At 43.7% G+C, this 230,686-nt stretch carries 212 protein-coding genes and 1 riboswitch (2 of these 213 running past the window's edge); of the genes, 86 read left to right on the top strand and 126 right to left on the bottom strand.

The window, feature by feature from the left end:
* Positions 1–451: the 5' end (the start) of a M16 family metallopeptidase gene (locus tag G9X63_RS02635; protein WP_252623997.1), read on the bottom strand. 791 nt of this gene lie to the left of the window's left edge; 451 of the gene's 1,242 nt are visible here — the first part of the coding sequence; its start codon is at positions 449–451; its stop codon lies off the left edge, out of view.
* 82 nt (positions 452–533) lie between these two features.
* Here G9X63_RS02635 and G9X63_RS02630 point away from each other — a divergent pair, with 82 nt between their 5' ends.
* On the top strand, positions 534–1,646 hold the full coding sequence (locus G9X63_RS02630) for a hypothetical protein (protein WP_252623994.1): 1,113 nt from the start codon (positions 534–536) through the stop codon (positions 1,644–1,646).
* Complete coding sequence (locus tag G9X63_RS02625; RefSeq protein ID WP_130895064.1) at positions 1,636–2,337, top strand: class I SAM-dependent methyltransferase; 702 nt, start codon at positions 1,636–1,638, stop codon at positions 2,335–2,337. Before G9X63_RS02630 ends, G9X63_RS02625 begins: the two co-directional genes overlap by 11 nt.
* On the opposite strand, the gene G9X63_RS02620 is transcribed toward G9X63_RS02625, so the two are convergent.
* Complete coding sequence (locus tag G9X63_RS02620) at positions 2,324–3,250, bottom strand: NAD-dependent epimerase/dehydratase family protein (protein ID WP_130895063.1); 927 nt, start codon at positions 3,248–3,250, stop codon at positions 2,324–2,326. The genes G9X63_RS02625 and G9X63_RS02620 overlap by 14 nt on opposite strands.
* Positions 3,251–3,321: 71 nt before the next feature.
* Here G9X63_RS02620 and G9X63_RS02615 point away from each other — a divergent pair, with 71 nt between their 5' ends.
* The 9 genes from G9X63_RS02615 (at position 3,322) to G9X63_RS02575 (ending at position 13,787) form a co-directional block, all read left to right on the top strand.
* Positions 3,322–4,416, top strand: a complete 1,095-nt coding sequence (locus tag G9X63_RS02615; protein ID WP_252623991.1) for a glycosyltransferase — start codon at positions 3,322–3,324, stop codon at positions 4,414–4,416.
* A gap of 49 nt (positions 4,417–4,465) precedes the next feature.
* A complete protein-coding gene (locus tag G9X63_RS02610; protein ID WP_252623988.1) occupies positions 4,466–5,962 on the top strand; it encodes a lipopolysaccharide biosynthesis protein in 1,497 nt (498 codons plus the stop codon).
* Positions 5,959–7,158, top strand: coding sequence for a glycosyltransferase family 4 protein (locus G9X63_RS02605; protein WP_252623983.1), 1,200 nt, complete (start codon positions 5,959–5,961; stop codon positions 7,156–7,158). The genes G9X63_RS02610 and G9X63_RS02605 overlap by 4 nt, the downstream gene beginning before the upstream one ends.
* A 122-nt stretch (positions 7,159–7,280) precedes the next feature.
* A complete protein-coding gene (locus tag G9X63_RS02600; protein WP_252623982.1) occupies positions 7,281–7,916 on the top strand; it encodes a GIN domain-containing protein in 636 nt (211 codons plus the stop codon).
* Positions 7,917–8,016: 100 nt separating this feature from the next.
* Positions 8,017–9,135 carry a non-hydrolyzing UDP-N-acetylglucosamine 2-epimerase gene (gene wecB, locus G9X63_RS02595; RefSeq protein WP_252623980.1) on the top strand — a complete coding sequence of 373 codons (1,119 nt, stop codon included), beginning with the start codon at positions 8,017–8,019 and terminating at the stop codon, positions 9,133–9,135.
* Positions 9,135–10,340, top strand: coding sequence for a glycosyltransferase (locus G9X63_RS02590; protein WP_252623978.1), 1,206 nt, complete (start codon positions 9,135–9,137; stop codon positions 10,338–10,340). The genes wecB and G9X63_RS02590 overlap by 1 nt, the downstream gene beginning before the upstream one ends.
* On the top strand, positions 10,327–11,091 hold the full coding sequence (locus tag G9X63_RS02585) for a glycosyltransferase family 2 protein (protein ID WP_252623976.1): 765 nt from the start codon (positions 10,327–10,329) through the stop codon (positions 11,089–11,091). The genes G9X63_RS02590 and G9X63_RS02585 overlap by 14 nt, the downstream gene beginning before the upstream one ends.
* Positions 11,092–11,110: 19 nt before the next feature.
* On the top strand, positions 11,111–11,881 hold the full coding sequence (locus G9X63_RS02580) for a hypothetical protein (RefSeq protein WP_252623975.1): 771 nt from the start codon (positions 11,111–11,113) through the stop codon (positions 11,879–11,881).
* A 1-nt stretch (position 11,882) separates the two neighbouring features.
* Entirely contained in the window at positions 11,883–13,787 is a 1,905-nt protein-coding gene (locus G9X63_RS02575; RefSeq protein WP_252623971.1) for a TonB-dependent receptor, read from the top strand.
* On the opposite strand, the gene G9X63_RS02570 is transcribed toward G9X63_RS02575, so the two are convergent.
* Positions 13,765–14,472 (bottom strand): LytR/AlgR family response regulator transcription factor, encoded by a 708-nt coding sequence (locus tag G9X63_RS02570; RefSeq protein WP_252623968.1) that lies wholly within the window; start codon positions 14,470–14,472, stop codon positions 13,765–13,767. The two genes, G9X63_RS02575 and G9X63_RS02570, sit on opposite strands and share 23 nt — an antisense overlap.
* A gap of 10 nt (positions 14,473–14,482) precedes the next feature.
* Positions 14,483–15,538, bottom strand: a complete 1,056-nt coding sequence (locus G9X63_RS02565; protein ID WP_130895053.1) for a sensor histidine kinase — start codon at positions 15,536–15,538, stop codon at positions 14,483–14,485.
* A 155-nt stretch (positions 15,539–15,693) separates the two neighbouring features.
* Here G9X63_RS02565 and G9X63_RS02560 point away from each other — a divergent pair, with 155 nt between their 5' ends.
* A complete protein-coding gene (locus G9X63_RS02560; RefSeq protein WP_252623964.1) occupies positions 15,694–16,383 on the top strand; it encodes a hypothetical protein in 690 nt (229 codons plus the stop codon).
* Positions 16,384–16,722: 339 nt separating this feature from the next.
* Here G9X63_RS02560 and G9X63_RS02555 read toward each other — a convergent pair whose 3' ends face one another.
* Genes G9X63_RS02555 through G9X63_RS02510 form a run of 10 tightly spaced genes read right to left on the bottom strand, consistent with a single transcriptional unit; the run spans position 16,723 to position 24,492 of the window.
* Entirely contained in the window at positions 16,723–17,238 is a 516-nt protein-coding gene (locus G9X63_RS02555; RefSeq protein WP_252623960.1) for an NADH-quinone oxidoreductase subunit J family protein, read from the bottom strand.
* Between the two features lie 6 nt (positions 17,239–17,244).
* Complete coding sequence (locus tag G9X63_RS02550; protein ID WP_130922897.1) at positions 17,245–17,763, bottom strand: NuoI/complex I 23 kDa subunit family protein; 519 nt, start codon at positions 17,761–17,763, stop codon at positions 17,245–17,247.
* Between the two features lie 4 nt (positions 17,764–17,767).
* Entirely contained in the window at positions 17,768–18,892 is a 1,125-nt protein-coding gene (gene nuoH, locus G9X63_RS02545; RefSeq protein ID WP_252623958.1) for an NADH-quinone oxidoreductase subunit NuoH, read from the bottom strand.
* The gene (locus G9X63_RS02540; protein WP_252623955.1) at positions 18,893–19,924 is read right to left on the bottom strand and encodes an NADH-quinone oxidoreductase subunit G; all 1,032 of its coding nucleotides are present in this window, start codon (positions 19,922–19,924) and stop codon (positions 18,893–18,895) included. It abuts the gene before it with no gap.
* A gap of 20 nt (positions 19,925–19,944) precedes the next feature.
* Positions 19,945–21,285, bottom strand: coding sequence for an NADH-quinone oxidoreductase subunit NuoF (nuoF, locus tag G9X63_RS02535; RefSeq protein ID WP_252623952.1), 1,341 nt, complete (start codon positions 21,283–21,285; stop codon positions 19,945–19,947).
* 8 nt (positions 21,286–21,293) lie between these two features.
* Positions 21,294–21,779, bottom strand: a complete 486-nt coding sequence (locus G9X63_RS02530; RefSeq protein ID WP_130895046.1) for an NADH-quinone oxidoreductase subunit NuoE family protein — start codon at positions 21,777–21,779, stop codon at positions 21,294–21,296.
* Between the two features lie 3 nt (positions 21,780–21,782).
* Positions 21,783–23,018: an NADH-quinone oxidoreductase subunit D gene (locus tag G9X63_RS02525; protein WP_130922892.1), complete on the bottom strand. Its 1,236-nt coding sequence runs from the start codon at positions 23,016–23,018 to the stop codon at positions 21,783–21,785.
* Between the two features lie 9 nt (positions 23,019–23,027).
* Positions 23,028–23,525, bottom strand: coding sequence for an NADH-quinone oxidoreductase subunit C (locus G9X63_RS02520; protein ID WP_252623951.1), 498 nt, complete (start codon positions 23,523–23,525; stop codon positions 23,028–23,030).
* Positions 23,526–23,527: 2 nt separating this feature from the next.
* Complete coding sequence (locus tag G9X63_RS02515; RefSeq protein WP_130895043.1) at positions 23,528–24,076, bottom strand: NADH-quinone oxidoreductase subunit B; 549 nt, start codon at positions 24,074–24,076, stop codon at positions 23,528–23,530.
* A 47-nt stretch (positions 24,077–24,123) separates the two neighbouring features.
* Positions 24,124–24,492: an NADH-quinone oxidoreductase subunit A gene (locus G9X63_RS02510; protein ID WP_130895042.1), complete on the bottom strand. Its 369-nt coding sequence runs from the start codon at positions 24,490–24,492 to the stop codon at positions 24,124–24,126.
* A 153-nt stretch (positions 24,493–24,645) separates the two neighbouring features.
* Between G9X63_RS02510 and guaB the strand changes: the two genes are divergently transcribed.
* Positions 24,646–26,115 carry an IMP dehydrogenase gene (gene guaB / locus G9X63_RS02505; protein WP_130895041.1) on the top strand — a complete coding sequence of 490 codons (1,470 nt, stop codon included), beginning with the start codon at positions 24,646–24,648 and terminating at the stop codon, positions 26,113–26,115.
* Positions 26,116–26,164: 49 nt separating this feature from the next.
* Here guaB and hemE read toward each other — a convergent pair whose 3' ends face one another.
* Complete coding sequence (hemE, locus tag G9X63_RS02500; protein WP_252623950.1) at positions 26,165–27,193, bottom strand: uroporphyrinogen decarboxylase; 1,029 nt, start codon at positions 27,191–27,193, stop codon at positions 26,165–26,167.
* 231 nt (positions 27,194–27,424) lie between these two features.
* Here hemE and G9X63_RS02495 point away from each other — a divergent pair, with 231 nt between their 5' ends.
* From G9X63_RS02495 to G9X63_RS02480, 4 genes are all read left to right on the top strand, one after another.
* Positions 27,425–27,775, top strand: a complete 351-nt coding sequence (locus G9X63_RS02495) for a four helix bundle protein (RefSeq protein ID WP_252623949.1) — start codon at positions 27,425–27,427, stop codon at positions 27,773–27,775.
* A gap of 83 nt (positions 27,776–27,858) precedes the next feature.
* A complete protein-coding gene (yihA, locus tag G9X63_RS02490) occupies positions 27,859–28,473 on the top strand; it encodes a ribosome biogenesis GTP-binding protein YihA/YsxC (RefSeq protein ID WP_130895311.1) in 615 nt (204 codons plus the stop codon).
* A 33-nt stretch (positions 28,474–28,506) separates the two neighbouring features.
* Positions 28,507–29,001, top strand: a complete 495-nt coding sequence (locus G9X63_RS02485; protein WP_130895038.1) for a DUF5606 family protein — start codon at positions 28,507–28,509, stop codon at positions 28,999–29,001.
* 5 nt (positions 29,002–29,006) lie between these two features.
* The gene (locus tag G9X63_RS02480) at positions 29,007–29,483 is read left to right on the top strand and encodes a GNAT family N-acetyltransferase (RefSeq protein WP_130895037.1); all 477 of its coding nucleotides are present in this window, start codon (positions 29,007–29,009) and stop codon (positions 29,481–29,483) included.
* A gap of 50 nt (positions 29,484–29,533) precedes the next feature.
* Here the strand turns inward: G9X63_RS02480 and G9X63_RS02475 are convergent, their stop codons facing one another.
* The 10 genes from G9X63_RS02475 to G9X63_RS02430 all read right to left on the bottom strand — a co-directional run bounded on the left by G9X63_RS02475 (position 29,534) and on the right by G9X63_RS02430 (position 39,723).
* Positions 29,534–29,857: a c-type cytochrome gene (locus G9X63_RS02475; RefSeq protein ID WP_269007260.1), complete on the bottom strand. Its 324-nt coding sequence runs from the start codon at positions 29,855–29,857 to the stop codon at positions 29,534–29,536.
* A 63-nt stretch (positions 29,858–29,920) separates the two neighbouring features.
* The gene (gene murQ / locus G9X63_RS02470; protein ID WP_252623948.1) at positions 29,921–30,739 is read right to left on the bottom strand and encodes an N-acetylmuramic acid 6-phosphate etherase; all 819 of its coding nucleotides are present in this window, start codon (positions 30,737–30,739) and stop codon (positions 29,921–29,923) included.
* Between the two features lies 1 nt (position 30,740).
* Positions 30,741–32,111 carry a dipeptidase gene (locus G9X63_RS02465; protein WP_252623932.1) on the bottom strand — a complete coding sequence of 457 codons (1,371 nt, stop codon included), beginning with the start codon at positions 32,109–32,111 and terminating at the stop codon, positions 30,741–30,743.
* A 20-nt stretch (positions 32,112–32,131) separates the two neighbouring features.
* A complete protein-coding gene (gene plsY, locus G9X63_RS02460) occupies positions 32,132–32,776 on the bottom strand; it encodes a glycerol-3-phosphate 1-O-acyltransferase PlsY (RefSeq protein ID WP_130895034.1) in 645 nt (214 codons plus the stop codon).
* A gap of 102 nt (positions 32,777–32,878) precedes the next feature.
* Complete coding sequence (locus G9X63_RS02455) at positions 32,879–35,398, bottom strand: DUF5686 and carboxypeptidase-like regulatory domain-containing protein (RefSeq protein ID WP_252623928.1); 2,520 nt, start codon at positions 35,396–35,398, stop codon at positions 32,879–32,881.
* Between the two features lie 56 nt (positions 35,399–35,454).
* Positions 35,455–36,054, bottom strand: a complete 600-nt coding sequence (gene rdgB / locus G9X63_RS02450; RefSeq protein ID WP_252623926.1) for an RdgB/HAM1 family non-canonical purine NTP pyrophosphatase — start codon at positions 36,052–36,054, stop codon at positions 35,455–35,457.
* Entirely contained in the window at positions 36,054–36,932 is an 879-nt protein-coding gene (locus tag G9X63_RS02445; protein WP_130922881.1) for an FKBP-type peptidyl-prolyl cis-trans isomerase, read from the bottom strand. Before G9X63_RS02445 ends, rdgB begins: the two co-directional genes overlap by 1 nt.
* A gap of 2 nt (positions 36,933–36,934) precedes the next feature.
* Positions 36,935–37,780: an FKBP-type peptidyl-prolyl cis-trans isomerase gene (locus G9X63_RS02440; protein ID WP_252623910.1), complete on the bottom strand. Its 846-nt coding sequence runs from the start codon at positions 37,778–37,780 to the stop codon at positions 36,935–36,937.
* A 4-nt stretch (positions 37,781–37,784) separates the two neighbouring features.
* A complete protein-coding gene (locus G9X63_RS02435) occupies positions 37,785–38,624 on the bottom strand; it encodes an FKBP-type peptidyl-prolyl cis-trans isomerase (protein ID WP_161566415.1) in 840 nt (279 codons plus the stop codon).
* A 10-nt stretch (positions 38,625–38,634) separates the two neighbouring features.
* Positions 38,635–39,723, bottom strand: coding sequence for a DHH family phosphoesterase (locus tag G9X63_RS02430; protein ID WP_252623907.1), 1,089 nt, complete (start codon positions 39,721–39,723; stop codon positions 38,635–38,637).
* A gap of 10 nt (positions 39,724–39,733) precedes the next feature.
* Between G9X63_RS02430 and G9X63_RS02425 the strand changes: the two genes are divergently transcribed.
* The gene (locus tag G9X63_RS02425) at positions 39,734–40,144 is read left to right on the top strand and encodes a nucleoside-diphosphate kinase (RefSeq protein WP_130895027.1); all 411 of its coding nucleotides are present in this window, start codon (positions 39,734–39,736) and stop codon (positions 40,142–40,144) included.
* An 18-nt stretch (positions 40,145–40,162) separates the two neighbouring features.
* Here the strand turns inward: G9X63_RS02425 and G9X63_RS02420 are convergent, their stop codons facing one another.
* Positions 40,163–41,776: an ArnT family glycosyltransferase gene (locus G9X63_RS02420; protein WP_252623903.1), complete on the bottom strand. Its 1,614-nt coding sequence runs from the start codon at positions 41,774–41,776 to the stop codon at positions 40,163–40,165.
* Positions 41,754–42,371: a phosphatase PAP2 family protein gene (locus G9X63_RS02415; RefSeq protein WP_130922876.1), complete on the bottom strand. Its 618-nt coding sequence runs from the start codon at positions 42,369–42,371 to the stop codon at positions 41,754–41,756. Before G9X63_RS02415 ends, G9X63_RS02420 begins: the two co-directional genes overlap by 23 nt.
* A gap of 88 nt (positions 42,372–42,459) precedes the next feature.
* On the opposite strand from G9X63_RS02415, the gene G9X63_RS02410 reads away from it, so the two are divergent.
* The 17 genes from G9X63_RS02410 (at position 42,460) to ftsA (ending at position 57,783) form a co-directional block, all read left to right on the top strand.
* A complete protein-coding gene (locus G9X63_RS02410; RefSeq protein ID WP_130922875.1) occupies positions 42,460–42,999 on the top strand; it encodes a YceD family protein in 540 nt (179 codons plus the stop codon).
* 14 nt (positions 43,000–43,013) lie between these two features.
* A complete protein-coding gene (gene rpmF, locus G9X63_RS02405; RefSeq protein ID WP_130895023.1) occupies positions 43,014–43,205 on the top strand; it encodes a 50S ribosomal protein L32 in 192 nt (63 codons plus the stop codon).
* Between the two features lie 126 nt (positions 43,206–43,331).
* Complete coding sequence (gene plsX / locus G9X63_RS02400; RefSeq protein ID WP_130895022.1) at positions 43,332–44,276, top strand: phosphate acyltransferase PlsX; 945 nt, start codon at positions 43,332–43,334, stop codon at positions 44,274–44,276.
* Positions 44,277–44,281: 5 nt separating this feature from the next.
* Positions 44,282–45,283: a beta-ketoacyl-ACP synthase III gene (locus G9X63_RS02395; protein ID WP_130895021.1), complete on the top strand. Its 1,002-nt coding sequence runs from the start codon at positions 44,282–44,284 to the stop codon at positions 45,281–45,283.
* 6 nt (positions 45,284–45,289) lie between these two features.
* Positions 45,290–45,853, top strand: coding sequence for an elongation factor P (gene efp / locus G9X63_RS02390; RefSeq protein WP_130895020.1), 564 nt, complete (start codon positions 45,290–45,292; stop codon positions 45,851–45,853).
* Between the two features lie 35 nt (positions 45,854–45,888).
* Complete coding sequence (gene accB / locus G9X63_RS02385) at positions 45,889–46,353, top strand: acetyl-CoA carboxylase biotin carboxyl carrier protein (RefSeq protein ID WP_130922874.1); 465 nt, start codon at positions 45,889–45,891, stop codon at positions 46,351–46,353.
* A gap of 3 nt (positions 46,354–46,356) precedes the next feature.
* Complete coding sequence (accC, locus tag G9X63_RS02380; RefSeq protein ID WP_252623899.1) at positions 46,357–47,700, top strand: acetyl-CoA carboxylase biotin carboxylase subunit; 1,344 nt, start codon at positions 46,357–46,359, stop codon at positions 47,698–47,700.
* 223 nt (positions 47,701–47,923) lie between these two features.
* Positions 47,924–48,367 (top strand): 50S ribosomal protein L13, encoded by a 444-nt coding sequence (gene rplM / locus G9X63_RS02375; protein ID WP_130895017.1) that lies wholly within the window; start codon positions 47,924–47,926, stop codon positions 48,365–48,367.
* A 14-nt stretch (positions 48,368–48,381) separates the two neighbouring features.
* Positions 48,382–48,771: a 30S ribosomal protein S9 gene (rpsI, locus tag G9X63_RS02370; RefSeq protein WP_130895016.1), complete on the top strand. Its 390-nt coding sequence runs from the start codon at positions 48,382–48,384 to the stop codon at positions 48,769–48,771.
* Positions 48,772–48,849: 78 nt separating this feature from the next.
* Positions 48,850–49,659 (top strand): 30S ribosomal protein S2, encoded by an 810-nt coding sequence (gene rpsB / locus G9X63_RS02365; protein WP_130895015.1) that lies wholly within the window; start codon positions 48,850–48,852, stop codon positions 49,657–49,659.
* Between the two features lie 12 nt (positions 49,660–49,671).
* Positions 49,672–50,505 carry a translation elongation factor Ts gene (gene tsf / locus G9X63_RS02360; RefSeq protein WP_130895014.1) on the top strand — a complete coding sequence of 278 codons (834 nt, stop codon included), beginning with the start codon at positions 49,672–49,674 and terminating at the stop codon, positions 50,503–50,505.
* Between the two features lie 152 nt (positions 50,506–50,657).
* A complete protein-coding gene (murD, locus tag G9X63_RS02355; RefSeq protein WP_252623896.1) occupies positions 50,658–51,983 on the top strand; it encodes a UDP-N-acetylmuramoyl-L-alanine--D-glutamate ligase in 1,326 nt (441 codons plus the stop codon).
* Entirely contained in the window at positions 51,976–53,148 is a 1,173-nt protein-coding gene (locus G9X63_RS02350) for an FtsW/RodA/SpoVE family cell cycle protein (RefSeq protein ID WP_130895012.1), read from the top strand. Before murD ends, G9X63_RS02350 begins: the two co-directional genes overlap by 8 nt.
* Positions 53,148–54,230, top strand: a complete 1,083-nt coding sequence (gene murG / locus G9X63_RS02345; RefSeq protein WP_130895011.1) for an undecaprenyldiphospho-muramoylpentapeptide beta-N-acetylglucosaminyltransferase — start codon at positions 53,148–53,150, stop codon at positions 54,228–54,230. The genes G9X63_RS02350 and murG overlap by 1 nt, the downstream gene beginning before the upstream one ends.
* The gene (murC, locus tag G9X63_RS02340; RefSeq protein ID WP_252623891.1) at positions 54,227–55,603 is read left to right on the top strand and encodes a UDP-N-acetylmuramate--L-alanine ligase; all 1,377 of its coding nucleotides are present in this window, start codon (positions 54,227–54,229) and stop codon (positions 55,601–55,603) included. Before murG ends, murC begins: the two co-directional genes overlap by 4 nt.
* 14 nt (positions 55,604–55,617) lie before the next feature.
* Positions 55,618–56,391 carry a cell division protein FtsQ/DivIB gene (locus G9X63_RS02335; RefSeq protein ID WP_252623888.1) on the top strand — a complete coding sequence of 258 codons (774 nt, stop codon included), beginning with the start codon at positions 55,618–55,620 and terminating at the stop codon, positions 56,389–56,391.
* Positions 56,392–56,436: 45 nt separating this feature from the next.
* A complete protein-coding gene (gene ftsA, locus G9X63_RS02330) occupies positions 56,437–57,783 on the top strand; it encodes a cell division protein FtsA (RefSeq protein WP_252623885.1) in 1,347 nt (448 codons plus the stop codon).
* Here the strand turns inward: ftsA and lpcA are convergent, their stop codons facing one another.
* Genes lpcA through prmC form a run of 5 tightly spaced genes read right to left on the bottom strand, consistent with a single transcriptional unit; the run spans position 57,784 to position 61,038 of the window.
* Complete coding sequence (gene lpcA / locus G9X63_RS02325) at positions 57,784–58,356, bottom strand: D-sedoheptulose 7-phosphate isomerase (protein WP_252623882.1); 573 nt, start codon at positions 58,354–58,356, stop codon at positions 57,784–57,786.
* Between the two features lie 13 nt (positions 58,357–58,369).
* Positions 58,370–59,113: a TPM domain-containing protein gene (locus tag G9X63_RS02320; protein WP_252623869.1), complete on the bottom strand. Its 744-nt coding sequence runs from the start codon at positions 59,111–59,113 to the stop codon at positions 58,370–58,372.
* A 9-nt stretch (positions 59,114–59,122) separates the two neighbouring features.
* Positions 59,123–59,545 (bottom strand): TPM domain-containing protein, encoded by a 423-nt coding sequence (locus G9X63_RS02315; protein WP_130895005.1) that lies wholly within the window; start codon positions 59,543–59,545, stop codon positions 59,123–59,125.
* A gap of 2 nt (positions 59,546–59,547) precedes the next feature.
* Complete coding sequence (locus G9X63_RS02310; protein WP_223131202.1) at positions 59,548–60,141, bottom strand: LemA family protein; 594 nt, start codon at positions 60,139–60,141, stop codon at positions 59,548–59,550.
* 51 nt (positions 60,142–60,192) lie between these two features.
* Positions 60,193–61,038 carry a peptide chain release factor N(5)-glutamine methyltransferase gene (gene prmC, locus G9X63_RS02305; protein WP_252623868.1) on the bottom strand — a complete coding sequence of 282 codons (846 nt, stop codon included), beginning with the start codon at positions 61,036–61,038 and terminating at the stop codon, positions 60,193–60,195.
* A gap of 49 nt (positions 61,039–61,087) precedes the next feature.
* Here prmC and G9X63_RS02300 point away from each other — a divergent pair, with 49 nt between their 5' ends.
* Complete coding sequence (locus tag G9X63_RS02300) at positions 61,088–62,095, top strand: SMP-30/gluconolactonase/LRE family protein (protein WP_252623867.1); 1,008 nt, start codon at positions 61,088–61,090, stop codon at positions 62,093–62,095.
* Between the two features lie 77 nt (positions 62,096–62,172).
* Here G9X63_RS02300 and G9X63_RS02295 read toward each other — a convergent pair whose 3' ends face one another.
* Complete coding sequence (locus tag G9X63_RS02295) at positions 62,173–62,880, bottom strand: 3-keto-disaccharide hydrolase (RefSeq protein WP_252623865.1); 708 nt, start codon at positions 62,878–62,880, stop codon at positions 62,173–62,175.
* A 112-nt stretch (positions 62,881–62,992) separates the two neighbouring features.
* Here G9X63_RS02295 and rimO point away from each other — a divergent pair, with 112 nt between their 5' ends.
* Positions 62,993–64,315 (top strand): 30S ribosomal protein S12 methylthiotransferase RimO, encoded by a 1,323-nt coding sequence (gene rimO / locus G9X63_RS02290; protein ID WP_130895000.1) that lies wholly within the window; start codon positions 62,993–62,995, stop codon positions 64,313–64,315.
* Here the strand turns inward: rimO and G9X63_RS02285 are convergent.
* Together G9X63_RS02285 and rpmB are read right to left on the bottom strand one after the other, a co-directional pair.
* Entirely contained in the window at positions 64,305–65,015 is a 711-nt protein-coding gene (locus tag G9X63_RS02285) for a HesA/MoeB/ThiF family protein (RefSeq protein ID WP_252623863.1), read from the bottom strand. The genes rimO and G9X63_RS02285 overlap by 11 nt on opposite strands.
* A gap of 67 nt (positions 65,016–65,082) precedes the next feature.
* Positions 65,083–65,322, bottom strand: a complete 240-nt coding sequence (gene rpmB / locus G9X63_RS02280) for a 50S ribosomal protein L28 (protein WP_130894998.1) — start codon at positions 65,320–65,322, stop codon at positions 65,083–65,085.
* 119 nt (positions 65,323–65,441) lie between these two features.
* On the opposite strand from rpmB, the gene G9X63_RS02275 reads away from it, so the two are divergent.
* A complete protein-coding gene (locus tag G9X63_RS02275; RefSeq protein WP_252623861.1) occupies positions 65,442–66,560 on the top strand; it encodes an endonuclease/exonuclease/phosphatase family protein in 1,119 nt (372 codons plus the stop codon).
* Entirely contained in the window at positions 66,550–67,848 is a 1,299-nt protein-coding gene (locus G9X63_RS02270; protein ID WP_252623859.1) for an APC family permease, read from the top strand. Before G9X63_RS02275 ends, G9X63_RS02270 begins: the two co-directional genes overlap by 11 nt.
* A gap of 82 nt (positions 67,849–67,930) precedes the next feature.
* Here the strand turns inward: G9X63_RS02270 and G9X63_RS02265 are convergent, their stop codons facing one another.
* The gene (locus G9X63_RS02265; protein WP_252623856.1) at positions 67,931–69,178 is read right to left on the bottom strand and encodes a D-alanyl-D-alanine carboxypeptidase; all 1,248 of its coding nucleotides are present in this window, start codon (positions 69,176–69,178) and stop codon (positions 67,931–67,933) included.
* Between the two features lie 51 nt (positions 69,179–69,229).
* Here G9X63_RS02265 and G9X63_RS02260 point away from each other — a divergent pair, with 51 nt between their 5' ends.
* The gene (locus tag G9X63_RS02260; RefSeq protein WP_252623853.1) at positions 69,230–70,606 is read left to right on the top strand and encodes a high affinity choline transporter 1; all 1,377 of its coding nucleotides are present in this window, start codon (positions 69,230–69,232) and stop codon (positions 70,604–70,606) included.
* Here G9X63_RS02260 and G9X63_RS02255 read toward each other — a convergent pair.
* Positions 70,587–71,024, bottom strand: a complete 438-nt coding sequence (locus tag G9X63_RS02255) for an NUDIX domain-containing protein (RefSeq protein WP_130922855.1) — start codon at positions 71,022–71,024, stop codon at positions 70,587–70,589. The two genes, G9X63_RS02260 and G9X63_RS02255, sit on opposite strands and share 20 nt — an antisense overlap.
* 72 nt (positions 71,025–71,096) lie before the next feature.
* On the opposite strand from G9X63_RS02255, the gene G9X63_RS02250 reads away from it, so the two are divergent.
* Both G9X63_RS02250 and G9X63_RS02245 read left to right on the top strand, forming a co-directional pair.
* Positions 71,097–72,188: a Nif3-like dinuclear metal center hexameric protein gene (locus tag G9X63_RS02250; RefSeq protein ID WP_252623852.1), complete on the top strand. Its 1,092-nt coding sequence runs from the start codon at positions 71,097–71,099 to the stop codon at positions 72,186–72,188.
* A 37-nt stretch (positions 72,189–72,225) separates the two neighbouring features.
* Positions 72,226–73,035 carry a zinc ribbon domain-containing protein gene (locus tag G9X63_RS02245; RefSeq protein WP_130894991.1) on the top strand — a complete coding sequence of 270 codons (810 nt, stop codon included), beginning with the start codon at positions 72,226–72,228 and terminating at the stop codon, positions 73,033–73,035.
* 94 nt (positions 73,036–73,129) lie between these two features.
* On the opposite strand, the gene accD is transcribed toward G9X63_RS02245, so the two are convergent.
* The 7 genes from accD to G9X63_RS02210 all read right to left on the bottom strand — a co-directional run bounded on the left by accD (position 73,130) and on the right by G9X63_RS02210 (position 81,300).
* A complete protein-coding gene (gene accD / locus G9X63_RS02240) occupies positions 73,130–73,972 on the bottom strand; it encodes an acetyl-CoA carboxylase, carboxyltransferase subunit beta (protein WP_130894989.1) in 843 nt (280 codons plus the stop codon).
* A gap of 55 nt (positions 73,973–74,027) precedes the next feature.
* Positions 74,028–76,631, bottom strand: coding sequence for a T9SS type A sorting domain-containing protein (locus tag G9X63_RS02235; protein ID WP_252623831.1), 2,604 nt, complete (start codon positions 76,629–76,631; stop codon positions 74,028–74,030).
* Positions 76,628–77,275, bottom strand: a complete 648-nt coding sequence (locus tag G9X63_RS02230) for an HAD family hydrolase (RefSeq protein WP_130922852.1) — start codon at positions 77,273–77,275, stop codon at positions 76,628–76,630. Before G9X63_RS02230 ends, G9X63_RS02235 begins: the two co-directional genes overlap by 4 nt.
* A gap of 2 nt (positions 77,276–77,277) precedes the next feature.
* Positions 77,278–78,048, bottom strand: a complete 771-nt coding sequence (locus G9X63_RS02225; RefSeq protein WP_130894986.1) for an MBL fold metallo-hydrolase — start codon at positions 78,046–78,048, stop codon at positions 77,278–77,280.
* 4 nt (positions 78,049–78,052) lie between these two features.
* The gene (locus tag G9X63_RS02220) at positions 78,053–78,421 is read right to left on the bottom strand and encodes a response regulator (RefSeq protein WP_130894985.1); all 369 of its coding nucleotides are present in this window, start codon (positions 78,419–78,421) and stop codon (positions 78,053–78,055) included.
* Positions 78,422–78,542: 121 nt separating this feature from the next.
* Positions 78,543–79,052: a DUF2911 domain-containing protein gene (locus G9X63_RS02215; RefSeq protein ID WP_130894984.1), complete on the bottom strand. Its 510-nt coding sequence runs from the start codon at positions 79,050–79,052 to the stop codon at positions 78,543–78,545.
* A 19-nt stretch (positions 79,053–79,071) separates the two neighbouring features.
* Complete coding sequence (locus G9X63_RS02210; RefSeq protein WP_252623828.1) at positions 79,072–81,300, bottom strand: DUF5916 domain-containing protein; 2,229 nt, start codon at positions 81,298–81,300, stop codon at positions 79,072–79,074.
* Between the two features lie 118 nt (positions 81,301–81,418).
* Here G9X63_RS02210 and G9X63_RS02205 point away from each other — a divergent pair, with 118 nt between their 5' ends.
* Positions 81,419–82,135: a YebC/PmpR family DNA-binding transcriptional regulator gene (locus G9X63_RS02205; RefSeq protein WP_130894982.1), complete on the top strand. Its 717-nt coding sequence runs from the start codon at positions 81,419–81,421 to the stop codon at positions 82,133–82,135.
* A gap of 5 nt (positions 82,136–82,140) precedes the next feature.
* On the opposite strand, the gene G9X63_RS02200 is transcribed toward G9X63_RS02205, so the two are convergent.
* The 7 genes from G9X63_RS02200 to G9X63_RS02170 are packed head-to-tail and all read right to left on the bottom strand — an operon-like array spanning position 82,141 to position 89,309.
* On the bottom strand, positions 82,141–82,887 hold the full coding sequence (locus tag G9X63_RS02200) for an NUDIX hydrolase (RefSeq protein WP_236633891.1): 747 nt from the start codon (positions 82,885–82,887) through the stop codon (positions 82,141–82,143).
* Entirely contained in the window at positions 82,877–83,524 is a 648-nt protein-coding gene (locus G9X63_RS02195; RefSeq protein WP_130922848.1) for a GDSL-type esterase/lipase family protein, read from the bottom strand. The genes G9X63_RS02200 and G9X63_RS02195 overlap by 11 nt, the downstream gene beginning before the upstream one ends.
* Entirely contained in the window at positions 83,517–84,512 is a 996-nt protein-coding gene (locus G9X63_RS02190; protein ID WP_252623825.1) for a Gfo/Idh/MocA family protein, read from the bottom strand. The genes G9X63_RS02195 and G9X63_RS02190 overlap by 8 nt, the downstream gene beginning before the upstream one ends.
* Positions 84,513–84,528: 16 nt before the next feature.
* Positions 84,529–85,605, bottom strand: a complete 1,077-nt coding sequence (locus tag G9X63_RS02185) for an aminotransferase class V-fold PLP-dependent enzyme (RefSeq protein ID WP_252623822.1) — start codon at positions 85,603–85,605, stop codon at positions 84,529–84,531.
* Between the two features lies 1 nt (position 85,606).
* Entirely contained in the window at positions 85,607–87,517 is a 1,911-nt protein-coding gene (serA, locus tag G9X63_RS02180; protein ID WP_252623819.1) for a phosphoglycerate dehydrogenase, read from the bottom strand.
* Positions 87,518–87,528: 11 nt separating this feature from the next.
* Positions 87,529–88,485 (bottom strand): YheT family hydrolase, encoded by a 957-nt coding sequence (locus G9X63_RS02175; RefSeq protein ID WP_252623816.1) that lies wholly within the window; start codon positions 88,483–88,485, stop codon positions 87,529–87,531.
* Positions 88,485–89,309, bottom strand: a complete 825-nt coding sequence (locus G9X63_RS02170) for an SDR family oxidoreductase (protein ID WP_252623813.1) — start codon at positions 89,307–89,309, stop codon at positions 88,485–88,487. The genes G9X63_RS02175 and G9X63_RS02170 overlap by 1 nt, the downstream gene beginning before the upstream one ends.
* A gap of 109 nt (positions 89,310–89,418) precedes the next feature.
* Here G9X63_RS02170 and hemA point away from each other — a divergent pair, with 109 nt between their 5' ends.
* The 4 genes from hemA to G9X63_RS02150 all read left to right on the top strand — a co-directional run bounded on the left by hemA (position 89,419) and on the right by G9X63_RS02150 (position 93,329).
* Complete coding sequence (gene hemA, locus G9X63_RS02165; RefSeq protein ID WP_130922843.1) at positions 89,419–90,693, top strand: glutamyl-tRNA reductase; 1,275 nt, start codon at positions 89,419–89,421, stop codon at positions 90,691–90,693.
* A 10-nt stretch (positions 90,694–90,703) separates the two neighbouring features.
* A complete protein-coding gene (locus G9X63_RS02160; RefSeq protein WP_252623810.1) occupies positions 90,704–91,156 on the top strand; it encodes a regulatory protein RecX in 453 nt (150 codons plus the stop codon).
* Positions 91,157–91,306: 150 nt separating this feature from the next.
* Positions 91,307–92,485 carry a pyridoxal phosphate-dependent aminotransferase gene (locus G9X63_RS02155; RefSeq protein WP_252623807.1) on the top strand — a complete coding sequence of 393 codons (1,179 nt, stop codon included), beginning with the start codon at positions 91,307–91,309 and terminating at the stop codon, positions 92,483–92,485.
* Positions 92,472–93,329: a prephenate dehydrogenase gene (locus tag G9X63_RS02150; protein ID WP_252623804.1), complete on the top strand. Its 858-nt coding sequence runs from the start codon at positions 92,472–92,474 to the stop codon at positions 93,327–93,329. Before G9X63_RS02155 ends, G9X63_RS02150 begins: the two co-directional genes overlap by 14 nt.
* A 223-nt stretch (positions 93,330–93,552) precedes the next feature.
* Here the strand turns inward: G9X63_RS02150 and G9X63_RS02145 are convergent, their stop codons facing one another.
* The 10 genes from G9X63_RS02145 to yidD form a co-directional block, all read right to left on the bottom strand.
* Positions 93,553–95,496, bottom strand: coding sequence for a M1 family metallopeptidase (locus tag G9X63_RS02145; protein WP_252623801.1), 1,944 nt, complete (start codon positions 95,494–95,496; stop codon positions 93,553–93,555).
* A gap of 8 nt (positions 95,497–95,504) precedes the next feature.
* Positions 95,505–97,292 carry an acyl-CoA dehydrogenase gene (locus G9X63_RS02140; protein ID WP_252623798.1) on the bottom strand — a complete coding sequence of 596 codons (1,788 nt, stop codon included), beginning with the start codon at positions 97,290–97,292 and terminating at the stop codon, positions 95,505–95,507.
* A gap of 64 nt (positions 97,293–97,356) precedes the next feature.
* Positions 97,357–98,418, bottom strand: coding sequence for a DUF4249 domain-containing protein (locus G9X63_RS02135; RefSeq protein ID WP_252623795.1), 1,062 nt, complete (start codon positions 98,416–98,418; stop codon positions 97,357–97,359).
* A complete protein-coding gene (locus G9X63_RS02130) occupies positions 98,418–100,931 on the bottom strand; it encodes a TonB-dependent receptor (RefSeq protein ID WP_252623792.1) in 2,514 nt (837 codons plus the stop codon). Before G9X63_RS02130 ends, G9X63_RS02135 begins: the two co-directional genes overlap by 1 nt.
* On the bottom strand, positions 100,928–102,403 hold the full coding sequence (locus G9X63_RS02125) for an FG-GAP repeat domain-containing protein (protein WP_252623788.1): 1,476 nt from the start codon (positions 102,401–102,403) through the stop codon (positions 100,928–100,930). The genes G9X63_RS02130 and G9X63_RS02125 overlap by 4 nt, the downstream gene beginning before the upstream one ends.
* Before the next feature lies 1 nt (position 102,404).
* Positions 102,405–105,698, bottom strand: coding sequence for a VCBS repeat-containing protein (locus G9X63_RS02120; RefSeq protein WP_252623785.1), 3,294 nt, complete (start codon positions 105,696–105,698; stop codon positions 102,405–102,407).
* A 4-nt stretch (positions 105,699–105,702) separates the two neighbouring features.
* Positions 105,703–109,002 carry a VCBS repeat-containing protein gene (locus G9X63_RS02115; protein WP_252623783.1) on the bottom strand — a complete coding sequence of 1,100 codons (3,300 nt, stop codon included), beginning with the start codon at positions 109,000–109,002 and terminating at the stop codon, positions 105,703–105,705.
* A gap of 116 nt (positions 109,003–109,118) precedes the next feature.
* Complete coding sequence (locus G9X63_RS02110) at positions 109,119–110,588, bottom strand: RagB/SusD family nutrient uptake outer membrane protein (RefSeq protein ID WP_252623782.1); 1,470 nt, start codon at positions 110,586–110,588, stop codon at positions 109,119–109,121.
* A 53-nt stretch (positions 110,589–110,641) separates the two neighbouring features.
* Positions 110,642–113,638: a SusC/RagA family TonB-linked outer membrane protein gene (locus tag G9X63_RS02105; protein WP_252623773.1), complete on the bottom strand. Its 2,997-nt coding sequence runs from the start codon at positions 113,636–113,638 to the stop codon at positions 110,642–110,644.
* 494 nt (positions 113,639–114,132) lie between these two features.
* Positions 114,133–114,357, bottom strand: coding sequence for a membrane protein insertion efficiency factor YidD (gene yidD, locus G9X63_RS02100; RefSeq protein ID WP_130894959.1), 225 nt, complete (start codon positions 114,355–114,357; stop codon positions 114,133–114,135).
* Positions 114,358–114,476: 119 nt separating this feature from the next.
* Between yidD and G9X63_RS02095 the strand changes: the two genes are divergently transcribed.
* Positions 114,477–115,655, top strand: a complete 1,179-nt coding sequence (locus tag G9X63_RS02095) for a serine hydrolase domain-containing protein (protein ID WP_252623770.1) — start codon at positions 114,477–114,479, stop codon at positions 115,653–115,655.
* Between the two features lie 11 nt (positions 115,656–115,666).
* Positions 115,667–116,191: a nuclear transport factor 2 family protein gene (locus G9X63_RS02090; RefSeq protein ID WP_252623767.1), complete on the top strand. Its 525-nt coding sequence runs from the start codon at positions 115,667–115,669 to the stop codon at positions 116,189–116,191.
* 141 nt (positions 116,192–116,332) lie between these two features.
* On the opposite strand, the gene G9X63_RS02085 is transcribed toward G9X63_RS02090, so the two are convergent.
* The gene (locus G9X63_RS02085) at positions 116,333–117,160 is read right to left on the bottom strand and encodes an inositol oxygenase family protein (protein WP_252623763.1); all 828 of its coding nucleotides are present in this window, start codon (positions 117,158–117,160) and stop codon (positions 116,333–116,335) included.
* Between the two features lie 47 nt (positions 117,161–117,207).
* Positions 117,208–117,672 carry a DUF3592 domain-containing protein gene (locus G9X63_RS02080; RefSeq protein ID WP_252623761.1) on the bottom strand — a complete coding sequence of 155 codons (465 nt, stop codon included), beginning with the start codon at positions 117,670–117,672 and terminating at the stop codon, positions 117,208–117,210.
* A 292-nt stretch (positions 117,673–117,964) separates the two neighbouring features.
* Between G9X63_RS02080 and G9X63_RS02075 the strand changes: the two genes are divergently transcribed.
* Positions 117,965–119,155 (top strand): nucleoside permease, encoded by a 1,191-nt coding sequence (locus G9X63_RS02075; protein ID WP_252623758.1) that lies wholly within the window; start codon positions 117,965–117,967, stop codon positions 119,153–119,155.
* Here the strand turns inward: G9X63_RS02075 and G9X63_RS02070 are convergent.
* Entirely contained in the window at positions 119,142–119,927 is a 786-nt protein-coding gene (locus G9X63_RS02070; protein ID WP_130922826.1) for an SDR family oxidoreductase, read from the bottom strand. The two genes, G9X63_RS02075 and G9X63_RS02070, sit on opposite strands and share 14 nt — an antisense overlap.
* On the bottom strand, positions 119,911–121,011 hold the full coding sequence (locus G9X63_RS02065) for a homoserine O-acetyltransferase family protein (RefSeq protein WP_252623755.1): 1,101 nt from the start codon (positions 121,009–121,011) through the stop codon (positions 119,911–119,913). Before G9X63_RS02065 ends, G9X63_RS02070 begins: the two co-directional genes overlap by 17 nt.
* Positions 121,012–121,020: 9 nt before the next feature.
* A riboswitch (SAM riboswitch) is annotated at positions 121,021–121,138 on the bottom strand.
* Between the two features lie 108 nt (positions 121,139–121,246).
* On the opposite strand from G9X63_RS02065, the gene G9X63_RS02060 reads away from it, so the two are divergent.
* From G9X63_RS02060 to G9X63_RS02035, 6 genes are all read left to right on the top strand, one after another.
* Positions 121,247–121,597 (top strand): hypothetical protein, encoded by a 351-nt coding sequence (locus G9X63_RS02060; protein WP_130894951.1) that lies wholly within the window; start codon positions 121,247–121,249, stop codon positions 121,595–121,597.
* Between the two features lie 51 nt (positions 121,598–121,648).
* Positions 121,649–122,719 carry a F0F1 ATP synthase subunit A gene (gene atpB / locus G9X63_RS02055; protein ID WP_130922824.1) on the top strand — a complete coding sequence of 357 codons (1,071 nt, stop codon included), beginning with the start codon at positions 121,649–121,651 and terminating at the stop codon, positions 122,717–122,719.
* A gap of 36 nt (positions 122,720–122,755) precedes the next feature.
* Complete coding sequence (gene atpE, locus G9X63_RS02050) at positions 122,756–123,001, top strand: ATP synthase F0 subunit C (RefSeq protein WP_130894949.1); 246 nt, start codon at positions 122,756–122,758, stop codon at positions 122,999–123,001.
* Positions 123,002–123,127: 126 nt separating this feature from the next.
* Positions 123,128–123,622, top strand: coding sequence for a F0F1 ATP synthase subunit B (gene atpF, locus G9X63_RS02045; RefSeq protein ID WP_130894948.1), 495 nt, complete (start codon positions 123,128–123,130; stop codon positions 123,620–123,622).
* Between the two features lie 11 nt (positions 123,623–123,633).
* Positions 123,634–124,170: an ATP synthase F1 subunit delta gene (gene atpH, locus G9X63_RS02040; RefSeq protein WP_130894947.1), complete on the top strand. Its 537-nt coding sequence runs from the start codon at positions 123,634–123,636 to the stop codon at positions 124,168–124,170.
* Between the two features lie 42 nt (positions 124,171–124,212).
* Entirely contained in the window at positions 124,213–124,584 is a 372-nt protein-coding gene (locus tag G9X63_RS02035; RefSeq protein ID WP_130922822.1) for a DUF423 domain-containing protein, read from the top strand.
* Here the strand turns inward: G9X63_RS02035 and G9X63_RS02030 are convergent, their stop codons facing one another.
* From G9X63_RS02030 to G9X63_RS02010, 5 genes are read right to left on the bottom strand one after another with little or no spacing between them, the layout of a single operon-like run.
* Positions 124,585–125,607: a hypothetical protein gene (locus G9X63_RS02030; RefSeq protein WP_130894945.1), complete on the bottom strand. Its 1,023-nt coding sequence runs from the start codon at positions 125,605–125,607 to the stop codon at positions 124,585–124,587.
* Entirely contained in the window at positions 125,607–126,839 is a 1,233-nt protein-coding gene (locus tag G9X63_RS02025) for an MFS transporter (RefSeq protein WP_252623752.1), read from the bottom strand. Before G9X63_RS02025 ends, G9X63_RS02030 begins: the two co-directional genes overlap by 1 nt.
* A gap of 1 nt (position 126,840) precedes the next feature.
* Entirely contained in the window at positions 126,841–128,130 is a 1,290-nt protein-coding gene (gene rodA / locus G9X63_RS02020; RefSeq protein WP_252623750.1) for a rod shape-determining protein RodA, read from the bottom strand.
* The gene (locus G9X63_RS02015) at positions 128,127–129,983 is read right to left on the bottom strand and encodes a penicillin-binding transpeptidase domain-containing protein (RefSeq protein ID WP_130922819.1); all 1,857 of its coding nucleotides are present in this window, start codon (positions 129,981–129,983) and stop codon (positions 128,127–128,129) included. The genes rodA and G9X63_RS02015 overlap by 4 nt, the downstream gene beginning before the upstream one ends.
* Positions 129,984–130,036: 53 nt before the next feature.
* Positions 130,037–130,222 carry an AtpZ/AtpI family protein gene (locus tag G9X63_RS02010; protein WP_130894941.1) on the bottom strand — a complete coding sequence of 62 codons (186 nt, stop codon included), beginning with the start codon at positions 130,220–130,222 and terminating at the stop codon, positions 130,037–130,039.
* A 68-nt stretch (positions 130,223–130,290) separates the two neighbouring features.
* On the opposite strand from G9X63_RS02010, the gene porW reads away from it, so the two are divergent.
* The 3 genes from porW to G9X63_RS01995 are packed head-to-tail and all read left to right on the top strand — an operon-like array spanning position 130,291 to position 136,108.
* Entirely contained in the window at positions 130,291–132,324 is a 2,034-nt protein-coding gene (gene porW, locus G9X63_RS02005) for a type IX secretion system periplasmic lipoprotein PorW/SprE (RefSeq protein ID WP_252623747.1), read from the top strand.
* On the top strand, positions 132,321–134,642 hold the full coding sequence (locus G9X63_RS02000; RefSeq protein WP_252623744.1) for a penicillin-binding protein 1A: 2,322 nt from the start codon (positions 132,321–132,323) through the stop codon (positions 134,640–134,642). Before porW ends, G9X63_RS02000 begins: the two co-directional genes overlap by 4 nt.
* A complete protein-coding gene (locus G9X63_RS01995) occupies positions 134,639–136,108 on the top strand; it encodes an FG-GAP repeat domain-containing protein (RefSeq protein WP_252623741.1) in 1,470 nt (489 codons plus the stop codon). The genes G9X63_RS02000 and G9X63_RS01995 overlap by 4 nt, the downstream gene beginning before the upstream one ends.
* Here G9X63_RS01995 and G9X63_RS01990 read toward each other — a convergent pair.
* The 3 genes from G9X63_RS01990 to G9X63_RS01980 form a co-directional block, all read right to left on the bottom strand.
* Positions 136,105–139,590, bottom strand: coding sequence for a VCBS repeat-containing protein (locus tag G9X63_RS01990; RefSeq protein WP_252623738.1), 3,486 nt, complete (start codon positions 139,588–139,590; stop codon positions 136,105–136,107). The genes G9X63_RS01995 and G9X63_RS01990 overlap by 4 nt on opposite strands.
* A 77-nt stretch (positions 139,591–139,667) precedes the next feature.
* Positions 139,668–141,416, bottom strand: coding sequence for a RagB/SusD family nutrient uptake outer membrane protein (locus G9X63_RS01985; protein ID WP_252623735.1), 1,749 nt, complete (start codon positions 141,414–141,416; stop codon positions 139,668–139,670).
* A gap of 31 nt (positions 141,417–141,447) precedes the next feature.
* A complete protein-coding gene (locus tag G9X63_RS01980; RefSeq protein ID WP_252623732.1) occupies positions 141,448–144,681 on the bottom strand; it encodes a SusC/RagA family TonB-linked outer membrane protein in 3,234 nt (1,077 codons plus the stop codon).
* A gap of 493 nt (positions 144,682–145,174) precedes the next feature.
* Between G9X63_RS01980 and uvrC the strand changes: the two genes are divergently transcribed.
* Positions 145,175–146,977 carry an excinuclease ABC subunit UvrC gene (uvrC, locus tag G9X63_RS01975; RefSeq protein WP_252623729.1) on the top strand — a complete coding sequence of 601 codons (1,803 nt, stop codon included), beginning with the start codon at positions 145,175–145,177 and terminating at the stop codon, positions 146,975–146,977.
* On the opposite strand, the gene nuoK is transcribed toward uvrC, so the two are convergent.
* The 4 genes from nuoK to G9X63_RS01955 are packed head-to-tail and all read right to left on the bottom strand — an operon-like array spanning position 146,974 to position 150,874.
* A complete protein-coding gene (gene nuoK / locus G9X63_RS01970; protein ID WP_338079074.1) occupies positions 146,974–147,294 on the bottom strand; it encodes an NADH-quinone oxidoreductase subunit NuoK in 321 nt (106 codons plus the stop codon). The genes uvrC and nuoK overlap by 4 nt on opposite strands.
* Positions 147,272–147,778, bottom strand: coding sequence for an NADH-quinone oxidoreductase subunit J family protein (locus G9X63_RS01965; protein WP_252623726.1), 507 nt, complete (start codon positions 147,776–147,778; stop codon positions 147,272–147,274). Before G9X63_RS01965 ends, nuoK begins: the two co-directional genes overlap by 23 nt.
* A complete protein-coding gene (locus G9X63_RS01960; RefSeq protein WP_252623725.1) occupies positions 147,775–148,461 on the bottom strand; it encodes a 4Fe-4S binding protein in 687 nt (228 codons plus the stop codon). Before G9X63_RS01960 ends, G9X63_RS01965 begins: the two co-directional genes overlap by 4 nt.
* Position 148,462: 1 nt before the next feature.
* Positions 148,463–150,874: an alpha-ketoacid dehydrogenase subunit alpha/beta gene (locus G9X63_RS01955; protein WP_252623720.1), complete on the bottom strand. Its 2,412-nt coding sequence runs from the start codon at positions 150,872–150,874 to the stop codon at positions 148,463–148,465.
* 132 nt (positions 150,875–151,006) lie between these two features.
* Between G9X63_RS01955 and G9X63_RS01950 the strand changes: the two genes are divergently transcribed.
* The gene (locus G9X63_RS01950; RefSeq protein WP_130922808.1) at positions 151,007–151,384 is read left to right on the top strand and encodes a DUF1573 domain-containing protein; all 378 of its coding nucleotides are present in this window, start codon (positions 151,007–151,009) and stop codon (positions 151,382–151,384) included.
* Positions 151,385–151,442: 58 nt separating this feature from the next.
* On the opposite strand, the gene G9X63_RS01945 is transcribed toward G9X63_RS01950, so the two are convergent.
* Positions 151,443–153,281 carry a hypothetical protein gene (locus tag G9X63_RS01945; protein WP_252623717.1) on the bottom strand — a complete coding sequence of 613 codons (1,839 nt, stop codon included), beginning with the start codon at positions 153,279–153,281 and terminating at the stop codon, positions 151,443–151,445.
* Between the two features lie 2 nt (positions 153,282–153,283).
* On the bottom strand, positions 153,284–155,074 hold the full coding sequence (locus G9X63_RS01940; protein WP_252623714.1) for a 3-keto-alpha-glucoside-1,2-lyase-like domain-containing protein: 1,791 nt from the start codon (positions 155,072–155,074) through the stop codon (positions 153,284–153,286).
* 146 nt (positions 155,075–155,220) lie between these two features.
* Between G9X63_RS01940 and G9X63_RS01935 the strand changes: the two genes are divergently transcribed.
* From G9X63_RS01935 to G9X63_RS01905, 7 genes are all read left to right on the top strand, one after another.
* Positions 155,221–156,276: a sensor histidine kinase gene (locus tag G9X63_RS01935; protein WP_252623709.1), complete on the top strand. Its 1,056-nt coding sequence runs from the start codon at positions 155,221–155,223 to the stop codon at positions 156,274–156,276.
* A 1-nt stretch (position 156,277) separates the two neighbouring features.
* Positions 156,278–157,030 (top strand): LytR/AlgR family response regulator transcription factor, encoded by a 753-nt coding sequence (locus G9X63_RS01930; RefSeq protein WP_252623706.1) that lies wholly within the window; start codon positions 156,278–156,280, stop codon positions 157,028–157,030.
* 34 nt (positions 157,031–157,064) lie between these two features.
* Positions 157,065–158,558 carry a lipopolysaccharide biosynthesis protein gene (locus G9X63_RS01925; protein ID WP_252623703.1) on the top strand — a complete coding sequence of 498 codons (1,494 nt, stop codon included), beginning with the start codon at positions 157,065–157,067 and terminating at the stop codon, positions 158,556–158,558.
* Complete coding sequence (locus G9X63_RS01920; RefSeq protein WP_130894925.1) at positions 158,555–158,884, top strand: hypothetical protein; 330 nt, start codon at positions 158,555–158,557, stop codon at positions 158,882–158,884. The genes G9X63_RS01925 and G9X63_RS01920 overlap by 4 nt, the downstream gene beginning before the upstream one ends.
* Positions 158,881–159,171: a cell division protein ZapA gene (locus tag G9X63_RS01915; RefSeq protein ID WP_252623700.1), complete on the top strand. Its 291-nt coding sequence runs from the start codon at positions 158,881–158,883 to the stop codon at positions 159,169–159,171. Before G9X63_RS01920 ends, G9X63_RS01915 begins: the two co-directional genes overlap by 4 nt.
* A 57-nt stretch (positions 159,172–159,228) precedes the next feature.
* Positions 159,229–160,812, top strand: coding sequence for a ribonuclease Y (rny, locus tag G9X63_RS01910; protein ID WP_130894923.1), 1,584 nt, complete (start codon positions 159,229–159,231; stop codon positions 160,810–160,812).
* Between the two features lie 62 nt (positions 160,813–160,874).
* The gene (locus G9X63_RS01905) at positions 160,875–161,306 is read left to right on the top strand and encodes a GNAT family N-acetyltransferase (protein WP_252623697.1); all 432 of its coding nucleotides are present in this window, start codon (positions 160,875–160,877) and stop codon (positions 161,304–161,306) included.
* A gap of 50 nt (positions 161,307–161,356) precedes the next feature.
* On the opposite strand, the gene bioB is transcribed toward G9X63_RS01905, so the two are convergent.
* From bioB to G9X63_RS01890, 3 genes are read right to left on the bottom strand one after another with little or no spacing between them, the layout of a single operon-like run.
* Complete coding sequence (gene bioB / locus G9X63_RS01900) at positions 161,357–162,376, bottom strand: biotin synthase BioB (RefSeq protein ID WP_223131123.1); 1,020 nt, start codon at positions 162,374–162,376, stop codon at positions 161,357–161,359.
* Between the two features lie 13 nt (positions 162,377–162,389).
* The gene (gene sppA / locus G9X63_RS01895; protein WP_130922802.1) at positions 162,390–164,159 is read right to left on the bottom strand and encodes a signal peptide peptidase SppA; all 1,770 of its coding nucleotides are present in this window, start codon (positions 164,157–164,159) and stop codon (positions 162,390–162,392) included.
* 21 nt (positions 164,160–164,180) lie between these two features.
* Positions 164,181–164,798, bottom strand: coding sequence for an inorganic pyrophosphatase (locus tag G9X63_RS01890; RefSeq protein ID WP_130894919.1), 618 nt, complete (start codon positions 164,796–164,798; stop codon positions 164,181–164,183).
* 101 nt (positions 164,799–164,899) lie between these two features.
* Here G9X63_RS01890 and def point away from each other — a divergent pair, with 101 nt between their 5' ends.
* Together def and pheT are read left to right on the top strand one after the other, a co-directional pair.
* Positions 164,900–165,472: a peptide deformylase gene (def, locus tag G9X63_RS01885; protein ID WP_252623694.1), complete on the top strand. Its 573-nt coding sequence runs from the start codon at positions 164,900–164,902 to the stop codon at positions 165,470–165,472.
* Between the two features lie 8 nt (positions 165,473–165,480).
* Positions 165,481–167,913, top strand: coding sequence for a phenylalanine--tRNA ligase subunit beta (pheT, locus tag G9X63_RS01880; protein WP_252623691.1), 2,433 nt, complete (start codon positions 165,481–165,483; stop codon positions 167,911–167,913).
* Here pheT and ffh read toward each other — a convergent pair whose 3' ends face one another.
* Both ffh and purU read right to left on the bottom strand, forming a co-directional pair.
* Positions 167,914–169,248, bottom strand: coding sequence for a signal recognition particle protein (gene ffh / locus G9X63_RS01875; RefSeq protein WP_252623688.1), 1,335 nt, complete (start codon positions 169,246–169,248; stop codon positions 167,914–167,916).
* A gap of 45 nt (positions 169,249–169,293) precedes the next feature.
* Positions 169,294–170,127, bottom strand: coding sequence for a formyltetrahydrofolate deformylase (purU, locus tag G9X63_RS01870; protein WP_252623684.1), 834 nt, complete (start codon positions 170,125–170,127; stop codon positions 169,294–169,296).
* Between the two features lie 111 nt (positions 170,128–170,238).
* On the opposite strand from purU, the gene G9X63_RS01865 reads away from it, so the two are divergent.
* Positions 170,239–171,468 (top strand): isocitrate dehydrogenase (NADP(+)), encoded by a 1,230-nt coding sequence (locus G9X63_RS01865; protein ID WP_130922799.1) that lies wholly within the window; start codon positions 170,239–170,241, stop codon positions 171,466–171,468.
* Between the two features lie 492 nt (positions 171,469–171,960).
* Here the strand turns inward: G9X63_RS01865 and rplI are convergent, their stop codons facing one another.
* The 4 genes from rplI to G9X63_RS01845 all read right to left on the bottom strand — a co-directional run bounded on the left by rplI (position 171,961) and on the right by G9X63_RS01845 (position 174,124).
* A complete protein-coding gene (rplI, locus tag G9X63_RS01860; protein WP_130894913.1) occupies positions 171,961–172,404 on the bottom strand; it encodes a 50S ribosomal protein L9 in 444 nt (147 codons plus the stop codon).
* Between the two features lie 36 nt (positions 172,405–172,440).
* Positions 172,441–172,692 (bottom strand): 30S ribosomal protein S18, encoded by a 252-nt coding sequence (rpsR, locus tag G9X63_RS01855; RefSeq protein WP_130894912.1) that lies wholly within the window; start codon positions 172,690–172,692, stop codon positions 172,441–172,443.
* A 1-nt stretch (position 172,693) separates the two neighbouring features.
* Entirely contained in the window at positions 172,694–173,056 is a 363-nt protein-coding gene (gene rpsF, locus G9X63_RS01850; protein ID WP_130894911.1) for a 30S ribosomal protein S6, read from the bottom strand.
* A gap of 93 nt (positions 173,057–173,149) precedes the next feature.
* Entirely contained in the window at positions 173,150–174,124 is a 975-nt protein-coding gene (locus G9X63_RS01845) for a hypothetical protein (RefSeq protein ID WP_252623681.1), read from the bottom strand.
* Positions 174,125–174,221: 97 nt separating this feature from the next.
* On the opposite strand from G9X63_RS01845, the gene G9X63_RS01840 reads away from it, so the two are divergent.
* Complete coding sequence (locus G9X63_RS01840; protein ID WP_252623678.1) at positions 174,222–174,899, top strand: YggS family pyridoxal phosphate-dependent enzyme; 678 nt, start codon at positions 174,222–174,224, stop codon at positions 174,897–174,899.
* On the opposite strand, the gene greA is transcribed toward G9X63_RS01840, so the two are convergent.
* Positions 174,896–175,369: a transcription elongation factor GreA gene (greA, locus tag G9X63_RS01835; RefSeq protein ID WP_252623675.1), complete on the bottom strand. Its 474-nt coding sequence runs from the start codon at positions 175,367–175,369 to the stop codon at positions 174,896–174,898. The genes G9X63_RS01840 and greA overlap by 4 nt on opposite strands.
* A gap of 195 nt (positions 175,370–175,564) precedes the next feature.
* On the opposite strand from greA, the gene fmt reads away from it, so the two are divergent.
* Positions 175,565–176,482 (top strand): methionyl-tRNA formyltransferase, encoded by a 918-nt coding sequence (gene fmt / locus G9X63_RS01830; protein ID WP_252623671.1) that lies wholly within the window; start codon positions 175,565–175,567, stop codon positions 176,480–176,482.
* Here fmt and G9X63_RS01825 read toward each other — a convergent pair.
* From G9X63_RS01825 to G9X63_RS01810, 4 genes are read right to left on the bottom strand one after another with little or no spacing between them, the layout of a single operon-like run.
* On the bottom strand, positions 176,479–177,378 hold the full coding sequence (locus G9X63_RS01825) for a M15 family metallopeptidase (protein WP_252623668.1): 900 nt from the start codon (positions 177,376–177,378) through the stop codon (positions 176,479–176,481). The genes fmt and G9X63_RS01825 overlap by 4 nt on opposite strands.
* Positions 177,375–178,001: a LysM peptidoglycan-binding domain-containing protein gene (locus G9X63_RS01820; RefSeq protein ID WP_252623665.1), complete on the bottom strand. Its 627-nt coding sequence runs from the start codon at positions 177,999–178,001 to the stop codon at positions 177,375–177,377. The genes G9X63_RS01825 and G9X63_RS01820 overlap by 4 nt, the downstream gene beginning before the upstream one ends.
* On the bottom strand, positions 178,001–178,492 hold the full coding sequence (gene purE, locus G9X63_RS01815) for a 5-(carboxyamino)imidazole ribonucleotide mutase (protein ID WP_252623663.1): 492 nt from the start codon (positions 178,490–178,492) through the stop codon (positions 178,001–178,003). Before purE ends, G9X63_RS01820 begins: the two co-directional genes overlap by 1 nt.
* Before the next feature lie 10 nt (positions 178,493–178,502).
* Positions 178,503–179,636 (bottom strand): 5-(carboxyamino)imidazole ribonucleotide synthase, encoded by a 1,134-nt coding sequence (locus G9X63_RS01810; RefSeq protein ID WP_252623655.1) that lies wholly within the window; start codon positions 179,634–179,636, stop codon positions 178,503–178,505.
* A gap of 100 nt (positions 179,637–179,736) precedes the next feature.
* Between G9X63_RS01810 and G9X63_RS01805 the strand changes: the two genes are divergently transcribed.
* On the top strand, positions 179,737–180,282 hold the full coding sequence (locus G9X63_RS01805) for a DUF6580 family putative transport protein (RefSeq protein WP_252623653.1): 546 nt from the start codon (positions 179,737–179,739) through the stop codon (positions 180,280–180,282).
* Positions 180,283–180,349: 67 nt separating this feature from the next.
* Here the strand turns inward: G9X63_RS01805 and G9X63_RS01800 are convergent, their stop codons facing one another.
* From G9X63_RS01800 to rsmH, 7 genes are read right to left on the bottom strand one after another with little or no spacing between them, the layout of a single operon-like run.
* Positions 180,350–181,624 carry a metal-dependent hydrolase family protein gene (locus tag G9X63_RS01800; protein ID WP_252623651.1) on the bottom strand — a complete coding sequence of 425 codons (1,275 nt, stop codon included), beginning with the start codon at positions 181,622–181,624 and terminating at the stop codon, positions 180,350–180,352.
* Positions 181,621–182,859, bottom strand: coding sequence for a 3-phosphoshikimate 1-carboxyvinyltransferase (locus G9X63_RS01795; protein WP_252623649.1), 1,239 nt, complete (start codon positions 182,857–182,859; stop codon positions 181,621–181,623). Before G9X63_RS01795 ends, G9X63_RS01800 begins: the two co-directional genes overlap by 4 nt.
* 12 nt (positions 182,860–182,871) lie before the next feature.
* On the bottom strand, positions 182,872–184,056 hold the full coding sequence (mraY, locus tag G9X63_RS01790) for a phospho-N-acetylmuramoyl-pentapeptide-transferase (protein WP_130894899.1): 1,185 nt from the start codon (positions 184,054–184,056) through the stop codon (positions 182,872–182,874).
* A gap of 51 nt (positions 184,057–184,107) precedes the next feature.
* The gene (locus G9X63_RS01785) at positions 184,108–185,526 is read right to left on the bottom strand and encodes a UDP-N-acetylmuramoyl-L-alanyl-D-glutamate--2,6-diaminopimelate ligase (protein ID WP_252623647.1); all 1,419 of its coding nucleotides are present in this window, start codon (positions 185,524–185,526) and stop codon (positions 184,108–184,110) included.
* Between the two features lies 1 nt (position 185,527).
* Positions 185,528–187,678: a penicillin-binding protein gene (locus tag G9X63_RS01780; protein ID WP_252623646.1), complete on the bottom strand. Its 2,151-nt coding sequence runs from the start codon at positions 187,676–187,678 to the stop codon at positions 185,528–185,530.
* Positions 187,678–188,061, bottom strand: a complete 384-nt coding sequence (locus G9X63_RS01775; protein WP_130894896.1) for an FtsL-like putative cell division protein — start codon at positions 188,059–188,061, stop codon at positions 187,678–187,680. The genes G9X63_RS01780 and G9X63_RS01775 overlap by 1 nt, the downstream gene beginning before the upstream one ends.
* Before the next feature lies 1 nt (position 188,062).
* Positions 188,063–188,977 carry a 16S rRNA (cytosine(1402)-N(4))-methyltransferase RsmH gene (gene rsmH / locus G9X63_RS01770; RefSeq protein WP_130894895.1) on the bottom strand — a complete coding sequence of 305 codons (915 nt, stop codon included), beginning with the start codon at positions 188,975–188,977 and terminating at the stop codon, positions 188,063–188,065.
* Positions 188,978–189,017: 40 nt separating this feature from the next.
* On the opposite strand from rsmH, the gene G9X63_RS01765 reads away from it, so the two are divergent.
* Both G9X63_RS01765 and G9X63_RS01760 read left to right on the top strand, forming a co-directional pair.
* A complete protein-coding gene (locus G9X63_RS01765; RefSeq protein WP_252623645.1) occupies positions 189,018–190,322 on the top strand; it encodes a peroxiredoxin family protein in 1,305 nt (434 codons plus the stop codon).
* On the top strand, positions 190,322–190,993 hold the full coding sequence (locus G9X63_RS01760) for a phosphatase PAP2 family protein (protein WP_252623643.1): 672 nt from the start codon (positions 190,322–190,324) through the stop codon (positions 190,991–190,993). The genes G9X63_RS01765 and G9X63_RS01760 overlap by 1 nt, the downstream gene beginning before the upstream one ends.
* Here G9X63_RS01760 and nhaD read toward each other — a convergent pair.
* The 3 genes from nhaD to G9X63_RS01745 all read right to left on the bottom strand — a co-directional run bounded on the left by nhaD (position 190,990) and on the right by G9X63_RS01745 (position 195,368).
* Entirely contained in the window at positions 190,990–192,243 is a 1,254-nt protein-coding gene (gene nhaD, locus G9X63_RS01755) for a sodium:proton antiporter NhaD (RefSeq protein ID WP_252623627.1), read from the bottom strand. The two genes, G9X63_RS01760 and nhaD, sit on opposite strands and share 4 nt — an antisense overlap.
* Position 192,244: 1 nt before the next feature.
* Positions 192,245–193,447: a pyridoxal phosphate-dependent aminotransferase gene (locus G9X63_RS01750; protein WP_130894891.1), complete on the bottom strand. Its 1,203-nt coding sequence runs from the start codon at positions 193,445–193,447 to the stop codon at positions 192,245–192,247.
* 85 nt (positions 193,448–193,532) lie between these two features.
* On the bottom strand, positions 193,533–195,368 hold the full coding sequence (locus tag G9X63_RS01745) for an ABC transporter ATP-binding protein (RefSeq protein WP_252623624.1): 1,836 nt from the start codon (positions 195,366–195,368) through the stop codon (positions 193,533–193,535).
* Positions 195,369–195,426: 58 nt separating this feature from the next.
* On the opposite strand from G9X63_RS01745, the gene G9X63_RS01740 reads away from it, so the two are divergent.
* Positions 195,427–196,332, top strand: a complete 906-nt coding sequence (locus G9X63_RS01740; RefSeq protein WP_252623621.1) for a glycosyltransferase — start codon at positions 195,427–195,429, stop codon at positions 196,330–196,332.
* Here G9X63_RS01740 and G9X63_RS01735 read toward each other — a convergent pair.
* From G9X63_RS01735 to G9X63_RS01720, 4 genes are read right to left on the bottom strand one after another with little or no spacing between them, the layout of a single operon-like run.
* Positions 196,322–197,212, bottom strand: a complete 891-nt coding sequence (locus G9X63_RS01735) for a glycosyltransferase family 2 protein (RefSeq protein WP_252623618.1) — start codon at positions 197,210–197,212, stop codon at positions 196,322–196,324. The genes G9X63_RS01740 and G9X63_RS01735 overlap by 11 nt on opposite strands.
* Positions 197,212–198,087, bottom strand: coding sequence for a glycosyltransferase family protein (locus G9X63_RS01730; RefSeq protein WP_252623615.1), 876 nt, complete (start codon positions 198,085–198,087; stop codon positions 197,212–197,214). The genes G9X63_RS01735 and G9X63_RS01730 overlap by 1 nt, the downstream gene beginning before the upstream one ends.
* Positions 198,084–198,563, bottom strand: coding sequence for an NADH-quinone oxidoreductase subunit C (locus G9X63_RS01725; protein ID WP_252623613.1), 480 nt, complete (start codon positions 198,561–198,563; stop codon positions 198,084–198,086). Before G9X63_RS01725 ends, G9X63_RS01730 begins: the two co-directional genes overlap by 4 nt.
* Position 198,564: 1 nt before the next feature.
* Positions 198,565–199,080, bottom strand: coding sequence for an NADH-quinone oxidoreductase subunit B (locus G9X63_RS01720; RefSeq protein ID WP_252623611.1), 516 nt, complete (start codon positions 199,078–199,080; stop codon positions 198,565–198,567).
* 61 nt (positions 199,081–199,141) lie between these two features.
* Between G9X63_RS01720 and recG the strand changes: the two genes are divergently transcribed.
* Positions 199,142–201,241 carry an ATP-dependent DNA helicase RecG gene (gene recG / locus G9X63_RS01715; RefSeq protein WP_252623609.1) on the top strand — a complete coding sequence of 700 codons (2,100 nt, stop codon included), beginning with the start codon at positions 199,142–199,144 and terminating at the stop codon, positions 201,239–201,241.
* On the opposite strand, the gene G9X63_RS01710 is transcribed toward recG, so the two are convergent.
* Positions 201,238–201,801 (bottom strand): YqgE/AlgH family protein, encoded by a 564-nt coding sequence (locus G9X63_RS01710; protein WP_130894883.1) that lies wholly within the window; start codon positions 201,799–201,801, stop codon positions 201,238–201,240. The genes recG and G9X63_RS01710 overlap by 4 nt on opposite strands.
* Positions 201,802–201,831: 30 nt before the next feature.
* On the opposite strand from G9X63_RS01710, the gene folK reads away from it, so the two are divergent.
* Entirely contained in the window at positions 201,832–202,317 is a 486-nt protein-coding gene (gene folK / locus G9X63_RS01705) for a 2-amino-4-hydroxy-6-hydroxymethyldihydropteridine diphosphokinase (protein WP_252623607.1), read from the top strand.
* Here folK and bshA read toward each other — a convergent pair.
* A complete protein-coding gene (bshA, locus tag G9X63_RS01700) occupies positions 202,301–203,452 on the bottom strand; it encodes an N-acetyl-alpha-D-glucosaminyl L-malate synthase BshA (RefSeq protein ID WP_130894881.1) in 1,152 nt (383 codons plus the stop codon). The genes folK and bshA overlap by 17 nt on opposite strands.
* Positions 203,453–203,504: 52 nt before the next feature.
* Between bshA and purN the strand changes: the two genes are divergently transcribed.
* Positions 203,505–204,077, top strand: coding sequence for a phosphoribosylglycinamide formyltransferase (purN, locus tag G9X63_RS01695; protein WP_252623605.1), 573 nt, complete (start codon positions 203,505–203,507; stop codon positions 204,075–204,077).
* On the opposite strand, the gene G9X63_RS01690 is transcribed toward purN, so the two are convergent.
* From G9X63_RS01690 to carB, 7 genes are all read right to left on the bottom strand, one after another.
* A complete protein-coding gene (locus G9X63_RS01690) occupies positions 204,060–205,484 on the bottom strand; it encodes a TolC family protein (protein ID WP_252623603.1) in 1,425 nt (474 codons plus the stop codon). The genes purN and G9X63_RS01690 overlap by 18 nt on opposite strands.
* Positions 205,474–208,593, bottom strand: coding sequence for an efflux RND transporter permease subunit (locus G9X63_RS01685; RefSeq protein ID WP_252623585.1), 3,120 nt, complete (start codon positions 208,591–208,593; stop codon positions 205,474–205,476). The genes G9X63_RS01690 and G9X63_RS01685 overlap by 11 nt, the downstream gene beginning before the upstream one ends.
* Before the next feature lies 1 nt (position 208,594).
* Entirely contained in the window at positions 208,595–209,698 is a 1,104-nt protein-coding gene (locus G9X63_RS01680; protein ID WP_130894877.1) for an efflux RND transporter periplasmic adaptor subunit, read from the bottom strand.
* Positions 209,699–209,704: 6 nt separating this feature from the next.
* Entirely contained in the window at positions 209,705–209,959 is a 255-nt protein-coding gene (locus G9X63_RS01675) for a hypothetical protein (RefSeq protein ID WP_130894876.1), read from the bottom strand.
* A gap of 72 nt (positions 209,960–210,031) precedes the next feature.
* Complete coding sequence (locus G9X63_RS01670; protein WP_130894875.1) at positions 210,032–210,328, bottom strand: hypothetical protein; 297 nt, start codon at positions 210,326–210,328, stop codon at positions 210,032–210,034.
* Positions 210,329–210,331: 3 nt separating this feature from the next.
* Entirely contained in the window at positions 210,332–210,583 is a 252-nt protein-coding gene (locus G9X63_RS01665) for a hypothetical protein (protein WP_130894874.1), read from the bottom strand.
* Between the two features lies 1 nt (position 210,584).
* On the bottom strand, positions 210,585–213,419 hold the full coding sequence (gene carB, locus G9X63_RS01660; RefSeq protein ID WP_130894873.1) for a carbamoyl-phosphate synthase large subunit: 2,835 nt from the start codon (positions 213,417–213,419) through the stop codon (positions 210,585–210,587).
* A gap of 174 nt (positions 213,420–213,593) precedes the next feature.
* Here carB and G9X63_RS01655 point away from each other — a divergent pair, with 174 nt between their 5' ends.
* Together G9X63_RS01655 and G9X63_RS01650 are read left to right on the top strand one after the other, a co-directional pair.
* The gene (locus G9X63_RS01655; protein ID WP_130894872.1) at positions 213,594–214,082 is read left to right on the top strand and encodes a dihydrofolate reductase; all 489 of its coding nucleotides are present in this window, start codon (positions 213,594–213,596) and stop codon (positions 214,080–214,082) included.
* Complete coding sequence (locus G9X63_RS01650; RefSeq protein WP_201737826.1) at positions 214,079–214,498, top strand: molybdenum cofactor biosynthesis protein MoaE; 420 nt, start codon at positions 214,079–214,081, stop codon at positions 214,496–214,498. The genes G9X63_RS01655 and G9X63_RS01650 overlap by 4 nt, the downstream gene beginning before the upstream one ends.
* Here the strand turns inward: G9X63_RS01650 and G9X63_RS01645 are convergent.
* Positions 214,481–215,521: a long-chain-fatty-acid--protein ligase gene (locus tag G9X63_RS01645; RefSeq protein ID WP_252623583.1), complete on the bottom strand. Its 1,041-nt coding sequence runs from the start codon at positions 215,519–215,521 to the stop codon at positions 214,481–214,483. The genes G9X63_RS01650 and G9X63_RS01645 overlap by 18 nt on opposite strands.
* A gap of 71 nt (positions 215,522–215,592) precedes the next feature.
* On the opposite strand from G9X63_RS01645, the gene G9X63_RS01640 reads away from it, so the two are divergent.
* Entirely contained in the window at positions 215,593–216,138 is a 546-nt protein-coding gene (locus G9X63_RS01640) for a hypothetical protein (protein WP_130894870.1), read from the top strand.
* Here G9X63_RS01640 and G9X63_RS01635 read toward each other — a convergent pair.
* Positions 216,135–217,394, bottom strand: coding sequence for a hypothetical protein (locus tag G9X63_RS01635; RefSeq protein ID WP_252623581.1), 1,260 nt, complete (start codon positions 217,392–217,394; stop codon positions 216,135–216,137). The two genes, G9X63_RS01640 and G9X63_RS01635, sit on opposite strands and share 4 nt — an antisense overlap.
* Before the next feature lie 227 nt (positions 217,395–217,621).
* Between G9X63_RS01635 and G9X63_RS01630 the strand changes: the two genes are divergently transcribed.
* On the top strand, positions 217,622–218,281 hold the full coding sequence (locus tag G9X63_RS01630) for a phosphatidylserine decarboxylase family protein (protein WP_130922767.1): 660 nt from the start codon (positions 217,622–217,624) through the stop codon (positions 218,279–218,281).
* Here the strand turns inward: G9X63_RS01630 and G9X63_RS01625 are convergent.
* From G9X63_RS01625 to G9X63_RS01590, 8 genes are all read right to left on the bottom strand, one after another.
* Positions 218,278–218,769 carry a GAF domain-containing protein gene (locus tag G9X63_RS01625; protein WP_252623578.1) on the bottom strand — a complete coding sequence of 164 codons (492 nt, stop codon included), beginning with the start codon at positions 218,767–218,769 and terminating at the stop codon, positions 218,278–218,280. The two genes, G9X63_RS01630 and G9X63_RS01625, sit on opposite strands and share 4 nt — an antisense overlap.
* Position 218,770: 1 nt before the next feature.
* Positions 218,771–219,244 carry a hypothetical protein gene (locus tag G9X63_RS01620; protein WP_252623576.1) on the bottom strand — a complete coding sequence of 158 codons (474 nt, stop codon included), beginning with the start codon at positions 219,242–219,244 and terminating at the stop codon, positions 218,771–218,773.
* Positions 219,245–219,247: 3 nt separating this feature from the next.
* Entirely contained in the window at positions 219,248–220,021 is a 774-nt protein-coding gene (locus G9X63_RS01615) for a (Fe-S)-binding protein (protein ID WP_252623573.1), read from the bottom strand.
* Entirely contained in the window at positions 220,021–220,890 is an 870-nt protein-coding gene (locus tag G9X63_RS01610; RefSeq protein WP_252623571.1) for a sterol desaturase family protein, read from the bottom strand. Before G9X63_RS01610 ends, G9X63_RS01615 begins: the two co-directional genes overlap by 1 nt.
* Before the next feature lies 1 nt (position 220,891).
* Positions 220,892–221,881, bottom strand: a complete 990-nt coding sequence (locus G9X63_RS01605) for an alpha/beta hydrolase (RefSeq protein ID WP_252623568.1) — start codon at positions 221,879–221,881, stop codon at positions 220,892–220,894.
* Between the two features lie 3 nt (positions 221,882–221,884).
* A complete protein-coding gene (locus tag G9X63_RS01600) occupies positions 221,885–223,153 on the bottom strand; it encodes a 4Fe-4S dicluster domain-containing protein (RefSeq protein WP_338079073.1) in 1,269 nt (422 codons plus the stop codon).
* 80 nt (positions 223,154–223,233) lie between these two features.
* Positions 223,234–226,068, bottom strand: a complete 2,835-nt coding sequence (uvrA, locus tag G9X63_RS01595; protein WP_252623562.1) for an excinuclease ABC subunit UvrA — start codon at positions 226,066–226,068, stop codon at positions 223,234–223,236.
* A gap of 83 nt (positions 226,069–226,151) precedes the next feature.
* Complete coding sequence (locus tag G9X63_RS01590) at positions 226,152–229,034, bottom strand: TonB-dependent receptor (RefSeq protein WP_130894860.1); 2,883 nt, start codon at positions 229,032–229,034, stop codon at positions 226,152–226,154.
* A 208-nt stretch (positions 229,035–229,242) separates the two neighbouring features.
* On the opposite strand from G9X63_RS01590, the gene G9X63_RS01585 reads away from it, so the two are divergent.
* Both G9X63_RS01585 and G9X63_RS01580 read left to right on the top strand, forming a co-directional pair.
* Complete coding sequence (locus tag G9X63_RS01585) at positions 229,243–230,274, top strand: DUF3089 domain-containing protein (RefSeq protein WP_252623560.1); 1,032 nt, start codon at positions 229,243–229,245, stop codon at positions 230,272–230,274.
* Positions 230,275–230,278: 4 nt separating this feature from the next.
* Positions 230,279–230,686, top strand: partial view of a mannose-1-phosphate guanylyltransferase gene (locus G9X63_RS01580; RefSeq protein WP_252623557.1) — the 5' end (the start) only. The gene runs 654 nt beyond the window's last position; 408 of the gene's 1,062 nt are visible here — the first part of the coding sequence; its start codon is at positions 230,279–230,281; the stop codon falls past the right edge of the window.

Below are 230,686 nucleotides of genomic sequence, written 5' to 3'. Positions count from 1 at the left end.
GCTTGTTGTAGATTAAGGGTCTAAACTTCAACCACACATCGCCATAAGGCTGATTTAAATAACGCTGCTTGAATTCCTCTATCACGACTTTACGCTGCGTTTCGAGGCTTTGCGTGTTAAACGCTAATTGCTTCATCCGATCCGACTCGAGCCAAAAAGCGGTTTCGATGTTTTGGGCTGGAACAGATATATAGTAATTCGTTAAATCTGGGGTGGTAAAGGCATTGTTCTCGCCGCCTACTTTTTGCAAGGGCGCATCGAAGGAAGGAATGTTTTCAGATCCACCAAACATCAAATGTTCGAACAAATGCGCAAAACCCGTCAGGTTTTGGTCCTCATCCCGGGATCCAACATTGTAGATCACATCTACCACCGCCATCGTCGTATCCGGATCTTCGTGCACAATGACTTTAAGGCCGTTAGCGAGGGTAAATTCTTCGAATGAAATCATGTCGTAGGGTTTATAAACAAAAGTAAAAAAATCGACCCAAAAACCACAGAGCTTAACTAAATTTGCGGGGTAAACATTTCACATGATTCGGGTTGCACTCTTACTTTTCTTTTTTCTTTCACTGAGATCGCAGGCCCAAATCCTACAAGATCCCACGGCTAAAGCTCAGATCACCGCTGGACTGACGAATTTATACCAATACGATTTCAGAGAATCCACGGCTATCTTCAATAGCCTAAAGGCCAAATACCCTCGTCATCCCGCTCCCTATTTATTGCTGGCTATGCAGTGGGAGCAGCAATACTTTCCGTTAAAGGATCATCCTGCTCAAGGGAAAAACTATTTAGCTCACCTGGAAAAAGCATTTGAATTAGGAAAAGAGATGGCCGAGCGAGATGAGAATGATTTAGAAGCCTCTTTTTTTTGTACGGCTTCCCTTGGATTTCTGGCCGCCTATGAGGCAGATCAACACAACTTCATGCGCGTGGTCTCTTATGCTAAACAGGCTTATAGCTTTTTAAAAATTGGTCTTAAGAATACCGACAAACAACCCGAATTCTTGTATTCCACCGGGATGTACAATTATTACAGCGTCGCTTATCCAGATTTACACCCAGTCTTAAAACCGTTTATGTTTTTGTTTCAAGATGGGAACAAACGGGTAGGATTGACTCAACTAGAAGCTGGCACTCGAAGGACCACTTTTGTGAAGAATGAATGTCTATTCTATATGGGCTATGTGCAGAATAAATACGAGGGAAATCCCTTACGGGCTTTGGCCTATAACCAAATCCTCAGCGACAACTTTCCAAATAACCACTGGTATCTATTGCAAAGAGCAGAGTTGCTAACTTTAGCGGGCAAATTCGAAGAAGCGGAACCCTTCATTGAAAAAATGGAAGCACTAAAAACGCCCTACTACACCGGCGCAGCTTACACGCTACGTGGCATGCGCGAAGAGGTGGAACGAAAAGATTTAAACAAAGCAGAGTCTTGGTACCTCAAATCCATCGCCTTCCCTTTTGAAGAAAGATTGACAAAAGACATACGAGGATTAGCCTATTTAGGTCTAACTCGCATTGCATACCGCGAAAAGAAGCCTCATCTATTTAGAAAATACCTTCGTATTTCTGAAGATTTTATTGAATACAAAAATTCATTAATCGAACACAAACGACTATCCCATGGAAAGTAGAGAAGCCGGAATTGAACGCCTATATCCCAAAATCACGGGCCGCATGTCCGCGCGCTACTACTATTTAATCCAACTGCGCAAGCAATTAGAACGCGTCATTGCCTTGTATGTCCGCAATTCACCCCATCAATTGTTAGCGGATTATGGCTGTGGCAACAAACCTTACGAGCCACTTTTCACCCCTTTTGTGGAGCAATACATCGGCCTAGATTTAGCCTACAATACCAAAGCGGATGTGGTCGTGGACCCCGCTGGCATCATTGATATGCCTGAGGAAAGCGTGGGATTCGTTTTGTCCACGCAAGTATTAGAGCACGTGGAAGACCCGAAGGCTTATTTAAAAGAGGCACACCGCATCTTGGAAAAAGAGGGCAAATTAATTTTATCTACGCACGGCTATTGGATGTTCCACCCGGATCCGACGGATTTTTGGCGCTGGACTTCGACTGGTTTGAAAAAAATTGTGACGGAAGCGGGATTTGAGGTAGTTTATTTCGAGGGAATTCTAGGGCGCTCCGCGATGGGATTGCAATTATTCCAAGATGGTCTTTTATTCAAATTACCTAAGCCGCTTCGTTTCTTATTGTCCTTAGTGCTGCAGCCTTTGATCATCTTTTTCGATAAGATCATCACGGCTAAATCACGCAACGAAGATGCCTGCACTTTTGTGCTGGTGGCTAAGAAAGTCTAGCTTTTTCGTAAGCGATGGTTGCTTCTAAGGCTTGATCGAAGGAGGTGATTTCCCAGCTCATTTTCGCCGATAATTTCGACGTATCTAAACAGATTCTCTGCACATCCGTCAACTTCGCGTCTTTGTATTCGACTTGAAATGCGGGTAATTTCGCTTGAATGCGCTGAATAATGGTATTTAAACTGAGCGATTCGCCTGAACCCACATTGATTGTTTCATTTTTTACCCCTGCCTTTATTAGACCATCGATGGCTTGACCGATGTCAGCGGCGTAGATATAATCTTTGGCCTGCGATCCATCTCCCCAAACCGTCATCACCTCTCCTTTCAGCGCCTTGCGAACAGCAATATTAATTACCCCTTGTTTAGGCGAGCGATGAAATTCCCCGAATGGATTCGACAAGCGCAAAATCAAGTAGTCGATCTGGTATAATTTCGCATACAATTCGATGTAATGCTCCACGGCCAGCTTGATAATTCCGTAAGATGAAATAGGCTTACAAGGATACTCCTCTTTCACTTTTTCTTCCGTCACATTCCCGTAAACTGCCCCACCGGTGGATAGATAAAGTAATTTTGACACCTGGTGTTTCTTCATCATCTCCATCAAACCGATGGTAGGCAACAAGTTAGACTCGATGTCTTGGCGAATATTTTCAGATGAAATGGCAGGTATAATGGAAGAGGCAAAATGGAATACGCGATCAAAATGATGGGCACTAAATAAGTCGTCCAAAGCTTGAGCATCCGCATAATCCCCCACCACAAAAGTCACGAAAGAAGGAAATTCAACGCCTGCAGGTTTTTCGTGCGCGAAAACAACGACCTCGTTATCTACACCGTGTTGCTGCAAATAAGCCAGCCAATTCAAGCCCAAAAAACCACTTCCTCCAACGACTAAATTTTTCTCCATGACGCGTATTTGCTGTAAAAATAGCCGAAAAATTTAGCTAATTTCGGTTTTGCATTAAAAATCAGCCCTGAATGCGTTTAATCATTGCCCGCTCTAATTTCTTTTCGTACTCCGAGACCTTTATCGAAGAGCAGATCAATCAATTAGAACCCATTCACGTCCTATACGAAGGCTGGCAACCGAGCCGATTAATGGCGGGCGGATCCCTCTTTTCGTTTCCCTTTTCTATTTTAGCAGTGAGAGGTGTTTTGCGCCGCATCATTCCTGGACTTTATCAAAAGATTTATACCCATTACCTTAGACGCTTTTTACGCGTCCATAAAGTAGACGCCTTCTTAGCGAATTACGGTCCATTAGGCACGAATATCTACGAGGCGTGTCTGGCTGAGGACATTCCTTATTCCGTTGTCTTTTTAGGCTTCGATGCAGCAGAGAAGAAGACGCTGGCGACTTATGGCGCACGTTATGCACTCAGTTTACCTAAGGCGAAAGCCATCATCTGTGTGGCTGAATCGATGCGCGCGAACTTAGAAGAAATCGCCGGTCCATTACCGAATTTACACGTGATTCCTTGTGGTGTCGATACGGCTAGGTTCATCCCTGGTACTCCTAAAGATGGATTCAACGTCATTTCTGTAGCAAGATTTGCAGAGAAAAAAGGATCCTTGAAAAGCATTCAAGCCTTTGAAATTTTGTTGCGTGATTTTCCCGATTCGCAATTACGCATGGTAGGTGATGGACCTCTTTGGGAAGAGGCGAAAGAATATGTTTCCGCGCACGGATTGTCTGAAAGCATCCATTTCTTAGGGGCTATGGGTCAATCCGACTACTTGCCCTTGTTACAGGAATCGAACGTCTTCATTCAGCATTCGGTCTTAACGCCTAGTGGGGATTCCGAGGGAACTCCGGTAGCTATTTTAGAGGCCTCCGCTTGCGGATTAGCCATTTGTTCTACTAGACACGCCGGCATTCCGGATGCGGTCATCGAGGGAAAAACGGGGCTTTTGGTGGATGAACATGATGTGGAAGGAATGGCTGCTGCCCTGAAATCCTTAGCCTCAGATTCCGCGACGACGCGTGCCTATGGTGTCGCAGCACGTAAACACATGGAGGAGCAATATGATGTGGTAAAGCTCTCCGCGAAAATCAAAGGTCTTCTCGTATAAAGAATGCCCCGCAAAATCGTATTTTTGTAAATTACATTCAAAACAAGGCATGGGGATCGTCATTCGACAAAGTTTAAAGGGTTCAATCGTTACCTATTTGGGTACGGCGATTGGGACTTTTAACGTGATCTTCCTGTACAATAAGTTTCTTTCGCAGGAGCAGGTGGGCTTGATTGCCGGGGCCTTGGTCAGCATTCCCCTTATTTTTGCCTCTTTTACACAACTCGGAATTCCACACATTGCGGTGCGTTTTTTCCCGCATTTCGATGATCCGAAGAATGGACATAAAGGTTTTTTCACCTTTCTGCTCGTCGCACCGCTGTTTGGTTTAGCGCTTTTTGTGCTGGGTTATTTAGCTTTAAAACCGTTGTTTTTCGAAGTATATAGTGCAAATTCCCCTTTATTACCCCAGTATTTCTACTACATCATTCCCTTGACGGCCAGTTACCTCTACATGAGTGTGCTAGAGGCTTATGCCCGGGTGCATCTGCGCATTGTGGTGCCTGCGATTATACGAGAATTGTATTTACGGGTTTCGAATGGAGTTTTGGTGATTGCTTTTGCGCTCGGCTATTTGACATTCAATCAATTGATTTTAGCGATTACGCTTTCTTATGTGGTGGCGGTTGCGGGTTTATTAGCCTACATTAAGCAGCTGAAACGTTTTTATACGAAGGTCGATTTTTCGTTTTTACGCACCCCGGTTTTTAAGGAAATGCTATCGTATGGCGGCTGGGTGATATTAGCAGGGGCGAGTTTTACCCTCATTCAGCACATCGAAAAGATCATGTTGCCAGCCTATATGGGCGGTTTGAGTACGACGGCGATTTTTGACATTAATTCCCGAATGGCGATCATGATTTCGATCCCTCGGAATGTGATTGCGGCGATTGCGGCGCCCATTTTAGCGCAGGCTTGGAACCGGAACGACCGCGAAAATATTCAGGATATTTACCAAAAATCCTCCCTGAATCTCCTCCTCATCGGCTGCGTTTTATTCCTGTTGATCTGGTGTAATTTGGACTTCATCTACACCATCATCCCTCGCCATGAAATTTACGAGGCTGGCCGCTGGGTGGTGCTCATGGTGGGCTTAAGCAAGATCATCGATATGGGAACGGGCCTAAATTCAGAGGTGTTGATTAACTCCAAATACTACCGTTACGACCTCCTCTTCTACATCATCCTCGCGGTGGGTTTAGTGGTAGGTAATCTAATCTTGATTCCTATTTATTCCTATAATGGGGCAGCCCTAGCTTCCCTATTGGCTTTGGCGGGCTATAATGTATTGAAATTTGGCTTTATCTGGTGGAAACTAGACCTGCAACCGTTTGATGTTAGATCCCTGGGGATTCTGATCGTCAGTGTGTTAATCTACCTTGTTGTTTCCCAAATCCCGGTCATCGAAGGCAGCCCTTTGATTGCCTGGTTACTCAATGTGGGAATTCGAAGTGCAGCGATAGGTGGATTATTTATCCTAGCCGTCACGAAATTCAAGCTATCTCCTGACATCAGCGAGCTAGTTACTAATTGGTTTAAGAAATGAAAATAATGTCCCTGGCCGGTGGCCTGCCACACTATTATAACCTAGTCCTAAACAAATTGCAACGCGATTATGGAGTGGAGGTGTGCGTGGTGGTGCCCACAGAAAAAGGGGCAACGCTGGGTGCTGGGGTATATACGTCAGACAAAGGCATTGAATTCAAGGTCTTTCGTCGCGAGGAATACACGACCTATTATGGGAAGAAGTTTTTCCGCGGGTTGAAGGAGTTGATTTTGGCAGAAAAACCAGACGTCTTAATGGTCAACTGGCCCTATCAAGCCTCTTTCGTCTTTTATCCAGGCTGGTACCGCTTCCTACGAAAGCACAAAGTGGCGCTCATTTCCAAAGAAATTCCTTTCCAAGTGCCCCATTACGACAACGCCATTTCCTATTATTTACAAGGCGGCGGCGTAACCGAAAACAACCAAGCGCACCAGTCGAATCCCTCTCTTTTGGCCCGATTAAAATTCTTTATCGTGCGCGAAACGAGAAAGCGTTTCTCTAATCTGGTAGACGCCCACATCAATTATTTAGAGGAGGCTGTTGCTTTACACGGAAGCTATGGCGTTCCGGCTGAGAAAGTATTTATCACGGCGAATTCCCCAGACACCGATGCGCTATTAGCTACGGCTAACGAGCTAAAAGACGTTACCGCCAATCCATTCCGACTTTTGCATATCGGACGGTTGGTCAAATGGAAGCAGGTCGATTTATTGATTGAAGCGGCAATTGCCTTGCATGCGAAATACCCGCAGACCGAACTCAGCATTGTGGGAGATGGGCCGGAGCTGGAAGCTTTAAAAGCGCAGGCTTCAGGCTACGATTTTATAAAATTTCATGGAGGTATTTATGACCCCAAAGAACTAGGCAAAATCACTTGCGAATCCGGAATCTATGTCTTAGCCGGCATGGGTGGTTTGTCTATTAATGAGGCGATGTGTTTCTCGAAACCGGTCGTTTGTTCTGTGGCAGATGGCACCGAAAAACGCTTAGTGCGTGAAGGATATAATGGACATTACTTTGAATCGGGATCATTATCCAGCTTACAAACAGTTATTGAAAGGCTATTTGCACAGCCGGAGAAAATCACAATAATGGGCCAGCGTTCGAGGGAGATTATTGAGAAGGAGATCAATATACATTCGGTGCTGGGGAATTATATGGAGGCGTTTAAGTATTCAGTAGCCAGTGGACAGTAGTCAGTGGTCAGTCCGTGACTTAGTCGCCTGCGGCTTAGTCGCGACTTCGTCGCTTAGTCCGAAGGCAGAGTAGAGATTATAGAGTAGAGAAAGGAGAGTAAAGAAAAATTTACTTAGAAATTATGAAACAAATCAAACTTTTATTGGCCCTCTTTCTCGCTGTAACAACGGCCAGCTTAGGTCAATCCGATCCTTTTACTGGATCAGAAAAAAGCACTAAGACGCTGTATGACTTTTCAAATTTTTCAAAAATTTCATTACTAGATATAGATGGAAATACCGAAATAGCGGTAGGTGATTCTTTCAAAATTGAAATCAACATGAGAGAAAAGTATTTACCCATTCTCTTTGTAACGGAAAAGAACAACGAACTTCAAATTAAATTCAATTACACGAGGGAAAACAATAAATATATTTTTGACCCCAGAATTCGAATTAAAATAACCTGCCCTAAACTGACAGAAGTATACAAACAAGGGAATAGTTCTGTAGGTGTCAGGTTACAAAATCAAAGTTCCTTTTTCCTGTCTAACGAAGGGAATGGAAGTGCTACTTTAAAGGGAAAAGTAGGGGATTTGAAAATAAAAAACGACGGAAATGGAAAAACAGATGCGAGCAAACTAGTTGCAAAAAATGTAATGGTTGATTCTTATGGAAATGGAAATGTACTCATCAATGCCATTGAAAAAGCAACAGGAAGAAGAAATGGGAATGGCCTCATTCTCCAAAAGGGTGAAGCAATTCTGAAACTGAACTAAACTTTACCGTAGAAAAGAAAAGCTTACTTTATCGTTTGAACTTTGCTCTTTGAACTTTGTTCTTTGTAATTCGTAAATTAGAATTTTTAAATAGGTATAAATGAAAGTAATTCAAGTCGTAGGCGCTCGCCCTAATTTCATGAAAGTAGCACCGCTACATCGCGCGATCCAAAAGTTGGCCGGATGGACATCGAAGATCGTTCATACGGGTCAGCATTTTGACGCTAAGATGAGTGATGTGTTTTTTACGCAACTGGAATTACCTACACCGGATTTCTTCCTCGGAATTGGGGGTGGAAGCCACACGGAGGTGACGGCGAAAATTATGGTGGCCTTTGAGAAAATTGTCGAAGCGGAACAACCAAACTTGATTATTGTGGTGGGGGATGTTACTTCGACTTTGGCCTGTACTTTAGTTGCGATCAAAATGGGCATCAAAGTCGCTCACGTAGAGGCAGGCTTACGCAGCTTTGACCGAACGATGCCAGAGGAATTAAATCGCATCTTGACGGATAGCGTGGCGGATTATTTATTTGTGACGGAAGAAAGCGGGTTGCAACACTTGAAAAATGAAGGCGTGGCAGATGAGCGTGTATTTTTCTCCGGCAATGTGATGATTGACTCGCTGGTAAGATACCAAGAGAAAGCAAAAACCACCACCATACTTGAAGACCTCGGACTAGCGACTAGCGACTCCCGACTATCGACTGCCGACTATATTGTCATGACCATGCACCGCCCGGCGAACGTGGATACGAAAGAGGGTCTTGAATCCATTCTAGAGTTAATTGAATTAAGCAGTAAGGATACCAAAATCATTTTTCCTATCCACCCGAGAACGCGGGCACATATGGAGAAATTTGGCTTAGCGGAGCGATTAGATCAGGCGCAAAACTTGATTATGACGGAGCCTTTAGGCTATTTAGAATTCATTCAATTGATGTCGAATGCGACGGCGATTTTAACCGATTCAGGCGGTATTCAAGAAGAGACGACCTATTTAGGAGTTCCTTGTTTAACCTTCCGTGATTCGACAGAAAGACCGATTACGGTGACTTTAGGGACGAACCAATTGTTATCGGATTTAGATCCAAAGAAAACCTATGCTGCCTTGCAAGAGATATTGGCAGGCAAGGTGAAGAAAGGGAGCATCCCTCCGCTTTGGGATGGTAAGGCAGCCGAAAGAATAGCCGCTCAACTAGCTGAAATTTTTGCTTAATGTCTGCCAAAAAGCTACATATCGTCCTCCTCTCCTACCACGACAGCAATGGCGGGGCGGGGATTGCAGCGGGTAGATTAAAAGTGGCTTTGGAAAAAGCGGGACATCAAGTCGACTACCTCGTCAGAGAAAAAGGGAGCACTTCCAGCGCCCTAAAATTCGGCAATGGCCTGATTTCTTGGTTGAAATTCATTGCCGAGCGCTTGTTCTTTTTGCGTTTTGAGAAAGATAAATCGATTCGATTCCTATTCAATCCGGGCGTTTTCGGGAGTGATATTTCGAAGCATCCGCTGATCCAGCAGGCAGATATTGTGCATTTGCATTGGGTGAATTTTGGTTTTCTATCCGTGGACGACATTGCGTCCCTGACTCGATTGAACAAACCTGTTTTTTGGACTCTGCACGATATGTGGGCCTTTACCGGAGGCTGTCACCACAGTGGTGCTTGCGAGCATTTTCAACAAAGTTGTGGGGATTGTAAATTCTTGAAAAATCCGAATCCGACTGATCTTTCACACCGAATGTGGGAGGCTAAGAAAACTGGGTTTGCGGAGAAAAACCTACACATCATCACTTGCAGCGATTGGCTGGGAAATAGGGCGAGACAAAGTAGCATTTTGAGAGGTCACTCGATTAAAACCATTCCAAACGCGATTGATACGGAATTCTTCTCGCCTAAGGCATCTAGCTTAGGATTAGATCCGAACAAGAAATATGTCCTTTTCGTAGCGATGCGAGTCAATGCGCCGGCAAAAGGATTTCATCTTTTGAAAGAGGCCTTGCAATATTTGGATGCTGATACCACTGAACTTCTGATTGTGGGTGGAGAGTTGGCGGAAGAATTACCTTTGAAAGCACATAATTTCGGGCAGGTTTCAGACCCAGCGAAAATGCGCGATATCTATGCCGCGGCAGATGTGTTTGTCACTCCCTCTTTGGAAGAAAATTTACCCAATACGATCATGGAAGCCATGGCCTGCGGCACTTCTTGCGTCGGATTCGAAGTGGGAGGAATTCCGGAGATGATCGAACACGAAGTGACTGGCTATGTGGCCCAGGCATTTAACCCTGCAGATTTGGCAAAAGGCATAAACTGGTGCCTCGAGTCTACCACCTCAGGATCAAAATCCAGGGAACGCGCGCTACAATTATACGACCAAACCATCGTTGCCCAGCAACACCTCGCCTATTATGCCCAAGCTTAGTATCATCACCATCACTTACCAGGCTGAGGCCTATATCGAACGCACACTAAAAAGTGTTTTCGAGCAAGGGTGTGCGGAGGAAATCGATTATATCGTGGTGGATGGGGCGTCGAAAGACCGAACATTAGCTATCATAGAAGCGAATAAAGCTCAGATCAATCAACTCATTTCTGAGAAAGACAAGGGTATTTACGATGCGATGAACAAGGGAATGCAAATGGCAAAAGGGGATTATATCCTGTTTTTGAATGCGGGGGATACTTTTGCTTCTTCATCGACATTGAAAAATATCTTACGAGAACTGGAAGAAAATCCGGATGTCCTGTACGGCGAGGCAGTTTTTGTCAATAACGACGGTCAATCTTTAGGCTTGCGCAGTGAGGTGACACCACATCGTTTGCCCACAAATTTAACTTGGCAAAATTTCCGTTATGGCATGTTAGTTTGCCACCAAGCTTTCATTGCAAAGCGCAGCCTTGCGCCACTTTTTGATCTACACTACCGCCTTAGTTCCGATATTAATTGGGAGATTCAAGTTTTGAAAAAAAGCCAGCATATATTAAAATCTGCCTCACCTATCTGTACTTATTTGATGGGAGGCGCATCTGTGCAAAACTTGAAGAGATCCTGGGAGGAAAGATACCAGGTGTTACGATCACATTTTGGCTTTTTACCTAACTTAATCAACCACTTGGTAATCATTGCCAGAGGATTGATTTTTGCCTTTAAAAAACAGGGGAAGTATTGGTAAATCCCCTATATTTGTGGCTATGAGATTTCGCATAAGCCTGGTTTTTCTAGTGATTACGTTTGTCAGTTTTGGCCAAAAATTTCGCTTTAATTCGAGTGTAGGAACCTCCCTCATTTCGTGGCACGAACAACAAATGACCTTAGATTTCGCCGCGGAAATTTCTTTCCAAAACCCAGAAAAAAATCACAAGACTTTCATCGCCTTAAAAACAATGGGAAACCTAACCGGAAGCGCGATAGATAGAAGCAACTATACGTTCATTGAACCTCCGATGAATAATTTCAATCAACCTATTCAACCTAACGAAGTTTTGCAATCGAGTTACCGTGGAGGTGAGGCTGAAGTGGGTCTGCTTTGGAATACGAATAAACGAAAAACAACTGTTCATCTAACACCCATTTTAAGTTTATACAGTAAATCTATAGCTAGAAAAATCAGCTCTTTAAGGTCTGAATACATCGAAGAAGAAAAATACTCCTTACACGGAATGAGCGGTGGAATCGGATTAGTGATCCCGGGAAAAACGACTTTCCAGATACAAGCACAAGTTTTTGAACCGGTGTACGAGGAAGTTACTTTATATGGACGCTATGTGGGGGTTCCCTACCAATCCTTAGTTTCAGAAAAACTTCCTAATTTTAAAGCAAAAATTCAACTGACTAAGGGACATTTTGGCTGGGTTATCAACCTTGAATCACTCAATTTAGGTGGAGCAGAAAACCCTAATTCTAAGTCGATCAAAGCCTCTCAAGCCATCATACCGTCCACCTTATTCACTTATTTCTTCTGATATGAAGAAATTCCTACTACTCCTTTTCTGTTTTCCTGGTTTAGCCCAAAAAGATTCTACGAAAGTCCTCGAAGAAGTAAAAGTCTATGTGTTTGAGCAAAAACGCAGTACGCTAAATACTCCGGATGCCTTTGTTCGCGCTGCAGATCTTCAGCAGTTTAGTTCGACCCAATTTGTATCTACGCTTAATTCCATGGCAGGTATTCGGATGGAAGAAAGATCTCCGGGTAGTTACCGAATTGCAATAAGAGGTAGCTCACTTAGGGCACCCTTTGGCGTACGTAACACCAAAGTATATTGGAATCAAATTCCCTTTACGGATGCCGGGAACAACACCTACATTTCACTACTAGAACCCGCCTTATTTTCATCATTAACCGTAACCAAAGGCCCATCTGCCGGAATATACGGAGCAGGAACAGGTGGAGTATTGCTATTCGAAAGTGGAGCACGTGGAAATGCCCTTACGGCCGAAACTGTTTACCATTCCTTAGGGGGAATGAAAACGGCCATCGATTTATCCGCAGAAAACCACCGACTTTACGCCTCCTTCAACCAGCAAGAGGGTTATCGAGCTCAATCCGCGATGAAAAAGCAATGGATTTCGTATGAATTCCACCACAACTTTGCGAAAGATATCAACCTAGATCTAAGCACCTATTATGTTGATTTGGCCTACCAAACTCCGGGAGGATTAACAAAAGCTCAATTCCTTGCAAATCCTCAGCAAGCTAGACCTGCGGCAGGCGCTTTCAAGAGTGCGCAACAGCAAGGGGCGACCTTTAAAATAAAAAGTTATGGCTTAAGTGCTCGGGCATCTCAAGTGCTGAATAACCTTTGGGCTTGGGATTTGAGTCAGGCAATTCAAGTGAATGATATCGAAAATCCGACGATACGGAATTATGAAGTTCGCCATGAACCCAATTATTCCACGCGCGGAGTGTTGCATAGAAAAGGGATGATCAACAGTGACTTGGGATTTGAATACCAGGCAGGACAGCTGAATAGTTCGACTTTTGGAAATCGAATTGGAGTAAAAGATACGCTACAACTGACCCAAAATACCCATGTCCAGCAAGGGAGTCTCTTCTTACAAAATGAATATGCCGGCTTAACGAATTGGCTATTTACTTTCTCTGGTAGCTTGAGCAGCTATTGGACAGAGTATATCGGAAACGAAGCCATCTTCTCCCCACGTTTGGCTGTCCTACGCAAATTAGGGGCGCATCAGAGTATTGTTGCCAAAGTAGCACATGGCTATTCACCTCCCAGCATTAGTGAATTACGACCGTCAACGGGGGAAATAAACCGTACGTTAAAAGCCGAAAATGGCTGGAATCACGAAATTACCTACCGCGGCAAATACGCGAAATTCAACTGGGATTTGAGCGTATATCAATTTAACCTTGACGAAACCATCGTGGTAAGAAGAGCCGCTGATGGTTCAGACTATTTCACTAACGCTGGTTCTACGACCCAGCAAGGTTTGGAACTAAGTAGCGCCTGGATGATTCATCCGACATTGACTTTAGAACAATCGCATACTTGGCAAAACTTCCGATTTGCGAATGGGAATTTCTTAACGGGAACAACGCCTTACCAACAGGCAACTACACTCGTTTGGCGACACCCATCAGGAATAAGTCTGGTGCAAAATTTTCAATTGGTGGATTATCAATTCCTGAATGACACGAATACGGAGCGGATGGGCTCCTATCGCCTTTGGAACACAAAAATAAGTTATGCGCGGAAGTGCTGGACACTTTGGGCGGCGGCAGAAAATGTGGGTGATGAGCGCTATTCACCTGGACCAGATTTAAATGCCATCGGAGGCCGTTTTTACAACCCAGCTCCCGGCCGAAACTTCCATCTAGGCTTACAATTTAACCTAACCTACTCGCGTTAAGCCGCTCCATCAATTCCGCTAGATGAGAATCGCTCACGGCAATCTCATAGTTTCCTATTTTGATTCGCTGGTGCTTAATTGATTCAATCTTTTGGAGATTAACGATAAACGATTTGTGAACGCGCATAAAGCCATGAGGCATCACTTTTGCCTCTACACTTTTCATCGTCTGTTTGGTCAAAATAGGATGCCGTTCTCCTTCCACAAAAATCTTCACATAATCCTTTAAACCTTCCACGTGCGTTACGGTTGGAATCGAAATCCGTACGAGTGAATATTCCACATTCACAAAAAAGAAATCCTCCAGAGGCTCCTTTTCGACCACATTTTTACCTACAAAAATATGATATGCCTTATTTGCACTTAAGGCAAAACGATCTAAACTCACCGGTTTCATTAAGTAGTCTACCGCGTCCAAATTATAACTTTCCACTGCATAATTCGCATAAGCAGTCACGAAAATCACGAGAGGTTTAACGGCCAAAGAAGATAAGAACGACGTCCCTAACAAGCCCGGCATTTGAATATCCAAGAAAAGTAAATCGACCTGCTCCTTTTGCAACACTTCCATCGCCTCGAACGCATTCGAACAAGAACCCACTAGATTCAAAAATGGAATCTGCTTCACATTTTCCTCTAATAATTTACGGCCCATCACTTCGTCGTCCACGACAACGCAATTCATCTTTACCATCTTATTTCAATGTTAAGTGTAGATCCACGGAGAAATTCACGTCGTCCTCTTCAATGACTAATTCGTGTTTTTTCGGATATAATAATTCCAGACGACGCTTCACATTCTTCAACCCAATTCCTGAACTAGGATCTTTAAAAACCTGTTCTTCTTTTCCCTTTTTATTCTTAACCTGAAAATGCAAACCGTGATCTGTCGTTTCTAGGGTAACATAGATAAACGGCTTATCCACTAAACCCACCCCATGTTTAACCGCATTTTCCACAAAAGGAATTAATAACATCGGCTCAATTAAATGACCTGCTCCATCGCCATTCACTTGGAATTTAAAATCGACATTCCCGTCAAATCGCATTTTTTGGAGATCAATATAATTCTCTAAATAAGCAAATTCATTAGTCAATGGAACCATTGTTTGGTCCGAATCATACAACATATAGCGCATCAAAGAAGACAAACGCATGGTTACATCTTCCGCTTTTTCTGAGGCTTTGGTCCTAATCAAATACACAATACTATTCAGGATATTAAAGATGAAATGCGGACTAATCTGAGAGCGCAAAAACGCTAACTCTGATTTCAACTGCTCATTTTTCTGTTCTTCCTTGTTCGCATCTTGCTCTAAAAACTCTAACAATAAACCATAAGCAGACGCAATCGCAGAAACCATGATGAGCGGGAAAGCGCCCAAAATCTCCGGTGCAGTACCATGCTCGTGTTCAAATTCTAAGAATAAGTGGTGGAACAACATTTGGACTAAAAAGAACGCCACATTTGTTAGTATTAAACTAGCAAAGAAGAACCAAATGCCTTTCTTTTTAAAAACAAAAGGAATCAAAAGTAGCGTAATCACATAGAACAACGGCATCACGGTAATCAGCTCCACCCAGATATGCTCGGAAAACTCTGGATTATCATGCGGATGCGGATGAGCTACTTCGTGCGTTTGGTGGACAGGACTTAACAAAGGCAAGCCTATCCACATTCCCCACAGAATCAGGTTAAACAATACCTGAAAGGTCCGCTTCGTTTTCCTAGAATTAATAGCCTGCCACATAGCACAAATGATTTTTACAAATCTAGCCAAATAAGTGGAATCCACCTGCGCCCCTTATCGATAGAATAGGAGCATTAATCTTCAAAAAAAGCCCATGTATCTAATTAGAAATATCGAAACGTTATAATTTGTACATTCGTAAAAAAATAAAAGACATGAAACATTCAATCCGCCTATTATTCTTATTGTTGATTGGCTTCCAATCCATTAACTATGCATTTGGCCAAGAAACAGTATTCAAAATAAAAAAAGACACTTCCTCTTCTTCCATGAAGACGCTTTTCAAACCGCACAAATTGACATCTTTTGGCGTATCCCTTCAATCCCAAATGCTTTTCGGCAAGGGAGGCCCAGAACGAGCCATGGGATTTCAAGTTCATTTGAACAACAAATTATCCCTAGGTATCGCTTCCTTTAATTCGAATCCACGCAATGATGACCCGAATCGCTATGCAGATGAACCACGCCGTCGATTTAACGCATTAACGATGGAAGTCACGCCAATGGCTAATAAGGTGTTTCATTTAAGTTTCCCTTTAGCCATTGGACGTATTCAGGAGGAAGCTCCGCTAATCAATTACCCTGCTTACCCTGGAACTGCCTATCAGCCTCTGCCCTACAGACAAGCCCATGATCGATTTAGTAACGGTCCACGAGCCCTAGGTGTGCAACCAGGTATAAACCTTGAAGTGAATCTTTTCAAATACGTAAAAGTGTTCGGTGGTGCTAATTACCGCTTCGCTTTTGGGGAAGAGAAAACAGACGGGATGGCAAAAGCAGCTGGTACGATTGGGGTGAAGGTGGGGGTTTTTGATTATCGCATTCGCTCCGCGAATGCTCACTAGATAATAGAGTAGAGATTATAGAGTATAGATTTAAAGCATAGAGCACAATTTAGATAATAGAGTAGAGAGTATAGATATAAAGCACAAAGAATAAAGCATAGAGTTGGAATCCGCTGCGCGTATACATTTATGTAATGCGCTACTAAATTCATTAAAAAAGGGGATCAAATTGATCCCCTTTTTTAATGCGAACTTTATACTTTATAGAGTATAGATAATAGAGTAGAGAGTAAAGATTTAAAGCATTTTCAAAAGTGATAGTTCGGTATAAAATTTAAGAAAATATCGCGAAGCGCATTTTCGAATTTTGTGCCGAAATAGCACGCATTTTTAAAATGCTTAAAAGTTTCGCTCCCCTGCTTCTCTCTTCCCCAAAAGAACCGCACCCACCATCGCCACAAAGAACAAGATAGATACCAGCTCGAAAGGCAATAAGTACTCAGAATACAAAACCTTACCAAGGTTCTCCACCATACCGGTTTGAGACACAAATCCATCCGCTAAAGGAGTCTGGAAGTTATTTTGACGCACTAAAGCGATTAAAACCACTAATAAAGAACCAGCGACCACTGAGCCCGCTAGCTTTGTTAGATTCGATTTTGATTCCGGTTGATTCTTGCGCAGATCAAACATCATGATCACGAATAGGAATAAAACCATGATAGCTCCCGCGTAAACGATGATATTCACCGCCATCAAGAACTGGGCATTTAACAGGACGTAGTGACCTGAGATGCAAAAGAAAGTAAACACCAAGTACAAGACTGAGTGAATCGGGTTCTTTGCTAGAACGACCATTAGGGCGCTTAGTAAAGTTAAACCTGAAAGAAAATACCAAATATTAGAAATCTCCATAAGAATTTATTTCCAGCCCTCACGCAAATAGCGTTGGTCCATTTTTTCAACTAATTTATCTTTCCCGTAAATCACCTCATCGCGGCTACTGAATACAGGAACCATTTGATCGTGGCGTAAGAAGATCGCCTCTTTAGGGCAAGCCTCCTCGCAAAGACCACAGAAAATGCAACGAAGCATGTTGATCTCGTATACTTTGGCATACTTCTCTTCGCGGTACAATTTCTCTTCACCCTTCTTGCGCTCCTCAGCGACCATAGAAATAGCCTCCGCTGGACAAGCCACGGCACAAAGACCACAAGCCGTGCAACGTTCTGCCCCCTGCTCATCCTTCTTCAAGATGTGGTGACCGCGGTAAATCGGCCCTAAATAACGCGTTTGCTCTGGGTAACGAATGGTCACCGGTTTAGAGAAAAAGTGCTTTAACGTGGTCGCCATACCCCCTACGATGGCAGGAAGATACATACGTTCCGCTAAAGTCATTTCGCCTTGCTCGACTACCTTCGATCGGTTACTTAATTTCATATCGCTATGCTAATTTTTTCTTCACAAATAATTGATCGTACACCACGATGCCCGCGATGAAAACGACCACTCCACCGATTCCAATTAGAATCTGTTGGTCTAATAAAATACCTAATCCGGTTACCACCACATTAAACATCGCTAACGGAATTAAGCCTGACCAGCCTAAGCCCATTAATTGATCGTAACGGAAACGGGGTAATGTCCAGCGCACCCACATAAAGATAAATACGAAGGCCAAAGCCTTTCCAATCAATGCGCCTGCTCCGATCAACGTCGCTGCCGTAGCGCCTAATTGAGCCGTTACAAAATCCACCCCTGGATAATCATATCCACCAAAATAAAGGGTCGCCATCACTGCTCCCGAAATAAACATGTTGATGTATTCCGCGAACAAATAGAAGCCTAATTTCATGGAAGAATATTCCGTATGGTATCCTCCGATTAATTCGGTCTCACACTCGGGTAAGTCAAATGGCGTACGGTTACATTCCGCGAAGGCACAAATCAAGAAGATGATAAAGCCCATCGGTTGATACAAGATGTTCCAGTGACCGTTTTGTTGCGCCTCCACAATTGCCTTCGTTGAAAGCGATCCGGTCATCATCAAAATCGCGATGATCGAAAGACCCATTGCTAATTCGTAGGAGATGTTTTGGGACGCTGCACGAATAGCGCCTAACAAAGAATACTTGTTATTAGATGCCCAACCACCGATCAAGATGCCATAAACACCTAAAGAAACAATACCGAATACCCATAAAATACCAATGTTCACATCGATACCTTGTAAGTCAAATGTTACATCTCCGATCGTCACTGTATCCCCAAAAGGAACCACCGCCGAAGTCATCAACGCCGTCAACATAGACAAACAAGGGCCCATAATGAACAACCACTTGTTAGAGTTAGCCGGAATGAAATCCTCCTTCATGAACATCTTTACCGCATCCGCTAGAGGCTGCAAAATCCCAAAGGGACCCGCTCTATCCGGTCCGATACGGTCTTGCATAAACGCCGCAATCTTACGCTCAAAATACGTTGAATAGGCTGCAATCCCCAAAGTGATCGCGAATACGATCCCAATGAAAGAAGCTTTGGCCAAAAATACTGAATCAAATAAGTCCATCTATTTCTTTTTAGATTTAGGTAAAGCAGGTTGAATGCCTAAAAAACTACGGTCACGATCATCATTGATTTGCTTGTAATCACGCGCCGCTTGTAACACTGGGAACGCTGGCTTAATCAAATTCGCACCATATTTATTCGCTGAGATTACTGAATGACGAGACACATTCGTCGGTCCTTCGATCACCCAATCAGCCGTCTTTTTCTTGTCAAAACGACAGCCATTACAAATGAAATCCGTTACCTCGCCCCACATGTTCTTGCGACCCGTCACGCGAATTACTTCCTCCCCTTTGTACCAGATCGTTGCTTTACCTGAGCATTTCTCACACTCGCAATGCGCATCTACTGGCTTCGAGAACCACACACGGCTCTTGAAACGATACGTTTTATCTGTCAATGCGCCCACCGGACACACATCAATCACGTTACCAGAGAAGTCGTTATCAATCGCCTTCTCGATGTAGGTACTGATTTCCGCGTGATCTCCGCGGTGCATCACCCCGTGAACACGGCCATCTGTGATTTGATCCGCTGTATACACACAACGGTAGCACAAGATGCAACGGTTCATGTTCAACTGAATGTTTGGACCTAAATCCGTGGGCTCAAACGTATTACGCTCTTCTACCGTACGCGTCGATGAAACACCGTGCTCGAACGAGAAATCTTGCAAGTGACATTCACCCGCTTGATCACACACTGGGCAATCCAATGGGTGATTTAATAACAAGAATTCCACGATGCCCTTGCGTGTTTCTAGCACGTCTTCGTTCACCGTATTTTCCACGATCATCCCGTCTTGAACGGCTGTAATGCAGGCTGGAACTAATTTAGGCATCGGACGAGGATCTTTTTCAGAACCCGCTGTCACCTTCACTAAACAAGCACGGCATTTTCCACCTGAACCCTTCAAAGGCTCATAATAGCACATAGCTGGCGGAGCAACCTCAGGCCCGATCATGCGAGCTGCCTGCATGATAGTGGTTCCTGGTTCTACCTCAAGGGTGATATTATCTATCGTAACTTTCATATTCGTTAATTTCTGCCAAATTATTTTGTCCAACTAGCCCCCTTGCGCATAAATACCGCGCCTGGTTTTGTCGCTAATTCTGGGTGTTCAATATGCCACTCAAACTCATCGCGGAAATGGCGAATCGCCGCAGCCACTGGCCAAGACGCCGCATCCCCTAATGGACAAATCGTATTTCCTTCAATTTTCTTCGCTACATCGACTAACAAATCGATGTCTTCTTTGCGGCCTTGACCGTGCTCGATGCGGTGCAATACTTTGTCCATCCAACCCGTTCCTTCACGGCATGGAGAACATTGTCCGCATGATTCGTGGTGGTAGAATTTCGCGAATGTTAAGGTGTTGTGAACGATACAAGCTGTCTCATCCATCACCACAAAACCACCTGAACCTAACATCGTACCGGTAGCAAAACCACCATCCGATAAAGATTCATAAGTCATCAAACGCTTCTCCCCTGCCGCTGTCGTTAAGATTAACTCCGCTGGCAAGATCGGCACAGACGAACCTCCGGCTACGACTGCTTTTAATTTATGTCCATCGCGAATACCGCCGCACCATTCATCTGAATAGATGAAATCTTCGACCGTAATTCCTAATGGGATCTCGTAAACACCTGGTTTTTTGATGTGACCAGACGCGGAGATTAATTTCGTTCCTGTACTACGTCCTACTCCAATCGCCGCATAGGCATCGCCACCGTTGTTAACGATCCACGAAGTGGCTGCGATAGATTCTACGTTATTCACTACCGTAGGACATTGCCATAAACCTTTCACCGCTGGAAAAGGTGGCTTATTACGAGGATTACCTCGTTTACCTTCTAAGGATTCTAATAATGCAGTTTCTTCTCCGCAGATATAAGCTCCACCACCAGGCTGAACAAATAGATCAAGATCGTAACCTGAACCTAAGATATTCTTTCCTAATAATCCTTTATCGTACGCCTCTTGAATCGCTTTTTCTAAAATAGCAATCACATACATTAACTCACCACGCACGTAGATGTACGAGGTATTTGCTCCTAATGCAAACGAAGAAACAATCATTCCTTCGATTAAGGTATGTGGGGATTTCCACATCAAATAGTGATCCTTGAACGTACCAGGCTCTGATTCGTCCGCATTGCACACTAAATAACGAGGCACACCCTCAGGCTTTGCCAAAAATGACCACTTCATACCTACCGGGAAACCTGCGCCTCCACGGCCACGAAGACCTGACTTTTTCACCTCTTCCGTGACCTCGTCAGGGGTCATTTTTTTAATCGCTTTTTGGACCGCTGAATACCCACCATGCTTCATGAACACGTCAATGGTGTCAATGTTAGGTACGTCTATATGTTCGGTTAATATCTTCATCCTAGGCCTTATTTGCTCAGTTCATCTATAATTTCATCCACTTTCTCTTTCGTTAAGTGCATGTAGTATTTTTCGCGGATTTGGAAAACAGGACCCCATCCGCAAGCGGCTAAACACTCCACTTCTTTGATGGTAAACTTGCCATCCTTCGTCGTTTCGCCGGTATTAATTTTCAAACGTTTCTTCAAGTGATCGTATACTTCCACGCCACCCATTAAGCAACAAGGGCCTGTACGGCAATACTCAATCACGTGCTCTCCTACCGGTTCTAAATGGAACATCGTATAGAAAGACGCCACCTCGTATACCTCAATCGAGCTGATAGAAAGTAGCGACGCTACATAATCCATCACCTCCGGAGAGCACCACTTCCACTCCGCTTGCGCTAAGTGAAGAATAGGCAACAAGGCCGACTTCTGCTTTCCATCCGGATAGCGGGCGATAATTTTTTTCACTAATTCCAGCGTTTCTGCTGGGAAAACAATCTTGCTCATGTCTTATGTATCTAACTCTCCTGCAATTACGTTCATCGATGACATCGTTACGATCGCATCTGAAAGGGTGGTTCCCTTGATCATCTCTGGGAAAGCCTGGTAATATATAAATCCGGGACGACGGAATTTCAAACGGTAGGGTGTACGACCTCCGTCAGAAACTAAATGGAAACCTAATTCCCCGTTTCCGCCTTCTACTGAGTGATAAACCTCACCTACCGGAGCATCGATCTCTCCCATCACAATTTTGAAGTGGTAGATCAAGGCCTCCATGTTTTGGTAGACGTCTTGTTTTTTTGGTAAATAATAGTGTGGTGCATCTGCGTGATAAGCTCCTTCCGGAAGGTTATCCATCGCTTGTTGGATGATGCGTAAACTTTGCCACATCTCCTCTTCACGCACTAAGAAACGATCATACGTATCACCTTTCGTTCCTACTGGTACATCGAATTCGAAATCTTCATACGAAGAATACGGGTTCATGGCACGAACATCATAATCGACACCTGCAGCACGCAGGTTAGGACCTGTAAATCCGTAGTTCAAAGCGCGTTCGGCAGAAATCCCGCCCACGTTTTGGGTACGGTCCATGAAGATACGGTTACGCATCACCATGCCTTCGAATTCCTTCAAAGCCGCTGGTAGTTCTTTTAATAATTTTTGGATTTTTTCGATCGCTACAGGCGTAAAATCACGCTCCATACCGCCAAAACGACCCATATTCGTCGTCAGACGTGCACCGCACATCTCCTCGTAAATCTCGTAGATAAACTCTCGCCATTGGTATACATACAAGAAACCCGTTAAGGCTCCGGTATCTACCGCTAGGATGGAATTACACACAATGTGATCCGTTAGACGGGCAAGTTCCATCATGATCACACGCATGTACTGCGCGCGCTTGGGAACTTCGATGCCTAACAATTTCTCTACCGTCATGTGCCAGCCCATATTATTAATAGGAGCTGAACAATAGTTCATGCGGTCTGTTAACGTCGTGATTTGATAGAAAGGACGACGTTCTGCGATTTTCTCAAAGGCCCGGTGGATATAACCCACCGTTTGCTCCGCGTCTACGATGGTTTCTCCGTCCATCGTTAAGATGTTTTGGAAGATACCGTGTGTCGCTGGGTGCGTAGGACCTAAGTTTAACGTAGATAATTCATTCACATAAGGTCCCCCTTTTTGTGTTTTATCTAATCCTACATTAGGGCTGTTTACTAAAGCTATTTCAGACATGTCTATTTATTATCGTCCAAACAATTCATCAATCTTATCGTGACGCGTCGCATCCTCTAACGGATATTCTTTACGCATCGGGTGGTAATCCATCTCGTCCATATTCAGGATACGGGTCAAATTAGGGTGACCTTCAAAGATGATGCCATAAAAATCAAACGCTTCGCGCTCCATCCAGTTTGCCGTAGCAAAAAGGCCGGTGATCGTAGGGAAAGTAGGCGCTTCGATAGGCGCATAAGCCTTAATCCAAAGACGTACGTTGTTTTCCAAAGAATGTAAGTGGTAAATCACTCCCAATTCCTGACCTTTCGCGTCTGGAAAATGAATTCCCGCTAAATCCGTCAAAAATTGAAACTTAAATACCGGGTGTGCATACAAGAAGTGAATCATTGGAACGATATTTTCTACCGCCGTAGTCACCTGCAAAATGCCGTGTGACTCACCTACTCCATACACTCCCTCTTCGCCAAACTGCGCCTGAAGCGCTTCGATTATCTGATCGTTCATACTTATTCGATTCCGTAAGAAGCTAATAAAGCCTTGTATTCTGGCTCATTTCTTCTACGCGTAGTTTCATTTTTCGCTAATTCTTGGATCTGCATAAAGCCATCCAAAATTTGCTCCGGACGTGGCGGGCAACCTGGTACATATACGTCCACTGGGATAATACGATCAATTCCTTGCAGAACAGAATACGTATCAAAAATACCGCCAGAACAAGCACAAGCCCCTACCGATAATACCCAACGTGGCTCAGCCATTTGGAGATATACCTGTTTTACAACCGGTGCCATTTTCTTAGAGATGGTTCCCATCACCATCAAAACGTCCGCTTGACGGGCAGAGAAACTTAAACGCTCCGCACCAAAACGACCGATATCATAATGAGATGCCATCGTAGACATAAACTCAATACCGCAGCAAGAAGTAGCGAATGGTAGTGGCCAAAGTGAATTAGCGCGCGCTAAACCCACTAAACTATCTAATGACGTAGCGAAAAAACCCGCTCCCTCTACTCCTGGAGGCGCTTCAGCCACTTGAACTGTTGAATTACTCATATCTTAATTATCTGTTGAATATATAAACTTTGGCAAGGCCAATATGTTTATTTTTCCCACTTTAAAATTCCTTTTTTCAATACGTACAAGAAACCCACTAAAAGTAAGCCCATGAATACGAGCATATCATAGAAACCGTTCCAAGACAATTGTTTGAAATTAACCGCCCAAGGATACATAAAGACGATTTCTATGTCAAATAGCACAAAAAGAATGGCTACCAAAAAATACTTCACTGAGATAGGCGTACGCGCATCTCCGATCGACTCAATTCCACATTCGAAGGCGTCATCTTTCTTTTTAGAATGTCTTTTAGGACCTAATGTGTGAGTGGCTACCATCGTAGCGACGATAAATGCCAAAGCAGCTGCTAGCTGAACAAAAATCGGAAGGAAATCCTGAGGTTGATAGTTCATTACGAAGGCTTAAAAATTCAAGCCGCAATTTACAGCTAAAAATCTAAATCTAGGAGAAAATTTCAGAAAAGGATTGAATTATTTCAGAAATTTCATGTAATTTTGTCCTGCAAATAAGGGCACTCATTCAACACCCGGTTCAAATTATTTGCTATGCTTGATTCCACTAAATTTCTTTTTGAAGCCTTAACGTACGACGACGTACTTTTGCTTCCCGCTTATTCCGAGGTTTTACCCCGTGAAGTAAGTACTTCCTCTCGCCTTACGCGCAACATTTGGTTAAATATTCCGATTGTTTCCGCAGCGATGGACACCGTTACGGAAGCTGATTTAGCCATCGCTTTAGCGCAAGAAGGTGGCATCGGGATCATCCACAAGAACATGACGATTGCACAACAAGCCGCTCAAGTTCGCAAGGTGAAGCGCTCTGAGTCAGGCATGATCATCGATCCGGTGACCTTGAAAGACAACTCCACTTTAGGAGATGCTCAACGCATCATGAAGGAATTCAAGATCGGTGGTATCCCGGTGATCGATAATGATGGAAAATTAGTGGGCATTTTGACGAATCGTGATTTACGTTTCCAAAAACAAACTGCTCGTCCCGTGAGAGAGATCATGACGAAGGACAATTTGATTACGGCCAAAGAAGGAATCAGCATGGAAGAGGCCGAAAGCATTTTGCAAGAATACAAAATCGAAAAATTACCGATCATCGATAAGAACGGGAAGTTGATCGGATTAATTACTTATAAAGATATATTGAAGCGCAAGTCACACCCTTTGGCATCGAAAGATCCACTAGGCCGTCTTCGCGTAGGTGCTGCCGTAGGTGTAACACCGGATTTATTAGACCGCGTGCAAGCCTTAGTGCAAGTGGGTGTAGACGTTATCAGTATTGATACCGCGCACGGTCACTCGAAAGGCGTCATCGATGCCTTGAAATCAGTCAAGAAAGCATTCCCTACCTTGGATGTAATTGTTGGTAACATCGCCACAGGCGAAGCAGCCGTTGCGTTAGCGGAAGCGGGAGCGGATGCAGTTAAAGTGGGTGTAGGCCCAGGTAGTATTTGCACGACGCGTATCATCGCGGGTGTGGGTATGCCTCAATTGACGGCGGTGTATGAAGCGGCCAAAGCTTTACAAAAATATGATGTCCCAGTCATTGCTGACGGAGGTATTCGCTATTCAGGGGATGTGGCCAAAGCCATCGCAGGCGGCGCCAGTACCGTCATGATCGGTTCTCTTCTTGCTGGAACAGACGAAGCACCAGGTGAGATGATCATTTTGGAAGGACGTAAATTCAAATCATACCGCGGAATGGGCTCCTTAGAGGCTATGGAAGACGGATCGAAAGACCGTTACTTCCAAGACGCGGAAGACGATATCAAAAAATTAGTTCCAGAAGGAATCGTAGGTCGCGTACCGTTTAAAGGTTCGGTGACAGAGATCTTGTACCAAATGGTCGGTGGACTAAAAGCCGGCATGGGCTACTGCGGAGCTTCATCCATCGAAGCGATGCAACAAGCGAAGTTCGTGAAAATCACTTCAGCCGGTGTGAAAGAAAGTCACCCACACGATGTGAGCATCTCGAAAGAAGCGCCTAACTATTCTGCGAAATAAGATTTTCGCTTATTCATAAAAAAAGCCTCGTTCATCGCGAGGCTTTTTTTTATTTATAGTTCTGAATCGTATCCACAAAACACTGGACCTTATCAGGATCAATGTCCGGATAAACCCCATGACCTAAGTTCGCAATGTAGCGTTGCGTCCCAAATTGATCAATCATCTTCTTAGTCTCCGCTTCTACCGTCTTGAAGTCACCATATAAGGCACAAGGATCTAAATTCCCTTGCAAAGTCTTGCTAGGACCTACTAATCTACGCGATTCTGCGATATCCATATTCCAGTCTAAGCCAATCGTCGCACAATTAAGTGTCGCCATTTCCTCGCGAGCGAAGAATGCTCCTTTGGCAAAAAGCGTCACCGGAACCTCCGTCACCGCATCACAAATTTGCTTTAAATAAGGAGTTGAAAACACCGAATATTGCGCAGGCGACAAAATCCCCGCCCATGAATCAAAAATCTGAACTAAATTAGCCCCAGCCGCGACCTGTGCTTTCAAATACGAAATCGTGGAATCCGTAATCTTTTGCAACAAAGCATGCGCTAACTCAGGCTCAGCATATAACATCTTTTTGGCCTGCGAAAACGTCTTCGACCCTTTCCCCTCGACCATATAACAGAAAATCGTAAACGGCGCGCCGGCAAAACCAATCAAAGGCACCTTACCAGCCAACTCCTTCTTCACAATCTTAATCGCATCTAACACATACTTCAAATCCTGTTCCGGATTTGCATCCCGAATCTTCGCCAAATCCGCTTTCGACCGAATCACCTCTGGAAAAACCGGACCCTTCTGCTCCTCCATCACATAGGGCAAACCCATCGCCTCCGGTACCACTAAAATATCCGAAAAGATAATCGCCGCATCCACCCCAAAACGTGTCACCGGCTGAATCGTCACCTCCGCCGCCATTTCTGGATGCGTCGCTAGACCAATGAAGGAACCCGCTTTCGCGCGCACCGCTCTATACTCAGGTAAAATCCTCCCCGCCTGACGCATCACCCAAACCGGGATTCGCTCCACAGGCAGACCCTGCGCGGCACGAAGAAGAAGATCGTTTTGTAGTTTTTCCATAAGCACACAAAGGTAAGGCAAAATGCGGGTTAAGGCAAGGGGGAGGCAGTAGTCAGTATCCAGTGGTCAGTATCCAGTAGTCAGTATCCAGTGGTCAGTAATCGGTATCCAGTAGTCAGTGTCCAGTAGTCAGTAATCGGTAAGATGATAAAAATTCATAATTATCAGTTGACAAATTTTTAGTTCTACTCCATTTGGGTTTATTGGGAATCCTTTAACCACTAAATTTTTATGAAAGTTAGAAAATTTGAAGAATTAATTGTTTGGCAAAAATCAATAGAGATAGCCGTTGAGCTTTATAAACACTTTGATAGACATCCCGATTTCGGATTCACAAATCAAATAAAAAGGGCGTCCATTTCAATTTCAAACAATATCGCTGAGGGTTTTGAAAGAAATTCTAATAAAGATTTTAATCGGTTTTTATATTTTGCCAAAGGCTCTTCGAGTGAAGTTAAATCAATGTTGATTTTGGGAAATCGATTAGGTTATTTATCTGATGTAGAAATGAAATACTATTATTATCAAATTGACGAAATAGGAAAAATGCTTTATAAACTTTCTATCTCCCTCCCAATTTAACCCAGATTACTGGATACTGACTACTGATTACTGTTTACTGCCCACTATTTTCCTTACCTTTGTCCCTCATCATCACCCGCCCCATGGCTCAAATTAACGCGAAATTCGTTACCAGTAACACCGACTTTAAGAATTGCCCTCCGGCAAGATTTCCTGAATTTGCCTTTATTGGCCGTTCGAATGTGGGAAAATCATCCTTGATAAATTCGCTGACCTTTCATAAAGGTTTAGCTAAAACATCGCAAACACCGGGAAAAACGCAATTGATTAATCACTTCATTATTGATGAGAAGTGGTATTTAGTGGATTTACCGGGTTATGGTTTTGCCAAAGTCAGCAAGGAAAAAAGGAAGGAATTTGAGAAAATGATCTTTGATTATTTAATCCATCGGGAGAATTTGACTTGCTTGTTTGTGTTAGTGGATATTCGTTTGAAGCCTCAGGCGGTGGATATCGAGTTCATGAGCCGAATGGTAGAGGATGAGATTCCGTTTTATATCGTGTTTACGAAAGCAGATAAGCTATCTCAAAAGCAAGTGAACGAAAGTGTGGACGTCTACAAAAACTTCCTATTAGAAATGTGGGATGAATTACCTCCTTTGTTTATTACCTCGGCGGAAAAGCACGTAGGACGTGAGGAAATTTTGAAGTCAATCGATGAATTAATTCAAACTTCCCCATACAGAATAGGGAAATAGTACTAATTTTGCCCCCATAACAAGCGAAAAAACATGGATTTATTGAATGAAGTTGCCCATATCTCGGGAAAAAGTGGATTGTATAAAGTGTTAAAACCTACGCGCACGGGTGTGATTGTGGAGACTTTGGACGCTGCGAAACAAAAATCAGTCGTAGGAGGCCAAACACGTATTTCTGTGTTAAAGGACATCTCTTTATACTTAGATGATCACCAAGATAGCACTTTACCGTTAGCCGATTTGTTTTTACAAATCCACGCAAAATTCAATGGAGTTTTACCTATCGAAGCAAAAAAAGCGAATGATGCTGAATTATTTAGCACCTTAGCTACCGTAGTTCCTAACTACGATACAGACCGCGTATTCGCGTCAGACATCAAAAAAATTTTAAGTTGGTATTTGATTTTGGTAGCCAATACACCTGAATTATTCCCAGCAGCTGCAAAAGCTGAAAAAGCACCTAAAGCAGAGAAAGCACCAGTTGAGAAAGCTGAGAAAAAACCAGCTGCGAAGAAAGCCACAAAATAATCAGCATGCAGATTCGGCCTATTGAATCCACAGACAATGAAGCACTGGCGAAGGTAATTCGAACAGCATTGGCGGAATTTGGGGCGAACAAACCTGGAACGGTCTATTTTGACCCCACCACAGATGCCTTATTTGAATTATTCCAAACACCGGGCTCTTATTATTTTGTAGCGATAAACGAGAACAAAGTGGTAGGCGGTTGCGGTATCTTTCCTACGGAAAATTTGCCCAATGGAACCTGCGAACTGGTTAAGTTGTATGTTTCGAAAGATGCCAGGGGCATAGGATTAGGAAAGCAATTGATGGAGCAATCTATGAGCTGGGCAAAAGAAAATGGCTATACGCAGGTATACTTAGAATCAATGCCAGAATTAGCGAAAGCGGTTTCGATCTACGAAAAGGTGGGTTTCAAAGCACTCGATCATCCATTAGGAAACAGCGGACATGATGGATGTGATATTTGGATGTTGAAAACCTTGTAAATAAAAAAGCCCTTGATTTGATCAAGGGCTTTTTTTATGCTTTCATTGACTTATTTCAATGAGTTAATATACTTAGCTAATTTTACAGCATCTTCTTTAGGCACATTCATGGGTGCCATTGGAGGGTAACCTGGCCAGTTAGAAGGCTGTGGCTTTGCAATTAAAGCAACAATTTTATCTACTGAATATTTCTTCTTAGCGACATCTTTATAAGCTGGACCTACTAAACGGGCATCTACTTTATGACAAGCGAAGCAAGTATATTTAGTCATTAAGGGCTTGATGTCTGCTGGAAAATCTTCTGCTTTTGCTTGAAAGCTAAAAGCCATTGTTCCGAACACGAACGTTAAAATAAGTTTAGATACGTTTTTCATACGAGGTATTTGATTATTAATTCTACAAATTAAGCGATTAAAGCGTTATTATCCCAATTTATTTTACTGAATTGCATCCACCGCGTTTCTCACGCTGCCGTGTTTTTCTAAAAGTTCGGCTGCCACCTCATCACTCACCCCCGTCGCCTCTCGAACCATCCGAATCGCACGCAACACTAACTTGTGGTTACTTAACTGCATATCTACCATTTTATTACCTCTGACGCGGCCTAATTGGATCATAACAGCAGTGGATAACATATTTAAAACAAGTTTTTGGGCCGTACCCGATTTCATTCGAGTGCTTCCTGTGACATATTCAGGACCTACCACTACCTCTACCGGGAATTTAGCTTCTGCTGCTACTGCGCTTCCTGCGTTGCAAACAATGCAGCCCGTTAGGATACCCCGTGCGTTTGCATCGCGTAGCCCGCCGATAACATAAGGAGTTCTGCCTGAAGCCGCTATTCCTATCACGGTATCTAGCGAATTGATTCCATAAGCCTCCATGTCTAGCCAAGCTTGTTTTTCATCATCTTCCGCATTTTCTACCGCCTTTCGAATGGCAGAATCACCACCGGCAATTAAACCAATTACCCAATCGTGAGGAACGCCATACGTTGGTGGACATTCCGAGGCATCGACCACCCCAAGTCGTCCAGAAGTTCCCGCCCCAATGTAAAATAGACGACCACCTTGCTTCATACGCTGAACGATTTCATGCACTAAAGCTTCGATCGAAGGAATGACCTTTTCGACAGCAAAAGGGACTGTTTTGTCCTCAGCGTTGATTTGACGCAAGATCGTATCGACCGTTTGCTGCTCTAAATTTTCATAAGTAGAGGCTGATTCCGTTGCTAAAACACTTAAATTTTCGGCCATATTATTTTGATAATGCTGCAAAGTTTTGAAAGAAATGGGGAATCGTTTCGATGCCTTTATAAAAGTTAAAAAGGCCGTAATGCTCATTAGGCGAATGAATTGCGTCTGAATCTAGGCCAAAACCCATCAAAATCGACTTAACACCTAATTCTTTCTCAAATAAGGCCACAATAGGAATACTTCCTCCTCCACGCGTAGGCACGGGCTCTTTGCCAAAAGTAGTCGCCATCGCATCCGATGCCGCTTTAAAAGCAATACTATCCGTAGGCATTAAATAGCCCTCTCCCCCATGGTGAGCCATCACTTTTACCTTAACCCCTTTAGGCGCAATCGCCTTAAAGTGCTCTGTAAACAAACGCGTAATTTCTGCAGAGGATTGGTTAGGCACTAAGCGCATGGAAATTTTAGCATACGCTTTAGAAGGCAAAACCGTCTTAGCTCCCTCACCGGTATAACCGCCCCAAATTCCATTTACGTCTAGTGTTGGACGAATGGAGGCACGTTCTAAGGTGGTGTACCCTTTTTCCCCGTGCACGGTGTCGATGCCTAAATCTTTTTGGTAAGCATCTAAATCAAAAGGGGTCTGCGCCATGGCTGCTCTGTCCGCCGCACTTACTTCCATTACTCCATCGTAAAAACCAGGGATAGTGATGTGATTGAATTCATCGTGCATCGATGAAATCATTTGGCATAAAATAGTAATCGGATTCGCCACCGCTCCCCCGTAGACTCCGGAGTGCAAATCACGGTTAGGCCCCTGCACTTCCACTTCCATATAACTCAAACCGCGTAATCCCACATCAATCGAAGGAATGTCATTCGCAATAATGGCGGTGTCCGATATCAAAATCACATCCGCCTTCAACAGGTCTTTATTTGCCGCGACAAAATTTCCCAGATTATCAGATCCCAATTCCTCTTCGCCTTCGATCATAAACTTGACATTACAAGGCAAATTTTCCGTAGCAAGCATGGCTTCAAAAGCTTTCAGATGCATAAAAACCTGCCCTTTATCGTCACAAGCACCACGCGCATAAATCACTTCGTTCTTAATGACAGGCTCAAAGGGAGGATTATCCCAAAGTTCCAAAGGATCCGCCGGCTGTACATCATAATGGCCATAGACTAACACGGTAGGTGCAGCTGGATCCACCATTTTTTCTCCATAAACAATCGGATACCCCGGTGTTTCTTCTAATCGAACGTGATCAGCTCCCGCTGCGCGCAAATTCGCTGCTACCCATTCCGCGGCCTTGCGTACATCTCCAGCATAAGCCGAATCCGCAGAAACAGAAGGAATACGTAATAAGTCTAATAGCTCCGCTAGAAACCGATCCTTGTGAGCGGCAATAAATTCGTGTGTTGATTGCATAATAAATGAAGATATAAAGGCTATAAACGTCCTTTTCGAGGGATAAGATACATCCGATTTTCCGTACCTGAAATGATTCGACCGATATTTTTACGGTGCGTAAAAATCACTAAGAAAGAAATAATGAATCCAAAATAAATCAAAATAGGTAATTCCTTCCCGAATACCTCGAACTGTAGTAATAGAGGGAAGACTACGGAAGTGACCATAGAACCTAAGGACACGTAATGCGAAATCGCGAATACTAACAAAAATACCAGACTACTGACACATGCTGCCTGCGGATGTAAGGCAATGACCATCCCTAAAGTGGTTGCAACTCCCTTACCTCCTTTAAAATCACAAAAAACGGGAAGTAGATGGCCTATTATAGCTAAGAAACCAAACAAAATCTTCAGTGTCACACACGTCTGCCAATCCACTAGGTTGAAAGAATACAACACCGTGGCTAAACTAGCCGCAGCAAAACCCTTAAATGCATCCACAAAAAGAACGAAGCAACCTGCTTTTTTTCCTAACACACGAAAAGTGTTCGTGGCCCCAGCATTACCACTTCCATGCTGGCGAATATCCATTCCATGGTAACGATCCCCATACCAAATTGCCGTAGGGATAGACCCTAACAGGTAACTTAATAATGACAAGCCCACGAGAATAAATAGCATAATAGAATGGTTGTAACCTTGTAAATATAGGGCGTCGAGTTTACGAAATCAAATACATTAAAAACATTCTTGAAATGTTTAAACTTTCGTCTTTGTAATGTTCTAAAACGAGAAATTAACGGAAGCCATTAACCTAAATCGCTGTGGATTTCCATGATCTAAATAAGTCAAACGATGAAAGGCTTGAACGCGTAAAATTTTGAAAATATTGTCAATACCATAACCCACCTCCGCAAATGGTTTGTTGGGATCTAGTGAATCAAACGAATATTGATCTAAGAATTTAGAGCGTAACGGACTATTCACATCCTTCATCATTTCTCGATTTGCCGAGCGCTGACTACCCATTAAGATATTTCCAGAGGCAATAAAACGCCATTTTAGTTTCTTAATTAAAGGTAATCGATTAAATAGCAGCCCTTCAAAATTATGATTGTATTGAATCGAAGCATATTGATCACTCACAAATTCAAAATAATTCATCGTAGAATAGGCGGACCGCACAAAAAAGAATGTTTCGTTTCCCAAATGTGGAAATAAAAGCGGCGCAGGCAAATTAGATGGCGTGTAGCCCGCGGTAAAGGTATAATCAGAACGGCCTAAGTTGCCTATGCGGAAGGTTTGGTAGGCTTTTAAGGTTACCCGGTCATAGGTGAAATCGCCGCCTAAAAAGCCTTTGAATCCGTGTTGGTATTTCAAGGTAATCACAGGAATTCGTTTCGTAGCTAAGGTAATCCGCTCATTGCCATTCATGATATAGGTCTCGTTTTTCGCAAAACGCAATTCCACTGTTGCAAAAGTCTCTTGGTAATAATCCTGAACTGCGGAGGCCCGCCCTAATTCAGGATTTAAACGGTATTGAAAACGGAATAAAGGATCAAAAGAACGCGTATTCAAGGAAGTCCTTACCGTTAGACCTTTGTAAAATTCCGATGAAAAAAAGGCTTCTGATTCGCGTCGAAAGAAAGCACCCGAAAATGCACCCCAACGGGTGAACGAATAGAACAATTTATTATCCCCTATGAGCTCAGGCGTTAGACCCACTCGCTCGATATCGTAAGAGTGCCGCAGGCCCGCTACTGTCCATTTCTTTTTAGAGAAGAGGTAATTTACTTCTGCGGAATATTTAGGCACTAGATCTTTCGTCCCAAAACCTACATTTCCTCTTAAAATCCAATGCTTATCAAAATTTGCATTCGTCCTAAAACCTAAACGAAAACGCGCTCCTTCGATTTTATTCAGTGCAAAACTAGAAATATAAGGACCTACTTCGATGTCATTGAACTTCTTGTATCCGCTTAAAACAAGCTCTGCAATTTCGATGTAGGTTCGAACTACTGGTAAATTTTGGACAGAATCGATGAGTGCTGAGGCCATCAGATCCTGGGTGCTTAGTGGTTCATGCCGGGCATATTTCCAAAACTCCGGATTAGGCTGCATCGCATCTTCAGCCACCTCTGTCGTCAAATCATAGAAACCTAGTTCATGCGGTTGATTGACGATAAAATCCTTGTTAGAAATATACATCTTCAAGAGCATCCCGGCACTACCCTTCGTGATTTCTTCTAAATCAATCAAGAATCGAGTTCGAGCCGGCAACCACGCTCCTGAACTAGTTTGTTCTAGTTCTTGGGAGATTTTAATCTTATCGATAAAATTTAAATTAGCGGCTTTATCCACCGCAGCATCGATTTGTACTAAGGCGAAAGAGGTTGTATCGATCCACATTTGGCCTCTAAAGACCAGGTCCATCGGATTCTTAGGATCAAAGTCCATCTGATAACATACGTGCCCATCCACATTGACTGTATCCCCCAGGAAGTACGTATAATTTCCTTTCCAATTTTCACCGACCGGACTTGCAAAGTCCTTACCAAAAAAGCCGACGAAATTTTGATAAAAATTATAATTCGCGACTAAATTACCCCCCACAAGCTGAGAAATCAAGGAACCATCCTTCACCCCTATACCCTTGATATTCGTCTTCGTGATCGTCTCCTTTTTTCGCTGTGGATTCTCTAAGTAATAAAATTTACCCACAGACTCAGATATATACGTCGGAATAATAAGCTTTCCATCCTCCCCAGCTATTTTCTCAAATTTCTGAATGGCTTGCGCAATATCCTTCATCACCTTGCGCTCTTTAAACTTCTCGGAGATATTGTCCACATCCAGCTCCATCTTCGCATACGAATCATATTCGTAGGCAGATAGCTTCGAACGATCATTTTTTTCGCGGTTGCGAATGACACCGCGCAAGATTTTGAAGGCTGGATTTTCGCCTGAATACACAATCACCTCCGCCATTTCGCGGCCCGTAGGCTCTAATTGAAAATCTACTTCTTGTAATTTAGCCCCTCGCGTAATTTTCTTAACCCGTTTTTTATAACCCACGAAGGAGGCAAAAAGACTATCGGCTGAGTATTTTGAATTAAGTGTAAACTCCCCTTGAAAGTTGGTGGTGGCACCTTGGCTAACGCCCACTAGACCTACAGAAGCAAATGGAATAGGATCCCCGTTCTTTGCGTCGGTAACCCTACCTTTGATCAAAAATTGACCTTCAGAGGTAAAAACCGTACAGTACATGAAAAAAGCCAGCAATAGGCTGAATTTCAATTTCATCGAGGAGTTTTTTGATTGCAAACGTTACAAAAATAGCAAGCTAAGCGAATAATTCGCTATTCGTCGGCACATTTCTGTGTTTCGTCTAAGAAGTTTTTGAATTTCTCCAAAGCACGCGCCCGATGGGCGATCAAATTCTTCTCTGCCAAAGTCATTTCAGCAAAGGTACGGGGCTCTTTTTCAGGCTGAAAGATAGGATCATACCCAAAACCTGACTCGCCCCTAGGAGCTTCTACAATCGTACCTTGTATCTCCCCTTCAAAAGAAAAATAATTTTGTGTATCGAAATAGGTTAAGACCGTTACAAAGCGCGCACGGCGATTCGTGAAATCCTTCAGGTTTTTTAAAAGTAATTGAAGATTGGCTTGATCATCTTTCGGTTCGCCTGCATAGCGGGCAGAGTAGACTCCTGGAGCCCCATGAAGTGCTTCTACTTCAAGTCCTGAATCGTCTGCTAGGCAAGAAACTTGGAATTTTTCGGCGATATAACGCGCCTTTTGAAGCGAATTTTCCGTTAACGTGGTGCCCGTTTCAGGGATTTCTTCCGTGAGCGCTAAAGTACTCAAATCACGCACGGTAAATTGCTCCTGTAACAAGGCACTAAGTTCTTCTACTTTGTGCTTGTTTTGGGTGGCTAGATAGAGAATTGGAAGCATTATTGGGCTGAAACTACTTCGATTTCAAAATACAAAGGAGAATACCCAGGAATGGTTGAATTTCCGGAAACACCATAAGCGATGGTATAAGGAAGAATGGCTTTGCCTTTTTCTCCCACCTTTAACTTAAGGGCAGCCTCTTCAAATCCTGCAATCAATTGACCCGCTCCGGCCGTGAACGTTAAAGTACCTGAACCGAATTTAGAATCGTAAACCACTTTATTCGTGGCATCTGTTTGAATATACCCATAACCTAAACGGCCCGTGTAATTCACTTTAACTAATTGCCCAGTAAGAATAGCTGCTCCAGCCGGATTTTCTAGCGTCTTTTGAAAGACTAAACCAGACGTTGTTTTCTCGGGTGCAGAAAAACCGTATAGCGTTTGCATCGAGGTGATTTGATCCGCTGGGCTCTGAATGGAAACGACCTCTACCTCTGCCTTAATAACAGCATAAGCAGGTACATTCCCGAATGTATTCGCCCCAAAAGCTAAGGAAGACGGCAACAAAAAGGTGCCTTTATCTCCTGCTTTCATAAACGATACTGGTAACGTGAATAAACTTTGGGATACACCGAAAACGATGGATTTAGACTGGCTAGCCACCTTCGAGGTAGAGTCAACGAAAGTCCCATCTAGTAAGGACAATTTATAGTGTAATGTCACCAAATCTGCCACTGATGGAGTGGAAGTTGTAGCGGTGGATGTAATGGAATAGTACATGCCATCTGCCGTGCGTTGGTAGGTCAGATTACGCTGTTTTAAATAGTTTTGAATATCTGCATTATTCTTTGCAACCTCCTGCTCTACTGGATTCTCCACCGAGCAACCTGAAATAGCTAGCGCTAACGCGAAAAATAAAACCAAATACTTACTCATGCTTATTCAATTTTAGCCACGTAAATCTCAAAACTTAGGGGAGTATAACCTGGAATACTGCTATTTCCATTCACTCCATACCCTAAAGCGGATGGGAAAACGATCACCGCTTTCTCGCCTAAACGCATCTTCTCAATCCCCATTTGGAAACCGGGAACCGTTTGCGTTCCTCCGATGGTAACGCTCAAACTGTCTGTGCGTGCCATGTTACCATCAAACGCTTTAGAACTTAAAAAACGTCCTGTGTATTTAATCTTGACTACCTTTCCTTGAGCGGGAATCTCACCTGTTCCAGCCTGCAATCGAATATACCGAAGGCCATCTGCCTGCGTGTCCGTAACAGTGTACCCATTACGAGCAATAAACTCCCGAATAAGGTCTTCTTGTGTGCGCACTACGTAGGACTTAATTTTCACCTTCATGGGCGTGTAGGCAGGCAAATCCGGAAAGGACTGCGCAGTTCCTGGAATCACTAAGGTCGCCTGCTCTCCTTCACGAAGGGCCGTAAACAAAGAAACGAACACTGGATTTCCATTTCCATAGCGTAAAAAATAAGGAGAATTAGTCGCCCGATTCGTACTATCTAAGACCTTACCTGTCGCCAGGTTAGAGAACTCATAATGTACATAGAGCGAATCGCCCTTCGTCGCTAATTCCCCTGATGGATTCGATTTAGTTACGAAATAATAGCCTCCATCTGATAGAGAAGATGGGCTTTGATTTTGACCAGCAAAATAGGCTAAAATCTGTGTTTCATTTTCTTTCGCCTTCACATCATCCTCTAATGCAATATCAGAGAGACAAGAAAACGTAAAAAAGGCAATAAATAGGAATCCGAAAATTTTCATTCAATTATTTCTTAGACAATACTTCTAATTCAAATACTAAAATAGCATTTGCAGGGATACGTGGAGCAGCACCTTGCGCGCCATAGCCTAACGCCGATGGAATCACAAACGTACCTTTTCCTCCTTTTTTCAATAACATTAATGCTTCGTTGAAGCCTGGAACTAATTGACCTACTGGAGGCATCGCAACACCTGCACCTTTGTCAAATTCTTTTCCATCTAAAAATGTTCCGATGTAGTTCACTTCCCAAGACTCGCCCATTTTAGGACCTTCGCCCACACCTGGATTCGAAATAGAAGCATATAAACCGGTAGATGTCTTCGTGAATTTCTTGCCTGAGTTCGCTACATACGCTTCGATTAATTTCGCGTCTTTACCTGTTTGCTCTGCTGATAATTTCGTCATCTCTTTTTCGAATTCTGCACGAGATTGAGATTTCTTAATCTTAACGATGAAACGAACGTCTGTTCCACGCTTTAAGAACGGAGGAACCGGTTGGTTTGCATCTTTGAATAAACTATCCACTGGAACGAAGATGGTTGCGCTATCTCCTACAGCTAATAAACGTAAACCGTTCTCAAAAGAACCTTTAAATGCACCTGCAGGCGCTGCTGGAGGAACTAAATCTTGTAATGGCTTGCCTTCTTTGCGTGAATCTTTGATGGTAGAATCGGCATCGTTTTTAATCACTAAATCAAACGTAATGATATCTCCTTCTTTTAATTTAGCGGCGCTATCATCATGTTCGTGTTTTTGGATTTTAACTCCGTCTACTACTTCGACATTGTTACACGAAGCTAGTGCCATTGCCGCTACTAAAATTACTGCTAGTTGTTTACGCATGATTTTGATTTTATACATTTTTAACTCGATTTATTTCAGAAAGATACAAAGGTAACACTTCCATTAGTTTTTTCTTCGCCTCCACTAAACTTCCCCCAGAAAAACGTCCACCGGAGGCATTTTTATGCCCGCCACCTTCAAAGTATTTCGAAGCAAATTCGTTCACGGCAAAAGGTTCGATAGATCTAAAAGATAGCTTTACGCCATCTGGACGCTCAATCATCAAGATGGACCACACACAGCCGGTGATTTGCAAACCGTAATTCACGATTCCTTCTGTGTCCCCTGCTTGAGAATTAAATTTTGTTAAATCCTCTGCCGTGATCCACATGAAAGCTAGGTGATACTCGGGTAGGTAGTCCATTCTTTGGCCTAACACATGACCAATAAACTTCAACCGATCGATACTAGATGAATCAAATACCTTGCGATGCACCTCGTTTGTATTCACCCCTAAATTAATCAAGGCTGCCACCACCGTGTGCACATGAGCGGTCGTATTCGGGTGACGAAAAGAGCCTGTGTCGGTCATAATACCCGAATACAAGCAAGAACCGATGGCTGGATCGAGTAGATTTTCATCGCCCCACTCCAGGATTAAATCATAAATTAATTCACAGGTCGACGCCGCAATCGTGCGGTGGTAATAATAATCGCCAAAGTCTTCCGGATCCAAGTGGTGATCTATCACCACCTTTTTTGCCCGCGACTTGCGCACTAAAGGAGCCATGTTGTGCAACCTTTGAATGCCCGAGAAATCCAAACAGAAAATAAAATCAGCTTCCTCGACCAGCGCATCGATTTGCACCTTATGAAGTAGCTCATCATACGTTAAAATATCCGCTGCTCCCGGCATCCATTTTAGGTTAGCAGACAAGGCTGATGGAACCGCTACCGTCGCTTGAATACCTTTTTTGGCCAAATATCCTTGAAAAGCAAGAGTCGAACCAATCGCATCCGAATCCGGATTATAATGGGCAGTGATCACAGCTTTCGTGCCGGGAATAAGGTGGGATTTTAACTCAGAGATGGAGGTCATAAAATGGGATGGCCAGAAATAAATTTGGGCGAACGCAAAGTTAGAGATAAATTTGTTCAAAATTATACCCATGTCAACAAATAGAACTTTCACTATGATTAAACCGGATGCGGTCGCAGACGGTCACACAGGTCCCATCATTCAACAAATTGAAAAAGCAGGCTATAAAATTATTGCCATCACGAAATTAAAGATGAGCCCCGAGCAAGCGGGTCAATTTTATGCCGTTCACAGTGAGCGCCCTTTCTATAAAAGCCTTTGCGACTACATGTCGAAGAGCGAGATTATTCCGATGATTTTGGAGAAAGAAAATGCCGTAGAAGATTTTCGCACGTTGATAGGATCCACAAATCCAGCAGATGCAGCGGAAGGAACTATTCGTAAGCAATTTGCCAAATCTCTGGAGGCTAATGCCATCCACGGATCAGATTCTGATGAGAATGCAGCCATCGAAGGTGCGTTCTTCTTCCCAGGCGTTTAAATCTTATCAGTACTCAGATTAGCGGTGCTTAAAGAATAAGAATCCGTTCTCTTCTTTTAGGAAGATCAAGTTCGGGTGGTATTTGAACTTTTCCTCCGCATCCGCTTTCAGAATGAAATAAGCCGGTCTATCCAGCTTTTTCTCAGATAACAATTCATCGCCCGCGGGACTTCCTGCGGGCTTTTGAAAATACAATAAGTGGGCATACGATTTGAAGCCAACGGGCTCGATGTAGACTTTTTGGCCCATCTTTGCGATATAAAAATCAATCACAGTCGCCTGCGTATACCCTTCTATTTTAGGCACCACGATGGCCATATAGGCCATAATCGTCACCAAGGACGCTGCCATCAAGGTGTGTAGTTTCTTCGAAAACAAATAATAGATCACGGCCGCAGCAAACGCAACACCGATCAAAAATTCCCAACCCGCCCAATACACCGGCGCTTGCAAATTCCCTTGCACGAATACGTCCTTAATGTAGGGAGAAATGAGGCCGGCGTTTTGGCCAATGAAAGGAACCGCAGTCAACACCGTCGCTAATAATAATCCCACAAAACCGATCGCCGAATTATATTTCCAATTAAAGCGAAATCCACCTGCCTGCCATTCTTGCAGTACCACCGCAGAGAAATAGGTTAACGGAATCCAACACATGGACGAATAATGCACAATTTTCGTCTTCACGATGCTGAACAGAATCAAAACCACCCAGAACAAGACTTTCATCCAGTTCGAAAAGTCCAAATCCTCGCGCTTCCAACGAAATAACCGAGCACCTGCCCAAATCGACACCGGGAAACATCCGATCAACAAGACCACAAAGTGGTAATAAAAGGGTTGTCCATGGCCGGCATCCCCCGTGGTCATCAATCGTAGCTGGTAAGTAAAAAAGTCTTCAATGATCTGCCAACCAAACTTATAAGCAATCAAACCATACCAAGCCACAAAGAAAAATACGGAGATCAATCCCGCTACCACAGCGCCTGTAAACAAACGGCCATTGATACGTGAACGGTATAAAATTCCCACGAACAAAAGGGTTAATGCCCAGAGGAGTAATGCCGCTGGACCTTTGGTCAACATAGCTAAACCAATTGAAATCCCAGCGAATAGGACATTTCTAAAGCGCGTCGCATCCTGAAAAAACTCTGAAAAGAAATAGACGCCTAAAAATATCAACAAATTAAAGAGCGGATCAATGATCCCAGAACTCGCATACACATGCGGTGTAATGGCAACTAAATAGGAAAATGCCCAGAGGTTCCCAAAATTTGTACCCCAAGTCTTCTTCCCCACCGCATACAGTGTCCAAAGCGTCAAAATACCAATAACAGCATTAGGAAAACGCGCGGCAAATTCCATCGAAATATCCGATTGACCAGAGAACGAATCAAAGGCCATAAAACTCAGCGCCTGCAGCCAAAGGAACAAAGGTGGTTTCTCCCAGAAGGGTTGAAAGTTGATTTGGACGCTTAAAAAATCCCCCGTCACAATCATTTCCCGTGCCGATTCCGCAAAATTCACCTCATCCCAGTCGAACAAATGGGTCGACCCTAAAAAAGGAATATAAACTGCCGCTCCCACGAGGGCCCAGAAAAGGTAGGGTTTACTTTGAACTGCTTTTAGCATAGTGGATCGAATAAAATAAGGCCGATGAGCCTACTCCGATGGCCGCTCCCACGAGGGTATCCACCGGAAAATGTTGAAATAAATAAACTCTAGAATAGGCAACGCCCACGGCTAACAAACCGGCGAAAAGCCCCCAGAACCAGCGACGCAATAGCACCGCCACCCAGAAAAACATAAAAAAAGCCGCACCAGTGTGACCTGATGGCATGGAGTTGTATTCATGAATAGGTAATCCCGCTACAAGATGCCATTTGACACCACTTGCTGCAAAGTAAGCCAAAGGCCGCAGCGCATCTGTAAACACCAGATGCTTCAATCCTTGAATTAATCCGGTAGATAAAGCGTACGAATAGACATAGGATAAGGCGTAGGCTTTCTGAAAACGGATTAGATAGAGTAAGAGTAAAATAGGCAGAACGACTTCTGCCGTGGCAGTCAAGGCTTGAAATAAAAGGTCCGCCAGCTGGGAATGGTTTCCATTGATTAACTGGAGCTGATCGAGACGCTCGTAAGTGCTGACAAAAAGCCAACCTCCTACTTCGTACAAAATAAAGATTCCTACAAATGCTTTTACAGACTGACTCCAATACTTCATGCCTCGAAATTACGAATTTGTTCAGCGCAACTATTGCTGTTTTCGAATATTTTCGTAATTTCGCATTCTTTTTTACCCAAGAGTGAAAATGAACGTCCTAGAAGCATACCAGATACCGATACTTTCTTTAGAGGATAAAGTATACCCGTATTCCTTCATTGGGAATGATGAATTTTTCGCTGCTTTCGAGCAGGAATGGGTCCAAAAGGGCGAATTTAACGCAAAAGCGACGTTAGATAAATCGCCGACCATGATTCAGGTTAGACTGGAGATTGACGGCTTTTTGAAATTAATTTGCGATCGATCGAATGAGGAATTTGAATTCCCCATCCACATTGATGAGAAGATTATTTATAAATATTCGGATCACAATGAAGATATGGGAGATAATTTGTTCTTGTTAGATAGAAAATCGCCTAAATTAGATTTATCGCAAGATTTATTTGATTTCATTGCCTTGCAGGTGCCTATGAAGAAGTTGCACCCACGGTTTGTGAAACCTTTAGATGAGCATGTAGATGGCGAGTTGATTTATACAACAGACCCAGAAGACGAAAATAAAGCCGATCAGGAGCCAGAAATGGATCCGAGATGGGCAGCCTTAAAAAAATTAACAGACAATAATTAATAAATAACAATACAATGGCACATCCTAAAAGAAAAATCTCTACTACGCGTCGTGATACAAGAAGAGCGCATGATTTCGGGACTCCTAAGCATTTAGGAGTAGATCCTCAAACAGGCGAAACTCACCTTTATCACCGTGCTCACGTACATGAAGGTAACTTGTTCTACAAAGGAAAAATGATCGTAGAAGGATTCACGGTTAAGTAATTCCCTGGTAGACTGCAGCTTTACGCTGTTTTTTCAGCACAACTGAAAAAATCCCGTTAAAATGCTATTTTTTGACTAAATTTAATGCTATTTTTGCCAAAAGCTTTAGTAATTAAACATAATTAAATGAAAATAGCCGTTGATGTGATGGGTGGAGATTATGCTCCAGAAGCTGTAATCGAAGGAATACTTTTAGCGTTATCTAGTCTTTCAAACGACGACACTATATTAGCCGTAGGTCCACAGGACACCATCGAGCAATTATTAGCGAAACACGGGTATGCAGGCAAGCAAATTGCCATCATTCCTGCGGATCAAGTAATTGAAATGGGTGAACATCCGACTAAGGCATTATCTCAAAAACCCAATTCCAGCATCGGAGTTGGGTTTCATCTTTTAAAGGAAGGCAAAGCTGACGTCTTTGCTTCTGCAGGAAATACCGGCGCTATGATGGTCGGTTCTTTATTTTCTGTGAAAACCATCGAAGGAATTTCTCGCCCAGCGATTGCCGGTTTCGTTCCACAAGAAGACGGCACCTATGCCTTAATGCTGGATATTGGCGCGAATGCGGATTGCAAACCAGAGATGTTAGATCAATTTGCGGTCTTGGGCTCTGTGTACTTTGAAGCGACAACTGGCAAGAAAGCGCCACGTGTGGGCTTGATGAACATTGGTGAAGAAGAGCAAAAAGGAAATATCCTTTCCCTAGCGACACACGCCCTTTTAAAAGAGAATAAGAAGATTAACTTCATTGGAAACTTAGAAGGAAAAGATTTCTTCAAGAACAAAGCAGACGTGATAGTGACGGACGGATTCACGGGTAACATTATTTTGAAGATGGGGGAATCCCTTTACAAAATCATGAAGGACCAGGGAATCACGAATGACTTCGTCGAGAATACAAATTACGAAAAATACGGCGGTAGCCCGATTATCGGGATTAATGGGAATGTAATTATTGCACACGGGGCGTCTAGTCCTTTGGCAATCAAAAACATGATCAAACTTTGTAGATCCGTTGTAGAATCAGATGTGTGCGGAAAGATTAAAGCCGCCATCGAGAACCAATAATGAATATGAGCCAAAAAATAAGTGCAGCCATCACCGGAGTCGCAGGATATGTACCGGATTATGTGCTGACGAATCAAGAATTAGAAAAAATTATTGACACGAACGACGAGTGGATCACTTCTCGCACCGGCATCAAAGAAAGACGTATTTTGAAAGGCGAAGGCCTAGGGACGTCTTTTATGGGGGCTAAAGCGGTAGAGGATCTCTTGAAGAAAACCAATACCAAACCCGAAGAAGTAGATATGTTAATCTGCGCGACGGTGACTCCAGATTACTTTTTCCCTTCCGCTTCGAACTTGATTTGCAAGGCAGTAGGCATCCGTGAAACGGCTTCCTTTGACTTAGCAGCGGCTTGTTCAGGTTTCTTAAACGCCTTAGGTGCAGGTACTGCCTTCATTGAATCAGGTCGTTACAAGAAAATCGTAGTGGTGGGTGCGGACAAAATGTCTTCGATTGTGGATTATACGGATCGTACGACGTGCATTCTTTTTGGGGATGGTGCGGCAGCGGTCATGTTAGAACCTAATTTCGAAGGTTTAGGCGTACAAGACTTCATTTTGAAATCAGATGGAGAAGGATGTGAATCCTTAATGCAAAAAGGCGGCGGTAGCGCCTACCCTCCTACGGTAGAATCGGTGGAAGCAAAATGGCATTACATTCGCCAAGAAGGTCAATCCGTATTTAAATTTGCGGTGACGCGTATGGCTGATGTTTCGGCAGAAATCATGGAGCGCAATCACTTAACTGGTGACGATATTAAATATTTAGTTCCGCACCAAGCGAATAAACGTATCATCGATGCGACGGCAAATCGCATGGGTGTGAGTGAAGATAAGGTGATGTTGAACATCCAGAAATATGGAAATACGACGGCGGCGACGATTCCGCTTTGTCTTTGGGATTACGAAAACAAACTAAAAAAAGGAGATAATCTGATCTTAGCGGCCTTCGGTGGAGGTTTCACATGGGGATCAGCTTACGTTAAATGGGCATACGACCCTAAATAATTAGAAATGGCAACTACAGCAGACATTAAAAATGGGATGGTGATTAAATACAATGACGATTTATATTCGATCATTGAATTCCTTCACGTAAAACCAGGAAAAGGCCCGGCTTTCGTTCGGACTAAATTACGTTCATTAACATCAGGAAAAGTTATCGATAACACGTTTAACTCAGGCGTGGCAATCTATCCAGTACGTGTAGAACGCAGAAAATTCCAATTCATCTTCAAGGATGAGTTTGGCTATAACTTCATGGACCAAGAGTCATTCGAGCAAATTCTATTAAATGAGAATTTATGTGTGATGGCTGATTTGATGAAAGAAGGACAAGAGGTGGAGATTTTGATCAATACCGAAAACGATGCTGCTTTATCTTGTGAATTGCCTCCATTCGTAGAATTGAAGGTAACTTACACAGAACCAGGTGTTCGTGGCGATACGGCTAACTCTCCTAAGAAACCAGCAACGGTAGAAACAGGAGCAACGATTACCGTACCTATTTTCATCGAACAAGATGAAGTAATTAAAGTAGATACAAGAACCTATTCATACGCTGAGCGTGTAAAATAATTAGCTACCTTTGTAGCGTTTAATTAACAAAAAGAATGGATACTAAAGAAATTCAACGATTACTCGATTATATCGCGAAATCTCCATTAGCGGAGGTTAGCATCGAAACAGAAGGTTTAAAAGTTTCTGTTAAGAAACACGGAGAAGCAGCACCGGTAGTAAGTGTCGTTTCTGCAGCACCAGCAGCGGCTCCAGTAGCAGCAGCTCCGGCAGCAGCAGCGCCAGCGGCTCCAGCAGCACCGGCACCCGTAGCGGACAATTTATATACGGTTAAATCTCCTATGATCGGTACCTTCTACCGTGCTCCAGGTCCAGATAAAGATAACTTCGTAGAAGTAGGTACAGAAATCGCTCCAGGTAAAACGGTTTGTGTGATCGAAGCGATGAAATTGTTTAACGAAATCGATTCAGAGATCTCTGGAAAGATCGTTAAAATCTTAGTTGAAAATGCAAGTCCTGTAGAATTTGATCAACCTTTATTCTTGGTTGAAAAAGCGTAATCTATGTTTAAAAAGATATTAATAGCGAATCGCGGGGAAATTGCCTTGCGTATTATTCGGACTTGTAAAGAGATGGGCATCAAAACGGTGGCCGTTTTCTCTACCGCCGATCGCGACAGTTTACACGTTCGCTTCGCGGATGAGGCCGTTTGTATCGGACCTCCGCCTAGCAGACAATCTTATTTGAGTATTCCGGCGATTATTTCGGCTGCAGAAGTGACTGGAGCTGATGCGATCCACCCGGGTTACGGTTTCCTTTCTGAGAATGCAGAATTCTCACGTATTTGTTCAGAACATGGGATTAAGTTCATCGGTGCTTCGGCCGAAATGATTAATTCAATGGGGGACAAAGCGACAGCGAAAGAGACGATGAAGCGTGCTGGTGTTCCAGTTATTCCGGGTTCTGACGGCTTGATCGATACCGTAGAAGAAGCAAAAGAATTAGCGAAAGCCATTAAATACCCGGTAATCATCAAAGCTACGGCGGGTGGTGGTGGCCGTGGGATGCGTATCATCCGAGAGGAGTCAGAATTTGACAAATTATGGGAAGATGCGAAGATGGAATCAGCGGCGGCTTTTGGAAACGATGCGATGTACATGGAGAAATTCGTGGAAGAGCCTCGTCACATCGAGATTCAGATTGTGGGAGATAAATTTGGCAAAGCTTGTCACTTATCAGAACGCGATTGCTCGATTCAACGTCGTCACCAAAAATTGTGTGAAGAAACGCCATCCCCTGCCCTTTCAGACGAATTGCGCAAGAAAATGGGGGATGCAGCGATCGCAGGTGCAACGGCCATCGGGTACGAAGGCGCGGGTACGATCGAGTTCTTAGTGGACAAAAATGGGGATTTCTACTTCATGGAGATGAATACCCGTATCCAAGTAGAGCATCCGATCACAGAAGAAGTAACGGATTTCGATCTAATTAAGGAGCAAATTAAGGTAGCAGCGGGCATCGCGATTTCGGGCCAAAACTACTTCCCTAAATTATATGCCTTAGAATGCCGTATTAACGCGGAAGATCCAGCGAACGGTTTCCGTCCATCACCAGGTAAGATCACGAATCTTCACCTTCCAGGTGGCCACGGTGTTCGTATTGACTCACACGTGTATTCTGGCTATACTATTCCACCTAATTACGATTCAATGATTGCGAAAGTAATCGTTTCAGGCCAAAGCCGGGAAGAAGTTTTACTTCGTATGAAGCGTGCTTTGCAAGAATTTGTCATCGAGGGCATCAAAACAACGATTCCATTCCACATCAAGTTGATGGATGATCCTACGTTTAAGTCCGGTCAATTCACGACGGCGTTCATGGAAACATTCGATTTAAGTGATTTGTAATTTAACCTAAACAGGTAGTAAAAAAGGAGGCTTTCAGGCCTCCTTTTTTTGTTCTAAAACATTTTCAATTAGACACTTGCATATCAAATCAAGATTTTATAAATTTGCACTCCCATTTTTCGATTGAATGCCCGTTTGAAAGATAAAATAGGTCATAATCAATTCCTTTAGACAAATTCCGTAGTCTAGCTGGAAACGATTCAAACAGTTAAATTATAAACAAGTGGATACTTTAAGTTACAAAACCATCTCCGCAAACAAAGCTACTGTTCAGAAAGCTTGGTTTGTTGTAGATGCTGAAAATCAAGTTTTGGGACGTGTTTGTTCTGAAATTGCGAAAATCATTCGTGGAAAGCACAAGCCTTCTTACACTCCACACGTTGATTGTGGCGATCAAGTTATCGTTATCAACGCGGACAAAATTCGCTTAACTGGTAAGAAAATGACAGACAAGGTGTATATCCGTCACACGGGTTACCCAGGTGGTCAACGTTTCGCAACTCCACGTGAGGTTTTAGCTAAAAACCCAAGAGGTGTTGTCGAATCAGCAGTAAAAGGTATGTTACCTAAAAACCGTTTAGGACGTGAGTTATTCAACAACCTATTCGTTTATGCAGGACCAGAACATCCTCACGCAGCTCAACAACCTAAAGAACTTACCTTTTAACGGATACTAAGATAATGGCAGAAATAACAAGTAAAATCGGTAGAAGAAAGACAGCAGTAGCTCGTATTTCGATGACACCAGGTAAAGGCCAGATTAAAATCAACGGCCGTGTATTAGCTGATTACTTCCCATCTGAAATTCTTCAGATTGTGGTTAATCAACCTTTCGCTTTAACGAACACAGTAGGTTCATTTGATGTAACAGCTAACGTAGATGGCGGTGGTATCAAAGGGCAAGCTGAAGCGCTTCGTATGGCGATTTCACGTGCACTTCAAACGCAAGATGCAGAATTACGTTCTCCTTTGAAAAAAGAAGGCTTCTTAACTCGTGACCCACGTATGGTGGAGCGTAAGAAACCAGGACGTGCGAAAGCTCGTAAGAGATTCCAGTTCTCTAAGCGTTAAGATTTGTTCGTGGAAAAGGCTTGTCTGTTGCCGATGCCTTTTCCACCTTTTTATTATTCACATTTTTAAACAACCAAAATGGCACAATTAAGCTACAACGACTTGCTTGACGCAGGCGTTCACTTCGGTCACTTGACACGTAAGTGGGATCCTAAAATGGCTCCATATATCTTTATGGAGAAAAATGGTATCCACATCATTGATCTAAATAAAACTATCTCTTCTTTAGAAGAAGCTTCAGCAGCTCTTCGTTCTATTGTACGTTCAGGCCGTAAGGTAATGTTCGTTGCAACTAAGAAACAAGCACAAGAAATTGTGACGACAGAAGCAGATAAATTAAAAATGCCGTACGTAACTGACCGTTGGTTAGGTGGTATGTTGACTAACTTCGCGACTGTACGTAAGTCTATCAAGAAGATGTCTAGCATTGATAAAATGTTAAAAGACGAAGTTATCGTGAAGACAATCGCTAAGCGTGAGCGTTTAATGTTAACTCGTGAAGAAGAAAAATTAAAGCGTGTGTTAGGTGGTATCACTGACTTAACTCGTCTTCCAGCGGCTTTGTTCGTTGTAGACGTTAAGCGTGAGCATATCGCGGTTTCTGAGGCTAAGAAATTAGGTATCCCAGTTTTCGCTATGTGTGATACGAACTCTAACCCAGATTTAGTTGATTATCCAATCCCAGCAAACGATGATGCATACAAGTCTATCTCTATCATCATCACTGCTATTTCTAAAGCGATCGAAGAAGGTTTAGCAGAAAGAAAGCAAGATAAGGATGATGCTCGTGAGGCGGAAGAAGTAGAAGCTAAAAAAGCAGCGGACGACGATTCACAAGAGGCAGCTAAGGTAGCGGCTAAATACGAAAAAGAAGCAGAACAAGAATAAATATTCATAGATATGTCAATTACAGCAGCAGACGTTAACAAGTTACGTCAAATGACCGGTGCCGGAATGATGGATTGCAAGAAAGCTTTGACTGAAGCCGAAGGTGACTTCGAAGCAGCAGTAGACATCCTTCGTAAAGCAGGTCAAAAAGTAGCAGCGAAACGTGCGGACAATGAAACGAATGAAGGTGTTGTATTAGTAGCACTTAATGCAGATCACTCAAACGGTAAATTAATCGCTTTAGCTTGTGAAACTGAACCAGTTTCTAAAGTAGCTGACTTCAATAATTTAGCTAAAACAATCATCGATACAGCAGCAGCGTCTCACGCTCCTTCTGCGCATGATTTATTAGCTGAGCCATTAGCCGATGGACGTTCAGTAGAAGGTCACATCATCGAGTTAACAGGTAAAATTGGAGAGAAAATCACCTTAGCAGCCTACGAAAACGTAACAGCTGAGAAAGTGGTTTCTTACATTCACTCGAATAACAAAATCGGTGTTCTAGTAGCATTCGAAAATGTACAAGGAGTAGACGTATCAGAAGTAGGTAAAGATATCGCGATGCAAATCACGGCTATGAAACCTGTCGCTTTAGACAAGGATGGAGTAGATTCTGAAACAATTGAAAGAGAAATCGAAATCGGAAAAGATCAAGCACGTCAAGAAGGTAAGCCTGAGGCGATGTTAGAGAAAATTGCGGTAGGTAAATTAGAGAAGTTCTACAAAGAGCAAACTTTATTGAACCAACAATTCGTAAAAGACTCATCGATCACGATTCGTCAACTATTAGAGCAAACGCAAAAAGGTTTAACGATTTCATCGTTCAAACGTATCGCTTTGGTGTAATACCACTCGAATTCTTACGAAAGACCCACCCGAAACGGTGGGTCTTTTTTTTGTCAGTAAAATTCCGACCAGATGCTCATTTTGAGTTGATAGAATGCGCGACATTTTCTAACTTGTAACTCAATTCAATTTCGAATATTTTCAAGTCGAGCATGGCGTTAATTAGCATCTTAGGTGGAGGAGAAAGTGGCGTAGGAGCCGCTCTATTAGCTAAATCAAAAGGATTTGCCGTATTTTTATCTGATGCGGGTGCGCTAAAAGAAAACTACCAACAAACCTTACGTGACAATGAAATTGAATTCGAGACGGGAGGGCATAGTTTGGAGCGAATTTTAGGCTCTCAAGAGATCATCATCAGTCCCGGAATTCCAGAAAAAACGGACATCGTAAAGGCCATCAAGGCAAAAGGTATTTCCTTGGTGTCCGAAATCGAATTTGCGGCGCGCTATACGAAAGCGAAGATTGTTGCCATCACAGGTTCAAATGGCAAAACAACCACTACCCTACTAACCTATCATTTCCTACAATCAGCTGGCCTTAAGGTAGGTTTAGCGGGAAATATTGGTCAAAGCTTCGCTAAACAAGTGATGGAAGATCAGCACGACGTCTATGTTCTAGAGATTTCCAGCTTCCAATTAGATCGTTGCTTTCAATTCAAACCAGATGTAGCTGTCTTATTAAATATCACACCGGATCACCTAGATCGCTACGAATATAAATTCGAAAACTACATTGCCTCGAAGTTCCGTATTTTCCAAAATGCGGACACCAGCACGAGCTGTGTCTTTTGGGCAGATGACGAAGTGATTCAATCTAACCTAGCTAAAATCCCTGCAAGTGCAACGTTCAAAACCGTTAGCTTTCAGCAAAAAGCACACGCCTACATTACGGCTGAAAAGATTCAATTCGATGGAGCGGAGCTACTTTTAGCAGATGCTCCGTTAAAGGGCCCACACAATGCTATCAATATGGCCGTTGCTATAGTAGCGGCACACGAGGCAGGGGTGGCTTACACGCAAATTTTGCAGTCTTTACCGTTATTTGAAAATGCTCCGCATCGCTTAGAACCGTGTGGCGTATGGAATGGCGTGGAATTTATCAATGACTCGAAAGCCACGAATGTGGATGCGGTCTTTTATGCCTTAAATAGCTACAAGCAACCCTTAATCCTGATGATGGGAGGTGTGGACAAAGGGAATGAATACGAGGTATTAGATCCTTTAGTGAAGGAAAAAGTAAAGGGATTGATTTGCTTAGGAACAGATAACTCAAAACTAGAGCAGCATTTCGGACCTATCGTACCGCAACTTTTTGCGACGGATTCGTTAGAGGATGCTGTGCTAAAAGCAAAAGAGTGGGCGGTCGATGGCGATGTCGTATTACTATCGCCGGCTTGCGCTAGCTTTGATTTATTCAAAAATTACGAAGATCGAGGAGATCAATTTAAAAACACTGTTAAACGTTTGATCCATGGATAGTAAGATCAGAGCCTTCTTTCAGGAGCATCTGAAAGGGGATTATAAGATTTGGTTAATCGTGTTTATTTTAAACGCGTTCGGGTTATTGATTCAGTTCTCTGCGAAAGCAAAGTTGACGATGGATGGCCCGTTTGAGCCCCTTTCAAGCTTCATTAAAACCTTGGTAATCTTAGGGATTTCTTTCTATTTGATGTCCTATTTTTCCAAATCCAATTACAGCCGTGTCGCTAAATTCAGTGACTTGGCGCTGTTTTTGTCCTGGGGATTAGTTATGGTGGCTTATGTTTTTGGGGCAACGAAGGGGGGAGCAAATCGCTGGGTAAATTTAGGCCCTATCTCTTTTATGCCCTCTGATATGGTGAAATTATGCCTAATCACGAGCTTAGCGAAGGATTTTTCTTCTAAACAGGCAGATCCAGAATCCTATAATTGGGTGATGTTTTTTCGCATCCTGTTCAAGATAGGTGTCTCCTGCTTCTTGATTATGCTGTCTAATTTCTCTACGAGTATTTTGATCTTTTTAACGAGTCTCATTCTGATGTTTTTTGGTCGCGTACCGGCGAAAAAAATTGGCTTGATTATGCTTACGGTGGCCGCTATTGGCTTTAGTGTGGTGGTTTTAGGGATTGGGCAAAGGGCTCAAACCGTAAAAACCCGTATTGAAAACTATATACAGCGTATTGGTAAAAATGAGACCAAAGTAAATAAGGCAAAGAACGAGGATTACCAAATCACCCGAAGTCTCTACGCCATCGCCACCGGAGCTATTCACCCGAAAGGCCCTGGCAAAAGTCAGCAGCGCTACATCCTTTCACAAGCCGAATCCGATTTCGTTTATGCCATTATCATTGAAGAATATGGCATCGTAGGTGGACTCGCTATTCCGCTACTCTTCCTGATTTTTATGTACCGGGGGGCGAAGGCCATTCAGTATAGTAATAAGCCTTTTGGTGGCTTATTATCGGCCGGATTAACCTTCTCCATCGTATTCCAGGCTTTCATCAATATGCTCGTAGCCGTGGACGCTGGCCCTGTAACCGGTCAGCCGATGCCTATGATTTCTGCCGGAGGAACGTCCTTGATCTTTACAGCCATATCGATTGGCCTCATTTTAGCCGTAAGCAAGGACAAAGATCCTGAACCTGTTCAACCCGCCGTTGCCTAATGTCTATTAAACGTGTCATTATTTCTGGAGGAGGAACTGGGGGACATATTTACCCGGCCATTTCGATCGCCAATGCGATGAAGGAAATCGATTCCTCTTTGGAATTCTTATTCGTAGGAGCGGAAGGGAAAATGGAGATGGAAAAGGTACCTAAAGCGGGCTTTAACATCATCGGTCTTCCCATTGTGGGCATCCAACGAACGCAGGTTTGGAAAAATATATTCTTTCCATTTAAGTTAATCAAAAGCCTTTGGCAATCGGTTCAAATCCTTCAAGATTTCAAACCTGATGTGGCCGTGGGTGTAGGAGGTTACGCCTCTGGACCGCTATTATTAGCTGCCCGATTCCTCGGTATCCCCTATTATATTCAAGAACAAAATTCCTTTGCGGGCATTACGAATAAGGCCTTAGCCGCTAAGGCGGAGCATATTTTTGTAGCCTATCCAGGCATGGAGAAATTCTTCCCAGCGGAGAAAATCACCCTGAGTGGAAATCCAGTTCGCAAAGACTTAATCAATGCGGCCGGCAAAAAAGCACAAGCCGCTGAGCATTTCCACTTAGATCCCGCTAAAAAAACGATATTAATCATCGGTGGTAGCCAAGGGGCACGTAGCATCAACCACGGGATACTAGCCGGATTAGACCGATTAACTGATGCTGGTGTGCAGTTGATTTGGCAGACTGGAATTGCTTTTGAATCTACGGCCAAGCAGGCGGTGGCTGGAAATGCGAGCACCTACGTTTCCGCCTTTATTTATGAAATGGATTTAGCGTATGCCATGGCCGATTTAGTGATTTCTAGAGCCGGTGCGTCCTCCGTTTCCGAAATTTGCCTTATCGGTAAAGCCAGCATCTTAGTTCCACTACCAAGCGCCGCAGAAGATCACCAAACGGAGAATGCGAAAAGCCTCGTTTCCCAAAACGCCGCCATTCTGGTTCGCGACGTAGATGTGAAAGAAAAATTAATCACAGAAGCGTTAGCAGCACTGCAAACCGATTTAAGTACCCTCGAAAAAAATAGCCTTCGTTTAGCAAAGCCAAACGCAGCACATGAAATAGCCCAATCCATTTTAAGCCGATGAAAAAAGAATTAAGCCTGAACGATTTAAAACAAGTCTATTTTTTAGGAATCGGCGGCATCGGTATGTCGGCCATCGCGCGCTGGTTCTTGCATAATGGTTTTCCGGTGGCAGGTTACGATAAAACGGAGAGTCCCTTGACAAAGAAATTAGCGGAGGAGGGAATGGTGATTCACTACGAGGATTCCATCGACCTGATTCCGGCGGCTTGCCTATCAGACATTGAACATAGCTTATTTATCTATACGCCGGCCATCCCGAAGGATCATGTGGAGATGAATTATTTGCTTTCCAAAGGCATACGCCTCTACAAGCGTTCGGAAATTTTAGGCTGGATTACACAACAAATCCCTACCCTTGCGGTGGCGGGAACCCATGGCAAAACGACAACCTCGTCGCTTTTGACCCATTTACTCATCAGTGCTAAGAAGAATGTAACCGCGTTTTTAGGGGGTATAACCGTCAATTACGGCACGAACTTCATCCCAAACCATTCGAAAGAAAACATCGTTTGTGTGGTTGAGGCAGATGAATACGATCGTTCTTTCTTAACCTTGCACCCTCAAGCGGCGGTGGTGACCTCCACAGATGCGGATCACTTAGATATCTATGGCGATGGGGATTCAGTTTTAGAGAGTTTCCAATTGTTTGTGAACCAAATCAAGGCAGGCGGTTTCTTCATCCAAAAAAAGGGATTGAGTTTACATTCTGACTTGGGTGAATCGACTTTTGGGATTGACACAGGGGACTTCAAGGCACATAACATCCGCATCGAAGATCACCGGATGATTTTCGACATGAGCTATCCAGGTGGCGAAGTACTTGATATACCGATGCGCATTCCAGGTTTTCATAATATTGAAAATGCCTTAGCTGCCGCTGCTTTAGCGATGCAGGTAGGTGTAAGCGGTGAAGAGATCAAAGTAGGCATTGCTTCTTTCCTAGGCGTTAAACGCCGTTTCGAGTACCACGTAGAATCAGATGAGCACGTGATGATCGATGATTACGCGCACCACCCCACGGAAATTGCGGCTTGCTTGAATTCGGTGAAGGCACTTTATCCAGGCGAAAAAATTACGGCCGTTTTCCAGCCGCATTTATTCTCTAGAACGAGGGACTTTATCGATGATTTTGCCAAAAGCCTCGCCATCGCTGACGAACTCTTTTTATTGGATATTTATCCGGCACGGGAATTGCCGATGGAAGGCGTCACATCGGATTGGTTATTAAGCAAGATCGATTTACAAGACAAGCAGGTCATCTCTAAAGCGGATCTTTTAAAGGTAATTGATACCCAGAAACCGAAACTTTTAGTAACGATGGGCGCAGGAGATATCGATCTTCTTTTGAATGATTTAAAATTGAGCTTATCTTAGTATAATTTTTCAAAATGAAGGCAAACGCGACGTTAATCAAGCAAGTAATCGGGATGGTGATTTTATTCACCTTCATCCTGGCTGCTGTCGTTTTTGCAGAAATTAGCTTTAATGAAGTTGTTTGCAAGGGAGTGGAAGTAAGTCTCGATTCTGAGAATGAAAAGGCTCTATTAAGCAAAAAAGACATTAAATTAATGGTGTCTGAACAGGGGACCGACTATTTCTTAGACAAACCCATCACCCAGATTTCCTTACGTCAAATCGAAGAACGCGTCAAGCGCATTCCCTTAGTAAAATCTTGTGAAGCTCACCATGATTTCAGTGGCGTGGTTACGGTATCGGTCAAAGAATACAAGCCCATTGCACGTATCGTTCGTTCGACCATAGGCACATCCCCATTCCCTGATCAATACATTTCAGAAGATGGAAAATTCATTGGAACGAGTCCCTTGTTCACACCCCGCATTCTAATAACGGGTGGCCCCTATTTCGATGGAAAAAGAGACCTGCAAGATAAACGCGGCAAGACCTTAATTCCCTTCTTTCAGTTTATTGAGAATAACGAATTTTGGAAAGCGCAAATCTCCCAAATCATCGTAGCTAAAGATGGTGGAATTGTGTTAATTCCGACGATAGGGACAACGCGCATCGACTTTGGCCTACCCATGAATATCGAAAACAAATTCAAGAAATTGTTCATATTCTACCAAAAAGTGATCCCCAACAAAGGTTGGAATAAGTACAGCTGGGTGCAGCTGAAATATAAGAATCAGGTTATTTGCGAATAATGACCAAATGTTTTAATTTAATATCCGTTCTACAAAAAAAATATAATGCGTAACGACTTAATTATCGGTTTAGACATTGGTAGTTCTCATGTGAGGGCGATTGCAGGAAAGCAAAACGACCGAGGCAGATTAGAGATTTTAGCGACAGGATCCTCTGTGAACAACAATAATGTGTTAAACGGGGAGATTGTTAATATCAATAAAACAACGGCTGCGATTTCTGAGGCGATGAACCAAATTTCACACGTGTTAGACGGAAAAAATTCGGAACATTTCTTCGCATCGAACTTGTCAGGTTCGCACATTAAAGTACAACCATTTAGCCTATCTAAAATACGCAAAAACGAGAGAGAAGCCGTTTCAAACAACGAGGTGATGAGCCTTTTTGAAGAAGCGAAACGCACGTTTGCAGACAAAAATCCTTGCGTTTTACATACCTTACCTATTGGTTTCAAAGTAGGCAATTTACCTGAAACCTTAGATCCTATCGGCCAAATCGGCCAAAAAATCCAAGCCGACTTTGTCTTCATTTCGGCAAATCCGAGCAAGAACGACTTGTTAACGCAGTGTTTGAAATCAGCGGAGACGAAGCACTTGAAGAAAGGAAATGTCTATTTCAGTTCTTTAGCAACAGCTAGCTCGGTTTTAAATAAAGAAGAGAAACAAGAAGGAGTCGTGCTAGTGGATCTAGGTAGTGGAACGACTGAGATCAGCATTTTCCAAAATAACCGCTTAAAGCACGCTACCGTTTTAAACTGGGGTGGCGATTTAATTTCGGATGATATTCAATCTGGTTTAGATATCTCACGTGATCACGCAGAGACGTTGAAAGTACGTTTCGGATCAGCTATCCAAAAAGACATTCCAGTCAGTGAAGTTGTTATGATTCCGGGTATTGCAGGCCGTAAGGCTACGCCTGTTTCTGTGAAGAACTTAGCTATTATTATCGAAGAGCGTTTGAAAGAATTAGCGGCCATCCTTGTGGCTGAAATCTCCAAGCATACCGATATCAAGAACTTAAAAGCCGGTCTAGTGTTAACGGGTGGAGGAGCTCAGCTTCCGTATATCGATGAGTTGTTCCAAAAATTCACCGGCCTTGACGCCCGTATCGGGGACCCGAACGCGACATCTACTAACCCAGCTATTGCCACGGAAATCAAAGACCCATCTTTCGCAACGGTCATTGGCCTAGTACAGGTTTATTACGATCAGCAAGAAACAGCAGAAGCAGATGAAGCCGCTATGGCGAGTGCTCCCGTAAAAGAAATGGCGAAAGAAACCGGATATACGGATTCCAAACCTTCGAAGCCAGCTCCGCGCATAGGTGACCTATTCCGCAAAATGGTGGATGTGGTAATGGGTGATGATGATGGAGGAGACGCCTCGTATTAATTAGAAAAGTTTCGATTCAATCAATTGAATCAATATGTGGATCACTTTGATGTGGATTTCTTGAATGCGATCCGCGTAACCAAAGTGGTCCACTCTTATTTCATGGCAACCATAGGCCGCTAATTGACCGCCGTCTTTGCCCGTTAAAAGAATCACTTCCATTCCTTTTGCTTGAGCGGACTTTACCGCCTCTATAATATTTGCTGAGTTTCCAGAAGTAGAAATACCTACCAGCACATCGCCTTGGTTTCCAAGGCCTTCAATGAAGCGAGAAAAGATGTAATTGTACCCAAAGTCATTACTCACACAAGAAATGTGGGATGGATCTGAAATCGCCATCGCCGCTAAAGCGGGGCGATTCTCCCGGTAACGACCGGATAATTCCTCTGCGAAATGCATCGCATCGCAATGGCTTCCACCATTCCCACAAGACAAAATCTTATTCCCCTTTTTCAAGGCCTCCACTAACACATCAGCCGCCTTTTCAATGGCTTCGATCTTCGCTGGATTGGCTAAAAAATCAGCTAATACTTGCTGAGACTCTTGAAGGGATTGGGTGATCAGATTATTCATAATGCAAAGATAATTAAAAATCGCCTCCGGCACCGCCTCCGCCGAAGTCCCCTCCGCCAAAGCCGCCAAAATCAAATCCTCCGCCTCCACCGCCAGAGCCTCCTCGTCCATAATCTCCTCCGCCTAAAAAGATAGGTGGAAAAAACATACCGCCTCCTCTAGATCCAGGACCTCCTCCCCCTCCGCGGTTACGAATGGCTTTGATAATCGAGAAAATGACAAGAATAAGGAAGATGATGATAAATGGAGGAATTCCTTGCGGTTCTTCACCGCTATCCTCGTTCTTGAACTCACCGCTAGCGCGACGCATCATCTCGTTGGTCGCTTCATCTAAACCTTGGTAATATACTCCTGCCTTGAAGGTAGGCTTTAAAGTCCGGTTGATAATGCGTTTGCAAATGGCATCAGGTAAGACATCTTCGATGCCACGACCTGTTACGATGCGCAGTTTGCGATCCTGCATCGCTGCGAGGATGACCACGCCGTTGTTTTTGCCTTTTTGGCCTACACCCCAAATCTTGCCTATATCGATTGCATAATCGTAAGGATCTCGTCCATTGGTCGAATTTACAAGGACAATAGCGAACTGAGTGGAAGTCGAATCTGCATAACCGCGCATTTTCTGCTCGAGCGCATTTTCCTCTTCCGGATTTAATAAGCCTGCCTCATCGAGGATATAGCCATTCGGTTTAGATGGAATGCCTTCTTGCGCGAAAAGTCGTACACTAAAAAGAAGTAGAAATAAAAGCTTGCGCATAGAATCTAGTTAAAGGCCAAAGGAGATCTCGTTCGACAATTCATTTACATCTCCCGCTTGGTAGGGAAAGAAGCCCGCTAGGACCTCTCCGGTGCGCTTCACGCCGTGCGCTAATCCAGCTCCGAATTCATTCTTCGCTAAATAGGCACGCATCTCATCGCGAATCGTTTCCCAAAACTCCGCCGGCACTTTCGCATCGATTCCTTTGTCTCCGATGATACTAAACTTGCGGTCTTTGATGGCCAGATACACCAAAACCCCATTCTGCAAATCCGTCTTATTCATGCCCAGTTGAAAGAATACCTCCTTCGCCCGATCGATCGGGTGGCCGGCGCAATGACTTTCTACGTGTACACGAATCTCCCCAGACGTCTGTAATTCAGCGTCGTGAATGGCTTGCAAAATCAGGTTTTGGTGTTCTTCTGACAACATGCTTATTTCTTCTCGTCAAAATTCACTTCCGGCGCTTTCTCTGAACCAGCTTCCGCTTGGAAGAATCCTTTCTCTGCAAATCCGGAGAAAGAAGCGATTAAGTTGTTAGGGAAAGTAACGATTAACGTGTTGTAACCTTGAACTGCCGTGTTGAAATTATCACGCTCTTCTTTGATACGGTTCTCTGTTCCCTCTAACTGAGCTTGCAATTCAGAGAAGTTTTCCGTCGCCTTTAACTGTGGGTAGTTTTCAGCAACCACCATCAAACGCGATAAAGCACCCCCTAAAGAAGATTGAGCCGCTTGGTATTTTTGCAAATTCTCCGGACTTAAATCCTTAGAATCTAATTTCATCTGTGTGGCACTTGCACGTGCTTCGATCACCGCTGTTAACGTTGATTTTTCGAAATTCGCTACGCCTTGAACCGTCTTCACTAAGTTTGGAATTAAATCCGCACGACGTTGGTACGCACTCTGAACGTTCGCCCATTTCGCTTTTACGTCCTGATCCGATGTAGCCATGCTATTACGTGAACCTACACCCCAAAAAATCACGAGAGCAATCACTCCCAAAACAATCCATACTGTCTTATTCATCTTGATAAATTTTAATTGGTTTTAAGCTGAAACAAAAATACTATTTAAATTTTAAAGACCTGATTTTTGGGCCACAATCATCCGGTCATTCCCCTTGAAGTCCTTTAGAAGCTTGACTTCTTGGAAACCCTTGCTAAACAAGAGCTCTACGGTTTGAGTTCCAAAATACTGGTTAATTTCTAGACACAAGTAGCCAGCTGTGCTCAATCGTTCCAGCGCAAAATCCGCTAATGCCTCATAATATTTTAGGGCATCATCATTAGGAACAAATAGGGCCAAATGTGGTTCAAAGTCTAACACGTGATTCGCCATCTCTTTTTTCTCCTCCTCTGTCACATAGGGCGGATTCGACACAATGACATCCCAGATACCCACAGAAGCAGGCCAAGCGAAAATATCTTGTTGTTTGAATTCTACTTCTGCCTGTAAGGCGTTGGCATTTTGGCGAGCCATACCCAGCGCAGCGGTAGAAATATCCCAAGCCTCCACTACTAAAGAGGTTCTTTCTAATTTCAAAGAAATAGGAATACATCCCGATCCAGTCCCCACATCTAATACGGAGGCATTCTCCGGAGCGTGACTTAAAACTAAATCCACTAACTCTTCCGTTTCTGGACGCGGAATCAAGGTGTCTGCACTTACAAAGAATAAATGATCTCGAAAATAGGTCTTGCCCATCACGTATTGCAAGGGTTCTCCTGCGGCAAGACGCGCTAAACGCGATGACCAATCTGCCGGCAGGTCCACTTCTTTTTTCAAGATAATATCCATCGAACTCAAATTCCATCCTAAATCCAGGCAACGAAAAGCAATCGCACGTGCCTCCGATGGCTCATAATTCGGTGTAATTGCGTCGGTAATTTGCTGAATGAGAATAGGACTGGCAATCGATTTCATTTGTGGAGAATTTGGGTAAATTTACGAATTATAAACCGATGAAAACGCTATGAAAAAATTAATACTACCGCTCATCACAATCCTAGGATTAAGCACGGCGGTGAACGCACAATACAAAACGATTGGGAAGATTCACGTCTACGATGAATCTGTGACTACTTTGATCGACCCAACTACTCCCATTGAGATTGTCGCTGAGGGATATACCTGGTCAGAAGGTCCGGTTTGGGTGAAGAAAGGAAACTTTCTCTTATTCTCAGACGTGCCTGAAAATAAAATCTACCAATGGACGGCAAACAAAGGTGCCGTGCTTTATCTAACGCCATCAGGCTACACAGGCTCCACCTATTATTCTTATGAACCGGGTGCGAATGGATTGATTATCAACCAAAAAGGGAACCTCGTATCAGCCGAACATGGAGACAGGAGGATTGCCGAAATGCCTTTGGGAAAACCTGAATCAAAAAAATCATTGACTGGCTTGTGGGAGGGCAAAAAGCTCAATAGCCCGAACGACGTCATCCAAGCCAAAAATAGTGACTATTATTTCACCGATCCTCCCTACGGTTTACCAGGTCGCGGAAAAGAAGAACCGGCAAAGGAATTAGCTTATCAAGGGGTGTACCGTATATCGAAAAAAGGCGAATTGAGCTTGCAATACGATAAGATGGCTAGACCAAATGGCCTAGCGATGAACCTAGATGAGAGCATCTTGTATGTGGGGTCATCAGAGCCGAAAGAATCCCATATTTTAGCGTTCCCGGTAGACAAGAAAGGAAATTTAGGCGAACCCAGCGTCTTTTTTGATGCAGCCGAATTAGCGAAGCAAGGAATTCGTGGTGGCTATGATGGGATGAAGCTGGATTCAAAAGGTAATATTTGGACGACAGGACCAGGCGGAATTTTGATCATTAGCCCAGCGGGCAAATTACTCGGACGAATTGAAACGGGGAATCCGAACTCGAATGTGAATTTTGGAGAAGATGGTTCGACCTTGTTCATTACTTCGAAGATGAATCTGCTGCGGGTGAAGACAAAGACGAAAGGACTGAAATAATCCGTGCGAATCCGTACAAATCCACGTAGCGTAACATAAAAAAAGGCCTCGATCGCAAAATCGAGGCCTTTCATTTTTTATAATTTTCTGATCTTAATGTTTCTGAACCACACTTGGTTTCCGTGATCTTGCAAGGCGATGTGGCCTTGCATGACTTTACCAAAATCAGGCATTCCTTTGAACTTCGAACCGGCGATTAAATCTTTCCAGCTTTGATCATCAGTACGAGTCTCCACTACTTTGGAACCGTTTAAATACAATTGCAATAAGCCTTTTTTATTCACGATACGCGCCGTATTCCACTCGCCTACCGGCTTCGTCACGTTTACCGACGATTTAATCAAATCATATAAATCACCTGAATTGTGTTTGATGATTTTCCCATCTGGGTGACCTTCATCGTGCAACACCTGCATTTCTGGGCCCGTCACATATGTCGCATAATATTTCTTCGGATCATCCGTCACGTTGAAGATAATACCCGAGTTTCCATTCACCGAGATCTTCCAATCAACCGAGAAATCGTAATTATCGAAAGATTCGTTTGTCACTAAATCGCCACCGTCTTTTTTCGCTGCATCGAAACCGATTACGCCATCTTCGATTGTCCAAGAGGACCCCACTTTATCTCCTTTTCCGTAGCTGTGCCAGCCCGTGAACGTTTTTCCATCAAATAATAATTGGGTGCCATTCTTCTTTTCAGCCTTTGTTAATTCATTTACTCCTTGGCTAAAAGACACAAATGCGAAGCAGACTGCCGCGCAGGTTAAAACAATTTTGTTCATGTTAATTAGGTTTATGATTTTCACAATACTACTAAAAGTCTACAACAATTGTATCTGTTGCGGGCAATTTTAGCGTCAAATCTTTGTAAATTGCGGGCTGATATAAAAATCCATGAAGACCAAAGTAGCCCCAAAGCCCTCCATCAACATCATCACCCTCGGTTGTTCGAAGAATCTAGTCGATTCAGAAGTACTCTACACCCAATTAAAAGGGAATGGATTAGAGGTGACCCATGAGGCGAAAAAGGACAAGGCGAACATCGTCGTGATCAATACCTGCGGCTTCATTGATAATGCCAAACAAGAATCCATCGACACGATTTTGCGCTATGCTGATGCAAAAGAGGCGGGTAAAATCGATAAATTATATGTGACGGGTTGCCTTTCTCATCGCTATAAAGATGATTTAGAAAGAGAAATCCCGATGGTGGACTCGTTCTTTGGGACGAATGAATTACCTCGTTTATTAAAAGCCTTAAAGGCGGATTACAAGCACGAATTAGTGGGCGAGCGTCTTTTGACGACCCCTGCACACTATGCCTATTTGAAGATTGCGGAAGGCTGTGATCGTCCCTGCTCTTTCTGTGCCATTCCGTTGATGCGTGGAAAACACGTGTCCACGCCTATCGAAGAATTAGTGAAAGAAGCTTCATCGCTCGCGAAAAAGGGCACGAAGGAATTGATCTTGATCGCCCAGGACCTTACTTTTTACGGTTTAGACCTAAAAGGCGAGGGCAAATCTGGCCGACAATTAAAAGAACTACTAGAGCGTCTATCTGATGTCAATGGCATCGAATGGATCCGCTTGCAATACGCTTACCCAGCTGGTTTTCCTTTGGAAATCTTAGACACCATGGCGGAACGCGAAAATATCTGTAAATACCTCGATATGCCACTCCAAAGTGGTTCAGACGCGATGTTAAAACACATGCGCCGTGGAATTACACGCGAGAAGACAGAGGATTTAATTCATACGATTCGCGAGAAAGTACCAGGAATCGCCCTGAGAACGACCTTGATTTCAGGTTACCCTACGGAAACAGAAGAGGATTTTGAGGAAACCTATTCCTTCGTGGAACGTATGCGTTTCGACCGTTTAGGCATCTTCAATTATAGCCACGAGGAAAATACGCACGCTTACCTAGTGAACGACGATGTGCCGGAGGACGTGAAGCAATTCCGTTCTGACGAGATCATGGCCTTGCAACAAGGAATCTCGGAGGAATTGAATCAAGCGAAAGTAGGCCAAACTTTGAAAGTGATGGTCGACCGCAAAGAGAGTGGTTACTTCGTGGGGCGTACCGAATTCGATTCTCCAGAGGTGGACAATGAAGTGTTGATTCCAGCGGAACAATATGCGCGTTTGGGTGATTTCGTAACGGTGAAAATTAATAAGGCCGAAGAGTTCGACTTGTACGGAGATATTATAGCCTAAACGAGCTGAGACGCAAATCGCGTAGATCGAACGTCATCAATCCTTGCTGTGCCGGCGATTCGAAGCCGGCGAGGTAGAAGATGGCTTCTTTGGCCTGCAATAAACCAATAATTCCGGGTAACACTCCTAAAACCCCTACTTCATCGCAGGCGGGAATTTCCTGTGAACTAGGTTCAACAGGAAAAAGTGATCGATAAGAAGGCCCTGCCGGATGAAATACGGCAAATTGACCCTCCCAGGCATGAATGGCCCCATAGACGAATGGCTTTTCTATAGCGAGGCAAGTATCATTAATTAAATACCTTGTTTTGAAATTATCCGTACAATCGATGACCAGATCGTGTTGCGCTATATAGCTCGATGCGTTATCTGCCGTTAAATTCTCTGAAATACCCTGAATGACGATGGTTGGATTCAAAGCTTGCAAAGCTTCTGCTGATTTCAAGGCCTTCGATACGCCCAAATCCTCTGTTTTATACAGCACCTGACGTGCTAAATTCGATAATTCGATCACATCCGCATCTAGAATCGTGATTGATCCCACGCCAGCCGCAGCTAGAAAAGGCAAAGCTCCACAGCCCAAACCTCCCGCTCCCACGACAAGAATCTTCGATTCTTTCAAACGCATCTGTTGCGCCTTCCGCCATTCGGGAAGATTCAGCTGTTTACGGTAACGCTCAAATTCTAAATCGCTTAACATGTAGGTACAAATAAAAAAAGCCTTCTTGAAAAATCAAGAAGGCTAATTTCGGTAATTATTTTGAAAACTAAACGCTTAACGTACCCTTACGAGCTGCAGCGATTAATGTTTTTTCGAAACCATTTTTGTTGATTGTGCGAATTGCTTTCGCAGAAACCTTCATACGAACCCAAACACCTTCTGACTCTAAGAAAAATTTCTTAGTCTGTAAGTTCGGGTAGAACTTGCGCTTAGTCTTGTTGTTAGCGTGAGAAACGTTGTTTCCTACTTGAGTTTTGCGTCCTGTAATTTGACAAACCTTTGCCATCGTATATTTTATTTAAAATTGTTCTTTCCTAAAGGGATTGCAAAATTAGAAAATAATTTGAAATAACCCAAACCTCCGCTGAAAATTTATAAAATGCGTGACAATGTGTATCTTTGGGTATGGCGAAACGCAACACAAAGGCACCCCTAAAGAAAAAAATTCTCTCTTCCCTGATCTGGTTAGGAACGTTGCCATTGTGCCTGTACACGCTATTGACCTACCTTTTGAGTTATTCCCTGATCGTAGAACACTGGTTTGCTGGCTTTATCATGATGACGATGCCCTATGCACAGCTGTTATGCCTCATTTCCCTGATTTACTGGGTTTTTCAGCGAGCGAAGCGAGCGCTTTTACCCTTGATCGTGTTAGCGCTAGGCTATGGTTTTATCGGTAGAACCATTAGTTTTAATCAGCCGGTAGCTACTTTAGAAAAACCATTGACGGTGATGAGCTACAATGTTTTTGGGATGTATTCGAATGAATATGAGGCCAAAAAAGAGCCATTAGAAGAACTGAAGAAATTCATGCGCGATTACGACGCAGACATTAAATGTTTCCAAGAATTTTATTCCCATTCCGATCGCAAGGCCTTTCACACGGTCTCTTTCTTGAAGGAAAAATACCCGCACTACGCCTTCATTCCACTTAAGAAGCAATTATTTGATTCTCACGAAAAAATGGGCCTGGTGGTTTTCTCAAAATACCCCATCATCCATGAAGAGGGCGAACAATTTGAAAATTCAGCGAATGGATATCTGTTAACTGATATTGTGAAGGATCAAGATACCATTCGGGTGATCAACTTGCAACTTTGGTCCATGGGCATTCGAGTGAACAAAATGACCTCCAAGCTGTACTTTCAAGAATATAAAGATGCCAAAAGAGAAGGCCGAGGCATCATTTCTTCACTCCGCAAAGGATTTATTGAACATAAAAAGGAGATGAGCCAGATCAATCGTCTCATCCAAAAAAGCCCCTATCCCATCTTAGTCGTAGGCGATTTAAACGAAACCCCTTCCGGTTGGGCCTATGGAACGATTCGGGAACGCTTGAAAAATTCCTTCGAGGAAGCGGGATCTGGTTTTGGCTTTACCCTCAATCGCAGCCCCTATTTAGTGCGTATAGACGACCAATTCTTCTCAGAGGAGTGGAAAGCGATCAATTTCCAAACCTTGCGCAACATCAAATATTCAGACCACTTCCCTACCGTGGGTCAATACGTGTTGCATGGAAAATAAACTCTGGAAGGTATTAGGCACCGGTTTCGGGATCGCTGTCACACTCGGCGGAACCGTAGGAACCGGCATCTTACGTAAACCAGGTCCCATTGCAGCCTCCTTACAAGACCCCGGATTAATCCTCAGTTTATGGGTTTTAGTGGCTATTTATGCGTTATTAGGCGTTAGTTGTGTGTTGGAATTAAGCTTATCGATTCCCAAAGCTGGGTCTTGGTATGGCTATGCCGAACGGGCTTTTGGCCGTTACGTCGGTTTCCTTGTGGGACTAACGAGTTGGTTAGGAACCGTGACTGCCTTAGGTTTTGGATCCTATACCTTCAGCGAATACCTCATCATTGTTTTCCCTGGCCTAAGCCCTTATTTAGTCTATTGTGCCATCGGAATCCTTGCCCTATTGTGGTTTTTCCATCAATTAGGCGTGGTGATGGCCGGTAAATCCCAAGAATGGCTGAGTGGCATCAAGGCTTTGGCCTTATTGATTTTCATCGCCATCTGCTTTGCCTACGGTACTGGTGGCGTTTTCTTGCAGAAAACAACGGCACCCACTGGATTGCCTTTAACGACCGGCATCATGACCGCCTTGTTGTCCATCTTCTATGCGTTCGACGGCTGGCACACCGCTAGTTATTTCACGGAAGAAAATAAGGATCCTGTTAAATCCATGCCAAAATCCATGTTCATCGGCGTCATCATCGTCGCATTTATCTACTTGCTGATCAATGTGGGCATCTTGTATAGTCTTCCACTCGACACCCTTTCAACGAGTAAATTAGCGGCAGCTGATACGATGAAAGCCTTATTTGGCGCTGACATGGGCCGCTGGATTACCGTCTTTTTAATGTTGAGCATCTTAGGAATCTTGAACACGCAAGTGATGTTCGCCCCGCGGGTGATTTACTCGATGAGTCGTGATGGATTGTTTTTCAAACAGGCAGAAAAAGTAAATGCGGCAGGTTCTCCTACCACCGCCACGCATCTAACCGTTTTCTCCGCTTGTATTTTCTTGTTAGCTGGTAAAGAAATAAACGAACGTCTGTCTGATATTGCGACCTTCTTTTTCGTGGCCAGTTACCTAGCCGGGTTCGCGTCACTATTAAAGCTCCGCGTCTCTGAGCCTACGCTAAAGCGTCCTTATCTAGCCTGGGGATATCCTGTTTTACCTTGGATATTAGTGATCATCTCTACCCTCTTCTTGATCGGAACTTTGGTAACGAATCTGGGGAGTGTAGTGTATGTGGTAGGGTTTGTGGGGGTGAGCTTTTTAGTCTATCGAAAGTTCTTACGATAGTCGACTTCGTCTTAGTCATCGCTGCGCGATTTAGTCGCTGCTACGCAGCTTAGTCCTCCATTTACCACTTACCATTCACCATTTAGTGAATGGCTTTCAAAAACTCCACCACCGACTTCTTAATATCTCTCACAGACGCATTACCTAGATTCGATAATACGGAGAAGGCAAGCGTCTTACCGTCTTTGGTGAGATAATAACCTGAAAGATCGTAGGTATTTCCATAAGAGCCTGACTTTGCCCACATCCGCACGCCTGGATTTAGGTCTTGCAAATTACGCATCGTCCCCGTTTTACTCGCTTCTGGCAACAAGGTATATAAACGATCTGGAGCTACTTCTTTCGCTAATAATTCTAAGATGTGGATGAAATCCTTTGGCCTAATTAAATTATAACGCGATAAACCGGAGCCATCTACCCAGCGAATATCTCGTAAAAATTCATTACCTGGCTCCTTTTTCAAGTTTTCGATTACCTGCGTGGGATCCCAACCTTTCTCTGCGGCAATCATCACTAATAATTGTTCCGCCACGGCATTGTCACTTTCGTGCAACATAGGGAGGTATAAACTGTCCATTTTGCCGGCATAAAAAATTCGGGCATCCGGATGAACCGCGAGCGGCATGGTCTCTACGGATTTATGTAGGGTATCCGTCAATAAAAAGGCCGTCATATCTGGCGAAGTAATGAATGGTACATCTTGAGCACCATATTTTTCGGTTTGTAAGACCGGTAATTCAAACTGATTTTTCAAGCGATTTCGACGTACTTCTAACGTTGATCCTGTTTTAGCCACGGCCTCAAAGGCGTCTGGCAAAATCTTCCAACGCTTTTCAGAAGCCGAAAAATTCACCAAGTTCGCATACAAAGGCATATCCGATATTTCTGCCGAATAGTGGTCGTTATAATCGTCCCAAGCCCAGCCGGATCCCATCACAGGAATGGGTTTCAAAGGCGATCCGTACACTAAAACTTTCGAGGAAGCCGCAAGGAAATCGCGCAAGGCGGTGTTTTTGATGGAGGGATGCAGATTAGAAATATCGCCGGTACCCCAGAAAAAGAGGGTATCCTTTGTTTCCCGGTATGTAAAGGAAGGGATTTGACTGCCTAAAATTCTATTCGCCTCTAAAAAGGTCAACAGCTTCATGTTAGAAGCCGGCATGAAATATTGATCTGCATTCTTTTCGAAAAGCACCTTACCTGTCGAAAGGTCCTTGATCATCACGCCACTAGCCCGCTGAGCGAGGCTCGATTCGTTGAAGGCGATCTGCAAATGGGAGCTTTGGCAACCTGCTAAAGCGAATAGGAATAAAAAGGCGAGATTTTTCATAGGATAAAGGTAAAAGGTTTTCGTATTTTTGGGCTCATTTTAACCAAAAGAATGCTCGTAGGCTTTGTCATTTTTTACCTTGCACTGAACCTGGCCGTGGGCTGGTGGGCTAGCAAAAAGGTGCATTCTACGCAGGATTTTGTGTTAGCGGGGCGCTCGTTGCCTTTTGCTTTGGCGACAATGGTGACTTTCGCGACCTGGTTTGGGTCTGAAACGATTTTAGGTGCGCCTAAGGAATTCGTACATGGCGGGGTGTTGGCGATTATTGAGGAACCTTTTGGCGCGGCGGTCGGCTTGTTTTTAGTGGGTGCCATTTATGCGCGAAAACTGTATCCACTGCCGGTATTGACCTTTAGTGATTATTTCCGCTTGCGTTTTGGCGCCTTTTCAGAGAAGCTTTCGGCGCTCATAATGATCCCGTCCTATTTCGGCTGGATTTCTGCTCAATTAGTGGCCTTAGGACTCACGATGCACCTTTTATTGCCTATCTCTGTCGAGATGGGCATCATCATAGGCGCCTTATTAGTGATGGCCTACACCCTTTTAGGAGGAATGTGGTCGATCTCGGTGACCGACTTTTTTCATAACATTATCTTAATTGCGGGGCTGTTATTTTTAGCCTATTTATTATGGGCCAAAGTCCCGGATTTCAACCAACTCGTCAACTCGCAACCCAAAGGTTTCTTCCGAGCTATCCCGCATGAAAACACCTGGAAAGATTGGTTGATTTATGGCGCGGCTTGGATTACGATTGGTTTTGGTTCTATTCCACAGCAAGATATTTTTCAACGCGTGATGTCCGCGAAGAGTGAAAAAATAGCCGCTAGAGCGAGTATTGCTGCCGGCGCGATGTACTTGACAATTGCGCTTTTACCTTTGTTGATTGCCTTTATCGCGGTTCGATTATACCCTTCGCTGCTTGCTGAAGACGATTTATTGATCCCTACCTTGGTCATGAAATTCACTCCCCGGGCGATGCAAGTCTTGTTTTTAGGGGCGCTACTTTCAGCCTTATTAAGTACGACTTCCGGTGCGATTTTAGCGCCAGCTTCGGTATTAGGGGAGAATATTTTGAAGCCCTTGATGCGCCAACCATCTGATAAAACGGTGTTGCTATTTATCCGAGTTTCGGTGGTTTTAGTGACTTTGGCCTGTATTATTATGGCTATTGAACGCCAAAACATCTTCGAACTCGTAGGCGAAGCCTCTGCCTTCAGCCTCGTTTCCCTCTTTATTCCGCTGAATGCAGGTCTGTGGTGGAAACGCACGACACCTTGGGGAAGTCACTTGAGTATGGTCTTGGGATTAGTGTTTTGGGGCTATTTTCACTTTATCAGCCCGTCTGAAATTCCAGCGGTGTGGTATGGACTTTTAGCGGGATTGATTGGTTTGCTGGCAGGAAATCAGATTAAAGCCAAATCTGCTTAAGCGTTCCTACGTATTGGCCCTTCTTTCCAGAATGGATGAAATCAAGAATCGTGTCATTCAGGGCGGGATAGATATTCAATTCAGCGATTTTATCTGCTGGCACCCAAACTAAATCATTTGCAGTCGTTTCATCCGGATGCAATTGCGGAATTCCTCCCACGATATCTCCTTCAAAAACCAAGTGCGTACAAGCGGAGAAATCAGCCGTCGCATGCACTTGACCCACTGAAATTAATTCCCCCACTTCTACCTCGATACCTAGTTCCTCCTCACACTCGCGTGCTATACAAACCGGAAAAGTCTCGCCCGCATCGACGTTCCCTCCCGGCAAAGCGAATTTGCTGCCACCCGGATAATCGTAGCGCAAAAAAAGCACGTGATTATTTTCGATGATGAGCGCAGCTGGTCTAATTCGCATAGGGTTGGAGTTTTTTGAAAGGTTAAATATACCATTAGATTTCCTAAATTGCAGGCAAAACGAACGTGTGAAATGCAAATAAGAGAAATTTGTCAGCAGATGGAAGCTTGGGCACCTTTGGCCTGGCAAGAATCCTATGATAACGCAGGCCTTCTTGTAGGCGACAGCTCAGCAGAAGTGAAAGGCGTATTAATTAGCCTAGATTGCACAGAGGAGGTAGTGGATGAGGCAATCAAAAAAGGGTGCAACTTAATTATTTCGCACCATCCCATCGTTTTCTCCGGGTTAAAACGAATCACCGGCGCAAACTATGTGGAACGAACGGTCATCAAAGCAATTCAACACCATATTGCCTTATACGCATCCCATACGAATTTAGACCACGCACCTAAAGGGGTTAGTTATCACCTAGCTTCGAAGTTAGGCATCACAGGACAAGTAATGAAACCGATGCGCGATGCCTTGAAAGCCTTGCAGTATTATGTACCAGCGTCGCATGAGCAAGTCTTGCGTGACGCTTTGCATACGGCTGGGGCGGGGAATATTGGCGAATATTCATCTTGCAGTTTCACGCAGGAGGGTTTAGGACGCTTTCAGCCTTCCTCGGAGGCGAATCCGCATACGGGATCTGCTGGCATCTTATCTGAAGTTCAGGAGGTAAAAGTCGAAATGGTTTTCCCTTCGCATCTTTCTAGTCAGATTTTGACCGCGCTCAAGGCTGCCCATCCCTACGAAGAAGTGGCCTATTCTATGCATTCGCTCGATAATTCGTGGCAGGAAGTAGGATCAGGCTATGTGGGTACGTTGGAAAAACCCTTGTCTCCTGAGGAGTTTATTGCTTTTGCCAAAAAACGTTTAGGCCTACAAACCCTCAAACACACGGCTTTACCATCAGGTCCCATTTCCAAAGTGGCGGTTTGTGGTGGAGCTGGAAGTTTCCTCATAAAAGAGGCCGTAAAACAAGGTTGTGACGCCTATATTACGGCTGATATTAAGTACCACGAATTTTTTGACGCAGAAAATCAATGTTTAATCATCGATGTGGGACATTACGAGTCAGAAGTCATGATTATTGATGCGATACATGACTATTTATCAAAAAAAATTAGTAATTTTGCCGTTCTGAAAAGTGAGACCAATACCAATCCGGTACGTTTCGCTTAAAACGAGAGAGGTTAGACAATTCAAATAAATTAGAATAATGGCTACAGTTACCGAAACAACGATTGCCCAAAAGTTAGAGGCCCTTTTAAAGCTTCAAACAATTGATACAAACTTAGATTCTATCCGCAAAGTTCGTGGTGATTTACCCGAAGAAGTTCGTGATTTAGAAGACGAGATCATGGGTTTAGAGACTCGTTTGGCTAAATTTCAACAAGACGTAGCTGATTTCGAAGAGCAAATCAGCAACTATAGAATCGCAAAGAAAAATTCTGATAACTTAATCATTAAGTACAAGGAACAACAAATGAATGTGCGCAATAACCGCGAATTCGATGCGATTTCTAAAGAAATTGAATTGCAAGGAATCGAAATGGAGATTGCTGACAAGCGTATCAAAGAAATCGACTTCAAAGTTTTGAACAAAAACGACGAAATCGCTTCTGTTGAATCGAATTTATTCGAGCGCAAGAAGGATTTAGAGATCAAACAAAATGAGTTGCAAGTAATCATCGCTGAAAGCGAAGAAGATGAGCAAAAATCATTGAAAGATCGTGAGAAAGCAGTGAAAACGGTAGACGAGCGTCTTTTCAAATCATACACAAAATTACGCGATAACGCACGTAACGGCTTAGCGGTTGTTTTAGTGAAGCGTGGTGCGTGTGGCGGCTGTTTCAGCTCTGTTCCACCACAACGTCAAACAGACATCAAAGACAAGAAGAAAATCTTAGTTTGCGAGCATTGCGGACGCGTATTCGCCGGTGTGGAAGATGTAATTCCAGCACCAGAGAAAGAAAAGAAATCTCGCGCTAAAGCTGCACCAAAAGCAGAAGCAGCTGCTGCTGAGTAATTTCAATAGAATACAATGAAAAAGCCCGCTAGAAATAGCGGGCTTTTTTTGTGCTTAACATAAACAAAAAAGCCAGCTTTTCGCTGGCTTTTTTCTATTTCAACATCCCTAATAAGGAACTCAATTTATCTTTCAAATCTTTGCGATCTACGATGAAGTCTAAGAAGCCGTGCTCTTCCACGAACTCGGCGCTTTGGAATCCTTTAGGTAAATCCTTACCGATGGTTTCCTTAATCACACGTGGGCCAGCGAAACCGATTAAGGCCCCTGGCTCTGCGATATTGAAGTCTCCTAGCATCGCGAACGAAGCTGTTACACCACCCGTAGTCGGATTGGTCATTAAGGAGATATAAGGAATCTTAGCTTCTGCGAGAAGGGCGATTAAGGAAGAGGTTTTGGCCATCTGCATTAAAGAGAAACCTGCCTCCATCATACGGGCACCACCAGAGCGAGAAATCATTAAGAATGGCTTTCCTGTCTCTAAGGAGTGGCGCATACCGCGGGTGATCTTCTCTCCCACCACGGATCCCATCGATCCACCGATGAAGTTAAAGTCCATCGCCGAAATAGTGATAGGCAATCCATTAATCTCACCGTAAGCTGTTCTAACCGCATCTTTCAAGCCCGTGTTGTATTCCGTAGCTTTAATACGATCGGTGTATTTTTTCGTGTCCGTGAACTCTAATGGGTCACCTGAACCCATCATCGGATCTAATTCTGTGTAAAGGGAATTGTCAAATAACAATTCGAAATAGTCTTGTGAGCCGATTTTTTCGTGGTAATTACAACCTGAACAAGTGTAGGCAAACAGACGGTGTTCGCGCGTATGAATCGCTTTTTTGCAAGAAGGACATTGGTACCACAAACCATCCGGGGCGTCTAATTTAGAAGCAGTGGGGGTAACAATTCCTTTTTCTTTTCTTGAAAACCAAGACATAGGGCTAATTTTAATGATTAAGTCTGCAAAGATAAGTAAAAAGCTTTGCTAGGCCTTAGCGAACCACAATAATTCGCTTATTATATACATTTCTATTCGTAATGACTTGTACATAATAGGTTCCAGCAGGCAAAGCAGAAATGTCGAACTGCTTCTCCAGCATTCCCCCCTTTACTTGCACACTTTCTTGCTGAATCCATTGACCCTGAGATCCCAAAATTCCAGTCACCACCTTCTCATCAGCTGAACCTACAGCTAAACGTAAGTTTACCCAGCGCGAAGTGGGATTAGGCGTTACTTGCATTTCAGTCGAATAAGAGGTAGGTTCTGCAGCCAAGACCAAGGGTGGAGGCGGCGGAGCTACCGACCCTTGGATATTCAAATTATCTATCGCCCAGCCCCAGCCGTGCGCCCCTACGTCAGCGTGCAAACGGAAGCGGAAGATTAATTGATCGCCGGCTTTGAATTTACCGGAGGAAAGGATATCGATTTCACGTTTTTTGACCAAAGTAGACGAACCCACCCCGGTCGAATTGCCTTTTGAATCAAAGCCCGTATTGTAAGCATTCAACCAAGTAGTAGAGAAATTAGAATCCCAACCGTTGATTAAGTTATACCAATTTTTACCTGCATCATTCGAAGCCTGAACCGTTACATAATCATAGAAACTGCGATTCACGGTTCCATCCGTATTTAAAAATGACGCCCCTGCATCGCCCGGCTCCACTAACACCACCTCTTCAAAATACATTTTAGCCGTGTCTGCGCGCACCGTGATAGGTTTTAGCAAGACTGCATCACTATTAGTGAACTTATCTGATCCGCCAGCCCCATTATAGGACTCCTCTGACCCATCCGCATACGGGTGCGCACTGTGCAATCCCATTGATGTAAAGCCGGAAGGCTGGGCAAAACTAAAGCCTTTCAAATAAAAATCAGTCGCAGGAGCTGTGTCAAAATTCTGCAGATAATTCGCCGCAACGGCCTGCAAACCTATCACCACGAACTCGTAGTTTCCGGTTGCGGGTAGGGTGACTGTATTGGTGGTTTTGGCCTTATCTTTTACGATGATCCGGTACTTAATCACATCCCCTGCTTTCAATAAACCAGCAGCAAAATCAAAACTATTCGTAAAGCTAAAACTCAATCCAGCCACTTTTGTAAATCCTTTCCGAATCGCAGCCCCCCCATTGATGGAATATTCCATATAGACCGTATCAATTCCGATGTTATCCGCTGCCAGTAAGGTAGGAAGCGTAACCGAAGTTTGAGAGGTAAAAATATACTTCAATGGATTCGCATAAACGACCACCGGCTTCGTCGTATCTGGGGCGATATTAAACTCAAAATAACTTCCCAAGGAGGTACCAGAAATCACAGGAGCCTCTGCCGGCGTCACAAATTTCTTCCCTGACTTTTCCTGCGCATACCAATAATACTTGATGTTTCTGGCCGTTGCACTTTTAGGCAAGGTATAGGAATAGGTGTTACCCGTTTTTACAAAAGCGGATACCGCATTAAACGTATTGGAATTAACAGCTAGATACAGCTTTAAAGAAGATTCATCCCAAAGTGTATCCGAATACACCTGCACCGAAAAGACCTTATCCGTCGCCTGATCCTCCGTATCCGGGTATTCCTCACCAATTAAATTCGATGAATACCAGCCAAAATCATTAAATGCCGAACTCACAATCGGCCCAATACTCCGAGTTATCTCACCTCGGGCGATTTGGGGGGTCATTAAAGCATTCTCATCACCCACTTTATATTTCACCTGATCCACGTGGTAAATACTGGATCCCTCAGAATACGTGGATGGAGTGTACAATTTACCTGCGCTACCATTCGCACGTAAAACAGCCGGAGTAGATAAATTAATTTTGCCGGAAGTAAGCTGCGTATACAAGGCGACAGATGGATTTTTAAAACTATTCGTGTCCGTTAATGCGACGTTTGTAGCATTAACCATGTTTTGGTCAAAAATTCCCGGAAAACCATAACCGGCCTCCCCATTATCCACGCTCATCTGACCAATAAAGCCTAAACCATGACCCATCTCATGTAACACCACGGAATACAAGTCAATTTGATTAATGGTAGGAACGCCATCCGTACCAATATACCAAGCCGTAAAATCAGAATTAAAAGTAGCAACGATATCTGCATTCGTCCCATTCAAATTCTTGTGAGCCATTTTTTCTGCCAAAGCAATCGGATAAAACGTATTCAAACGATTCGCTCCCACGAAGTTTCGCACATTCACTGAAGCACCTGCACTACCTAGTACATTAGCGGAAAGTGACGCCCATTTGACATAGACATTGATGGGCACATCAGAAGAAAATACCGTAGACCAAGTGGCCGCCGCCTTCTCAAAAACCGCTTTTACATCCGCTGGCGGAACTGTTTCGTAAGTCAAAACGATGTTTGCTGCGGCCTTCGTTTGGGATGAAGCGTCTAATTTAATGGCAGCAGCCTGGGCTAAAATAGCCCGCATATTTTCGGTATAGCCTGCTGGCAAATCACGTTTCAGGCCCAAGTATTCAGGCGTATATTCCTGGATCATTTTACCCGGCACCATCTCCATTTTATAGCGACCTTTTTGGGCAAAAGTGGCCGTGCAGATAAACAAGAACAAGAAGAGTAGATTTCTCATAGGGAAGCTATTTGATCGTATAAACCAATAAAATTAGGGGCAATCACCTGGGTATGGGCTAATTCCTGAGCCGTATGAGAGGTAGTGATTCCTACCACGCGCGCGCCGGCTGCTAACCCAGACGCAATACCTTGAAGTGAATCTTCAATCACCCAGCAATCTTCTGGTGCGACACCCACTAGCGCGGCCGCTTTACTATAAATCTCTGGATCTGGCTTTCCTTTTATCACTTCAGCACCACCAATGATCGCGTCGAACTGATCCCGAATACCTAGACCATCCACAATAAAATCAATATTTCCCGGACCTGCCGAAGTAGCTAACGCGGTTTTAATTCCTCTGGAACGCAGCTCATTTAAAAAGACTAAAAGCCCTTCAGCTGGCTTTCTATGCTCCGCATAAAACGCTCGGTAAAGTAATTCTTTCTCCTCTTCCAGCACTTCCACTTCCGCGCGAGTCATTTCCTTTTTATAAAACCATTCAAAGGTGTCCTTCGAATTCATCCCGTTTAACTCTTTGTAAAATACTTCTTTGGTCAGGGGAATGCCGTGGTGCTCACAAAAAAGCAACCAAGCCTCCACGTGATACGGTAGGTTATCTACGATCACGCCATCCATATCGAACAAAACAGCTTTGAATGCCATATTTATAAGTTTAAAACGAGCCCATCATAGGCCAAAGAAACGTTAGGGGGTAATTCTTTTTGTACCTCGGCATGCAAACCCATTTGGTGACTAACATGGGTAATATACGCCTGTTTCGGCTTTAAATCCGCGATTAATTCAAGGGCTTCTGCTAGCGTAAAATGGGAAACGTGGGTTGTTTTACGTAAGGCATTGATGACTAACACATCCAGATTACGTAGTTTATTTTGCTCCTCTGGGGCGATGGAATTCGCATCCGTCACATAGGCAAAATTTCCAAACCGAAAACCCAACACATCTAAGTAAAAGTGTTTCACGAAGATGGGCTGAATGTTGATCCCTTGGACCGTGAAGGGCTGGCCATCGATCTCATAGACATCAATTTCCGGCACGCCTGGGTATTTATTTTCGCCAAAAGCATAGGCAAACTCCCGCTTCAACTGCTCAATAACCTGAGCGCGGGCATACAGAGGAATCGAAGATTGCTGATGGAAATTAAATCCTCGCACATCATCCATCCCTGCCGTGTGATCTTTATGTTCGTGAGTGTACAGAACGGCATCCAATCGCTTAATTCCAGCCCTAAGCACTTGCTGGCGAAAATCTGGACCCGTATCAATGATGAAGCTCTTCCCTCCTATCTCGATGTGCACCGAAACTCGGAGCCGCTTATCTCGCTCATCCGTGGACTGACAAACAGCGCAGTCACAAGCGATCATCGGAATCCCCTGCGAAGTTCCCGTTCCTAAAAACGTCACTTTAGAAGGGGACATAGCTTTATTCCGTTAAGGCTTTCACCTGAGAGACCAAGGAATCGAAGTTCAATGGCTTCGCTAAGAAATCATTGAATCCAGCTGCTTTAAAGTCATCCATCGAATAATTACGTGCATTTCCGGTGATCGCAATCATCGGGATAGCTGCTTTTTTCTTGTCTGCTAACGCACGAACCGCACGAGCACAGTCCATACCGTCCATTACTGGCATATTGATATCAAGTAAGATAATATCAAATTCAGCTTTCGCTAATTCATCTAACACTTGTTGTCCATTTTTCACTGCGTGGATTTCGAAGTTTTGAAATTCTAAAATCTTCTTCGCTAGATTTTGGATTACTGAGCTATCTTCCGCTATCAATACCTTTTTCATATATTCTTTATTTATCGTCAATTGCGAGTAAAAATAGCCAAAGGAATGTGGATTTCAAACGAATTTTGGCAATAAAAAAAGCGGCCCATTCCTGAGCCGCTTTTTTATCAAGATCTTGATTTTATTTCAAGTAAAACGAAACCGAAGTTTTGTCCCAATCTAAGCTCACCTGGCCTGCAGCCGTGATTCCGATCGTGAATTGCTCCGTGTGTGCGTGCTCGCTTACGCGTGCCTTTACACGTAAAACATCATTTGCTTCCTTGTAGGTATAAGCACCCCACATTTTAGCCTCTTTGTTAAAGATAATCGTCCACTCTGTTTCGCCTGGGATAGACAATAAAGAATAAACTCCTTTAGCTAAGGTCTTGCCTTGAACCGTGATGTCATTGGAGATTTCGATTGTAGTCGCTTCGTTCGCGCCTGTTCTCCAAACTTCACCATAAGGAACTAAAGCTTTCGCTTCTTTCGTACCAAAAACCAAACGGCCTTTCACCGAAGGTTGCGCATACTTAATCATCACTTCGGTGTTGCCTACTTTTGCCGTAGCCACGGCAGCAGGTGATGGAGCCGCTTTCTGTGCTAAAACACTGAAAGAAACTAAACAAGTCAATAGTAATAAGAACTTCTTCATAGGTTGTTTTTTATTTAGATTACAAATTAAGCCAATAATTCAATTTCAACACCAATGCACGGTTACGAATTTGCATGATCTCCGGAAAATAATTATCCGTGTACACTAAGAATAAATCCGAAGCAGGCTTGTAACGCCATTGCAAACGTGCGTTTAAGTTGATATTCTTTGTTTGCTGGTTCAACTGAAAGAACGTAGCAAAGAACAATTTGTTTGAAAAAGTGATATCTATTTTAGGTCGAATGATCCAGAAGTTAGAGGACACTTTCTGCGCTGCCGCCACATCCGTTCCTGGGATGGCCACATCCACAATGTCATTATAATCCACGGCAACAGAGAAACTACCATAAGGCTGGAATCGATATCCAATATCTGCGGTAATTCCGGTGCGCCAACCTTGGCCATAATACCCCCCAAAACGAGACGATAACGTATAGGTAAATAACTTGATAGGCGAAGAACCATAACGCGCATTCAGCGCATACCAATCGTGCTCAGTCCCTTTTTTCAAGGCCGTATTGCCCATGCGGGTCGCATCAAAATCATATAATAATTTCACATAATCATAGGACAAATAGGCCCCAAAAGTGGAGCGATCCTTCATCGTCCCCTCATAGGCAACGTAGGTCGTATTGTCTGTAAAAGTGCCTTGGTTATTCCAATAGCTCATCGTCATCGCGGATAGTGTCGTATAAAACACGTTCGTTGACTTATTTTTAGGGTAGAAATTCTTCGCTGCATCTAGCTGCGTTTGTATATAATTAACGCGAGGAACATAGCCTGTTTCTGGATTATAATTCTCTCCTACCCAAGATTCTTTGAAGCCAAATGCCCAGTCGTTGTCTTTATAGGCCAAAGAAGCCGCTTGCGAAAAACTGCGATCCTTTTGCAACGGACTAATCGTGTTCGCATAAAAGAGCGATCCCGTCCAGAAATTATCTGCTGAAGCTAAATTATACTCGAAGCCCAGGTCCCGATTATAGGTTTGAAAGCCATTCGAACGCTGTAGATCCGTGTCGATGAAGGATTGTTTGTTCACCATATAGGCCCCAAAGTTTGAGCGCGCGAATAACTTGCGTTGCAAGGCAACCATGGAATAATTTTGGGTAGGGACACCCTTTGTATCAATTCTTTCTGACTGAACATTCAAAGCCCCAATCCTCCAATCCTGATTTAACTTTCCACTTAATCGAGCCCCGTACGTGATGGGCGTCTGCTCGTAAATTCCCGTCTTGGGATTCAAGGCTAAACCGATTCTACGGGAGAAAAAGGGTCGAATATTATCCGTCCCAAATCCATCAAATAAATCCGAGTTCTCAATAAAAAACTGGCGTTTTTCTGGATAAAAGAGCTCAAAACGATCCAGATTCGTCTGTTGCCTATCCACATCCACTTGGGAAAAATCTGGATTCAAGGTCATATCCAAGTTCAATCCTGAATTAATGGCCACTTTAATATCACCCCCTATTTGGTTGCGCATCGAGGCTGGATCTTTCGTTTCGTAATTAGCCGTCACCCCTGATAAGACATAGGGAATCAAGGAAACATTCTTTTTAGGTGTGGGTGGCGGCGTATCCCACACTAAAACACCTGCGTAGGCTAGTGATGCCGTAGGAAATTGCCGAGGGACAGGGGCCCAGGCGGATTTTTCTTTGGCCTTCAAATCATAGCGAGAAAAATTAATACCCCAGCGATTCAGATTCCCCTTGTAACGAATCGACTTAAACGGAATCGCCGCCTCGAAAATCCACGAATCTCGCTTATAGGTGGTCGCTGATTCCCATTTATTATCCCAGTTCAAGTTCACTTTAGCACCCTCAGACATTTGGCCATCCCATTGCGCCCCAGCCGCATTCGCGCCAAACGCAAAACCCGTCGTCTTATCTTCGAACGTGTCGATGAAAACTAAAAAATTATCATTGACTCCAAAACTAAAATCTCGCTTCATCGACTCCACCACGAAAGCCCCGGGTTCTTTTAAGAAACATTCCGCGGAAATATACATGTATTTGTCATCGTAGGTCATCTTCACATCCGTCCGCACCTGGGCGCACAAGGAATCGAAGGGATTGCACATCATGAAATCACTGACTGCTGCAGATTGAAACCAGGCGTTCTCATCTAAGATTCCATCGATTTTGATGGCTCCTGTGCTTTTTTTGATGTGCATTTGGAAGTTTTCGTTCTTTTTTTGGGCAAAGAGCGATGTGGTAAAAAGGACAAAAAAGAGCCAGACGTATTTTTTCATTTCTGCAATTTAGCCAAAATAATCAGCTAAGAAGGCGGTACTATAGGGGGATTTTTTTTAGATGGGATAGCGGAATTCCATCAGCTTGTTTTATTTTTGCAATTCAAATTAATGAACTATGGGAAGAGCCTTCGAATTTAGAAAAGCGAGAAAATTCAAACGTTGGGGTCAAATGGCCAAAACCTTTACCAAAATTGGTAAGGATATTGTGATTGCAGTGAAAGCAGGTGGTGGCGATCCATCGTCTAACTCCCGTTTACGTGCGATCATCCAAAACGCGAAGGCAGTGAACATGCCGAAGGAAAATGTGGAACGCGCTATCAAACGCGCGACTTCGAAAGACCAAGAGGATTACAAAGAGATCGTTTACGAAGGATACGCACAACACGGTATCGCTATCTTAGTCGAAACAACCACCGATAATATCAACCGTACGGTAGCCAATATCCGTTCTTCTTTCACGAAATGCGGAGGAAGTTTAGGAACAACTGGGATGTTAGATTTCATCTTTACCCGTAAATCCGTTTTCAAAATCGCGGCTAAACCAGAAATCGATTTAGAAGAATTAGAATTCGAATTAATCGACCTTGGTGGGGATGAAGTTTTCTTAGATGAGGAAACAAACCAGATTAATATCTATGGGGAGTTTACGGCTTTTGGCGGAATTCAAAAATTCTTAGAAGAAAAAGGGTTCGAGTTAATGGGAGCTGATTTCGAGCGAATCCCAGATGAGACCAAAGAATTAACCGAAGAGCAAGCAGCTGACGTCGAAAAACTCATCGAGCGTCTAGAAGAAGACGACGATGTACAGAACGTCTACCATAACATGGGCTAATAAAATTAAGAAGCGGAGGTCAAAAAAGCCTCCGCTTTTTTCTTGTCCAAACGATATAAATAAGGGGCTTTGTGCGCTCCACCAGAATATTTCTTTTCAATTCGCTCCAGAATATCTAAACTCAGCATCTTACGCTGGAAATTCGTTCGCACTAATTCTTTACCTAAAATCGTCTCATAGACTTGTTGCAACTCAGACATCGTAAACGTCTCTGGCAACAGATTAAACGCCGCTAATTTCGTATCAATTGAACTGCGCAAATGAGCTAATCCCGTTTTTACGATTTCGGTGTGATCTAAAAACAAGGACGGAATTTGATCCACATCCATCCAAGAAGAATCATCTGACACATCATTTAAGGTCACTTTCACTTTAGAATATTCCACTAAAGCATAATAACCAATGGTAATGTAGCGATGCGATAACCATTTTAAATCTTCATTCGAACGACCCATGGCTAGATTAATCTCCTCATGTTTTTCAATCGCCCCGATATTCCTTTTCAAATCGCCAAAAGTATGAAACTGCTGCAAATAGATATTCTCCAGACCTGTCCGTTGCCACAAAATTCGTTTCGCGGCCTCATCCGCATCCTCTTCTTTTCCAATAAAACCACCCGGCAACGACCAAATCTCGTTATTTCTAAATTTCAACAAAAGCACCTTCAGGTGATTCTCTTGAAACCCAAAAATGACGCAGTCCACCGAGATATTCGGTAACCAATCACCTTTTAAAACATCTTTATTTGGCATGCTGTTGAATGAAGTTTTGTATTTGTTTGGCGAAAATGACATAGCCCTTCTCATTCAGGTGCAATTTATCCGCTACGAAAATATCTTGCATTAAAGTGCCGTCCGCGTTATAGAAAGGCGAGTGCATATCGATGACATAATGCCCCTTTTTCTTCGCAACAATCGCAGCGATGCGTTGATTCAAGTCTTGTTGTTTGGCTTTCATCGCCTCCCGAGCTATACTAGGACGAGCTGATACGAAAACGAGTTTTGCCCCCGGAACCTGCTTCGCTAAACGGGCTGAAAACTCCTCAAATTGCGAGGCGATCTCCTCCGGACTTTGGCCCATCGCTAAATCATTATCTCCTTCATACATAAACACCCAAGAGGGCTGGTATTTCACGACCATGCGATCGAAATAATACAAGGCATCTTTTAAAGTACTTCCGCCAAAGCCGCGGTTAAAGGCATTCATTCCTTTCGTATCCGCATCGAAGCTTTTCCACAATCGAAAACTCGATGAACCGAGGAACAATTTCATCCCTTTTGCCGGCAATGCGATGGAATCTTGCTTTTCATAGGCCACGATTTCTCTCTCGAAACGATTCTGTGCGCATACGCTAAAAGACAATAACAGGAAAAGAAGGATCTTATTCATTAGGATATTTTAAACCAATTTGAGAACGAATTTCATCTAATAAAGCCATTAATTCCGTACTGAAGGCGTGCGTCATCAAGGCATTTTCCGTGCGACCCGCAAGTAAATCCGCTTGCACTGCCTCCGCTTCGTAGCTATAACCCCAGCCTAAGCGCTCCGTTTCATAGAACGTCTCTTGCTCTGTTTCGTGAATGGTTACCGTGATTCCTTTCGTTTCGTGAAAACGCGAATGCATATGGATCTTACCTTTCGTACCATGAATTTCACAGGTCGTATCCGTCTTCGTGACGAACGTGGAGAACAAGGTAGCCGTTGCTCCTGAACTATATTTCATGGCGATGGACGTATTCATATCCACGCCGCTAGGCGCCATCACGCCAGTCGCCTTCATTTCCAAAGGCTCTCCTAACACGAATTTGGAGATAAATAAAGGGTAAATACCGATGTCTAATAAAGATCCGCCGGTCAACGCTGGGTTGAACCAACGCGCCTCCGCATCGTAGGGTGCGTGAAAGCCAAAGTCTGCTGCCAGGTGAACGATATCTCCGATCACACCCGAAGCTAGAATCTCTTGCAGTTTCACGATAGAGGGGTGGAAACGCGTCCACAAAGCCTCCATTAAGAAGATCTTCTTGTCACGCGCCGTCTGAATCATTTCTGCCACTTGCTTCGAATTGATCGCAAAGGCTTTTTCACACAAGACAGGAAGTCCCGCATTCAAACACAAAAGCGTGTGCTCATGGTGCAATCCGTGCGGAGAGGCGATGTACACCACATCGATTTCGCCGCTTGCAAGCATCGCTTCATACGAACCAAAACATTTCACATCGGGTCCATAATGAGACGCAAATTCTTCTGCCCGGGAAATATCTCTAGAGGAAACAGCCGCTAAATAACCGTCTTTAACAAAGGCTAAATCGTCTGCAAATTTGCGGGCTATACCGCCGCACGCCAATATACCCCACCGAATGGGTGTTCCATTTTTCATAGTCCTAGGTTTATTATTAAAGTGAACCTAATTCAGTTATTAAAGCCTGAACTTGGTCCATATTTACTGCTGGGAAATTCGCGATGCGGATTTGGGTTTCTTTCAATTTGCCGTATCCAGCCCCTATAATCATATCGCTTCTCTCCTTAATCGTGTTAATCACTTTAGACGAACCCTCCTTGCAGTTTAACACCACAACAGTCGCCGAGCGGTGATTTTCATTCTCCACGAATATTTCGAAGTTATCCGATTTCTTCGCAAAATCATATAAAGCTTTCGCTTTTTTATCCGTCTCCTTGCGCATAGTCTCCACGCCGATTCGGTTAAAATCCTCCGCCACTTTACCTAACACATAAATCGCCATCACGTTCGGTGTTTCTGGCGTTTCAAAATTCTTATAATTTTCCCAAAGGCTTGGCAACGAGTGATACGTCCCCACGATTCCTTCGTGCTTCTTCATTCGTTCTGACTTCTCCAGCATCGCCTCATTCGCAAACCAAACACCTAGACCGGCGGGCATTCCGAATGATTTTTGGACACTAAAAAAGGCTGAGTCTACTAAGCTAAAATCTAGATTCGGGTAAGGCGCCGAGGAAACCATATCCACCGCCACAAACTTGTTCTTATTTGCTTTTTTGATCTTATGGATCTCCGAAGCCTTCATCTGAACACCCGAACTCGTCTCGTTCGCCGTGCAGCAAATCAATTCCGCATATTCCGGCACTTCCACTTCTGAAGCATCGAAACCCTCGCCAAAAGGTTTGTGCATCGAATTCGCATACTTGTGCAAGTCCTTAGCGAAATCGAAAAACTTCTTCGAGAACGAGCCATTCACTAAGTGAAAACTCTCGTGTTCCACTGTATTCATGATGATACGCTCCCACACCTCCGTCGCAGATCCCGTAAAAAGGACCGCGTGGCTCTTAGGCAAGGCGAATAACTCGCGCAATTGCTCATCTGCGTGCTGGTAGATCTTACGGAAAGCCGCGGAACGATGGGAAATCGAACCGAGGTTTAATCGAAAAGCCTCCATATAATGGGACTGAACCGTAGGAAATAAGGCCGCAGGGCCAGGGGTAAAAAAGGTGCTCATATTAATATAACATTCTAAACTTAATGGTGTTATCGATCAGCTTCAATTCGCTCACGATTTCATCTGAGTATTCTTTGGCCACATCCGTAATCACATAACCCGTATTCTCTGTGGTCTTTAAGTATTGACCGATGATATTCACGTGGTATTTCGCGAAGATTTGGTTGATTTGGGCCAAAATCCCCGGCACATTGTGATGGATGTGTAACAAACGGTGTGCATCCTCTAACGGTGGCAATTGCAATTCAGGGAAGTTCACCGAACCATACGTGCTACCATTGTTCATAAATTGCAACAACTTCGCTGGCACGAATTCACCAATATTTTGCTGCGCTTCCTCCGTGCTTCCACCGATGTGCGGCGTCAAAATCACGTTAGGCAATCCGCGTAATTCACTCATAAACTCCTCGTCATTCGTCTTCGGCTCATGCGGGAATACGTCAATCGCCGCGCCCCACACTTTACCGGACTTGATCGCCTCCACTAAAGCCGAAATTTCGACCACGTGACCACGCGATAAGTTCAAGAAGATGACATTATCTTTCATCCAAGAGAATTGCTCCTTGCCGATGATGTTCGTGTTTGACTTACGACCATCCACGTGCAAACTCACAAAATCCACTTGCGATAATAACTCCTTCAGGCTGCTGCATTTTTTGGCATTACCTAAAGCTAATTTATCTACCGAATCATAGAAATACACCTCCATACCCAGCGCCTCCGCAATCACGGAAATCTGCGTACCGATACTTCCATATCCTACTAAACCAATTTTCTTACCTCTAATCTCGTACGAATTCGTCGCTGATTTATCCCAAACACCCGCGTGCATTTTCGTCGATTTCTCGAAGATATTACGCGTCAACATCACCATCAAACCAATCGACAATTCCACGACCGAACGCGTATTCGAATACGGCGCATTAAACACCGCAATACCGCGCTTCTCACATTCCACTAAATCGATTTGGTTTGTACCGATACAGAAAGCACCCACACACATCAAACGAGACGCATTCGGGTGTTCTAATACTTTTTTCGTCAAATTCGTCTTCGAACGCAAACCGATGATGGACACATCCTTGATTTTTTCGATCAATTCATCCTCATCCAAAGCGCCTTTCAAAAGTTCCACTTGGAAACCTTCTTTCTTGAATGCATTCACAGCACCCGGATGCACGTTTTCTAATAAAAGAACTTTAATTCTTGATTTAGGATACGATTGTGCGCGGCTTAAACCGTTGATGTACAAGAACTCATCTAGAGACGGAACTACATAATCCGCTTTATCCGTCACCGCCTTGCGCGAAACATTCTCCGTGAACGCAAAGAATTTATTTGCTAAACCTGACTCACGTAATTCGTAGTCCGTGATACCATCACCGATCACGTAAACCTCGCCTTCTAATTGCAATGATTGCAACAAGCGTACTTTACCTTTATCCTGAGACAATAAATTGTCCGCATCGTATCCGGTGATATTTCCTTCCGCATCATAGGTGAAGGTATTCGCATAAACGTTCTCCGCTGGAATGCCCATTTCGTTCACTACGGGAACGATAAAGTCTTTGAAACCAGAGGAAACGATTAAGATTTGTGCGGCATTTTCTTCTAGAAAATCCTTGTTGCGCTTAAATGACTCCGAGATTTTACCTTTCAAAAAGACGATCAATTGATCCACGTGCGAGCGATTTGCCGGCAATAAAGCGACGCGATCGCGTAAGGAATCGGCGAAAGAATAGGCCCCTACCATTCCTTGGTCGGTGATATCCTTGATCTTTCCCACGATTTCTGCTTGCTTCGGATTTCCCTGAAGCGCGATTCTCGCTAATTCATCGAGTCCCTCCACTTTCGTGAACGTGCTATCGAAATCAATGACAATTTTTAAAGGTTCTGCTTGAGCTGTAGGCATGTTATTATTTTCTAAACGCTTTTCTTAAACCAATGTTCGGCGCGATTTTCCGACCAAGTATAACCCTGGTAATTCTTCGGATAAAAACCACAATGCCCTCCTTTCTCCTGTGCGTCTAATTGGACAAAGTCCAAGGTCTTCACAAAAGATTCCGGAATACATTCCGCCGATAAAAATGGGTCATTTTTTGCATTCACGATTAAAGTGGGTACGTTAATCTGATCCAAAAAATACAAGGAGCTACTCTTTTCGTAATAGTCTTCCCCGTCTTTAAACCCGTGTAAAGGCCCTGTGATCACATCGTCAAAATCCACTAAACTCTTAATCGAATCAATCATCTCCACGGTAATATCCTGAGGATAGCGCGCGGACTTTTCCTTGACTTTTTTAATGAGAGTTTGTAGAAATCGATGAGTGTAGAGTCTGTTTTCCCGCTTAGCTAATTGCTTGCTACTCGATGAAAGGTGTAAAGGTACGGAAAATGCGACAGCTTTTCGAATCATTTCAGGAGGATTTTTGCCTTGTTCGCCTAACCATTTTAAGGTTAAGTTGCCCCCTAAACTAAATCCAGCCAGATAGATATCTTTCGCGCCTCGTTCGATGGCTAGTTTAATAATGAAGTCCAAATCATCCGTCGCCCCACTGTGGTAAAACCGTAGATTCTTATTTGGCTCCCCTGAACAACTGCGGTAATTCCAGGCCAGCGCGTTCATTCCCTTCAATTTGTGAATTAAGCCTGTCACATATTGGCGATCACTTGATCCCTCTAAACCATGGGACACAATTAATAAGGGACGCTCTGAAAGTTCGCCACCATACCAATCGATATCCAAGAAATCCTGATCGGGAGTCGTCACTCGTTCGCGACGTGGCGTTTCCGAAAGAATCACTTTCCGAAAAACCGAGGGATAAATACTTTGTGTATGCCCGTCCGGTAACCAAAGTGGCGGGGTATAATTTTCTACCATTAAATGAAAAAGTCGGGTAACAATTGATTTTCTGGCGTATTCGGATTGACGCGGTATTCCGTGAAATCCGTCACTCCTTCTGCACGTAACACGTCTTCGTCGATATAGAAATTTCCTGTGACCGTCTTCGCATCTTTCTGTAAAATCGCTGCAGCCGCATCCGCCATAATAGTTGCCTTGCGTCCTAATTGCATCATCGACGCATTGCCCACCGCGAATTCGATGGCAGCAGTCGCAATAATGGTCTTAGGCCAAAGTGAATTAAATGCCACTTTCCCCTTAAATTCAGACGCCATTCCGAGGGTACAAAGGGACATCCCAAATTTGGCAATCGAATACGCCACGTGATTCTCAAACCAGCGCGCTTCCACATTCAAGGGCGGAGAAAGAGTCAATACCTGAGGATTTTCCGCTTTCAATAAATAAGGCAAACAAGCCTGAGCACACAAATAGGTCCCGCGCGTATTCACCTGATTCATCAGATCGTATTTCTTCATCTCCGTATGCAAGGTCCCGGTCAGCTGAATCGCCGACGCATTATTGATTAATATATCGATGCCTCCAAAGGTCTCGACAGCTAATTTAACCGCCGCTAAAACCTGATTTTCGTCACGAATGTCTACCATACAGGCCAAAGCCTTTCCTCCAGCCGCCTCAATTTCAGCCGCTGCCGTGTGAATCGTACCTGGTAATTTAGGATGTGGCTCAGACGTTTTAGCCGCAATAACGATGTTTGCGCCCTCTGAAGCTAATTTTTTTGCAATCTCTAATCCAATTCCGCGAGATCCTCCGGTGATAAAGACTGTCTTATTTTTGAAGTGCATATGATTCCTATTTTTTCTTCATCTAAATTACGATTTTCTTTCAAAGACAGATACATTTTAAACTTTTGCATTGTACTTTTGTGAATTAATAATCACGCTTAAGACAGAAATGAGTTTACCTTTTAAATCCGTCAGCCTTTCACACCGTACTGCGCCGCTCGCCATTCGCGAGATGTTAGCGTTGAACGAGGACGAGAGCAAAGGGTTTTATGTGAAGTGTAAGGATCTTTTCGGGCTAAATGAATTATTAATTGTCTCTACCTGCAACCGCACGGAGTTCTACTATACGTCTGATCGCGATATCTCGACCGACTTAATCAAGGCTTTCTTAATCGAAAAAGGCTTAACGAACACCGCCGAATACCTAGGTTATTTCAAGCAAATGGACGAAACAGAGGATTCTCTGCGCCATTTATTCGAAGTAGCGACCGGCTTGCAGTCGAAAGTAGTGGGGGATTTACAGATCCCGAACCAAATCAAAAAAGCCTACCAACAAGCGGCGGATTTAAATATGGCTGGTCCATATTTGCACCGTTTGATGCATACCATCTTCTATTCTAACAAGCGCGTAGCCCAAGAAACTTCGTTCCGTGATGGAGCGGCCTCTGTTTCCTATGCGACCGTAGCCTTAGCGGAAGAACTTTCTCAAGCACTTCCTCACCCGAAAGTCTTAATCCTAGGATTAGGCGAAATCGGTTTGGATGTATGCAAGAATATGGAAGAAAAGGATTTTGCGGAGTTCACCATTATGAACCGCACGATCGAGAAAGCAGAGAAGATTGCCGCTGGAAAGGAACTTTTCAGAGTTGCTCCTATCGCTGACTTGTGGAAAGAAATCGCCGCTGCTGACATCATTATCTCGTCTGTACGCACGGATAGCCCGATGATCACACAGGCAGAGATTAAGAAATTGCAATTATTATCCTTTAAATACTTCATCGACCTTTCTGTGCCTCGCAGCATCGAGGATGGTATCGAGAAAATTAATGGGGTCCTTTTATACAACATCGACACCTTGAAGGAGCGTGCAGACGAGGCTTTGGCCACTCGCTTAGCCTCCATTCCGGATGTGCGTACCATCATCGAAGAGAGTATTGTGAGCTTTAATGATTGGTCTAAAGAGATGGAGGTTTCGCCTACCATCCATAAATTGAAAAATGCGCTGGAGCAAATCCGCAAGGAGGAGATGAACCGCCATATGAAAGGTTTGACGAAAGAAGAGACGGAGAAGCTGGAGAAAATTACGGCTGGTTTAGTCCAAAAAATCATCAAACAACCCATCATCCACTTAAAAGCTGCTTGCAAGCGTGGCGATTCGGATAAAATGGTGGATGTCCTGAACGATCTGTTCAACCTAGAGAGTTTCGAAGAAATCGAATCTTAAATCTGCCTTTATGAATAGCGAGATTCTCCAAAAGCTGGCCCGCTATTGCGCCTACCAGGAAAGATGCGTGCAAGAACTAGAGCAGAAGATGAAGACTTTTGAAGTTTCTCCTGCTGATTATGCTGAGTATTTAAACTGGCTCCGAGAAAACAACTACCTGAACGAAGCGCGTTTTGTCGAAATCTTCGTCCGCTCGAAGTTCAATCAGAAAAGCTGGGGACGCACGAAAATCAATTACGAATTACGCAAGCGCGGCATCTCAGCTTCTCTTTTAGCCTCAGCTTGGGATGGCATCGATGATGCGGATTATATCGAGAAAGCCCGCATACTATTAAAGAAAAAAAGGGACGAGATTAAAACGGGGACCTCGCCACAACGGTATCAGAAGTGTTATAACTTTGGCCTCTCTAAAGGATACGAATCCTCCCTCATTCGCGAGCTTTTAAAGCCTCTATTTGCATAAAAGCAAATTTTTCCTACCTTTGGCATATGAATTCACACGCAATCAACTATTTAACAGGGTATTATTACGCAGGTTATTACAACGCTGCCTAATCGGTTATATAGTTTTTTGTCAATTATATCAGCCGACTTTACGTCGGTTTTTTGTTTTATGAGCTTACACATCACAGCGGCGAGCCGCTTAAACAGCGTGGAGGAATACTATTTCTCTAAGAAATTGAAGCAGATCGCGGCTTTAAAGGAATCCGGCGTACCTATCATTAACTTAGGTATTGGATCTCCAGACTTAGCGCCATCGTCTGAGACCATCGCGGCATTGACAGAAAGCGCGGCAAATCCAGCCAACCATGCCTACCAAGGTTACCAAGGTATTCCCGCTTTGCGCGAGGCTTTCGCCTCATTTTATGCGAAGCATTATGGCGTTACGGTTAATCCCGCTTCTGAGATTCTGCCCTTGATCGGCTCCAAAGAAGGTATCATGCACATCGCGATGGCCTATTTAGAGAAAGGCGACGTGACCTTGATCCCTAATCCGGGCTACCCTACTTATTCGGCGGCTTGCTCTTTAGCCGGTGCGACGGTAGAAAGCTATGAATTATCAGCCTCCACGGGTTGGTTACCTGATTTAAAGGCGTTAGAAAAGCGTGATCTTTCCAAAGTCAAAATCATGTGGGTCAACTACCCGCACATGCCTACCGGTGCACAAGCAACGGTGGAATTCTTCACGGAGTTGCGCGATTTCGCTATTCGCCATGCGATTTTATTAGTCAATGATAACCCCTATAGCTTCATCCTGAACGAGAAGCCGATGAGCATGCTGTCCATTCCGGGGATGCAGGATGTCGCGATCGAATTAAATTCCCTTTCGAAGTCCCACAATATGGCGGGTTGGAGAATTGGGGCGGCTTTTGGGAAAGCGGAGTTTCTAGCACCGGTCTTGAAGTTCAAATCCAATATGGATTCTGGGATGTTCTTGCCTTTGCAACAGGCAGCCGTTAAAGCTCTTTCTGCTGACAGCGCGTGGTTTGAGAATCAGAATCGCATTTACCGTTCGCGCCAGAAACTCGTATTTGACTTATTGGATTTACTCGATTGCGTGTATGATCCGGCACAGTCGGGGATGTTTGTTTGGGCCAAAATCCCAGCCACATTCAACTCCGGCTACGCACTTTCTGATAAAATATTAGACGAAAACGCGGTGTTCATTACGCCGGGCGGAATCTTTGGAACACAAGGCGACGGCTACATCCGTATCTCGCTTTGCGCACAAGAATCCGTTTTCTCACAAGCGATTGATCGCATCAAAAACCACAGCAATGGCATCTCCTAAAGTAGGCATCATCGGTATCGGATTAATTGGTGGATCCATCGCACTCGGTCTTCGCAAGAGTGGCTGGGCATCCGAGATCATCGGTATTGATACCAATCCCGAACACCAGAAAAAGGCCCTTTCCTTAAAACTCGTTGACCGCATCGCCTCTTGGCAAGAGGCCATCGATCAAGTAGACGTCTTCGTTTGCGCGATCCCAGTTGATCTGTTAGTGGCTTTAATTCCATCGGTATTGGATGCGCTAAAACCTGGACAAGTGATCATCGAGGTAGGTTCGACTAAAACCCCAGTTTTCGAAGCTTTACAAAACCACCCCAAAAGAGCCCAATTCGTTTCTACTCACCCGATGGCCGGAACCGAGTTCTCGGGTCCTGAAGCAGCTGTTCAAGGACTTTTCGTGGGGAAAAGAGGCGTCATTTGCGACAAAGAACTTAGCGACCCAGCTGCCGTAGCTCTGATAGAGGATTTATACCGCAGCGGCTTAGAGATGAACCTCATTTATATGGGATCGATCGAGCACGATATGCACACGGCCTATATTTCGCACATCTCACACATCTGTTCCTTTGCTTTGGCAAATACCGTACTGGAGAAAGAAAAGAACGAAGCCCGCATTTTCGAACTAGCCTCCACCGGTTTCGAATCCACCGTGCGTCTAGCGAAATCTTCCCCTGAAACCTGGAGCCAAATTTTCCACCAAAACCAAGAGAATCTGCTCGACGTTTTGGACGAATACATCAACACCCTGTTGAAATACAAAGGCCTGATGCTTTCTGGCAGCTACGAAAAGCTGAAGGAAGAATTAGGAAAGGCGAATGATATAGGGAGAATTTTGAAAGGATAGTTATTTAAGTCTTCGATAGAGCCATCTAACGGACCGAAATACTAGGACTAAAATAAGTAGATAAATCACGGCTGTAACGAACTCGCCGAACCAAAGGGATTGTAGGAATAGTATTTTCATGATTAGTGGGGTTATTCCACAAGGTGAATATAATCCACCACACATCCTAAAAATATACTGATAAAAAAAAGCCCTCGCAAATCGCAAGGGCCTTTTTCATTTCTTACCTTGAGCGAACACTCAGCGGCTTCCACGTATTATTCTTCGAATCCATATCCGGAAATGAATGATCTGGATCGATCACCACCGATTTAATTGGTAGCTTCGTTGAAGTGCGGAACGTCCAGCTAGAACCTCTCTGCCAAATCTCCACCGGGAACGTAAAGCGTTCTTTTTCTCCGCTCGTTAATTCCACTTCCACCACTGCTGGCATAGCCATCTTGTCTAAGTTTTCGATCGTAATCACAGCCCCTTTTGCAGGATCTTGCTCTACGTAATCTACATCTTTCACCGATTGATCTAGTTTCCAAAGTTCATAGAACCAAGCTCTCCAGAACCAACCTAAATCCTCACCAGCACCATCTTCCATCGCGCGGAAGAAGTCCATTGGAGTCGGGTGTTTAAAAGCCCATTTGTTGATGTAATTTTTAAAAGCATAATCAAAACGATCAGCTCCTAAGATATTTTCACGCAAGATACGTAAGCCAAAACCAGGTTTACCGTAAGCTTCCATTCCTAAGTTACGCGTTTGAATCACATCGGGAATCGACATAATCGGATCTGCGGTTTCGCGGAACATCGATTTTGCCATCGTGTGCATATCAAATTTACGGTTCTTGTATTCGCCCTTATTGAAAGCATCCGTCGAATAGAAATTGATAAAGGTATTGAAACCTTCATCCATCCAGGCGAATTTACGCTCATTAGAACCTACGATCATAGGGAACCAGTTATGGCCAAATTCGTGATCCGTCACACCCCATAATGAAGCTGTTTTATCCTTGTAGCCACAGAAAATGATGCCCGGATATTCCATACCAGAAACGATACCAGCGACGTTCGTAGCTACCGGATACGAATACTCGTATAACCAATTCGAATAATGCTCAATCGATGCTTTCACGTATTCTGATGAACGTGCCCAAGCCTCTTTGCCATCTGATTCTACCGGATAAACCGATACAGCCATTGATTTCTTGCCGCTAGGTAAATTGATACGGCATGCATCCAGGATGAATGATTTAGATGACGCAAATGCAACGTCACGCGCATTGTTGCACTTAAATTTCCAAGTCAAGCGATCTTTCGCCGGACGAGAAGCTGGATCTGTCACTTCAGCCGCCGAACGAATCACGACCGTTGTCTCTGAGTTCGCAGCTGCTGCCCATTTCTTTACCTGTACAGCCGTATAAACTTCCGTTGGATTCAACAATTCACCTGAACCCACCACGATGTGTGATGCCGGGGCATTGATTGAATATTCGAAATTACCATATTCTAAATAGAATTCACCTGCACCTAAATAAGGCAATACGTTCCATCCCTCAATGTCATCGTACACACAAACGCGGGGGAACCACTGCGCTACCGTGTAGATCGCGCCATTTTTTGTTTGTTGGATACCCATTCTGTCCGAAGCATTCTCCGGAGAAGTGAATGAATAAGCAATTTTGATTTTAGCTGTTCCTGTTTTTTCTGCCAAAGGGGACGCTAAACGAATCTGCATCCGCGTATCCTCCACAATGAAATTAGCAGGCTTACCATCGATCGTTACGCTCTCAATTTTATACCCACCTTGGAAAGCTAAATTTCCAAAACGTCCACCCGAAATAGGTGTCGTCTTGCCTCCGCGAGACTGCGTATTGAAGCTGTTTTGGTCTAATTGCAACCACAAAAACGGCAGCTTATCAGGGGAATTATTCTTATAGGTAATTTCTACATCGCCCGTGATTTTATTCGCGACATCGTCTAATGAAACGGCAATCTTATAATCTGCCGAGTTCTGCCAGTAGCCTGGTCCGGGAACACCCGCCGCGGAACGCGTAGGAGATACAGGTCCATAATTCCAAAGCGGATGAAACAATTCGTAAGCGGAATACTTACTTTGAGCTAACGCAGTAGTTGATAATAACAACGCTAGACCCAGGAATACGTGTTTTTTAAACATAATACTTTTTATTTGTGATCAAAAATAGTCAAAACTTCTTCATCCATCAAACGCTTCGATAAACCCAAAGCCTTAGGCACCTCGTAGTGGTAGAAGAATTTCATCGTGTGAATCTTATCCTTGTAGAAAGCTTCATCTTCTGCGCTTAATCCACCTTTGGCTAAGGCAGCCGCTGCCACGTGACCTTGCTTTAACCATTGCCAAGCCACGGTAATCAAGCCGAACAACTCCATGTACAAGGTCGAATCCGCTAAGAACACTTCGATTTCGCCTTTCATCGCGAAGCCTAATTTATGCATCGTCACTTTGGTCAGATTCTCCAGTTCTTTCTCTAACATCTCCGCATATTTGCTTAGGTTTTCGTGTCCTTTTGCTACGGCGATATCTGCGTAAACTAACTTTCCTAAGGTCTGCAAAGCCGCTCCGTTGTTCGCGGGAATACCGCGACCTAATAAAGTCAAACCATGAATACCGGTTGTTCCTTCATAGATCGACATAATCCGTACGTCGCGAGCCATTTGCTCTAAAGGGAAATCTTCGGTGTATCCGTAGCCTCCTAAAACTTGCAATCCTTGATTAACCGCCTGCGTCCCCATCTCTGCTGGATAGGTTTTCGCTACGGTAGTCATCAAATCGAGCATCATTTGGGCTTCTTTTTTCGCTTCCCCTTCCAAGCTTTTTGCTAAATCATCCCACATAAAACATTGGAATAATAGGCCCATCGAGCCTTCGACAATCGCTTTTTGGAAATACAACATGCGCTGCACATCCGGGTGATTTTTAATCAAAGTAGGCGGCGTATGCGGGTCTTTATTCGTCAATAAACGTCCTTGTGCACGCTCATTCGCGTATTGCTTAGAAGCGTGGTAGGCAGCAGATGCGATGTAGGCTCCACCCATTCCCACCCCTAGACGAGCTTCGTTCATCATTTGGAACATGTATGACAAACCTTTGTTAGGTTCACCCACTAAATAGCCGATAGAATTACCTTTATCCCCAAAAGAGAGGTGGAGGGCTGGGGTCGCTTTTTGGCCCATCTTATGGTAGACGCCCATAGAGACCACTTCATTGTTCACTAATGTTCCATTTTCAATCCGCTTCTTAGGTACGACGAAAAGAGAAATTCCTTTCGTACCCGCTGGAGCGCCTTCTAAACGGGCTAAAACCAGGTGAATGATATTTTCTGAGAAGTGATTATCCCCTCCTGAAATGAATATTTTTTGTCCTTTGATGGCATAGGTTCCATCCCCTAAATCCTTAGCGGAGGTAGACGCATCATTCAATGAACTTCCGGCTTGTGGCTCTGTTAAGCACATCGTACCAGTCCACTTGCCAGAAAGCATGTTAGGAACGTAGGTATCCGCTAATTCTTTGGAACCAAAAGAGGCAATTAAGTGAGCTGCCCCATGGGATAATCCCGTAAACATGACCGCTGAATTGTGTGCCGCACCGCGAATGAATTCGTGTGCCCCACCGATCATCGATGGCACTTGCTGACCACCATGTTCTAGATCAAAGGTACAACCGATCATTCCGGACTCCCCCATCTCCTTAATGTAGGGCTCAATTCCAGGGTGAACATGGACGACGCCATCCACTAATTCAGCCGCTTTGCGATCCGATTCCACATAGATGGGACGTAAATATTTTTCCGCGATGGCATCGGCTGAATCCAATACCATTGTAAACATATCAGGGGTATAATCCGCGTATCGGGGATAGTTACAAAGAGAAGCAGTATCAAAAACCTCGTTTAAAATAAAGTCTAGGTTGCGACGGTCGTATTCTTTTGCCATGGTTATAACGTTTAGGTTGTAACAAATTTGCAGAGAAAAAAACTATTATGCAAGCATACTATATTTATAATGGAGGCAAGGAATATCCGAGGTTGTATTTGATAAAAGCGGCGTCTTTGCAATTCCAAAGGGGGATGTCTTTGTAGCGCACATTTTGGAAGTCTACATAAAACAATAATTTCTGATAAGCCTCTGTAGGAATCCCATTAAAGCGGTCTACACTCAATCGCTTCTGCGTTAATCCGCCCACCATAAAATAGCCCAAAACCTCCTGTGAAGAATCGCTTGTACAGGTTAAGTTACCGATCACCTGAGCGGGCACCTTATCAAAAATCCCCCCACTTAACTTGCGCTGATCCTCTAATCGTTTCCAATAGGTATGCGTTTCTTTAGATACCGAATAGACATCTAATTGCACCACCCAATCCGTCAAATCCTCATAAGGAAGCTGACCTAAATCCAAAGATAAATTCTTACCGCTGAGCAAAAAATCATCGAGTAAATAAGGCTGCGTGTTCTGCGGAGCTTGCCAGCATTTGCAATTGCAAGCTGGAACGGGAGCGGGTGGCGGCGGTGGATTAGGACAGGTTAATAAAAACTGTCTAAAGTCCTGGCGCTTGACAAAATAATAATCTTCCGAGGCCTTGGGATCCTTGATACTTGCCGTTAGTGGAAAGCGCATATCTTCCACTTTAGTCGCATCCTTAAAAGAATACGAAAATTCAGCCAGTTCTGGAGCGGCATTAATCGTTTGAAAATTCGATTCAATGGTTTTTCCCCCTGAAAGCTTAATGCGTAATTTGTATTTTTGGCCTACCTCGCCTTTAAAACCGACTGGACTCAAATAATAGCCTTTACTCTTTTCATAATAGGCCGTTTCCTTCCCATTACCATCTACAATGCGCACATTGGCATCTGTGATGGGCTGACCAGAAAACTGCGTCGCGTCGTAGGGAGAATAAGCACTCACGTAGTTCAAGCGCACGTTATAGGGACCGTCTACATTCGAAATTTCACCGTAGACCACGATGGCTGAACTCACGTTTTGGGTTTGAAAATCCTCGATCTCCGTCTCGCAAGAACTCAAAAGAAACAAGGCACAGAAAAATAAGAGTAAGTGTCTCATTAGAATTTGAAGTTATAAGTGATAGATGGAATCGCGGCGCCCAAAACCGACAATTGGAAAGTTTTCGCTTGGTTAATTTCGCCGGTCGAGGAACGGAAGTAAACGGAATAGGCGTTCTGGCGACCTAATAAGTTATAGATCGAGAAGTTCCAGCTGCCTTGCCAGCGCTTACCTGGTTTGGGATCAATCGTTATCCCCACGTCTAAGCGGATGTAATCTGGGATTCGCTCTGCATTTCGCAACGTGAACGAGGCGGTGGAATAGCCATCCAACAGTTCTTTGATTTCTTTAGGCTGCAAAAAGTTGTACGTCGTTCCGTTGTAGGTATACGATGATTGTGCCAAACCTGGTCGCGGAAATATCCCTGTCGCCACCGCATAGTCGTACAAATCATTAAACGAATAAATCTTGTAACGACCATTCGGATACGTGATCGGACGACCCGTCGTGTAGGTAAAGTTCGCATTGAATGAGATGCGGTTTGTCCATCGGTTATTCAACACAAATTTAAAGGTATGTGGCGTATCAAAGTTCGCCGGAAATTGAATCCCAAAATTCGCTTCTTTTTGATTCTCATTCGCCTGTATCGTTCTAAACGTCCGTGCATAGGTATAGGAAATCCAACCGGTCAATCGCTTGCCGCGTGACTTTTTCAAGAAAAACTCTCCCCCATACGCTAAACCCTTACCCACTAATAATTGCGTCTCCACCGTCGGGTTTAAGTACAATTGTGCTCCATCCACATAATCCACCACGTTGTTTAAGTTCTTGTAATAGAATTCTGCGGAGGTTTCGAAAACGGCGTTCGATGCATTCGTGAAGTTCTTGAAGAAACCGATGGAATATTGATCTGCGATTTGGGGTGGAATTTGTTGATTCGAATTCTTCCAAATATCAGAGGGCGAAACGGCCATCGTATTCGACAATAAGTGGCGGAACTGCTGCATGCGGTTGAAACCGATTTTGATCGAGAAACTTGTGTCTAATTTAATAGCGAACGAAAGACGCGGTTCGAATCCACCATACGTAGCTACTACCTCATTAGAGGCGGCTTTTAAAGTATCGGTAATCGTGTTGATTTCCCTTGGAGTTCCTAACTGATATTGGTAGAAATCTCCTGGACCTAACAGTTGATAGGACGCATAGCGAAGACCATAATCTAAACTCAATTTCTTGCCAAGTGGTAAACTGTGGCCTAGATAGGCCGCCATCTCCCGCGTATGCTCGGTGGACATCGCGAATTTGTCTACCTTAGAAGAGGACGAATTAGGCAAGAAACTACCTGCATCATTCGTAAAGGCAGATAACTCTGCACCTGCATCCAGGCGACCATATTTACCCAAGTCCTTGCTCAACTCTTCCTTAACGGAGGTTTGGATGATGGATGGTTTCCAAACGAATTCCAAGCCACTTTTTTGGCCCTCAATCCCATAGGTATAATCGCTATAAAAAGCCGTAAAATTATGAGACAAATCACCCTTCAATAAGGCATTGTGTTTAAAGCTTAACGCCTTCGTGTTCCAAGAATACAGGGTATCCTGCGCAAATTTGAATCCATCATTGCTCGCATAACCGGATAAAGAGATGCGCTGGTTCTTCCCAAATCGATGTGTCAACTTAAAATTCACATCATAGAAATCCGCCTTGCTTTTCGCTAGACTCGGATTAGGGAAATACTTCAGATAAAAGTCCGAAACAGAACCGCGGGCTCCCACGATTAAAGATGTTTTTCCCTTCACTAAAGGTCCATCCACTAAAATGCGAGATGAAATGGGTCCCACGCCACCCTGCAATGACCATTTTTCAAAATCGCCTTCCTTCACGCGCACATCTAAAACGGATGAAGCGCGACCGCCGTACATGGAGGGAATACCACCTTTGTACAAGCTCAAATCCTGCACCATATCGGCATTAAAACCGGTGAAGAATCCGAATAAATGGGAGGTGTTAAATAAGGGAACACCATCGAGTAAAACAAGGTTTTGATCCACATTTCCGCCACGAACGTTGAATCCAGAGGCACCTTCCCCCACCGTGGAAACGCCCGGCAACAATAAAATACTACGAATCACATCGGCCTCACCCATTAAGGTAGGCAGTTTTTTCAAGGTTTTGGAAGACATCTTCTCCACCCCCATCATGGCTCGGTTCACGTTCGCATCTGCCTTTTCAGCTGTGATGACCACCTCGCCTAATAATTGCTCGGAGCGTTCTAATTCGATGGTTGTTTGGGTGTTTTTAGAGAGATCTAAGCGAAAGGTTTTGTACTTATAGCCTAGACTTCTCGCTATAACTTGATAGGATCTAGCGGCAATCGTGACAGTAAACAGCCCAAGCGAATCCGAGGTTCCCCCGGCAGAGGAGCCGGAGAAAAAGACCGAAGCTCCAGCAATGGGTGCTTTGTTCTCTACATCGACAATTTTTCCACTAAAGATGACATAACCTTTGCGTTGGGCAAAAGTCAGTGGGCCACAGAGTAGCAATAATAGGATTACCCTTAGGCTTAGTTTCATTTTGTTTTATTTCGTAAGATGAGCAGACCTTTTGCCTGCTTCCATTGAGGATCAAATCCTCCTTGTGGGAATTTAGCCACCGCGTGGGAACCCAACGCCACATCTAAATCACCGTCTCCATCCAGATCCGCCACGTCCATCACAGACCAGCGACCCAAGTGTTGTATGGGTAAAGTCATTGGAACAAAGGTTCCTTTTTTATTCTCAAAATACATCGCCCCTTCGCCCGGTCTAGCCGCCACATCTGGGAATAAAGCAATCGATATCAAATCTGAATCACCATCGCCGTCGAAATCGCCGGGCATTACTTTGGTGGCGCCGTTTTGAGAGAAGAAAGCCTTCTGCTTAAAGTTAAACCCGCCGATGTTCTCAAACACATACATTCCGTGGTAAGGCTTTAAAACCGTCGTAAAATCGGCATTGTCGCCAGCGGTGTAAATGATATCTAAGTCCTTGTCTCCATCGATGTCAACTACATCGAACGAAGAGGATCCATAGATAGAGGGGAAACGAAGTAGTTGTTTTTCTTTGAATTGCAATCCACCTAAGTTCTCATAAAGCAAAATGCGCTCATCACCCTGCGCAAACTGCGCCAAAATATCGAGACGACCATCCCCCGTAAAATCGCGAACAATCGTCTTCGTGGCTCCGGTTTGCGGATTCAACACCTGTTTTTTGTACGTGCCTTTATCCAACTTCCAGACACTCATCCCACCCACCTTAAATCCGAATTCAGACGTGATCAATTCATCGCCTGCTTCCGCATCCAAGTTAGCTGACACCAAACCAATCGGGCGATTCAATCCTTGCACTAATTTCTTACCGGTCGAAGCTTGACTTACGAATCCATTCACGTCGGGATTCGCCTGTGTCGTGGTCCCGATGAACGTATACAAGGTTTCGGAACCTAACAGAGTAATATCTGTCAAGGCATCTTGATCTTTCTTAGTTTCGAGTAATTTACCCGCCGCATCCCACTTCCAAATCACGCGATTCGATTGATCCCCTGCGGTGATTTGATGACGTCGCGCATCTATTCTGACGGCTGTCATATTAGGCAAAGTTGTACCGGGCAAGGTGGCTACGATGGGTTCTGCTTCGAATAGAGTCTGCGAAGGCAAAGGAATATAAGCAGGCATCTCCAAAGTTTTGGGCGCCTCCTCTAAATAATAGGCCTTGATCTTTTCCCAGTCTTCATCCGGAATCATCTGCGAACCTGGACCTAGAATCGTGTAATCAGATAGCGGTTTTTCTAACATCCCGATCTCCTTATCTACGCCCATCATGATTCCCATGTAGGGCAAGGTGCTATACTGCCACACATTTTTAGGTAAACTCGCGGGATCCGGAAGCAAGTGGCAAGAGGCACAATAGGTTTTCGCTAGCTCTTTCCCCTCCGCTGCTTTGTTCGAGCAGCTGGGCAAGCCATAGGCTAGTACCGAGAAGAGGGCGATTGCCAGCAGATTGCGCATCTTATAATTTCTTAAACACCTGGAGTTTATCGTTGTTTCGAGCCACTAAGTACAAAATTCCTGCGGTAGTCTTCACCTGCTTGATGTCGCGGATGTCGCCTTCTAGCATCAAACCTGTGTCTGTGGGGATAAGTGGTTTGAACCCGCCTTTCCCATTTCCTTTCAGGATTAGCCCAAAGAAGGCATCATAACGCGCCTGGTACATCGAAGCGCCGTTAAAGTTACCTCCCACGATCACGTCCAGGTTTCCATCTTTGTCCACATCCTCCGTGCGCATGACCATGATTTTAGACACCTGAGCTAATGGAGGAAGCGCTATCATTTTGAACGTCTTGTTGCCTTGGTTTTCCAAGTAAACAGATTCAAACGTATTCACGCGTTTTTCCTCCGCACCCTCTAATTCCTTATCGCCAAAAATCTCTTCCACCGTCTTACCCGCGAACATATGGTAGGCCGTATATTTCTTATTGATGATACTTGGAATCTGTTTCCCCATCTCATCTTTGCTATTGATCGGGAACCAATCATCTCCACGGTTATACGAAACAATGTGTTCTTTGGTATCATTTTTATCAATGTCCTTAATCTGCATCCGCAACTGACCCTCTAAGTCCTTGCGCAACTTCGTGTTCGTCCCTAGATTTCCTATGATGAAGTCCATATCGCCATCTTTGTCAAAATCAGCCGCCGTAATACCTGACCAGAATCCCGTTTTCTCTTCCAGTCCATTCTCGATCAATTTGAATTTTCCTTTGTTATTTTCAAAGGTCTTGATCGGCATCCAATCACCCACCACGGTTAAATCTTGATCCCCATCTTTATCTATATCAGCCCAAATCGCCTCCGTCAACATCCCCGCCTCACGCAATTCCGGAGCTAAAGCCACGGTCTTGTCTGCAAAATGCCCCTTTCCATCGTTCACTAATAGATATGATCGTGGCGAAGCGCCATACGAATAACCCACAACACGGCCGCCCACAAACAAATCCATATCTCCATCACGGTCGATATCACATGGACGTACCACGGATTTGTTATCGTACATCGGAGGTAATGCATTCATCGCGCGGGTGAAATTCCCTTTGCCATCATTCGTATACAAGCGATCGAATTGCTCCGGCATTTTATCATAGAATTCATTCCCTCCAGTTACTACATACAAATCCAAATCCTTGTCTCCATCCGCATCGAAGAATAAGGCATCCACATCTTCATATAATGAATCTGCTTTAAATACCGGCTGATTGGATACCACAAAGCCGGCCCCTTTCTGAAGCAATAATTGACCTGCCTGGTATTTCGCACCACTCAGGTACACATCTTCCAGACCATCTCCATTCACGTCACCCACCGAAATTTTCGGTCCTTCGATCGATACCTTGAAAGGTATTAAAAGCTCGCGATTGAAATCGAAATACACATTTTCCTGGTGCTGGTACGGCACATTTATTCCATCTGTCACTTCTGCAAAAAGAGGTTTGACCGGCGCAGAGAACACGTAATCTTTCACGTTTACGTTCGCATTCTTTTGCTCCATTGTCAGAGTTTCATTGATCTTAGGATTCTTAATGATCTGCATTTTTTCATTCTCCCAAATCACGAGCATCTCATCCACCTGCTGCAAATCACCAATACCGAATAACAAAGTTGGCTCTACCGAACTCATAAATCCACGCGTGGGCATCATCTGCTGCAATTGCTGTCCGTCTTTCGTTTTCAAGATGACCTTAGCCCCTATACCAAAGGTATTTCCGCCATCTCCTTTGAATTTTACCTTCACGAAATTATGCTTTAACAATTGGCGGCTGTTGTTTTGATAAACACTCGCCTTTTCATTCAGGTTGTTAGTCACTAAATCCAAATCACCGTCATTGTCTAAATCCGCATACGTCGATCCGTTCGAAACGCCTTTGTCCTCAAAGCCCCATTTCAAAGATTTATCCACGAAGCGTAAATCTTTCGCGCCTTTGAAAATGTAATTATGTACACGACCATCTGGCATCAAATCGATGGCTTCTTGATCTAATTTCTCCGATGTAGGCAAGCCATAATGCAGCGAATCTCCGATGACGAATTTCAAATAATCTAAGTCATTCGGGCGGCGTAAAATACCATTTGAGATGAAGATATCTTTAATGCCATCGCCATCATAGTCATTCATTAACGTCGACCAACTCCAATCTGTCGCGGCAACTCCGGATGAGGCAGCGATGTCAGAGAATTTTTGGCCTCCCATATTTAACTGAAGACAGTTACGGCTGTATTGATTGAAATAACCAAACTGCAATTTGTACATGTAGATGTCCAAAGGATCCTCTCCTACGGACGATTTCTCAACCTTCTCGTCATCCGGATACATATCCAAGGTCATCACATCTTGAAAGCCATCGTTATTAATATCCGCCACATCTGAACCCATCGAGAAGCGACTCAAGTGCTTGAAGTGATCACGAATACCTTCTTTGTAAGTACCGTCCTTTTGATTGATATAGTAATAATCATCCTCGTGAAAGTCATTACTCACGTAGATATCTAACCAACCATCGTTGTTAATGTCCGCCACCGAAATTCCCAAACCATAACCCATCGCCGCTTGGTAGATGCCAGATTCTTTCGAGACATCCACAAATTTGCCTCCATCGTTTCGGTATAGATAATCTCCAGCCTCGTTATCTTTCAACGAACGCGTATTGACGCGATCATAGGAACGGGTGTTGTGTACAGCGTGGTTCAATAAGTAGCAATCTAAATCGCCATCTTTATCGTAATCAAAAAAGGCCGCTTGAGTGGAGAATCCGGTGAAATCTAAACCGAATTCATTCGATTTCTCTGTAAACGTATTGTCACCGTTGTTGATGTATAACTCGTTCGACCCTTCTAAACCTTTGTAATTCCCTACCGCACAAATGTAGATATCCAAAAAGCCGTCCGCATTTACGTCGGCCATCGTCACCCCCGTTTTCCAGTCAGAGGATCCTTCGATTCCCGCCTTCACGGAGATGTCTTCAAATTGCATATCTCCCTTGTTCAGGTACAACTTGTTTTTGCCTTGGTTTGACACAAAAAACAAATCCACTAATCCGTCATTATTAATATCCCCGGCAGAAACTCCACCACCATTGTAGAAATACAAGTAGTCAAGAATGTTAAAATCCTTGGTCTCCGAGATATTATTCGCAAAGTCAATGTGAGTCTTTTCGGCCTCTAATTTTTCGAAAAGCACCACGTCATCGCCTGAATTGCAGCCGAACAGAACAAAAGAGAAAAACAGAATAGAGAAAAACTGGGTACGCATTGTTTTAAAATTTAAATACTTGGGCTTTGTCATCATTTTTGGCCAATACTACATACATCGACTTTCCTCCTTTTACGAGTACCATATTACGTACTTGACCGAGGGTTTTAAATCCGGTTTGCTTCGATAATTTCACGGCGAACTTCCCTTTTCCTTGTCCTTCTAGTAGAAGACCATAATTCGCATCAAATCGCCCCCATTCCGGAAGTGAATCAAAGAAATTACCAGCTAATAAAATATCTAGTTTGCCATCCTTATTGAAATCGGCTGCTTGAATTCCCCTAATAGGAGAGAATTGAGCCTGGTAAGGAAGTGCTTGCAAGCTAAAGTTGCCTTTGCCATCATTGATCAAGAACGAAGATTCGGTGGTCGTAATTTGGCGAACAATAGCACCCTCGCGTTGCTCTTCACTAAACAATTCATCTACGGTTTTGTTCGCATAATCCTTGTACTTGATGAACTTTTTCTTGATCATCGGAAGCGCGCGCTGCATCTCCCCTTTCAAGACCATCGGATACGTCTTCCCATCCTCAGTTACGCAAGAGATGATTTGTTCGATGGCACCATTCTTATCAAAATCCCCTACATGTAAGTAGGCCGGTGACTCAGCTGAGGCTTTAATCTTAGAATTTAGGCCAAAATTCCCCAGCACAAAATCCATATCCCCATCGCCATCTATGTCCGCCGGTTTAATACAAGACCAAAGTCCTTCCGATCCCGCAACGGGCTCCTGCTTCGTTAATTTTCTACCTCTTTCATTCTTAAACACAACCACCGGACCCCAATCTTGCGTCACTAAAAGATCTACATAGCCATCGCCATTCACATCAGCCCATTCTGAATCAGTCACCATCCCTAGCTCTGTCACTTGTGGCATATAGCGTTTTGACTGATTCTTGAACCCTCCCGTTCCATCGTTGATAAACAGATTGCTTTGGGCACTTTGGCCATACTTCGCATTGATCATCCGCGTTCCCACAAATAAATCGATATCGCCATCCTTGTCGTAATCCGCCGCCGAAACGCTTGAACCATTTTCGTAAATCATCGGGAATCGAATATCACGCTTCAAGTTTCCTTTGCCGTCATTCAAATACAATAAATCGTGAAGTTCCGGTGCATTCTCCGCGAACTCATTACTTCCCGTTACCACGAACAAATCTAAGTCGCCATCTTTATCCGCATCGAAGAAAGTCGCATCCGTATTCTCGGTAGTCTGATCTAAGCTGAAATCTGCTTGTGGAGAATTGACGAATTTGCCACCGGTTTTTTGGATAAATAATTGCTTGATTTGACCCGCTGCCCCACCTAGGTAAATATCTTCCAAACCATCTCCGTTCACATCACCCACCGCTAAAGCTGGTCCTTGTGTAGAGTACTTCTGCTTCAATAACACATCGCGGTCGTAGTCATTGAACATGCTTTCCACGTGTAGATAATCCAATAAACCAGACGTCACATCTGCAAAAATTGGTGTTTGTTTCGCCTCAAAGAAGTGGAAGATCTCCTTTGCATTCTCCTGCTTAAGGGTAATGATCTGATCCGCTTTCACAGATTTAATTGTTTCGATCTTATCGTTTGGCCATAAAACCTGTACCGAATCAATCGCTCCATTCGCTCCTAATCCAAAGACCATTTGGTGGTCGCTCGACGATTGAAAACCGCGGTTCGGCATTTGCTGCAATACTTTGAATCCGCCTTTCTGATAAACGGTTACTCGAGCTCCAATACCATTCAAGTTGCGATCCGTCCCCTTCAGGTGTACGGTCAAATAATGGTTCTTTAACTTCTCGTTCGTCTTGTTCTTATAAACTGACAAAGTCGCATTCACATTATTCACGACTAAGTCCAAATCCCCATCATTGTCTAAGTCACCATAGGCAGAACCATTCGAGAACCCGGGACCTTCTAAACCCCATGATTTTACTTGATTTGAGAATTTTAAATCACCTTCGTTTTTATAGGCGTAATTCGGGATAGGTACGGAGGAGATTTTATCTGTAAACTCTTTGTAATCGAATTTCTTCCCGTCCAGCATTTGCTGCATCGTGTTGCGATCCCCTAAGAAATCAACAAAATCTTGGTCGGTTAGGTCTTTGGCAATCCCATTCGCCACGAAAATATCCTTCTTCCCATCATTGTCCATGTCAAAAATCAAGGCGCCCCAGCTCCAATCCGTCGCATGTACACCGGCTAATTGACCCACCTCAGAGAAGGTTCCATCCCCATTATTCAGCTGCAAGTTATTACGCATGTATTGATTCCAAAACCCACGCTTCTTCTTCAACTCCACCAGGTTATAGCCCTCAAAAACAGACGTCGTCTTTAAACGGCGATCATCGCCCGGCAACATATCCGTCACGAAGATGTCCATGTAGCCATCGTCATTCAAATCCGCCATATCCGCACCCATCGAACTTAGCGAAATATGCGGCATCTCATTCTCTAAATCTTCCTTAAACGTGCCGTTCTTTTGGTTGATGTACAAATAATCACGCTCATAAAAGTCATTTGAAATATAAATATCAGGCCAGTTGTCATTATTGACATCGCCTATCGTAATTCCTAAACCAAAACCAATTAAACTCCCATAAATACCCGCCGTCTCCGACACATCGGTAAAATGAAGTTCCTTTCCATCCTTGCTATCGTTTCTAAATAACTTATCACCACCTAATTTATCTCGCTCCTCCCTTAAATTCGTATACCCTAATTTATCAATCGGGGTAAAACTGTTATTCAACAAATACATATCTAAATCGCCATCGCGATCGTAATCGAAGAATGCCGCGTGCGTCGAAAATCCGCCGTCTTCTAACCCTGCTTCTTTGGCCTGATCCTTATAAGTAGGCACGCCGCCCTTTATTCCTTGATTGATGTATAATTGATTCCCACGCTGATCACGTGAACCTGAATTACATACATAGATGTCCATCAAGCCATCTCCATTCACATCGGCAAACGTAACACCAGTAGACCAAAACTTCTTCCCCACAATCCCTGACTTCACCGTAATATCCTCGAACTTCATCGACCCCTTGTTCAAATACAACTTATTGTCTTCGAAATTAGAGGTCACAAAAAGATCCGATAAACCATCATTATTCACATCGCCTATCGCCACGCCTCCACCGTTATAAAAATTGCGGTAATTGAAGATGTTAAACTCTTTTTTCTCCAAACTACGGTTGACAAAATAAATACCGGTTTGCTCCGCAGGCAACTCCTCGAAAAGAGTGTCCTCCTGCTGAGAACAGGAGAAAAGACTAATGGAAATGAGAAAGATTAAAGGGTAATTTTTCATTCTGAATGATCGAATTTTTGCGCTACAAAAATACAAAATACGAGGGGCATATAAAACCCGCCTAAAACAAAAAGGCAGAACCAATTGGTTCTGCCTTTCTATCAAAAACCGTCAGATTAATATCCTGGATTTTGAGTCAATAATGGGTTAGCATCACGACGAGGTTGTGGAATTGGGAACAATTCACGCGTCTTGTCAGTCACCTTCATGAACTTACGCTCAACAGAGAACTTACCGAAACGAATTAAGTCGTTACGTCTCCATCCTTCCCAAGCTAACTCACGACCACGCTCAGCTAAGATATCATCAGCTGTAATAGTAGTCAACGGAGCAACACCTGAACGAGTACGGATAGCATTTACGTCTGTCAACGCTTGCGCTGTATTTCCTAAACGGAAAGCAGCTTCAGCACGCATTAAGATAACGTCAGCTAAACGTAAGAATACGTAGTCATTTGATTGATCACCGTTCGGGTTGTTCTTTTGGATCTCATATTTCTGAGAACGGATACCAGCTACTTGGTAAACTGCATCTGCATCAGTCATTTGATCTTTATCCCAATCCGCAACGAATGCTAAATCAGCACCTTTTGCATCTTTCAACTTAGCTCCAGAAGCAGCATATTGCTGTCCTTTGATCCACATAGCACCACGTAAGTCACCAGACTCAAATGAGTTATAGAAGTCAGCTAAAGTACAGAAACCGTTCCAAGGAGAGTTACCTAAACCATACGTTTGTTGGTTAGCATAGTGTAACGTTCTCATTTGGAAGTTCATACCACCCGCTTTGAATGAATCAAAAGGGATCGCGAAGATATTCTCGTTAGAACCTTGGTTTTGAACGATAAAGTTAGACAACGTAGAAGAAGCTAATGACCAGTTGTTCGAAGATTTGATAACTTGATCAGCTGTATCATACGCTTTTTGCCATTGTGCTGTACCGCTATAAACTGCTGCATTTAAGTATACTTTCGCTAACAATGCTTTAGCAGCATCTTGTGTCATACGAGAGTAAGCCTTACCTGAAGGCAAGTTAGGAATAGCAGAAGTCAATTCAGAAACGATAAACGCATATACTTCAGCACGAGGCTTAGTCGCTGCAGATGATTTGTTATCTGTTACGATAGGCACATTACCGAATGCATCCACCGCCATGAAGTAATAGATCGCACGTACTGCACGTAACTCATCTACTGCTTTTTGGTTAGAAGCAACCACTGGGATCAATTGGTTCACCTGAGAGATGTTACCAAAAATGAATCCCCACATTCCGTTGATAGGACCGTGTTGTGGAGTCCATGTGTGACGAGAATACGCTAACCAGTCACCACCGTCAAACCAGTCACCACCACGTGTAGGAACGATTAACTCATCCGAAGATGCTTCACTTGGATTAAACCAATCCCAAGTGATACCACGTAGACCACCATAAGCAGGTCCTAATGCCGCAGCAATTTGAGCGTCAGTTTTCAAGAACTGATCCGCAGGGATCGAATCGTAAACTGGCTCAGTTAAATCTGTACAAGACGATAGGGCTAACGAAGCGAAAACACCTACTGAAAGTACTTTATAGATATATTTTTTCATTTTTTTAATTATTTTATTAATTAAGTTATATAACTAATAGAGTGGTATTTTGTTTAGAAAGACAAATTGATACCCGCAGTAAATGCACGAGTTTTGTAATATGTCTCACGAACATCGATACCTGGAGCAGCAGAACCAATGGCTAGGTTTTGGCTAACTTCTGGATCTACACCAGAGTAATTAGTGAACAATAATAAGTTGTTACCAGCTACATAAACACGAGCTCTTTTGAATACACCTTTAGGTGCAAAAGTGTAACCTAATGAAGCGTTGTTCAAACGGATGTGATCTCCTGATTCTACGTAGTAATCCATAGGGATAGTACGCTCATCATTGATAATCGATGTTAAAGCAGATTTCAATGCATTTGATTCAGCAATACGTCCATCTTGACGACCTAATAATAGGTTGTTTGTGTTAACGATTTTAGCACCTGCATTTCCAGTAAATTGGAACTGTAAGTCAAATGCCTTGTAACGTACGTTCGTAGTTAAACCTCCTACAAATTTAGGATTAGGATCTCCTAAGTAAGTACGATCTTTTGCGTTAGGATCTACTGTACCATCACCGTTAAGGTCTTGGAATACATAACGACCATTTTCGATTTTCGCAATTTTCGCTCCGTAGAACACACCTACTGGTTGACCAGCTTGTAAAACTGAGAAGTTTACAGCTGATGTACCACGGATAAAGCTACCTAAAGTAGTAGACAAGAATACTTGGTCTGCTGCAGCGAACTCATCATTTTTCAATGCGATCAATTCGTTCTGGTTGAATGAACCAGCGAATGTAGAGCTAATTGACCAATCTTGTGTATCTAACCATTGGTAAGTAGCCGAAACTTCAATACCGCGGTTTTGCATCGAACCAATGTTCGCTAAGATCGTTGGATATACATATCCTTTTTCTTGCGGAGCATTAACCGTGTACAATAAATCCTTCGTTTGACGAGTATACCAGTCAATCGATCCAGTTAACTTACCTTTCAAGATAGAGAAGTCGATACCAGCACCGTAGTTTTCGTTAATCTCCCACTTCAAGTTAGGGTTCGGGTTAGATTGGATAGCGTATGCAGGTAAGAAGTCATCTGCTGAACCATCATAGTATGACCCTGATGGACCGTAGAATGATTTAGATAACAACGGACGAATACCTTCCGAGTTACCTGTTCTACCCCAAGAAACACGAAGCTTCAAGTTGTCGATTGTTGTATTTCCTTTTAAGAATGCTTCTTCAGATAATGACCAACCCACTGAAACCGATGGGAATAAACCCCACTTGTTGTTATCACCGAATTTAGTCGAACCATCACGACGCATGTTCACTGTAGCGAAATACTTGTTCATTAACGAGTATTGAGCACGAGCTAAGAAAGAAACCAATTTGTATTCGTTTTTGTAAGAATACAATAAAGAAGGATTCGTACGAATACCTAAACCAGAACCAATGTTATCAGCACCAAACGCATCTGTTAAGAAATTGTTGTTAGCAGCACCGAAACCGTCGTTAACTACATCTTGGTAAGTATAACCTCCTAATAATGTCAAAGTAGACACATCAGATAATTTCTTAGTCCAGTTCAAAGTAGCTTCTAATTGCTTATCCGTTACTGAGTTCAATGAACGAGAAGCAGAGTTACCACCTACAGTAGACAATAAGTTACCTGGAGTAGTTGAAGCGAAATAAGAGTTGTTCGCGTTTTGAGTACGTAATGTACCTGAAACGTTGAATACTAAACCATCTAAGATAGTATAAGCAGCAGATGCATTGAATAAGAAATCTTGTAAACGTTGTGTGTTAGATTTCTTCTCTAAAGCCGCTAACGGGTTAAAGTTTGCGAATGTACCTGGCAATTGGAAATAATTTCCGTTTGCAGCATAAACTGGATCAGTTGGACGCATGTTCATGGCAAAACCTACTGCACGGTTATCCGAGAATGTACCGTTTGTTTGCATAGCTGACATGTTAAATTTCATCATCAACTTACCATCTAATGCCTTAGCATCTAAGTTCAAACGACCTGTTAAACGATCTTTACCTGAACCGATCAATGTACCAGTTTGGTCTAAATAACCTACTGAAGCACGGTATGATAAGTTTTCAGAACCGCCAGAAACACCTACGTTGTGGTTTTGAGAAACCGCAGTACGTGTAATAACGTCTAACCAATCTGTGTTAGCACCGTTATCATCAAATGTTTGCTTGTATTTCGATGCAGCAGCACGGAATTCAGCAGCGTTTAATAACTCAGGACGTTGAGAAATAGTCTCAGCACCTACATAAGCTGAATAATCAACTGTAGGAGCACCTGATTTACCACGTTTTGTGTTGATCAAGATAACACCATTCGCACCACGAGAACCGTAGATAGCAGCAGAAGATGCATCACGTAAAACGTCCATAGATAAGATATCTTCTGGAGCAACGTTTTCGATAGGAGCACCAATCACACCGTCAATTACGTATAATGGCTCTGAACCTGCGTTCAATGAACCTGTACCACGTAAACGAACAGTTGGGCGAGAGTTAGGATCTCCTGAAGACTGCGTGATTACTAAACCAGCCACTTTACCTTGAGCAGCAGCTAATGGGTTAGTTACTACACCCGCGTTAAATTCACGAGAACCTAAACTTGTTACAGTTCCAGAAATCTCTTTACGCTTTTGTGTACCGTAACCTACTACCACAACTTCCTCTAAAGATTTGTTGTCTGCAGCTAAAGAAACGTTTACTACAGAACCTGTAGCTTTTACTTCTTTAGAAGTATAACCTACGAATGTGAACACTAAAGTGCTTCCACTTCCTGCGTTTACTTTGTAGGTACCGTTAATGTCAGTTTGAGCACCTTTTGTAGTACCTTTAACAGTAACAGAAACACCAGGGATTGCTGAGCCATCAGCAGCATCAGTAACTTTCCCTGAAACCACATCTTGAGCAAAAGCACCCAAGGAAATTAATAGTGCTACAGCAACACTAAAAGCTTGCTTGAAGCCTAGGTTACTAACACTTGATCGCACAAGGCGACCCACTCTTTTGTAAGAATGAATCATAAGTGAAAAATTAAGGGTTAAAAATGATTAATGATTCTTGTAGGTCTTGTTCTTATTCCTTTATTATATAGAAGACAGAGTTTCTGCTGGCCGAAGCCTTCTGAAATGCCCTTGTAATCGTTTACACAAGGAGACTAATTTCAAAACCTTCACAAAAAAAGTAAGAATAAATTGAATAAAAAAATGAAAATAGATAATGAAACGATGACTTTAGGGCCACAAATTGTACTTAATCTAGATTTTGTTGAAAACTAGCACAGTATAGGACAGAATCTGAAAATAATCTAATTGTTAGCTAATTATAAACAGAGCCCCTATTTCAAAGTCATTTTTAGACCAAAACCTCCAAAACAGCTCGCATTCGATTGTATTTTTTCAATAGAAACTTTTTTGAAAAAAAAATCACTTTTTTTTCGGTAATCTAATGCCAAAAATAATTTAGGATAAAATTAGAATAATACAATTAAAACAGTGCTACACTGTTGCATCGGAGTTCAAGGCACCGGATCATGACCACTTCCTCCCCAGGGATGGCAACTACCTACCCGTTTCAAGGTAAGACGTAAACCTTCGATTAGGCCGTGCTTTTGAAAGGCTATCTTAGCATATTCAGAACAGGTAGGCGTGTAGCGGCAGGAATTAGGAAGAAAGGGAGAAATCATCCCTTGGTATAAGCGAATGAAGACTAGAAAAAAGAAAACAAAAATCCGCTGTATCATAGGGTTTGAAATAAGGCCTTTTCTGATTAAATTGCTTTTAAATTTAACAAATACAATTCGCAATTTCGCATATGAATCGTAGGTCTTTGGCTCTTAGTATTTTGGCATCCTTATTCTGCATGGCCTCCTGCAATAATGTTCCTGGTCATTTTTTTGCCAAAAACAGCGCGGTCGAAAAGAGAAACGATAGTATTGCGAGTTTATTTGACCCTAAAATAGCGCAGCAAAAAGCGATTAAACTCGATACCTTCTTTAAAACCTTACAAAAGAAAACAGGATTCAATGGTACCGTGCTAGTCGCACAATATGGTAAGATTATTTACAAACGCGCTTTTGGGATTGCGAATAACTTCACGAAAGCACAATTAAGTACGCGAACTCCCTTTCAATTAGCCTCCGTTTCTAAGCAATTCACCGCCGTTTCCATCTTACAATTGATGGAACAAGGGAAATTAAAACTCGATGATCGCGTAGAACAACACATCCCCGGTTTTCCCTACGATTCCAGCATCACCATTCGCAGCTTATTGACACACAAGTCTGGCCTACCTAATTACGCCTATTGTTTGGATAAATACTATGACAAGAAAGCCCCGTTAACAAATGCCAAAGTGGTCGAACTGTTCAACAAAATCAAACCGGGCATCGATTATCATCCCAACCGCCAGTTTCATTACAATAACACCAATTACATTTTATTGGCTTATATCGTAGAGCGCATTAGCGGTAAAGGTTTCAGGGAATACGTAAAAGAAAACATTTTCACGCCTGCGGGCATGAGCGAGTCTTTTGTATATGATCCGCAACACCCGGAATTACTTAAAAAATCGGCTACTGGCTATCAACCCAAACGTTCCGGACTTGCCGTGGTAGGTTTCGACCATTTAGATGGTGTTACCGGGGACAAAGGAATTTATTCTACGGTGGAGGATATGTTTCTTTGGGACCAGGCTTTGAATTCAGAAACGGTAGTCAAACTTAGCTCCTTAGCGGAAGCATTTACACCACAACATACGAAGCCTAAAGTCCTTGCAACGAACTACGGCTTAGGCTGGCGATTGAAGCAACTAGAGAATGGAGAATGGCTTACTTACCACACAGGCTGGTGGCACGGATTCAAAAATTATTATTTGCATAATCAAAAAGACAATTCGGCTATTATCATATTAGGTAATATGGCGAATCATTCGTTAGCCAAAGTCAATATCGTTCAATCCATCTTGTATCCTGAAAAAGCGAAATTCTTCCTGAAAGGAGAAAATCTCCCAGCAGAAAGCGAATCTTCAGGAGGCAATTAATTAAACAAACCATGAAAAATCTATTTATTGCACTGTTTTGCCTAGTAGCCACCTCGGCTTTCGCTCAATCAGAAGACGAGGGCATTAAATCTGCCATTACTTCTTACACGGAAGGTTTCACAAAAGGCGACACAGCTAGCCTTGGCCGTGCTTTCGCAAGCAATGCACTATTGAGAAACCTCAATACCACGACTGGAAAAATCACAGACACCCCTTTACGTAAATTTATCGCAGGTATGCCTGCAGGCGGAGCTAAAGCGACGGGAGCCCTTTTAAATTACTCTCACGCCGGAACTTCGGCGGTAGCGACAGTGGAATTCAAGTTTGATGATTTCAAGTACATCGATTTACTAAGCTTAATTAAAATGAACGACGATTGGAAAATCGTTTGTCGCGTATATAGTCGGGTTCCTTTAGATGTTAATCTGGCGACGGGTCAGGGTGCCAAAACAGGTGCAACGAAGTCCACTCCTACAAAAGCAGCTGCTCCGGTTAAGAAAGCGGTGGCAAAGCCGAAGGCGGATGATGGATGGTGATAAATTTCTTCTCCCTGCTTAAAACGGCGCAAGCACATGTTTTGTAGCAGGGAGAAGAAATTTATCTCTGAAAAGAGAATGAAAATAAAGTGCTCCGCAGAAAATAGGTGCTTGCGCCGTTTTTAAGGAGCCTCTCAAGAACTACCAATAAATAGGACCACTACCGAGATACTTCTCCGCAATCGGCTTATAATACTCCTTCAATTCCTCATACACAGGAATCACTGGAGATTTGGTATACAAATCATATTGATTGAAATCGCGGATCCACTCGAGGTATTGAGCGTCTTTTTCGCTTAACAAAGCTCTATAGCTACCGCCTGAGTGCCATGGGTAGAATGAATGATACCGAATCATGGCCATTCCTGCTTCTGGGATAGTATTCTCTTGGTGATTACTTAGTACTTGGAATAAATATTCATCGTGTCCCCAGGCTAGATGAACGTTATCTAGACCACATCCTGCTTCGTAAACTCCTAATTCGGTATTGTAGCGAGGGTCTTGCATGTCCGGATTCAAGGCATTGAACTCTGGATAGACACAAGAGTCTGGCAATTTACATCCTACGACAAATACATCCCCTACTAATCCCCATTGTTCGGCTTGTGAGGTGCCGTCTTCGTCTGAACCGAATAAGTACATGGCCTTTCCGAGGTCATGAATTAAACCGACTAACTGCATCCAGTCGGGGCGATTGTCCGCGCGCATACCTTCTGCAGATTGCAATAGGTGAATGATGTTAGGTAGATTTAAATCAGGATCGGAAACATCGACGAGGACGTTTAGGCGCTCCATCATTTCCCAAAGATCCATGGGACGTTCGAATGTCAGGTATTTGGCCTTCATGCGCTGAACGTAGTCGTAGGTTTGGCGAGAGCGCATTTTGCGGTAATGTTCTTTTACGGCAGCGGTGATATCACCTTGATCGTAATTTCTAAACTGCTCTTTTTCTTTAATAGGGGTTTCCATAGTCCTAGATTTTGGACCAATTTACAAAAAGGCTACGAAAAATGAAATTAGGACTTCATGATCAACAAGATGATCGCGCTAGCTAGCATCAAGAGGCCCATCGCAAAGAAGATCGATGGATTTAAACCGGGAACCGTATTTTCAGCTAAAGAGGCTTCGTAGGGATTCTCGGAAAGGTAACGAACGGGGATTTCTTGCCCTATTTCACAGTTTTTGGCCAAACCTTTATCCGCTTCGCGTCTAAATTCCAAACCGTTCACATAGTAAGAGACAATTGGGAAATAAATGGGGAAGCGACCGCTGTGGTCATCGCGGGAATAACGCTTCGAAATTTCGACGATTTTGCCGTAAGTCATCTTTGAATTGTGGACCCACTCTTTGCGCTTTTTAAAAAGAACTATCCCAAAACCAATTAATACCAAGGAGATCACCGTGAACGCACCCAAAAACAAGGGCATCGATCCGTGAAATTCACCTGTTGGCCGCGCCGATATTAATAAGATTCCGAACATAATGAGGGGCTGAAAACAATTCAGCCCTCAAAAAAACGATAAATAATACGGTTTATCAAATAAGTAAGCCCCGGGAGAAAAGCGGAGCCAAGTAGTGTTTTTGGGGGATAAAATGAGATTTTTGCCATAATCCCAAAAAGCCGATACAAAAACAGACTTGTCTTTCGGAAAAATGAAAAAAATACGGAAAACAGGTATAGGAAAACCGACAAAAAGCCCGAAAAATATATTTTCAGAAAATTTTAAATTTCGAACAAATTTGTATTTTTGGTCTCTCTAAACCTAAAAAAAGATGAAAAGTAGCGTAAAATTCCAACTCATGTCCATGATGTTCCTGATGTTTTTCGGATGGGGCGCCTGGTATGGTCAAATGAGTAAATACTTATTAGATAATCTTCACGCTACGGGCGATCAAGTAGGGAATGCTTACACCACTTTTGCGATTGCTTCCATCTTTGCCCCCTTCTTCGTGGGCTTGATTTCAGACCGCTTTTTTGCTGCTCAAAAAGTCATGGGCTTTTTAAATATTTTGGGCGGTGTGATCCTCTACTTCTTGAGCTTAGAAAGAGACCCTGAGGCCTTTTTCTGGTATATTTTAGCCTACACCTTATGCTTTGCCCCTAATTTGGCCTTATCGAATTCGATTGCGATGAACCAAATGTCCAATCCAGAAAAGGAATTCCCTAGCATTCGGGTGACCGGGACCATCGCCTGGATTGTGGTGACCAATATTATCGGATTCTATGCGCTGGGAGATAAGGTGGCTATTTTTGAGATCGCGATGTACACTTCCTTCCTACTCGGAATTTACTCGTTTACCTTACCTAATACGCCTCCAAAAGCCGACAAGAATGCGTCAGTGGCACAGATTTTGGGTTTAGATGCTCTGAAGCTTTTCAAAGACCGTTCTTTCTTAATCTTCTTCATTTCTTCGATTTTGATCTGCATTCCTTTGTCCTTCTATTATGCGATGGCAAATCCATCCTTAACAGATGCACACATGAGCAACGTGGAGAACAAAATGTCTTTAGGACAGGCTTCTGAAGTGATTTTCATGTTGTTGATTCCGATCGCCTTTACGCGCTTAGGGGTTAAGAAAATGCTCGTAGTGGGACTTGTGGCGTGGATTATTCGATTCCTCTGCTTCGGTTATGGTGATGGAATTTCGAGTGAATGGATCCTATATATTGGAATTATTCTGCACGGGGTTTGTTACGATTTCTTCTTTGTGACGGGACAGATTTATACGGACCAAAAAGCGGGTGAGAAAATCAAAAATTCCGCACAAGGTTTAATCACGTTTGCCACCTATGGCATCGGAATGGGCATCGGATCGAAGCTTTCGGGCATTGTGCTCGATTACTACACCGTAAATGAGGTGAAGGATTGGCAAGCGGTTTGGATGGTTCCGGCTGCGATTGCAGGAGTCGTTTTGCTGCTTTTCGTTTTCTTCTTTAATGAAAAAAAGACTACGTATTCTTAATCTTCCGTAGCATAAAGGGCATAATCGAAGGAAAGAAACGCTTGACAAATAGGCCAAATCCTTCGAGGAAACCTCCGACAAAGAACTCATTTTTCTGTGCTAGCACGGCTTGCAAGATTTTCTGTGCGGTAACGTTAGGATCTAGGCCTTTGGCCTGATTCGGATCCATCTTTCCATAAGCCTCCCCTTTCTCGTTCATGGCGTATAAGGAAATATTCGTTTTGATGTAACCCGGCAAAATCGTGGTCACGCGAATACCATCGTTGAAAACCTCCGCACGAACTGAATCAAAGAATCCGATTAATGCATGTTTCGTCGCACCATATGCGGCTCTGCGCGGAGTAGAAATACGTCCAGCGACCGAGGCAATCGGAACGAAAACACCCGATTTTTGGGCGGTAAAGACAGGTAAAACGGCCTGCGTCAAAGAGACAATCGAAAAGAAATTCACCTCAAAAAGACGGCGATACACGTCGAATTCCGTGTCTTTCACAAAAGAACGTTGAGAAACTCCTGCATTTAAAACTAAGTAATCAATGCGACCGTAGGTCTGGATGACATCCTGCACACGATCCGCGTGTTCTGACAAGGAAAGCATGTCGAAAGGGAGCACGTACCCATTGCCGCAAGCTTTGGCAACCCGCTGCAACTCTTCTTCTCTGCGAGCAGACAACACTAAAAGCGCGCCCTCCGCCGCGAAAGCATAGGCTAAGGCTTCACCGATTCCAGAGGATGCCCCCGTAATCCAAACAACTTTATTGTGAAATTTCATGGGAGGTGAGTTTAGCTTCTAAAGCTTGGAAGAAATCGGCCATCGGATTGACTTCGAGGCGTTGTAATTTCTGCCACAATCGAACGGCCTTGGTCATCAAGCCACTTTCGATTAAGAATCCATCATGCCCATACAGGGAGTCGATGACGTGGAAAGAGGCACCAGGAATGTATTTAGCCAAAAACTCTTGCTCCACAATCGGGAACAAGGCATCAGATTTAATACCGATGACCAGGGTTTTTGATTGAATCAGTTTTAATGCAGCGATAGCACCACCGCGATTTCTACCCACATCCTGCGAATCCATCATCTTCGATAACTGAAAATAAGAATAGGCATTGAAACGCTGGGCTAATTTCTCGCCTTGGTAGCGTTGATAGGAAACGGCACGAAGGGAAGAACCATAGGTATTTTCCTTTCGGGCTTGCGTAATCTGATAGGTTTCGTAATTCCGGTAAGAGATCAAAGCGGTCGCACGAGCAGCCTTCATTCCTTCTAAACCGGCTTTAGGCTGTGATTCTTTCCAAGAGGGGTCGACTTCGATGGCCATTCTTTGGGACTCATTAAAGGCGATTCCCCAAGGTGAATGCACGGCGTTCGTCGCTACTAAAATCAAGTTTTCAATCAAACCAGGATTCACAATCGCCCATTCTACCGCTTGCTGACCTCCCAGGGAACCACCAATGCAGGTTTTGATGCGATTGATCTTTAATTCTTTGCGCAGGATTTCGAAACTCGAAACCACATCGCGAATGGTCACGTCCGGAAACGAGTGGAAATAAGGCTTTCCAGTTCGCGGATCCACCGTTAAGGGGCCAGAGGAACCGTAATGAGAACCCAAAATATTCACGCAGACGATTAAATTATTTTCTGGATTAAACAGCTTGCCGGGGCCCACGAGGCCTTGCCACCATTCTGCCACATCGTGACTTCCGGTGAAGGCGTGGCAAATCCAGACCACATTGTCTTTTTTAGCATTGAGTTTACCCCAAGTTTGGTAAGCTAAATCCAAAGCAGGTAATTCCCCCCCTAATTCAAGGGCAAATGGGGACGCGGAATGAAAATGATGAAACTCAGCTTGCATGCACAAAATGGTTTATATTTCCCTAAACAGGCACCGCCTGGGGTAGGAATTAGCACCGGGGTCTACAATTGCAGACGGGTTGCCAGAAGTTCACTGAGCCTAGTCTCTCCCTTCTTCTTTATAAATCAACAAGCGTGGCTTTTTGATTTGAGGATGCAAGTAACAGCCGAAATCGCTTTTTTCCAAAAACTTTGCCGATTAATTCCTTTCTACCGATATTTGTATCATGTTAAAAATGGCGATTTTTTACGGTCTTCTAGGTGGTATTCTGTATGCTCTTGCACAGACCTCTTTCCTAACCTATTTACACCCGGACTTGAAATTCATCTTTGTCTTTCTGTTGTTCCAAACCTATTTGACCTTCAACCTCGCCCAACTCGGTTTGAAAAACGAAGGCGAGAAATTCATTCCTTTTCAGATGATTTCCTTGACGATTCGCTTTATTTTAAGCGTCGTTTTTATCGGTTTCTTCGCCTATATCCACACCCCAAACCTTGTCTTGTTCGTCAGCAACTTTTTTGTACTCTATTTATGTAGCACAAATTTTGAAATTTTTGGTTTGCTTCGTAACTTGCGACGTTTTTAGAAAATAGCAAGATTAATGTTTCAGATGCAGGTCAAGACTTCAACACAAAAAATGTACTTTTCGAATATACTACTAGGGCTTTTCTTAAGCTTTATTAGCCTTAATGTGTTCGCAAACGAGCCAGTTGTAGCGCACGATTCTGCTCACGCAGATACGGCGGCTCACGCAGCTGCTCCTGCAGCTCACGAGGCTCCATCTGAAAAATTTGATCCAGGTAAATTAATTTTACACCACATAGCGGATGAGCATGATTGGCACTTCTTTACGATTGGCCATTTCCATGCAACTTTACCTTTGCCTTGCATCGTGTACACAGCATCAGCAGGTGTTCAGGTATTCTCGTCATCTAATTTCAAAAACGAACACCACGAAGAAATTCCTTACAACGGTTTCGTTTTAGAGCACGGAAAGATTCACGCAGAGAATGGTGAGAAAGTTTATGACTTCTCTATCACCAAGAACGTAGCTTCTTTATTGCTTTCAGCTGTTTTATTATTGACTATCTTCATCGGTATCGGTCGCAAATACAAAGAAAATCCTCACAGAGCTCCTAAAGGCTTGCAGTCGATGTTTGAACCGATCATCATTTTCGTTCGCGATGAAATTGCGAAGAATAACATTGGCGAGAAACACTACCGTCGTTTCATGCCGTATTTATTGACGATCTTCTTCTTTATTTGGTTTAATAATATGTTAGGTTTGATTCCCGGTGGAGCTAACTTAACGGGAAATATCGCTGTAACCTTGGTTTTAGCGATCATTGCCTTCTTTGTAACGAACTTCAATGGCCGCTCTACGTATTGGACGCACATCTTCGCGATGCCAGGTGTTCCTAAGTGGATGTTAGTTATTTTAACGCCGGTAGAGATCGTAGGTATTTTCATGAAGCCTTTCTCTTTAATGGTTCGTTTGTTTGCGAACATTACAGCGGGTCACATCATTTTATTAAGTTTAGTATCCTTGATTTTCATTTTTGAAAATGCGGCTTTAGGTCTAGCAGTAGTTCCTTTCTCGCTCTTCATGAACGTAATTGAGCTGATTGTTGCCTTCATTCAAGCCTTCATCTTTACGATGTTAGTTTCGACGTATATCGGAGCGGCGGTAGAAGAGCATCACCATTAATTTGTAAATTATTTTTTTTATATAAACCCAAATCGTATGTCTATTTTATCGATTTTATTAGAAGTTTCTGTAGGTCTTGGTCTTGCAGGTATTGGTGCTGGTTTAGCTGCTTTAGGAGCTGGAATGGGTATCGGTCGTATCGGTGGTTCTGCAATGGAAGCTATCGCTCGTCAACCAGAAGCGTCTGGAAAAATTCAGGGTGCGATGTTAATCGTTGCTGCCTTCGTTGAAGCGGTTGCGTTATTCGCTGCTGTAATTTGTCTATTGGTAACTTTGAAATAAGATACCAATCAGAATCTCCAAAGGGTTAGCCTTTGTATCCGATTCTACCCCATTTAAAACGCAATTTGGATTACATTAGGTGCCAAATTGCGTTTTTTGACACGATTTACAAAAAATGAACATACTATGGAGTTAATCACCCCAGACTTTGGACTTATCTTCTGGCAACTAATTGTCTTTGGAATTTTATTCTTCCTTTTAGCCAAATTTGCTTGGAAACCGATCATTCAATCGTTAGCTGAACGCGAGCAATCGATCGACGAGGCGATCAAATTATCTGAAACAACACGCGCTGAAATGGCCGAGTTGAAAGCAGGTAATGAGCAATTAATCACTTCAGCGCGTGCTGAACGTGATGCGTTGATCAAGCAAGCGAAAGAGGCATCCGATGCGATGATCTCTCAAGCTAAATTAGATGCACAAACAGCCGCTAACCAAGAAATCGAAAAAGCGCGCGTAGCATTCGAACAAGAGAAAGCAAGTGCTGTAGCAGCCATCCGTAAGGAAGCGGCTTCTCTTTCGTTAGACTTAGCGGAAAAAGTGTTAAAAAGCCAATTAAAAGACAAAGCAGCTCAGGAAAAATTAGTGACTGAGTGGATGGCTGACGTTAAATTATCTTAATCGCATAGACCATGTCAGAATTAATTGTAGCTCACCGTTACGCTAAATCCCTGCTAGACTTCGCGATCGAAAAGAACGCAGTAGAGGCAGTAGCTAAAGACATGATAGATTTCGCAGAAACCTGCGACGCCAGTCACGAATTAGTGTTAGCGCTAAAGAGCCCAATCATTAAGCATTATACGAAATTAGCTATCCTAGCGAAGCTATTTAAGGATAAATTCAATCCAGTAACCTACGGTATCTTCGTGATCATCACGAATAAAAACCGCGAGAAGATTCTTCCTGCTGTGGCAAAGGAATTTATCTCGATGTACACGGATTACAAAGGAATCCAAAAAGCAACCGTTACTACAGCATCTAGCTTAACAGCAGATCAAAAAGCAACAGTAGCGAAAATCGTTAAAGACTACACAGGTAAAGAAGTAGAATTGATCGAACAAATTGATGAAAGCCTGATCGGTGGATTCATTTTGAAAGTAGGTGACCAACAGATCGATGATTCGATCAAGCGGAAGCTGAACGATTTGAAAGTTTCTTTAGCATCTTAATCGAAAGGCCTTGGAAACAAGGCCTTTTTTTATCTCTCCTCCATGAAAAAATTCTCGCTCTTTTTCGGCTCACTTATTGCTGGACTTTCTGTTGCCATAGGCGCTTTTGGGGCACACGCGTGGAAGGACTATTTACGCGAGATTAATCGACTAGAAACTTTTGAAACGGCAGCGCGTTACCAAATGTACGGAGGAATTACGTTGTTGATCTTAGGAGTTTGGCAAATGAACTTTAGCAATAAACACCTGAAGACAGCGGCCTATTTTCATTTTGCCGGTTGCATTATTTTTCCGGGTTCTTTGTATTTGATCTGCTTGACTAACCTCGGAATTTTTGGGGCGGTTGCTCCTATTGGTGGCTTATGCTTCCTCATGGGATATGGACTCATGATGTGGTCCATTTTTAAGAAGTAATTAGTGGCGCATCACTAATTCAAGGCTTAACCATACGATCTCTCCCATCGTTTGGCACTTCAAAAAGCGATTATCTTCATAATGCTTCGCTAATTCTGTTTTCAATTGCTCCACGTTTTCTGGTGGCGCAATCTCATCTTTTGCCATCACGTTCATTAAATCGTACACGCGTTGACTCTCTGACTTCAGACGAGAGGAAATCATCGAACGTTCTTCAATCTGGTATTGCCAAACCGATTCCGGCGTCATATACTTCATCCCTAGCTCAATCAGGGCATTATTTTGCTTGAAATATTGCGGTAAATAGACCGTTTTCTTGCCTTCGTAACACTGCTGATCAAAGTCAATGGGACGAATCCGGTAATAAATCTCCTCAAAATCCGGCGTCGTAATAATCACAAAGTTCGCACTGTGCATATCGCCCAAGAGCTGTACAAGGCAGCGCTCGTTGAACTTCACAAACTCTTTGGCTAATCGAATAGGCGACTCTAAATCCGTCTCCAAATCTTGCTTTAAAAAGGCATCGCCAGGCACACCGGCAATGTGCTCCTCGACCAATGTATTCTCATGGGTGACATAATTGATCCGATTTGGCGATAAAATATGCTCTAATTCTAGGCCATACACTCGAGAGGCATCCGCAATTTTAATGTAGAAATAATCAAAGTTATCATTCACCCGGTTCACAATCCGAATCCGGAAAGGGTGTGTATTGCCATAGGTGCAATAATCCACGCGATCGATCACTAAGTGCTTGATAACCTCCTCATTCCCATCCGTTTTTAAATCCGCGTAGATCTGCTTCAACGCCTCATACACCTCTTCCTGATCTCCTGGCGAATAAAAGACGGTCTCCCAAAGCGTATCCACCTCATTCTTATCATACAGCACGATCGCATTATCATAGCGCAACAAATCCGCATAACTGATATTCATCGCGTGCTCCCGGTTGTATTTGTGCAAATACCTCCTCAGCTGCTGATTAATCCGATACAGATTTTTCTTCTTCGAGATGAGCGCCATTATTCTGTGTAGTCTAGGGATTTACCGAACGTTTCTTTCAACTGAATGACAGAGTAGATGGCCAAAGTAAAGCATAAAACTCCCACATAAGCGGCAGCGTGAATCAAGCCAACCGATGGAATCAAAAATTGAAAGAGCAAGGAAATGGGAATCAAAGCGCCTCTCACGAAATTAGGCACCGTCGTCGTCACCGTCATCCGCACATTCGTCCCAAACTGCTCAGAAGAGTAGGTCAAAAACACCGCCCAATAGCCTCCAAAGAAGCCTAACAGCGTAATCATCACATAGGCATGCGTCGTAGTAATATTCGACATTCCGAATAGGTAATACACACAAATGCCTACCGCGATAAATAAATACGTTAAAACCGCCTTTCCTCGGCTTTTCAGCCACTGACTTAAGGCACCCGAGGCAAAGTCTCCTAATGCAAGTCCTAGATAGCAAAACATAATCGCATCGCCTCCGCTAATTTTTCCGTCGATACCGATGAGTTTGGAGATTTCTGGCGCCGAGAAAACGAGAATTCCGATAATATACCAGATGGGCAAGCCCATCAAAATGCAATACAAGTATTTCTTGAAGGTAGCACCATTCGAAAAGAGCTGAAAGAAATTGCCCCTTTTAACCGTTGTATCCATCTCCGTATACATCGAAGATTCAAAAGTCCCCAAGCGCAATAACAGAAGGGCTAATCCCATTCCACCACCAATAAAATAGCAAGATCGCCACCATTCAGGATCCGAACTCAAACCGGCAATAATGGGAGCAAATACAGCTCCTGCCGCACCCACACCAGCAATGATTAAAGTCCCGATGCCTCGCTTAGAAGGCGGTAAGGTTTCATTCACCAAGGTAATCCCTGCGCCTAATTCCCCCGCTAAACCTATCCCAGCGATAAAACGTAAAAGGGCATACGTGTTTAAATCCGTTACTAAGCCATTCAAGGCATTAGCGGCTGAGTAGAGTAAGATGGACCCGAACAAAACCGACTTTCGGCCTTTTTTATCGCCATAAATACCCCACAAAATCCCGCCTAACAACATACCACCCATTTGCACATTCATCAGGTTTAAACCTTGATTCAATAGTTCATCCCCTTTCAAACCTAAACTCATCAAGCTAGGATTTCTGACTACAGAAAACAAGATGAGGTCATACACATCTACGAAGTAGCCGAGGGCGGCGACGGCGATGAGCATTTTGGCTTTGGCAGAAATTTTATCGTTTTCCATACTAGCGAGAAAGCATATCAGACCGGTGAGAGTCTAACTTTAAAAAGATAAATAGTAAAATAGTGAAGGACCACAAAGAGGACCCGCCGTAACTAAAGAAAGGCAAGGGGATCCCCATAATGGGCATCAAACCGATCGTCATCCCTATATTAACTAAAAAGTGAAAAAACAGAATTCCTACTAATCCGAAGCCATAGGCCCGGGCAAATCGAGAACGCTGCAAATCCGCTAAATACATCAATCGCCACAGGAATCCCAAGAAGAAAAAGATCATCAACATCACACCCACAAAACCGTGCTCTTCCCCTATCGTACAAAAAACCATATCCGTGCTTTGCTCCGGAACGAAATCGAATTTCGTCTGCGTACCACCTAAAAATCCTTTCCCCCAAAATCCCCCTGAACCAATCGCAATCTTCGATTGCGTCACCTGATAACCCAAACCGCGGGGATCAAAACCTGGATCAATTAAAACACGAATTCGATTTCGCTGGTGCTCTTTCAACACATTATTCACCACCCAATCCACTAATAAGGCCAGCGTCATAATCCCGGCAATAGCGCCCGAAAGGCGCAAATAGGTCTTAGGATCGCGTTGCATGTAGATGGGCATAAACAAGACTAAAAGTCCTGCCATAAGCAACAGTACTAAGAAAATCACCCAAGCCTTGACTAAAAGAGCAGATACAAACAAGACAATGCCCCCAATAAACAAGGCTGGATAAGCTCCCGGCAATCCTTCCCGGTATAACAAAATCATAAACGAGGCGAATACCAAGGCGGAACCCGTCTCATTGGAACCGATGATTAATATCATCGGGATACCGATAATGAGCGCTGCTTTCCATTGAAAAGGGAATTTAGTTAGGTTCACTAAAGGATCATTCAAGTATTTAGCGAGGAGCAAAGCCGTGGCTGTTTTCGCAAACTCCGCCGGTTGGATGGTCACAGACCCGAATTTAAACCACGAATGGGATCCATTAATTGTTACCCCGAGAAAAGGTACGGCGATTAACAGCAGCAATAAGCCGAGGTAAATAAAGAGGGCGAAGGATTCGAAAAAACGAAAATCAATCACCAGAATACAGACGATTAATACGAAGCTTGTCGCGATCCACACGAGTTGCTTACCCGCATTGGAATTGTAAAAAGCGGGATCAGAAAAGGCCAAAGGGGCATCCGGGCTGTATACGGCCGAATAGATATTCAACCAGCCTAAGCCCACGAACAAGACATAGAATCCCACAGTGATCCAGTCAATCCGGCCTTGTATGTGATTCGAATCTGTCATTTTTTCGTGGAATCTGGAGCTGCCTTTTTACGCACTACGCTATACACATTAGGCAGGTAATTCATATTCATAAACTTGGTTTCCACCGCCTTGCGGTCAACTTTCCGTTTCAAGTATTTTTCCACCACTAAAGAGGCAATTGGTGCAGCGGCAGACCCACCAAAACCGGCGTTCTCCACAAATACCGCAATCGCAATCTTCGGGTTATCACGTGGGGCGAAGGCGATGAAGATGGAGTGATCTTTGCCTTTTTGGTTTTGAGATGTACCCGTCTTACCCACCATCTTGATATCCGGAATGCGACCATCTGCCTCTACCGTTCCATGCGTTACCGCATCTTCCATTCCGTCGATGACGACATTGAAATATTTTGATTCCACCCCTACCTTCACCGGCGTCTTGTAGAATGGGTCAATTGATTTCTGAAGTCCCACACCTTTCACCACGTGAGGCGGAATATACCAACCTCTGTTCGCAATAATCGCCGCTAAATTGGCCATTTTTAAAGGACTCACCACGATTTCGCCCTCTCCGATACTAATCGAGTAGATGTTCGAGAACTTCCACATCTTTTCGCCTTTATAGACGGAATTATAATATTCCACATTGGGCAAAATCCCCTTCTTCTCATTCCCTAAATCTACCCCTAGTTTACGTCCAAAGCCGAAGTTAGCGACTAAATCTGACCAACGCTGCAAACCTTTTGCGGAGCGTTCGTAGGTATCACCCGTCGTATTATCGTAAATCATTTTACGGAAGGCGTGGTAGAAATAGGGGTTACACGAAACCCGAATCGCCCCGCGCAAATCCACCGGTCCATGGCCGTGGCATTTAACTGGAGCCCCTGCGTGGGAAAACACCGTTCCTGGCCCTATAAATCCCAATTGCTGTCCCACCAGGGCTTGCACTAATTTAAAGGTAGAACCCGGACGATAATAAGCCGATGGCGGACGGTTCAGCAAGGGCTTCATGGGATCTAAAGCAAGCTGCTGGTAGTATTTGGAAAAATTATTCCCCGTTAATTGACTCGCATCGTAAGAAGGGGCAGAAACCATCGCCAAAATTTCCCCCGTCGAAGGCTCAATCGCCACTAAACTACCCACCTTGTGCTGCATCAAACTATCCGCATACTCTTGAATCGCCAGATCGATGGAGGTGTACAAGTTATTTCCCGAAACCGGATTAATATTCAATGAGCCATTTTTATAATCGCCTTTCTCCACCCCATTGCTATTCACCATGCGGTATTTCACCCCGCGTTGCCCGCGCAAAGTTTCTTCGTAGAATGACTCAATTCCAGAAATTCCCACATAGTCACCTTGACGGTAATAATCGTCCCTTTGATCCACTAGGGCATTGGGACTAATTTCTGCTACATAGCCTAAGGCATTCGAAAAGGAACGCGACTGATAGGTGCGGAAGGCATTGGTTTCAAAAAAGAAGCCTGGGAAATCCACCATCGCATCTTGCACGCTAGCAAAATCTTCCTTGGACAAATGCTTTAAAAACAGACTCGGTTTCACGCGCGAATAGGCACGAGCGCGCTGCGTCGTTTTGATAAAATACTCTTTCGTGACACCGAAAACCCGGCAAAAATGATTCGTATCCTTCACCACCGCCTTACGGGGAATCATATACAAATCGTATACTGGCGTGTTGTAGACAATTAATTTTCCGTAGCGGTCATAGACTTCTCCCCTAAATGGAATCTGAATAATCTTGCGAATTGCGTTATTATCTGCGGCTTTTTCATAGGTATCATCGATCACCTGTAGGTAAAATAATTTACCAATGAACAGGAGCCCCACAATACCGAAGAACAAGAAGATGAAATTTCGCCGCTGACTTAACAAGGAAATAAGATTTTAATGACAAAAATAACGAATTATCTGCGCTTCTGCGAACGCTATTTGGGAAGACTTTTGATGAGTGCCAAAAGCGCAAAGGCAATCGATCCCAGCGAGAAAATGATCGTAAACCAGGGCTTGTCTGTGAAAAAATAGGCGTCTAAATAGCGGCCTGCAAAAACGCCCGCTACAATGGTGACGAGCATCTGAAATGCGGCGCCCAAGAATTTTTGGTAAGAATTCATATTCACCTAAAATTATCCAATTTTCGGGAAGATAAATCGTAAATTTGAAAATTGTTCTTTTGAACCTTATGCACCGGAGTCTCGTCATTCTTTTTCTAGCCCTCAGCACTTGGTCTTGTTCACAGTTTAGCAACAAGCCCATGGCCGTTGCCTTTCACAATGTGAATGCGAAATACAATGCGATTTGGCAGGCTTCTAGATTAGATAAAGAACTTCAGAAAAAATACTTCTCGGAACGCAAAGAGAGCTACAACTCTATTTTGCCCATCATTATCCCCAGGGATTCAAGCTTTAAACGAGGGAATGAAAAGGAAATTAAAGAATTAATTCGCAAGGCCTCTTTAGTCATTGACCGGCACCAAAATTCTCATTTCATAATTGACGCCTACCTGTTAATTGCCCGTGGTCGTTTATACCAAAATGACCTAAAAAATGCCATCGAAACCTATAAATACGTTAATTCTCTTGATATCAGACCGGAGGCTTTACTCGCCTTGTACGAAATCTATTTGCAACAGCAGGAATTTAGTTCTGCTGAAAAAATAGAAGAATTCCTGAGCGAAATTCCCTTGAATACAAACGAGAAAAAACAATTTCTCCTCTTGAAAGCCTATTCCTTTCAGCTACTTAATGAACCCATCAAAGCCGTCGCGGTCTTACAAGAGGCTCAGCGCTACCTGAAAAAAGGCGAAGAAAAAGCGCGCATCTCCTTTATTATGGCGCAGTTATTGAGCGACAATAATCAGCCTAGTTTAGCCTTAGAAAACTACCGAAGTGTCCTAAACAATAAACCGAGTTACGATTTACAATTACAGGCAAACCTGGCTATCCACCAGCAAGAAGGCAATCTAGAGGCCTTGCTCAACATGCTGAAGGACCCTAAAAACGAGGAGAGTAAATCTTTTATTTACGTAAAAATCGGGCAATACTATTACGGGAAAAAAGACTTTAAAAAGGCCAAAGAAAATTGGGAAAAAGGCGGCGAAAATAATCCAAATAAGGGCGAATTGTATTATCAATTAGGGAGCTTGTTCGCGAAACAAATGAAGGATTACGACTTAGCTGCGCACTATTACGATAGCGCAGCTACTTATCTAGCTGCTAGCCATCCGGATTATACAAAGGCCCAGAAACTCAAAAAATCCTGGGGAAATTACAGCGGCTTTGCAAAGCAAATTAGTCTGCAAGATTCCTTGCTCCGCTTAGCAAACCTAAGTCCAGCAGCTTTGCATGAGTTGTATTTAAAACAGCAAAAGGACACGGTTAAAACCGTAATCACAAAAACAGCTGCCCCTATATTTACCAGACGCCCCTTTAACGCGGATCAACAAAACTTCTATTTCAATAACGAACAAGCCCGCATTCAAGGAGCCATTGAATTTAGTAACCGTTGGGGGAATCGAACGTTGGAAGATTTTTGGAACCTGAAAAATAAAAACACGACACTGGCGCAGACTGTTTCGAGTACTAGTACAGCCGAAAAGACCGTCCGTAAAGAAAGCATTCTCGAAGAAAACTGGCTAAAAGCCATTCCATCGACTCCGGCAGCTCAATTGAAAGCAAGGAAGATAATCGAAGAATCGCTCTTCAAATTAGGCAAATTAGCTCGCTTAGAATTAGGTGAAAATGAATTAGCGAATACGACTCTCAAACGCTTATTGGCAGAATATCCGAGCACGACCTACGAAGCAGAAGCTTTGTATGTACTCTATTTAAGCAACGAGGGTCCTACAAAAACCAGCTTCCGCTCCCAATTAGTTGAACGCTATCCGAGTAGCTATTTTAAGACCATGATTCTCAAATTAGAGAACGGCACCTTAGCTGAAAACAAAGAAATACTGGCGCAAAAGAAATATGAAGCAGCATTTGAGCGTTTTGAAGCTGGCCAATTTGCAGCAAGTTACGAGGCTTGCCTTTTTGCCCAACAAAACTACCCGGGTAGCAAATTGGAAGATAAAATCGTATTTTTAATGGCGCTTTCAAAAGCGGGATTACACGAGACGGCGGAAGCGAAACGAATATTGGAAGAATTTGTCCAATTATTCTCTACTAGCCCTCTGGCGAAAGAAGCCTCTGAAATGCTAAAGCTGATGAACAAATGATAGAACCTAAAAAGGAATCTAAATTGAATAAAATTACCTTAGCCTACAAGATCTTTGGAGGCACACTCCTATTTGCCATCTTGTTTATTACGGCGGTGAATTATAATTTTTTATGGCTTTTTGGGGGAATGCCCAGCCTGCAGGAATTAGAAAATCCGAAGAGCCAGGAAGCCTCACTCTTGATCTCTGAGGATGGAGAAGAGATAGGCAAATACTTTAGAGAAAACCGCAATCCGGTCGAATTCGAAGAACTTTCTCCTATTTTAATCAATACCTTGATGGCAACCGAGGATGCACGATTTATCAGCCACTCCGGTATCGATGTGCGCTCGATGGCGCGGGTTTTATTTTCCTTTGGGACATCCGGCGGAGGTAGTACCATTTCCCAGCAATTAGCAAAGAACCTATTCCATACTCGTTCGTTAGAATACGGGGAGGACGATCCTATTTATATGGGCTTGCTGATGAAGGTGGGAGGTTTGAAGACGGCGATTGCCAAAATCAAGGAATGGATTCTAGCCATCAAATTAGAGCGTCGCTACACGAAGCAAGAGATTTTGGCGATGTATTTGAATGAGGTCAGCTTTGGTAATAATGCCTATGGTATTCAAGTCGCCTGCAGAACCTATTTCCAAAAAAATGTGCAGACAGTCACCTATCCGGAAGCCGCCACCTTAATCGGACTACTACAAAATCCATCTTTATACGATCCCCGTATTCGCCCAGAACGCACTTTGGCACGTCGCAATACCGTTCTAGGTCAATTAGCCAAATACGAATACCTAACAGAGGAGGATGCCGAAAAGATGAAGGCTGATCCTTTGAATTTGAAATACAAAGTAGAGAATCAAAATACAGGGGCAGCGCCTTATTTGCGCGAGTCGATTCGAAAAGAAATTTTGGGAATCATCCAAGAAATCAACAAAGACCGCCCTGAAGACCAGCAATTAAATCTGTACACCAGCGGATTGCGCATTCATACAACGATTGATTCACGGATGCAGAAATACGCACAGGATGCAGTGCAAGAGCACATGAAGGCCCAGCAAATTACGTTCAACCAGCATTGGGCTGGCAGAAATCCGTGGGTGAACGAAAAGATGCAAGAAATCAAGGGCTTCATTTCTTCTGCTATGAAGCGGACTCAACGGTACCGCGACTTGATGGAGGCCTATAATAATGATGAGATGCGGGTTTGGGAAGAACTAAATCGCCCTATCAAAATGACCGTTTTCTCTTACCACGGGGATATTGACACGACCTTGAGTCCTTTGGACTCGATGCGCTACTACAAACGTATTCTAAACGTGGGAATGATGTCCATGGATCCTACGAATGGCCACGTGAAGGCCTGGATAGGCGGCATTAATTACAAGTATTTTAAGTATGATCATATCGCCCAAAGTAAGCGCCAGCCAGGCTCTACCTTCAAACCATTCGTTTATGGGGCAGCGATCGAAAACGAAATTGCCACTCCGTGTGATAAATACGTGGATGAACCGGTGACTTTTGGGACAGAGGATGGATTAACAAACGACACCTGGACTCCCCAAAACTCCGATGGCAAATACAGCTACGAAAGTTTAACCCTTCGCCGGGCGATGGGTCGCTCCATTAACACGATTTCAGCTAAACTGATGAAATCCTTAGGCGCCAGTAAAATTGCGGACTTTGCCCACAAAGCAGGGATTAACAGCTCACTTTACGAAGGCCCATCCTTATGTTTAGGCACATCCGAAGTTTCCGTTTTCGAACAAGTATCTGCCTACAGTACCTTCGCTAATGGAGGTGAAAAAATTGACCCAATCATCATCCTAAAAATTACGGATAAAAACGGAGTCGTGCTACGCGAGTTTTCTCCTACCGCAAAAGCCGTCATGAAACCTGAAACGGCTTACCTGATGACCTTTATGTTGCAAGGCGCGGTACGCGAACCAGGCGGAACGGCGGAAGGTCTGAACCGCAGCTTCATCGCTGCAGGCAATGAAATTGGTGCTAAAACGGGTACCACTTCGAACTTCTCTGATGGTTGGTTTATGGGAGTTACCCAAAAATTAGTCACCGGCGTTTGGGTAGGCGGAGATGACCGAAGCATTCACTTCAGAAACATTCAACTAGGGCAGGGCGCTAAAATGGCGATGCCAGCCTTCACGAAATTCATGGAAAAAGTCTACAGCGACCGATCGCTCGCGTTAGATGGTTACCAAAAAATGCCTTTTATCAAACCGGAGAACTTAGCCTTTGACTTTAGCTGTGTAGGAGGAATCGGAGGTGATTCCACACTCAACAGCTCAACCGCAACCGCCTTACCTGAATGAGAATTGTAGCCATTGTATTCATTGCCTTATTGACCTTCGCCTGCAGCACAAAAAAAACAGGGGAAGAGTTAGCCAAAGAAAACTGTAGTTCTTGCCACAAGTTCCCAGATCCGAGTCTTTTGGACAAAAAAACCTGGAACGATAAAGTGCTCGTAGATATGTCCTATCGGCTAGGAATGCGTAATAAATTTGAACTAGCTGCTCAAATTCCAGAGGAACAATTCCAAACAGCCGTAGCGATGAAAATCTATCCGGATACGCCAGCCATGAGTGTGGAAGATTGGCAAGCAATCGTCGATTATTATGTGACGAACGCCCCAGAAAATCCACTTCCTCAAAAAACCAAAAGTCCTATTTTAACGGCTCCGCTACATTTTAAACAAGAAGACTTTCTTTCCTCAACCCTGCAGGCAGGACATGTTACTTCCGTTAAAATACACCCCACTAAAGCGGAAGCTTGGTTAGGGCTGAACACCAATGAGACGCTTATTCTAGACAGTAAACTTCAGGTCAATTCGACGCTTCGCACGCCTAGTCCTAACGTCCATACGGCCTTTCTACAAAATAGCCATTACCTGTTAAGCGTAGGAAAAATACTACCGAACGATGAAAAATTAGGGGCCTTGTACGAAGTGCAGCACAAAAATAAACTAGTCCCATTAGTCGATGGTTTGAAGCGTCCCGTTGATATGCAAGTAGCTGATTTTACTGGTGATGGCACGATGGATTTTTTGATCTGTGAATATGGGTTTCAGGCGGGGCAATTAGTTTGGGTCGATGGAAAAACGAAAGAAAGGCATATCTTGAAGTCTCAACCTGGGGCTAGAAATATCCACATTACTGATTATACGAAAGATGGGAAACCTGATATTTTAGTCCTCATGGCAGAGGCGAATGAAGGTGTTTCCTTATTCATTAACAAAGGAAATGGGATGTTTGTGGAGAAACCACTGCTACAATTTGATGTTGTTTGGGGTAGTAGCTACATGGATGTAGTAGACGTAAATAAAGATGGATTCGATGATCTTATCATTTCCAATGGAGACAATGCGGACAATTCTATTGTGAAAAAGGCCTACCATGGTGTCCATCTGTTTTTAAACGATGGTAAGAATAACTTCAAAGAGACTTATTTTTATCCTGCCTATGGTGCCACTAAAACACTAGCACGTGATTTTGATGGAGACGGGGATGTCGATTTAGCGATGATCGCCTTTTTTCCAGAAAATGACCACGGGAAAAACGAATCCTTTTTATATTTCCAAAACCAAGGAAACTTACGCTTTCAAGTGAGTAATTTGAATCTGCCAGATGACGCGAGGTATATGGCCATGGATGCTGGAGATTTCGATAAAGATGGAGATATCGACCTGTTATTAGGAAATTTTCAATTTGGAAAACCAAAGCCAGGCGTTAAATTAACACCTGGCCTTCAGATTAGACTCTTAAGAAATACGATTCGTTAATTCAGTTTTGCTCCCTTAGGAAGGAATGCTTGTGCGCTGGCACTTTGGCTTAAATAAGAGGAGCCATAATTCCAATCCATCTTTTGCTTACGACCTTTGAAAGTATAGCTAAATGATTGCCCTGGTTTCACCGCTGCTTTTTCGAAGGAACCTAACGGCTTAAATACTTTCATCGGCCCTCTATTCTGCATAGCGATAAACGCCAGTTCTGAACCTACTTGAATACCCACTAGGGATTTTGCATCTGCAGGCACCATCATCCCCGAATTCTGCGCATAAGTAAAGCCTTTGCCATTGCCTAAAAGAACCCCGCCATTGGATGCATCATAACGACCCATCGCCACTTCATTCGCAAAGTTATTACCCACGAATAAGATGTCTAGATAACCATCCGCATTCACGTCCAATATCTGCATACCATTCAATGAAGACAGCTGCGCCATATCTGGCAAAGCCTGCGCTTTAAAATGCCCACCCCCTAGATTTTCGATATACATCGAGGCATTTTCAGTGAAAGATAACTTAGTCGCCTTAGCCTTCTCCTTCTCTGTTAAAAAATCATCTTGGGTAATCTTACCATACTCTTTGTAATAAACCCAGCGCTGACGAGTCGAATTCAGTTGTTTGTGGACGTCATCCTTGCCAAACAAAGGCGCAGAAACCGGCACTCCAGCCGCACTTTGGAAATAAACGAATGGAAATACATCATATACCCCATTTCCATCCACGTCCCCATGCAAAACATCCACAGGCTGCTTCGCATTCGCACGCAACAGCGTATTCTTACCCATATTTCCCGCCACTAAATCCATATCTCCATCCTGGTCAAAATCCGCAGCCGCCACAGAACCCCAAAGTCCCGTCATCTCCTCTAATCCTGTCTTCTCTAATTTCACTAAATGCCCTTTAGCATTTTGATAGATCTGAATAGGCATAAACTCCCCCGCTACTACTAAATCAGACCAGCCATCATTATTTACATCGGTCCAAACCGCATCACAAGCAAGCGCCGGCTTCAACAAATCTGGCGCCCATTGAGCTGTCACATCGGTATATTTAATCAATCCTACTTTCGAATCATTGCGTAATAAACGCGATGGTGTTCCTTGTGGATAAGAGAATGGCACATTACGACCACTCACATAAAGATCTAAATCCCCATCTTTATCAAAATCCACCGCTCTCACGGCCGCATTACTTTCTGTGAAATTAGGCAAGGCTGAAACGACTAAAGTGAAGTTTCCTTTCCCATCATTGGTATACACCACATCTTGGAAGCTAGAAGCCCCTATTTGGCCCTCCGTTCCTCCTCTAGCGATGTATAAATCCAAATCCCCATCCTTATCCATGTCAATTAAAAGCGAACCTAAATCCTCCCCTAGTTTCTCTTTTTTCTCTGCCAGCCCCTCTAGGAATTTGGTTATAAACTTCCCAGACGGTTGTTGTAAATAGAAAATACCTGAATAAAACTTCGCTCCTCCTACAAAGAAATCCTCTAATCCATCTCCATTCACATCACCTACCGAAGCCCCTGGACCCAGTTGAGACATTTTGAATGGCGTTAAACTTTGGAAATTAAAGTCAATGAAATCATACTCCTTATGCACATCAGTCAATTGCATTTGATCCGTCACATCTTGCATCAAAGGCTCCTGCTGCTGGTACAGTGAAACATAAGGCTGCTTTGCATTGGCCATTTTCACCTGCAAGACTTGATCCACCCCCGGCTTTGTAATCACCTGCATGGAATCATTTGGCCAAATAACCCGCAATTCTTTAATCTTCTGCTTCGCCCCTAAACCGATATGCGCCACCGCTTCTACACTCGATAAATAACCTCTATAAGGCGAATTCTCGTAGTAGAAATACGTTCCATCTGCATAAACACCCTCGATTCGCGTTCCAATTCCTTGGGTATTTTGACCTTTCCCTTCGAACTTAACCCGAAGGAAATGCCCCTTGTCCGCATTTGTTTCTACTGTATTGTTCTTATAAACAAATGCCTCGTCATTGATATTATTGACCACATAATCGAGGTCACCATCATTATCTAAATCGCCATAGGATGCTCCATTAGAGAAGGAAGGACGCTGGATTCCCCACGCCGCACTCACATCGTCAAAATGCATTCCTCCCTTATTTTTAAAGGCATAGTTATTCACCTTAATCACCGGCATTTGTTCTAAAAGAATCGCATCAGAAGCTAATCGTGCAGAGTTCGCCCGGTATAACATAAAATCCCGATCTGTCACGTCACGGGGGAAACCATTCGTGATCATCAAGTCTCGGAATCCATCGTTATCAAAATCCGCTAAAGATGGACACCAGCTCCACTCTGTCTCCGCCACTCCTGCCATCAAACTCATTTCTTGGAAGGGGGCAGGCGACCCATCTGCCTTTTTCCCCGCATTTAATTGCAAAGAATTGCGCATATACTGGTAGGTATAGCCGTGTAAATCACTGTTTTGATAAGACTGATAGCTATTAGGCGGAGCTAATTGCTTCTTACGCTCATTATCCTTTGGCAACATATCCAAAGCAACGATATCCGGACGCCCGTCATTATTGATATCCGCCACGTCGTTACCCATCGCAGATAAACTAGTATGTTTGAAATACGCTTTGGCCTGATCCGTAAATGTCCCATCGTGGTTATTGATGTATAAGATATCATCCGACACATAATCGTTTGTCACATAAATATCTGGCCAATTGTCTTGGTTGATATCACAGATATTTATTCCTAAACCATATCCCTCAATGGTAATTCCAGCCTCTTTCGACACATTGGTAAACACCGGATGATTTTTCTCTTTCGACCAATCATTGCGGTACATTCTATCCGTATTTGGATACGATCCATCCGTCACTTTAGGACGATATAAAGAAGGAACCTGATCAATTACATCCGTCAAAACATATAAATCCAAATCCCCATCCCGATCATAATCAAAGAAAGCCGCGTGCTCGCTATGGCCATTGTCATTAATGCCATACTCAGCAGCCATTTCTTTAAAACTTGGTTTGCCATCTTTAATTCCTTGGTTAACGAAAAGCATATTCTGACGATCCCGTTCTGCATTCTTCATCGTGGCAGAAACATAGACATCTAAAAGTCCATCACCATTAATATCCACTAAACTAACACCTGAACACCAACGGTCTTTCGTGTCTAAACCAGACGCCTTACCTAACTCCTCGAACTTCATTTCTCCCTTGTTTATGTACAAGGATGCATTCGCTTGCGAACCGGAGAAAATGATATCTACAAGTCCATCATTATTAAAATCTCCCATGCCCACACCGCTTCCGTTGTAGAGGTATTCATACTTCAAAATGGACAAAGAGTCGCTCTCCACGATCTTGTTTGAAAAATGAATACCGGTATCATCACCGGATAAAAGCTCAAATGTAGTGGCGTTTTTACAAGAGAAAACTAGAAAGGTACTAGCAAGTACTAAATAGACGTAAATAGGCTTCATAGGGCATTTTTAAACTTAAGCGAAAATAAAAAAGGTGGGATTAATATCCCACCTTTTTTAAGAAAAATTAGAACAAATTAATATCCTGCGTTTTGCTTCAAGATAGAAGAACCTTGGATATCGATTTGAGCTTGTGGGATAGGTAAATACTTATCCGTAGCTTGGTAAGATGCTCCACCAAACTTAGTAACTAAGTATTTAGACTCGTACGCTAAATAAGCATTTAACGTAGGAACATCAATACCCCAACGAACTAAGTCGAAGAAACGGTGACCTTCTGTTGCTAATTCTAATAAACGCTCCATACGAACCGCTTTAGTAGCAGCAGCCTTATCAGCAAAAGCTGTATAAGGTGCGATCACGTAGTTTGCCTCAGCAACACCACCTTTCATTACGAAACCAGCAGGATTAGCTGCACGGTTACGAACACGGTTGATATAATCTAACGCTGTTGTTAATGAACCAGCTTCGATCTCCGCCTCAGCAGCCATTAATAATACATCTGCAAAACGAATGATGTTGAAGTTCATCGTTGCATAACCACGTGTCCAAGAAGAACCATCAGTTAATGTATTCTCTTGACGCTTGTAGTAGATGTATTTCTTAGGTGAATAAGGACCAGCGTAATCTTGCTTACGAATCCAGTTAGCACCAGGGTGCTCGATCCAGTCTAAGTATTGGATACCACGACGACCAATAGTGTGGTCAATACGAGGATCTAATGGGTTTGTATCTTCTGTGAAAGCAGCAGATGAGTTAACACCAAAGTCATTCTTCACGGCGTTAGCAGCTAAGTTATAATCTGGTGCTCCAGCTGTTTCAGTCAAGATAGGCAATCCATTCACTGTACGATATGCATTCGCCATCGAGAAAGATGGTTGGAAGAATCCGCAGCAGTTACCTGGACCATCAGAACCTGTGTTGTATGGGTAGTTCAAGTCATCGAAACCGTTTGCATTGTTCACGTTACCCGTGTTCATAGATGACTGAATTGCAAATACAGCTTCCTCATTGTTGTCATTCTCCGCGTTGAAGATTTCAGCAAACTTTGGAACTAAACCGTATTTCTTACCATTCGTTGTTGTACCGTTCGCAATTACATCCGTAAACTTAGCTTTCGCATCAGCAAACTTTCCTTGGAACAATAACACTTTTCCTAAATAAGCTTCAGCAGCCCATTTGTTAGCACGACCTGCAGATGAAGAAGTTGCTGGCAAGTTTGCAAATGCAAACGCAAAGTCAGCCTCAATCTTATCCCAGAATGCTTCTGTGTTAGCTACTTTTTCGATTCCTTTTCCGTAATCTAACGTCTCATCCACATAAGGAACAGAGTTAAATAACTTCTTTAATTCGAAGTAGTAATGACCACGTAAGAAACGTGCCTCAGCAATAATACGTGTTTTATCCGCAGCAGATAATTCTTTCGAACCATTTGCTAAGTTAATCGTCGCATTACAACGAGCAACACCTTCGTATTTTGCTCTCCAAGTATCATTCAAGTCACCGTCAGTAGGTTGAACCTCATAACGTTGCATGGTGTTGATATTTGAGTAGTCACCCGGGTCAGTACCCTTGTTACTTTCTCCACCACGGATAGAACCCCATACCCAGTTATTACCTGCAGCAAGACGAGAATATCCTTTTGCAGCTAATTGAGCGTAAGCACCAATTAAGGTACCTTCTACACCAGCCTTAGAAGATAATTGCGCTTGTGCTAATGATGCGGTAGGCGGAACTTCTAAAAACTGATCCTTACAAGCGAAGGTCAACGTAAGAGCTGACACACTCACTAAAGCGATTCGCTTAAAAATCTGATTATTTTTCATTTTCTTATTCATTAATTATGGCTATTGCTAATTAAAAAGTCAAGTTGATTGATGCGTTGAATGAACGAGTCACTGGGTAGTTACCCACATCAATACCAAATCCTGTATCTGCAGCACCACCTACACCTGGATCTAAACCTTTGTACTTAGTTAAAGTCAAGATGTTGTTAGCAGATAAAGTAAACTTCGCACGCTTGATACCTAACTTAGAAGTATAAGCTTTAGGAATGTTGTATCCTAATGATACGTTCTGAATACGTAAGTAATCACCATTCTCTACATACCAAGAGTTTGCAGCAGCTGAAGTGGACATGTTAGAAGCTGATTCCCAAATAGGAGCAGCAGCGCTATTTCCTAACTCTGGAGTCCATGATTGCTTCGCACGCTCACCTTTACCTGATCCTTCAAACGTTCCGAAGAAGTCTGTAAACCACTTAGATTGGTTCCAGATTTTGTTACCTGCAGATGCATATAAATACGTTGCAAATTCAAAATCTTTGTAAGTTAAACCTACATTGATACCACCTGTGTAAGTTGGTACTGGAGAACCTAAGAAAGTACGGTCATCAGTCGTGATTTTACCATCACCATTGATATCAGCATAACGGAAACGACCTACACCTGAACCATCTTGTGCTGGAGCAGCAGCTACTTCAGCAGCTGAGTTGAAGTATCCAATTACTTGGTATCCGTAGAATGAAGATAGAGAACGACCTACTTCCATACGTACTGGAGTGATTCCACGGAATGCACCACCTGTTAAGTTCGTGATACCTGGAGCAAATGCAACAATTTCGTTCTTTAAGAATGAATTGTTCAATGTTAATTCATACTTCAAATCTGAAGTGATGTTTCCACGGTTAATGATTTGGAAATCAATACCTTGGTTACGCATCTTAGCAACGTTTACTGAAGGTGCAGAAGCAGATGGTCCTACTACCGCTGGAAGAGGCACGTTGAATAATAAATCACGTGTATCTTTTCTCCAAACGTCTAATACGATTTCCCACTTACCATTGTAAAGGGTTGCATCAAAACCAATATTGGCTGTTTCTGAAGTCTCCCACTTCGCAGCTGGGTTACCGATACGAGAACGGAAATATCCTTCGTTCGCTCCTGATGATTGACCATCAATTGGATAGAATGAGTTACCACGGTTAGCAGCATATAAAGAGAACTGGTTAGCAGGGTCTACGTTATTCGAGTTACCCATTAAACCCCAACCACCACGGATTTTTAAATCAGAGATAGCAGGAAGATCCTTCATAAATTCTTCAGATGTTACTCTCCAAGCAGCAGATACTGCAGGGAAGATACCATAACGATTCTCAGAACCGAAACGAGATGATCCGTCACGACGAACAACTCCAGTTACATAGTACTTCTCATTGAAGTTATAATCTAACTTAGAGAATAAAGAGTAGAAATTAACACCAGAATACAAACCTGAGTTAACTACAGGTGACTGTACAGATGATAAAGTTACGAAATCCGTATCCATTGAGAATGGATTGATACCTGAACCTGAGATCTGACGACCAGCTCCTGTATTCAATGCTTCCATACCAATTAACGCATTTAAACCATGCTTTCTCCACTTCGTTTTGTAAGCAGCTGTGTTAGTAAAAGTATAAGCAAAGTTATAACCTGAACCTTCACCGAATGAATCTGAAGCCTCTGGCTCAGAATCTCCTAAATACTTGAAGTTATAGTCCTTGTAACCATATCCTGAGTAATTACCACCCAATGAAGATTTGATAATTAAATCCTTGATTGGCTCGTACTCTACGTAAACATTACCAAATGCAGAGGCATTGTAGTTGTTATCTTTCGAGTTATTACGCATGATCTGACGAACTGGGTTACGAGGGTTGTTAAAACCTGCAGCCTTAGTAGATGCAAAGCTTCCGAACTCATCGTATACTGGAATAGCTGTAGGCATACGGTAAGCAGATAAGATTACTGATTCATCACCAGCTACACCTAATCCGTTGTTACCACCTGCTTGTCCACGTACTGAACGATACGTAAATTGTAAGTTCTCACCTACACGTACTTTCTTACCTAAATCGAATTCAGAGTTGAAACGTGCTGAATAACGCTTGAAATCATTCTCGATCAAGATACCTTGTTGCTCTTGTCCAGATAAACCTAAGTAGAAACGACCTTTGTCAGTTCCACCTTGGATACCTAATGAGTGACGCATAGTAGAACCGAAACGAGTAATTTCATCATACCAGTTAGTACCAGCCTTATTTGTTTTGATTACGAAAGTAGTCAAAGGATTAGCTGCATAAGCTGCTTGAGCTGCTGCCATATCACCAGAGTTCACACCATTTGCGCCGTTGAAGTGCAAGTAAGTAGGTAATGAAGCTTGCGCTGAAGTACCATACTGAGGGTGAGTATAAGCTACTGCCGTTCCGTTAGCCGCCGCATTGTTACGGTAACCTACGTGAGTCCAGTCTGCTTGCTCTTGAGGAGTTAACATTTTTGCTACACCACCTACGTTAGGATCAGTACCACCGTACAATCCATCATAAGTAACTGTTATACCTTTGTTACGTGAACCACGCTTCGTAGTATAAACGATTACACCGTTCGCTGCACGCGCACCATAGATAGAAGCTGCTGCCGCATCCTTAAGGACCGTAGTAGACTCGATATCATCTGGAGAAAGGAAATCTGTTGTTCCTACTGGAACTCCATCCACTACATACAATGGTTCGTTACCACCAAATGCGCCGAAACCACGTACACGGATGATACTTGCAGTACCTGGTTGTCCGTTCGTGATCAAAGTAACACCGGCTACACGACCTTGTAATTGTTGCTCTACGTTACCTGAAGGTGCGATTTGCAAATCCTTCGCTTTAACGATAGAAGCAGCAGCAGTTGACTCTTTCTTGTTCGTTACTGAGTAACCTGTTACGATTACCTCATCTAACTGAGAATTGTCTTCTGCTAATGTTACATTAATAGAAGATTGAGAACCTACTGTAATGGATTGAGACTTGTAACCTACAGCTGTAATGTTTAAAACAGCTGTTGCAGATTTAACAGTTACAGAGAATGCACCGTTAACATCTGTAGTAGCTCCTGTGTTTGTTCCTTTTACTAAGATACTTACACCTGGAATTCCCTGAGAATCTGTCCCAGAGACTTTACCTGTAACCTTACGGTCTTGGGCAAATGACGAGAAGCTCCCTAACATTACTATCGCTAGCAAAAGAAGGCCTCGTAGACTTTGGTAAAAATTGTTTTTCATAATAAAGATTAAGTTAGTTTTAAATTAAATTTTGGGTTTCATGTGTTAAAGTTCGATATGCCTCCTTTCTGATAATGGTTGATAATTCATTTTAAGCTTTTAAATAGGTTTATTCGTCAAACAAATTCTTCAAATAATACAACACAGGGCAGGAAACGATTCGGAAATAGAATACCTTTCTTAACTATGCTACACTATTACATACAGCCAAATATGTCCAATTCTTACAACCTGCACAAGTTTTCACTCGATATTTTTTCATTTTTTTTATTTTAAATAGAAATATTCTCTTAATAGGCCCTCAGGAGGCCTATTTCATCATTTGAATACAATAAAGAACAAGTCATTGGTCGGCAGAAAAGCTGTTTTTGTCGTGATTTAGATGTTCCTTAACCCACGCATAATAACGTATTAATCTGGGCTTAATCAAGAAAGAGTCACCTTAGATAATTACAAAAAATACAAAGAAGAGAATTTTGCTTAATTTTGGCCTATGTCCACCTTTGACCCTAAATCTATCCTTCCCTCTTTACCCGAAGATCCGGGGGTTTACCGCTACTTTGATGAAGCGGGAACCATTATTTATATAGGAAAGGCCAAGAATTTAAAGAACCGGGTTAGCTCGTATTTCACGAATACAAAAGGAAAGGACAATAAGACAAGGCGACTGGTTTCGCAGATTCGAAAGCTGGAGTTCACGATTGTCCATTCGGAATTTGATGCGTTGCTTTTGGAGAATACGCTTATCAAGCAGTTTCAGCCGAAGTACAATATCCTATTAAGAGACGACAAGACCTATCCGTTTATTTGCTTGACCCGCGAGCGTTTTCCTCGCTTGATGACAGAAAGAAGAATTAATCATTCGTTAGGAACGTTTTTCGGCCCCTATGCGAATCCAAAATTAATGAATGCCCTGCTCGAGATGCTGCACCAGCTGTATCCGCTGCGGACGTGTGCGCTGAATTTAAAAGAATCGCATATCGAGGCGGGAAAATACAAGGTCTGTTTAGAGTACCATATTGGGAATTGCAAAGGACCTTGCGAGGGTTTAGAGCAGGAGGCGCGCTATATGGAGTACATTGATCAAGTGTCGCAGATTTTGAAGGGAAATTACCAGAAGGCGAAGACCTTTTTTATCGCTCAGATGCAAGAAGCCTCCACCCGGCTCGCTTTTGAGCAGGCGCAGGAGTGGAAAGAGAAGTGGCAGTTACTGGAGAACTTCCAGGCGAAGTCGACCGTGGTAAATCCATCGATTCATGATGTGGATGTATTTTCGATGGTGTCCGATGAGTCTTTGGCCTACATTAACTTCATGAAGGTCATTAACGGGACGATTTTGCAATCGCAAACCTGGGAGGTGAAGAAGAAATTAGAAGAGGATGAGGCGGAATTGTTGACGATGTTGATTTGGGAGAAGCGTGATCAGTTTCAGAGTAAGGCCAAAGAAATTATCACCAACATCCCCATGTCGATCGAATTCGAGGGCGCAAAAAATACGCTGCCTAGTCAAGGCGACAAGCGGAAGCTCCTAGATATGTCGCTAAAGAACGTCTTGTACTTCCGAAAAGAGAAAGCGGACCGCAAGGCGGCAGAGGAAAGTGGTGGCGATCGCAAGATGCGCGTGATGATCAAGTTGAAAAACGATTTGCGCCTGAACGACTTGCCTAAACACATCGAATGTTTCGATAACTCGAACTTACAAGGAACGAACCCGGTTTCGGCAATGGTGTGTTTCAAGAATTCGCTGCCGTCGAAAAAGGATTACCGTACCTTCACGCCTAAAACGGTCGAAGGTCCAGATGATTTTGCCACGATGTACGAGGTGATAACCCGTAGATATACCCGCTTGTTGGAAGAAGAAGCTGAATTGCCTGATTTGATTATTGTCGATGGAGGAAAGGGGCAGTTAAGTTCCGCTTGCGATGCTTTGAAAGCGATCGGATTGTACGGCCAAATCCCTATTATCGGCATCGCGAAGCGTTTAGAAGAGATTTATTTCCCAGAGGATAGCTTACCTCTCTATATAGATAAAAAATCGGAGTCGCTGAAACTGATTCAACAGTTGCGGGATGAGGCGCACCGGTTTGGGATTACGGCGCATAGAAATAAGCGGAGCAAAAACTTCATCGTGTCGCAATTGGAGACCATGGATGGAATTGGGAAATTGACGGCGGCTAAGTTGTTGAAAGCTTTTGGGACGGTGGCGCAGCTGAAGGAGGCGTCTGAAGAGGATTTGGCCAAAGTCCTAGGCAAAATGAAAGCCCTCCAATTCAAAAAGCAATTAGAAAATCTCTAGTATTCTGATTTGAACTGATCCACTTCGATCGCGCGGTAGTTTCGGTAGACTTCCAAAATAATCGCTAAAGCGATCGCCATCTCGCACACACCCACCACTAACACGAAAATACTCAGATACAAGCCTTGCAAGGAAGGATCATTTTTAGAAAAAGCGACCAAGTTCAAATTAGCCGCGTTCAAAATCAATTCAATTCCCATCAACACGAAAATCGTATTCTTTTTCACTAGCAAAATCGATATTCCCGTCGCAAACAGAAACGCAGACACCCACAAGAAATAGATTACCGGAATATCAGTCATGGTTCTTCGCGACAAAAGTGGCGCCTATTAAGGCAATCAATAAAAACACGCCTGCTAATTCGAAAGGAAAGGCATATTCGGTCAATAAGCCTAGACCTACTTCTTTCAATTTAGAATCACCGGTCACCGGCAAATTATTGATCCAAGGTCCTTTCGTGAATAACCAGAAAAGGCCTAAGAAAAAAGATAATCCAATCGAAAAAGGCAACAATCGACCTGATTCCCGCGTCATCAAGTGATTCTTTCCGGTAGCTGGGTCCGTTTGATTGGTTAACATAATCCCGAATAGAATCAGAATCAGCACCCCTCCCACATACACTAACAAGTGCGCGACCGCTAAAACGTCCGCATAAGCTAAGACATATAATCCGGCTAAACCAAGCATCGTTAAGAACATGGCCAAAGCCGCATGCAGCAGATTCTTCGTCCACAACATCGACAACGCGCTTCCGCAGGTCAACATGGCTAATACCAAGAATGCGATCACAAGCGGGCTCATTCGGCGTCAGGTTTAGGCTTCGGTTTAAAACTAGGCTTAAAGGCGGGCTTGAAGGCTGGTTTAGGAGTAGCAGGTTTTTCCTCCGTAGAGTCAGTCGTCGGTTCTGCCGATTTCGCTGCCTCTTTCGCTGCTTCTTTTTCCGCTACAAATTGCTCGTACAACGCGCGCTTTTCAGCCGCTTGTTCCGGAGTCAGATTCGCGAATTCAAAATTATGTTCCTTCACATCGAAAACGGAGAAATCGTATTCCGAGGTCATCGTCAAACATTCGGTCGGACAAACGGTGGTACAAAGGCCGCAGAAGCAGCATTTGGACATGTCTATATCGAATTTCGCGGCGTATAAACGAATGGGCGAGCCGTCAGAAGCTGTTCCCACTAAACCCGTTGCTTTGATAGGATCGATTTCGATGCAGTCCACCGGACAGACTTTCACACATTTATCACAGACGATGCAATCATCCATTTCGTTGTGCAATTGGTAGCGCCCGTTAACGGGAGTGGGTATTTGTTGCTGCGGGTATTGAAGTGTGACAATACCTGCCTTTTGATTAAAATAATCAGGATCTTGAATATTTTGGATGCTGCGTTGATTCCGAGCGGCCCAGGCATGCTTCCACGTCAAAGCCATCCCCTTTCGAGTACTCTGAATTCCATCCCAAATAGCCTGAAAATACGCTTTCATCTTAAAAATAGATAGCTGGATAGGTCGACGGATCCGATTCCCGCATGATTTCGTAGACGGCATCCACGACATTCTCGGTGTTAGGCTTAGAGAAATAATCTCCATCCGAACTGTAAGCTGGTCGGTGAGCCGTTGCCGCGATACAAACGGCTGGACTTTCTAACCAGGTAAAGGCTCCTTGTTTATCTAAGACCTCCTGCATCATATAAGCAGATGCTCCACCCGGCATATCTTCATCTGCGAAAATCACGCGGTGGGTCTTTTGAATCGAAGCTAAAATACTGTGGTGGCGATCAAATGGTAATAGAGTTTGGGCATCGATCACCTCTACGGAAATTCCTAGTCCCGCTAACGTCTCCGCCGCTTCCATCACAATTCGACACATTGAACCATACGTTACGACCGTAAGGTCTGTACCCTCGCGCAATATTTCAGGGATACCAAGTGGCACCTCGATTTCTGTTAAATTAGACGGCATAGGCTCTTTCAAACGATATCCGTTCAAGCATTCGATCACAATTCCCGGATCATCGCCCTTTAAAAGCGTGCGGTACATCCCAGCTGCCTGCGTCATGTTACGAGGAACGCAGAAATGCACGCCGCGTAAACCGTTGATTAAAACGGCCATAGGGCTTCCAGAATGCCAAATACCCTCCAAGCGATGACCCCTCGTACGAAGAATCATGGGGGCTTTTTGACCACCTGCAGTACGGTAATGTAAACAAGCCCAGTCATCCGATAACACGGGGAATGGATAGAATATGTAATCCAAATACTGAATCTCGACTATCGGTCGCAAACCACGCATCGAAGCACCGATTCCCTGGCCTACAATACTTACTTCGCGAATACCCGTATCGGTCACTTTCAGCGGCCCAAATTTCTCTTGTAATCCAGCTAGCGTTTGATTCACATCCCCTATTTTCCCTACGTCTTCGCCGAGAATAAATACACGTGGATCTTCTAAAAACTGCGAAAATGCCTTATTAAGAATTTCCCTTCCATCTACTAAAACGGGTTCTTTTTCATACGTCGGTTTCACGCCTTGAATCAACAACGGAGACTCATCCGACTCACTCATTTGATGTGAGCTGAAACGTCTTCTGTTTAATTTTTCGAGGTCATCTAACCACTTGCGCAGTAGTTTAACTGCAGGCCCTTGGTAGAATCGAAAAGCGCGCAGGGTCTTACGACCCGCCCGCACTAAATCGCTAAAAATAGGATAAGGCAACGCGTTTAATTCATCGATGATGGGCTGCAATAAACTAGGTTCATTGGTGGATTCTAATAGGTTTTTCGCGATGCGTAAAAAACCCTTTTTATCTACCTCAACCGAAGCCATATAGGCAGCAAAGGCTTCTTTCTGGTACTTGCGCGCTAACACAACTGCCTCGTCGTCGATGACTTTTAATTGCTCTTCGGAGGCTATATTTTCAGCTAAAACCCATTGACGGAACAACACGTTACAATCAGCTTCTAATTCCCAAGCTAAGCGTTCCGCTGATTTGTAGCGTTCGTGAGAACCGGAAGCCGAGTGACCTTGTGGTTGCGTACATTCGATGACGTGAACTAAGCACGGAACAAAGTCCTTGCGTGCTAATTCTGCCGCCTTTTGATAGGCCGCCACTAAACCGGGATAATCCCAGGCTTTCACTTGAATTATTTCTAATCCTTTCTCCTGCTCGTTACGCTGATAACCCGCTAGAGCCTTCGAAATAGATGATTTTGTCGTTTGAAACTCAATAGGAACCGAGATACCATAGCCATCATCCCAGACCGAAAATACGATCGGAATTTGTAACACACCGGCAGCGTTAATACATTCCAAAAACATACCTTCAGATGTGGATGCATCCCCTATCGTGGTGAAACAAACTTCCTGACCCTGTTTAGAGAAAAGTGCTTCATGATCTTTCAAATCAGCCCTTTCACGGTACATTTTAGAGGCGTAGGCAATGCCCAAAGCACGGGGTATTTGGCCCGCTGTGGACGAAATTCCGGCCACGGTATTGTATCGAGAGGTCTGATCTAGCCATTTACCGTCCTCATCTAACCAGCGAGTGGCGTGGTGATTATTCATCTGACGTCCACCTGAATGTGGGTCAAATTGAATATCGGGATGACCGTATAGTTGCGCAAAGTACTGTGGCCAGGTTAAATCCCCGATGGCGGCACCAATCGTTTGATCTCTGTAATAACCCGAAATGTAGTCTCCAGGGCGCATAGACCGCGCTAAAGCGATTTGGCATAACTCTTTTCCATCTCCATAAATACCAAACTTCGCCCGGCCAGAAAAGACCTCTTTACGCACTAAAAGACTACAAGCGCGGCTAATAACAGCCAAGCGATAGTCTTCGAGCACCTGGGCAGGATCGAATGAATGTGGAGGATTAGAAAAAATAAATGAATTCAAATGCTTGGTCTTATTAAACACGTAAAAATACAACAAAATCCTGGGCGTACAAACAGAATCCGGACAAGAAACTTGTCGAAATCTTTTATTGTTTATAGATTTGAACCGTATATAAAACCAATGAAATTAGATATGAAAAAATTAATCGCCCTATTTGCGCTTGTTTTAGGCTTTGCCTTCAGTTCGAACGCACAAGGTGTTTTGAAATTCAAACAAGAAAAACACGATTTTGGTACCATCACAGAAGGAACAGTAGCTACTTATAGCTTCGAGTTCACCAATACCGGAAAAACGCCGGTCGTTATTTCTAATGTTCAACCTTCTTGCGGCTGCACCACTCCAGATTGGACTAGAGAGCCTATTATGCCAGGCAAAACAGGTAAAGTTACAGCAGCATACAATTCGGCTGGTCGCCCAGGCAACTTTAATAAAACGGTTACGGTTATTAACAATGGCCAAGTTTCCCAAATCGTTTTAGCGATTCAAGGAAGTGTTGCAGCGAAGAGATAATCTCGATCGACATTAATCCTAAAAAAAGCTCTCTGCGATAAACAGAGAGCTTTTTTATTTAGTCGTGGTTCTTAAGACTTTCTGTTTCACGCAGCCCATTAATCCAGCCTGCAATTTTCAGCACATCCGACTTGGGCACGTGACTCATCGGTGCCATTTCGGTAGCGAAGTCCGGCCAGTTTTGCGGGTTAGGCTTATATACTAACTCTAAAATCTTCTGATTTGAATAATTACGCTTAGCGATTTCCGTAAAGGCAGGGCCTATTAATTTACTGTCTTTCGCATGGCAAGCAGAGCACGTATGTTTCTTCAATAGACCCGCAATCCCTAATTCATAGCCCATTGAGTTTTTAACGGTGCGAGCTGTCACTTTCGTTTTGATTTCCGCCTCAGGTGACGCCGCCACTAAAGCAGGCCCCGCAGGAATTTCATTCAAAGTATAATAAGCCGTCTCGTGCAACAAAGGCTCCCCTTTATCATTCAACACCCCTTTCAGCGTAAATTCATGAATGAAGAAGCGGCGAATTCCATCGATGGAAATGCGGACTTTCTTGCGATCAGCTGACACTTCCACCCCTTTGATTTTCAAGTCTTTTAATTCGATAATCGGGCTACCATACTGGTGTTGGTATTTGTATATATACGACCGAATCGCATAGGAAGCGGCTTTCTTCACGGAATTCACATCGACTGGCTGTGTAAAGCTGAACTCAAAACCATCTGACTTCGCCTTAATCATATCGATTTCAAATGGCACATTGCCATTCCAAAACAAACGTTGCAAACCAAAATCATCCTTCCCCGTACTTCCCCATCCACGGGAGGTCATTCCTACGAACATGCTGCCATCTAAGCCAAAACGTTCGCGCAAAATACCTGACTGGAATCCCTCGCGGTAGTTGATGGCAAAACCTTGGTAAACGCCATTCACTTTCTCTAGCCCCATACGCATCACTTTGGATTGTCCTTGGTCTGCAACGAAATACTGACCAGGGAATGGACTAAACTTACCCTTAGTGGTGTCTTGCAATATGTCTGAAGTAGAAATCCCCATAATCGCATGAGGGAACCAAACAGCCGGCAATTTGATCTTCGGATTTTTCTTCGCCGCCTCGAACATAGGTAAACCATTATCTTGAATCTCTTCTAAGCCAAGTTTCAAGGTGCTATTGGGTTCTTTCGCCCATTTAAGCCCACCTGGGTTTCCTGCAAAGTCTCCTTTTGCTAAGTGCGTGACACGACCAGAACCGACCCAGTCTCCCTGGTTTTCGCCGTAGAACAGATCGCCTTCTTCGTTAAAGCTATAACCCGCTGGAGAACGCAAACCACCTGCAAAAGGCTCTAATTTACCATCTGGAGTGATTTTTACGAACCAGCCTCGCCATTTGGAAAACTTACCTTCGCCAAAACCCACCCACGCTAAATTCAAACTCACCCACATATCCCCGTTCTTATCGATTACGGGACCATAGGTATATTCGTGGTAGTTTCCGGACAAATCAAATTGATAGATCGGCTCATATAAATCCGCCACTCCATCGCGATCCGTGTCTGAAATTTTCGTCAACTCCCCGCGTTGCGAGCAATAAAATGCCCCATCCTTGTAGGCAAGGCCTAACACTTCGTGCAAACCACTCGCAAACCGACGGTAATAGGTTTGGTGACTTGTTTTTTGGTAAGGATTCTCCACGATCCAAATCTCCCCTCTCCGCGTACTGACCGCCAAACGGCCATCCGGCATCGTAGCTAATCCTCCTACCTCTAAATAGATCTCTTTCGGGATGGGAAGGGTTTTTATTTCGTAATAATCTTGCTCCTTTTTAGGAGCTGGTTTTGTCTGGGCAAAGGCACCTAGGGCCAATGCGAACAATAAAATAAAGGCTGTATATTTTTTCATCGTTACCAAATCAAGTCATAAGTGAATTGCGCCCCTGTAAATGGCACACGAATTTGTTGTGCGCCGGAAGCTATTTTCAAAAGTTCTGCCGCAGCCCCTTTCCATTCCATAAAATTACCCGGCTGAGAAGCCAAGCCATTTTGCAAAATAGACAAATGATGACCCGTGGCTAATACCGCTTCCACATCGGTTTTCTGCGGACTTGCTCCTACCAAGGTCAACGTACGCTTTAATCCATTTCCCGCCGGCTGTATGCGGTCTTCAACGCGCAATTTCGCCGCAGTCCACTCGTACATAAAGATGGGACGACCCGCCTCTAAACGGTAGCCTTTATAGACTAAATCCGTTGAATCTGCTTGTGCTTGATGCGCTAAGGCTAAGGGGAATTTTCCATCTTGAACGACCGTTAAACCGAGAGGCTCAGAAGTCTGAGGCTCGCCTCGGTTATCCCACATTTGGGTGGCATCTAAGAATTTACCCCGCCAAACCTGGAGAATCGCGCCTTGCTTTAAGTCGTAGCTATAATGCAATCCCGCAGGATCTCCCACGTGAATCACGTGCGTCTTCTTCTTCCCTAAATGAAAGGCAAACGAACGTTGTAAAACGGGTTCTGCATTCGCTTTTACCTCGATCAGGCCTACCGCATCTGGATCCAATAACGACGTTCTTTCATGAAGTGAAACTAGACGAGAACCGATGCGCTTCACGTTTAACCCTAAAGCCTTAGGTCCCCAAGGGAAATCCTTGATGTGAACAATCTCTAGGTGATGCTTGCCTGCTTTCAAAAAAGTAGAGGCCGGCACCATTTCGTTAAACCAATGCGCGCCTTTATTCAAGACGACACCATCCACTTTCAATTCGCCAGAGCCTGTCCAAAAGGTTTGAAACTCATACGTATCATCCTCTGGAATGCTTAATTCTGCCTTGTAATGAATCAAATAATCATTGTTCACTGGAATGACGCGATAGGTCAAAGCGGGCAATTTGCCAGACGAAACCGGCTTGGTAGACGGGATAATTGGGTCTGTAAATTTGCCCGTGTAATAGTCATAAGAAACCTCACCAAGAGAGGCTGTAGGCTTTTCGTAAGTTTCAAAACGCAGATTTCTAAAGGCAATCGGGCCGTGATCGCCTTGAATTAAGATAGGGCCAAAGGGCGCTTCTTTATCAAAAATTGCACCGCGCGTCATCCCAGAAACTTCAATATTTTCCTGTACTAAAATGCCATTTAAAATCACTTTCTTAAAAATGGCATTCGCGATTTTTTTACCATTCGCATCGAAACGAGGGGCCTGAAAATCAATTTCTAAGGTTTGCCAAAGGCCGGGAGCTTTACTCGCATTTTGGCGTGGCGCATAACCTTCGTAACCTTCTTTTCCTTTTCCACGCGAATCATCCCAACGCTCATATATACCTCCGCAATCACTGTATTTCACAGTTTTCTTTCCCCAAGAATCATACAACTGCACTTCGTAACGACCTTGCATGTAAATACCTGAATTCATACCCTTAGGCAACATAAAGTCGACTAACAGGCGAATATCTCCATGCTGCATTTTGGACTTCAAATCATCTGTGCGATGGTATTTACCGCCTCTGAGCGTATTCACTAAAACGCCTTGGCCGGGACTTACCTGAAATGCGGTATCTGAATAGGTAGAAAACACGGCCTGTTCAATCGTCCAATTCTGACTGGGTTGATCAAAAGCAGCTAAATCTGTGAGGGGAATCGATTGCTGAGCCCAAACGCAAAAGGGCGTGGCGAACAGCAACAAAAGGAGCAATTTCTTCATTTTAAAATAGGTTTTGGACAAATCTACTGAAAACCATTTGGCCTTTTCATCGGCACATTCAGGACGGTGGTAGAAATTTTAATGGAAATATAAGGAAGATTCTCTTAATTTGAATTCGCTGACTTGAAAAAGCAAAATAAAACCCGATGATATATAAGACGTCTCCCTTCAGGAATCTGCTATTGCACCTGTTTTTTTGGGCTTTCCTGATTGCGCTACCCATCCTTTTAGGACCTAATACGAATTCAACTAACCCAGAAGAAATTCGCCGTTCTTATTTTTGGATTTTTTACATGACCAGTTTTACGGTCATCAATATTCCCTTTTTCTATCTAAATACCGAGATCTTACTCCCCAAGTTATTGAGAGCCAAAGGAGTAATCATTTACCTATTAACCCTTATCGGTGCCATTGTTTTCATGCTATGGATTCATGAGGAATTATTTCACTGGGCTTATTCTAATTTCTTCCCAGGCAATCATTCGGGTGGCGGTGCTAGAAGAGGTGCCTTAATGCGGATGATCTTCCAATTGTTGTTTTATGCCGCAATTGGTACTTCCTATCGATTGATTTCAGACCGAATGAAGGAAGATGAGCAAGTCAAAGAACAGGAGAATGAACGTTTGAAATCTGAGCTCTCTTTTTTGCGCTCACAGATCAGCCCGCATTTCATGTTTAACGTGTTGAATAGCGTCGTTTCTTTGTCCCGCAGAAAGCCTGAAATGGTGGAACCCGTAGTCGTGAAATTATCGGAATTGATGCGCTATATGATTTACGAAACGAATGATTCGATAGTTCCTATCAGTAAAGAATTAGTCTATTTAGAAAGTTATATAGACTTACAGAAGATTCGGTTTGGCGATGATATACAGATTGATTTTAAACATGAATTAGGGCCAAAATCAAGCCATATCGAACCTATGTTATTAATTCCTTTCGTAGAAAATGCCTTTAAACATGGAGTGGGATTCATTGAAAACCCCACCATTGACATCGAATTAAAAGACAGCACCTCTGAATTATTTTTCAGAGTTGCTAATAAAAAAGGGACGGCGATGAACGAGACGAAAGATGAAAGTTCGGGTATCGGACTAACGAACGTGAAACGCCGTTTGGAATTGTTATATCCTACGAATCACCAGTTAGAGGTGAATGATACAGGCTCCGATTTTATCATCACACTCACCATTCAACACCTGTAATATGTCAGAGGAAAATCTAGTAGAAATCCCGGGTAGCATTTTGAAGTGCATGGCAGTGGATGATGAGAGTTTAGCTTTGGATTTAGTTGAAGATAACATCTCCAAAGTTCCTTTTTTGCAACTCGTGAAGCGCTGTCGCAATGCCATGGAGGCAGTAGAATACTTGGAGAATAATCCGGTGGACTTATTGTTTCTGGACATCCAAATGCCCGGAATGACAGGCTTGCAATTTTTAGAAAGTTTGACCACAAAACCGATGGTTATCTTTGTGACGGCCTACCAACAATATGCCTTAGATGGCTTCAATTTAGATGTCATCGACTACGTCTTAAAACCAATCAATTTTGAGCGCTTTTTAAAGGCTAGTCATAAGGCACTTGACTATCACAAGAGCAAGCAAATGCTGAATAAACCGACAGAAGCTCCTAAATTAGAGTTCATTTTCATTCATGCGGATTACTCCTTGATGAAGATTATGCTCGAAGACATTCTCTACATCGAAGGCCTAAAAGACTACATTAAAATCCACCTAAGAACCCAAAAATTCCCGGTTGTCTGCCGCATGACGATGAAGTCAATAGAGGAAAAACTGCCCTCCACGGAATTCATTCGGGTGCACAAATCGTTCATCGTTTCACTCAGCAAGATGGAGTCGATTCGCAGCCAAAAAATCAAAATAGGCGAGAACCACATTCCGATCAGCGAAAGTTATTCTGAGCATTTTTACCAAATCATCGGCTATCAAAAGCAATAAATTGTAACTTTGAGAATTGACCGAACATTCACGCATGTCCATTCTTAAAAAATTAGCTGGCGAAACCCTTTCCTACGGATTCAGTACAATCCTGGGGCGCTCCCTGAATTTTTTATTGGTTTTCATCCATACCGCCGCCTTTATGCCGGCTGCTTTAGGCGTGAACGTGAAGCTCTACGGCTATGTCGCTATTGCTAATATCATCTACACCTACGGAATGGAAACGGCTTATTTTCGCTATGCGAAAGAGGCGCCAGAACGCTATTACAATCTCATTTTAACCGCTATCATCCTCACTTCAGGACTATTTACCCTTGGATTATTTGTCTTTGCTGACCCCTTGATGGCACAACTAGGCTATGAAGGAAAAGGTCAATTCATGCGTTGGTTAGCCTTGATTTTGGCGATCGACGCGGTGACAGCTATTCCTTTCGCGCGTTTAAGATTGGAACGTAAAATTCAATTATTTGTCAAGGCAAAAATCGTTTCCATCCTCCTAAATGTAGGATTGAACCTTTTCTTTTTAGCGCTTTTAAAACCGATGCAGGAAGGTCACTGGGGTCCCGTCTTTTTACAGAATCTCTATTTCCCAAGTATCGGAGCCGGTTATATTTTCCTAGCTAATCTACTTTCAAACGCAAGTCTATTCTATTGGTTACGCTCCTCTTTTACTGATTTCAAGTGGACCTGGGATAGTGCCGAAATGAAAAAATTGTGGGTCTACTCCTACCCCATCATGTTCATGAGTTTAGCGGCGATGTTTAACTTAATGTTCGACCGTTTATTGCTAGAGGAGTTTCTACCTGAAGGATTTTATCCAGGAAGAAGTTCAGAGGACGCCCTAGGAATTTATGGCAACTGCTATAAACTTTCCGTGTTTATGAGTTTAGCCATTCAGGCCTTTAAGTACGCAGCGGAACCTTTCTTTTTAGGCTCAAAATCCGCGGAAAATTCGCCATCAAATTTAGCCCTGGTAAGCCATTGGTTTGTGATTGTTTGTTTGATTTTGTGGGTGGGGGTAAGTGCTAATTTATTCTGGATTCAAGGCTTATTTTTGCGTCAATCTATCTATTGGGAAGGCATCGGGGTGGTGCCCGTTTTATTGCTTGCTAACTTGTTTTTAGGGGTGTATTATACGCAATCGGTTTGGTTTAAAAAGACAAATAAAACCTACATGGGCACGGTGATTACGGTGACTGGACTAGCCGTTACTTTGATTGGGAATGTCATTTTCATCCCTATCTATGGCTATATGGCTTGTGCCTATTCTTTCTTGACTTCAGCCATCGTGATGACTTTATTGTGTTATGTAGGAGGCCAAAAATACGACCCAGCACCCTACCGATGGATGGCAGCCATCGTGTACATTGGTTTAGGTGTGATCGCTATACAGTCTGGCTCTATCTTAGCCAGTTTACAAATTCCGTTATTCATCAGTCAGAACATCGGATTTATTTGTATTTTGGCCTACATTTTACTGAAAGAATTCTCCTGGAAAAACGGGAAACCTAGCTTAACCCTGAAATGAAAAGTGAACTAAAAATGCAATACCTAAACCTCAAGCTGAAGATCAGCGGGATGGTAGCGCGTTTACACGAATTTCAAGGCACCCTCGTCCAAAAACAAGCGGAACTCGAAGATCTCCAACAAAAGCTAGCTCTAAAATCAGAGGAACTGGTTAAAACCCAAAGACGGTTAAAAGAATTGGAGAAAAACTTTAAAAAATCAGATAATTTCGCTAAAATTGTAGCTAGTACAGATAACACAGCAATTCCCAATGCTGAGTTGAAACAAAAGTTAGAAGAATATATTACAAAAATAGATCATTGCATTGACCAATTACGCAATCCATGAATCCTAAAATCCCTTGTAATCTACTGGTAGGCATACAAAGTATCGCCTTAAGGGTTAGTCCGGGTGAAGAGGCTTACGTACGAAATGCAGCATCATTAGTGAACAGACTTGTTCGTTATTACGAACAGCAGACAAATAGTTCAGATCCCGCAGCCGTGATGGCGATGGTGGCACTCGATTTAGCCATGTGTGGTTTGAAATTTGACGCAGAACACAATTCACTCCAGGACGACGTTTTGGAAGAAAATAACGAATTGTTATCACTTGCGGCCGAGTTCACAGTATAATTTTCCTTTTCTTTCGATTTTTCCGGGGACTACTGTATAAACACACATTCGTTCTATATGTCCACTATATTAACTTTTATTATCCCTCTTATTGCTGCGGCTGGAGGTTTATTTGCCGGGAAAGTATTCTACTCGAAAGTAAATAAAAACATCGAAGGGGATGCACAACGCAAAGCGGAAGACATCCTAAAAAATGCAGAAATCTCTGCAGAAAACATCAAGAAAGACCGTATGCTTGAAGCGAAGGAGAACTTCCTACGTCTTCGTGCTGAATTCGAAGAAGAGTCTCAAAACAAAAAGGGAATTCTGTTAGAGAACGAACAAAAACTACGCGAAAAAGAGCGCGTTTTAGCGCAACAAGCGGAGCAACAACGTACGGCTGAACAAGAATTGCATTCTGCAAAACAAAGCGTACAGGCTAAGGAAGAAAATTTCCGTAAGAAACTAGAAGACGTAGAGAAGAAGCGCGAAGAGGCGGAAGCCATGTTAGCGAATCAGATCAGCCAACTAGAGAAAATTGCTGGTCTTTCAGCAGATGAAGCACGCCAACAAATTATGGATGCTTTAAAGGCAGAAGCAGAATCGAAAGCGAGTTCACTAGTGAAACAAGCGATCGAAGAAGCGAAATTAACGGCTACGAAAGAAGCGAAGAAAGTTGTGATCGAAACGATACAACGTACAGCGGCTGAAAACGCGATCGAAAACTGCGTGTCTGTATTCAACATTGAATCAGACGATATCAAAGGTAAAATCATCGGTCGTGAAGGACGTAACATCCGTGCGCTTGAAGCGGCTACGGGTGTGGAATTCATCGTAGATGATACGCCGGAGGCGATTATCATTTCAGGTTTTGATCCAGTTCGCCGAGAGATTGCTCGTTTATCTTTGCACCGTTTGGTACAGGATGGCCGAATTCACCCAGCTCGTATTGAGGAAGTTGTGAATAAGACCCGTAAGAACATCGACGATGAGATCATCGAAATCGGTGAGAAGACCGTGATCGACTTAGGTATTCACGGTTTGCACCCAGAATTAATTAAGATGGTGGGACGTATGCGTTTCCGTTCCTCTTATGGCCAAAACTTGTTACAACACTCTCGCGAGGTCGCGAAACTTTGTGCAACGATGGCTGCTGAATTGGGATTGAATGCGAAACTAGCGAAACGTGCAGGTCTATTGCATGATATTGGTAAAGTTTGGCATGAAGAACCAGAACTTCCTCATGCATTGTTAGGAATGGAGCTGGCTCAGAAATACAAAGAGCATCCTGAAGTATGTAATGCGATTGGGGCTCACCACGATGAGTGCGAGATGACTTCCATGATCTCTCCTATCATTCAGGTGTGTGATGCGATCTCTGGATCTCGTCCAGGTGCACGCCGCGAGATGATGGAGTCGTACATGAAGCGTCTTCGTGATTTAGAAACATTGGCTACCTCATTCGATGGTGTTCAGAAGTGCTATGCGATCCAAGCGGGTCGTGAGCTTCGTATCATGGTCGATTCAGAGAATGTAAGCGATGAAAAAGCGTCTAACTTATCATTTGATATTTCTCAAAAAATCGAGAAAGAGATGCAGTATCCTGGTCAAATCAAAGTAACGGTGATTCGCGAAATGCGCGCCGTGAACTTTGCAAAATAGGATCGAAATCGAGTATATTTATGGCGCCACCCTGCGGGTGGCGCCATTTTTTTTACACTACAATGCTAGAAATAAAATCTCCCCAAACCGACTCCGACTGGAAAGCCTACTACGCCTTGCGCTTTAACGTATTAAGAGAGCCTTGGAACCAACCGCTGGGTTCAGAAGTTTTGGCAGATGAGGACCAAGCTATTCACGCCATAGCAATCGACGATAATGAAGTTTTAGGCGTAGCTCGCATGCACGAATCGGCTGAAAAACAAGGCCAGGTACGCTGCGTAGCTACTGCAACCGCCGCTCAGGGCAAAGGAATTGGAAAAACCATCATGGCTTACTTAGAAAAGAAGGCAATTGAAAAAGGCTGGACTGAAATAGTCTTGGAGGCGAGGGAAAATGCCGTGCCCTTTTATGAGGCAATTGGCTATACGATTGTCGCCGAATCCTATCTATTGTTCGGCGAAATCCAACATTACCGAATGCAGAAAAGCCTATAAAAAAAGCGCTACCTCTTTCGAAATAGCGCTTCAATTATTTTCTGCAAAGACTAGTGCTTGTGTTCTAAGCCTTGTGCACTTGGAATCTGATTAAATTCAATCCCAGATTTACGTGCATCTTTGAACGCTTCCTTCGGCTTGATGCTCAAGATTTGGAATAATTCCGCATCTGATTTCGTATCCGGATTAGGCGTCGTCAATAAGACATCACCAGAGAAGATCGAATTTGCACCTGCCATAAAGCAGAAAGCCTGGCCTTCGTAGTTTAATTCTAAACGCCCCGCTGATAAACGAACCGCTGACTTGGGCATCATGATTCGAGCAGTAGCGATAACGCGCACTAGATCCCAAACAGAGGCTGTCTTTTGATTCTCAAAAGGTGTTCCCTCTACTGGAACTAGATTGTTTACCGGAACTGATTCTGGATGCTCTGGCAAATTCGCTAACGTCAAAAGCATTCCAATGCGATCTCCCGCACTTTCACCCATTCCTATGATACCACCTGAACAAACAGATAATTTTGCTTTACGTACGTTGCCTAGCGTCTCTAAGCGATCATCGTAGGTACGCGTTGAGATAACATCATCGTAATATTCCTCACTCGTATCGATATTGTGGTTGTAGGCATAAAGACCCGCATCCTTTAATTTCTGCGCCTGCTCTTCAGATAACATGCCTAACGTACAGCAAACTTCCATGCCTAAGGAATTCACGCCTTTAACCATATCTAGTACACGGTCAAAGTCCTTGTTATCACGCACCTCGCGCCAAGCCGCTCCCATACAGAAACGAGAACTACCACTGTCTTTCGCGCGGTTTGCTGCTTGAATAACCTCCTCATATGGAAGTAATTTTTGCACCTTCACATTTGTGTGGTAACGAGCTGCCTGCGAGCAATAAGAACAATCCTCTGGGCAACCACCCGTTTTGATGGAAAGCAAGGTCGAGATTTGGACCTCATTCGGGTCAAAATTCTCGCGGTGCACTGTCGCCGCTTGATAGACCAAATCCAAAAAGGGTTGGTTGTATATTTTTTCTACCTCTTCCCGAGTCCAATTATTACGTACCATATAAAATTAATTTCTATTCAAATTCCATTAAATAAGGCATCATTGCTAAGAAGCCTTCTCTTTTTTTCCAACGGTTTACCTCAAACATGGAGGAAGCCCAAGGGATATTTTTAGCTAACAAACGCTCTGATAACGAAGTTTCAGAAGTCGCAGAACTTAATAACTCATCCACGAATGATTTTGCCTTCGGATAAACCGACACCTTGTAAGCACCCGGCTTTAATTTTGCTTTAGAGGCCGCTATCTCAATCGCCTTATCTAAACCGCCTAATTCATCCACTAAACCAATTTGTTTTGCCTGAGCTCCTGTCCAAACACGGCCACCTGCTACCGATTGCAAGCGTTGTAATGTCATCTTGCGACCTGCCGCTGCTTTCGTCGTAAAAGAAAGATAGCCCTTGTCAACCGATTTCTGAACGACTGATTTTTGGAAATCGGTTAAGGCTCCTGCTGACGTCATAAAGTTCGAATTCGCATGTGTATTCACATGATCCTGGGTAATACCCAAGGTATTTTTTAGGAAATTATCCACATTGAACCAGGCAGCAAAAATACCAATGGAACCCGTGATAGTCGTAGGTTGGGCAACAATTACATCCGTTCCCATCGCCATATAATAGCCACCTGAAGCAGCATAATTTGACATAGACGAGATAATCGGTTTTACCTTCTTGGTTAATTCAATCTCACGCCACATGATATCGGAAGCTAAAGAGGATCCACCCGGCGAATCAATGCGAAGCACGATCGCTTTGACTGATTTACTCTCGCGCAATTTCTTCAATTCTTTCACGAAATCATCTGAACCAATATTTCCCTCAGAAGCTCTTGTTCCTGAGATCTCTCCTTCAGCCACTAAAACCGCAATGCGATCCTTCCCTTCTACCTCATCAATTGGATTTTTTGCCTTCAAATAATTATTCACAGACACATAAATCACCTTTTCTTTTTCTCCAGATCCCTTCTTTAATAAGGCCTCAAACTCATCCCAATATCCTTGCTTCACCATTCCTAATTTCTCCGCGTTAGAAGGCTCAAAAGCCTGTAAACTATCCGCAATCAAATCTAATTTACGAACGGGGATATTTTTAGACCGAGCAATTTTGTCAAACACATAGGTATTAATCGACTGTAAGAAAGAGGATGTCTGCGCCTTGTTTTCTTCGCTCATATCTTCACGAATGAAAGGTTCTACCGCCGATTTGTACGTACCCACGCGGAACACTAAAGGCTCTATTTCTAATTTGTCTAAAGCTTTCTTGTAGAAGGTATATTGTACGCTAATACCATTAAAATCTAAGAGACCATTGGGATTCAAATAGGTCTTATCCGCCACAGAAGAGACATAATAGCCTTTTTCCGTGTACGAATTAGCATAGGCATACACAAACTTGCCGGACTTTTTAAACTTCTGAATCGCCTCACGAATTTCGGATAATTGCGCATATCCGGCGATCGGAAAACTAGCGTCTAAATAGATCCCCTTGATTTTAGGATCGACTTTGGCCCGCTCTAAAGCAGACAAAACCTGAATTAATCCCAAATTCTCCGGCGGAGCAAAATACAAATCCGTTAAAGCCGCGAAGGGATTGTCTTCCGTCGTCGCGTTCTCCACGATGGGACGATTCAAATCCAATTTCAACACGGAATTATCTTTCAAATCATAGACCTCATCCGAACTATCCATGGCGGCACCTACGCCAGCCAATAGCAATAACGAGACGATTGCAAAAAGAAAAAGTCCAACGACTGTCGCTAACGAATATTTGACAAATTGCCACATAGCTTTACATGTTAAGGTTTTCTAACCAAAGTTTTTACGGTAGTCCTCGCGCGCTTGACGAATCACTTCGAAAGCTACTTCGCGACCATAAATATCATCAATATCAACCGCACTTGAGGAGGTTTCTCCTGGCAACATTTTATAGGTCCAGAAATAGTGTCTCAAACGCTCTACGATATCTTTAGGTGCATCCGCAATGTCTTTCCATTTGCCATAAATCGGATCATCCTTCAATACCGCAATAATTTTATCATCCGCCTCACCCTTATCAATCATGCGAATTCCTCCAATCGGAATCGCTTGACATAAAATATCTCCGTGCGTAATCGCACGCTCTGAAAGCACTAAAATATCCAACGGATCGCCATCCCCTCTTTCAATATCCTTACCAGAATACTTGCGCGCTAATTCCGCGATGCCATCTGAACAATAGGTTTGAGGCAAAAAGCCATATAAAGCTGGAACAATGTTCGAGAATTTCTGCGGACGGTCGATCTTCAGATATCCCGTTTGCTTGTCAATCTCGTATTTCACCGTATCCGTAGGAACAATTTCAATAAACGCGGTCACTAATTCAGGCATTTGATCACCTATTTGAACGCCATGCCAAGGATGTGCCTTAAAGAAGTTTCTATTCATAATCTTTTTATTAAATCTAACTTAGGTTAAAAATCCCTGCAAATTACGAAAAACAAAGGATAAATTCTGCTAAATTTGTTGTTTGCATTGCGCTAATAGACATGATTTATCCAATTATACCCTACGGGGACCCTGTTTTAAGAAAAGTCGCATCCCCTATTGAATTAGGGAGCATCGATTTAATCAAATTATCGGAAGATATGTTTGAGACCATGTATGCGGCCAGCGGCGTTGGTTTAGCTGCTCCACAGATTGGCATGGACATTCGTTTGTTTGTGGTGGACGGTCGTCCCATGAACGAGGGAGAAAAGGACGAGGATGTAGATGAGTCTTTAATCGGCTTTAAGAAGGTGTTTGTGAATCCGACTATTTTGGAAGAAACAGGCGACGAATGGGGATTCGAGGAAGGATGTCTTTCTATCCCAGGTATTCGCGGCGAGGTGTATCGCCCAGAATACGTGAAAATTCACTACTGGACGGAGCAAGGCGAAGAAAGAACGGATCTTTTCGAAAGCTTAGCTGCTCGCATTATCCAACATGAATACGATCATATCGAAGGTATTTTATTCACAGATCATTTGAATCCCGTGAAGAAGCGCCTCATCAAAAATAAGTTAAGTGATATCACGCGAGGAAAAGTTTCCGTGGATTACAAAATGAAGCTTACTCGTTAATTAGACAGATGAAAATTTCCCTTAATTGGTTACGTGATTTTATTGATATTTCGAAGCTTCCTGCCCAAGGTAGCCCCGAAGAATTAGACGTTTTATTAACGAACACTGGACTGGAAGTGGAAGGCATTGAGCCGCACGATAAAGTTCCAGGAGGATTGAAAGGATTCGTCGTGGGTGAAGTTTTGACCTGCGAAAAATTCGAAGTGAAAGAGAAAACCTTGAGCCTGACGACGGTAGACGCAGGTTTGGACGAAATATTAACGATTGTATGTGGAGCTGCGAATGTAGCAGCAGGCCAAAAAGTGATCGTCGCCACTCCTGGCACCCAATTATACGATAAAGAGGGCAAAGAATTATTCAAAATCGAGAAGCGCAAGGTCTACGGACAGCCATCGGAGGGAATGATTTGTGCAGAAGATGAAATAGGCTTAGGAACATCACACGATGGGATATTAGTATTAGACACTCAGGTGCCTAACGGAACCCCAGCAGCTTCGTTTTTTGACATCGCTGGAGATTTAGTACTAGAAATCGGATTAACGCCAAACCGTGCGGATGCTGCCTCTCACTGGGGTGTAGCACGCGATATTCGTGCCGTGACGGGTCTTCCAATTCAATTGCCATCGCCAGCCTTAGTGATCGAAAGCAATGCACATCCGATCGCAGTAGAAGTGAAAGACGCTGGTTGTGACCGTTTCTGCGGCATCACGATGGATGGCATTCAAGTAGCACCTTCCCCAGCTTGGTTACAGGAGCGTTTAACAGCCATCGGATTGCGTCCCATCAATAACGTAGTCGATATCACCAATTTCATCTGCCACGGATTAGGCCAACCGATGCACGCCTACGATTGGAATGAAATCAAAGGCGGGAAATTAATCGTCGATACTTTGGCAGCTGGTACCGTATTCAAAACCTTAGACGGCATTGAACGCAAATTAACAGGCGAAGAATTAATGATCTGCGACGCTTCTGGCGCTATCGGCATGGCTGGCGTGATGGGCGGAGAAGATTCAGGCATTAAAGACAGCACCACAAGGGTATTCCTTGAAGTCGCTCATTTTAAACCAGAACGCATTCGTAAAGCAAGCCAAATTCATGGACTTAAAACCGATGCGTCTTTCCGTTTCGAGCGTGGCACGGATATTCAGGCGAAATTATTCGCATTAGAATACGCAGCCCAATTAATTCAAGAGTTAGCCGGCGGAAAAATCACGTCTGAGCCGTTCGATTATTATCCAACTCAGGTTGAATTAGTCAGCATTCCAGTCAGCGTTCGCCGCGTGCAACAATACATCGGTATTGAATTAGCCGCTGATCGAATCAAGGAAATTTTGACGCTGTTAGATTTCAAAATCGAAGCAGATAAAGGGGACGAATTCGTTGCAATCTCGCCTGCTTACCGCGTTGATGTGACCAGAGAGGCAGATATCATCGAGGAAATCTTGCGTATCCATGGTTTAGATAACATTCCGTTATCGGATCATTTGAGCGCGAATTTCATCTCGGAATTCCCTTTGTTAGACAAGGAGCGCGTGCAGTTGAATATCTCACAGATTTTGACGGCCAAAGGCTTCCAGGAAATCATCACTAACTCACTAACGAAAGCCGATGCGCACGCATCGATCGCCAAAGATTTATCCTTCGAAACGGTAGAAATCCTAAACCGTCTTTCCGAAGACCTAGGCGTGATGAGACAACATATGTCTTTCGCCGGATTAGAGGTATTAGCACACAATATTAACCGCCGTCAAAAAGATTTGAAAGTCTTTGAATTTGGCAAAACCTACCATAAAAAAGGCGCTAAATACATCGAAAAGAAGCATTTAGCCTTATTCACGACGGGTTTATGGGCCGGAGAAACCTGGTCCAGCGCACCTACGAAAACGGCACTTCACCATTTATATCAAGTCAGCATCGAATTAATGCGCTCACTCGGGGTAACCGAATTTGAGACAGATACCATCGAGAATTCGAGTGTATTTGCCTTCGGATTACGCATTTCCATCAACAAGAAAGCGTGCCTCGAAGTAGGGATGATTCACCCGAATTTAGCTAGTAAATGGGAGGTAAAACAAGACGTGTTCTTCGCCGATTTCGACTGGGATTATTGGGTGAAACAAGAAAAGGCAGACTTCGTCTACCAAGAGATTTCTAAATTCCCAGAGGTTCGTCGCGATTTATCACTTGTTATTGATAAAACGGTTAGCTACCAAGCGATTCGCAAACTAGCGGAGCAATACGAGAAGAATTTACTGAAAAACGTGTCGATTTTTGACGTCTATGAGGGCAAAAATCTTGGCGAAGGCAAGAAAGCTTATTCTGTAAGCTTTACGCTACAAGATGAGTCTCAAACCTTAACAGATAAGGTGATTGAGTCCACGATGGATCGCTTAATGAAAGGATTCGAGAAGGAAATAGGGGCGCTAATTCGAAAGTAATTAGCGCTTGAACATGCCACCCAAATTAGGCATCTTCATCTTTCCGTCCTGCACCTTGTTCATCATCTTCATCATTTTGCGCATGTCTTCGAACTGCTTCAACAGGTTATTCACCTCTTGAATCGATGTTCCCGACCCTGCCACAATGCGATTCTTGCGTGATGGGTTCAAAATATCTGGATTCTGACGCTCCTTCGCAGTCATCGAATTGATGATTGCTTCAATAGGCTTGAAAGAATCATTGGAAATATCCACATCCTTCACCGCTTGGCTCATCCCTGGCACCATACCCATCAAATCCTTGATGTTACCCATCTTCTTGATTTGCTGTAATTGTGCGTAGAAATCCTCAAACGTAAAGTTGTTTTGGCGTATTTTCTTATTTAAACGAGCTGCTTCATCTTCGTCAAAAGCCTGCTGCGCACGCTCCACTAAAGACAACACGTCCCCCATTCCGAGGATACGGTTCGCCATACGATCAGGATAGAACTGATCTAAGGCTTCCATTTTCTCCCCAGTAGAAATGAATTTGATTGGTTTATCGACAATTTGACGGATAGAAAGGGCCGCACCACCGCGGGAATCCCCATCTAATTTCGTTAAGACAACGCCATCAAAATTTAATCGATCATTAAAGGTCTTCGCCGTATTCACCGCATCTTGACCCGTCATGGAATCCACGACGAACAAAATCTCGGTCGGCTTAATCGCCTCTTTTACAGCAGCGATCTCATTCATCATCACCTCATCCACCGCTAAACGACCCGCTGTATCGACAATGACTACTTTTTTACCCATTTTACGGGCATAAGACAACGCGTTCTCTGCGATGCTAACGGCATTCTTATTTTCAGGCTCTGCGTACACCTCCACTCCGACCTGCTCTCCCAATACTTTCAATTGGTCAATCGCCGCAGGACGGTAAATATCGCAGGCTACTAATAGCACATTGCGCCCCCCTTTTTTAATGTATTGAGCTAATTTACCCGAGAAAGTCGTCTTACCAGAACCTTGTAAACCCGCGATTAAAACGACAGCTGGATCGCCTTTTAGGTTAATGTCCTGCTTTTGGCCACCCATTAACTGGGTTAACTCTTCGTGAACGATTTTAATCAATAATTGACCAGGCTCGACGGAGATCAGGATTTTTTGGCCCATTGCCTGATCCTTAATGCGATCAGTAATCTCTTTTGCCACCTTATAGTTAACGTCCGCGTCCATCAAGGCACGGCGAATTTCCTTCACCGTAGCGGCAACGTTAATATCTGTAATTCTGCCATTCCCCTTCAGGGTACGCATAGCAGTGGTCAACTTCGAACTTAAATTCTCAAACATAGTATCTAAAAAAAGGACTGCAATTTACGCTTTTTCAGGCAAATTTTAATCAAATAAAATTGTCTTGTTTTCATGAATAAAGACGCGATCTTCGAGGACGAGTTGCAAAGCTTTGGCCAAAACCGATTTTTCTACTTCCTTTCCCGCCTTCGACATTTGTTTCGCATCATAAGAGTGGTTTACTGACACCACATCTTGACAAATAATCGGACCTTCATCTAAATCATCCGTCACAAAATGAGCGGTCGCTCCAATAATCTTTACGCCACGCTGAAAAGCTTGCTGGTACGGATTAGCTCCGACAAAGGCAGGCAAAAAAGAATGGTGAATATTGATCATCTTACCTAAATAGGCAGAAGCAAATTCTGGTGTCAGAATGCGCATATATTTAGCCAGCACGATTAAATCAGGATTTGCTGCATCAATAATCAGCCTAAGCTGCGCCTCATGCGCTTCTCTCGTTAACCCTTCTGCCGGCACGTGAGTAAATGGTATCGAAAACTGGGCACAAAGTGGTGCTAACACCGCATGATTACCTACCACCCCCACAATCGAAAAGGGCATATCTTCGAATTGAGATTTAATCAATAAATCTCCCAAACAATGGTGCTCTTTCGTCACACATACTAAAACTCGCTTCTTAGCTGGCGGAATCACCTCGACTTTTGCATCTGAAGGCAAGACGGCTTCGATCTCCTGAGTCAGCGACTTCAGATCTGTAGATCCGCTAAAAGAAACCCGCATAAAAAAGCGATCCTTAGGTTCATCCACAAATTCATTGGTTTGGGTGACATTCAATAATTTAGCGAATAACACCCCCGTTATTTTATGAACTAAACCCTTCTCATCCCTACAAGCAATCTTAATTACTGTTTCCATCAAAAAAAAGCGAAATTTTGACAAAAATACCCCAAAATAATGGAGGAAAAAAGATTTAGTCTTTACCTTTGCAAGATTAACACAACCTATCAAAATTTTGATATAACAAAAATGGAAAAAATTAAAGTTGCCAACCCAGTCGTTGAATTAGACGGCGACGAAATGACTCGAATTATCTGGAAATTCATCAAGGATAAATTAATCTTACCTTATTTAGATCTAGACATTAAGTACTATGATTTAGGTGTAGAATACCGCGACGAGACGAATGACCAAGTAACTATCGAAGCAGCTGAGGCAATCAAAAAATACGGTGTAGGTATCAAATGTGCTACCATCACTCCTGATGAGGCTCGTGTAACCGAATTCGATTTGAAGCAAATGTGGAAATCTCCAAACGGAACGATCCGTAACATCCTAGATGGTACCGTTTTCCGTGAGCCAATCGTTTGTGCAAACGTTCCTCGTTTAGTTCCTAACTGGACTGCTCCGATCATGATCGGTCGTCACGCGTTTGGTGATCAATACCGCGCAACTGACTTCGTCACGAAAGGAAAAGGTAAATTAACCGTTACATTCCAACCAGAAGATGGTGGTGCAGCTCAAACGTTCGAAGTATACAACTTCAAAGGTGATGGCGTTGCGATGACTATGTACAACACAGATGAATCCATCAAAGGTTTCGCACACTCTTGCTTTAACATGGCATTGAGCAAAGGATGGCCTCTATATTTATCGACTAAGAACACGATCTTGAAGAAATACGATGGTCGTTTCAAAGATATCTTCGAAGAGATCTACCAAGCAGATTACAAAGCGAAATTCGAAGCTGCAGGGATCGTTTATGAGCACCGTTTGATCGATGACATGGTGGCTTCTGCGTTAAAGTGGAATGGCAACTTTGTTTGGGCTTGTAAAAACTACGATGGAGACGTTCAGTCTGATACCGTTGCGCAAGGTTTCGGTTCATTAGGCTTAATGACTTCTGTATTGATTACACCAGACGGAAAAGTGATGGAAGCGGAAGCGGCTCACGGAACGGTGACTCGCCACTACCGCGATCACCAAGCTGGGAAGCCTACTTCTACGAATCCAATCGCATCTATCTTCGCTTGGACTCGTGGTTTAGAATTCCGTGGTAAATTAGACAACAATGCGGCCTTGATTAATTTCTGCCAAACATTGGAAAAAGTATGTGTTGCGACAGTAGAGTCAGGTAAGATGACCAAAGACTTAGCCGTTTGTATCCACGGTAACAAAGTTACTCACGGAGAGCACTACTTATACACAGAAGAGTTCTTAGAGGCTTTAGATACGAATTTGAAAGCTGCGCTGGCGTAAGTCGCCGCAGGCGGCTTAGTCGCGACTACGTCGCTTAGTCGTTGCTTCGCAACTTAGTCGAAAATGAGTCGTCTCTTCGAGACTTAGTCGACTTCGTTTTAGTCGTTGCTTCGCAACTTAGTCGAAAAAGAGTCGTCACTGCGTGACTTAGTCGACTTCGTCTTAGTCGTTGCTTCGCAACTTAGTCAAAGAGTCCGGAGGGGAAGAAATTCCTCTTCGGATTTTTTTTGTGCTGACATTTTCGACTAAGTCCGCAGAACGACCAAACGACGCAGTCGTGACTAAATCGCACAGCGATGACTAAGCCGAAGGCGACTAAGGCGCAAGCTCCGACCAAACGACGCAGTCGTGACTAAGCCGAAGGCGACTAAGGCGCACCGCGCCGACTAAGCCGAAGGCGACTAGATTTTTTTATTTTAAGCCCTGGCTTAAAATAAAAAAAATCGCGCCGATTGCTCAGCGCGATTCCTTCTTATCGTTTTGTTTCAAATACTATTCTGAAACCACAGAGAAAGCAATCTTGTGTTTTACTTCTTTGTGTAAGTCAAGCGTAGCAGCGTAATCGCCGGTTGTCTTCACTTCTGTATCGAATGAAATCTTCTTACGATCGATATCGAAACCTTTTTCTTTCAACATCTCTGAAATTTGAAGGCTAGTCACACGACCAAAGATTTTTCCGCTATCACCTGTCTTCGCAGGAATAGTTAATGTCATTTCACCGATAGCTGTAGCTAAATCGAATGCATCTTGACGAACTTTCTCTACTTTGTGAGCAGCTTGCTTGATGTTTTCCGCTACAACCTTGCGGTTAGACGGAGTCGCCATGATAGCGAAACCTTGTGGAATTAAGTAATTACGACCGTAACCAGCTTTCACTGCAACGATATCGTTTTTGTAACCTAATCCAGCAATATCTGTTTTTAATATAATTTCCATCTTATGTTTACAATCAAATGTTTATTGGATAAGGTACTATTTTAAACCGTCAGCCACGTAAGGCATCAAAGCCAAGTGACGAGCACGCTTGATAGCTTGTGCCACACGACGTTGGAATTTCAAAGAAGTTCCAGTGATACGACGAGGTAAGATTTTACCTTGCTCGTTCACTAACTTCAATAAATAATCAGGGTTTTTGAAATCGATGTATTGAATACCAGATTTCTTGAAACGGCAATACTTTTTGCGGTTTCCGTTTTTATCTACAGGTTCGTTAACTAGTGTCATATTATGCTTCTGTTTTTTCTGGTTTTCTACCTACTAATCCTTTTCTCTTTTTTTCGTTATAAGCTAATGCATGCTTATCTACCGCTAGGGTTAAGAAACGAATCACGCGCTCATCACGCTTGTATTCTAATTCTAATTTAGCGACTAAGGTAGGAGCTGCTGCGAATTCGAAAATTTGATAGTATCCAGTGTGCTTGTTCTGAATCGGGTAAGCTAACTTACGTAAGCCCCAAGCGTCTTCATGAACGATTTGCGCACCGTTTTCTACCAACAGATTCTTGAATTTCTCAACAGTGTCCTTTGTCTGTTGTTCAGACAAAACGGGAGTTAAAATGAACACCGTCTCATAGTTTTTTAATTCCATAAAAAAATTGTTGTTTAAAAACTGGTAAAAATTTGGACTGCAAAGGTACGAATATTCCTTCACAATCAAAACGTTAACAACAAAATTTTGGAATTAGCGCACTTCGAAGGTTCCTAGCCCAATCAAATATCCCTCCGCATAAAGTTCAATTTCATGCTTCCCAGCTTTGAACCCATTAGGTCTAGAATAGATAAATTCCACCGATTGGTGGTTGTTTTCATAGAAAATACGCTGGCGACTCGTGAAAGTTAATTCGCGACCTTTGAAATCAAAGGTGCCGGAGCCTAGATTGTAATCAGAAATGGTCGTTCCGGTAGGTTCAATGATGCGCAAAAAGACTGTTTTAATCTCTTTACTTGCGAACGTATTTTCCTGCAAATGGAACATTACGCGAATTTTATCGACTTTGCGGGCTTTTTGATTGTTAACGGAGGACTCTTTACCTCGAGAAGAAATGGCATACACATTTACTCCCTCCGCACGCAAGGCAGCGGCAGCACTCACCTTTTCGGTTAATTCCTTATTCCGAATTTCCAGCACGCGGGACTTTTCACTGAGTTCCCTTTCCTTTAGGTCAAAGGTTTTGCTCGAATCCTCGAGTGCCTTTTGGATATTCACTAAACCTACTTTTAGAATTTGAGCTTCGCGGCTTAGGGAATCGTTGCGTAGAATTAAAACGACGTTTTCCTTCTTCAATTTTTTAATTTCGGCATCCTTTTGACCTAAGAGGTGCAAATAATAACTAAGTTTCTTTTGGAATTCGGCTGGATCGATGTCGCTTAAATGCTTCTGATCGCCTAGGATTTGGGCTTTGGCCTTTTCTAATTCATTGACTTTACCGCCTAATTTTTTGATTTGGACTAAACGCAAATTCAATTGTTCTGCTACTGAATCCAGCTTCACCTGGGCATTTTCGACAAATTCCGCCTGAGAAGGTTGCGTAATTCGATCCAGCAGACCAAACTTATCCGACAGAATATAGGCCAGCAATAAAAAAACCAACAGCGTTAACCAGGTCACGCGACTCTTCAAACTACTTTCGTTTCCCCTCGAATTATCCGATTCCATTTATTTGCTTTATTTGATCTTTTACTCCTGAATCAAAAATAATAAATTAATTTTAATATTATTTTTTAGTCCAAACAAAATTTAGCCTTAACGCCCTATGGCAATCGCAGAACAAATTTCCTTGATTAACAAGCAATTAAACGACAGCGCCGCTCGACTTATTGTGGTCACGAAGACAAGAAGCATCGAGGAGCTACAAGAAACGTATGCGGCGGGGGCGATTGAATTTGGAGAAAACCGCGTGCAAGAGATGGTCGAAAAGCAGGCGGTGTTGCCTGAGGACATTCTTTGGCATCAAATAGGACACCTGCAGACGAACAAAGTTAAGTATATCGCACCGTTCGTACACCTAATTCATTCGGTGGATTCGCTGAATTTATTGAAGGAAATCAACAAGCAAGGGGCGAAAAATAACCGCGTCATCCACTGTTTGTTGCAGATTTTTATTGCGACGGAAGAAAGTAAGTTTGGTTTGGATTTCAAGGAAGCCGAGGCCTTATTAGCAGATGCCTCGTTTGCAGAGATGAAACACATCCGCATCGTGGGTTTAATGGGCATGGCGAGTTTCACAGCAGACGAAAAGCAGATTAGACGCGAGTTCAAGAGCCTGGCGGATTTTTTCCAACAGCTTAAAAACAACAAAACCGGCGTTTCGACCGGTCTTGTAGAATGGACTGAATTGTCCATGGGTATGTCTGGTGATTACTTGATCGCTGCTGAACTAGGAGCTACCTTAGTTCGAGTGGGATCAGCAATCTTCGGTCCTCGTCACTAACGCGTTAAGGACATAATCTCAAATTCCAATTTTCCAGCCGGGGCAGTGATTTCTGCTAAATCCCCCACTTTCTTGCCTAACAAACCTTTTCCGAAAGGAGACGAAACCGAGATTTTTCCCAATTTCAAATCTGCTTCTTCCTCCGATACAATAGTATAAGTGACGGTCATTCCCGTTTTCGTATTCTTAATCTGAACAATGGAATAGATTGAAACAACCGATAAATCGATCGTCGATTCATCCAAAACACGTGCAATTGAAATAATTTCCTCCATTTTAGAGATCTTCAATTCCAATAAGCCTTGTGCATCTTTCGCCGCATCATACTCTGCGTTCTCACTTAAATCGCCTTTATCACGCGCCTCTGCGATTTGTTTGGCCATATCTGAACGACCTGTAATCTTCAAATAATGTAATTCCGCTTTTAATTTATCTAGCGCCTCTGCCGTGTAATATTGAAACTTTGCCATACTCTTTTTAGGGTTTTACCTCCGTGCTTAAAAACAAAATAGAACGGCCTCCGACCGTTCTACCTAATTTATTTGTAGTTTTGTTTCGGATTCGCAACTAAAGTTTTTGTTTTTCTAACAGCACGTATTGGTTGTTTTATAGAGGACAAAGATAATAAAAATTCAGACGGATTCCACAAACTATCAAGATCAAGGATGCGGATTATATTTTTTGGAACCCCAGAGTTTGCAGTGGCCAGTTTACAAGCCTTAGTCGAGGCTAAACTGAATGTCGTGGCCGTAGTAACTGCCCCAGATAAACCTGCAGGTCGAGGACAACAGATCCAATCCTCCCCAGTGAAAGAGTACGCTGTTTCCGTAGGCTTACCCGTTTTGCAGCCGGCAAAATTAAAAGATCCTACCTTTTTAGAAGAATTGGCTGCGTATAAGGCTGACCTTCAAATAATCGTAGCCTTCCGAATGTTACCGGAGGCTGTTTGGAATATGCCTCCAAAGGGTACGTTTAATTTGCACGCTTCCTTGCTTCCTCAATACCGCGGTGCGGCGCCCATCCACTGGGCAGTGATTAATGGGGAGACCGAAACGGGGATTACGACCTTCTTTTTACAACACGAAATCGACACAGGGGACTTATTGTTCCAAGAGACTGAACCGATTTCAGAGACTGACACTACAGGGGAATTGTACGAACGATTGATGAATAAAGGTGGCGCCTTAGTCGTCAAAACGACTAAAGCGATCGAATCTGGCGACATTCACCCGAGGCCGCAGCAAGAAATCGATGAACTGAAATCAGCTCCTAAATTAGACCGCAGTACTGGCGAAGTGCATTGGACGCGTGCTGGTCGTGATATCGTGAATTTAGTACGCGGAATGAATCCATTCCCGGGGGCTCATACCGTATTTCAAGGCAAAAATTGCAAGCTGGTTGCTGTGGAATTTCATCCGGAAATTATCCCTGATTTAGGGGTGGGGGTTTGGGATACGGATCAAAAGACGTTTCTACGCGTAGGCTGTAGCGATGGCTACATCAACATTCTAGAATGGCAAATGGAAGGTAAAAAGCGATTGAAAATCGAGGATTTTTTACGAGGCTATAATTTTAATTTCTAGTCTAGCTTCCAGCGGCCAGCCGAATAAAAGTAACCGTAGGAGCCTTTTTGGATAAAAATATAATTTTCCTGCAGGTTTGCTAGTACTGTGATCGTGTACGGTTTCAATTGGAGACCCGAAGCCGACGCAGGAAAAGGGATTGCCTGAGAGCAAGCGCAAGGTTTATTTTCGCGTAACTGATTCAATTCAATCAATAAATCGCGGGAATCCTCCACTAGCTCTTCCCTACCTAGATTCACTTTTTTGAAGTAGTTTCGTTCATAGGCATTCTTGAAAGGCTCATATTCTAACGCAACCTCCGGGTATTTCTGAATCAAACTCGCACTATTCAAAAAGGCTTGAATGTGACCAGGATCTGGGAAACCCACAAAATCGCCACCCCAAAACAAACCAATCTCCTTTGCTTTCTTACCATATTGATCATAAATGGTTCCGCGACGCAAATGCCTACCCTTGCGCGCAATGGCACCATCAGCGGCTAATCCGAAGTTGTGAAAGGAGATAAAGGCTTTGGAAAAGCCCTTCTTCTGCAAAGCTAATTGTTGCTTCTTATTGCGGGTGGTGGAGGTATATTTTAAGCGATAAGGCGCGTGAATACGCTTGATTAAACTGTCCCGCTTCACTTCAAATGAATCAATTTCTGAGGCCAACAAATCCGTCCAAGGCTGGTGTAATTCAGCTACTTCCCTTGTCTCACGCGAGCCATCCGGGTTAATGCGTACAAAGACATAGGCCGCAACAGAATCGCCTGAAAAAGTAGAATCTTGCTGCTTATACAACCATTTAAACTCATCCCAATCCAGCGAATCTAGCTTATCTGGCACACAAATACGAGCTTGAGCTCCCGTATTCTCCAAGAAAAGCAATATAAGCTGGAAAAGACCAATTAAAATCATTTTTTCAACGGAATGATGAGCACTTCTCCCCGAAGCGTGATATCATCTTTCTTGTGATTCGCGTCCATAATCGCTTGTTTACTCACACCATATTTCTCCGCCACTTTGCGCATGATATCGCCCGGCCCTACCGTATGAATCGCTTGAATCTTCACGTTTAATTTAGTCGAACCACTTTTAATACCATCCGGATTGACCCCTGGATTCAAGGCTTTTAATTGATCCACTTTCAAACCATAATGCCGAGCAACAGCAGAAAAGGTCTCCCCTTTCTCTACCGTGATGGCATGTGATTTTCCAGCGGGTATGGCTACCTCAGGAACGACTTCGGCTTCTGCCTCTTTCTTTTGTTCCGCTAATTCTTCTTCGTCAGACTTGCTGATAATGGAATCCTTGGGAACGATCAATGAATCCGCAGGATCTTGCGTAGAATCGATCACTACTTGTGATGCTTCCGGCAACACCTCTTCCTCTGTCTCAACAAATTTCTCAGCCTTAATTAATTCGTCCTTATCTGGACTAACAAAATGTTCAAATCCTACGGCGATTAAGCCAACTAAGGTCAATAAAAGAATACCCAAGGTGATGACAGGCAATTTGCTGCTTTCTTCGTTCTCACTCATTATTTGGAAAATTTAGCTTTCGTTTCTTGGCTCATCTCAGCCACTTTATCTTCTAATTCTGCTTTGTAGGCGGTGTATTTTGTTGCCAAAGTCTCATCCGCAATCGCCAACATTTGGATCGCTAGTAATCCTGCATTTTTAGCCGCATTTAGGGCAACCGTCGCAACGGGGACGCCATTAGGCATTTGTAAAATAGATAAGACGGAATCCCAACCATCGATAGAATTCGAGGATTTTACGGGAACCCCAATGACAGGCAAAATAGTCGCTGAAGCCACCATTCCTGGTAAATGAGCTGCCCCGCCTGCGCCTGCAATGATCACCTGAATGCCACGAGACTTAGCTTGCTGTGCATAATGCATCATTTTGACTGGGGTGCGGTGCGCAGATACAATATCTACTTCATAAGCCACTCCAAAATCCTTACAAACCTGAATGGCCTCTTGCATGACTCCAAGATCCGAGCTACTGCCCATTATAATTCCTACCATAGCTAGCTATTTATGCGATGACGCGTATGCTTTGTTTTACTTGTTCTGCTTTTTGTTCAATCTCTTCGCGGGATTCCCCTAGCAAAGTGATGTGCCCCATCTTGCGATAAGGCTTCGTAATTTTCTTTCCGTATAAAAAAGGATGAACGCCGGGAATGCCTAAAATCGTATCCAAACCTTCGTATTTCGCTGGACCCGTAAAGCCGTCTGCTCCTAATAAGTTTAACATCCCAGAGAAAGAATGTGCCTTCGTATCTCCTAAAGGCAAGCCGGTAATCGCTCGTAAATGTTGTTCGTATTGAGAAGTATCGTTTGCTCGGATGGTTTGATGACCAGAATTATGTGGTCGAGGAGCGACTTCGTTAATGAGGATTTGGCCGTCTTTGGTCAAAAACATCTCCACCGCTAAAACTCCTACTAAGCCCATCTGATCAATCAATCGAACAGCGATGTCTTCTGCTTCTTTTTCAATTTCAGGCGAAATGGCTGCGGGGGAAACGAGGAATTCAACCAGGTTTTGAACCGGATGAAAAACCATCTCCACCGCCGGAAAAGCTTTAATTTCTCCTTGCGGATTACGCGCCACAATCACGGCTAATTCTTTATCGAAATCAATGGCCTTTTCTAATAGACCAGGGGCATCAAAACCCTTAGCGATATCCGCAGCTGAACCGATGTACTGAACGCCTTTACCATCGTATCCCCCTTTTCCTAATTTCTGAAAAGCGGGTAAAAAGTCCTCGTTTGCGATGATTTCCGCGGATGATTCGATCAATCTGAAATCAGCTGTAGGAAAACCGTGGGTTTGAAAAAAGGTTTTTTGAATGCGCTTGTCCTGAATCATGCGAAGCAAATGAGGTTGCGGGTAGACTTTAATTCCCTCCGCTTCTAATTGCTCTAGCGCTTCGATGTTCACATGCTCAATTTCGATGCTGATTAAATCGAATTGTTTCCCAAAGTGGTATACCGTATCAAAATCCTGAAACGAACCTTGCGTGAACTGGGTAGTCAACGTGTGACAAGAAGCTTCAGGATCTGGATCAAGGCAGGCAATGGACAAATCTAAGTCGATTGCTGCTTGCAAAAGCATTCGTCCTAGCTGGCCGCCGCCTAATAATCCGATTTTGGGAAGTGATTTAGACATAAATTCGAATTCAATGGGTAAAATTACGGCTTTTGTTTTACCTTTGGAAATTATTTAGACCTCGAGAAAAAATATTCTTACAGGAAAATGATATAAGCTCATGACAAAAAGAAATACCACGATTATCGCCTTCATCTTACTTGCAATCGCGAGTCGTTTATTGATTTTAGCAGGACCGGGTTGGGCAAACTTCTCACCAATGGCTTCTATGGCTCTATTTGTAGGTGCCTATTTGCATAACCGCAAACAAGCGATAGCTTGGACCTTATTAGCGGTTTGGGGATCAAATTTGATTCTTAACAACACCTTGTATGATGCCTTTTTCCCGGGATTTTCTTTCGGATTTGATGGCTATCACATGCTAGCCTTCGCTTTAATTGCTTTATTAGGCCAAAACGCCACAGCAAGCGCCTCCCGTTTCATCGGAACAAATGTGGTGGCAGTGATCGGATTCTTCCTAATTTCTAATTTCAATTCGTTTGTTTCGCCTGATCATACGTATACGAGAGATTTCGCTGGTTTATTAAGTTGCTATGCTGCTGGTATCCCTTTCCTAAAGAATACCATCGCTAGCCAATTCTTATTCTCAGGGTTGTTCTTCGGAGCTTTTGAAGTATTGAAAAAACAAGTTCCAGCCTTACGCTAGAATTTATTACACATAAAAAAAGGGTCGGCTTGCAGATGCGAGCCGACCCTTTTTTGTTGATGTTTATCTAGTTTTTGTAGACCTTTCCGTCTTTCATAACAAAGTTCACCTTTGTCATCAATTTAACATCAGCTACTGGATCACCAGGAACCGCGATGATATCTGCGGCCTTTCCTACCTCGATAGATCCGATTAAGTCACTTTGCCCTAAAAGATCTGCCGCATTAACTGTTGCTGACTTAATTGCTTCTAAAACAGGCATTCCCGCTTCATTCATTAAGATAAATTCGTTGCCATTTTTTCCGTGACCGAAAACACCAGCATCCGTACCAAATGCAATCTTCACCCCTGCTTTATACGCTTTGCCAAAAGTTCCTTGAATAATTGGTCCAATCGCCGCTGCTTTCTTAGCTACCATTTCTGGATAGTAGTTCGGAATTTTAGACGAATCCGCTACGGAACGACCTGCGATTACGGTAGGAACATAATACGTTCCCATCTTTTTCATCAATTCCATCACTTCTTCATCCATATAAGTACCGTGTTCAATCGAAGAAACACCACCCAAAACGGCACGTTTCATGCCCTCTTTTCCGTGAGCATGCGCCGCTACTTTAAAACCGTAGTCTTTTGCTGTTTGCACAATGGTACGCACTTCTTCTTCGGTGAATTGGGCACCTGAACCATCTTTGGCATAACTTAACACACCACCTGTTGCCGTGATTTTAATCAAATCCGATCCTTCTTTGTAACGCTGACGCACCGCTTTAGCCGCATCTGCAATGCCGTTTACTACGCCATCTTCTGGCCCTAAATCCTTCTTGAAGGTTTCATTAATACCATTCGAATCATCCGCATGGCCTCCGGTTGTACCGATCGTAACGCCGGCTGTAAAAACGCGAGGACCTTCTACAAGGCCTTTGTTAATCGCATTACGCAAACTAATCACCACGTGGCTACCTCCTAAATCACGCACTGTAGTAAAGCCGGCCATCAAATTCTTCTTCGCATAGACTAAAGCTTGGTAAGCCACATCCCCGGGATTTTTCACAAAACGATCTAAATAGGCGCCCGGATTCGTTTCCGATTCTAAATGTACATGGGAGTCAATCAGACCCGGCATCACCGTTCTATCTTTCAAATTGATCACCACATCGCCTTTGGCAGGACTAAGGTATCCTTCAGAAACGGACACAATTTTCTTTCCTTCCACCACAATGGTACGGTTTTTTAAGATTGTTTGTGTTTTCACGTCGATGAGAGAACCGCAGTGCAAAATGGTTTTTTGGGCAAAACCAGTAAAAGCCAAAAGGCTTAAACCTAAGGTCAATACTTTTTTCATAGGGTAGATGTTAATAATATTGAAACGTGTTTCCAGAAGCTTGGGTAGCTTTTATTGACTACCGAAGGATCTAGCAAAGTAATTTCTTTTTGCATGGCCACCGGCGCAAAGGCCATCGCCATCCGGTGATCATCATAGGTTTCGATGGGTTCGATGGCAGAAACAGCCGCAAAATTTCCCGTCACTTCGTACAAATGGTTCGCTTCTTTTTCTACTAAAGCGGCCCCTAATTTCTTCAATTCATTTTGTAAGGCTAACACACGATCCGTTTCCTTCACTTTCAATGATTCTAAACCGGTTAAAGTCAACGGAATATCCTTTACAGCGGCGATGACGCAGATGGTTTGGGCCAAATCTGGGCAATCCGTGAAGTCCCAAGCTAGGGAAGCCTGAGCTGGGGTTTTGGTCAACAAATAACCGCGCCCCGTATACGTACTTTTTACACCCAATGGCTCCATAATAGCTTTAATGGCAGAATCTCCTTGCAAAGAATCTTCCTTTAAGCCTAATAATTCCAATGAACTATCTTCAAATGGCGACAAGGCCACCATCGAATACCAATAACTGGCACCGGACCAATCCGATTCTACAGCAAAAGGTTGCAATGTGTATTTTTGGGCAGGAATCTCGATGCTTCCTTTGGACCAATCCGCTATAGCCTGAATACCAAAATGCTTCATTTGCGCCAAGGTCATCTCGATGTAAGGCTTCGAACCAAGTGCCCCGGTAATTTGTAATTTTAAACCAGCTGGCAGCAAAGGAGCTACCATCAAAATCGCGGAAATAAACTGCGAACTTACGTCGCCACGGATGGAAATCTCCCGGTTCCCTTTAAAGGTGAAACCATTTAATTGCATTGGAGGATAACCATCCTTGTTCAAATACGTAATGTCAGCACCTAAGGCACGCAAGGCATCCACTAAAATACCGATCGGGCGCTCGCACATACGTGGTGTTCCCGTCATCTTTTTAACGGCACCCGTGACCGCATAATAAGCAGTCAAAAAACGCATGGTCGTTCCTGCATCTAACACGTCCGCCTCTGGACCGCTTTCAGACAACAAGCGAATCATCGTTTGCGTATCACGCGCTTCAGCTAGATTAGACAGATTGTCAATCGATCCATTCGCCAAGGCATTAATCACTAAAGCTCGATTGCTCTCTGATTTAGAGGCTGGCAAAGGGATAATCTCAGAAAAGGACGTCGTACGAGGAAATAAAGTAATTTGACTCAAAACAGGGTTGCGTTAACGCAATTTTAAAGTGACTAATGATAAAACGGCTAAGATGATCCCCACGATCAAGAAACGAATAACGATCTTCGACTCGTGGTAGTTTTTCTTTTGGAAATGGTGGTGCAATGGCGACATTAAAAAGACGCGACGCCCCTCCCCATACTTACGTTTTGTATATTTAAAATAGGCCACCTGAATGATGACGGATAAATTTTCGATTAAGAAGATTCCACACAAAACCGGAATCAACATTTCCTTGCGGATTACAATCGCTAAGGTAGCAATCACTCCCCCCAGCATCAAACTTCCCGTATCACCCATGAATACCTGAGCCGGATAGGCGTTATACCAAAGGAAACCGATACAAGCACCCACAAAGGCGGCACAAAAGACGGCGAGCTCACCAGAATTGGGAATAAACATAACATTCAAATACTGTGAGATAACTTTATTTCCAGACACATAGGCTAAGATGGCCAAAGCGATACCAATAATCACGGATGTTCCGGCTGCCAATCCATCAATTCCATCCGTGATATTCGCGCCATTAGACACCGCCGTAATGATGAAAATCACCACTAAAACATAGACAATCCACACGTATTCGTCCGGAATGAAACTAGGCAGCAACATATTGTAATCGAACTGGTTATCCTTCATAAAAGGCACAGTCGTCAATAACGATTTGTGGTCTACGAAGGTCCCATCAGCCGCAAATTCTCGCACCTTGATATGCTGGTTAAAGTACATGGTTAGACCCACAATGATGCCTAGGCCTATTTGGCCTACGACCTTAAATTTACCTGATAAACCTTCTTTGTTCTTCTTAAATACCTTGATATAATCATCGGCAAAACCCACAGCGCCTAACCAAATCGCAGAGGTCACTAAAAGCACAATATAAACGTTCGTCACCTTCGAAAAAAGGAGGGTTGGTATCAATAAAGACAACAAAATAATGAAGCCTCCCATCGTAGGAGTGCCTTTTTTAGCCATTTGGCCTTCTAAACCTAAATCCCGAATTTCCTCCCCAATTTGCAAACGTTGCAAACGGTAAATCACCGATTTACCCCAAATCGCTGCAATACCCAAAGACGTAATGATGGCCGCAAATGCACGGAAAGTGATGTATTGAAATACGCCGGCGCCCGGAATATTCAAGGTCTTGTCTAGGTATTCGAAGAGGTAATAAAGCATCTAAATGGGTTTTAATTTATAAAATTGCAAAAAATCGAGGGGAATTCAAACTTAGCTAAACGCCTCTCCCAGGACTAGTTTATCGTCAAAGTCGTATTTCACGCCTTGAATATCTTGGTAATTTTCGTGGCCTTTGCCTGCCACTAAAATAATGTCACCTGAAGCAGCTAATTCTCGAACGGCGTAAAAAATCCCTTCCTTTCGGTCTGATACGCGATGCACCTTTGACTTTAAGGCAGCCGGCACACCCGCTTCCATCTGATCTAAAATCAATTCTGGATCTTCCTTCCGCGGATTGTCTGAAGTCAACACAACTGAATCACTGTATTTAGCCGCTAATTCCGCCATAATCGGACGCTTCCCTGAATCGCGATTCCCACCACAACCCACCACCGTAATAATACGCTGTGATTTATCTCGAATCGCCTGAATCGTCTTCAGCACATTTTCCAAGGCATCCGGCGTGTGGGCATAATCCACAATCCCCATCTTATGATGAGACCCAGCTAATTGCTCGAAACGACCAGGAGCTGTCTTAAGAGCCGAAATCTGCACTAATACTTCATGTGATTCCTCGCCTAATAAAAGTGCCGCAGCGTATATTCCCAATAAATTGTAGGCATTGAAAGTCCCAATTAATTGCGCGTGTACTTGCTGGTGATCAATCTCTAACTGCAATCCGCCTACGCCGTTGCTGATAATCTTCGCTTTAAAATCTGCAGCATTCAATAAACCAAAACCATATTTCTTTGCCGCTGTATTTTGCAACATCACCATTCCGCGCTTGTCATCTACGTTTGTTAACGCGAAAGCAGTTGCGGGGAGGGCGTCGAAGAAACCTTTTTTGGCCTTAATGTATTCATCAAATGTTTCGTGAAAATCTAAATGATCCCGCGTGATATTAGAGAAGATAGCACCGGAAAATTGCAAAGCGTGAATCCGTTTTTGGACGACAGCATGTGAACTCACCTCCATAAAGGCATGACTACAACCCGCCGAAACCATATCCGCTAACAAGGCGTTCAAACTCAAAGCGTCTGGCGTCGTGTGTGTGGATGGAATAATTTTATCTTCAATCTTGTTTACCACTGTTGAAATCAATCCGCAACGGTGCCCCAGTCGCTTAAATAATTCAAAAAGTAACGTTACCGTCGTGGTTTTCCCGTTCGTCCCGGTGATTCCTACTAATTTCAATTTCTTAGAGGGATGACCATAAAATTCCGCTGCAGCCTCCGCTAACGCTTGATTCGAATCAGGAACCTGTACACAAGTTACATTGGCAGGAAGTTCTGCAGGAATCTTTTCCACCACCCAGTATGTACAGCCTTGCTCGTACACTTGAGGCAAAAACGAATGCCCATCCACTTGTGTACCCGGAATGGCAAAAAAGACAGAACCGGCTTTGGCCTGACGCGAGTCAAAGCACAACTGTTGAATTTCGATTCCTGGAAATAACGTGATTTGCGCCATCTTAATGCAGTTGAATAAAGACTAAACTATTTTTCGCGGCAGCTGTACCAGCTGGGATGGATTGATTTGTCACCGTCCCAAACCCATTCGCCCGCACCTTCAATCCTTTATTTTCTAAAGCAAACAAGGCATCGCGCAAATTCATGCCCACCACATTAGGTACCGTTTTAGGGGTCATGGTGATGGCTTGATTTCGTACGGTCTTCTTTTCTAAATTGAAGTTCAACCATTGGCCATTTTCCTCCACTTTAGGCAAACCTAAATGCGAGAATAAGATATTTTGATCTGCTGGATGAAGCGTGCTAGATAACTTATTCTTGTTCAACGAGTCTGGCAAATAACCACGCAAGGTTTGCTGCAATTTCATATCGCGCAAATAAATTCGATCCGCAATTTCCTTGAAAACGGGGGCTGTTACTTGACGAGCGTACGTTCCTTCCGAATTACCCTTCGGTTCATCTACTGCGATAATGATCGAGTATTTGGGATTCTTAACAGGGAAATAACCCGCAAATGTCGTGTAGTAATTTCCCTTACGATAGCCCTTAGCGCCGGTTACCGTACGTTGAGCAGTACCCGTTTTACCGGCAATACCATAGACAGAACCTTTGATGTTATTCGCAGTTCCTTTGGTCACCACGCCCTCCAGCATGATTTGTAATTTTTTCAACGTTTCAGGAGAACATAATGGCTTCGAATCACGCACCTGTGATGCCATGTAATCCGTCACCACTTCATCCCCACGCGTAGCCTTGCTGACAATTATGGGTTGAATCCAGTACCCATTATTCGCAATCGCATTATAGAAAGCTAAAATCTGCAATGGCGTATACTGTGTCGAATAACCCACAGAAGACCACAATAACTGCAAACCATCCCATTTAGAAGGCACAGGAAAAACGGGTTTTCTACTCGGTTTCAATTGAAAATCAAGCGATTCAATTAAATGGTATTTCTTCAGGTAATTATAAAACTTCTCATTGTTAGTAGTCCCAAAAGCCTCTTGAACCAGCTTCATCGTCCCCACATTAGACGAACTTTCAATCACTTGCTCTAAAGAAATCGTTCCGAGTGGATGAGAATCAGACATCACCCCATTGTAAAGTCTAAATTTACCGTCCCCTGTATTCACCATCTTCGTCAACGGATAGTTTTTCTCTTCCAATACGGCCATTATGGATGGCAACTTGAAAACAGAACCCGGATCACGCGCCTCAAGTAAGGCATAATTATAGGTTTCAGAATAGCCAGTGGGCGAAAGCGGATTAGCCGCAATATTCGACAAGGCCTTAATCTTACCGGTCGAAACCTCCATCACAATGGCTACCGCGTAATTACCTTTAAATTTCTTCATCCCATTTAGTAGGGCAGATTCCACAATCTCTTGGATATTGATGTCCAAAGTTGAGTGCAAATCCACACCCGCTACCGGCAACTTAGGCTCATCGCCGGGCTCTGGACGCCAGGTATTATTATCCATTTTCTCGTACATCCCCTCACCAAACTCTCCGCGCAATTCCTTGTCAAAGCTATTCTCAATCCCCACACGCCCCTTATCTCGCAGATCCTTCAAATACCCCACGGTACGATAGGCCATTTGGCCAAAGGGTGCGTAGCGCACATTAATCTTATCAAAAACAACGCCTGATTTATTGGAATTTTTCGCTTCTTTAAACAACGGAAAACTCAACACTTTTTTCTTCTCTTGGAAATCTAACAATCGATTGTTCAACAACAAATAGGTCCGACCACTGCGTCTAGCTGCCGCAATCTTCTCTTTGTATTCATCCGCTGTGCGATCCTTAAAGAAATTCGCCAAAGCCGCTGCTAAGCCATCAATATGCTGTTTATAGAATTCATCTGCCTTCGCATTCCCCGTCAAAACAGATGGATCCATCCCTAAGCGGTATTTAGGCAAAGTGGTCGACAACAAACTTCCATCATCCGAATAGATATTACCACGCGTAGCTTCTATCTTCCGCTTTTTCACATAAGTCGCCATGGCTTCTGAGCGAAACTTGGGCCCTTTTAGTACGACCACTTTGTACAAACTAAACAGTAGGTACAAGAAGACAGCCAAAATGATGATAAAAAACGTGTAGAAACGTCTCGTAATTAAGCCCCGAATATTAGGTCTTTTCTCCTTCGCCATTATTGCTCTTTATTGACTTGAATGATGATTTTAGTGGGAGGAAGCGTACTCACCCCGATTTGATAACGCTTTAGTGTCTCTTCCAAATTCGTTTGTTTACTCACCTTCATATACTCCGCTTTTTGCGTGGTATAATCAGCACGATCCTCCTCTAAAGCACTTTTTTCTTTCTGAATTTGGTGCAATTTACCATCAGCTAGCATCGAATAATAGATATTGATGAGGGTCAAAAAAGCAACGAAGGCGATTCTTTTCACCCACATGACCGGAAGTTCCCCTCCTGTGAAATTATCGATATTGAAAATGGAATCAAAAATCCCTTCCTTCTTAGGAGAGGAGATTCGCTTAGGCCCTGCTTCTTTAGGTTCGATGGGTGTTGCCATGTTATAATTTAGACGCTATTCTTAATTTTGCACTTCGAGAGCGCGGGTTCAATTTCAATTCTTCTTCAGAGGCCGTGATCGGCTTGCGAATCACCGACTCAAACGGTCGATGCACCACCCCAAATAAATCTTTATCTTCTTTCCCCTGTACATTCCCCGCTTTGATAAAATTCTTTACCAAGCGATCCTCTAACGAATGGAAAGACATAATGACAAGCCTACCTTCTGGCTTCAAAACCGCTGGTGCTTGAGCTAAAAATTCTTCAATCACCGCTAGCTCCTGATTCACCTCTATGCGAATCGCCTGAAAGACTTGTGCGAAGTATTTAAACTCCCGGTGTTTAGGAGCTAATTTATTCAAAATTTCTTTGAATTCTTGCGTCGTTTCAAGAGCTTTTCTGGTACGGGCCTGAATGATTGCTTGGGCCAAAGTCCGCGCATTCTTCACCTCCCCATACATCCCTAAAATGCGCTGCAATTCATCTGCCGAATAGCTGTTCAATAACTCAGCGGCCGTCATCGAGGCAGAAGGTCCCATCCGCATATCCAAAGGACCATCAAAGCGAATCGAGAAACCTCGTTCCGGCGCATCTAGCTGAAAGGAAGATACTCCGAAATCCGCCAAAATTCCATCCACCTGCTTCACGCGATGTAAACGCAAATACTTCTCTAAGTGACGAAAATTAGCCGTAATCAGCGTTAAACGCTCATCATCAATTTTCTCTGCTTGCTCCCAAGCATCTGGATCCTGATCAAAGGAAAACAACCGGCCTTTTGGACCGAGTTTAGCTAAAATGGCCTTCGAATGCCCACCCCCACCAAAGGTCACATCCACGTACGTGCCAGCTGGATCAATGTGCAAACCATCGATGCATTCGTGCAACATGACGGAGGTATGGTAGGTGTTTTCTGGCATAATTTTGGATGAAAACAAAAATACAAATTATCCCTCGGCTATGCCATCAATTCACGAATTTGTATATGATTTTTTTGTGACAAGTTTCGAACCCGTATCTTTGTTCAAACGCCTACGGGATTCAACGATGAAAAAGACCTTATTTGCTCTCCTTTTTGCTCCTTTATTGAGCTTAGCCCAAGCACCCGTTACGGGACTTTGGCGGGCTTCTCTTGCTACACATGGCGGTGAATTACCCATTCAATTTGAGATTAACCCTGGTTCAAAATCAGCAAATTTAGATATCAAACTGGTAAATGGTGCGGAGAAATCCACGTTAGGAGAATCCTATTTTAGAGCGGATTCATTAGTTGTCCCATTCGACCTATACGAAGCTGAGCTCGTTTTTCTAGTGACAAAAGCCACTGAAATGAAAGGCTATTTCGTCAAGAAAAGAAATGGAAAAACCGCCTATCGCTTACCCGTTTCAGCACTTGCAGGCCCTGCAGATAGATTTCTTAACCTACAACCTGCTACCGTAAACGTGAGCGGAAAGTGGATGGCTGACTTCTTTAGTGATGCCACTAACCACAGTCCTGGTGTGGGTGTTTTCGAACAAAAAGGCAACAAAGTGACCGGCACCTTTTTACGCACATCTGGTGACTACCGCTTTTTGCAAGGCAACGTGAGCGGGGATAGTTTGTTTCTAAGTTACTTTGATGGCAGCGGCGTAAACATGTTACGCGCGAAAGTGAAGGGCACGCAATTGACGGGAAGATTTACTTCGGGTTTAAGCGGAGTTAGAACCGTTGAAGCCAAATTTGATCCTGCAGCCGCCTTGCCAGATTTAAAGAAGCTAAGCTTTCTAAAACCAGGATTCGATCGCATCAATTTTACTCTTCCTACTACCTCAGGCGAACAAATTAGCCTACAAGATGATCGCTATAAAAACAAAGTTATCGTGATTGAATTAATGGGATCTTGGTGCCCGAACTGCCTGGACGAATCTCGTTATTTAGCTCCCTTCTATACAAAATACAAAGACAAAGGCGTGGAAGTGATCGGCATTGCCTTTGAGAATTCAGCCGACATCACAGTATCAGGGCCTAAGATTAATAATTTCCAAAAGAAAATCGGCATCAGCTATCCCCTGCTTTTTGCAGGTACGGCAGAGGACAAAACGATCGAGAAAGTATTACCTATGCTGAGTAAAATGAACGGCTATCCAACTACGTTCATTATCGACAAAAAAGGGATTGTGAGAGAAATCCATACTGGATTCTCTGGCCCAGGTACGGGGAAATATTATGCAGACTGGATCTCCGATTTTGAACACACGATTCAGAGCCTTTTAGCCGAAAAATAATGAGAATCATCGCCCTTATTTGCCTACTTACTTTTTCTGTACAGGCAGAGAAACCGTCTTTTAAAAAGTGGAAGATGCCTTTAGCTTTAGGTATTGCCAGTGGATTAACGTACAATCCATTTGCCAAGCAAATTCAAACGAAAATTGTGGCCCAGGGTCATGTCACTCCGCTGGATAACTATATTCAATACGGACCTGCAGCGATGTATGTGGGCTTGAATATCGCTGAATTCAAGAGCAAAGAGGAGGCTTTCGATCAGGCTGGAGTTTTTCTTCTAGGCACTGGAATCTATGTAGCGACTACACAGGGATTAAAAGCAGCGATCACAGAGGCTAGACCAGACGGAACGGAAAAAACGTTCTCTTCTGGCCATACAGCCACGGCCTTTTTCGGAGCGACCGTTTTAGCGCATGAATACCGCGATTCCCATCCCGAGTTCGTGATAGCAGGTTATGCGTTGGCTACCGCAACAGGAGCATTACGTATCGCTAACAACAAACATTGGGTAACAGATGTGTTAATGGGTTCAGCGATTGGGATCGCTTCGGCAGAATTAGCCTATCTTTTATATCCTAAAGTGCGTCATCAGTGGCAAAAACTGAATCGTTTTACCTTGACTCCTCAAGTGGCCCCAGCGTATTACGGCGCGAGTATGTCGATTGGATTTTAGTGCAATAACAAATACAAACCGGCGCCAGCGAAATAACCCAGCAAGGCAAGAAAGCCTATTTTTTTCAGGTACCAGCCGAATTCAATCTTCTCCATTCCCATCACGGCCACTCCAGCGGCAGATCCAATAATCAGGATACTTCCACCCGTACCCGCACAGAAGGCGAGGTATTCCCACATGACATGATCCATCGGAAAGTCTGTTAGCGAATACATTCCCATCGTAGCTGCCACTAATGGCACATTATCCACAACCGCTGATGCTAAACCAATGATGGTGACGATTAAGTTTTGATTGCCTAATGCGTGTGCTAATTGATCCGAGAGTGCGTGTAAATAACCGAAGGACTCTAATCCTCCAATGGCTAACAGGATCCCTAAGAAAAAGAGAATGCTGGACGTATCGATTTTGGTCAACGCATAGCCCACACTCAAGTGTTTCTTCGCCTCCTCGTCTTTCTCTGAATGCAAGAGTTCTGACAAAATCCAAACGATGCCCAAGGCTAATAAAATACCCATGTAGGGAGGTAAATGTGTCAACGTTTTGAAAATAGGAACGCCTATCAAAGAACCGGCGCCTGCAAAAAGCATGATCTTTCCATCGCGTTCTTCAGTCGAACTTAAGGCAACTGAAGCGGCTGCCTGACCAATGGCTTGGTTTTTCAAGACATAAGAAGCAACAATCAAAGGCACAAGTAAAGCTACTAAAGAAGGCAACAATAAACTTTGAATAATACCGGTAGCCGAAATTTGACCTCCTATCCAAAGCATCGTCGTCGTTACGTCTCCAATGGGTGACCAAGCACCGCCTGCATTCGCGGCAATGACCACGATTCCCACAAAATACTTCCGGGTTTCCTTATGGCTGATCAACTTCCGAAGCAAGGTGACCATCACAATCGAGGTGGTCAAATTGTCTAAAACCGCAGACATGAAAAAGGTGATTAAACCCACTATCCATAGCAGTTTAATCACCTTATCTGTTTTAATCAATCGAGAGACGAAGTAAAAACCCTGGTGGGCATCCACTAATTCCACTAGCGTCATCGCTCCTAACAAGAAGAATAAAATCTCCGAAGTAGACGCTAAGTGATGACCTAATTCGGAGGCATCTCCTGTAGAAATCGCATAAATTGTCCAAACAAGTACACCCGTAACTAAGGCTGTAGCCGTTTTATTAATCTTTAAGAGATGCTCTAAGGTAATGGCTAAATACCCTAGAATAAAGACAATAATGGACGCGATTCCCATCTTATTTCAATTTAGCCACGGCCGCTTTGATGCGATCGCAAGCTTCTACTAATTGCTCGTCTGCTGCCGCTGTTGAAATACGCATACAATCCGGTGCTCCGAAACCAGAACCAGCCACTGTAGCGACAAAAGCATCCGCTAATAACCAAGAACAGAAATCATCTGAATCTTTGATCATCGTAGTACCATCTGTTTTACCGAAATAATACGAAATATCTGGGAACGCATAGAATGCACCATCTGGCATATTTACCTTGAAACCTGGGATATCACGTAATTTTTCTACCACTAACTTGCGACGGCGATCGTAGGCCGCTTTCATTTCGTAAGCGTGATCTAAGCTACCATTGAAGGCTGCGACTGCCGCTTTTTGAGCGATCGAGTTCGTACCTGAAGTCACTTGACCTTGTAATTTTTCGATTCCATCTGCGATCCATTTAGCCGCAGCGATAAATCCAATTCTCCAACCTGTCATCGCGTGACCTTTTGCCACCCCATTCACCGTGATCACACGTTCTTTGATTTCTGGAATAGATCCGATCGAGAAGTGACCACCTTGTGTGAAGTTGATGTATTCGTAGATTTCATCCGCTAGGACAAAGATATTTTCGTGACGTGCTACCACATTTGCGATATCACGTAATTCTGATTCTGTGTAAACCGATCCTGTAGGATTGTTAGGGGATGCGAACATCACCATTTTCGTTTTAGGCGTGATTGCAGCTTCGAATTGCTCTGGAGTCACTTTGAAGTTATTATCAAAAGCACCTTGAACAATTACTGAAGTTCCTTCGGCTAATTTCACCATCTCCGAGTAAGAAACCCAATAAGGAGAGAAGATGATCACTTCGTCGCCTGGGTTAATTAGGGCTGCAATCGCGTTTGCTAAGGAGTGTTTTGCCCCCGTGCTTACCACGATATTTTCTGAACCCCATTCTAAGTTATTATCACGCTTTAATTTATTCGCAATCGCCATACGCAAGTCTGGATAACCTGCCACTGGAGAATAACCGTGAAAACCATCATCAATCGCCTTTTTTGCTGCCTCACAGATGTGAGCAGGTGTTTTAAAATCCGGCTCCCCTACAGAAAGACTGATTACTTTGTGACCTTGAGCTGCTAATTCGCGCGCTTTTTTCGTCATCCCTAACGTAGAGGATTCTTCTAATGCTTGAATTCTTTGGGCTAATTGTGCTTGTGACATGGTATCTAGAAACGAATATTTGTATATAAAATCGACTGCAAAATTACTTTTTTGCAGACGGATAAGCTAATAAAATGTGTAAAAATTAGGCTGTAATACCTTGTGCCAAAACCGCATAGGCCCCTTTCTCGATCTTCATCAATTCTTCGTGCGTACCACGTTCGATGATTTCGCCTTGTTGTACGACTAAAATTTGGTCAGCGTGTTGAATCGTAGACAAACGGTGAGCAATAACTAGAACCGTGCGATTCTCCATTAAATGGCTCAAAGCCTCTTGTACTAACTTTTCGGATTCGTTATCTAACGCACTTGTGGCCTCGTCTAGAATCAAAATGGGTGGATTTTTGAGAACGGCGCGGGCGATGGAGATGCGTTGTCTTTGGCCCCCTGATAATTTAGAACCCCTATCCCCGATCACCGTTTCGTAACCTTCCGGATTCGCCGAAATAAAATCATGTGCATTCGCAATCTTGGCGGCAGCTTGCACCTCTGCTAATGTGGCTTCCGTCCCAAAAGCGATATTATTGAATATCGTATCATTAAACAAGACCGATTCCTGAGTTACAATACCCATCAAGCCTCTTAAGTCATCCAAAGGAATGTTTTTCAAAGGGATTCCATCCAAGGTAATCATACCCGACGATGGATCGTAAAAACGCGGCAATAAATCCGCTAGCGTAGACTTCCCGCCACCGGAGGCGCCTACTAGGGCAATCGTCTTTCCTTTAGGAATATCGAAACTCACTTCTTTCAACACAGAGCGCCCCTTCACATATTCGAAACCGACTTTCTGGAAGCTGATTTTATCTGTAAATTCTTCCACTTTCGTAATCGGCTCCTCCGCTACGATGTCTGATTCCGTATCCAATATTTCAATAATGCGATCTGCCGAAGCGACCCCACGCTGAATGCCACTGAACGCATCCGCAATGGCTTTGGCCGGACGCATCACCTGCGAAAAAGTCGCAATAAACGCGATAAACGTCGAAGCCGATAATTCTCCTTCTCCACTAATGACTAAACTACCGCCGTATAATAAAATACCTGTAACGACTAAAACGCCTAAACTCTCCGAAGTAGGGGAAGTTAACTCTTGGCGGAATACCATCTTCAACAAGGAATTTCGGTAGCGATCGTTTCCGGCTTGGAAACGCGCATCCATCATTTTCTCAGCCCGAAAGGCTTTCACCACTCGCATGGCCCCAAAGGTCTCATCCAACAAACTGATAATTCCACTCAAATGCTGTTGCACTTCTCCGGCTGCGCGGCGTAAACGTCTCGTAATCGTCGCAATAACCGAACCCGAAAGCGGCAAGATGATCAACGAAAACAAAGTCAGCTTCACTGACATACTCGCCAGGAAAACGAAGAATAAAACTAGCGTAAAAATCTCTTTAAAGGTCGCCGTAAAGGCACGACCGATACTATTTTCGACTTCCTGCACGTCCGTGGTTAAACGGGACATCAGGTTGCCCTTTTTCTGCTCTGTGAAATAACTAAGGTCTAGGCGAATCGCCCGTTCAAAAACCGCTTGACGCAAGGAAGCAATGGTGTCTGCTTCGACTGTTTTGAGGACTCTTTGGGAAAAATACCGAAAGAAATTCGACAAAATCACCGAAACCATAATCGCCCCACAGGCATATTTCAGCGCTCCAATCCGTCCAAAATCCTCCAAAGCACCATAGAAATAGTGGTTAAACAAGAACGAGAAATAAGAGGGAGTTAACGAAAAAGCGGGTAAAACGCGGTAAATCTGAATATTCTCCGGAGCCGATTGATTGAACAAGACGTTCAACAAAGGAATCAGCAAAGTAAAATTAAGAATGCCGAACAAACTCGCTAGCAAGGAAAAACCGAAGTATGGAAATACATACTTGCGGATCGAAACGGCGTAGCTTAATAAGCGAAAATATGTTTTCAATGCGGCTTTTTATCGAAATTTTGGTCAAATTACGACAATTTTCAGAAACAATATCCGAATGTCGCCCTTAATTTCCATTGTGATGGCCACCTACAACGGGGAGAAATACCTCCGAGAACAAGTGGACAGCTTGTTGGCTCAAAGCTATCCATCCTTGGAATTTGTATTTGTGGACGACGCTTCTTCTGATTCATCACTTGCGATTTTGCGGAAATATGCCCTTACTGATTCTCGCATTCATATAGTCGCAAACACTGTCAATCAAGGCTTATTATCCACTTTCGAAACCGGAATCAAGGCAGCAAAAGGCGAAATGATGGCGCTAGCGGACCAGGATGATGTGTGGATGTTGGATAAAATCAGCTTGTTAGCAGGTGCCATTGGTTCGCATTCTATGATCTATGCAGACTCTGCTTTGACCAATGCGGCCGGTACTGTCACTGGAAAATTCTCCGATCGGAATCATTTATGTGATTATCCGACTGCGCTGCACTATGTTTTTGGGACCAAAGCCATGGGGCACGCGATGCTCTTCAAGCGCGAAATTATCGACATCGCCTTACCTTTCCCAGATTATGTGGGACACGATTATATCCTGGGTTTTGCCGCAGCAGCCCTGAACGGCGTTGCCTATTTCCCTACGACCTTAGTGAATTACCGCCAACACAGCAGTAACACGATGGGGGCGGATTTGAGTAAAGGAAAGAAAAATTATAACACGAGAGAGGAGCGAAATGCTCGGATTGTGAAGCGACTTAATTTACTCGCAGATCGTTGTCCTGCCAGCGATGAACGGGAAATTTTGCAGGCATTAGCTCAGGATTTTGCGTCAACTGACATCGCAGCACGTATACGTAGATTTCTCACCGTCGCTACACACCACCGAGCGATGTTAGCCTACAAAGGAAAATCGGCGTTAGGCAGTTTACTTTACAGCTTCAAACTTCTATTTTCTATTTTCTAAACGGAAGACTTAATCGGTAGTACAGATTCTTCAAATGCACCGTTAACGGAATCGGGCGTTGCACTAAAGGCCCATCGAACGTATCCCCGCGTCTCAGGTAGTATTTTGACAAGGTAGACGAGGTCATCCCCCATTTGCGAATAAACTGGTAATATCCTTTGTTTTGTTTCACGCGTTTCACAGAAATCGATCCAAAATGGTAGATTCTACTCCGCGAAATCCCCTTGAACAAGCGAACACCCGCCTGCCAGCATTTCATAGAGAAATCGGGATCTGAATACATTCCCGGCGTAAATTCATTCGAATAGCCTCCCACTTTATCCCAAAGCGACCGGTGCACCACATTAGGTGGCCAAGTCGCTCCTTGCCAATCTGCAAAAGGTAAAGAATCATAGGTTGCTAGTAATCTCGCTTCCTCGAAAGTGACTATCGAACGGCCAAAATCGGCCTGAATGGAACAAGCACTTTGGGCTTTAGGCTCGATGGCCGTGGCCGATAAAAAGAATTCCGTGTGACCGATGAGTTCAATTTCCTCTTTCAGAATACCATCCCAATGAGGCAGCACGTACATATCGTCATTCAAATACAAGAAATAATCCGCGCGAGCCAGTTTGACCATCGCGTTCATCGCGTAGCAAACGCCCACATTGATCGGGCTGTAGGAAAAAGCGATATCCTTTTGTGATTCGACCCATTCTTTCGAGCCGTCATTCGCCTCATTTAAATGCAGGATGATTTCAAAAGAGGTCGTAGAATGTTTTCGGATGGCCGCGATGCATAATTGCAAGTAGGCTAAATTATTCCAGCTCGGAATGAGGATAGAAAAATAGGGATTTGCAGGCACCTGGGATGCCGGGAAAAATTGAATCGACTCTTCCATTATAGCATGCGGTAGTTTTTGTATTCACCCACGCGGTACCCCGTGAGGTCTTCAATCTTCTGCAAAATCTTACGGCGGAAAGTCATTTTCTTTTCTAATTCGACCGGATCAAAATAGAATGGCCAGTTCGATCGTGCCACGCGGTCTGCCATCACGGCTGGATGCGTGCCTTCAAATCGGAACAAACGTTCCGCATTACCGTAATCAAATTGGTAATCTGCCGGCACATTTTCGGCTAACCAAGCGTCATCGTGGTAGAATTGCGTAAAGTTACGCACCTTATTATTTAAGCCTTCGGGCGGTTTTACCCAGCCATAATGGTTAATATGAGCTGGAATTAATTTCACTTTCAGTTTCTTGCCGTCTTTTCTAAAACCCTGTGCATCCTTATACGAATGAATACCTGGATGCATTTTTACGACCCGAATTTCTCTTCTATACCAACGCCGTGACACCGCCACATGCTGGTAAGATCCGTAAAAATGTCTGTAATGAAAGAGTAAACCTTCTACGTTTGAATCAGCCAAATTCGCCTCCATCGCCGCTTTCACGACAGGCAAATCAGCTTCATGCACGCATTCGTCACCCTGGATATAGAAAGCCCAATCGATATCTTTGGAAATGGCCTGAAGCGCTTTATCTGTTTCTAAGGCAAATGTGGCGCCGCCTTCTCGTTTAGCATCATCCCAAACCGTCTCCACGATTTTGATTTTATCCGACGGAATCGATTGAATTAAGGCCAAAGTCTCATCTTCCGACGCCCCTACCGCCACCACAAACTCGTCGCAGATGGGTAAAATCGACGTGATGGCTTCTACGATGGCATAATCGTTCTTCACCGCATTCCGTATAAAGGTAAATCCGGCTATTTTCATCGATCGTATTTCACTTGAATACCGTGGTATTTCGTTTGTTCCACGTAATCTTTCCGCAATGGATGTCCCTCCCAGTCTTCTGGAAGCAATATTCTGCGTAAATCAGGATGACCTGTAAATTCAATACCAAAGAAATCGAACGCCTCTCTCTCGTGCCAATCCGCCGTTCTCCAGACAGAAGATACAGAAGAAACCACGGGTGCCGAGCGTTCTAAAATTACCCGCAAATGCAAGGTGATATGATTCGGGATGGAATAAAGCGTGTAAACAACTTCCATTTTATCCGCTTCTGGCCCTTGATCGATAGCCGTGATGCAGGAAAGGGAATCAAAGTAGGTAGCTGGGTTTTTCCAGAGAAAATCACAAACCGGCAAAATCTGCTCCGCAGGCAAAGTCAATCGACTTAATTCCTCCTCCCAGTGGGATTCAAAACCAAATTCTGCTTGCAAGAATGCTTGAATTGCTGACAGTTCCATCCTATTTGTTTAAGGCTTCTAATATACGTTTAGGAGCTACAAGGGTCTCCTGATTGATTTTTTGTTGTAATTTAATGATGCCTCCTAAAAGTGCTTCTGGACGTGGTGGGCAACCCGGAACATAAACGTCCACGGGAATAATTTTGTCCACTCCTTTCACCACATGGTAGCCGTGTTCCCAATAAGGACCACCGCAATTCGCACAAGAACCCATGGAAATCACATACCGCGGTTCTGGCATTTGTTCGTAGAGACGACGGATGCGATCCGCCATTTTGAAAGTCACCGTTCCAGCCACAATCATCACGTCAGACTGACGCGGGGAAGGCCGAGGAAATACCCCAAAACGATCTAAATCATAGCCTGACGCAAAGGCTTGCATCATTTCGATCGCGCAACACGCTAAACCAAAGCTCATGGGCCAAAGCGAACTCGCCCTCGCCCAATTAAATAAATCTTCGACATTGCTGAGCACAAAGCCGTCGGATTCAAATTCTTGGTCTAAAAAACTCTTCATGTTTGGGGTTATTTTCGCAATCGTTCTGTAAATATACCTAAATTCACAAAATTTTTCGTGCATGTCACTCGTACCTTTTTTCGATACTGATTTAGCCAAACTTCGTGGGATGACCCCTGCGAAGCTTACGTTGCTACAGACCGAACTAGGGATGTTTACCTACGGTGACTTGATTCAATATTTTCCGTTCCGCTACGAGGACCGTACGGTGGTTCATCCCATCGCCTCCATCACGGACGAAATGGATCATGCACAGTTCGTAGGAAGAATCCGCTTCAAAGAAAAAATAGGGGCTGGACACCGGCAGCGCATTGTTGCACAGGTCTGTGATGCAACCGGCTGCATTGAAATTGTCTGGTTTCAGGGAGTGAAATGGCTCGAAAAGTCTTTGAATACCGGCGTAGACTACCTGTTTTATGGCAAGCCCACCAGCTTCAATGGCACGATTCAGATGACCCACCCAGAGATGGAGGTCTACAAAGGGGAGCAAGCATCGGGCAAGTATTTCCAACCCGTATATCCTTTGACGGAGAAATTGCGCAAGAAATACATCGATAGCAAGGCGATCGCCACCTTACAAAAAAACCTATTAGAAATTGCGTTTCCTTACATCAGAGAGACTTTGCCGGGGGATGTTACCGCTCAGTTTAAGTTGATTTCCAAGCAGGAGGCTTTATACCATATTCATTTACCCCAAAGCGAAACGTGGCTTCACCAGGCCCGTCGCCGATTGAAATTTGAGGAATTATTTTACAATCAATTGCGCTTGATCAAGCAGAATTTGATTCGAAAAGTAGCCTTCCCGGGGCAGGTGTTTTCTTCAGCCGCCTTATTAACGACGTTCTACCAAGAGCATATGCCTTTCGAATTAACCAATGCCCAGAAGCAGGTGATTCGGGAGATATTTGCCGATATGCGGTCAGGCAAGCAAATGAATCGCTTGTTGCAAGGAGATGTGGGATCAGGTAAGACGATTGTGGCTTTTATATCGATGCTGTTAGCCATTGATAATGGGGCTCAGGCGTGTTTGATGGCGCCTACAGAGATTTTGGCAGATCAGCATTACCAAGGTTTAAAACAATTTGCGGATTTATTAGGCATCACGATCGCGAAGCTGACCGGGTCTGTTAAGAAGAAAGACCGCGTGGGCTTACATGAGGATTTGCAGTCCGGGAAATTACAGATTTTAGTGGGTACACATGCTTTATTCGAGGATTCTGTTCAATTTAAGAACCTAGGGATGTGCATCATAGATGAGCAACACCGGTTTGGGGTGGCGCAGCGCGCCAAGCTTTGGGACAAAAACAAAACGTTCCATCCCCACATTTTAGTCATGACGGCGACGCCTATTCCGAGGACATTAGCGATGACGCTCTATGGAGATTTAGATATTTCGATAATTAACGAATTACCCGTGGGCCGCAAGCCCATTCAGACTACCCATCGCTACGACACCCATCGCCTGCAAGTCTTTGCCTTCATCCAAAGCGAGCTCAGCAAAGGCCGCCAAATTTATATTGTCTATCCTTTAATCGAAGAATCCGAGAAAATGGACTTCAAAGACTTGATGGATGGCTACGAAAGTATTTCGCGGGCGTTCCCAGAGGTACCTTTGGGAATCTTACACGGCAAAATGAAACCTGCAGACAAAGACATCGAGATGGCTCGTTTCGTGAAAAACGAGACAAAAATCATGGTAGCCACCACCGTGATCGAGGTAGGCGTAAACGTGCCTAATGCCTCCATTATGGTGATCGAAAGCGCAGAACGATTCGGTTTATCGCAATTACACCAATTACGCGGTCGCGTAGGCCGAGGAGCAGAACAGAGTTATTGTATTTTGATGACCGGATTCAAAATAAGCGCAGACACCAAAAAACGGATCGAAACGATGGTGAAAACCAATAATGGATTCGAAATCGCCGAAGTGGATTTGCAATTGCGTGGACCGGGTGATATTTCCGGCACTCGCCAAAGTGGCGCCATCGACCTCATGATCGCTGACCTCGCTAAAGACGGTGAAATATTAAAAGTAGCCCGAGAAACGGCTCAAAAAATCTTAGACGAAGATCCGAACCTCGAAAAATCCGAATACGCGATGATTAGAGAGCAAGTCAGAACCCAGCGCAAAGACACGACCAACTGGGCCCGCATCTCTTAATTCAAATTAGGATCGTCTGGATAAGTGGAAAGGACTCTGAAATCCCCTCCTTTGGCATGCAAAATCTTCCTCCACAAACGCTCGTGAGGTTCATCAAATACTAATTTATCATTCCCAGGATGTAGAATCCACGCATTCGAACGCACCTCGCGCTCCAGCTGCCCAGCTCCCCAACCAGAATAACCGATAAAGAATTTAATTTCATCGAATCCGATCTCCCCCGCCACCACCTTATCAATAGCGACTTCGAAACTCCCTGACCAATAAATCCCCGGACCGATCAACACGCCATCCGGAATTAAATCAGGCCTGCGGTGCACAAACTGCATAATCGTGGGATCCACCGGGCCGCCAGAAAAAAGGGGCACGTCCTCTAAGACTTTTTCGTCGACAAAGGAATCGAAGACTATTTCTTGTTTGTTATTCAACACTAAGCCAAATGAATGCGCCGTTGTATGCTCGCAAAGTAAGATCACCGAGCGATGAAAAGACGGATCCTCTAGAAAAGGTTCCGCCAGCAAAAGCATCCCTGGCTGTAAATCATCTGCGGTATAACTCATTGCATCGCGCTTTTTTCGTAATTTTAAGGAATGACTCAACACCTGTTCCTCTCTTTAGGCGGCAATCTAGGAAATACCCGGGAAATATTCGAGGGGGCCTACCCGCATATTGAAAAAAAAATAGGAAAAATAGCGGTTTACTCGTCGATATACCAAACAGAAGCCTGGGGTCCCATCCCACAAGCAGACTTCTTAAACCAAGTGTTGCTTGTAAGCACTTCTTTAAAACCTGAAGCCTGTTTAACGGAACTACTCGAAATTGAACGGCAATTTGGGAGGGAACGTAAAGAGCGCTGGGGACCTAGAACACTAGACCTAGACATACTGTTTTACGGTGATGTCATTATAGCAGCATCCGATTTAAGCATCCCGCATCCACGGATTGCGGAACGCAAATTTATCTTGACGCCATTAGCAGAGATAGCGCCCTTATTTGAAGATCCGACATCACGTAAATCAATGACGGCTCTATTAGCGGCTTGCGCTGACGAAAGCCAGGTTAATCGTTCTGTTTAGGGAATTTCCAGCTTTTGGAGGTAATCCGCTCGTAATACTTTTCGTACAAAGGCAGAATTTTAACGATGTCAAATTCCTGTGCCCGAGCTAGCGCATTCGCCTTCATCTGGTCGTGCAAAATAGGATCAGATAACATCTTAATGGCATTCGCCGCCATGTCTTTCACATCGCCTATTTCGCTCACATAACCCGTCACGCCGTGAATATTCACCTCCGGAATCCCGCCAGCATTCGAAGAAATCACCGGCACTTCGCAAGCCATTGCCTCTAAAGCAGCTAAACCAAAACTCTCTTTTTCAGAGGTTAATAAAAACAAATCCGCTAAAGACAATGCCTCCTCAATCCCATCCATCTTTCCTAAGAAACGGACATCGCATTGTACTTCTAACTCGCGGCACAATGCTTCGATACCGGAACGTTCAGGACCATCGCCTATCAACACTAATTTAGCTGGAATCTTCTTCCGAACTAAGGCAAAAACGCGTACTATATCTTCAATTCGCTTAACTTTTCGAAAATTAGAGGTGTGCATTAAAAGCTTCTCGCCATTAGGACACAGGGACTTTTTGAAGTGCTCGTGCGGGCGTTTTTGGAAACGATTTAAATCAATGAAGTTAGGAATTACCTCGATATGACTCAAGATCTCGAACTCCTCATAGGTATCATTTTTCAAACTCTCAGACACCGCCGTTACGCCATCCGATTCATTGATGGAAAAGGTAACTACTGGCTCGAAAGACGGATCGCGACCCACAAGCGTGATATCGGTTCCGTGAAGCGTGGTAATAACTGGTACGTGAATACCTTTGTATTTTAGAATTTGCTTCGCTAAATAGGCTGCAGAAGCGTGTGGAATCGCATAATGCACGTGGATTAAATCCAACTTCTCATTTACTGTCACATCCACCATTTTACTCGCTAAAGCAGACTCATAAGGCAAGTATTCAAATAAGGGATAGGACGCCACGGAAACTTCATGGTAGAAGATATTTTCGGAAAAAATATCTAAACGAGGGGGTTGCGTGTACGTGATAAAGTGCACCTGGTGACCCGCTAAGGCCAAAGCTTTACCTAATTCGGTCGCCACCACACCACTTCCGCCATACGTCGGATAACAAACGATCCCTATTTTCATGCCTTAAATTTAACTGAAAGAATGTAAATTTGTCCTACACAACTGATAACCTTTGAAAAATCTCGTCTTATTTGCTTCTGGTTCGGGTTCTAATGCCGAAAAAATCATCGAACATTTCAAAGGATCCGATCAGGTTCGCATCACCCACATTTACTGCAATAACCCTTTAGCGGGGATTATTCAGCGGGCGGAGCGATTAGGCGTGCCATGTCGCGTTTTTGACAGAGAATCCTATAAGAACGGAACGGTGTTAAAAGAAGTTCAATCGCTCAGGACAGATTGGATTATTTTGGCGGGTTTTTTATGGTTAATCCCGGCTGATTTTGTGAAAGCTTTCCCTCAACGTATTGTGAATATTCACCCAGCTTTACTGCCTAAATTTGGCGGAAAAGGCATGTATGGCCATTTTGTACACGAAGCGGTGGTGGCTGCTGGCGAAAAAGAATCAGGGATTACGATTCATTACGTGAATGAGCATTATGATGAGGGAGCAACTATCTTCCAGAGTTCATTCCCGGTTTTACCGAGTGATACTCCAGAAGATGTCGCTAAAAAAGGCCAGGTATTAGAGCACCGGGATTTCCCTAAGGTGATCGAATCGCTTGTTTTACCAGCCACCTCCTAACACGCGGTATAAATTAATCGCGCGCATCCATTGATTTCTCGAAATTTCTAAGAGCTCTAACTCGGATCGCAAGGCGTTTTGTTGTGCTGTTAGCACTTCTAAATAGCTTGCATTCGCGGTCAAAAAGAGCGTTCCCACCGTATTGATAGCCCCTTTCGTTAAGAGCACCTCTCGTTGTTTCAGCTGCTGTTGTTTTTGTAAATAGGCCAAAGATTTTACCTGCGTATCCCACTCTAAATAGCCTTTCACCAGCGCATTTTGATACGCAATATCTTGCCATTTCCATTGGGATTCAGATCGCAACATCTCCGCCGTAATCGCCGAACGATTTAACCAAGGCATCGTAATTCCTCCTAACAACTGATACGCCATAGAGGCCGGCAATTGAAACAGATAGGCAGGCTGAAATCCCTGAACGCCTAGAATCCCTGACAGAACAATGGACGGTTTTAGCGCCAAAGAGGCACTTTCTTTCGTCTCCAACGCAGCCATCAGATTTAACTTTGCTTGTTTAATGTCTGGTCTGCGCTCTAATTGATCAATCTTCACTCGCGCAAACAAGCTACTGTCCAGTGCACATTGGAAGGGAAATTTCGACCGAAATATGGGCGCGTTCGGTTTATTTAATAACAAGCGAATCTCATTCTCTAAACTCGTCATTTGCTGCAAAACACCTCCTTCTTGTGCCCGGGAATTTAACAACTGAGCCTCTAATTGTTGCACCGCGGACTCATTCACCGCGCCAGCTTCTTTCTGTACTTGGACAAGTTCGAAGGCTTTGCGTTGAATTTCAATATTGGTTTTCAAAATATCGAGTTCCTTATCAAGCGCAATTAACTGCCCATAAGCGCCCGCCACTTCTGCGACCAGCGACGTTATGAGCCATTGCTGACCAGACTCAGTGGCTAAATACCGGAGGGCGCTGGCCTTTTTTCGTTTGGCTAACTTACCCCAAATATCTAATTCCCATGCTGTCTGCACCCCTATTTGCAGATCTGGTAAATGCTCCGGTATTATCTGGTCCCGGGTAATATTGGTAGAGAATTGCGTATCGTAATTTCCCACTCCATCCATAGTGTATTTTCCAAAACGTCTCAAACTGGGCTGAACTAGCCCACTGACGGTTGGTTTACGCAGTCCTCTTTGGTAACCAAATTCTGACTTCGCCATGGCTACCTGCAAAAAGCCCTGCTTGATGTCATTACTTCGGACTAAAACCGAATCAATTAGTTGAACTAAGAGTGAGTCTCGCTTCCAACATTCCTGCACACCTGACACGGAGGATTGCTCCTTTTCAGACCGATACGTATCTAATTCAGCGCTTATCTGACGCTGCTCTCGCATGAGCCCGTTGGTGCATGATGCTAAAACCAGCCATAAACCAACGAAATATATCCTATTTTTCATTTTTAGACCATTTAGCCGAGAGTGATGCGAATACCACATATAACCCCGGAATAACTAACAAACCTCCTACTGTTCCTAAAATCATACCCCCAGCAGACGCCGTACCAATCGTCCGGTTTCCAATGGCTCCCGCACCGGAGGCAATCATCAACGGAATTAATCCAGCCACAAAGGCAAAAGAGGTCATCAAAATGGGACGCAAACGAGAGAAAGCACCCTCTTTTGCTGCCTCAATAATGGAAGCACCTTCCTTTTGTTTCGCAATCGCAAACTCCACAATCAAGATCGCGTTCTTTCCTAATAAACCGATAAGCATGACCAGCGCCACTTGCGCGTAAATGTTATTTTGTAGGCCAAATACAAACAAGAACGCATAGGTTCCCATCGCCCCCATGGGAAGGAAAAGCAAAACGGGGAAGGGCAACAGAAAGGATTCGTATTGTGCTGCCAGCAGTAAATAGACAAAAAGTAAGCAAATGGCGAAGATGAAAATGGCCTGGTTTCCAGCTAAATCCTCTTCCCGTGTCATCCCAGACCACTCCAGCGTAAAACCTCGAGGCAAACTCTTTAAGGCCTCCGCCCGAATGATGTCTAACACGGCTCCAGAAGAAAATCCAGGGGCAGGTTCGCCATTGACCATCGCTGAAGTAAACATGTTATAGCGCGTAAATTGCTCAGGTCCATACACCCGCTTCATCTTGACGAAAGAGGAATAAGGAACCATTTCTCCAGATTTATTTTTCGCATAAAACTTCAGCACATCATCTGGATGCGCGCGGTAACGCGGATCCACTTGGACCATCACTTTGTACATTTGGCCAAAGCGAATAAAGTTCGTCGCATAAAAACTACCTAGCAGCGTTTGCAAGTTATCCATGGCAGGGAGGACATTCACTCCTTTTTGGGCGGCAGCCTCCTGATCCACTTCTAACATATATTGGGGGAAGCTAGGGTCGAAACTAGAAAAGGTATTTTGAATCGCTGGGGTCTCGTTGAGCTTTTTGGCAAAATCATTCGAAACCGCAGCCAACTTTTGAAGATCTCCAGAACCACTTCGATCCTGAATTCTAAATTCAAAACCAGAGGCATTTCCAAAACCAGGAACGGCCGGCGGAGGGAAAAACTGAATACTCGCGTCCTTAATTCCACTGGTTTTCGACCGAATAATCTCCGTTAATTCATCTACCGTCTCCTTTCGCTCCTCCCATGGTTTCAAGGTAATAATACCCGTGCCATAGGAGGCTCCAGAACCATCCGTCAATAAACTAAACCCTGCTAAGGTGGAAAAGGACTCAATGGCATCCACCCCTTTAATGGATTTAAATACCTGATCCATCACCCCTTCCGTCCGCTCTAAGGTAGCCCCTGCCGGAGTAGTTGCATTCACATAAAGCGTTCCTTGGTCTTCAGAAGGAATAAATCCACTAGGTACAATCCCGGACAAAACCACCGTTCCTACAACAGAACCGAGTAAAATCAGCCACATCAGCAATCGCTTGCTGATCAAAGCCCCTACCCATACGAGGTATTTTTGAGCGATTTGATCGTAACGCTGATTAAAGGCATGGAAGAATTTTCCAAGCACGTTATTTTGATTGTGCTCTGGCTTTTTCAACAATAACACACAAAGTGCGGGAGTCAAAGTCAAGGCCGTTAAGCCCGATAAGGCAATTGATATCGCCATCGTGACTGAAAACTGCCGGAAGAAAACACCAATCGGACCAGAAAGAAAGGCTACCGGCACAAACACCGCACCCATCACGAGCGTTATCGCTAAAATTGCGCCTGAAATCTCCTGCATCGCCTCTTGCGTGGCGGCGAGAACGGGCATGTCTTTTTCCTCCATTTTGGCATGGACCGCTTCCACCACGACAATGGCATTATCCACCACAATACCGATGGCTAAAACTAAAGAGAACAAGGTCAACAGGTTAATGGAGAACCCGAAAGCTAACATGAACGTGAACGTTCCTACTAAAGAAACAGGCACTGCAATAATCGGGACTAAAGTCGCCCGCCAGTCTTGCAAGAAAATAAACACGACGAAAGCAACTAATAAAAAGGCCTCAAGCAAGGTCTTAATCACCTCGTGAATCGAAGCATCCAAGAAACGAGATACGTCATAGGAGATTGTAAAGCCCATTCCTGGGGGGAAGGTCGTCGTCTTCAATTCGGCTAAGCGATTCTTCACATTCTCGATTACTTCTGCTGCATTCGAACCTGGACGTTGCTTCAATAAAATCGCCGCAGAAGGTCGACCATTTTCTTTCGAAAGTACATCGTAATCCAAGGATCCAAACTCGACTTCTGCTACATCTTTCAAGCGCAAAATCTGTCCCGTCTCCGTCGCTTTAATCACTAAATTCTCATATTCTGCTACCTGCGTAAACTTCCCCGTGTAACGCATGACATACTGCAATGCCTGCGGGTGCTTTCCGGAACTCTCTCCTATTTTTCCCGGGGCCGCTTCCACGTTTTGATTACGCAAAGCCTGAATCACATCTTCAGCTGATAATTTATAGGCGAACAAGCGATCTGGATGTAACCAAATACGCATGGCGTACTCTCTTTGGCCCATAATATCTGCGAAACCTACCCCATCAATTCGTTTTAACTCGGGAAGCACATTGATATCCGCGAAATTGTAAATAAACTTCTCGTCGATATCCGAATCCTCGCTCAACAAATTCACATACAGCAACATACTATTTACCTCTTTCTCCGTAATTACCCCCGCTTTAATGACCTCTTCGGGTAATTCATCTAATACGGTCTGAACCCGCGTTTGAACGTTTACCGCTGCCACATCGGGATCAGTTCCTACTTCGAAATAGACCTGAATAATACTGGTTCCATCGTTACCTGAAACGGACGTCATGTAGGTCATACCGGCTACACCGTTGATGGCGCGCTCGAGGGGCGTCACCACGGCCTTTGCACATACTTCCGCATTAGCACCGGTGTACTTTGTGGTCACGGTTACCGCCGGAGGAACAATATCTGGGAACTGAGTAATGGGCAATTGCTTCATGGCAATAACCCCTAAAATCACGATAAAAATCGATACGACGATCGACAATACCGGTCTAGTGATGAATTGTTGTACCATGTTACAGTGCTTTATAATCCGTTAATAATTGGCGCATTGGCTTGAAAGTTGACTTGATTTTTTGCCCCTGCTTCACCAATTGAATTCCCTCAATCAATACAGTATCCTTTGCTGAAAATCCCGTTTTAACTAAGTAGAAATGCGGAATGCGTAAGTCTGGAACGATACTTTTCATCTTGACTATTCCTGCTGCATCTTTCACGAAAACATAACTCTTCTCTTGAATTTCGAAAACTGATTTTTGGGGAATAGCCCAATAGCCAGCGACCTTCTTAGGCAATTGTACTTTTCCTGAAGCCCCATGGCGGAGGAGTTTAGTCGGATTTGTAAAACGGGCACGAAATGCAATATTTCCCGTATTCTTATCAAATTCTCCTTCGATTGTTTCCACTATGCCCTTTTGCGGATAGTGCTCACCATTCGCTAATACCAGGTCCACGCTCGCCGCTTTATTTACCCCGCCTTGCTCACTAAACGCCAAGTATTCCTGTTCCGAAACATTGAAATAAGCGTATACGTTTTGATTATCAGAAAGCGTCGTTAACAAGGTGCCTTCATCTACTAAGCTACCCCGCTTGAAGGGCAATCGATCCACGATTCCATCAAAAGGCGCTCGAATATTCGAGTGTTCTACTTTTAATTCTGCTGCACTCACATGGGCTAAAGCCTCCTCTCGTTTCGCTTTAAGACCATCCACTTTCGCCAGTGAAATAGCTAATTGGTTTTTCGAGATCACATTTTTATCGACTAGTAAGCGCGTGTTGACTAGTGTCAATTCCTCTGCTTTTAACTCTGCCGAAGCTTGGCTCAAAACCGCTTTCGCCCGAGCTAAGTCAGCCACGTATTCCTGGCTATTAATCGTGAACATGATCTGACCTTTTTTAACCTGCTTCCCCTCATCCACTAATATGCGGTCTAAATACCCCTTGACGCGGGCTCGTATTTCTACATTTTGGACCGCATGAATGTCCGCCACAAATTCTTGGCGAATCGTGGTATCTAATGAGATGGGAGAAGACACTTCTAACGTCTGTATTTCCACTGTCTCGTCTTTTTTAGCCGTGCAGGCTGCTAAAAGCAATAATCCCAAAAGGTATCTTGTCATAACTACTTAGTTTGGTCTTCCTCCATGTTGCTTGTAGGAAGACGGTTTCGTTTTAAAGGTATCCACCCAATCAATATTAGGCGTATTTACTTGGTACTTAGGGGTTTGATTACGAGGTTTCTGTTCTTTTACTTCCACCTTTTTCTCCATCTGTACATTATCTTTCAATGTCCTGTTTATCTGATTTTTATAGTGCTTACCCTGAGCCATTCCTATAAAAACGACACAGACGAACATAGACGCTAAGGCGTATATTTTCATATCGATTTTTGTATGCGGCAAAGCATACGTTACAAGAAGATTTTATGATTTTGTTTCAATAAGGCACGCGTATTACGCGATGCGGGGAGGGGGAATCACTTGCTCTAAAAGCACTTGTAAGGCGGACTGACTATACTGATCACTAATTGATTTATCAGTATAACTATCGTTTTGATTTAGGTCTAGTTTTGGACCAAAATCTTCACTCGCAAAAAAATCATCCGATCCATCTTCTTCCAAAGAATCTTCGAATGACATCTCTAGAGAGAGGCTACTCTTTTCGACCCATGTATCTAGCGCTAACGAAAGTCCATCCTTCGTTAAAAGACAACATACTAACAAGAAATAAACAAGTATTCCTCTGATCATTACTTACTCTTTAATTTCTTCGTAGGGAACATAATCGCCCCCCACATCATCCGTTTTAGCTTTCGTTTTAGGTGGTACATAATCCACATCAATTGTGCCCTCTTTGCGAGATTTCGAAGCAGCTTGCTTCGAACGAATATCTTGCTCAGACATCTTTTTATGCACCTGCGTAATGACATAACCCTTCATCAAAAAACGAAGTAAGGGAATCACCACATAGTATAAAACTAAACCGAGCGCAATAAGTTTTAACATCTTATCTACTTAGATATAAATTTCGTTCACCATACACTTTACGGAAGAAATCATCCTTCAAATCATCAATGAAATAGATCGCTTCACCCGTCGACTTCATTTCGGGTCCTAATTCCATATTTACGTTCGGAAATTTACTGAAAGAAAAGACAGGAATCTTGATTGCGTATCCTTTCTTGACCGGTTTGAAATTGAAATCTTTCACCTTCTTGTCCCCTAACATTACCTTCGTCGCGTAATTCACATAAGGCTCTTGGTAAGCTTTGCAAATGAATGGAACGGTACGAGAAGCACGTGGGTTCGCTTCAATAATGTATACCACTTCGTCTTTCACGGCGAACTGGATGTTTAATAGACCTTTGGTCTTCAAAGCCACCGCAATTTTACGCGTGTGATCTTCGATTTGCTTCATTACATTTTCCGATAAATCGAATGGAGGCAAGACCGAGTGAGAGTCACCTGAGTGAATACCCGCTGGCTCAATGTGCTCCATCATTCCGATGATGTACACGTCTTCGCCATCGCAGATCGCATCTGCCTCCGCCTCGATCGCGTTCTCTAAGAAGTGATCTAATAAAATTTTATTTCCTGGGATATCGCGCAAGATATCCACTACGTGTTGCTCTAATTCTTGCTCGTTGATCACGATTTTCATCGACTGACCACCTAATACATACGATGGACGAACTAATAAGGGGTAACCTAATTCGCGACCTAAAACCACTGCATTATCCGCATCTTCACATACTCCGAATTTAGGGTATGGAATATCCAAGTCTTTCAACAGACTCGAGAACGCACCGCGATCTTCCGCTAAATCCAAGGCCTCGAACGAAGTTCCTAAGATTTTGATGCCGTATTTCGAAAGCTTTTCTGCTAATTTTAAGGCTGTTTGACCTCCTAATTGAACGATAACGCCTTCTGGCTTTTCGTGTTGAATGATATCGTATACGTGTTCCCAGAATACCGGTTCGAAGTATAATTTATCTGCTATGTCAAAGTCTGTCGAAACTGTTTCTGGATTCGAGTTGATCATAATCGTCTCGTAACCCGCTTCTTTTGCGGCTAATACGCCGTGCACACACGAGTAGTCAAACTCAATCCCTTGACCGATACGGTTAGGACCTGAACCTAAAACGACTACTTTCTTCTTCGTCGAAGAAACTGATTCGTTATCTAACACCGCCGATGCTCCTTCTTGACCGAATGTCGAGTAGTAATAGGGAGTCTTCGCTTCAAATTCTGCCGCACAGGTATCTACACATTTGTAAATACGCTTGATGCCTACTGCATTACGCTTGTCGTATACCTCTGATTCTAGGCAACGCAAGGTGTGGGCGATTTGGCGATCTGCGAAACCTTTGTGCTTCGCTTCTTCTAATAAAATCGTCGGGATAGTGTGGATGGAATATTTCTCCATCTCTTTTTCCACGCGCACTAGATCCTCGATTTGGTTCAAGAACCATTTGTTGATCTTCGTTAATTGCTGTATCGTTTTGAACGAAATGCCCATTTTGAAGGCATCATAAATATGGAATAAACGGTTCCAAGATGGATTCGCCAAAGAGTACAAAATCGCATCTTGATCGCGTAATTCTTTTCCATCTGCACCCATTCCATTACGCTTAATCTCAAGAGATTGACACGCTTTTTGTAGGGCTTCTTGGAAATTACGACCGATACCCATCGTTTCTCCTACGGATTTCATTTGCAATCCAAGGGTACGATCTGCCCCTTTGAATTTGTCAAAATTCCAACGAGGCACTTTCACAATCACGTAGTCTAAAGCCGGCTCGAAATAAGCAGACGTCGTACCCGTAATCGCATTTGTTAATTCATCTAAATTATAACCGATCGCCATTTTCGCAGCGATCTTCGCAATCGGATATCCGGTTGCTTTAGAGGCCAAAGCCGAAGAGCGAGACACCCGTGGGTTAATCTCGATCGCGATAATTTCATCTGTTTCCGGATTCAACGAGAACTGTACGTTACAACCACCCGCAAACTGACCGATGGCGTTCATCATGTTGATGGCCATGTCACGCATGCGTTGGTAGATCGTATCTGGAAGCGTCATCGCTGGCGCTACCGTGATCGAATCGCCCGTGTGAATACCCATTGGATCGAAGTTTTCGATCGAACAGATGATGATCACGTTGCCTAAATTATCGCGTAAAAGTTCTAATTCGTATTCTTGCCAACCCATGATGGATTGCTCCACTAACACCTCATGTGTAGGGGATGCATGCAAACCTTTGTTCAAGGCAGCATCAAAATCTTTAGGATCATGCACGAAACCTCCACCCGTTCCACCTAAGGTAAACGAAGGGCGAATCACTAACGGGAATCCCGTTTCTTGTGCAATCTCTTTTCCTTCCAGAAAGGAACGAGCCGTACGTCCTTTACAAACGCCCACCCCGATTTCTAACATCTTTAAACGAAATTTCTCGCGATCTTCCGTCGTTTCGATGGCTTTGATATCGACCCCGATGATGCGCACACCGTATTTGGCCCAAATCCCCGCCGCATCACAATCGATCGCTAAGTTCAAGGCTGTTTGACCTCCCATCGTAGGCAAAACGGCATCCACTTTATGATTCTCTAAGATGTGAATGATCGACGCTTTCTCTAAAGGCTTCAAATACACGTGATCCGCGTTCATTGGATCCGTCATAATGGTCGCCGGATTCGAGTTAATCAAGATCACCTCGATGCCTTCTTCCCTCAGGGAACGAGCGGCTTGGGAACCAGAGTAATCAAATTCACAAGCTTGACCGATCACAATAGGACCAGAACCAATAATTAGGACGGATTTAATCGAGGAATCTTTTGGCACAGGGGTATAAATTAAATTCTGAAAGGATATGTGTTTTTTGGCTTGCTTGGGTAAGCTCCAAAATTGTGCAAAGTTAGCGTTTTAAGGTCGATTTGCAAAATAAAAAATAGACTTTCGTTAAGGTTCGGCAGAACCCAAAAAATCCCTTATTTTTGACAACAAATTGTAGAAATCGTGATAAAAATACTCGTTGCTTTTGATGAAAACCGGGTCATTGGGAAAAACAATGAACTGATTTGGCATTTGCCGGCAGATCTGAAAAGATTCAAGGCCTTAACCACGGGTCATGTGATCATCATGGGGCGCAAAACCTACGATTCCATTGGAAAGCCACTTCCTAATCGTACCACGATTGTTATTTCACGCACGCCTGGCCTACAAATCGAAGGCGTCATCTGCACGACTTCCATCGAAGAGGCCATCTTAAAGGCAAAATCATTAAGCCGCGAAGACATTTTCATCGTGGGTGGTGCTGAAATTTATGCGCTTTCTTTAGCGGTGGCGGATCAAATTTTAGTCACTCAACTACATGACATTTTCGAGGGGGATGCCTTTTTCCCTGAAATTTCCGCAGACCAATGGACGGTGACGGAAAAAGAACGCGGGGTGACCGATGAGAAAAATACCTACCAGTACAGCTATTTGACCTACAGCAGAAAATGATTCACAAAATCGACTTAAGCGCTGAAGCGATTTCGATTGACCCTTACTACCAATTCTTGCAGGATCCGGTGGCAGGTGGCATTTGTCTCTTTATAGGAACCATCAGAAATAAGAATCAAGGAAAAGACGTCAAGGCATTGACGATGGAGGCCTACCCTCCTATGGCCTTGAAACAAATCGAATTATTGTGTGCTCAAGCGGCTGAAAAATGGCCCGTAGAGCGAATTGCTTTGGTTCATAGAACGGGCCCTTTGGAAATCGGAGACATTGCCGTGTTAATCGGAGTGACTTCCGTACACCGTGCAGAAGCATTCAAAGCCTGCGAATGGTTGATTGATACACTGAAACAAGAAGTGCCTATTTGGAAAAATGAATTCTACGAGGACGGCTCATCGTGGCTAGTTCCCCATCCCTGAAACCATCAGACTGCAACCGCGCATTTCGGAATTATCGAAGCGGCCTAGCACCTTAAATCGGATCCCATCGTCTTCTAAGGAACCTAAATCCTTTGTTTCAATAAAGGAACAGGAATCGATGTTTCCCAAATCCGCGACTTTAATCCCTCCCGTTTTATGCGGCTGAGTCACTAAGGCAAACGGATCGCCCACCTCCCGCAAACAAACGCGCATCGTGTAAGCCGGCGTAAATATTCCCTGAAATTTTGCATATCCCTGCGAAAACAACTCCGTCATCCCATATTCCGAGGCGATCGACTCTAGCCCCATCTTCTCTTGTAAATAGGCGTGTACCTTATCGCGAATCCACTCCTCGCGTCGACCTTTCATCCCACCCGTCTCCATCACAATCAAGCGCTCTTTGTGCTCATTTAAGAAAGACAAATCAATACCCGAATCCACTAAATCCAACAAACCAAAGGTCACGCCCATCAGCCAAACTTTCTTATCTGTCGCCAAGGCTTTCCGCAAAGCTTGCACCAGCTCCTGATACTGATTCAAATAAAAGCCAGACAAAACAGAACCCGACGACCTGATGAAATGATCCATCATGAAGACCAGCGAAGAAGTCGAGCGCTCTAAATACGAGGGCAACAAGGCAAAAATATGGTAATCGCTGAGTGAGCCATACTCCCGCTCAAAAGCGATTTTGGAAATTGCTTGGTAGAATCCGGGATCACAAACGGGGTGTTTGGAGGGAATCTGACCAGTCGTTCCGGAACTTTCAAAAGAGAATAAAACGGGCTCAGAACCGGTTAACACTTGGTGATTTTTGAATAATTCAATCGGCAAAAAAGGGATCTGCGTCCAATGCTCCACCTTTTCTGGCGATACACCGGATAGCTGCACATACTGCTGGTAGAGTGGATTATAGGCATACTGAAAACGAAAGACATCTAAAGAAAGCGCGTCAAAATCAGCTACCTGCATGTGCAAGACCCGGCTTTTTAAACTCTCCCTTTCCTGTGCGATCGCTTGATCCATTTGATTTTACCTGATGTAGCGCAAAATTAACGCAAATCATTAACTTTACTGTTGAAAATTTCAATGAATCAATGCGAAAATTAATCGGAGTTGTAGCGATTATCTTATTGAGTCTGGGTGCTTGTGTACAAGAACCTAGCTTTAGCTCTACACCTGCGATTTCATTTAAGTCGATTCAAAAGATCACAAAATCGAGTAATGATGGTTTTGGAGGCACGACGAAAATCGATTCGGTTATTATGAGCATTAACTTCCAAGATGCGGAAGGCGATTTAGGGCTTACGGAAGCTCAATTAAAATCGGACCCTAAGTATAAGGATTTTCGCAATTTCGAGGTGGCTGTCATGTTGCAAAAGAATGGTGTCTTTATTCCCATCACGTTCACCCCAGCTTTAGGCGGTTTGATGAATTTTAACTTCAAACCAAATCAAAAAGCGGGCCCCATCGAAGGTAGCATCGATTACTCAACGCAATTTGTGTACGCTTTCTACAAAGGATACAGCCCGCAATTCACAGCGAAGAACGACACCCTAAAGTTTAAGATTTTCATCCGGGATAATGCGTTTAATCAAAGTAATACGATTGAAACCGATCCCATCGTTATTTTCAAAGACTAAAGCGATTTCAGCTTTTTATAAATTTCTGGTTGCAAACGGTACGTAAACATCCGCTGGTCACGCTCGTCTAATTGTACGTCTAGTATGTCTTGATCCGTAAAAATCAAACCCAGTGTCTTGGTAAAATTCTCGATTAACTTGGCTCTAAACTGCCTTTGAGATTCTGGAGAGCTTTTATGTTTGCCAAAGAAGGCGATAATCTGATGACCATTCACAAAGCCCTGGTCGTAATTCAAAACTAGAAAATCTAAAAATAACCGTTCATTTGCTCCTAACATGAAGCGAATGGATTTCTTCAATTTAGTTTGCTGAAGATGACGGAACAATCTGATTCCTAAGATTAGGACAATCAAAAAGACGAGCGAAATTAACACAACAGAAAACTTCTCATACCAAGGACTTTCGTCCAATGTACCAATATAAGCTGACTCTCGCAGTACTTGACTGATAAGCAAATGAGAATAAGCCAATTCGCGGTTCACTGTTCGTTCGATTTGGCTAGACCAAAGCAAACTATCCCCTTTCACCCGCATGTACGTTTCTACTTCTTCTCCACCATGGGTATTTAAGAAAATACGGTGCGGGTTTGTCCATTGATAAACTTTAAAATCATCTTCCACATCAATGATTAGCATCGTATCGTAGGGGTATTCTTGGTTAGGCTTATCCGGAATTATGAAATAGCGCCCAGTGAAGAGATAATGCTTAATCAATTTCGTATTCAAAAAATCACGCACTTCTTTTAATTTAACTTCCCCGATGCGCGAAAACTTTTGATTAAAGAAATCATATTCATACATCCCATAATCTCGATTGAAAGCCGTTTTCTTCTCCGTATCATTCATTTCCACCGTACTCAACACATAGAAGCGGTCTTTTTTAGGGGCATAACCTACTAAGCCATCGAAAATAGACGCTGGAATATCGCCATCCGCCGCGATGGAGAGCCATTCCTTCCCTATAAAATCATATTTGGTTAAAATATTTGATGAATGCCAAAACCCATAGCCGCCAAAAGAAAACAACTCATCCCCTCGCATGAACACGCTATTTTTGCAATTTGCCCCCCGGTAAAAGGTTTTATCTAAGCGCTTAAGTGACCAATTTGACTTATCTAATAGATAGACCTGTCCCGTACAATGAATGGTCAAATAGAAGGTGGATGTTTTGTTAATTCTGAATTCAACAACCCCTTCAGATGTGGGCATTAAATCTTTAAAATCGACATCCTCCGTATGAAGAGTGTCTAGACGCATCCAACCTGTTTTAGGGTTAAAACGCGAAATTTCGTGGGAATTTAAATTCAGTCGTAAAAAACTCGAGGAATTCTCCTCCTGCCATTTAATAAATTGTGCGCTCGCTGAAGAGCCTATTAAGAGGAGGAACAGAAGAAACAGACTCGCTTTTTTTAGCATGTTATTGTGGTTGCGTCCCCAAAAATAACTAATTTTGCAAATTAACAAGTTTATTTAGCATTCCACGTATGACATTACATAGAGAAGGACGAACCTTATTATTGACATCATTACTCATCGTATTAGGTATTAATGGCCTGGTTGCGTACTTCTTTCCAGAAAATGTCTATGTAAGAGAGGCCATCGTGGTGATTACCTCCTTATTTTACTTAATCATCCTACAATTTTTCCGTGTTCCTAAGCGCCAGACCGTGCTGGACCCTAAAAATATCATCGCTCCGGCAGATGGAAAGGTAGTCGTGATCGAGGAAACGGTCGAGACAGAATATTTTAAAGGTCCACGCCGCCAGGTTTCGATCTTCATGTCTCCCATTAATGTACACGTGAATTTCAATCCAATCTCTGGTATCGTTTCTTATTTTAAATACCATCCAGGCAAATTTTTAGTCGCTTGGCACCCTAAATCAAGTACCGAAAACGAGCGCACTACCTACGTAGTAAAGCACGAAAATGGGACAGAGGTCCTTTTTCGTCAAATTGCAGGAGCTCTTGCAAAGCGTATTTGCTGGTATGCGAAAGAAGGGGATGCGGTTGTTCAAGGAACAGAATTTGGCTTTATCAAATTCGGTAGCCGAATCGATATCTATCTGCCTTTAGACGCAGAAATCTGTGTAAACATCGACGACAAACCAGTAGGCGGCGAAACGGTGATTGCGCGATTAGCTTAGACCCAAGAAGTCCAAGACTCCTCGATTAATCGAATTATTTTTTCTAGCCCTTGCTGATCCACCTCAGAAAAATCTGCTAATTGGTCTGAATCCAGATCAAAAACCAGCACGACTTCTCCATTCACGATCGCAGGTAAAACAATCTCTGACTTCGAAGCCGAAGCGCAGGCAATGTGACCTGGGAATGCTTCTACATCCGGCACTAAAACCGTTTCTTTCGTTGTATACACATGCCCGCAAACTCCCTTATGGAATGGAATTCGGGTGCAAGCTACAGGACCCTGGAATGGCCCTAAGACTAATTGATTCTCCTTTGTGAGGTAGAAACCTACCCAGAAAAAGCCGAATACCTCGTGCACCGCCGCCGCGATATTCGCTAGGTTCGCGTATTTGTCGGTTTCTCCGGCTAAGAGAGATTGAATTTGGGGATATAAGGACGCGTATTTTTCTGCGCGGGTTCCCTCGATTTTTACTAGATCCTCTGCCATCTTATGCGAAATAACGTTGTAACCAAGTGGTGTTTGCGGCTTGTAACCAGCCCGCTCGGTAAGCGCCCAATGATTCCGTTTGAAGTGGAATAATTGGAGTAGATGGCGAAAGCAAAGGATTGTTTTTCAAAGCATCCAAAGGGATCAAGATAAGTTCTTCTCCCACCACTACCGCCGTACTGCGATCGAAGAAGTCGATTCCTAAGTTTGTACCCATCTCCTTAAACCAACGCGTGGACGCATCGATCGAACAGCCGGAGGCTGCATTCACGGTTTCGTCCACCGCGATGACGATTACTTGTTGAAAGCGAATCTCAAAAGACGCGTTTAAACCTGCTCCGTGTGCCGCCCATTGGGTTAAGGCTGGTGCTAAATAGTCCTGAATGGCTTGCGTTTCGGGTGCCGTAAAAGGTCGGTTCGCTTGATAGACCCAGACGCGGGAATGATCAGGCATTTGTTCGATGGGTAAATACATATATTACATGGATTGCTGCACTAACTCAGCTAAATCTACTACTTGGATGTGCTTTTCTTTTCCTACTTTATTCAGGCCGTCTTGGACCATGACCATGCAAAAGGGGCATGCTAAGGCCACTTTACTGACTCCAGAATCGACCATTTCTTGGACTCTTTTCACCTGCACGTCTTCGCCGCCCGCTTCCGGTTCTTTGAATACTTGTGCGCCGCCTGCTCCACAGCAGAGGCCTTTTGTTCTACAACTTTTTAACTCGATTAGTTCCTTTTTCAATCCGGCAATGATCTCGCGCGGTGCTTCATAGACCCCATTTCCTCTGCCTAAGTAGCAAGAATCGTGGTAGGCCACTTGTTCCAGAGAGGAGCCATCAGATGCTTTAATCTTGCCTGAGGAGATTAATTCTGCCAAAAGCTGGCTATGGTGAATCACCTCATAATTCCCGCCTAACGTGGGGTATTCATTCTTCAGGGTATTAAAACAATGCGGGCAAGCCGTCACTATTTTCTTTACCGCATAAAGGTTTAAAACTTCGATGTTAGACATGGCCTGCATTTGGAATAAAAACTCATTCCCCGCACGGCGTGCTGGATCTCCGGTACACGATTCTTCGGTACCTAGGACCGCAAAGCTGATTCCCACCTTTTGCAATATCTCCGCAAAGGCGCGTGTCACTTTCTTGTGGCGATCATCAAAAGATCCCGCGCATCCTACCCAAAAAAGAAATTCCGGCTGCTTCCCCGCTGCGGCGAACTCAGCCATCGTTTTAATCGTCTCCATTATTTCTTTTGTTGCTCGCGCATTTGCGTCACCGTTAATCGACTTCCATCGTCCCTCCAGCCCGGAGGCCCAAAAATATACCCAAACGCCGCTTTCACACTTTTTGCGCTAGCCACGTCTTTAACCATCTGAACCCATTCATAGAAGGCAATTTTAGCCGGATTATAGCTCTCAATCTGCTTCGTTAAGCCATAATGTGGACGTTGATTTTCACTCACGAAGGACCCAAACATCCGATCCCAAATAATCAACACCCCCGCATAATTCGTGTCTAGATAATCCAAATCCGTCCCGTGGTGCACGCGGTGGTGCGAGGGTGTATTCAAAATGTATTCAAACCAGCGCGGCATCTTGTTAATCAATTCCGTGTGAATCCAGTATTGGTACAGTAAACTCGTTTGCTGGAAGAACATCACAATAAACGGATGCACCCCAATCAAAGGTAGCCAAAGCCAAAAGACAAAACCACCTGATAGATTCCCCGTCCAGGTTTGACGCAAGGCCGCCGCTAAATTATAATGAGGTGACGAATGGTGCACCATGTGGGAAGCCCAGTAAAAACGAATCTCATGTGAGATGCGGTGAACCCAATAATAGGTTAAATCCTCCCCAAAAAAGGCGAGCACCCAAACGGGCCAGGTTTGGCCTAAATCAAACAATTTCCAGTTATTGTATACATAAAATGATGCACCGAACGTAATCGCCTTCGTCACAAATCCAATCCCTAAATTCCCTAAACCTAAGCCTATGGACGTCATCGAATCCTTTGCCTCCACGTAATCTCGGTGCATCTTATAGACGATATACGACTCTAAAAGAACCGTGAATAGGAAAAAGGGTACCGCGTATAAAATTAAAGTTGGTCCCATCTTAGTTTAGTTTAACCACATCGCGCAAGAAAGCCTCCGACGATGCAATTGGTTTATCCGTTAATTTACCGAGTAGGTTAGACGTAATGACGTGATTGCCCGAATTAGGAAAAGCCTCTTCCCTTTTCAACGCAGCAGGTGTGCCTAAAGCGGCATACATTTCCTTCATAGCATCCACCGAAACCACGTTGTCCTGGTGTTCCTCATCTTTATAATAATAACCCATAAATACGGGGATTTTCACCTTTTCAAAGACTTCTTTTGTCATCGCATGCGTCAGCAAATTTTGAACCGCAACAACCCCTTCTAGTCTATAATGCAAACTCCAATTTTCCGCGTGTCCTGGCGCCATCACTGGAATATCCCGGTAATCACTTCCCGTTATCAGGTGGGCCATTTGCAATCCCCACGGATTATCCAATAAGGTCGCATTGGGATCTTTGATCGCGATGCAAGGTCCGTAGAGCATTAAAGCCTTAATTTCCGGATGGTTAGCCGCTAAAACGAGCGACATCGCTCCCCCAAAAGACGTTCCCAAAACCACCACCTCATCGCCTAATTTCTTAGCGATCGCATAATAGTTTTCGACACTTTGGTAATAGTCATCTGCAGTTACTGTAGCGTAAGTAGAATCCGAGTCTGGCACCCCATGACCTGCCACGCGAGCTAGCAATAAGTTCGCGCCAAATTTCTTCGCCACCTCCCGGTGCAAAGGATCACCTTCCATAGGTGAAGCAGAAAATCCGTGCACGTACATAAAGACAATTTTGGTCTTTTTAGGCTGCGCTGAATCTGCCCAAATAACACGCGCCTCATTCCCTGGCTTCAATACCGTCTTCGATTCTTTAGCTGCAATATAGGCATCGATTTGACTAACCGAATCCGGGATATCCGTCCAACTCGCACTAGGCGTAAGTACAGGCGCCGCTGGTTTGGGCCCTAAGATATAGGCCATAATTAATACACCAAGTACTCTAAGTATTTTCCTCATAGCTTATTCTTTTGCCCAATTCAAACGATCGGCAGGGTTAAATTTCCACGGACTTTGGTTCGTCTCCACATTCGCAAACATGGCATTCCATGCCCCCGGTGCATCCGAAAGCTCCATGATCTGGAAGCGACGCATTTCTAAGATAATATTCAAAGGAGAAAGTTCCATCGGGCAAGCTTCTACACAAGCCTGACAAGACGTGCAGGCACGTAACTCTTCCGCAGAGATTCGATCGAATAATGATTTCCTATCGTCCACAAAAGCCCCTCTATTCGCTCTCAAAATACCACCCACTTCCTCTAATCGATCCCGGGTATCCATCATAATTTTGCGTGGTGACAAGGCTCGACCGGTCTGGTTTGCGGGACATTGCTCTGTGCAACGGCCACATTCCGTACAAGAATACGCATCTAAGGCGTTCTTCCAGGTTAAGTCCATCACGTCTTTGGCCCCAAACTTCGCATTCGTAACTGGCTGCTCCTCCACCGGCTGACCTAACATCAACTTCACCTCGTGCGTCACAGCTGGCATCGCAGACATCTTCGCAGAGGATTCTAGACTAGAGAAATAAGCGGACGGGAAGGCAAAAAAGATATGCAAGTGCTTTGAATAGGTAACGTATAAAGCAAAAGAGAGAATCCCTAGGATGTGAAACCACCAAGCTCCGCGCTCAAGCAAAATTAAAGCGGAAGTCGAAAGCTGTGCAAAAATACTGATTAACTGACCAGATATGACAAAAGAACCTACTGGCTGGTAATGTTCCACCCCTCGCGTTTGCAGCACCGCATCCGCTCCGTTCATCGTCCACAAGGCCAGCATTAGAATAACTTCGATGAGTAAAATTTGATAGGCATCCTTAACAGGAAAACCGGCTAATTCTGTATGATTAGCGGCTTGTAAACGACTGGTGCGAAATACCCCACGACGGAGAAAAAAGAATACGCAAGCCAAGAAAACGCCCCCCGCCAAAATCTCAAAAAAGTTCATCAATCCGGCATAGAAAGAGCCTAAAAAAGGAACAAAAAGGCGATGTGTCCCTAAAATACCATCTAAGATAATTTCAAGCACTTCGATATTAATGAGCACAAATCCGATGTAAATCAGGAAGTGAAAAAAGCCGACAACAGGCTTAGAAAACATCTTCTTTTGACCGAAGGCTAATAAAGCCATTCGTTTAAAACGTTCAGACGGATGATCCGATAATTCCACGGGACGCGCTAGGCGAATCGTCTGTATGATAAGCGAAAATCGCTGAAAAATCAGGTAAGACATACCCCCTAAAAGGGCGATAAATAGTATCTGAGGCAAATAGGTCATCGTTGATGTAGAAAGTACATAAATGTAAAAAAAATCTACGGTAATTCCTTTTTCAAAAAACGTCCCGTGTGACTATTTTTATCTTTCGCAATCTGCTCCGGCGTTCCACTGGCTAGCAATTGGCCTCCGGCATTTCCGCCTTCAGGACCCATGTCGATGAGGTAATCAGCCACCTTGATGACGTCCATGTTGTGTTCGATGATTAAGACCGTATTTCCCTTGTCCACAAGTTTCTGCAACACATCTAAAAGAAGACGTACATCCTGAAAATGCAAACCAGTCGTAGGCTCATCTAAGACATAGAGCGTCTTACCTGTATCCTTTTTCGAAAGTTCTTCTGCCAGCTTTACACGTTGGGCCTCGCCGCCTGAAAGGGTGGTTGCGTGTTGCCCTAAGGTGATATAACCTAAACCTACTTCGGCTAGTGTCTGTACGCGGCGGAAAATACGCGGCTGGTTTTCGAAGAATTCCAAAGCCTGCTCTACCGTCATATCGAGCACATCTGAGATCGATTTTCCCTTAAAGCGAACCTCTAAGGTTTCGCGGTTAAAACGCTTTCCTTTACACGTCTCGCATTCCACCAATACATCTGGCAAGAACTCCATCTCAATCTTCTTGCGACCCGCTCCCTCACAACCTTCACAACGGCCACCTTTTACATTGAAACTGAATCGTCCCGCCTTGTAGCCGCGAATCTTCGATTCTGGCAATTCACAATACAGCGTACGAATGTCGCTGTACATATTCGTATAAGTAGCTGGATTAGAACGAGGCGTGCGGCCGATGGGACTTTGGTCCACCTCGATTACTTTATCGATATTTTCCAAACCAACAATCGACTTATACGGCATCGCATCTCGCTTCGTACGATCGAAATGCTGCTTTAATTTTAACACCAAAGTATCGTGAATCAAAGTCGATTTCCCGGACCCAGAAACCCCCGTCACGACCGTCAAAGTCCCCAACGGAAACTTCACCGACACGTTCTTCAAATTATTCCCAGTCGCCCCTTTCAATTCGATACTCAAACCATTTCCTTTGCGGCGGACAGCGGGCACCGCAATCTCCAGCGCACCATTCAAATAAGCCGCCGTAGGCGTCTTCAATTTCAAAAATTCGGCTGGTGTACCGGAACCCACCACATTTCCTCCATGGCGACCCGCACCCGGACCGATATCCAAAATATAATCGGACTCCAGCATCATGTCCTTGTCGTGTTCCACGACTAAGACCGAATTACCTAAGTCCCTTAAATCTTTTAAGGCCTGTATTAATTTCTCATTATCGCGCTGGTGCAAACCGATACTCGGCTCATCCATGATGTACAAGACACCCACGAGTTGCGTCCCTATTTGAGTCGCTAAACGAATCCGCTGCGCCTCTCCTCCAGAAAGACTTTTCATCGGTCGATCGAGCGTGAGATAAGTCAACCCGATTTGAGTTAAAAAGCCCACCCGTTTTCTAATTTCCTTCAAAACTTCTACCCCAATCTGCTGCTGGCGATCGCTCATCCGCGTTTCCACGTCAGCGAACCAAGCCTCGAGTTCGTTGATATCCATTTGGGCTAATTGCCCGATGTGTTTATCAGCGATACGGAAGTGTAAGGATTCTTTCTTCAAGCGATACCCATCACAATCCGGGCATTTTTTGATCATCATAAAATCCTTTAACCAGTCTTGGGTCTTTTCAGAACCTGACTCTTGCTGGCGTTTCAGGAAATTCACGATACCATCGTATTTCGTATTCCATTCCGTTCCTTCGTATTTCTTAGACGGCACCGCGACTGGCGCATCCGAACCATACAACATCAATTCCACAGCCTCCGCTGGGAATTTTGCGATGGGAGTCGAAAGACCTACTTTAAAGGGCTTTAAGAGCACCTCTAATTGCTTGAATATCCAAAGTTCGCGGTATTCCCCAATCGGCGCGATGGCACCACGAATGATGCTCAAAGAACGATCTGGAATGACTGAATCTTCGGTAATTTCTTCTACTACGCCCAGGCCATTGCAACAAGGGCATGCGCCGTAAGGACTGTTGAATGAAAAAGTGTTTGGTGCGGGTTCGTCGTAGGACAAACCGGTCGCCGGATCCATTAAGGTCTGGGAGAAGTAATGTAATTTATTCTTAGCATCTAGGACGTAAACTTGTCCTTTGCCTTGGTTCATCGCGGTTTGTAGGCTTTGGGATAAACGCAAACGTTCGTCTTCTGCCACCACTAAACGATCCACCACTATTTCAATATCGTGTACTTTAAATCGATCGACCTGCATCTTAGGTTCGATGTCCATGATTTCTCCATCGATACGCACCTTCGTATATCCCCATTTCGCGATTTGGACAAACAATTCGCGGTAATGTCCTTTCCGGCCTTTGACTACGGGCGCGAGTAAAACGACTTTGCCTTTGTTGAATTGGGTTAATAAGGTCTCGATGATTTGGTCCACGGACTGCTTGACCATTTTCTCCCCCGAAAGATAAGAAAACGCCTCTCCTGCGCGGGCGTACAGCAGACGCAAGAAATCGTAGATTTCCGTGGTAGTCCCAACCGTAGAACGCGGATTTTTAGAAGTGGTCTTTTGTTCGATGGAGATCACCGGCGAAAGGCCTTCGATCTTGTCTACGTCCGGGCGCTCCATGTTTCCTAGGAAAGAACGAGCGTAGGCGGAGAACGATTCCATGTACCGTCTTTGGCCCTCTGCATAAATCGTATCAAAAGCTAAAGACGATTTTCCCGAGCCCGAAATACCCGTCACCACCACGAGCTGATTGCGCGGAATGGAAACGTCAATATTCTTTAAATTATGCTCGCGTGCACCCAGCACTTGAATGTGGGAAAATCCAGTAGAATCAGACGCTTTAGAAGCCATAGGTAGGGAATAGATCGATCCACAAAGGTACAAAAAAAGAGGCTGCCCTTTTAGGGGCAGCCTCAACATAATTTCAAAAAATCTTATTTGTTCAACAATTCGTCGAAAGTGATACTTACATAGTACATGCTTCCGATTAATGGGTTACCCCATCCTGTTGTATAAGCAACTCCGCCTAAGTTCGTACCACCCACTTTGATGATCGACTTAATCTCAGATACTTTCTTGCTTACTTGCATATCGAACGTTGAGAACGCAGGAATCACCGATAATTGTTGTTGATTCACTACTTGGTTCACAAAAGAGGATTGCCAAACAAATTGATCTTGGTATCTCCAAGTCGTATTGAAGCCCCAACCTGAATTTCCGATGTTACGGTTTCCTAAAGAAACGTTCGTACGGTAGTTCGGTGTGTTGAAACCTAATTGGTAATCAGCTAATCCACCATTGTCTTTTACTGCATTGTAAGAAACGTTTGTTCCTAATGCCCAACGATTTCCTAAATCATAGTCGATGCCTAAGCCCCAACCGTTAGTCACTACTTCGTTATCTACGTTAGATGGGAAAGAGAAGTAGTTTAATGAACCTGCCAAAGTCGTGCTAGGTTGCGCTACCACTTGACCCGCTGAGAAGTTCGTGAAGTTGGATTGGTAAGCATAGAAATCCACGAACATTTGTGGTGTGATCATTCCTTTGTAACCTAATTCCACTGTTTGAACCTGCTCTGGCTTCCAAGCCTTCGACTTGTAAGTTACCCACTTCGTAGGATCTGTTTGATTTGCTAAGATCGATTGTAACGTGTAAGAGTTACCCGATAATTTGTAACGATCTTGAACGACTGCTAAACCACCTAATAAACGAGCAGATGGAGTCAACAAGTTAATGTATTGATCCTGTGTTGTAGGGATACGGAAACCTGTTTGCACGGAAGCACGGAAGTTAGACGTTCCTTGAGTATACACTCCAGAAAGACGCGGACTATAAACTCCGTCAAAATTCTCATTCTTATCAAAACGAAGTGAACCCGTTACCTTCAAGTGATCTGCAAATAATTTCTTAGATGCTTGTGCATACGCACCATATTCGTTGATAGAAAACTCGCTTCCATCATCTTGTAAAGCAAATAACGTTCCCTCTGAATTCAAGGCATACTGACGGAAGTTTGCACCTACGATCAATTCTAGTTTGTTATTCAATTTCTCCGTCAAGTTATACATACCCTCTAAGTGGTATAAAGCTGACTTATCTGTAAACTTAGCTCCTTGAGGAAGTGGTTTAGCTTTAATCGCATCCACCGCCGCGTTAAACGCTGCTGTACCTGGCACTAAACGACCTGCATCTGAAACCGCACGAGCAGTTCCATGGTAGTAAGGGAAAGAAGATTGTGTACTAGCTACAGCTAAACCTACTGCTGAAGCAGGTGCCACACCTTTCAATAAGTTCGTTTGTAATACGGTTCCAAAGTTTGTCAATGCCAAACCTGCGAAAGTCGAGAAGTATTGAGGATACCAAGCTGTTGATGGCTTAGCTGCTTCGTTGACTAATTGACCTAAAGTACCTGTTGCATACGCATCACCGGAATTCTCTTGCGTTGTATACGCACGAACGAAGAAGTTAGAACCTTTTAATTCTGCCTTGTATTGTCCCATAGAGAAGTTCTTGATCGAATAACGATCCGCTCCTGTGTACATGGTTGTACCTTGACCATAAGATCCTTGCAAGATCAACTCCACCTTGTCGTTAAAACGGTAGTGTAAAGCGGCGTTGAACTTGATGTTGCGGTTTGCATAAGAAGATAAATCACGCTCAGCATAGCCTTCACGAGAGATCGCTACGTTAGGAACAATGTAACCTAAGATCGCAGATGGAGTTAACAAACCACCGGTAGCAGCAGAGATCTGATTGATACCTGCCGTTAATGGATTCGTAGGAACTCCTAATAATGGCTTCAATGAAGTTAACATATTCACGTTCGTCTCATCACCATATACACTCACACCATTGTAAGCTAAGTTCGTACCACGAGAACCCGCTCCTAATACCGTTCCATTCAATAAAGATTGGTCACGTGTATCTGTTGACTGCCAGTCATCCGCTGTCAATTGGTTGAAGTTTAATTTGAAGGCTACTTTGTTGTTAAAGGCTTTGGCAAAACGAATCGAGATATCTCCATAAGGAGTCGTCGTTTCCGTACGATTGCTAGCATACATGGCTCCTGTTTTCACTTGAGCAGACAAACCTTGGAATAAGAAAGGTGATTTCGAATCCATTAAGATAATACCGTTCATCGCGTTAGGGCCGTATAAAGCAGACGCAGCTCCTGGCAATAAGTCCACTGATTGTAAATCTAATTCTGAAATACCTACGATATTACCTACCGAGAAGTTCAAACCTGGCGCTTGGTTATCCATACCGTCGATCATTTGAACCACACGAACGTTACCGTTGCTGTTAAATCCACGCATACCGATAGATGAGAAAGACACCGATTGTGCACTTACCTCTACGCCTTTGATATTACGCATCGCGTCGTAGAAAGAGGCAGCAGGAGTTTCGCGAATCGCCCGAATGTCCAAGCGCTCTACTGAAACAGGTGACTGCATAACGCTTTCCTCTACACGTGACGCAGAAACGACTACGTCTTGAGCCAAAGTCGCTTGCTCTTTTAAAGCGATTTGAAAATCGGTCTTATTTCCTTTTACGGGAATTTCTTGGCGCTCATAACCTACCATCGAAACGACGATCGTTAAGGCTCCTGGTTTGTTCGTTGATAGCGAGAAGTTACCTTTGGAATCTGAAATTGTTCCCGTTACTGCTCCTTTTACGCCGATACTAACACCAATTAATGGCTCTTTAGAATCTGCATCCGTTACCTTACCACCTATTTTAGTCTGAGCAAAAGTGGATGCACTTAAGAACAGAATAAGCGCAAGGCTAGGTAAAATCTGTTGTATAATTTTTTTCATAATGGGTGTTTTTAATGACACAATTTGTTTTGGATACTCGAATTACAACAAAAATAGAGAAGATTTCAGTATTCAACACTATGTTTGTATTAAAAAATTACTAGTTTTTCAGAAAATAATTTAATCGCTTATCTACAAAGTCGACCGCTCAATCATTTAATTTTAAAAAGGGGGATTAAACTAGTAGCTTTGTGTATAAATTACTGCTATGAGAGCTCTTGCTTTTTTATGTCTACTTTTCCTGAGCGCTTGCGCAAGCAACCAGACTCCTTATGCCCTGAGCACCAGGTGGAAAGACGCTCCTCAGCCAGCTGAAATGGATTATGCAAACCCAGCCGCTTGGGCTGCCTTGCCATCCCGATACGATGCAGCAGATTTAGTCCCACGGAAATCAATACTACAGGATGGGCAAGCAGATGCGAAAGCGGATGTCTTTTTCATTCACCCCACCATTTTCACCTATAAGCCGGAAAACGAATACATTTGGAATGCCTCCATGACAGATGCGGCATTGAACACCAGCGTAGATAGTTCAACCATCCTAAATCAGGCCACCGCTTTTAATGCCGCTGGACGCATTTTCGCTCCCCGGTACCGCCAGGCACATTACCAAGCTTTTGTCACGGAATATAAAGAGGATAAGGACGCGGCATTAGACGTAGCTTATTCCGATGTGAAAAGAGCCTTTGACTATTATGTAACTCATGAGAATAAAGGCAGACCCATTATCATCGCCAGCCATAGCCAAGGAACGGTTCATGCTACTCGTCTTTTGAAAGAATATTTTGATGGAAAAGATCTGGAGAAACAACTGGTGGCGGCCTATATCATTGGGATAGCGACGCCTACCAACACGTTTAAAAATATCCCTGTTTGCAGTTCACCTACACAAACTGGATGTTTTGTCGCCTACACGACTTTTCTACAAGGCTATTTGCCGCCTTGGCACCCGGGTACAGCCACCGCATTAGCTTCAGTGAATCCATTGACCTGGTCGACGGATGAAAACTTTGCATCGAAAGAAAAAAATAGCGGAGGCGTTTCCTACGGATTTAAATACGTGAAAGAGTTTGCGGATGCGCAGAATCATTTAGGTATCCTTTGGACGAATACGCCGTATGTTCCTGGTCGCTCTTTTGTCAAATTAAAAAACTGGCACAAGGCTGACATTAATTTATTTTACCACAACATTAGAGAAAACGCTGTCTTACGTGTGAACACGTTCCTCAGTCAAAAATAAGCTTATGCCTACTTGCCTTGTCATTATGGCGGGTGGAATCGGAACCCGGTTTTGGCCCATCTCCAGAAGTAATTATCCTAAACAATTCCACGACGTCTTAGGCGTGGGCAAAACGATGCTGCAACAAACGGCAGAACGTTTTGAAGGAATTGTCGCTCCAGAAAACATCTACGTCGTCACCAGCGAGGAATTCGCGGGGATCGTACAAGAACAATTGCCTTTCTTAAGTCCAGACCAAATCCTCAAAGAACCGCAACGCAAAAATACGGCTCCTTGCATCGCCTATGCGGCTTATAAGATCAGCAAAAAGCATCCAAAAGCGAAAATAATCGTAGCTCCAGCAGATCACGTCATTTTAAAAGAAGAGGCGTTCAAGGCGCGTGTTAACGAGGCTTTAGAGGCAGCGAAAGAA

This window comes from Aquirufa antheringensis (assembly GCF_023921165.1).
GTDB classification, from domain to species: domain Bacteria; phylum Bacteroidota; class Bacteroidia; order Cytophagales; family Spirosomataceae; genus Aquirufa; species Aquirufa antheringensis.
This window is presented reverse-complemented; position numbering and strand designations above follow the sequence as displayed.

Coding starts and splice junctions, on each gene's coding strand:
- rodA (WP_252623750.1), bottom strand. CDS start 128,130: ATGACAGATTCGAATCACATACAAGGCCGGATTGACTGGATCACTGTG.
- G9X63_RS02455 (WP_252623928.1), bottom strand. CDS start 35,398: ATGAAATTGAAATTCAGCCTATTGCTGGCTTTTTTCATGTACTGTACG.
- G9X63_RS01865 (WP_130922799.1), top strand. CDS start 170,239: ATGGAAAAAATTAAAGTTGCCAACCCAGTCGTTGAATTAGACGGCGAC.
- G9X63_RS02310 (WP_223131202.1), bottom strand. CDS start 60,141: ATGAATAAGACAGTATGGATTGTTTTGGGAGTGATTGCTCTCGTGATT.
- G9X63_RS01905 (WP_252623697.1), top strand. CDS start 160,875: ATGCTAGAAATAAAATCTCCCCAAACCGACTCCGACTGGAAAGCCTAC.
- G9X63_RS02335 (WP_252623888.1), top strand. CDS start 55,618: ATGAAGGCAAACGCGACGTTAATCAAGCAAGTAATCGGGATGGTGATT.
- G9X63_RS01995 (WP_252623741.1), top strand. CDS start 134,639: ATGAGAATTGTAGCCATTGTATTCATTGCCTTATTGACCTTCGCCTGC.
- G9X63_RS02230 (WP_130922852.1), bottom strand. CDS start 77,275: ATGGCATTCAAAGCTGTTTTGTTCGATATGGATGGCGTGATCGTAGAT.
- G9X63_RS02295 (WP_252623865.1), bottom strand. CDS start 62,880: ATGAACAAAATTGTTTTAACCTGCGCGGCAGTCTGCTTCGCATTTGTG.
- G9X63_RS02620 (WP_130895063.1), bottom strand. CDS start 3,250: ATGGAGAAAAATTTAGTCGTTGGAGGAAGTGGTTTTTTGGGCTTGAAT.
- rsmH (WP_130894895.1), bottom strand. CDS start 188,977: ATGCCAGAAAACACCTACCATACCTCCGTCATGTTGCACGAATGCATC.
- guaB (WP_130895041.1), top strand. CDS start 24,646: ATGCTTGATTCCACTAAATTTCTTTTTGAAGCCTTAACGTACGACGAC.
- uvrA (WP_252623562.1), bottom strand. CDS start 226,068: ATGGCTTCTAAAGCGTCTGATTCTACTGGATTTTCCCACATTCAAGTG.
- G9X63_RS02570 (WP_252623968.1), bottom strand. CDS start 14,472: ATGAATTGCGTTGTCGTGGACGACGAAGTGATGGGCCGTAAATTATTA.
- purE (WP_252623663.1), bottom strand. CDS start 178,492: ATGGTAGGAATTATAATGGGCAGTAGCTCGGATCTTGGAGTCATGCAA.
- G9X63_RS02480 (WP_130895037.1), top strand. CDS start 29,007: ATGCAGATTCGGCCTATTGAATCCACAGACAATGAAGCACTGGCGAAG.
- G9X63_RS02250 (WP_252623852.1), top strand. CDS start 71,097: ATGCAAATAAGAGAAATTTGTCAGCAGATGGAAGCTTGGGCACCTTTG.
- G9X63_RS02000 (WP_252623744.1), top strand. CDS start 132,321: ATGATAGAACCTAAAAAGGAATCTAAATTGAATAAAATTACCTTAGCC.
- G9X63_RS02555 (WP_252623960.1), bottom strand. CDS start 17,238: ATGGAGATTTCTAATATTTGGTATTTTCTTTCAGGTTTAACTTTACTA.
- accC (WP_252623899.1), top strand. CDS start 46,357: ATGTTTAAAAAGATATTAATAGCGAATCGCGGGGAAATTGCCTTGCGT.
- G9X63_RS01725 (WP_252623613.1), bottom strand. CDS start 198,563: ATGGAACTGTCAGCAATTCAAGCATTCTTGCAAGCAGAATTTGGTTTT.
- murD (WP_252623896.1), top strand. CDS start 50,658: ATGGCGTTAATTAGCATCTTAGGTGGAGGAGAAAGTGGCGTAGGAGCC.
- G9X63_RS02065 (WP_252623755.1), bottom strand. CDS start 121,011: ATGCAAGCTGAGTTTCATCATTTTCATTCCGCGTCCCCATTTGCCCTT.
- G9X63_RS02630 (WP_252623994.1), top strand. CDS start 534: ATGATTCGGGTTGCACTCTTACTTTTCTTTTTTCTTTCACTGAGATCG.
- G9X63_RS01820 (WP_252623665.1), bottom strand. CDS start 178,001: ATGAGTGAGAACGAAGAAAGCAGCAAATTGCCTGTCATCACCTTGGGT.
- G9X63_RS01915 (WP_252623700.1), top strand. CDS start 158,881: ATGAATCCTAAAATCCCTTGTAATCTACTGGTAGGCATACAAAGTATC.
- G9X63_RS01630 (WP_130922767.1), top strand. CDS start 217,622: ATGACATTACATAGAGAAGGACGAACCTTATTATTGACATCATTACTC.
- G9X63_RS01925 (WP_252623703.1), top strand. CDS start 157,065: ATGTCCATTCTTAAAAAATTAGCTGGCGAAACCCTTTCCTACGGATTC.
- G9X63_RS02300 (WP_252623867.1), top strand. CDS start 61,088: ATGAAAAAATTAATACTACCGCTCATCACAATCCTAGGATTAAGCACG.
- serA (WP_252623819.1), bottom strand. CDS start 87,517: ATGCCTACAGCTCAAGCAGAACCTTTAAAAATTGTCATTGATTTCGAT.
- G9X63_RS02485 (WP_130895038.1), top strand. CDS start 28,507: ATGGATTTATTGAATGAAGTTGCCCATATCTCGGGAAAAAGTGGATTG.
- G9X63_RS02600 (WP_252623982.1), top strand. CDS start 7,281: ATGAAACAAATCAAACTTTTATTGGCCCTCTTTCTCGCTGTAACAACG.
- G9X63_RS02220 (WP_130894985.1), bottom strand. CDS start 78,421: ATGAAAAAGGTATTGATAGCGGAAGATAGCTCAGTAATCCAAAATCTA.
- G9X63_RS01930 (WP_252623706.1), top strand. CDS start 156,278: ATGTCAGAGGAAAATCTAGTAGAAATCCCGGGTAGCATTTTGAAGTGC.
- G9X63_RS02610 (WP_252623988.1), top strand. CDS start 4,466: ATGGGGATCGTCATTCGACAAAGTTTAAAGGGTTCAATCGTTACCTAT.
- G9X63_RS02585 (WP_252623976.1), top strand. CDS start 10,327: ATGCCCAAGCTTAGTATCATCACCATCACTTACCAGGCTGAGGCCTAT.
- G9X63_RS01810 (WP_252623655.1), bottom strand. CDS start 179,636: ATGTCTAAATCACTTCCCAAAATCGGATTATTAGGCGGCGGCCAGCTA.
- G9X63_RS02030 (WP_130894945.1), bottom strand. CDS start 125,607: ATGGCGCTCATCTCGAAGAAGAAAAATCTGTATCGGATTAATCAGCAG.
- G9X63_RS01825 (WP_252623668.1), bottom strand. CDS start 177,378: ATGATTTTAATTGGTCTTTTCCAGCTTATATTGCTTTTCTTGGAGAAT.
- G9X63_RS02415 (WP_130922876.1), bottom strand. CDS start 42,371: ATGAAGTATTGGAGTCAGTCTGTAAAAGCATTTGTAGGAATCTTTATT.
- G9X63_RS02235 (WP_252623831.1), bottom strand. CDS start 76,631: ATGAGAAATCTACTCTTCTTGTTCTTGTTTATCTGCACGGCCACTTTT.
- G9X63_RS02010 (WP_130894941.1), bottom strand. CDS start 130,222: ATGAATTCTTACCAAAAATTCTTGGGCGCCGCATTTCAGATGCTCGTC.
- murG (WP_130895011.1), top strand. CDS start 53,148: ATGTCTATTAAACGTGTCATTATTTCTGGAGGAGGAACTGGGGGACAT.
- G9X63_RS02035 (WP_130922822.1), top strand. CDS start 124,213: ATGAAAAAATTCTCGCTCTTTTTCGGCTCACTTATTGCTGGACTTTCT.
- G9X63_RS01720 (WP_252623611.1), bottom strand. CDS start 199,080: ATGAAGAGTTTTTTAGACCAAGAATTTGAATCCGACGGCTTTGTGCTC.
- G9X63_RS02255 (WP_130922855.1), bottom strand. CDS start 71,024: ATGCGAATTAGACCAGCTGCGCTCATCATCGAAAATAATCACGTGCTT.
- G9X63_RS02410 (WP_130922875.1), top strand. CDS start 42,460: ATGAACGTCCTAGAAGCATACCAGATACCGATACTTTCTTTAGAGGAT.
- G9X63_RS02145 (WP_252623801.1), bottom strand. CDS start 95,496: ATGTTTAAAAAACACGTATTCCTGGGTCTAGCGTTGTTATTATCAACT.
- G9X63_RS02110 (WP_252623782.1), bottom strand. CDS start 110,588: ATGAAAAAATATATCTATAAAGTACTTTCAGTAGGTGTTTTCGCTTCG.
- murQ (WP_252623948.1), bottom strand. CDS start 30,739: ATGGCCGAAAATTTAAGTGTTTTAGCAACGGAATCAGCCTCTACTTAT.
- pheT (WP_252623691.1), top strand. CDS start 165,481: ATGAAAATTTCCCTTAATTGGTTACGTGATTTTATTGATATTTCGAAG.
- G9X63_RS01670 (WP_130894875.1), bottom strand. CDS start 210,328: ATGATCAGAGGAATACTTGTTTATTTCTTGTTAGTATGTTGTCTTTTA.
- G9X63_RS02260 (WP_252623853.1), top strand. CDS start 69,230: ATGCTCGTAGGCTTTGTCATTTTTTACCTTGCACTGAACCTGGCCGTG.
- G9X63_RS02190 (WP_252623825.1), bottom strand. CDS start 84,512: ATGAAAAATGGAACACCCATTCGGTGGGGTATATTGGCGTGCGGCGGT.
- prmC (WP_252623868.1), bottom strand. CDS start 61,038: ATGAAATCGATTGCCAGTCCTATTCTCATTCAGCAAATTACCGACGCA.
- G9X63_RS02085 (WP_252623763.1), bottom strand. CDS start 117,160: ATGGAAACCCCTATTAAAGAAAAAGAGCAGTTTAGAAATTACGATCAA.
- G9X63_RS02515 (WP_130895043.1), bottom strand. CDS start 24,076: ATGAGTAATTCAACAGTTCAAGTGGCTGAAGCGCCTCCAGGAGTAGAG.
- G9X63_RS02540 (WP_252623955.1), bottom strand. CDS start 19,924: ATGAAAGTTACGATAGATAATATCACCCTTGAGGTAGAACCAGGAACC.
- G9X63_RS01765 (WP_252623645.1), top strand. CDS start 189,018: ATGCCATCAATTCACGAATTTGTATATGATTTTTTTGTGACAAGTTTC.
- atpB (WP_130922824.1), top strand. CDS start 121,649: ATGTACTTTTCGAATATACTACTAGGGCTTTTCTTAAGCTTTATTAGC.
- rplI (WP_130894913.1), bottom strand. CDS start 172,404: ATGGAAATTATATTAAAAACAGATATTGCTGGATTAGGTTACAAAAAC.
- G9X63_RS01750 (WP_130894891.1), bottom strand. CDS start 193,447: ATGTCACAAGCACAATTAGCCCAAAGAATTCAAGCATTAGAAGAATCC.
- G9X63_RS02425 (WP_130895027.1), top strand. CDS start 39,734: ATGTCAACAAATAGAACTTTCACTATGATTAAACCGGATGCGGTCGCA.
- G9X63_RS02080 (WP_252623761.1), bottom strand. CDS start 117,672: ATGTTCGGAATCTTATTAATATCGGCGCGGCCAACAGGTGAATTTCAC.
- atpE (WP_130894949.1), top strand. CDS start 122,756: ATGTCTATTTTATCGATTTTATTAGAAGTTTCTGTAGGTCTTGGTCTT.
- greA (WP_252623675.1), bottom strand. CDS start 175,369: ATGGCAAAGTTTCAATATTACACGGCAGAGGCGCTAGATAAATTAAAA.
- G9X63_RS02095 (WP_252623770.1), top strand. CDS start 114,477: ATGGCCTCCTGCAATAATGTTCCTGGTCATTTTTTTGCCAAAAACAGC.
- G9X63_RS01710 (WP_130894883.1), bottom strand. CDS start 201,801: ATGAGTTATACCGCAGATGATTTACAGCCAGGGATGCTTTTGCTGGCG.
- G9X63_RS02060 (WP_130894951.1), top strand. CDS start 121,247: ATGGCGATTTTTTACGGTCTTCTAGGTGGTATTCTGTATGCTCTTGCA.
- G9X63_RS02615 (WP_252623991.1), top strand. CDS start 3,322: ATGCGTTTAATCATTGCCCGCTCTAATTTCTTTTCGTACTCCGAGACC.
- nuoF (WP_252623952.1), bottom strand. CDS start 21,285: ATGAAGATATTAACCGAACATATAGACGTACCTAACATTGACACCATT.
- accB (WP_130922874.1), top strand. CDS start 45,889: ATGGATACTAAAGAAATTCAACGATTACTCGATTATATCGCGAAATCT.
- G9X63_RS01640 (WP_130894870.1), top strand. CDS start 215,593: ATGCGAAAATTAATCGGAGTTGTAGCGATTATCTTATTGAGTCTGGGT.
- G9X63_RS02275 (WP_252623861.1), top strand. CDS start 65,442: ATGGCGAAACGCAACACAAAGGCACCCCTAAAGAAAAAAATTCTCTCT.
- G9X63_RS01950 (WP_130922808.1), top strand. CDS start 151,007: ATGAAAAAATTAATCGCCCTATTTGCGCTTGTTTTAGGCTTTGCCTTC.
- G9X63_RS01690 (WP_252623603.1), bottom strand. CDS start 205,484: ATGAAAAATAGGATATATTTCGTTGGTTTATGGCTGGTTTTAGCATCA.
- G9X63_RS01600 (WP_338079073.1), bottom strand. CDS start 223,153: ATGTCTTACCTGATTTTTCAGCGATTTTCGCTTATCATACAGACGATT.
- ffh (WP_252623688.1), bottom strand. CDS start 169,248: ATGTTTGAGAATTTAAGTTCGAAGTTGACCACTGCTATGCGTACCCTG.
- wecB (WP_252623980.1), top strand. CDS start 8,017: ATGAAAGTAATTCAAGTCGTAGGCGCTCGCCCTAATTTCATGAAAGTA.
- G9X63_RS01890 (WP_130894919.1), bottom strand. CDS start 164,798: ATGAATAGAAACTTCTTTAAGGCACATCCTTGGCATGGCGTTCAAATA.
- G9X63_RS02445 (WP_130922881.1), bottom strand. CDS start 36,932: ATGAGTAAGTATTTGGTTTTATTTTTCGCGTTAGCGCTAGCTATTTCA.
- G9X63_RS01680 (WP_130894877.1), bottom strand. CDS start 209,698: ATGACAAGATACCTTTTGGGATTATTGCTTTTAGCAGCCTGCACGGCT.
- G9X63_RS01620 (WP_252623576.1), bottom strand. CDS start 219,244: ATGTATTTACCCATCGAACAAATGCCTGATCATTCCCGCGTCTGGGTC.
- G9X63_RS02315 (WP_130895005.1), bottom strand. CDS start 59,545: ATGTTGTCAGAAGAACACCAAAACCTGATTTTGCAAGCCATTCACGAC.
- mraY (WP_130894899.1), bottom strand. CDS start 184,056: ATGCTTTATTACCTCTTCGAATACCTAGACAAGACCTTGAATATTCCG.
- yidD (WP_130894959.1), bottom strand. CDS start 114,357: ATGATACAGCGGATTTTTGTTTTCTTTTTTCTAGTCTTCATTCGCTTA.
- uvrC (WP_252623729.1), top strand. CDS start 145,175: ATGTCCACCTTTGACCCTAAATCTATCCTTCCCTCTTTACCCGAAGAT.
- G9X63_RS01785 (WP_252623647.1), bottom strand. CDS start 185,526: ATGGCGCAAATCACGTTATTTCCAGGAATCGAAATTCAACAGTTGTGC.
- G9X63_RS01665 (WP_130894874.1), bottom strand. CDS start 210,583: ATGTTAAAACTTATTGCGCTCGGTTTAGTTTTATACTATGTGGTGATT.
- rny (WP_130894923.1), top strand. CDS start 159,229: ATGTCCACTATATTAACTTTTATTATCCCTCTTATTGCTGCGGCTGGA.
- G9X63_RS01980 (WP_252623732.1), bottom strand. CDS start 144,681: ATGAAAAACAATTTTTACCAAAGTCTACGAGGCCTTCTTTTGCTAGCG.
- G9X63_RS02140 (WP_252623798.1), bottom strand. CDS start 97,292: ATGGCAAAAGAATACGACCGTCGCAACCTAGACTTTATTTTAAACGAG.
- recG (WP_252623609.1), top strand. CDS start 199,142: ATGTCACTCGTACCTTTTTTCGATACTGATTTAGCCAAACTTCGTGGG.
- rpsI (WP_130895016.1), top strand. CDS start 48,382: ATGGCAGAAATAACAAGTAAAATCGGTAGAAGAAAGACAGCAGTAGCT.
- G9X63_RS02350 (WP_130895012.1), top strand. CDS start 51,976: ATGGATAGTAAGATCAGAGCCTTCTTTCAGGAGCATCTGAAAGGGGAT.
- nhaD (WP_252623627.1), bottom strand. CDS start 192,243: ATGGGAATCGCGTCCATTATTGTCTTTATTCTAGGGTATTTAGCCATT.
- G9X63_RS01840 (WP_252623678.1), top strand. CDS start 174,222: ATGGCAATCGCAGAACAAATTTCCTTGATTAACAAGCAATTAAACGAC.
- G9X63_RS02150 (WP_252623804.1), top strand. CDS start 92,472: ATGGCATCTCCTAAAGTAGGCATCATCGGTATCGGATTAATTGGTGGA.
- G9X63_RS02265 (WP_252623856.1), bottom strand. CDS start 69,178: ATGAAAAATCTCGCCTTTTTATTCCTATTCGCTTTAGCAGGTTGCCAA.
- G9X63_RS02495 (WP_252623949.1), top strand. CDS start 27,425: ATGAAAGTTAGAAAATTTGAAGAATTAATTGTTTGGCAAAAATCAATA.
- G9X63_RS02605 (WP_252623983.1), top strand. CDS start 5,959: ATGAAAATAATGTCCCTGGCCGGTGGCCTGCCACACTATTATAACCTA.
- ftsA (WP_252623885.1), top strand. CDS start 56,437: ATGCGTAACGACTTAATTATCGGTTTAGACATTGGTAGTTCTCATGTG.
- G9X63_RS01730 (WP_252623615.1), bottom strand. CDS start 198,087: ATGAAAATAGCCGGATTTACCTTTATACGGAATGCGGTGAAGAACGAT.
- fmt (WP_252623671.1), top strand. CDS start 175,565: ATGCGGATTATATTTTTTGGAACCCCAGAGTTTGCAGTGGCCAGTTTA.
- G9X63_RS01645 (WP_252623583.1), bottom strand. CDS start 215,521: ATGGATCAAGCGATCGCACAGGAAAGGGAGAGTTTAAAAAGCCGGGTC.
- G9X63_RS02205 (WP_130894982.1), top strand. CDS start 81,419: ATGGGAAGAGCCTTCGAATTTAGAAAAGCGAGAAAATTCAAACGTTGG.
- G9X63_RS01985 (WP_252623735.1), bottom strand. CDS start 141,416: ATGAAAAATAATCAGATTTTTAAGCGAATCGCTTTAGTGAGTGTGTCA.
- G9X63_RS02285 (WP_252623863.1), bottom strand. CDS start 65,015: ATGTTAAGCGATTTAGAATTTGAGCGTTACCGTAAACAGCTGAATCTT.
- lpcA (WP_252623882.1), bottom strand. CDS start 58,356: ATGAATAATCTGATCACCCAATCCCTTCAAGAGTCTCAGCAAGTATTA.
- G9X63_RS01735 (WP_252623618.1), bottom strand. CDS start 197,212: ATGGAAGAGTCGATTCAATTTTTCCCGGCATCCCAGGTGCCTGCAAAT.
- porW (WP_252623747.1), top strand. CDS start 130,291: ATGCACCGGAGTCTCGTCATTCTTTTTCTAGCCCTCAGCACTTGGTCT.
- G9X63_RS01845 (WP_252623681.1), bottom strand. CDS start 174,124: ATGGAATCGGATAATTCGAGGGGAAACGAAAGTAGTTTGAAGAGTCGC.
- G9X63_RS01780 (WP_252623646.1), bottom strand. CDS start 187,678: ATGGCGAAGGAGAAAAGACCTAATATTCGGGGCTTAATTACGAGACGT.
- G9X63_RS02160 (WP_252623810.1), top strand. CDS start 90,704: ATGAATAGCGAGATTCTCCAAAAGCTGGCCCGCTATTGCGCCTACCAG.
- G9X63_RS02465 (WP_252623932.1), bottom strand. CDS start 32,111: ATGCAATCAACACACGAATTTATTGCCGCTCACAAGGATCGGTTTCTA.
- G9X63_RS01625 (WP_252623578.1), bottom strand. CDS start 218,769: ATGGCAGAGGATCTAGTAAAAATCGAGGGAACCCGCGCAGAAAAATAC.
- G9X63_RS02575 (WP_252623971.1), top strand. CDS start 11,883: ATGAAGAAATTCCTACTACTCCTTTTCTGTTTTCCTGGTTTAGCCCAA.
- purU (WP_252623684.1), bottom strand. CDS start 170,127: ATGGAAACAGTAATTAAGATTGCTTGTAGGGATGAGAAGGGTTTAGTT.
- G9X63_RS01605 (WP_252623568.1), bottom strand. CDS start 221,881: ATGAGGAAAATACTTAGAGTACTTGGTGTATTAATTATGGCCTATATC.
- G9X63_RS02200 (WP_236633891.1), bottom strand. CDS start 82,887: ATGCCAAATAAAGATGTTTTAAAAGGTGATTGGTTACCGAATATCTCG.
- G9X63_RS02530 (WP_130895046.1), bottom strand. CDS start 21,779: ATGAGCAAGATTGTTTTCCCAGCAGAAACGCTGGAATTAGTGAAAAAA.
- rpsB (WP_130895015.1), top strand. CDS start 48,850: ATGGCACAATTAAGCTACAACGACTTGCTTGACGCAGGCGTTCACTTC.
- G9X63_RS02215 (WP_130894984.1), bottom strand. CDS start 79,052: ATGAAGAAGTTCTTATTACTATTGACTTGTTTAGTTTCTTTCAGTGTT.
- G9X63_RS01615 (WP_252623573.1), bottom strand. CDS start 220,021: ATGGAGACGATTAAAACGATGGCTGAGTTCGCCGCAGCGGGGAAGCAG.
- G9X63_RS02025 (WP_252623752.1), bottom strand. CDS start 126,839: ATGGAAAACGATAAAATTTCTGCCAAAGCCAAAATGCTCATCGCCGTC.
- plsY (WP_130895034.1), bottom strand. CDS start 32,776: ATGCTATTTATTCTCGTGGGCTTGTCATTATTAAGTTACCTGTTAGGG.
- efp (WP_130895020.1), top strand. CDS start 45,290: ATGGCAACTACAGCAGACATTAAAAATGGGATGGTGATTAAATACAAT.
- G9X63_RS02175 (WP_252623816.1), bottom strand. CDS start 88,485: ATGGTAGAAAATTATACCCCGCCACTTTGGTTACCGGACGGGCATACA.
- nuoH (WP_252623958.1), bottom strand. CDS start 18,892: ATGGACTTATTTGATTCAGTATTTTTGGCCAAAGCTTCTTTCATTGGG.
- G9X63_RS01610 (WP_252623571.1), bottom strand. CDS start 220,890: ATGGGACCAACTTTAATTTTATACGCGGTACCCTTTTTCCTATTCACG.
- G9X63_RS02565 (WP_130895053.1), bottom strand. CDS start 15,538: ATGTGGCAGGCTATTAATTCTAGGAAAACGAAGCGGACCTTTCAGGTA.
- G9X63_RS02210 (WP_252623828.1), bottom strand. CDS start 81,300: ATGAAAAAATACGTCTGGCTCTTTTTTGTCCTTTTTACCACATCGCTC.
- hemE (WP_252623950.1), bottom strand. CDS start 27,193: ATGGAAAAACTACAAAACGATCTTCTTCTTCGTGCCGCGCAGGGTCTG.
- G9X63_RS01960 (WP_252623725.1), bottom strand. CDS start 148,461: ATGAAAGCGTATTTTCAGGCTATTTGGGATGGAATTCAGAGTACTCGA.
- G9X63_RS02520 (WP_252623951.1), bottom strand. CDS start 23,525: ATGAACGATCAGATAATCGAAGCGCTTCAGGCGCAGTTTGGCGAAGAG.
- G9X63_RS02395 (WP_130895021.1), top strand. CDS start 44,282: ATGAGCCAAAAAATAAGTGCAGCCATCACCGGAGTCGCAGGATATGTA.
- G9X63_RS01965 (WP_252623726.1), bottom strand. CDS start 147,778: ATGAGCCCGCTTGTGATCGCATTCTTGGTATTAGCCATGTTGACCTGC.
- G9X63_RS02580 (WP_252623975.1), top strand. CDS start 11,111: ATGAGATTTCGCATAAGCCTGGTTTTTCTAGTGATTACGTTTGTCAGT.
- rpsF (WP_130894911.1), bottom strand. CDS start 173,056: ATGGAATTAAAAAACTATGAGACGGTGTTCATTTTAACTCCCGTTTTG.
- tsf (WP_130895014.1), top strand. CDS start 49,672: ATGTCAATTACAGCAGCAGACGTTAACAAGTTACGTCAAATGACCGGT.
- accD (WP_130894989.1), bottom strand. CDS start 73,972: ATGTCTTGGTTTTCAAGAAAAGAAAAAGGAATTGTTACCCCCACTGCT.
- G9X63_RS02170 (WP_252623813.1), bottom strand. CDS start 89,309: ATGCACTTCAAAAATAAGACAGTCTTTATCACCGGAGGATCTCGCGGA.
- G9X63_RS02440 (WP_252623910.1), bottom strand. CDS start 37,780: ATGAAAATTTTCGGATTCCTATTTATTGCCTTTTTTACGTTTTCTTGT.
- G9X63_RS01675 (WP_130894876.1), bottom strand. CDS start 209,959: ATGAAAATATACGCCTTAGCGTCTATGTTCGTCTGTGTCGTTTTTATA.
- G9X63_RS02525 (WP_130922892.1), bottom strand. CDS start 23,018: ATGTCTGAAATAGCTTTAGTAAACAGCCCTAATGTAGGATTAGATAAA.
- G9X63_RS01685 (WP_252623585.1), bottom strand. CDS start 208,593: ATGGTACAACAATTCATCACTAGACCGGTATTGTCGATCGTCGTATCG.
- plsX (WP_130895022.1), top strand. CDS start 43,332: ATGAAAATAGCCGTTGATGTGATGGGTGGAGATTATGCTCCAGAAGCT.
- G9X63_RS02105 (WP_252623773.1), bottom strand. CDS start 113,638: ATGATTCATTCTTACAAAAGAGTGGGTCGCCTTGTGCGATCAAGTGTT.
- G9X63_RS02135 (WP_252623795.1), bottom strand. CDS start 98,418: ATGAGACACTTACTCTTATTTTTCTGTGCCTTGTTTCTTTTGAGTTCT.
- atpF (WP_130894948.1), top strand. CDS start 123,128: ATGGAGTTAATCACCCCAGACTTTGGACTTATCTTCTGGCAACTAATT.
- G9X63_RS01775 (WP_130894896.1), bottom strand. CDS start 188,061: ATGGCAACACCCATCGAACCTAAAGAAGCAGGGCCTAAGCGAATCTCC.
- G9X63_RS02075 (WP_252623758.1), top strand. CDS start 117,965: ATGAAAAGTAGCGTAAAATTCCAACTCATGTCCATGATGTTCCTGATG.
- G9X63_RS02475 (WP_269007260.1), bottom strand. CDS start 29,857: ATGAAAAACGTATCTAAACTTATTTTAACGTTCGTGTTCGGAACAATG.
- G9X63_RS02270 (WP_252623859.1), top strand. CDS start 66,550: ATGGAAAATAAACTCTGGAAGGTATTAGGCACCGGTTTCGGGATCGCT.
- G9X63_RS02420 (WP_252623903.1), bottom strand. CDS start 41,776: ATGCTAAAAGCAGTTCAAAGTAAACCCTACCTTTTCTGGGCCCTCGTG.
- G9X63_RS02550 (WP_130922897.1), bottom strand. CDS start 17,763: ATGAAATTAAGTAACCGATCGAAGGTAGTCGAGCAAGGCGAAATGACT.
- G9X63_RS02560 (WP_252623964.1), top strand. CDS start 15,694: ATGAAACATTCAATCCGCCTATTATTCTTATTGTTGATTGGCTTCCAA.
- atpH (WP_130894947.1), top strand. CDS start 123,634: ATGTCAGAATTAATTGTAGCTCACCGTTACGCTAAATCCCTGCTAGAC.
- G9X63_RS02125 (WP_252623788.1), bottom strand. CDS start 102,403: ATGCGCAATCTGCTGGCAATCGCCCTCTTCTCGGTACTAGCCTATGGC.
- yihA (WP_130895311.1), top strand. CDS start 27,859: ATGGCTCAAATTAACGCGAAATTCGTTACCAGTAACACCGACTTTAAG.
- G9X63_RS02320 (WP_252623869.1), bottom strand. CDS start 59,113: ATGCGCAAGCTTTTATTTCTACTTCTTTTTAGTGTACGACTTTTCGCG.
- G9X63_RS02185 (WP_252623822.1), bottom strand. CDS start 85,605: ATGAGCACCTTTTTTACCCCTGGCCCTGCGGCCTTATTTCCTACGGTT.
- G9X63_RS01590 (WP_130894860.1), bottom strand. CDS start 229,034: ATGAAAAAAATTATACAACAGATTTTACCTAGCCTTGCGCTTATTCTG.
- G9X63_RS01805 (WP_252623653.1), top strand. CDS start 179,737: ATGACAAAAAGAAATACCACGATTATCGCCTTCATCTTACTTGCAATC.
- G9X63_RS02195 (WP_130922848.1), bottom strand. CDS start 83,524: ATGAATAAGATCCTTCTTTTCCTGTTATTGTCTTTTAGCGTATGCGCA.
- G9X63_RS02225 (WP_130894986.1), bottom strand. CDS start 78,048: ATGTCCCCTTCTAAAGTGACGTTTTTAGGAACGGGAACTTCGCAGGGG.
- G9X63_RS02090 (WP_252623767.1), top strand. CDS start 115,667: ATGAAAAATCTATTTATTGCACTGTTTTGCCTAGTAGCCACCTCGGCT.
- rimO (WP_130895000.1), top strand. CDS start 62,993: ATGAAGACCAAAGTAGCCCCAAAGCCCTCCATCAACATCATCACCCTC.
- G9X63_RS01740 (WP_252623621.1), top strand. CDS start 195,427: ATGTCGCCCTTAATTTCCATTGTGATGGCCACCTACAACGGGGAGAAA.
- G9X63_RS02625 (WP_130895064.1), top strand. CDS start 1,636: ATGGAAAGTAGAGAAGCCGGAATTGAACGCCTATATCCCAAAATCACG.
- G9X63_RS01650 (WP_201737826.1), top strand. CDS start 214,079: ATGATTCACAAAATCGACTTAAGCGCTGAAGCGATTTCGATTGACCCT.
- rpsR (WP_130894912.1), bottom strand. CDS start 172,692: ATGACACTAGTTAACGAACCTGTAGATAAAAACGGAAACCGCAAAAAG.
- G9X63_RS01585 (WP_252623560.1), top strand. CDS start 229,243: ATGAGAGCTCTTGCTTTTTTATGTCTACTTTTCCTGAGCGCTTGCGCA.
- rpmF (WP_130895023.1), top strand. CDS start 43,014: ATGGCACATCCTAAAAGAAAAATCTCTACTACGCGTCGTGATACAAGA.
- murC (WP_252623891.1), top strand. CDS start 54,227: ATGAAAAAAGAATTAAGCCTGAACGATTTAAAACAAGTCTATTTTTTA.
- sppA (WP_130922802.1), bottom strand. CDS start 164,159: ATGTGGCAATTTGTCAAATATTCGTTAGCGACAGTCGTTGGACTTTTT.
- G9X63_RS02070 (WP_130922826.1), bottom strand. CDS start 119,927: ATGAAATTTCACAATAAAGTTGTTTGGATTACGGGGGCATCCTCTGGA.
- G9X63_RS02510 (WP_130895042.1), bottom strand. CDS start 24,492: ATGAACTATCAACCTCAGGATTTCCTTCCGATTTTTGTTCAGCTAGCA.
- G9X63_RS01635 (WP_252623581.1), bottom strand. CDS start 217,394: ATGCGTCTAGACACTCTTCATACGGAGGATGTCGATTTTAAAGATTTA.
- G9X63_RS02435 (WP_161566415.1), bottom strand. CDS start 38,624: ATGCGTAAACAACTAGCAGTAATTTTAGTAGCGGCAATGGCACTAGCT.
- G9X63_RS02245 (WP_130894991.1), top strand. CDS start 72,226: ATGGCTACAGTTACCGAAACAACGATTGCCCAAAAGTTAGAGGCCCTT.
- G9X63_RS02115 (WP_252623783.1), bottom strand. CDS start 109,002: ATGAAAAATTACCCTTTAATCTTTCTCATTTCCATTAGTCTTTTCTCC.
- G9X63_RS02120 (WP_252623785.1), bottom strand. CDS start 105,698: ATGCGTACCCAGTTTTTCTCTATTCTGTTTTTCTCTTTTGTTCTGTTC.
- def (WP_252623694.1), top strand. CDS start 164,900: ATGATTTATCCAATTATACCCTACGGGGACCCTGTTTTAAGAAAAGTC.
- G9X63_RS02155 (WP_252623807.1), top strand. CDS start 91,307: ATGAGCTTACACATCACAGCGGCGAGCCGCTTAAACAGCGTGGAGGAA.
- G9X63_RS01940 (WP_252623714.1), bottom strand. CDS start 155,074: ATGAAGAAATTGCTCCTTTTGTTGCTGTTCGCCACGCCCTTTTGCGTT.
- G9X63_RS01760 (WP_252623643.1), top strand. CDS start 190,322: ATGAGAATCATCGCCCTTATTTGCCTACTTACTTTTTCTGTACAGGCA.
- G9X63_RS02590 (WP_252623978.1), top strand. CDS start 9,135: ATGTCTGCCAAAAAGCTACATATCGTCCTCCTCTCCTACCACGACAGC.
- G9X63_RS01920 (WP_130894925.1), top strand. CDS start 158,555: ATGAAAAGTGAACTAAAAATGCAATACCTAAACCTCAAGCTGAAGATC.
- rdgB (WP_252623926.1), bottom strand. CDS start 36,054: ATGCTTCCAATTCTCTATCTAGCCACCCAAAACAAGCACAAAGTAGAA.
- G9X63_RS01945 (WP_252623717.1), bottom strand. CDS start 153,281: ATGAAAAAATATACAGCCTTTATTTTATTGTTCGCATTGGCCCTAGGT.
- hemA (WP_130922843.1), top strand. CDS start 89,419: ATGAGTTTACCTTTTAAATCCGTCAGCCTTTCACACCGTACTGCGCCG.
- bshA (WP_130894881.1), bottom strand. CDS start 203,452: ATGAAAATAGGGATCGTTTGTTATCCGACGTATGGCGGAAGTGGTGTG.
- G9X63_RS02130 (WP_252623792.1), bottom strand. CDS start 100,931: ATGAAACTAAGCCTAAGGGTAATCCTATTATTGCTACTCTGTGGCCCA.
- G9X63_RS01990 (WP_252623738.1), bottom strand. CDS start 139,590: ATGAAGCCTATTTACGTCTATTTAGTACTTGCTAGTACCTTTCTAGTT.
- rpmB (WP_130894998.1), bottom strand. CDS start 65,322: ATGGCAAAGGTTTGTCAAATTACAGGACGCAAAACTCAAGTAGGAAAC.
- folK (WP_252623607.1), top strand. CDS start 201,832: ATGACTCAACACCTGTTCCTCTCTTTAGGCGGCAATCTAGGAAATACC.
- G9X63_RS01800 (WP_252623651.1), bottom strand. CDS start 181,624: ATGAAAAAAGTATTGACCTTAGGTTTAAGCCTTTTGGCTTTTACTGGT.
- G9X63_RS01935 (WP_252623709.1), top strand. CDS start 155,221: ATGATATATAAGACGTCTCCCTTCAGGAATCTGCTATTGCACCTGTTT.
- bioB (WP_223131123.1), bottom strand. CDS start 162,376: ATGGTACGTAATAATTGGACTCGGGAAGAGGTAGAAAAAATATACAAC.